The organism is Mycobacterium gordonae, assembly GCF_001417955.2.
GTDB classification, from domain to species: Bacteria; Actinomycetota; Actinomycetes; order Mycobacteriales; family Mycobacteriaceae; genus Mycobacterium; species Mycobacterium gordonae_B.
Genome location: NZ_LKTM01000223.1, coordinates 1 through 226,974 on the forward strand (window position 1 = coordinate 1; position 226,974 = coordinate 226,974).

225 protein-coding genes, 4 tRNA genes and 2 pseudogenes (1 of these 231 only partly in view) are annotated in these 226,974 nt (G+C 67.0%); 122 read left to right on the top strand and 109 right to left on the bottom strand.

The genetic code is table 11. The features are described 5' to 3' along the window. The 5 genes and pseudogenes from AO501_RS40735 to AO501_RS16140 form a co-directional block, all read right to left on the bottom strand. The coding region (locus AO501_RS40735) for a PGRS repeat-containing protein (RefSeq protein WP_419775679.1) at positions 1-298 on the bottom strand (298 nt) is incomplete at its 3' end. A 117-nt stretch (positions 299-415) separates the two neighbouring features. Continuing rightward, positions 416-640: pseudogene (locus AO501_RS40740) on the bottom strand (PE domain-containing protein); the annotation flags it as partial. Positions 641-739: 99 nt separating this feature from the next. Next, positions 740-2,899, bottom strand: coding sequence for an AAA family ATPase (locus tag AO501_RS16130; protein WP_055578660.1), 2,160 nt, complete (start codon positions 2,897-2,899; stop codon positions 740-742). A gap of 1 nt (position 2,900) precedes the next feature. Next, complete coding sequence (gene pssA / locus AO501_RS16135) at positions 2,901-3,755, bottom strand: CDP-diacylglycerol--serine O-phosphatidyltransferase (RefSeq protein WP_055578661.1); 855 nt, start codon at positions 3,753-3,755, stop codon at positions 2,901-2,903. Then, positions 3,752-4,450 (bottom strand): phosphatidylserine decarboxylase, encoded by a 699-nt coding sequence (locus AO501_RS16140; RefSeq protein ID WP_156452607.1) that lies wholly within the window; start codon positions 4,448-4,450, stop codon positions 3,752-3,754. The genes pssA and AO501_RS16140 overlap by 4 nt, the downstream gene beginning before the upstream one ends. A gap of 125 nt (positions 4,451-4,575) precedes the next feature. On the opposite strand from AO501_RS16140, the gene AO501_RS16145 reads away from it, so the two are divergent. Next, entirely contained in the window at positions 4,576-5,721 is a 1,146-nt protein-coding gene (locus AO501_RS16145) for an MFS transporter (protein WP_082658689.1), read from the top strand. On the opposite strand, the gene glp is transcribed toward AO501_RS16145, so the two are convergent. Together glp and AO501_RS16155 are read right to left on the bottom strand one after the other, a co-directional pair. Beyond that, on the bottom strand, positions 5,718-6,923 hold the full coding sequence (gene glp / locus AO501_RS16150; RefSeq protein WP_055578664.1) for a gephyrin-like molybdotransferase Glp: 1,206 nt from the start codon (positions 6,921-6,923) through the stop codon (positions 5,718-5,720). The two genes, AO501_RS16145 and glp, sit on opposite strands and share 4 nt — an antisense overlap. A 1-nt stretch (position 6,924) precedes the next feature. Further along, a complete protein-coding gene (locus tag AO501_RS16155; protein WP_055578665.1) occupies positions 6,925-7,851 on the bottom strand; it encodes an SDR family NAD(P)-dependent oxidoreductase in 927 nt (308 codons plus the stop codon). Positions 7,852-7,917: 66 nt separating this feature from the next. Here AO501_RS16155 and AO501_RS16160 point away from each other — a divergent pair, with 66 nt between their 5' ends. Further along, the gene (locus tag AO501_RS16160; protein WP_055578666.1) at positions 7,918-8,394 is read left to right on the top strand and encodes a VOC family protein; all 477 of its coding nucleotides are present in this window, start codon (positions 7,918-7,920) and stop codon (positions 8,392-8,394) included. Beyond that, on the top strand, positions 8,394-9,833 hold the full coding sequence (locus tag AO501_RS16165) for a flavin-containing monooxygenase (protein ID WP_055578667.1): 1,440 nt from the start codon (positions 8,394-8,396) through the stop codon (positions 9,831-9,833). Before AO501_RS16160 ends, AO501_RS16165 begins: the two co-directional genes overlap by 1 nt. A 20-nt stretch (positions 9,834-9,853) precedes the next feature. On the opposite strand, the gene AO501_RS16170 is transcribed toward AO501_RS16165, so the two are convergent. Next, entirely contained in the window at positions 9,854-10,348 is a 495-nt protein-coding gene (locus AO501_RS16170; RefSeq protein WP_055578668.1) for a cupin domain-containing protein, read from the bottom strand. Positions 10,349-10,676: 328 nt separating this feature from the next. Here AO501_RS16170 and groL point away from each other — a divergent pair, with 328 nt between their 5' ends. Both groL and AO501_RS16180 read left to right on the top strand, forming a co-directional pair. Beyond that, positions 10,677-12,302: a chaperonin GroEL gene (gene groL, locus AO501_RS16175; RefSeq protein WP_055578669.1), complete on the top strand. Its 1,626-nt coding sequence runs from the start codon at positions 10,677-10,679 to the stop codon at positions 12,300-12,302. A gap of 65 nt (positions 12,303-12,367) precedes the next feature. After that, positions 12,368-13,597 carry a TerC family protein gene (locus tag AO501_RS16180; RefSeq protein ID WP_055578670.1) on the top strand — a complete coding sequence of 410 codons (1,230 nt, stop codon included), beginning with the start codon at positions 12,368-12,370 and terminating at the stop codon, positions 13,595-13,597. Here AO501_RS16180 and AO501_RS16185 read toward each other — a convergent pair. From AO501_RS16185 to AO501_RS16195, 3 genes are all read right to left on the bottom strand, one after another. Continuing rightward, positions 13,575-13,994 (bottom strand): hypothetical protein, encoded by a 420-nt coding sequence (locus tag AO501_RS16185; RefSeq protein WP_055578671.1) that lies wholly within the window; start codon positions 13,992-13,994, stop codon positions 13,575-13,577. The two genes, AO501_RS16180 and AO501_RS16185, sit on opposite strands and share 23 nt — an antisense overlap. A 21-nt stretch (positions 13,995-14,015) precedes the next feature. Further along, complete coding sequence (locus AO501_RS16190; protein ID WP_055578880.1) at positions 14,016-15,512, bottom strand: PPE family protein; 1,497 nt, start codon at positions 15,510-15,512, stop codon at positions 14,016-14,018. Positions 15,513-15,588: 76 nt separating this feature from the next. After that, entirely contained in the window at positions 15,589-17,328 is a 1,740-nt protein-coding gene (locus tag AO501_RS16195) for an N-acyl-D-amino-acid deacylase family protein (protein WP_055578672.1), read from the bottom strand. 47 nt (positions 17,329-17,375) lie between these two features. Here AO501_RS16195 and AO501_RS16200 point away from each other — a divergent pair, with 47 nt between their 5' ends. The 3 genes from AO501_RS16200 to AO501_RS16210 are packed head-to-tail and all read left to right on the top strand — an operon-like array spanning position 17,376 to position 19,157. Further along, positions 17,376-17,747 (top strand): VOC family protein, encoded by a 372-nt coding sequence (locus tag AO501_RS16200; RefSeq protein WP_055578673.1) that lies wholly within the window; start codon positions 17,376-17,378, stop codon positions 17,745-17,747. 10 nt (positions 17,748-17,757) lie between these two features. Next, a complete protein-coding gene (locus tag AO501_RS16205) occupies positions 17,758-18,276 on the top strand; it encodes a mycothiol transferase (RefSeq protein WP_055578674.1) in 519 nt (172 codons plus the stop codon). Between the two features lie 11 nt (positions 18,277-18,287). Next, positions 18,288-19,157: a hypothetical protein gene (locus AO501_RS16210; protein ID WP_055578675.1), complete on the top strand. Its 870-nt coding sequence runs from the start codon at positions 18,288-18,290 to the stop codon at positions 19,155-19,157. On the opposite strand, the gene AO501_RS16215 is transcribed toward AO501_RS16210, so the two are convergent. The 7 genes from AO501_RS16215 to AO501_RS16245 form a co-directional block, all read right to left on the bottom strand. Continuing rightward, positions 19,150-19,851: an anti-sigma factor gene (locus AO501_RS16215; protein ID WP_055578676.1), complete on the bottom strand. Its 702-nt coding sequence runs from the start codon at positions 19,849-19,851 to the stop codon at positions 19,150-19,152. The genes AO501_RS16210 and AO501_RS16215 overlap by 8 nt on opposite strands. Beyond that, positions 19,848-20,411: a sigma-70 family RNA polymerase sigma factor gene (locus AO501_RS16220; RefSeq protein ID WP_055578881.1), complete on the bottom strand. Its 564-nt coding sequence runs from the start codon at positions 20,409-20,411 to the stop codon at positions 19,848-19,850. The genes AO501_RS16215 and AO501_RS16220 overlap by 4 nt, the downstream gene beginning before the upstream one ends. A 44-nt stretch (positions 20,412-20,455) precedes the next feature. Then, complete coding sequence (locus AO501_RS16225; RefSeq protein ID WP_156452625.1) at positions 20,456-21,226, bottom strand: DUF1295 domain-containing protein; 771 nt, start codon at positions 21,224-21,226, stop codon at positions 20,456-20,458. A gap of 20 nt (positions 21,227-21,246) precedes the next feature. Then, complete coding sequence (locus AO501_RS16230; protein WP_371934975.1) at positions 21,247-21,519, bottom strand: class I SAM-dependent methyltransferase; 273 nt, start codon at positions 21,517-21,519, stop codon at positions 21,247-21,249. Next, positions 21,486-22,232 (bottom strand): DUF1365 domain-containing protein, encoded by a 747-nt coding sequence (locus AO501_RS16235; RefSeq protein WP_231752516.1) that lies wholly within the window; start codon positions 22,230-22,232, stop codon positions 21,486-21,488. The genes AO501_RS16230 and AO501_RS16235 overlap by 34 nt, the downstream gene beginning before the upstream one ends. A 55-nt stretch (positions 22,233-22,287) precedes the next feature. Next, the gene (locus tag AO501_RS16240) at positions 22,288-25,116 is read right to left on the bottom strand and encodes an RND family transporter (protein WP_055578883.1); all 2,829 of its coding nucleotides are present in this window, start codon (positions 25,114-25,116) and stop codon (positions 22,288-22,290) included. A gap of 83 nt (positions 25,117-25,199) precedes the next feature. Further along, positions 25,200-25,622, bottom strand: coding sequence for an MmpS family protein (locus tag AO501_RS16245; protein WP_055578679.1), 423 nt, complete (start codon positions 25,620-25,622; stop codon positions 25,200-25,202). A 250-nt stretch (positions 25,623-25,872) separates the two neighbouring features. On the opposite strand from AO501_RS16245, the gene AO501_RS16250 reads away from it, so the two are divergent. The 3 genes from AO501_RS16250 to AO501_RS16260 all read left to right on the top strand — a co-directional run bounded on the left by AO501_RS16250 (position 25,873) and on the right by AO501_RS16260 (position 30,167). Beyond that, entirely contained in the window at positions 25,873-26,559 is a 687-nt protein-coding gene (locus AO501_RS16250) for a TetR family transcriptional regulator (RefSeq protein ID WP_055578680.1), read from the top strand. 93 nt (positions 26,560-26,652) lie between these two features. After that, the gene (locus tag AO501_RS16255) at positions 26,653-27,210 is read left to right on the top strand and encodes an MmpS family transport accessory protein (RefSeq protein WP_055578681.1); all 558 of its coding nucleotides are present in this window, start codon (positions 26,653-26,655) and stop codon (positions 27,208-27,210) included. Continuing rightward, complete coding sequence (locus tag AO501_RS16260) at positions 27,207-30,167, top strand: RND family transporter (protein WP_055578682.1); 2,961 nt, start codon at positions 27,207-27,209, stop codon at positions 30,165-30,167. The genes AO501_RS16255 and AO501_RS16260 overlap by 4 nt, the downstream gene beginning before the upstream one ends. 7 nt (positions 30,168-30,174) lie before the next feature. Here AO501_RS16260 and AO501_RS16265 read toward each other — a convergent pair whose 3' ends face one another. The 6 genes from AO501_RS16265 to AO501_RS16290 form a co-directional block, all read right to left on the bottom strand. Next, entirely contained in the window at positions 30,175-30,498 is a 324-nt protein-coding gene (locus tag AO501_RS16265; RefSeq protein WP_055578683.1) for a hypothetical protein, read from the bottom strand. A gap of 308 nt (positions 30,499-30,806) precedes the next feature. Continuing rightward, entirely contained in the window at positions 30,807-31,049 is a 243-nt protein-coding gene (locus tag AO501_RS16270; protein WP_055578684.1) for a hypothetical protein, read from the bottom strand. 7 nt (positions 31,050-31,056) lie between these two features. Further along, on the bottom strand, positions 31,057-31,503 hold the full coding sequence (locus AO501_RS16275) for a DUF5078 domain-containing protein (protein WP_055578884.1): 447 nt from the start codon (positions 31,501-31,503) through the stop codon (positions 31,057-31,059). Between the two features lie 62 nt (positions 31,504-31,565). Next, complete coding sequence (locus AO501_RS16280) at positions 31,566-32,486, bottom strand: crotonase/enoyl-CoA hydratase family protein (protein WP_055578685.1); 921 nt, start codon at positions 32,484-32,486, stop codon at positions 31,566-31,568. A 32-nt stretch (positions 32,487-32,518) separates the two neighbouring features. Beyond that, a complete protein-coding gene (locus AO501_RS16285; RefSeq protein WP_055578686.1) occupies positions 32,519-33,139 on the bottom strand; it encodes a DedA family protein in 621 nt (206 codons plus the stop codon). A 52-nt stretch (positions 33,140-33,191) separates the two neighbouring features. Then, positions 33,192-35,222 (bottom strand): prolyl oligopeptidase family serine peptidase, encoded by a 2,031-nt coding sequence (locus AO501_RS16290; RefSeq protein ID WP_156452608.1) that lies wholly within the window; start codon positions 35,220-35,222, stop codon positions 33,192-33,194. A 56-nt stretch (positions 35,223-35,278) separates the two neighbouring features. On the opposite strand from AO501_RS16290, the gene AO501_RS16295 reads away from it, so the two are divergent. The 7 genes from AO501_RS16295 (at position 35,279) to AO501_RS16325 (ending at position 40,652) form a co-directional block, all read left to right on the top strand. Continuing rightward, complete coding sequence (locus AO501_RS16295; protein ID WP_055578688.1) at positions 35,279-36,802, top strand: aldehyde dehydrogenase family protein; 1,524 nt, start codon at positions 35,279-35,281, stop codon at positions 36,800-36,802. Then, positions 36,802-37,275 (top strand): DUF779 domain-containing protein, encoded by a 474-nt coding sequence (locus tag AO501_RS16300; protein WP_055578689.1) that lies wholly within the window; start codon positions 36,802-36,804, stop codon positions 37,273-37,275. Before AO501_RS16295 ends, AO501_RS16300 begins: the two co-directional genes overlap by 1 nt. Positions 37,276-37,294: 19 nt before the next feature. Then, complete coding sequence (locus AO501_RS16305) at positions 37,295-37,573, top strand: putative holin (RefSeq protein ID WP_197419869.1); 279 nt, start codon at positions 37,295-37,297, stop codon at positions 37,571-37,573. Further along, complete coding sequence (locus AO501_RS16310) at positions 37,566-38,207, top strand: hypothetical protein (protein WP_055578690.1); 642 nt, start codon at positions 37,566-37,568, stop codon at positions 38,205-38,207. Before AO501_RS16305 ends, AO501_RS16310 begins: the two co-directional genes overlap by 8 nt. A 77-nt stretch (positions 38,208-38,284) precedes the next feature. Then, on the top strand, positions 38,285-39,682 hold the full coding sequence (gene lpdA, locus AO501_RS16315; protein ID WP_055578691.1) for a dihydrolipoyl dehydrogenase: 1,398 nt from the start codon (positions 38,285-38,287) through the stop codon (positions 39,680-39,682). Positions 39,683-39,860: 178 nt separating this feature from the next. Further along, a complete protein-coding gene (locus tag AO501_RS16320) occupies positions 39,861-40,304 on the top strand; it encodes a hypothetical protein (RefSeq protein ID WP_055578692.1) in 444 nt (147 codons plus the stop codon). A gap of 54 nt (positions 40,305-40,358) precedes the next feature. Further along, complete coding sequence (locus AO501_RS16325) at positions 40,359-40,652, top strand: hypothetical protein (RefSeq protein WP_055578886.1); 294 nt, start codon at positions 40,359-40,361, stop codon at positions 40,650-40,652. A 2-nt stretch (positions 40,653-40,654) separates the two neighbouring features. Here AO501_RS16325 and AO501_RS16330 read toward each other — a convergent pair whose 3' ends face one another. Together AO501_RS16330 and ramB are read right to left on the bottom strand one after the other, a co-directional pair. Beyond that, positions 40,655-41,221, bottom strand: coding sequence for a carboxymuconolactone decarboxylase family protein (locus tag AO501_RS16330; RefSeq protein ID WP_055578693.1), 567 nt, complete (start codon positions 41,219-41,221; stop codon positions 40,655-40,657). Continuing rightward, positions 41,218-42,636 carry an acetate metabolism transcriptional regulator RamB gene (gene ramB / locus AO501_RS16335; RefSeq protein ID WP_055578694.1) on the bottom strand — a complete coding sequence of 473 codons (1,419 nt, stop codon included), beginning with the start codon at positions 42,634-42,636 and terminating at the stop codon, positions 41,218-41,220. The genes AO501_RS16330 and ramB overlap by 4 nt, the downstream gene beginning before the upstream one ends. 153 nt (positions 42,637-42,789) lie before the next feature. Between ramB and AO501_RS16340 the strand changes: the two genes are divergently transcribed. The 4 genes from AO501_RS16340 to AO501_RS16355 all read left to right on the top strand — a co-directional run bounded on the left by AO501_RS16340 (position 42,790) and on the right by AO501_RS16355 (position 47,176). Beyond that, positions 42,790-43,584, top strand: a complete 795-nt coding sequence (locus tag AO501_RS16340) for an acyl-[acyl-carrier-protein] thioesterase (protein WP_055578695.1) — start codon at positions 42,790-42,792, stop codon at positions 43,582-43,584. Between the two features lie 306 nt (positions 43,585-43,890). After that, positions 43,891-45,177 carry an isocitrate lyase gene (aceA, locus tag AO501_RS16345; protein WP_055578696.1) on the top strand — a complete coding sequence of 429 codons (1,287 nt, stop codon included), beginning with the start codon at positions 43,891-43,893 and terminating at the stop codon, positions 45,175-45,177. A 176-nt stretch (positions 45,178-45,353) separates the two neighbouring features. After that, the gene (locus tag AO501_RS16350; RefSeq protein ID WP_055578697.1) at positions 45,354-46,217 is read left to right on the top strand and encodes a 3-hydroxybutyryl-CoA dehydrogenase; all 864 of its coding nucleotides are present in this window, start codon (positions 45,354-45,356) and stop codon (positions 46,215-46,217) included. A gap of 98 nt (positions 46,218-46,315) precedes the next feature. Further along, a complete protein-coding gene (locus tag AO501_RS16355; protein WP_055578698.1) occupies positions 46,316-47,176 on the top strand; it encodes a cyclopropane mycolic acid synthase family methyltransferase in 861 nt (286 codons plus the stop codon). A gap of 64 nt (positions 47,177-47,240) precedes the next feature. On the opposite strand, the gene pcaA is transcribed toward AO501_RS16355, so the two are convergent. Then, positions 47,241-48,104 carry a cyclopropane mycolic acid synthase PcaA gene (gene pcaA / locus AO501_RS16360; RefSeq protein ID WP_055578699.1) on the bottom strand — a complete coding sequence of 288 codons (864 nt, stop codon included), beginning with the start codon at positions 48,102-48,104 and terminating at the stop codon, positions 47,241-47,243. 159 nt (positions 48,105-48,263) lie between these two features. Next, complete coding sequence (locus AO501_RS16365) at positions 48,264-48,980, bottom strand: TetR/AcrR family transcriptional regulator (RefSeq protein WP_055578700.1); 717 nt, start codon at positions 48,978-48,980, stop codon at positions 48,264-48,266. A gap of 139 nt (positions 48,981-49,119) precedes the next feature. Here AO501_RS16365 and AO501_RS16370 point away from each other — a divergent pair, with 139 nt between their 5' ends. The 6 genes from AO501_RS16370 (at position 49,120) to deoC (ending at position 53,312) form a co-directional block, all read left to right on the top strand. Beyond that, positions 49,120-50,481 (top strand): DUF445 domain-containing protein, encoded by a 1,362-nt coding sequence (locus tag AO501_RS16370; RefSeq protein WP_082658690.1) that lies wholly within the window; start codon positions 49,120-49,122, stop codon positions 50,479-50,481. An 87-nt stretch (positions 50,482-50,568) separates the two neighbouring features. Then, a complete protein-coding gene (locus AO501_RS16375; RefSeq protein ID WP_055578701.1) occupies positions 50,569-50,985 on the top strand; it encodes a helix-turn-helix domain-containing protein in 417 nt (138 codons plus the stop codon). A 145-nt stretch (positions 50,986-51,130) separates the two neighbouring features. Next, positions 51,131-51,769 (top strand): heparin-binding hemagglutinin HbhA, encoded by a 639-nt coding sequence (hbhA, locus tag AO501_RS16380; RefSeq protein WP_055578702.1) that lies wholly within the window; start codon positions 51,131-51,133, stop codon positions 51,767-51,769. A gap of 134 nt (positions 51,770-51,903) precedes the next feature. Further along, the gene (locus AO501_RS16385) at positions 51,904-52,194 is read left to right on the top strand and encodes a DUF2516 family protein (protein WP_055578703.1); all 291 of its coding nucleotides are present in this window, start codon (positions 51,904-51,906) and stop codon (positions 52,192-52,194) included. 3 nt (positions 52,195-52,197) lie between these two features. Beyond that, entirely contained in the window at positions 52,198-52,629 is a 432-nt protein-coding gene (locus tag AO501_RS16390) for a DUF2599 domain-containing protein (protein ID WP_055578704.1), read from the top strand. Next, positions 52,629-53,312: a deoxyribose-phosphate aldolase gene (gene deoC / locus AO501_RS16395; protein ID WP_055578705.1), complete on the top strand. Its 684-nt coding sequence runs from the start codon at positions 52,629-52,631 to the stop codon at positions 53,310-53,312. The genes AO501_RS16390 and deoC overlap by 1 nt, the downstream gene beginning before the upstream one ends. Position 53,313: 1 nt before the next feature. Here deoC and AO501_RS16400 read toward each other — a convergent pair whose 3' ends face one another. The 3 genes from AO501_RS16400 to AO501_RS16410 are packed head-to-tail and all read right to left on the bottom strand — an operon-like array spanning position 53,314 to position 55,771. After that, positions 53,314-54,363, bottom strand: coding sequence for a DUF2993 domain-containing protein (locus tag AO501_RS16400; RefSeq protein WP_055578706.1), 1,050 nt, complete (start codon positions 54,361-54,363; stop codon positions 53,314-53,316). Further along, positions 54,360-55,190: a carbon-nitrogen hydrolase family protein gene (locus AO501_RS16405; protein ID WP_055578888.1), complete on the bottom strand. Its 831-nt coding sequence runs from the start codon at positions 55,188-55,190 to the stop codon at positions 54,360-54,362. Before AO501_RS16405 ends, AO501_RS16400 begins: the two co-directional genes overlap by 4 nt. Positions 55,191-55,219: 29 nt before the next feature. Further along, a complete protein-coding gene (locus AO501_RS16410) occupies positions 55,220-55,771 on the bottom strand; it encodes a DUF2505 domain-containing protein (protein ID WP_055578707.1) in 552 nt (183 codons plus the stop codon). A gap of 40 nt (positions 55,772-55,811) precedes the next feature. Here AO501_RS16410 and AO501_RS16415 point away from each other — a divergent pair, with 40 nt between their 5' ends. Both AO501_RS16415 and AO501_RS16420 read left to right on the top strand, forming a co-directional pair. Further along, positions 55,812-56,906, top strand: coding sequence for a UDP-N-acetylmuramate dehydrogenase (locus tag AO501_RS16415; protein WP_055578708.1), 1,095 nt, complete (start codon positions 55,812-55,814; stop codon positions 56,904-56,906). Between the two features lie 43 nt (positions 56,907-56,949). Beyond that, positions 56,950-58,329, top strand: a complete 1,380-nt coding sequence (locus AO501_RS16420) for a L,D-transpeptidase (protein WP_197419871.1) — start codon at positions 56,950-56,952, stop codon at positions 58,327-58,329. On the opposite strand, the gene AO501_RS16425 is transcribed toward AO501_RS16420, so the two are convergent. Further along, positions 58,307-59,065 carry an SDR family oxidoreductase gene (locus AO501_RS16425; protein WP_055578710.1) on the bottom strand — a complete coding sequence of 253 codons (759 nt, stop codon included), beginning with the start codon at positions 59,063-59,065 and terminating at the stop codon, positions 58,307-58,309. The two genes, AO501_RS16420 and AO501_RS16425, sit on opposite strands and share 23 nt — an antisense overlap. Before the next feature lie 181 nt (positions 59,066-59,246). Between AO501_RS16425 and AO501_RS16430 the strand changes: the two genes are divergently transcribed. The 6 genes from AO501_RS16430 (at position 59,247) to regX (ending at position 65,288) form a co-directional block, all read left to right on the top strand. Next, positions 59,247-60,563, top strand: coding sequence for an ROK family transcriptional regulator (locus tag AO501_RS16430; RefSeq protein ID WP_156452610.1), 1,317 nt, complete (start codon positions 59,247-59,249; stop codon positions 60,561-60,563). Positions 60,564-60,595: 32 nt separating this feature from the next. Then, the gene (gene mshA / locus AO501_RS16435; protein WP_082658675.1) at positions 60,596-61,960 is read left to right on the top strand and encodes a D-inositol-3-phosphate glycosyltransferase; all 1,365 of its coding nucleotides are present in this window, start codon (positions 60,596-60,598) and stop codon (positions 61,958-61,960) included. After that, positions 61,957-62,466, top strand: coding sequence for a YbjN domain-containing protein (locus AO501_RS16440; protein WP_055578711.1), 510 nt, complete (start codon positions 61,957-61,959; stop codon positions 62,464-62,466). Before mshA ends, AO501_RS16440 begins: the two co-directional genes overlap by 4 nt. Positions 62,467-62,479: 13 nt before the next feature. Beyond that, complete coding sequence (locus tag AO501_RS16445; protein ID WP_055578712.1) at positions 62,480-63,235, top strand: phosphoglyceromutase; 756 nt, start codon at positions 62,480-62,482, stop codon at positions 63,233-63,235. 134 nt (positions 63,236-63,369) lie between these two features. Then, positions 63,370-64,605, top strand: coding sequence for a sensor histidine kinase (locus AO501_RS16450; RefSeq protein WP_156452611.1), 1,236 nt, complete (start codon positions 63,370-63,372; stop codon positions 64,603-64,605). After that, positions 64,605-65,288, top strand: coding sequence for a two-component sensory transduction protein RegX (gene regX / locus AO501_RS16455; protein WP_055578713.1), 684 nt, complete (start codon positions 64,605-64,607; stop codon positions 65,286-65,288). Before AO501_RS16450 ends, regX begins: the two co-directional genes overlap by 1 nt. On the opposite strand, the gene AO501_RS16460 is transcribed toward regX, so the two are convergent. The 3 genes from AO501_RS16460 to AO501_RS16470 are packed head-to-tail and all read right to left on the bottom strand — an operon-like array spanning position 65,285 to position 68,447. Further along, complete coding sequence (locus AO501_RS16460; protein ID WP_055578714.1) at positions 65,285-67,162, bottom strand: GMC family oxidoreductase N-terminal domain-containing protein; 1,878 nt, start codon at positions 67,160-67,162, stop codon at positions 65,285-65,287. The two genes, regX and AO501_RS16460, sit on opposite strands and share 4 nt — an antisense overlap. Continuing rightward, positions 67,159-67,500 (bottom strand): hypothetical protein, encoded by a 342-nt coding sequence (locus tag AO501_RS16465; protein WP_055578715.1) that lies wholly within the window; start codon positions 67,498-67,500, stop codon positions 67,159-67,161. Before AO501_RS16465 ends, AO501_RS16460 begins: the two co-directional genes overlap by 4 nt. Further along, complete coding sequence (locus AO501_RS16470; protein WP_055578716.1) at positions 67,497-68,447, bottom strand: hypothetical protein; 951 nt, start codon at positions 68,445-68,447, stop codon at positions 67,497-67,499. Before AO501_RS16470 ends, AO501_RS16465 begins: the two co-directional genes overlap by 4 nt. A 74-nt stretch (positions 68,448-68,521) precedes the next feature. Here AO501_RS16470 and AO501_RS16475 point away from each other — a divergent pair, with 74 nt between their 5' ends. Next, positions 68,522-69,247: a FadR/GntR family transcriptional regulator gene (locus tag AO501_RS16475; RefSeq protein WP_055578717.1), complete on the top strand. Its 726-nt coding sequence runs from the start codon at positions 68,522-68,524 to the stop codon at positions 69,245-69,247. Position 69,248: 1 nt separating this feature from the next. On the opposite strand, the gene AO501_RS16480 is transcribed toward AO501_RS16475, so the two are convergent. After that, positions 69,249-70,028 (bottom strand): hypothetical protein, encoded by a 780-nt coding sequence (locus AO501_RS16480; protein WP_055578718.1) that lies wholly within the window; start codon positions 70,026-70,028, stop codon positions 69,249-69,251. A gap of 118 nt (positions 70,029-70,146) precedes the next feature. On the opposite strand from AO501_RS16480, the gene AO501_RS16485 reads away from it, so the two are divergent. The 9 genes from AO501_RS16485 to AO501_RS16520 all read left to right on the top strand — a co-directional run bounded on the left by AO501_RS16485 (position 70,147) and on the right by AO501_RS16520 (position 77,742). Next, positions 70,147-71,163 carry a Ppx/GppA phosphatase family protein gene (locus tag AO501_RS16485; protein WP_055578719.1) on the top strand — a complete coding sequence of 339 codons (1,017 nt, stop codon included), beginning with the start codon at positions 70,147-70,149 and terminating at the stop codon, positions 71,161-71,163. Further along, positions 71,160-72,173: a hypothetical protein gene (locus AO501_RS16490; protein WP_055578720.1), complete on the top strand. Its 1,014-nt coding sequence runs from the start codon at positions 71,160-71,162 to the stop codon at positions 72,171-72,173. Before AO501_RS16485 ends, AO501_RS16490 begins: the two co-directional genes overlap by 4 nt. A 16-nt stretch (positions 72,174-72,189) precedes the next feature. Then, positions 72,190-73,032, top strand: a complete 843-nt coding sequence (locus tag AO501_RS16495; RefSeq protein WP_055578721.1) for a sugar phosphate isomerase/epimerase family protein — start codon at positions 72,190-72,192, stop codon at positions 73,030-73,032. A gap of 1 nt (position 73,033) precedes the next feature. Then, positions 73,034-73,864 (top strand): thioesterase family protein, encoded by an 831-nt coding sequence (locus AO501_RS16500; protein WP_055578722.1) that lies wholly within the window; start codon positions 73,034-73,036, stop codon positions 73,862-73,864. A gap of 31 nt (positions 73,865-73,895) precedes the next feature. Next, positions 73,896-74,774, top strand: coding sequence for a pyrroline-5-carboxylate reductase (gene proC / locus AO501_RS16505; RefSeq protein ID WP_197419872.1), 879 nt, complete (start codon positions 73,896-73,898; stop codon positions 74,772-74,774). A gap of 140 nt (positions 74,775-74,914) precedes the next feature. Then, positions 74,915-75,166 (top strand): cell division/environmental response transcriptional regulator, encoded by a 252-nt coding sequence (locus AO501_RS16510; RefSeq protein WP_055578724.1) that lies wholly within the window; start codon positions 74,915-74,917, stop codon positions 75,164-75,166. 186 nt (positions 75,167-75,352) lie between these two features. After that, entirely contained in the window at positions 75,353-75,454 is a 102-nt protein-coding gene (locus tag AO501_RS35945) for a 30S ribosomal protein bS22 (RefSeq protein WP_003402602.1), read from the top strand. A 67-nt stretch (positions 75,455-75,521) separates the two neighbouring features. Beyond that, positions 75,522-76,655 (top strand): SDR family oxidoreductase, encoded by a 1,134-nt coding sequence (locus tag AO501_RS16515; RefSeq protein ID WP_055578725.1) that lies wholly within the window; start codon positions 75,522-75,524, stop codon positions 76,653-76,655. A gap of 4 nt (positions 76,656-76,659) precedes the next feature. Continuing rightward, positions 76,660-77,742 carry a lysophospholipid acyltransferase family protein gene (locus tag AO501_RS16520; protein WP_156452613.1) on the top strand — a complete coding sequence of 361 codons (1,083 nt, stop codon included), beginning with the start codon at positions 76,660-76,662 and terminating at the stop codon, positions 77,740-77,742. 67 nt (positions 77,743-77,809) lie between these two features. On the opposite strand, the gene AO501_RS16525 is transcribed toward AO501_RS16520, so the two are convergent. Genes AO501_RS16525 through AO501_RS16535 form a run of 3 tightly spaced genes read right to left on the bottom strand, consistent with a single transcriptional unit; the run spans position 77,810 to position 80,183 of the window. Continuing rightward, the gene (locus AO501_RS16525; RefSeq protein ID WP_055578727.1) at positions 77,810-78,721 is read right to left on the bottom strand and encodes a cyclopropane mycolic acid synthase family methyltransferase; all 912 of its coding nucleotides are present in this window, start codon (positions 78,719-78,721) and stop codon (positions 77,810-77,812) included. Positions 78,722-78,741: 20 nt separating this feature from the next. Next, positions 78,742-79,245 carry an FAS1-like dehydratase domain-containing protein gene (locus AO501_RS16530; RefSeq protein WP_055578728.1) on the bottom strand — a complete coding sequence of 168 codons (504 nt, stop codon included), beginning with the start codon at positions 79,243-79,245 and terminating at the stop codon, positions 78,742-78,744. A gap of 44 nt (positions 79,246-79,289) precedes the next feature. Beyond that, on the bottom strand, positions 79,290-80,183 hold the full coding sequence (locus tag AO501_RS16535; RefSeq protein WP_055578729.1) for an HAD family hydrolase: 894 nt from the start codon (positions 80,181-80,183) through the stop codon (positions 79,290-79,292). A gap of 84 nt (positions 80,184-80,267) precedes the next feature. On the opposite strand from AO501_RS16535, the pseudogene AO501_RS16540 reads away from it, so the two are divergent. The 7 genes and pseudogenes from AO501_RS16540 (at position 80,268) to AO501_RS16570 (ending at position 86,527) form a co-directional block, all read left to right on the top strand. After that, positions 80,268-80,589, top strand: a pseudogene (locus tag AO501_RS16540) (glutaredoxin family protein). Positions 80,590-80,640: 51 nt separating this feature from the next. Further along, positions 80,641-82,011 carry a glutamyl-tRNA reductase gene (locus AO501_RS16545; RefSeq protein WP_055578731.1) on the top strand — a complete coding sequence of 457 codons (1,371 nt, stop codon included), beginning with the start codon at positions 80,641-80,643 and terminating at the stop codon, positions 82,009-82,011. A 13-nt stretch (positions 82,012-82,024) separates the two neighbouring features. Beyond that, positions 82,025-82,972 (top strand): hydroxymethylbilane synthase, encoded by a 948-nt coding sequence (gene hemC / locus AO501_RS16550; RefSeq protein ID WP_055578732.1) that lies wholly within the window; start codon positions 82,025-82,027, stop codon positions 82,970-82,972. Positions 82,973-82,994: 22 nt separating this feature from the next. Continuing rightward, positions 82,995-84,659, top strand: a complete 1,665-nt coding sequence (locus tag AO501_RS16555; protein ID WP_055578733.1) for a uroporphyrinogen-III synthase — start codon at positions 82,995-82,997, stop codon at positions 84,657-84,659. Positions 84,660-84,738: 79 nt separating this feature from the next. Further along, complete coding sequence (gene hemB, locus AO501_RS16560; RefSeq protein ID WP_082658676.1) at positions 84,739-85,710, top strand: porphobilinogen synthase; 972 nt, start codon at positions 84,739-84,741, stop codon at positions 85,708-85,710. 11 nt (positions 85,711-85,721) lie between these two features. After that, positions 85,722-86,288 (top strand): hypothetical protein, encoded by a 567-nt coding sequence (locus AO501_RS16565; protein WP_055578893.1) that lies wholly within the window; start codon positions 85,722-85,724, stop codon positions 86,286-86,288. Then, positions 86,285-86,527 carry a hypothetical protein gene (locus AO501_RS16570; RefSeq protein WP_055578734.1) on the top strand — a complete coding sequence of 81 codons (243 nt, stop codon included), beginning with the start codon at positions 86,285-86,287 and terminating at the stop codon, positions 86,525-86,527. The genes AO501_RS16565 and AO501_RS16570 overlap by 4 nt, the downstream gene beginning before the upstream one ends. Here AO501_RS16570 and AO501_RS16575 read toward each other — a convergent pair. After that, entirely contained in the window at positions 86,511-86,948 is a 438-nt protein-coding gene (locus AO501_RS16575; protein WP_055578735.1) for an STAS domain-containing protein, read from the bottom strand. The two genes, AO501_RS16570 and AO501_RS16575, sit on opposite strands and share 17 nt — an antisense overlap. Positions 86,949-87,188: 240 nt before the next feature. Between AO501_RS16575 and AO501_RS16580 the strand changes: the two genes are divergently transcribed. The 3 genes from AO501_RS16580 to AO501_RS16590 all read left to right on the top strand — a co-directional run bounded on the left by AO501_RS16580 (position 87,189) and on the right by AO501_RS16590 (position 92,537). Next, positions 87,189-88,418, top strand: a complete 1,230-nt coding sequence (locus AO501_RS16580; RefSeq protein WP_055578736.1) for an acyltransferase family protein — start codon at positions 87,189-87,191, stop codon at positions 88,416-88,418. Between the two features lie 75 nt (positions 88,419-88,493). After that, a complete protein-coding gene (locus AO501_RS16585) occupies positions 88,494-91,673 on the top strand; it encodes an adenylate/guanylate cyclase domain-containing protein (protein ID WP_063892877.1) in 3,180 nt (1,059 codons plus the stop codon). Between the two features lie 168 nt (positions 91,674-91,841). After that, positions 91,842-92,537 (top strand): Rv0518 family GDSL lipase, encoded by a 696-nt coding sequence (locus AO501_RS16590; RefSeq protein ID WP_331457933.1) that lies wholly within the window; start codon positions 91,842-91,844, stop codon positions 92,535-92,537. 257 nt (positions 92,538-92,794) lie between these two features. On the opposite strand, the gene AO501_RS16595 is transcribed toward AO501_RS16590, so the two are convergent. Together AO501_RS16595 and AO501_RS37280 are read right to left on the bottom strand one after the other, a co-directional pair. Beyond that, the gene (locus AO501_RS16595; protein WP_055578737.1) at positions 92,795-94,918 is read right to left on the bottom strand and encodes an acyltransferase family protein; all 2,124 of its coding nucleotides are present in this window, start codon (positions 94,916-94,918) and stop codon (positions 92,795-92,797) included. Positions 94,919-94,921: 3 nt separating this feature from the next. Further along, positions 94,922-95,749, bottom strand: a complete 828-nt coding sequence (locus tag AO501_RS37280; protein ID WP_156452628.1) for an alpha/beta hydrolase — start codon at positions 95,747-95,749, stop codon at positions 94,922-94,924. A 140-nt stretch (positions 95,750-95,889) separates the two neighbouring features. On the opposite strand from AO501_RS37280, the gene AO501_RS16605 reads away from it, so the two are divergent. Beyond that, positions 95,890-97,287: an amino acid permease gene (locus AO501_RS16605; RefSeq protein ID WP_082658678.1), complete on the top strand. Its 1,398-nt coding sequence runs from the start codon at positions 95,890-95,892 to the stop codon at positions 97,285-97,287. Positions 97,288-97,398: 111 nt separating this feature from the next. Here the strand turns inward: AO501_RS16605 and AO501_RS16610 are convergent, their stop codons facing one another. Continuing rightward, entirely contained in the window at positions 97,399-97,668 is a 270-nt protein-coding gene (locus tag AO501_RS16610) for a WGxxGxxG family protein (protein ID WP_055578896.1), read from the bottom strand. 255 nt (positions 97,669-97,923) lie between these two features. On the opposite strand from AO501_RS16610, the gene AO501_RS16615 reads away from it, so the two are divergent. Further along, on the top strand, positions 97,924-99,459 hold the full coding sequence (locus tag AO501_RS16615; protein ID WP_082658679.1) for an FAD-dependent oxidoreductase: 1,536 nt from the start codon (positions 97,924-97,926) through the stop codon (positions 99,457-99,459). A gap of 46 nt (positions 99,460-99,505) precedes the next feature. Here the strand turns inward: AO501_RS16615 and AO501_RS16620 are convergent, their stop codons facing one another. From AO501_RS16620 to AO501_RS16630, 3 genes are read right to left on the bottom strand one after another with little or no spacing between them, the layout of a single operon-like run. After that, a complete protein-coding gene (locus tag AO501_RS16620; RefSeq protein ID WP_055578739.1) occupies positions 99,506-100,429 on the bottom strand; it encodes a ketopantoate reductase family protein in 924 nt (307 codons plus the stop codon). A 9-nt stretch (positions 100,430-100,438) separates the two neighbouring features. Then, positions 100,439-101,596, bottom strand: coding sequence for an enolase C-terminal domain-like protein (locus tag AO501_RS16625; RefSeq protein WP_055578740.1), 1,158 nt, complete (start codon positions 101,594-101,596; stop codon positions 100,439-100,441). Further along, a complete protein-coding gene (locus AO501_RS16630; protein ID WP_055578741.1) occupies positions 101,593-101,985 on the bottom strand; it encodes a nitroreductase family deazaflavin-dependent oxidoreductase in 393 nt (130 codons plus the stop codon). Before AO501_RS16630 ends, AO501_RS16625 begins: the two co-directional genes overlap by 4 nt. 58 nt (positions 101,986-102,043) lie before the next feature. On the opposite strand from AO501_RS16630, the gene hemL reads away from it, so the two are divergent. The 7 genes from hemL to AO501_RS16665 are packed head-to-tail and all read left to right on the top strand — an operon-like array spanning position 102,044 to position 109,333. After that, positions 102,044-103,363: a glutamate-1-semialdehyde 2,1-aminomutase gene (gene hemL, locus AO501_RS16635; protein ID WP_055578742.1), complete on the top strand. Its 1,320-nt coding sequence runs from the start codon at positions 102,044-102,046 to the stop codon at positions 103,361-103,363. Further along, entirely contained in the window at positions 103,363-103,971 is a 609-nt protein-coding gene (locus AO501_RS16640) for a histidine phosphatase family protein (protein WP_055578743.1), read from the top strand. The genes hemL and AO501_RS16640 overlap by 1 nt, the downstream gene beginning before the upstream one ends. Further along, entirely contained in the window at positions 103,968-104,588 is a 621-nt protein-coding gene (locus AO501_RS16645) for a TlpA disulfide reductase family protein (protein ID WP_055578744.1), read from the top strand. Before AO501_RS16640 ends, AO501_RS16645 begins: the two co-directional genes overlap by 4 nt. Continuing rightward, positions 104,585-105,364, top strand: coding sequence for a cytochrome c biogenesis CcdA family protein (locus tag AO501_RS16650; protein ID WP_055578745.1), 780 nt, complete (start codon positions 104,585-104,587; stop codon positions 105,362-105,364). Before AO501_RS16645 ends, AO501_RS16650 begins: the two co-directional genes overlap by 4 nt. After that, complete coding sequence (resB, locus tag AO501_RS16655; RefSeq protein ID WP_197419873.1) at positions 105,364-106,989, top strand: cytochrome c biogenesis protein ResB; 1,626 nt, start codon at positions 105,364-105,366, stop codon at positions 106,987-106,989. The genes AO501_RS16650 and resB overlap by 1 nt, the downstream gene beginning before the upstream one ends. Then, a complete protein-coding gene (gene ccsB, locus AO501_RS16660) occupies positions 106,986-107,960 on the top strand; it encodes a c-type cytochrome biogenesis protein CcsB (RefSeq protein ID WP_055578746.1) in 975 nt (324 codons plus the stop codon). The genes resB and ccsB overlap by 4 nt, the downstream gene beginning before the upstream one ends. Positions 107,961-107,995: 35 nt before the next feature. Continuing rightward, a complete protein-coding gene (locus tag AO501_RS16665; protein ID WP_371934974.1) occupies positions 107,996-109,333 on the top strand; it encodes a MinD/ParA family ATP-binding protein in 1,338 nt (445 codons plus the stop codon). Here AO501_RS16665 and AO501_RS37285 read toward each other — a convergent pair. Continuing rightward, positions 109,330-109,485, bottom strand: a complete 156-nt coding sequence (locus tag AO501_RS37285; RefSeq protein ID WP_120791670.1) for a hypothetical protein — start codon at positions 109,483-109,485, stop codon at positions 109,330-109,332. The genes AO501_RS16665 and AO501_RS37285 overlap by 4 nt on opposite strands. A gap of 46 nt (positions 109,486-109,531) precedes the next feature. Here AO501_RS37285 and AO501_RS16670 point away from each other — a divergent pair, with 46 nt between their 5' ends. After that, complete coding sequence (locus AO501_RS16670) at positions 109,532-109,873, top strand: DUF4229 domain-containing protein (RefSeq protein WP_055578748.1); 342 nt, start codon at positions 109,532-109,534, stop codon at positions 109,871-109,873. 3 nt (positions 109,874-109,876) lie between these two features. Here AO501_RS16670 and fabH read toward each other — a convergent pair whose 3' ends face one another. Beyond that, a complete protein-coding gene (fabH, locus tag AO501_RS16675; protein WP_055578749.1) occupies positions 109,877-110,890 on the bottom strand; it encodes a beta-ketoacyl-ACP synthase III in 1,014 nt (337 codons plus the stop codon). 60 nt (positions 110,891-110,950) lie between these two features. Continuing rightward, the gene (locus AO501_RS16680; RefSeq protein ID WP_055578899.1) at positions 110,951-111,829 is read right to left on the bottom strand and encodes a 1,4-dihydroxy-2-naphthoate polyprenyltransferase; all 879 of its coding nucleotides are present in this window, start codon (positions 111,827-111,829) and stop codon (positions 110,951-110,953) included. A 16-nt stretch (positions 111,830-111,845) separates the two neighbouring features. Between AO501_RS16680 and AO501_RS16685 the strand changes: the two genes are divergently transcribed. Both AO501_RS16685 and AO501_RS16690 read left to right on the top strand, forming a co-directional pair. Beyond that, positions 111,846-112,640 (top strand): S-methyl-5'-thioadenosine phosphorylase, encoded by a 795-nt coding sequence (locus AO501_RS16685; protein WP_055578750.1) that lies wholly within the window; start codon positions 111,846-111,848, stop codon positions 112,638-112,640. Beyond that, positions 112,637-113,668, top strand: coding sequence for an NAD-dependent epimerase/dehydratase family protein (locus tag AO501_RS16690; protein WP_055578751.1), 1,032 nt, complete (start codon positions 112,637-112,639; stop codon positions 113,666-113,668). Before AO501_RS16685 ends, AO501_RS16690 begins: the two co-directional genes overlap by 4 nt. Before the next feature lie 5 nt (positions 113,669-113,673). Here the strand turns inward: AO501_RS16690 and AO501_RS16695 are convergent, their stop codons facing one another. Next, positions 113,674-115,191, bottom strand: coding sequence for a hypothetical protein (locus AO501_RS16695; protein ID WP_231752523.1), 1,518 nt, complete (start codon positions 115,189-115,191; stop codon positions 113,674-113,676). A 467-nt stretch (positions 115,192-115,658) separates the two neighbouring features. Here AO501_RS16695 and AO501_RS39430 point away from each other — a divergent pair, with 467 nt between their 5' ends. The 3 genes from AO501_RS39430 to AO501_RS16710 are packed head-to-tail and all read left to right on the top strand — an operon-like array spanning position 115,659 to position 119,004. Beyond that, a complete protein-coding gene (locus AO501_RS39430) occupies positions 115,659-117,662 on the top strand; it encodes a hypothetical protein (RefSeq protein ID WP_055578753.1) in 2,004 nt (667 codons plus the stop codon). A 26-nt stretch (positions 117,663-117,688) separates the two neighbouring features. Further along, on the top strand, positions 117,689-118,339 hold the full coding sequence (locus tag AO501_RS16705) for a glycosyltransferase family 2 protein (RefSeq protein ID WP_055578754.1): 651 nt from the start codon (positions 117,689-117,691) through the stop codon (positions 118,337-118,339). Continuing rightward, positions 118,336-119,004, top strand: coding sequence for a TIGR04282 family arsenosugar biosynthesis glycosyltransferase (locus tag AO501_RS16710; protein WP_055578755.1), 669 nt, complete (start codon positions 118,336-118,338; stop codon positions 119,002-119,004). Before AO501_RS16705 ends, AO501_RS16710 begins: the two co-directional genes overlap by 4 nt. Here the strand turns inward: AO501_RS16710 and AO501_RS16715 are convergent. From AO501_RS16715 to fadD8, 13 genes are all read right to left on the bottom strand, one after another. Next, the gene (locus AO501_RS16715) at positions 118,991-120,343 is read right to left on the bottom strand and encodes a hypothetical protein (protein ID WP_055578756.1); all 1,353 of its coding nucleotides are present in this window, start codon (positions 120,341-120,343) and stop codon (positions 118,991-118,993) included. The two genes, AO501_RS16710 and AO501_RS16715, sit on opposite strands and share 14 nt — an antisense overlap. A gap of 27 nt (positions 120,344-120,370) precedes the next feature. Then, a complete protein-coding gene (menE, locus tag AO501_RS16720) occupies positions 120,371-121,441 on the bottom strand; it encodes an o-succinylbenzoate--CoA ligase (RefSeq protein ID WP_055578757.1) in 1,071 nt (356 codons plus the stop codon). Positions 121,442-121,509: 68 nt separating this feature from the next. Next, complete coding sequence (locus tag AO501_RS16725) at positions 121,510-121,818, bottom strand: DUF3349 domain-containing protein (RefSeq protein ID WP_055578758.1); 309 nt, start codon at positions 121,816-121,818, stop codon at positions 121,510-121,512. A gap of 59 nt (positions 121,819-121,877) precedes the next feature. Next, complete coding sequence (locus tag AO501_RS16730) at positions 121,878-122,165, bottom strand: hypothetical protein (RefSeq protein WP_055578759.1); 288 nt, start codon at positions 122,163-122,165, stop codon at positions 121,878-121,880. Further along, positions 122,162-123,424, bottom strand: coding sequence for an inorganic phosphate transporter (locus tag AO501_RS16735; RefSeq protein WP_055578760.1), 1,263 nt, complete (start codon positions 123,422-123,424; stop codon positions 122,162-122,164). The genes AO501_RS16730 and AO501_RS16735 overlap by 4 nt, the downstream gene beginning before the upstream one ends. 118 nt (positions 123,425-123,542) lie before the next feature. Continuing rightward, on the bottom strand, positions 123,543-123,929 hold the full coding sequence (locus tag AO501_RS16740) for a VOC family protein (protein WP_055578761.1): 387 nt from the start codon (positions 123,927-123,929) through the stop codon (positions 123,543-123,545). A gap of 10 nt (positions 123,930-123,939) precedes the next feature. Continuing rightward, positions 123,940-124,560, bottom strand: coding sequence for a maleylpyruvate isomerase family mycothiol-dependent enzyme (locus AO501_RS16745; protein ID WP_055578762.1), 621 nt, complete (start codon positions 124,558-124,560; stop codon positions 123,940-123,942). Between the two features lie 15 nt (positions 124,561-124,575). Continuing rightward, positions 124,576-125,457, bottom strand: coding sequence for an SDR family oxidoreductase (locus AO501_RS16750; RefSeq protein ID WP_055578763.1), 882 nt, complete (start codon positions 125,455-125,457; stop codon positions 124,576-124,578). 76 nt (positions 125,458-125,533) lie between these two features. Next, positions 125,534-126,493 (bottom strand): alpha/beta hydrolase, encoded by a 960-nt coding sequence (locus AO501_RS16755; RefSeq protein ID WP_055578764.1) that lies wholly within the window; start codon positions 126,491-126,493, stop codon positions 125,534-125,536. A gap of 162 nt (positions 126,494-126,655) precedes the next feature. Beyond that, positions 126,656-127,558: a 1,4-dihydroxy-2-naphthoyl-CoA synthase gene (locus AO501_RS16760; protein WP_055578765.1), complete on the bottom strand. Its 903-nt coding sequence runs from the start codon at positions 127,556-127,558 to the stop codon at positions 126,656-126,658. Beyond that, positions 127,555-128,247, bottom strand: coding sequence for a hypothetical protein (locus AO501_RS16765; RefSeq protein WP_055578766.1), 693 nt, complete (start codon positions 128,245-128,247; stop codon positions 127,555-127,557). The genes AO501_RS16760 and AO501_RS16765 overlap by 4 nt, the downstream gene beginning before the upstream one ends. Further along, positions 128,244-128,702, bottom strand: a complete 459-nt coding sequence (locus tag AO501_RS16770; protein WP_055578900.1) for a nitroreductase family deazaflavin-dependent oxidoreductase — start codon at positions 128,700-128,702, stop codon at positions 128,244-128,246. The genes AO501_RS16765 and AO501_RS16770 overlap by 4 nt, the downstream gene beginning before the upstream one ends. An 89-nt stretch (positions 128,703-128,791) precedes the next feature. Next, on the bottom strand, positions 128,792-130,393 hold the full coding sequence (gene fadD8 / locus AO501_RS16775) for a fatty-acid--CoA ligase FadD8 (protein ID WP_055578767.1): 1,602 nt from the start codon (positions 130,391-130,393) through the stop codon (positions 128,792-128,794). Between the two features lie 65 nt (positions 130,394-130,458). On the opposite strand from fadD8, the gene AO501_RS16780 reads away from it, so the two are divergent. From AO501_RS16780 to AO501_RS16805, 6 genes are all read left to right on the top strand, one after another. Further along, complete coding sequence (locus AO501_RS16780) at positions 130,459-132,063, top strand: amidohydrolase (RefSeq protein ID WP_055578768.1); 1,605 nt, start codon at positions 130,459-130,461, stop codon at positions 132,061-132,063. 50 nt (positions 132,064-132,113) lie between these two features. Further along, positions 132,114-133,031 carry an o-succinylbenzoate synthase gene (locus AO501_RS16785; RefSeq protein WP_371935024.1) on the top strand — a complete coding sequence of 306 codons (918 nt, stop codon included), beginning with the start codon at positions 132,114-132,116 and terminating at the stop codon, positions 133,029-133,031. Then, complete coding sequence (locus AO501_RS16790) at positions 133,028-133,816, top strand: alpha/beta fold hydrolase (RefSeq protein WP_055578770.1); 789 nt, start codon at positions 133,028-133,030, stop codon at positions 133,814-133,816. Before AO501_RS16785 ends, AO501_RS16790 begins: the two co-directional genes overlap by 4 nt. Positions 133,817-133,926: 110 nt before the next feature. After that, entirely contained in the window at positions 133,927-135,576 is a 1,650-nt protein-coding gene (menD, locus tag AO501_RS16795) for a 2-succinyl-5-enolpyruvyl-6-hydroxy-3-cyclohexene-1-carboxylic-acid synthase (RefSeq protein WP_055578771.1), read from the top strand. Beyond that, entirely contained in the window at positions 135,573-136,082 is a 510-nt protein-coding gene (locus tag AO501_RS16800; RefSeq protein ID WP_156452615.1) for a DUF3592 domain-containing protein, read from the top strand. Before menD ends, AO501_RS16800 begins: the two co-directional genes overlap by 4 nt. A 71-nt stretch (positions 136,083-136,153) precedes the next feature. Further along, positions 136,154-137,296 carry a glycosyltransferase family 4 protein gene (locus AO501_RS16805; protein WP_055578772.1) on the top strand — a complete coding sequence of 381 codons (1,143 nt, stop codon included), beginning with the start codon at positions 136,154-136,156 and terminating at the stop codon, positions 137,294-137,296. Between the two features lie 5 nt (positions 137,297-137,301). Here AO501_RS16805 and AO501_RS16810 read toward each other — a convergent pair whose 3' ends face one another. Continuing rightward, entirely contained in the window at positions 137,302-138,126 is an 825-nt protein-coding gene (locus AO501_RS16810; protein WP_055578773.1) for an SDR family oxidoreductase, read from the bottom strand. A 65-nt stretch (positions 138,127-138,191) separates the two neighbouring features. Here AO501_RS16810 and AO501_RS16815 point away from each other — a divergent pair, with 65 nt between their 5' ends. Further along, on the top strand, positions 138,192-138,881 hold the full coding sequence (locus AO501_RS16815) for a demethylmenaquinone methyltransferase (protein WP_055578774.1): 690 nt from the start codon (positions 138,192-138,194) through the stop codon (positions 138,879-138,881). A gap of 22 nt (positions 138,882-138,903) precedes the next feature. Here the strand turns inward: AO501_RS16815 and AO501_RS16820 are convergent, their stop codons facing one another. The 3 genes from AO501_RS16820 to menJ all read right to left on the bottom strand — a co-directional run bounded on the left by AO501_RS16820 (position 138,904) and on the right by menJ (position 141,337). Continuing rightward, the gene (locus AO501_RS16820) at positions 138,904-139,239 is read right to left on the bottom strand and encodes a DUF732 domain-containing protein (RefSeq protein ID WP_055578775.1); all 336 of its coding nucleotides are present in this window, start codon (positions 139,237-139,239) and stop codon (positions 138,904-138,906) included. A 24-nt stretch (positions 139,240-139,263) separates the two neighbouring features. Further along, the gene (locus tag AO501_RS16825) at positions 139,264-139,950 is read right to left on the bottom strand and encodes a class I SAM-dependent methyltransferase (RefSeq protein ID WP_055578776.1); all 687 of its coding nucleotides are present in this window, start codon (positions 139,948-139,950) and stop codon (positions 139,264-139,266) included. Between the two features lie 148 nt (positions 139,951-140,098). Beyond that, positions 140,099-141,337 carry a menaquinone reductase gene (menJ, locus tag AO501_RS16830; protein ID WP_055578902.1) on the bottom strand — a complete coding sequence of 413 codons (1,239 nt, stop codon included), beginning with the start codon at positions 141,335-141,337 and terminating at the stop codon, positions 140,099-140,101. Between the two features lie 21 nt (positions 141,338-141,358). On the opposite strand from menJ, the gene grcC1 reads away from it, so the two are divergent. Continuing rightward, a complete protein-coding gene (gene grcC1 / locus AO501_RS16835; RefSeq protein ID WP_055578777.1) occupies positions 141,359-142,366 on the top strand; it encodes a nonaprenyl/(2E,6E)-farnesyl/geranylgeranyl diphosphat synthase in 1,008 nt (335 codons plus the stop codon). Positions 142,367-142,445: 79 nt separating this feature from the next. Next, positions 142,446-143,309, top strand: coding sequence for a zinc metalloprotease HtpX (htpX, locus tag AO501_RS16840; protein WP_055578778.1), 864 nt, complete (start codon positions 142,446-142,448; stop codon positions 143,307-143,309). Between the two features lie 458 nt (positions 143,310-143,767). Here htpX and AO501_RS16845 read toward each other — a convergent pair whose 3' ends face one another. Further along, positions 143,768-144,286: a hypothetical protein gene (locus AO501_RS16845; protein WP_055578779.1), complete on the bottom strand. Its 519-nt coding sequence runs from the start codon at positions 144,284-144,286 to the stop codon at positions 143,768-143,770. Positions 144,287-144,424: 138 nt separating this feature from the next. Here AO501_RS16845 and AO501_RS16850 point away from each other — a divergent pair, with 138 nt between their 5' ends. Then, positions 144,425-145,288, top strand: coding sequence for a GerMN domain-containing protein (locus AO501_RS16850; protein WP_231752525.1), 864 nt, complete (start codon positions 144,425-144,427; stop codon positions 145,286-145,288). 84 nt (positions 145,289-145,372) lie between these two features. Here the strand turns inward: AO501_RS16850 and AO501_RS16855 are convergent, their stop codons facing one another. From AO501_RS16855 to AO501_RS37290, 4 genes are all read right to left on the bottom strand, one after another. Further along, positions 145,373-146,434 (bottom strand): YncE family protein, encoded by a 1,062-nt coding sequence (locus tag AO501_RS16855; RefSeq protein WP_197419875.1) that lies wholly within the window; start codon positions 146,432-146,434, stop codon positions 145,373-145,375. A 178-nt stretch (positions 146,435-146,612) separates the two neighbouring features. Continuing rightward, on the bottom strand, positions 146,613-147,077 hold the full coding sequence (locus AO501_RS16860; RefSeq protein ID WP_055578782.1) for an META domain-containing protein: 465 nt from the start codon (positions 147,075-147,077) through the stop codon (positions 146,613-146,615). 199 nt (positions 147,078-147,276) lie between these two features. Then, complete coding sequence (locus tag AO501_RS16865) at positions 147,277-147,873, bottom strand: DUF2510 domain-containing protein (RefSeq protein ID WP_156452616.1); 597 nt, start codon at positions 147,871-147,873, stop codon at positions 147,277-147,279. Positions 147,874-147,897: 24 nt separating this feature from the next. Further along, positions 147,898-148,143 (bottom strand): hypothetical protein, encoded by a 246-nt coding sequence (locus AO501_RS37290; protein WP_156452617.1) that lies wholly within the window; start codon positions 148,141-148,143, stop codon positions 147,898-147,900. A 115-nt stretch (positions 148,144-148,258) separates the two neighbouring features. Here AO501_RS37290 and AO501_RS16870 point away from each other — a divergent pair, with 115 nt between their 5' ends. Beyond that, complete coding sequence (locus AO501_RS16870) at positions 148,259-148,768, top strand: hypothetical protein (protein WP_156452618.1); 510 nt, start codon at positions 148,259-148,261, stop codon at positions 148,766-148,768. 9 nt (positions 148,769-148,777) lie between these two features. Here AO501_RS16870 and AO501_RS16875 read toward each other — a convergent pair whose 3' ends face one another. Beyond that, positions 148,778-150,250 carry a SulP family inorganic anion transporter gene (locus AO501_RS16875; RefSeq protein ID WP_055578785.1) on the bottom strand — a complete coding sequence of 491 codons (1,473 nt, stop codon included), beginning with the start codon at positions 150,248-150,250 and terminating at the stop codon, positions 148,778-148,780. 294 nt (positions 150,251-150,544) lie between these two features. Continuing rightward, positions 150,545-151,570, bottom strand: coding sequence for an NAD(P)H-dependent glycerol-3-phosphate dehydrogenase (locus AO501_RS16880; RefSeq protein WP_055578786.1), 1,026 nt, complete (start codon positions 151,568-151,570; stop codon positions 150,545-150,547). Positions 151,571-151,712: 142 nt separating this feature from the next. On the opposite strand from AO501_RS16880, the gene AO501_RS16885 reads away from it, so the two are divergent. Then, positions 151,713-153,110, top strand: coding sequence for a trypsin-like peptidase domain-containing protein (locus AO501_RS16885; RefSeq protein WP_055578787.1), 1,398 nt, complete (start codon positions 151,713-151,715; stop codon positions 153,108-153,110). Here the strand turns inward: AO501_RS16885 and AO501_RS16890 are convergent. Together AO501_RS16890 and AO501_RS16895 are read right to left on the bottom strand one after the other, a co-directional pair. Next, positions 153,107-154,582: a flavin-containing monooxygenase gene (locus tag AO501_RS16890; protein ID WP_055578788.1), complete on the bottom strand. Its 1,476-nt coding sequence runs from the start codon at positions 154,580-154,582 to the stop codon at positions 153,107-153,109. The two genes, AO501_RS16885 and AO501_RS16890, sit on opposite strands and share 4 nt — an antisense overlap. A gap of 62 nt (positions 154,583-154,644) precedes the next feature. After that, positions 154,645-155,136 (bottom strand): YajQ family cyclic di-GMP-binding protein, encoded by a 492-nt coding sequence (locus AO501_RS16895; RefSeq protein WP_055578789.1) that lies wholly within the window; start codon positions 155,134-155,136, stop codon positions 154,645-154,647. A 67-nt stretch (positions 155,137-155,203) separates the two neighbouring features. Here AO501_RS16895 and AO501_RS16900 point away from each other — a divergent pair. Then, positions 155,204-155,287 (top strand) — tRNA-Tyr (locus AO501_RS16900). 117 nt (positions 155,288-155,404) lie between these two features. On the opposite strand, the gene AO501_RS16905 is transcribed toward AO501_RS16900, so the two are convergent. Next, on the bottom strand, positions 155,405-155,662 hold the full coding sequence (locus tag AO501_RS16905; RefSeq protein WP_055578790.1) for a hypothetical protein: 258 nt from the start codon (positions 155,660-155,662) through the stop codon (positions 155,405-155,407). Positions 155,663-156,055: 393 nt separating this feature from the next. Between AO501_RS16905 and AO501_RS16910 the strand changes: the two genes are divergently transcribed. Then, positions 156,056-157,873 (top strand): AMP-dependent synthetase/ligase, encoded by a 1,818-nt coding sequence (locus AO501_RS16910; protein ID WP_055578791.1) that lies wholly within the window; start codon positions 156,056-156,058, stop codon positions 157,871-157,873. Between the two features lie 4 nt (positions 157,874-157,877). Here the strand turns inward: AO501_RS16910 and AO501_RS16915 are convergent, their stop codons facing one another. After that, positions 157,878-158,810, bottom strand: a complete 933-nt coding sequence (locus tag AO501_RS16915; RefSeq protein ID WP_055578792.1) for an LLM class F420-dependent oxidoreductase — start codon at positions 158,808-158,810, stop codon at positions 157,878-157,880. Between the two features lie 51 nt (positions 158,811-158,861). Further along, complete coding sequence (locus AO501_RS16920; RefSeq protein ID WP_055578793.1) at positions 158,862-159,839, bottom strand: YihY/virulence factor BrkB family protein; 978 nt, start codon at positions 159,837-159,839, stop codon at positions 158,862-158,864. Between the two features lie 130 nt (positions 159,840-159,969). Here AO501_RS16920 and AO501_RS16925 point away from each other — a divergent pair, with 130 nt between their 5' ends. Then, entirely contained in the window at positions 159,970-162,081 is a 2,112-nt protein-coding gene (locus AO501_RS16925; RefSeq protein WP_055578794.1) for a catalase, read from the top strand. A 2-nt stretch (positions 162,082-162,083) separates the two neighbouring features. Here AO501_RS16925 and AO501_RS16930 read toward each other — a convergent pair whose 3' ends face one another. From AO501_RS16930 to AO501_RS37295, 3 genes are read right to left on the bottom strand one after another with little or no spacing between them, the layout of a single operon-like run. After that, positions 162,084-163,652 carry a long-chain-fatty-acid--CoA ligase gene (locus tag AO501_RS16930; RefSeq protein WP_055578795.1) on the bottom strand — a complete coding sequence of 523 codons (1,569 nt, stop codon included), beginning with the start codon at positions 163,650-163,652 and terminating at the stop codon, positions 162,084-162,086. A gap of 40 nt (positions 163,653-163,692) precedes the next feature. Further along, positions 163,693-164,496: a mycofactocin-coupled SDR family oxidoreductase gene (locus AO501_RS16935; protein WP_055578796.1), complete on the bottom strand. Its 804-nt coding sequence runs from the start codon at positions 164,494-164,496 to the stop codon at positions 163,693-163,695. A gap of 54 nt (positions 164,497-164,550) precedes the next feature. Continuing rightward, positions 164,551-164,796 (bottom strand): hypothetical protein, encoded by a 246-nt coding sequence (locus tag AO501_RS37295; protein WP_156452619.1) that lies wholly within the window; start codon positions 164,794-164,796, stop codon positions 164,551-164,553. Positions 164,797-164,864: 68 nt separating this feature from the next. Here AO501_RS37295 and AO501_RS16940 point away from each other — a divergent pair, with 68 nt between their 5' ends. Next, positions 164,865-165,824: a DNA polymerase domain-containing protein gene (locus tag AO501_RS16940; RefSeq protein ID WP_055578797.1), complete on the top strand. Its 960-nt coding sequence runs from the start codon at positions 164,865-164,867 to the stop codon at positions 165,822-165,824. Positions 165,825-165,827: 3 nt separating this feature from the next. Here the strand turns inward: AO501_RS16940 and AO501_RS16945 are convergent, their stop codons facing one another. Together AO501_RS16945 and AO501_RS16950 are read right to left on the bottom strand one after the other, a co-directional pair. After that, the gene (locus tag AO501_RS16945; protein ID WP_055578798.1) at positions 165,828-166,196 is read right to left on the bottom strand and encodes a nuclear transport factor 2 family protein; all 369 of its coding nucleotides are present in this window, start codon (positions 166,194-166,196) and stop codon (positions 165,828-165,830) included. After that, positions 166,183-166,890 (bottom strand): SDR family NAD(P)-dependent oxidoreductase, encoded by a 708-nt coding sequence (locus AO501_RS16950; protein ID WP_055578799.1) that lies wholly within the window; start codon positions 166,888-166,890, stop codon positions 166,183-166,185. Before AO501_RS16950 ends, AO501_RS16945 begins: the two co-directional genes overlap by 14 nt. Positions 166,891-166,974: 84 nt before the next feature. Here AO501_RS16950 and AO501_RS16955 point away from each other — a divergent pair, with 84 nt between their 5' ends. Next, complete coding sequence (locus tag AO501_RS16955; protein ID WP_055578800.1) at positions 166,975-167,916, top strand: carbohydrate kinase family protein; 942 nt, start codon at positions 166,975-166,977, stop codon at positions 167,914-167,916. On the opposite strand, the gene AO501_RS16960 is transcribed toward AO501_RS16955, so the two are convergent. Beyond that, positions 167,895-169,139 carry a hypothetical protein gene (locus AO501_RS16960; RefSeq protein ID WP_371934973.1) on the bottom strand — a complete coding sequence of 415 codons (1,245 nt, stop codon included), beginning with the start codon at positions 169,137-169,139 and terminating at the stop codon, positions 167,895-167,897. The genes AO501_RS16955 and AO501_RS16960 overlap by 22 nt on opposite strands. A gap of 280 nt (positions 169,140-169,419) precedes the next feature. On the opposite strand from AO501_RS16960, the gene AO501_RS16965 reads away from it, so the two are divergent. The 3 genes from AO501_RS16965 (at position 169,420) to AO501_RS16975 (ending at position 172,142) form a co-directional block, all read left to right on the top strand. After that, complete coding sequence (locus AO501_RS16965; RefSeq protein WP_231752517.1) at positions 169,420-170,280, top strand: 1-acyl-sn-glycerol-3-phosphate acyltransferase; 861 nt, start codon at positions 169,420-169,422, stop codon at positions 170,278-170,280. Positions 170,281-170,364: 84 nt separating this feature from the next. Next, the gene (locus tag AO501_RS16970; protein WP_055578802.1) at positions 170,365-171,804 is read left to right on the top strand and encodes an amidase; all 1,440 of its coding nucleotides are present in this window, start codon (positions 170,365-170,367) and stop codon (positions 171,802-171,804) included. A 38-nt stretch (positions 171,805-171,842) separates the two neighbouring features. After that, positions 171,843-172,142, top strand: coding sequence for a hypothetical protein (locus AO501_RS16975; RefSeq protein ID WP_156452621.1), 300 nt, complete (start codon positions 171,843-171,845; stop codon positions 172,140-172,142). Here AO501_RS16975 and AO501_RS38155 read toward each other — a convergent pair. From AO501_RS38155 to AO501_RS16985, 3 genes are all read right to left on the bottom strand, one after another. After that, positions 172,136-172,312 (bottom strand): hypothetical protein, encoded by a 177-nt coding sequence (locus tag AO501_RS38155; protein ID WP_197419876.1) that lies wholly within the window; start codon positions 172,310-172,312, stop codon positions 172,136-172,138. The genes AO501_RS16975 and AO501_RS38155 overlap by 7 nt on opposite strands. Before the next feature lie 88 nt (positions 172,313-172,400). Further along, a complete protein-coding gene (locus tag AO501_RS16980) occupies positions 172,401-173,642 on the bottom strand; it encodes a cytochrome P450 (protein ID WP_055578904.1) in 1,242 nt (413 codons plus the stop codon). Between the two features lie 323 nt (positions 173,643-173,965). Continuing rightward, on the bottom strand, positions 173,966-174,169 hold the full coding sequence (locus tag AO501_RS16985; RefSeq protein WP_055578804.1) for a cold-shock protein: 204 nt from the start codon (positions 174,167-174,169) through the stop codon (positions 173,966-173,968). 326 nt (positions 174,170-174,495) lie between these two features. Between AO501_RS16985 and AO501_RS16990 the strand changes: the two genes are divergently transcribed. From AO501_RS16990 to fadD1, 10 genes are all read left to right on the top strand, one after another. After that, complete coding sequence (locus AO501_RS16990) at positions 174,496-174,984, top strand: DUF5994 family protein (protein ID WP_063892879.1); 489 nt, start codon at positions 174,496-174,498, stop codon at positions 174,982-174,984. A gap of 62 nt (positions 174,985-175,046) precedes the next feature. Further along, on the top strand, positions 175,047-176,393 hold the full coding sequence (locus AO501_RS16995) for a cytochrome P450 (RefSeq protein ID WP_055578806.1): 1,347 nt from the start codon (positions 175,047-175,049) through the stop codon (positions 176,391-176,393). Next, on the top strand, positions 176,390-177,403 hold the full coding sequence (locus tag AO501_RS17000; protein ID WP_055578807.1) for a 1-aminocyclopropane-1-carboxylate deaminase/D-cysteine desulfhydrase: 1,014 nt from the start codon (positions 176,390-176,392) through the stop codon (positions 177,401-177,403). The genes AO501_RS16995 and AO501_RS17000 overlap by 4 nt, the downstream gene beginning before the upstream one ends. Before the next feature lie 10 nt (positions 177,404-177,413). Beyond that, positions 177,414-178,592 (top strand): acyl-CoA dehydrogenase family protein, encoded by a 1,179-nt coding sequence (locus tag AO501_RS17005; protein ID WP_055578808.1) that lies wholly within the window; start codon positions 177,414-177,416, stop codon positions 178,590-178,592. A 4-nt stretch (positions 178,593-178,596) separates the two neighbouring features. Continuing rightward, the gene (locus tag AO501_RS17010) at positions 178,597-179,703 is read left to right on the top strand and encodes an acyl-CoA dehydrogenase family protein (protein ID WP_055578809.1); all 1,107 of its coding nucleotides are present in this window, start codon (positions 178,597-178,599) and stop codon (positions 179,701-179,703) included. Further along, complete coding sequence (locus AO501_RS17015) at positions 179,687-180,184, top strand: MaoC family dehydratase (RefSeq protein ID WP_231752518.1); 498 nt, start codon at positions 179,687-179,689, stop codon at positions 180,182-180,184. The genes AO501_RS17010 and AO501_RS17015 overlap by 17 nt, the downstream gene beginning before the upstream one ends. Beyond that, the gene (locus AO501_RS17020; protein ID WP_055578811.1) at positions 180,181-180,606 is read left to right on the top strand and encodes a MaoC/PaaZ C-terminal domain-containing protein; all 426 of its coding nucleotides are present in this window, start codon (positions 180,181-180,183) and stop codon (positions 180,604-180,606) included. The genes AO501_RS17015 and AO501_RS17020 overlap by 4 nt, the downstream gene beginning before the upstream one ends. Beyond that, entirely contained in the window at positions 180,603-181,805 is a 1,203-nt protein-coding gene (locus AO501_RS17025) for a thiolase family protein (protein ID WP_055578812.1), read from the top strand. Before AO501_RS17020 ends, AO501_RS17025 begins: the two co-directional genes overlap by 4 nt. Position 181,806: 1 nt before the next feature. Further along, positions 181,807-182,223 carry a Zn-ribbon domain-containing OB-fold protein gene (locus AO501_RS17030; protein WP_055578813.1) on the top strand — a complete coding sequence of 139 codons (417 nt, stop codon included), beginning with the start codon at positions 181,807-181,809 and terminating at the stop codon, positions 182,221-182,223. Then, the gene (gene fadD1 / locus AO501_RS17035; RefSeq protein WP_055578814.1) at positions 182,223-183,797 is read left to right on the top strand and encodes a fatty-acid--CoA ligase FadD1; all 1,575 of its coding nucleotides are present in this window, start codon (positions 182,223-182,225) and stop codon (positions 183,795-183,797) included. The genes AO501_RS17030 and fadD1 overlap by 1 nt, the downstream gene beginning before the upstream one ends. An 88-nt stretch (positions 183,798-183,885) precedes the next feature. On the opposite strand, the gene AO501_RS17040 is transcribed toward fadD1, so the two are convergent. After that, positions 183,886-185,148 carry a cytochrome P450 gene (locus tag AO501_RS17040; RefSeq protein WP_055578815.1) on the bottom strand — a complete coding sequence of 421 codons (1,263 nt, stop codon included), beginning with the start codon at positions 185,146-185,148 and terminating at the stop codon, positions 183,886-183,888. Positions 185,149-185,277: 129 nt separating this feature from the next. Between AO501_RS17040 and AO501_RS17045 the strand changes: the two genes are divergently transcribed. Further along, positions 185,278-185,589 (top strand): hypothetical protein, encoded by a 312-nt coding sequence (locus tag AO501_RS17045; RefSeq protein WP_055578816.1) that lies wholly within the window; start codon positions 185,278-185,280, stop codon positions 185,587-185,589. Between the two features lie 2 nt (positions 185,590-185,591). On the opposite strand, the gene AO501_RS17050 is transcribed toward AO501_RS17045, so the two are convergent. The 4 genes from AO501_RS17050 to AO501_RS17065 all read right to left on the bottom strand — a co-directional run bounded on the left by AO501_RS17050 (position 185,592) and on the right by AO501_RS17065 (position 190,745). Beyond that, positions 185,592-187,796, bottom strand: a complete 2,205-nt coding sequence (locus AO501_RS17050; protein ID WP_055578905.1) for an FUSC family protein — start codon at positions 187,794-187,796, stop codon at positions 185,592-185,594. 23 nt (positions 187,797-187,819) lie between these two features. After that, positions 187,820-189,370, bottom strand: a complete 1,551-nt coding sequence (locus tag AO501_RS17055; protein ID WP_231752519.1) for an alpha/beta fold hydrolase — start codon at positions 189,368-189,370, stop codon at positions 187,820-187,822. Between the two features lie 9 nt (positions 189,371-189,379). Then, complete coding sequence (locus tag AO501_RS17060; protein ID WP_055578817.1) at positions 189,380-189,865, bottom strand: hypothetical protein; 486 nt, start codon at positions 189,863-189,865, stop codon at positions 189,380-189,382. Positions 189,866-190,055: 190 nt separating this feature from the next. Next, the gene (locus AO501_RS17065) at positions 190,056-190,745 is read right to left on the bottom strand and encodes an LpqN/LpqT family lipoprotein (protein ID WP_055578818.1); all 690 of its coding nucleotides are present in this window, start codon (positions 190,743-190,745) and stop codon (positions 190,056-190,058) included. A gap of 163 nt (positions 190,746-190,908) precedes the next feature. Here AO501_RS17065 and AO501_RS17070 point away from each other — a divergent pair, with 163 nt between their 5' ends. After that, positions 190,909-193,530, top strand: coding sequence for a GH92 family glycosyl hydrolase (locus tag AO501_RS17070; RefSeq protein WP_055578819.1), 2,622 nt, complete (start codon positions 190,909-190,911; stop codon positions 193,528-193,530). Positions 193,531-193,539: 9 nt separating this feature from the next. Here the strand turns inward: AO501_RS17070 and AO501_RS17075 are convergent, their stop codons facing one another. Beyond that, entirely contained in the window at positions 193,540-195,915 is a 2,376-nt protein-coding gene (locus AO501_RS17075; protein WP_055578820.1) for a lysylphosphatidylglycerol synthase transmembrane domain-containing protein, read from the bottom strand. Positions 195,916-196,060: 145 nt separating this feature from the next. On the opposite strand from AO501_RS17075, the gene AO501_RS17080 reads away from it, so the two are divergent. Continuing rightward, on the top strand, positions 196,061-197,008 hold the full coding sequence (locus tag AO501_RS17080; RefSeq protein WP_055578821.1) for a class I SAM-dependent methyltransferase: 948 nt from the start codon (positions 196,061-196,063) through the stop codon (positions 197,006-197,008). On the opposite strand, the gene AO501_RS17085 is transcribed toward AO501_RS17080, so the two are convergent. Then, entirely contained in the window at positions 197,001-198,260 is a 1,260-nt protein-coding gene (locus tag AO501_RS17085; protein WP_055578822.1) for a metal-dependent hydrolase family protein, read from the bottom strand. The two genes, AO501_RS17080 and AO501_RS17085, sit on opposite strands and share 8 nt — an antisense overlap. A 665-nt stretch (positions 198,261-198,925) precedes the next feature. On the opposite strand from AO501_RS17085, the gene AO501_RS17090 reads away from it, so the two are divergent. Then, a complete protein-coding gene (locus AO501_RS17090; protein WP_063892880.1) occupies positions 198,926-200,305 on the top strand; it encodes a methyltransferase domain-containing protein in 1,380 nt (459 codons plus the stop codon). An 87-nt stretch (positions 200,306-200,392) separates the two neighbouring features. Here AO501_RS17090 and AO501_RS17095 read toward each other — a convergent pair whose 3' ends face one another. Genes AO501_RS17095 through recC form a run of 4 tightly spaced genes read right to left on the bottom strand, consistent with a single transcriptional unit; the run spans position 200,393 to position 209,454 of the window. Further along, positions 200,393-201,097: a TVP38/TMEM64 family protein gene (locus tag AO501_RS17095; protein ID WP_055578907.1), complete on the bottom strand. Its 705-nt coding sequence runs from the start codon at positions 201,095-201,097 to the stop codon at positions 200,393-200,395. After that, complete coding sequence (recD, locus tag AO501_RS17100; RefSeq protein ID WP_055578823.1) at positions 201,090-202,847, bottom strand: exodeoxyribonuclease V subunit alpha; 1,758 nt, start codon at positions 202,845-202,847, stop codon at positions 201,090-201,092. The genes AO501_RS17095 and recD overlap by 8 nt, the downstream gene beginning before the upstream one ends. After that, the gene (gene recB, locus AO501_RS17105) at positions 202,844-206,146 is read right to left on the bottom strand and encodes an exodeoxyribonuclease V subunit beta (RefSeq protein WP_156452632.1); all 3,303 of its coding nucleotides are present in this window, start codon (positions 206,144-206,146) and stop codon (positions 202,844-202,846) included. Before recB ends, recD begins: the two co-directional genes overlap by 4 nt. Further along, positions 206,146-209,454: an exodeoxyribonuclease V subunit gamma gene (gene recC, locus AO501_RS17110; RefSeq protein WP_055578825.1), complete on the bottom strand. Its 3,309-nt coding sequence runs from the start codon at positions 209,452-209,454 to the stop codon at positions 206,146-206,148. The genes recB and recC overlap by 1 nt, the downstream gene beginning before the upstream one ends. Before the next feature lie 98 nt (positions 209,455-209,552). On the opposite strand from recC, the gene AO501_RS17115 reads away from it, so the two are divergent. From AO501_RS17115 to AO501_RS17135, 5 genes are read left to right on the top strand one after another with little or no spacing between them, the layout of a single operon-like run. Beyond that, on the top strand, positions 209,553-210,068 hold the full coding sequence (locus tag AO501_RS17115) for a nitroreductase family protein (protein ID WP_055578826.1): 516 nt from the start codon (positions 209,553-209,555) through the stop codon (positions 210,066-210,068). 34 nt (positions 210,069-210,102) lie between these two features. After that, positions 210,103-210,936 (top strand): lysophospholipid acyltransferase family protein, encoded by an 834-nt coding sequence (locus tag AO501_RS17120; protein ID WP_055578827.1) that lies wholly within the window; start codon positions 210,103-210,105, stop codon positions 210,934-210,936. Next, positions 210,936-211,367, top strand: coding sequence for an SRPBCC family protein (locus tag AO501_RS17125; protein ID WP_055578828.1), 432 nt, complete (start codon positions 210,936-210,938; stop codon positions 211,365-211,367). The genes AO501_RS17120 and AO501_RS17125 overlap by 1 nt, the downstream gene beginning before the upstream one ends. Positions 211,368-211,421: 54 nt before the next feature. Then, on the top strand, positions 211,422-211,877 hold the full coding sequence (gene cynS, locus AO501_RS17130; protein WP_055578829.1) for a cyanase: 456 nt from the start codon (positions 211,422-211,424) through the stop codon (positions 211,875-211,877). A gap of 10 nt (positions 211,878-211,887) precedes the next feature. After that, positions 211,888-212,922 carry a patatin-like phospholipase family protein gene (locus AO501_RS17135; protein ID WP_055578830.1) on the top strand — a complete coding sequence of 345 codons (1,035 nt, stop codon included), beginning with the start codon at positions 211,888-211,890 and terminating at the stop codon, positions 212,920-212,922. A 98-nt stretch (positions 212,923-213,020) separates the two neighbouring features. Here the strand turns inward: AO501_RS17135 and AO501_RS17140 are convergent, their stop codons facing one another. The 3 genes from AO501_RS17140 to AO501_RS17150 form a co-directional block, all read right to left on the bottom strand. Next, positions 213,021-213,716 carry a crotonase/enoyl-CoA hydratase family protein gene (locus AO501_RS17140; RefSeq protein ID WP_055578831.1) on the bottom strand — a complete coding sequence of 232 codons (696 nt, stop codon included), beginning with the start codon at positions 213,714-213,716 and terminating at the stop codon, positions 213,021-213,023. Between the two features lie 53 nt (positions 213,717-213,769). Then, entirely contained in the window at positions 213,770-214,627 is an 858-nt protein-coding gene (locus AO501_RS17145; protein WP_055578832.1) for a hypothetical protein, read from the bottom strand. 97 nt (positions 214,628-214,724) lie between these two features. Continuing rightward, entirely contained in the window at positions 214,725-215,441 is a 717-nt protein-coding gene (locus tag AO501_RS17150) for an MBL fold metallo-hydrolase (protein WP_055578833.1), read from the bottom strand. 98 nt (positions 215,442-215,539) lie between these two features. Between AO501_RS17150 and AO501_RS17155 the strand changes: the two genes are divergently transcribed. The 12 genes from AO501_RS17155 (at position 215,540) to rplA (ending at position 220,544) form a co-directional block, all read left to right on the top strand. Continuing rightward, positions 215,540-215,755, top strand: coding sequence for a type II toxin-antitoxin system VapB family antitoxin (locus AO501_RS17155; RefSeq protein WP_055578834.1), 216 nt, complete (start codon positions 215,540-215,542; stop codon positions 215,753-215,755). A gap of 97 nt (positions 215,756-215,852) precedes the next feature. Further along, a tRNA-Thr gene (locus AO501_RS17160) sits at positions 215,853-215,925 on the top strand. Positions 215,926-215,957: 32 nt separating this feature from the next. After that, positions 215,958-216,034: transfer RNA gene (locus AO501_RS17165), tRNA-Met, on the top strand. Between the two features lie 54 nt (positions 216,035-216,088). Then, positions 216,089-216,256, top strand: a complete 168-nt coding sequence (gene rpmG / locus AO501_RS17170) for a 50S ribosomal protein L33 (RefSeq protein WP_036352522.1) — start codon at positions 216,089-216,091, stop codon at positions 216,254-216,256. Between the two features lie 48 nt (positions 216,257-216,304). Then, positions 216,305-216,784: a (3R)-hydroxyacyl-ACP dehydratase subunit HadA gene (gene hadA / locus AO501_RS17175; RefSeq protein ID WP_055578835.1), complete on the top strand. Its 480-nt coding sequence runs from the start codon at positions 216,305-216,307 to the stop codon at positions 216,782-216,784. After that, on the top strand, positions 216,771-217,199 hold the full coding sequence (hadB, locus tag AO501_RS17180) for a (3R)-hydroxyacyl-ACP dehydratase subunit HadB (RefSeq protein ID WP_055578836.1): 429 nt from the start codon (positions 216,771-216,773) through the stop codon (positions 217,197-217,199). Before hadA ends, hadB begins: the two co-directional genes overlap by 14 nt. Positions 217,200-217,202: 3 nt before the next feature. Then, positions 217,203-217,703, top strand: coding sequence for a (3R)-hydroxyacyl-ACP dehydratase subunit HadC (gene hadC, locus AO501_RS17185; RefSeq protein ID WP_055578837.1), 501 nt, complete (start codon positions 217,203-217,205; stop codon positions 217,701-217,703). Positions 217,704-217,826: 123 nt separating this feature from the next. Continuing rightward, positions 217,827-217,899 (top strand) — tRNA-Trp (locus tag AO501_RS17190). A 121-nt stretch (positions 217,900-218,020) separates the two neighbouring features. Beyond that, positions 218,021-218,491 carry a preprotein translocase subunit SecE gene (gene secE, locus AO501_RS17195; RefSeq protein WP_055578838.1) on the top strand — a complete coding sequence of 157 codons (471 nt, stop codon included), beginning with the start codon at positions 218,021-218,023 and terminating at the stop codon, positions 218,489-218,491. A 31-nt stretch (positions 218,492-218,522) separates the two neighbouring features. Further along, a complete protein-coding gene (nusG, locus tag AO501_RS17200) occupies positions 218,523-219,242 on the top strand; it encodes a transcription termination/antitermination protein NusG (protein ID WP_055578839.1) in 720 nt (239 codons plus the stop codon). A 69-nt stretch (positions 219,243-219,311) separates the two neighbouring features. Next, positions 219,312-219,743 carry a 50S ribosomal protein L11 gene (rplK, locus tag AO501_RS17205; protein WP_055578840.1) on the top strand — a complete coding sequence of 144 codons (432 nt, stop codon included), beginning with the start codon at positions 219,312-219,314 and terminating at the stop codon, positions 219,741-219,743. Positions 219,744-219,830: 87 nt separating this feature from the next. Then, positions 219,831-220,544, top strand: a complete 714-nt coding sequence (gene rplA, locus AO501_RS17210; protein ID WP_055578841.1) for a 50S ribosomal protein L1 — start codon at positions 219,831-219,833, stop codon at positions 220,542-220,544. 98 nt (positions 220,545-220,642) lie between these two features. On the opposite strand, the gene AO501_RS17215 is transcribed toward rplA, so the two are convergent. The 7 genes from AO501_RS17215 to AO501_RS17245 form a co-directional block, all read right to left on the bottom strand. Beyond that, a complete protein-coding gene (locus AO501_RS17215; RefSeq protein ID WP_055578842.1) occupies positions 220,643-221,851 on the bottom strand; it encodes an RNA polymerase sigma factor in 1,209 nt (402 codons plus the stop codon). A gap of 9 nt (positions 221,852-221,860) precedes the next feature. Continuing rightward, the gene (locus tag AO501_RS17220; protein WP_055578843.1) at positions 221,861-222,559 is read right to left on the bottom strand and encodes a YciI family protein; all 699 of its coding nucleotides are present in this window, start codon (positions 222,557-222,559) and stop codon (positions 221,861-221,863) included. An 83-nt stretch (positions 222,560-222,642) separates the two neighbouring features. Further along, entirely contained in the window at positions 222,643-223,539 is an 897-nt protein-coding gene (gene mmaA4 / locus AO501_RS17225) for a hydroxymycolate synthase MmaA4 (protein WP_055578844.1), read from the bottom strand. Between the two features lie 141 nt (positions 223,540-223,680). Then, positions 223,681-224,562, bottom strand: coding sequence for a cyclopropane mycolic acid synthase family methyltransferase (locus AO501_RS17230; RefSeq protein ID WP_055578845.1), 882 nt, complete (start codon positions 224,560-224,562; stop codon positions 223,681-223,683). 113 nt (positions 224,563-224,675) lie between these two features. Beyond that, positions 224,676-225,539, bottom strand: a complete 864-nt coding sequence (mmaA2, locus tag AO501_RS17235) for a cyclopropane mycolic acid synthase MmaA2 (RefSeq protein WP_055578846.1) — start codon at positions 225,537-225,539, stop codon at positions 224,676-224,678. A gap of 141 nt (positions 225,540-225,680) precedes the next feature. Then, a complete protein-coding gene (locus AO501_RS17240) occupies positions 225,681-226,541 on the bottom strand; it encodes a cyclopropane mycolic acid synthase family methyltransferase (protein ID WP_055578847.1) in 861 nt (286 codons plus the stop codon). An 87-nt stretch (positions 226,542-226,628) separates the two neighbouring features. Next, positions 226,629-226,974 carry the 3' portion of an alpha/beta hydrolase gene (locus AO501_RS17245; protein ID WP_055578848.1) on the bottom strand. It continues 560 nt past the right edge of the window, so 346 of the gene's 906 nt are visible here — the last part of the coding sequence; its start codon lies off the right edge, out of view; its stop codon occupies positions 226,629-226,631.

The following is a 226,974-nucleotide window of genomic DNA, read 5'->3' on the forward strand; positions in this document are numbered from 1 at the left end:
CGTTCAACACGAACCCGCCGGTGCCACCGGCCCCACCGGTGCCCAGCAGCCAGCCGCCGGCTCCGCCGGCACCGCCCGTCCCGCCGCCGGAGCCGCCGGCTCCGCCGGCTCCGCCGGAACCGATCAGCCCCGCCGCGCCGCCGGCCCCGCCGGCGAATCCGGCCGCTCCGGAACCGCCGGCGCCGCCATCACCGAGCAGCCAGCCGCCGGCCCCGCCGCCGGCCCCGGTGCCGGGGGCGCCGTTGGCGCCGTTGCCGATCAACGGGCGCCCGGTCAACGCCTGCACGGGCCCATTGATCGGCGCCAGCAGGCTCTCGCCCAGGGCGTGCAGATCCACCGATTGCAGTGCCGACAGATTCACGGCCTCTGCGCCGGCGTAGGCACCCGCACTTGCGCTCAACGTCTGCGCCAGCAGCTGCTCGAAGGCGGCCGCCTGCGCGTCGAGGGCCACAAAGCCCTGCGCGTAGTTGCCGAACAGCCGCGCGATCGCCGCCGACACCTCGTCGGCGGCCGCCGCCGCGACCGTCGTGGTCGACGGCGCCCACGACGCCGTCGCCTTCCTGATCGCCTCCCCGATCCCGCTTACATCGGCCGACGCGGCTGCCAGAGCTTCCGGGGCTGCGATCAGGAACGTCGACATCAGCGGCTCCCATCATTGGGGCGAAGCGAACGGCTAAATATATGGCACGGGACCCCGAAAGTGAATGGATCTGCAGCTGTTCGGCAGAGCGTTTCTTCGCTAGAGAACTTTGGCGAATTCGCGCAGTGACTGTATCTGCAAGGGATCCAGCGACGGGCGCACTTTTTCCCGGGCCGCGGCCAGGTCGGCCGCTGTGACGTCCGCGGCGTCGATGGAACGCCGCATCGCGGTCAGGGCGGCCTCGCGCAGCAGCGCCACACAGTCTGCGGCGCTGTATCCTTCGAGCCCGGCGGCCACCGCGTCCAGGTCGACGTCGGAGCTGAGCGGGATGGATTTGCCTGCGGTGCGCAGGATTTCGCGACGGGCATCGGCGTCGGGCGGCTCGACGAATACCAGCCGTTCCAGCCGGCCGGGCCGCAGCAGAGCCGGGTCGATCAGATCCGGTCGGTTCGTGGCGCCCAGCACGACGACGTCACGCAGCGGGTCGATGCCGTCGAGTTCGGTCAGCAGCGCGGCCACCACACGGTCGGTGACACCCGAGTCGAAGCTCTGTCCGCGCCGGGGCGCCAGTGCGTCGATCTCGTCGAGGAATACCAGCGAAGGCGCCGAATCGCGGGCCCGCCGGAACAATTCGCGCACCGCCTTCTCCGACGATCCGACCCATTTGTCCATCAGCTCAGAGCCTTTGACGGCGTGCACGCTCAGCTGTCCGGTGCTGGCCAGCGCACGGACCACGAAGGTCTTGCCGCAGCCCGGCGGGCCGTAGAGCAGCACCCCGCGCGGCGGGTCCACCCCGAGGCGGGAGAAGGTGTCCGGGTGCTGCAGCGGCCACAGCACCGCCTCGGTGAGCGCCTGCTTGGCCTCGACCATGTCGCCGACGTCGGCCAGGGTGACGCTGCCGACGACGACCTCTTCGCCGGCTGACCGCGACAGCGGCCTGATCACCGACAGCGCGCCGATCAGGTCGTCCTGGCTGAGTTTGGGTGGCTGACCGTCGGTACTGGCCCGCGACGCCGCCCGCAGCGCGGCCTCGCGCATCAGCGCCGCCAGGTCCGCGACCACGAATCCCGGTGTCCGGGCGGCGATCGCGTCGAGGTCGAGGTCGGTGGTGGGCACCTTCTTCAGCAGTGCCTCCAGCAGCGCCTTGCGGGTTCCGGCATCGGGCAACGGCAACCCCAGCTCACGGTCGCACAGCTCCGGTGAGCGCAGCCGGGCATCGATCTGGTCCGGCCGCGCCGAGGTGGCGATCAACGCGACGCCGTTGGTGGCCACGGCCTTGCGCAGCTCGGTGAGGATGAGCGCGGCCACCGGTTCGGGTGTTTCCGGTAGCAGGGCGTCGACGTCGGTGATCAGCAGCACCCCACCGCCGTCGCAAGCCTTGGTGACCGCGGCCGAGACCGCGCGCAGCCGGTCCTCGGCGGCCAGCGCGCCGGTGGCCGGGCCGTCGAGCTGCACCAACCTGCGTCCGGCGCACACCGCCCGCACCAGGGTCACTTTGCCGACACCGGCCGGCCCCGACACCAGGACACCGAGATTGGTGCCCGCTCCCAGTGTCTTCAGCAGGTGCGGCTCGTCGAGGGCGAGCTTGAGCCACTCGGTGAGCTTGGCCGCCTGCGGCTGCGCACCTTTGAGCTCTTCGACCTGCATCTCCGGGGTGGAGACGTCGACGGCCGGAATGACGTGCGAGGAGTCGGGCACCGCGGTGCCCCAGCTGACCAGCGTGTTCGGCTGGACGCTGACAGGTCCCTGAGGGTCCATGCCGGTGACCGTCAACAACTCGGATGTCCAGCTGATCCCTACCGACGAGGCCAGCGCGCGGGTGGCCGCCGACGTCGACGTGCCGGGTCCCAGGTCGCGCGGCAACAGCGACACCGCGTCCCCGACCGTCATCACCTTGCCGAGCAGTGCCTGGCGCAGCGTGGCCGACGACAGCGACTGGGTGGCCAGCGTCGAACCACTCAGCGTCACCGTGCGCGCCCCGTAGACGGTGACGGCGCTGACGATGACCTCGGTGCCCTCCCGCAGGCCGGCGTTGGACAACGTGACGTCGTCGAGCAGCACGATGCCGATCGGGATGTCGCCGGCGGCCATGGCCGCCACCGCCGCGGTGGTGCGGGATCCGGTGAGCGACACCGCATCCCACTCGCGGATGCCCAGGGCGACGATGGTGCTCGGGTGCAGCCGCACGACGCCCCGGCGCGAGTCGACCGCGGACGTGTTCAGCCGGGCGGTGAGAGTGAGGTGATTGGGCCGGGTCACGTCACCTGCCCGGTTTACGCAACCCGAGCCGCGCCATCGACCGTCGGTGCGGCTGGGCCCGCCGGGTCGCGCGCCGGGCGGCGCGTCGTTGCTTGTTGTCGTCCTCCCACGCTTCGGGGTGCTTGGCCAACCAGCGCTTGCTGCGCACCGCGAACGGGATGTGGCACACGTAGGAAATGATGATGACCCAGATCAGGATGTAGGGCGCCAGCACCGCGGCGGCGGCGGCGATCGCCAGCACCGCCAGTAGCGGGGCCGCCCAGTTCGGCGGCACGGCCAGGGTGTGGAACTTCTTCATCGGGATCGCGCTCACCATCAGCAGCGACGTCCCGGCGATCCAGAAGCCCAGGAACCAGATCGACGTCCACCAGCCTTCGCCGAACTGGAGCTTCAGGCCGATCGTCCCGATCATCGAGACGGCGCCTGCCGGCGCCGGCATGCCGACGAAGTACTCCTTGGCGTAGGGCGGCAGCGTCCCGTCGTCCTGCTGGGCGTTGTAGCGGGCCAGTCGCAGCACGACGCACACCGCGTAGAGCAACACGACGGCCCAGCCGACCGGCCATTTCGACAACAGGGTCACGTACACCACGAGGGCAGGGGTCACGCCGAAGTTCACCGAGTCGGCCAGCGAGTCGATCTCGGCCCCCATCCGCGACTGAGCGTCGAGGATCCGGGCCACCCGGCCGTCGAGGGCGTCGAGGATGGCGGCCACCGCGATCAGCGCCATCGCGGGAATCGGTTTGTGGTCGAGCGCGAACTTGATCGAGGTGAGGCCGGCGCAGATGGAGAGCACGGTCATGGCGCTGGGCAGCAGGTGCAGCGCCTCGGTGCGCCGGACCCGCGGTTTGTTGATCATGAGAGCTCTGCCAGGACGGTCTCGCCGCCCAGGGTGCGCTGGCCGAGACTGACGATCGGCTGCGCGCCCGGCGGCAGGTAGGTGTCCAGGCGCGAGCCGAACCGGATCAGTCCGTAGGTCTCTCCGATCGCCAGCCGGTCGCCGACATGTGCGTCGCACACGATGCGGCGCGCCACCAGTCCGGCGATCTGGACAACCACCAGGTCGTCTCCGTTGTCCATGCGGATGCGCACGCTGGTGCGCTCATTGGCCTCGCTGGCCTCGGGCAGGTCGGCCGACAGGAAGCTGCCCGGACGGTGCTGCACGGCGATCACCTCACCACTCACCGGGGCCCGCTGCACGTGGACGTCCAGGATCGACAGGAAAATGCTGATGCGCGGCATGGCCGTGTCACCCATGCTCAGCTCCGCGGGCGGGACGGCTGAGTCGATCACGCAGACCGTGCCGTCGGCGGGAGCGACCACGGCACCGGGCCGGGTGGGAGGCACCCGCTTCGGGTGCCGGAAGAAACCCGCGCAGGCGCCCGCCGCCAGCAGCCCGGTCCGGCGCACCCAGCGGTGCCGGTAGCCGACGGCGGCCAGGGCCAGGCCCGCACCGATGAACGGCCGCCCGCCCGGGTGGATCGGGGGAACGGTGTCCCGCACCAACTCGATCAGGTGCGCGGGACCTTCGGAAGAACCAGGGCGTCGTGCCACGCGGGTCATCTTACGTATGGGCGCGGCGGCGGCGTGGTTCGTTGGGTCCCGGGCAGGGAAAGCTGAGAGCGAACCCGCCCGTTCGAGGAGTCCGACATCCGACCCAGTCCTTGCACGGCGCGGCGCTGCGCCGCGCAAAGATCGGCGTCACCGCGACGTTCGTCGCTCATGCCGTGGTGTTTTCGTCCTGGGCTGCCCACATCCCGCAGGTCAAGGCGGGCCTCGGGTTGTCCGACGGGGCTTTGGGGTCGGCGCTGTTCGGTGCGCCGCTCGGCTCGGTCGCGGCGACGTTGTTCAGCCACTGGGCGCTGCCCCGCTGGGGCAGTCGCCGGCTGGCGCCCATCATGGTCGCGGGCTACTCGCTCGCCCCGATGACCGTCGGGCTGGCGACTTCCGGCGCATGGCTGTTTCTGGCCCTGATGCTGTGGGGCTGGTTCCAGGGTGCGCTGGACGTCGCGATGAACACCCAGGCCGGCACCGTGGAGCGACAGGCCCGCGCCCCGATCATGGCCCGGTTTCACGGCATGTGGAGTCTGGGCGCGCTGGTGGGCGCGGTGATAGGGGCGGCCTGCGTCAGCGTCGGCGTCGGCCTCGAACCCCAGCTGGTGGTGCTGGGGGCCCTGGTGCTGGTGCTGGTCGGCCCGCTGACCCTGCGCTTCATCGACGACGAGACCGTCGACGCCGAGGCAGGCGAGCGGGTGCGCGTCTGGACACCGGCGGTGGCGATCCTGGCCGCGGTGGCATTCGCGTCGTTCCTGTGCGAAGGCGCCGCCACCGACTGGTCGGCGAATTTCGTGCACGACGTCGTCGGAGCCGGGGCCGGGGTGTCCGCTTTGAGCTACGCGGCGTACACCCTGGCGATGGTGGTGATCCGGTTCGGCGCGCTGCGCCTGCACGCCCGGGTCTCGGCTCGTCGGCTGCTGCCGGGGCTGGCACTGGTCGCTGTCGTCGGTATCAGCGTCACGCTGGTCGCCGCCGATCCGGTTGCCAGCGTGGTCGGTTTCGCCTGCGTGGGAGCGGGGGTGGCGCTGCTGGTGCCCACGGCGTTCAGCGCCGCCTACGCGGCCGGCAACGGCGGTTCGGCGATCGCCCTGGTCGCCGCGGCCGGTTGGGTGGGCTATCTGCTCGGGCCGCCGCTGATCGGCCATCTCGCCGGATGGGTCGGACTGTCGGGAGCGCTGGTCACCATTCCGGTGGTGCTCTCGGTCGCGGCGCTCGCGGTCGCGGCCACCTCAGCTTTCGACGCGGCCGACGATTTTCATCGCGATTAGCTCAGGTCCCATACCTGCAGCTCGGTACCCGCCGGCACCTCGACCACGTCCTCGGGGATGTCCAGCAGTGCGTTAGCCGACGCCAGCCAGCGCAGATGGTGCGAAGCGGGTGGCCCGTAACTGGTGACCCGGCCCGCCGCGGGATCGAGGATGGCGCGCCGGAACTGCCGCTTGCCGCGGGGTGAGGTCACCGCCTCGGTCAGCACCGCGGCCCGCTTCGGCCGCTGCGGGCCGGGCAGGCCCATGGCTGCGCGCAACGCGGGCCGGATGAACACCTCGAAGGAGACCAGCGCGCTGACCGGGTTGCCGGGCAACGTGATGATGGGCGTTCCGGCCACGAACCCGGCACCCTGCGGCATGCCCGGCTGCATCGCGACCTTGACGAACTGCACGCCCTGATCCCCCTCGCGGCCGAAGGCGTCTTTGACCACCTCGTAGGCGCCGGCGCTGACCCCGCCGCTGGTGATGATCAGGTCCGCGTCGGGCGCGTAGCGGTCCAGGACCGCGGTGAACTGCGCGACGTCGTCGCCGGCGGTCGCGGTGGCGAGCACTTCGGCACCGGCCTCGCGGACGGCGGCCGCGAGCATCACCGAGTTGGACTCGTAGATCTGCCCGGGTTGCAGCGGCGTGCCCGGCGCCACCAGCTCGGAGCCGGTCGACATCAGCAGCACCCGCTGCCGGGGTACCACCGGCAACGCCGCCAGCCCCAGCGCGGCGAGCAGGCCGAGCGCGGCCGGTGTCACCACCTCGCCCGCACGCAGCACGGTGGTGCCCGCGTTCACGTCCTCGCCCGCTCGGCGGATGTGTTTGCCCGCGTCGGAATGCTGCCGGATCTGCACCGACCGCACGCCGCCGTCGGTGGCCTCCACCGGCACGATGGCCGTGGCCCCGGCCGGCAGCGGCGCCCCGGTCATGATCCGGTGGGCGGTACCGGGTTGCAGGGCCAGTTCGTCGGTGCGGCCGGCGGGAATGTCCTCGGCGACCGGCAGCACGACGGGCCGCTCGGGCGTCGCGCCCGCGGTGTCCTCGGCCCGCACCGCGTAACCGTCCATCGCGGAGTTGTCGAAGACCGGCAGGGACAGGGGCGCGACGATGTCGTCGGCCAGGACCAGGCCCAGAGCGTCGGCCAGCGGGACCGTGGCCGCGGGGCGGGACGTGATCATGTCCGCGATCACGCGCTGGTGTTCGGTGACGGAACGCATGTCAGACCGGGAACTTCACGCCGGTGAGTTCCTCGGAGACACTCCACAGCCGGCGTTGCAGGTCCGCGTCGTGCGACTGCGCGCTGGACTGCACCAGCCTGGGGTGGCCACGTTGCTCACCCAGGCCGTCCGGCCCGTAGTACTGTCCGCCCTGCGCGGACGGGTCGGTGGCCGCCCGCAGCGTGGGCAGCGCACCGGCCTCCGCGCTCTGGAACAGCAGCGGCGCCAGGGCGTTGAGCGGCCGCAGGATGCGCGGGACATTGCGGGCCAGTTCGGTGGCCGAACCGCCGGGATGTGCGGCGACGGCGATGGTGGGTGCGGCCGCGGTAGAGAGCCGGCGCTGCAACTCATAGGTGAACAGCAGGTTGGCCAGCTTCGACTGTCCGTAGGCGCCGATGCGGCTGTAGCTGCGTTCCCACTGCAAGTCGTCGAAGTGAATCGCGGCGCGCATGCGGTGGCCGAGGCTGCTGACCGTCACCACCCGGGAGCCGTCCAATTGCAGCATGTGGTCCAGCAACAGCCCGGTGAACGCGAAGTGGCCGAGATGGTTTGTGCCGAACTGCAATTCGAAGCCGTCGGCGGTCAGCTCCTTCGGTGTCCACATCACGCCCGCGTTGTTGATCAGCAGGTCGATGCGGGGGTGGGTGCTGCGCAGTTCGTCGGCGGCCCGACGCACCGAGGCCAGCGAACTGAGGTCGAGCTGGGTCAGCGTGATGTCCGCGTCCGCTTTGGCGGCGACGATTCGGGACAACGCCGCATTGCCCTTCTCCTGGTTGCGCACCGCCAGCACAACGCGGGCGCCGTGGCAGGCCAGCGCGGCGGCGGTGTGGTAGCCGAGCCCGGTGTTGGCGCCCGTGACGACGACGGTGCGGCCGCTCTGGTCGGGGATGTCGGCTGTCGTCCACTTCCTGGTGCCACTGGAGGTCATGGGGCACAACTTACTCAACCCGACAGACCGGCTGCCCGTTGGCGAAAGCCGGGTAACGTCGAGAACGTGATTACCGGTCTGGCGCACGCCGGGGTGTGCGTACCCGACTGTGAGGCTGCCGTCGCGTTCTATCGCGACGTGTTAGGCCTGCGTGTGCTCTCGCCGCCGTACATCATGTCCGGTAATGCCATTCGCGACGACATGGGCGAACTGGTGTCCGATCCCGCTATGAAGGCCGCCGTCGTCGGCCTGCCCGGTGACGGCGATCGAGTGCTGGAGGTGATCGAGTACATCAATGTCGAGGGTGCCGCGACAGACCGTGCTCTGACCGATCACGGCTTGTCGCATGTCGGGCTGATTTGCGACGACCTCGACGCGACCCGCGCCGAGCTGGAAAGCGAAGGGGTGCGGTTCCTGGTCAGTGGGATCGCCGATGTCGCGCGGGTCCGCACCACCTGGTTCGCCGACCCGTGGGGCGTGGTGTTCATCCTGGTGGAGAAGAGCCGGCCCGGGCGCCCCTATTTCGCGCAGTTCGGGGCGTGATGTCCCCGAAAATCAAGGTGGGCGTCATCGGCGCGGGCGCCGGCGGCATCGCCATGGGGATTCAACTCGCCGCCGGCGGCTATGACTTCACGATCTTCGACCGCGCGGACGGGTTCGGGGGAACCTGGCGGCACAACACCTTCCCCGGCGCGGCCTGCGATGTGCCGTCGCACCTCTACTCCTACTCGTTCGCACTCAACCCCCGCTGGAGCAAGACGTACGCGAACCAGCCCGAGATCCTGGCCTACCTGGAGAAGGTCGCCGCAGACCATGGGCTGGGCGCACACCTGCGGCCGAACACCGCGATCACGACCCTGCGATGGTCGGATCAGTCGAGGCGCTGGACCCTGACGGACCAGGACGGCCGCCAACACGATTTCGACGTCGTGGTGAGCGCGGTCGGGATGCTCGACGTGCCCAACGTGCCGGACATCCCCGGTGCGCAGCGATTCCTCGGTAGGCAGTTCCACTCGGCCCGTTGGGACCACAGCAGGTCGACTGCCGGGGAACGGGTCGCGTCCATCGGCACTGGCGCCAGCGCCGTTCAGTACGTCCCGGCGATCGCGCGAGACACCGCGCAGCTCACCGTCTTCCAGCGCACCCCGATCTGGATCGCACCCCGATTCGACTTCCCGTTCACCGCCGAGCAGCACGAGGAGTTCGAACGCCATCCCGAGATCGCGCAGAAGCTGCGCGACGAGGCGTTCGCCGCCTACGAGTCGGCCACTTTCGACACCGACGACAGACAGACCCGGGAGGCGACCGAACTGGCGCGCAGCTATCTGCACCGCAAGGTCGCCGACCCCGAATTGCGGGCCAAGCTGACGCCGGATTACCCGGCCGGCTGCAAGCGGCCGTTGATGTCGCGGGAGTGGTACCCGACCTTCGCTCTGCCGCATGTCCGTCTGGAGACCACCGCCATCGCGGAGCTGACCGAGCGGGGGGTCCGCACCGTCGACGGGGTCGAGCACCGCGTCGACACCGTCATCTACGGCACCGGGTTCAAGGCCGCCGACTACCTGGACAGCATCGACGTATACGGGAGCGGCGGCCGGCACCTGCGCGACGACTGGCGTGGCGGTGCCGAGGCCTACCTCGGCACCCTGGTGAGCGGCTATCCCAACTTCTTCACCCTCTACGGCCCCAACACCAACGGGGTCAACTCGATCATCTACATCCATGAGGTCCAGACCACCTTCGTCCGCCACATCCTCGACGTGGTGGGCCGCCAGGGTGCGCGCACGATCGAGGTGACGATGGACGCACAGCACCGCTACAACGACGAGATCCAGGCCGCGATGGTGGGCAAGGTCTGGTTGGCCTGCTCCAACTATTTCCGTCATCCCAGCGGCAAGGTAGTGACCCAGCTGCCCTTCAGCGGCCGGACGTTCTTCGAACGGACCCGTGCGATGGTCGCCGAGGACTACGTGCTGAGTTGACGCTCGCGGGGGTCCGGGGGTTACTCCACGATGTGGTTGTCGTGCGCCGCGAACCACGCGCGGCGCTCGTCGTCGGTCATGTCCGCCAGCGCGGTGAAGCCTTCGAAGTAGGCCTCGCGGGGTGCGCCCGGCGAGAAGAGCATCAGCATCGACGCCGGTTCGGCGACCTCGTTGCGGAAGCCGTGGATGCCGCCCGGCGGCACATAGAGGAAGTCGCCCTGATTTCCATCGACCCAGTCCCGGCCGTCGTAGAGCCGCATGGTCCCGGACAGCACGAAGAAGGCCTCGGACATCGAACGGTGGAAATGCGGACCGGGTCCGCCGCCGGCGGGCGCGATGTCGACCCGGTACAGCCCGTAGTCGCCGTCGGTGGCTTCCTTATTGGCCAGGTAGTGGTACTTCACCCCGAAGTTCTCGTAGTCCGGTGGCTCATCGCCGCGCTTGAGCCACGCGCTGACCTCCGGTTCCGCTCTGGTGTAGCGAGGCTTGGGATATGGCGGCACGAACAGCGACATCTCTTCAGTCTGCCGCGCACCGGGCCGGCGGGATCCCTCCGGCGAGGGTGAATCTCGCGACGCGACACGCGGACGGGACGTCGGGGTGTTCACAATCGCCGCTTCAGCCCACGGCGAACGAGACCGGCCGACCTTGCACTCGGCATAGGCGAGTGCTAATAATGACGTTGGCACTCGGCATAGGCGAGTGCCAGGTCGGGACGGTGAGGTCCAGCAACCAACCGCTGTGATCGTCCGTCGCGGGCACTGCGCCCGGCCAGCGTAAGTAATGGGGTTGTCGTCACTCGCGACCCCAATTTCATTCCCAATCCGGAGGAATCACTTCGCAATGGCCAAGACAATTGCGTACGACGAAGAGGCCCGTCGCGGCCTCGAGCGGGGCCTCAACGCCCTCGCCGACGCGGTAAAGGTGACGCTGGGGCCCAAGGGCCGCAACGTCGTACTGGAGAAGAAGTGGGGCGCTCCCACGATCACCAACGATGGTGTGTCCATCGCCAAGGAGATCGAGCTGGAGGACCCGTACGAGAAGATCGGCGCCGAGCTGGTCAAGGAAGTCGCCAAGAAGACCGACGACGTTGCCGGTGACGGCACCACCACGGCCACCGTGCTGGCGCAGGCGCTGGTCAAGGAGGGCCTGCGCAACGTCGCTGCCGGTGCCAACCCGCTGGGTCTGAAGCGCGGCATCGAGAAGGCCGTCGAGAAGGTCACCCAGACCCTGCTCAACTCGGCCAAGGACGTCGAGACCAAGGAGCAGATCGCGGCCACCGCGGGCATCTCCGCGGGCGACCAGTCGATCGGCGACCTGATCGCCGAGGCGATGGACAAGGTCGGCAACGAGGGCGTCATCACCGTCGAGGAGTCCAACACCTTCGGCCTGCAGCTCGAGCTCACCGAGGGCATGCGGTTCGACAAGGGTTACATCTCGGGCTACTTCGTCACCGACGCCGAGCGTCAGGAAGCTGTCCTGGAAGACCCCTACATCCTGCTGGTCTCCAGCAAGGTGTCGACCGTCAAGGACCTGCTGCCGTTGCTGGAGAAGGTCATTCAGGGCGGCAAGCCGCTGCTGATCATCGCCGAGGACGTCGAGGGTGAGGCACTGTCCACCCTCGTCGTGAACAAGATCCGCGGCACCTTCAAGTCGGTGGCGGTCAAGGCCCCCGGCTTCGGTGACCGTCGCAAGGCGATGCTGCAGGACATGGCCATCCTCACCGGTGGTCAGGTCATCAGCGAAGAGGTCGGTCTGTCCCTCGAGACCGCCGACATCTCGCTGCTCGGCAAGGCCCGCAAGGTCGTCATCACCAAGGACGAGACCACCATCGTCGAGGGCGCCGGTGACCCCGACGCCATCGCCGGCCGGGTGGCCCAGATCCGCGCCGAGATCGAGAACAGCGACTCCGACTACGACCGCGAGAAGCTGCAGGAGCGCCTGGCCAAGCTGGCCGGCGGTGTTGCGGTGATCAAGGCCGGGGCTGCCACCGAGGTGGAGCTCAAGGAGCGCAAGCACCGCATCGAGGACGCCGTCCGCAACGCCAAGGCGGCCGTCGAGGAGGGCATCGTCGCCGGTGGTGGCGTGGCCCTGCTGCAGTCGGCTCCGGCCCTGGCCGAGCTCGACCTCAAGGGCGACGAGGCGACCGGTGCCAACATCGTGCGCGTCGCGCTCGAGGCTCCGCTGAAGCAGATCGCCTTCAACTCCGGGCTGGAGCCCGGCGTGGTGGCCGAGAAGGTTCGCAACTCGCCCGCCGGCACCGGCCTGAACGCCGCCACCGGTGAGTACGAGGACCTGCTCAAGGCCGGCGTTGCCGACCCGGTCAAGGTGACCCGTTCGGCGCTGCAGAACGCGGCGTCCATCGCGGGCCTGTTCCTGACCACCGAGGCCGTCGTCGCCGACAAGCCGGAGAAGGCGGCCGCTCCGGCGGGCGACCCGACCGGCGGCATGGGCGGTATGGACTTCTAGGAAGTCGACGAGAAGCCCGGCTCCTTCAAGGGAGCCGGGCTTTTTCGTGTGATAGGGGGTATTGCATGGACGTTCCCGACTGGGTGTGGGCCCTGACGATCGTGGCCATCGTGGGCCTGCTGGCCTTCGACTTCGTCTTCCACGTCCGCAAGGCGCATGTTCCGACGCTGCGGGAGGCCGCAGTGTGGTCGGCCGGGTATGTGGGGATAGCCCTGCTGTTCGGTGTCGGCCTGGTGATCTTCGGCAGTGGCGAGGCGGGTCCGGAGTACTTCGCCGGTTATGTCACCGAAAAGGCGCTGTCGGTCGACAACCTGTTCGTCTTCCTGGTGATCATCGCCAGCTTCCGGGTTCCCCGCGAGGATCAGCAGAAGGTGCTGCTGTTCGGGATCGCCTTCGCCCTGATCGCCCGCACCGGATTCATCTTTCTGGGTGCTGCGCTGATCAATGCGTTTGCATGGGTTTTCTACCTGTTCGGCCTGATCCTGCTGCTCACCGCGGGCAGTGTGCTGAAGAACGACCACGACGACGACGATCGCAAAGCCGACAACGTCGTCATCCGGCTGGCCAAGAAGGTAATCCGTACCAGCGAGCATTACGACGGCGACAAGCTGTTCACCACCATCGACGGCAAGCGGGCGATGACGCCGATGCTGCTGGTCATGGTGGCTATCGGGGGCACGGACATTTTGTTCGCGCTGGACTCGATCCCGGCCATCTTCGGCCTCACCCAGCACGTCTACATCGTGTTCACCGCGACGGCGTTCTCGCTGCTCGGTCTGCGGCAGCTGTATTTCCTCGTCGACGGCCTGCTGGACCGCCTCATCTACCTGTCCTACGGACTGGCGGGAATCCTCGGCCTCATCGGTGTGAAGCTGATCCTGCACGCCCTACACGAGAACAACGTCCCGTTCATCAACGGCGGTGAGCCGGTGAAGGTCGTCGAGATCAGCACATCGCTGTCGCTGTCGGTGATCGTCGGCGTCCTGGTCGTCACCGTGGTGGCCTCGTTGCTCAGCCGGAAGGGCAAGGCGATGACGGCGATCGCCAACGCCCGCCGGCACGCGACGGCCTATCTGGATTCCGAATACACCCACGACCCCCAGGAGCGCGAACGCATCTTCCGCAAGCTGCTCGACGAGCGCGACCAGATCATGGCGCTCGGACCGAAGTACCAGCAGTTGGTCCGCGAGCAGCCGGCACTGACCGAACTGCTCGACGATGCGGCAGCCAAGCACGACGAGGCCGTGGATCGCGGGGAAGCCGAGCCGTTCGTCAGGAAGGGTTTGACGGGCTAGGCAACGAGAACACCACGCAGTCGTGCAGGCAGCCGTTGGCCGCCGAGAGGGAGTCGGCGTTGCGGTGCAGCAGCGCGCGCGTGGGGACGACCGCACAGCGCACCGTCTCGGCTCCCGCATCGGAGATCTCGGCGCGCCCGTCGACGATCAGCGAATAGCCGCCAAGTGCCGGTGGTGGCCACACCAGGGTGACGTTGCTGCGGTGGGCCAGGTTGGTGCGGGTGCCGCCGCCGATCAGCCCGACGTCCAGCACCGCGAGGTCGCGCAGCACCGGCTCGACGGTCACGGTGTGCGCGCGGTAGTCGTCGTCGACGGTGATCAGGTAGGCGAAGGGGTAGCTCGGCAGGGTGTCGGCCAACCGCTGGAAATCGACCGGTTTGCTGGTCTTTGCAGCCATGGGTCGAGAATAGGCGCGCGGCTACTCGGTGCGGATCGGGAACTGGATGACCCGGCTCTGATCGCCGGTGTCGCGCTCGGCCGGCGGGTAGAAGCCCGACTTCGGGATGCCTGAGTTCGGCAGACTCGGGGCGCCGATGCCGGACTCGCGGCCCAGCGTCGTCCGCACTCCCGGGTCGCTGGCGCCGGGGTTGACGAAGCCGGTGACCGGGGTGCCGGCGGAAGTCCGCAGGCCGGCATTGGCCGCCGGGCTGCTGGTCGGGTTCGCCGAGACGGATCCCTGGCCGCCGGTGTCCACGGACGCGGCCGGCGCGGACGCCGGGGCGACCACGGGTGTGCTGCTCAGGCCCGAGTTCAGCGCCCCCGCCAGGCCGGAGTGCAGGCCCCCGGTATTGGCCAGGGCCGAGCTGAGTAGCCCGGAACTGAGGGCCGCCGTTCCCAGGCCGCCGGTGGCGTAGTGCGCGGAGTTGGCCAGTCCCGCCTCCAGGCCGGTGCCGCCCACACCGGCGTTCTGCAGTCCCGAACCCAGGTAGCCCATCGATCCGCTGAAGCCGGTGTTGACGCTGCCGGAGTTGCCCAGGCCAGTGTTCAGTGAGCCCGAGTTGCCCAGGCCCAGGTTCCCGTTGCCCGAGTTGAACAAGCCGGTGTTGCCGGTGCCGGAGTTACCGAACCCGGTGTTGCCGGTGCCCGAGTTGAACCCGCCGAACCCGAACTGCTTGTCGCCGGTGAGGCCCATACCGAGGACGTCGCTGCCGGTGTTGCCGATGCCCAGGTTGTTGCTGCCGAAGTTACCCAGACCTAGGTTGCTGTTGCCGGTGTTGCCGATGCCCAGGTTGCCGCTGCCGCTGTTGCCGGCGCCGACGTTGCCACTGCCGCTGTTGCCGATACCGAAGTTGTAGTTGCCGGCGTTGTTGTTGCCGATGTTGCCGCTGCCGGTGTTGCCGAAGCCGAAGTTGATCGTGCCGTTCTTGCCGATGTCGATGCCGAGGTTGCGCAGTACCTGCTGCCAGGGCGCCAGCTGAGCAGCGGCCGCCGACGCGTCGAAGTGGTAGTTCGCCATGGCTGCCACGTCGATCGCCCACATTTGCTCGTAGGCGGACTCGGTGTCCATGATGGCCGGCCAGTTCATGCCGAAGAAGTTCGTCGAGGCCAGCATCTGCACGAGGCCGCGGTTGGCCGCGACGACCGCGGGCTGCACGGTGGCTGCCACTGCCGTCTCGAACGCGGCCGCCGTGGCGGTGGCCTGAGCCGCCGCCATGTCCGCTTGGACCGCCGCCGCACTGAGCCAGCTCATGTACTGGGTGGCGACGACCATCATGGCGGCAGCCGACGCCCCCTGCCAGGATCCGCTGGTGAGTTCCTGGGTAACGGAACCGAAAGATGACACCGCTGACGCGAGATCTTCTGCCAGACTTCCCCATGCGGAGGCAGCAGAAAGTAGCGGTCCCGCACCGGGACCGGCAAGCATTAATGCCGAGTTGATCTCTGGCGGCAACCACGCGAAATGCGGGCTTGTCACCACCCAAACTTACCCGGCACAGCCCGTTACCGTGGGCGTATCGGGTAACCCGCTACCGTTAATTCGCAGCAGGCCGTCAGGCGGGAGCGGGCGCCGACTGTCGGCCGCGGACCAGCTTCCCCGGGCGGGCGGAGGTGGGCACACCGTTCTCGGCGATCACCTCACCGGATACGACGGTGGCGACGTAGCCCTGCGCGGTCTGATCCAGCCGGCGACCGCCGGCGGGCAGGTCGTGGGCGATGACCGGCTTGTGCAGTCGCAGGGCGGCGTGGTCGATCACATTGAGGTCGGCCTTGAAGCCGGCGGCGATGCGGCCGCGGTCGGCCAGACCGGCGATGCGGGCGGGCACGGAAGTCAGTTCCCGGACCGCTTCGGCGACGCTGAATCGGCCCGACTTGCGATCGCGGGCCCAGTGGGTGAGGAAGTACGTGGAGTAGCTGGCGTCGCAGATCATCCCGTAGTGAGCGCCGCCGTCGCCCAGTCCGAGCACCACGTCGTCCCGGTGCAGAAGTTTGCCGACGGTGTCCAGTGAGTTGCGTTCCAGGTTGCTGGTGGCGACCAGCAGCATGGCCCGCCCGTCGTCGTCGAGGAGCCGGTCGTAGGCCTCCTCCATCGGGTCGACGCCGCGCGCCCGCGCTCGCGCGCCGATGCTGTCGGCCGGGTTCGGCTCGTAATTCGGGTTGTCGTCCAGCGGGAAGATCCAGTCCCACATCTGCGCCACGTAAAGGATCGGATGGCCCTGGCCCGGCTTGTCGGCCAGGATGCGGGCGCGCACCTCGGGCTTGCGCATCTCGGCGACCCGCTCGGCCAGCGGCAGGTGCGCGATCTCGCGGTAGCTCGGGTACAGCACGAACGGGTTGGCCGTCAGCTGCAGCCCGATGATCAGCCCGATCGGGCGCGGCAGCAGTTGCGCGGTGACCTGAGGGTCGCCGGCCCCCGCCCGTGCATTGGCCTTCTCCACCATCGTGATGGCGTCCGGCCAGGTCGGGTCGCCCGCGTTGCCGACGACCAGGGTGAAGGTGACCGGTAACCCGACGTCTTCGGCCACGTCGAACACCGTCTGCAGCACGGGCTGGTAGCCCCCGGCCGGGATGTCGGGCACGAACTGCAGCAGTCCGCCGCCGCCGTCGACGACGCCCCGGGCGATCTCCTCGATCTCCTCGCGGGCCGCGTCATAGCTGGGGATGGGTGCGCCGCTCTCGGTCTTGTGGATGGTCAGCCGGGAAGAGGCGAAACCCAGCGCCCCCACCTCGATTGCCTCGGTGGCCAGCGCGCGCATCTTGGCCAGGTCTTCGGCGGTCGCGGGCTCGCGGTCGGCACCGCGCTGGCCCATCACATAGACCCGCAGCGGGGAATGCGGCAGGTAGGCCGCGACGTCGATGTCGCGCCTGCCCGACTCCAGCGCGTCGAGGTATTCGGGGAAGGTTTCCCAGGTCCACGGCAGGCCGTCGGTCATCACGACGCCCGGGATGTCCTCGACGCCGGCCATGACGTCGACGAGTACGTCGTGGTCCTCCTGTCGGCAGGGCGCGAAGCCGACGCCGCAGTTGCCCATCACCACCGTGGTCACCCCGTGCGCCGAGGACGGCGTCAACCGGTCCGACCAGATCGCCTGGCCGTCGTAGTGTGTGTGCAGGTCGACGAAGCCTGGAGTGACCAGCAGCCCGCTCGCGTCGATCTCCCTCGTCGCGCTCGCGCCGTTGACGGCGCCGACCGCCGCGATCAGCCCGTCCTTGACGGCGACGTCGCCGACGTAGGGTTCACCTCCCAATCCGTCCACGATGGTGCCGTTGCGGATCAGAAGGTCGTAGGTCATCTAAATAATCTACGACCGTGTCGGTGGCTCGTGCCAGGATCGGTCCCGTGATCGATCACTTCGGCATCAATTGCAGCGACTATGCGAGATCGTGGCAGTTCTACGACACGGTGCTCGGTGTCCTGGGTTACTCGCGGCAGATGGACTTCGGCGAGGCCATCGGCTATGGCCGCGAAGGGCATCCGGCGTTCTGGATCGCCGACGGGAAGGGGATGGGGCCGAACCGCGAGGTCCACGTCGCGTTCCAGGCCGCCGGCGAGGACGCGGTACGCGCCTTTCACGACGCGGCCGTAGGCCTGGGGGCCGAGTCCCTGCATGCGCCTCGGCTGTGGCCGGAATACCACCCGGGATACTTCGGCACCTTCGTCCGCGACCCGGACGGCAACAACGTCGAAGCGGTGTTTCACGGCGGCCCGTAGGGTCGAAACCATGGCGACTTCCGAAACCGCTGCCGTTCAAGAGCTCCTGCGCGACGCGTTCACCCGCTTGATCGAACACGCCGGCGATGTGTGCGCCGGGTTGACCGACGAGATCGCCGACTACCGGCCGACCCCCAACGCCAACAGCATCGCGTGGCTGCTCTGGCACAGCGCGCGGGTTCAAGATCTCCAGCTCGCCGACGTGGCCGGTGTGGAACAGGTCTGGACCAGCGACGGCTGGGTGGAGCGCTTCAATCTGGACCTGCCGCGCAACGACACCGGCTACGGGCACGGCGCCGAGGAGGTGTCCAAGGTCCGCGCGCCCGTCGACCTGTTGCTGGGCTATTACCACGCGGTGCACCTGCTGACAGTGGAGTACGTCGAAACCGTCACGCCCGACGAACTCGCCCGCGTCGTGGACACTCATTGGGATCCGCCGGTAACCGCGAGCGCGCGACTGGTCAGCATCATCGACGACTGTGCCCAACACCTGGGGCAGGCGGCCTACCTGCGGGGGATCGCGCAGTAGGGTTCCAACCCGTGCGGTTCCTCCTGACGATGTTGTGCTGGCTGATCGCCACGGCCGGGCTGGCGGTGGCGCTTCCGGCGGCGTGGGCGCAGGCGAACATCGTCGACGAGAACGGCTACAGCGCACTGGCCGAGCAGGCGGCGCGGGATCCGGCGCTGCAGTCGGCGATGGCGTCCGAGCTGACCACCCGGGCGATGGCGCTCATCAACGAACGCAGTGGGCGCGGCAACCCGGTCGACAGTTCGACGGTGCACGACGTGGCAGCGGCGTTCACCGCCGGTCGGTCGTTCCCCCCGCTGTTCGTGCAGGTGAACCGGGCCGCGCACGGCTGGTTGTTCAGCGCTCCGCAACCCGGCGGCAACGACCAATGGGTCGTCGACGTGGCGCCGATGCTCAAGGACACCGGCATCCAGCAGCAGCTCGCCACCTATAACGTGCAGGTCCCCGCGACGCTGAAGGTTCCCCTGACGGTTCCGGTGGATCAGCCGCTGCGACAGGGGCAGTTTCACCGCGCCGAGGTGTGGGGGCCGTGGCTCAGCATCGGTGTTGCCGCCGTCACGGCGCTTTTCGCCTTCCTGACACTGGTTGCCGCGCGCAGCCGCGGCCGCGCGGTGACCGCGCTGGGCATCTCGGCGCTACTCGTCGGCGCGGCCGGCTGGGCGGGGATCGAGATGGGTGGGCGGCCCCTCAACGAGGCGCTGAACCGGACCACCGGGGACATCCGGCGGATGGCGGATGTGATGGTCGGCCACGCGGAGAGCAGCATGCACCTCTGGCTCAACCTGACGCTGCTCACCGGTGTGGGTCTGGTGGTCCTCGGTATGCTCGCCGCGCTGCTCGGTGGGCTGTTCAAGAGAAAAAGCAAGGGCTCAGCTACTTGAGGGGTAGCTCGGCCAGGATCGCTCCCGTGGGTTTAGGCGATCCGGCGCCGGGCTCGACCGTGAAAGCCAGCGCCCGGCAGCTGCCGATCTCGTTGACCGTGGCCGTCGTCGTCGGCTGCACCGTCGCGGTGCCCATGGTCCCCGCGGACCTGGGGCCGTCGGCCCCGAGCAGCCACATCTGGTAGACGGTCCCATTCGACGGCGGCGGCACATTGTTCATCACGAGCACCGCCGCGTTGCGGTCGCGAGAGAACATGACCGTGGCCTGTCCCGGGCCCAGTGGGCGCGAGACCGTCTTCATATCCGGAGCGGTCAGGACCTGCTCCGTGACCGTCGAGGTGGCGGGGTGCGGTCTGACCAGCACGCCCAGCCCAAAGCCGGCAAGGCCGATGACGACTGCCGCGGCGGCCGCGAAAACCTTGGTGCGCCAGAATGATTGCCGCTGACCATCGTGGTGCTGCACCGCGGTGAGGACTGCGCTGCGCAGCTGGTCGGGCGGTTCGGCGACACTTGCCGAGGACAGCACTGCCAGCGTCTCGCGAACCGCGCGGACCTCATCGTGGAAGGCGGCGGCTATGGGGGCGGGTGCGGCGGCGACCTGCCGCTCGATCTCGGCGCGCTCGGCGTCGGACACGGCGTGCAGGGCATAAGGGGTCGCCAGTTCGAGCAGTTCGAATTCGGTCGGATCGGTCATGAGACACCCAGGCAGTTGCGCAAGCCGCGCAGCGCGTCGCGCATACGCGATTTGATGGTCGACAGGTTTGCGGCCAACCGCTGCGACACCTCGGCATAGGTGAGTCCGCCGTAGTAGGCAAGCTCGATGCACTGACGCTGGGTGTCGGTCAGTCCCTCCAGGCACTGCGCGACCCGACGGCGCTCGTCGCCCGCTATTGCCGACTCCGCGACGACGTCGCTGGCCGGCTCGAGATTGGCCACGCCATAGCGTGATTCGCGGGTGGTACCCGCTTGCTCGCTGCGCACGCGATCGATCGCACGGCGGTGGGTCATGGTCAGCAGCCAGGCCAGCGCGGACCCTTTGGCCGAGTCGAACTCAGCGGCGGTCCGCCACACCTCGAGATAGATCTCCTGGGTGGTCTCCTCGCTGTACCCGGCGTCCCGCAGCACCCGGGTCACCAGTCCGTAGACCCGCGACTTCGTCTGGTCGTAGAACGCGGCGAAGGCAGCGTTGTCCCCATGCGCGACCCGGCGCAGCAAGGCGTCCAGGTCGCTGCTGGGCTGCAGCGGTCCGGTCATCGATCGGTAGCCTAAGTCAGCAACCACCGCACCCGGTACGCCGGTCATGAATGGCGCACCGTTCTTGGTGGCCGCGGAACGAAATACGCGGTCCGTTCCTGGTACTCGGCGAATCCCGGCCGGCCCCTCATGTACTTCTCGGTCAGCCGCGCCCCGCTGACGTCCACCAGGAAGTACGTCATCACCAGCGGCGAGACCACGGTGGCCAGCGGCACCCAGCCATTGAGCGTGACCAGCCACAACCCCCACCACACGCAGGCGTCGCCGAAGTAATTGGGGTGCCGGGTCCACGACCAGAGCCCGCGGTCCATGATCAGGCCGCGATGCGCAGGGTCGGATTTGAATTCCCGCAGTTGCCGGTCCCCGAGTGCCTCGAAGGTGAACCCGAGCAGCCAGACCGTCACACCCAGCGCGGTGACGGCCAGCAACGGCGTGGGCGTGGGGCCGCTGACCGCCGACAACTGCAAGGGGAAGGAGATGAACAGGGTCAGGAAGCCCTGCAGCAGAAAGACCTTGCGCACCACCTGACCCACCGACGCGCCGCGCAGCAGATCGGCATAGCGGCGGTCCTCACCCTGGCCCGCGGTCTTGTGGTGGATGTGCCAACTAAGCCGCAGACCCCAGATCGACACCAGCGCCAACAACAGCCAGCGCCGGGTCGGATCCCCGCGGCCCACCGCCGCCGCCACCGCCGCCACCACCACGAAACCGATGCCCCATGCGACGTCGACGACGTTGTAGCGGCCCAGCCTGCGACCGATCGCGAAGGTGACCGAATGCACCACGGCCACTGCCAGGGTGCACGCGCCCGTCACCGCCAGGATGTCGCGCTCGCTCACCGCGGACCCCTGCGCTCGAACGTCCACTGGTGGACATCAAGGTAACCGGACCGGAATCCCGCTTCCGAGTAAGCCAGATACAGCTCCCACATGCGTTCGAATACCTCGTCGAATCCTAAGCGCGCCAACCGGTTACGACGCTGCAGGAAGCGCTCCCGCCACAGTCGCAGCGTCGTGGCGTGAGGCGACCGCGAGGCCACCGGTCCGTCAGGGAAAATGTACTGCTGAATCCGGGTCATCGCGCTACCACCGGGACTCGTCGTGGCCACAATTCGATCCCTCGGAGACGGATCCGCGCGGCCACCGCCGGCCACAAGAACTGCCGAGCCGCGATGTGCGGAGTCGTCGCGGGCAGCCGCTCGCCGCGCAGCGTGGCGGTGAAGGTGAGTCGGCGCTCCCTCAGCAGCGACACCATGACGTCGACTTCGTGCTCGGGGGGCGGGACCAGCACCAGGTAGTGCCCGTCGACCGGGTTGCCGGGTGAAACGTCGAACTGCTTGCTGACCAGCACCGGCGAGTCGGCGGGTGGTAGCAGATACGCATGGCGTCCGCCGAAGGTGTTGTGGACCTCGGCGACGACGTGGCGTAGCCGGCCGTCGCGGTCGTGACACCAGAAGACGCTGAGCGGGTTGACGGCGTACCCGGGAGCGCGGGCCTGCAGCATCGCCGTGATCCGGCCGTCGGGCATGGCGGTGTCGTGCTCGTCGAAAAAGCGCTCCAGCCGCCGGCGCAACGACGTATCCGCGGCGCCGTCCGCGCCTGCCAGATGGTCGGACGGGTCGAACCGCGCGAAGGGCCGCAGCCACCAAGGCACCGCGGGAAGCTGGTCGATGTCGACATACCAGCTGTAGCCGCGGTATTGGCACGAGTGCTGCACCGGGACCTGCCGGCAGTGGCTGATCGTGGTGCGATAGATGGCAGGGGTCAGCCCGGCGACCCCGCTGCCGATGACCGCTACCGACTGTCCGTCTGGTGCCTGCACACCTATTATTCGGAGCCCCGCGGGCCCCGGATGGTCGGGCGGGGCCGACCCCGAGTCAGCGCTCGGCGGACAGCGCCGGCGACCTGTCGGTGACCGGCTCATCACGGGGAAGCCGCGGGCTGCGAGCGGGACGCGACCGCACCCGGATGGGCCACCAGAACCAGCGGCCCAGTAACGCCGCGATGGAGGGCGTCATGAATGCCCGCACGATCAGCGTGTCGAACAGCAGACCCAGGCCGATGGTGGTGCCCACCTGCCCGATCATCCGGGCGTCGCCGATGATCATGGACGCCATCGTGAAGGCGAAGACCAGGCCGGCATTGGTCACGACCTTGCCGGTCCCACCCATCGACCGGATGATGCCGGTATTGAGGCCGGCATGTATCTCCTGTTTGAAGCGGGAGACCAGCAGCAAGTTGTAGTCCGAGCCCACGGCCAGCAGCACGATCACGGACATCGCGAGCACCAGCCAGTGCAACGGGACGCCGAATATGTGCTGCCACACCAACACTGACAGGCCGAACGAGGCGCCCAGGGAGAGCGCGACGGTTCCGACGATCACCGCCGCCGCCACGAACGCGCGGGTCAGGATCAGCATGATGATGAAGATCAGGCAGAGCGACGAAATGCCCGCGATCACGAGGTCCCACTTGGCGCCTTCGGAGATGTCCTTGACGATGGCGCCCATTCCGGAGACGTAGATCTTCGAGTCTTCCAGGGGAGTGCCTTTGAGTGATTCCTCGGCTGCCGTCTGGATCTTGCCGATGCTTGCGATGCCCTCGGCCGAGGCGGGATCACCCCGGTGCAGGATGATGAACCGCGCCGCGTGGCCGTCGGCGGACAGGAAATTGTTCATGGCGCGCTTGAAGTCGGCGTTCTTGAACACTTCCGGCGGCAGGTAGAACGAGTCGTCGTTCTTCGCGGCGTCGAACGCATGGCCCATCGCCGTCGCGTTGTCGCTCATCTCGTCCATCTGCTGGAAGATCCCGGACATGGTGCTGTGCATGCTCAGCATCATCGTTCGCATGCTGACCATGGTTTCGATCATGGGCGGGAAGGTTGCGATCATCTGAGGCATCAGCACGTCGAGCTGTTTGATGTCGCCCACCAGTACGTTCAGCTTCTCGTCGATCTCGTCGATGCCGTCGAGGGCGTCGAAGACCGAACGCAACGACCAGCAGGCCGGGATGTCGTAGCAGTGCTTCTCCCAATAGAAATACGAGCGGATCGGCCGCAGGAAGTCGTCGAAATTGGCGAGTTTGTCCCGTAGGTCGTTGGTGATCTGCTGCATCTCCTCGGTGTCGCCGACCATCTTGTGGGTGACTCCCACCAGCTGCGTCATCAGGCCGTACATCCGCTGCATCAGGGCGATCGTCTTGGACATCTCGTCGGCCTGCTTGAGCATGTCGTCCATGCGGTCACGCTGGTACTTCATGGTCTGCATCTGACCGGCGCTCTGCATGCTCATCTGGAACGGTATCGACGTGTGGTCCATCGTGGTGCCGTCCGGCCTGGTGATGGCCTGGACGCGGGATATCCCCGGCACCCGGAAGATCCCCTTGGCCAGCCTGTCCAGGATCAGGAAATCAGCCGGATTCCGCATGTCGTGATCCGACTCGATCATCAGAATCTCCGGCTTCATCCGAGCCTGGGAGAAGTGGCGATCGGCGACGAGGAAGCCCTGGTTGGCCGGGATGAAGCTGGGCAGGTAGGCGCGGTCGTCGTAGCTGGGTTTGTAACCGGGCAGGGTGATCAGGCCGATCAGGGCGATCACACACGTGACGGCGAGAATCGGCAGCGGCCAGCGCACCACCGCGGTACCGACCCGGCGCCAGCCCCGCACCGAAAGCACCCGCTTGGGGTCGAACACGCCGAACCGGCTGCCGACCACGAGCACCGCCGGGCCCAGCGTCAGCGCGACCAGAACCGCGACCAACATGCCGACCGCGCAGGGAATGCCCAGCGTCTGGAAGTAGGGCATGCGGGCGAAGCCGAGACACAACGTCGCACCCGCGATCGTCAGACCGGATCCCAAAATGACGTGCGCCGTACCGTGATACATCGTGTAGAACGCGGATTCCCGGTCCTCCCCGGCCTGTCGTGCTTCCTGATATCGGCCGATGATGAAGATGCCGTAATCGGTTCCGGCCGCGATCGCGAGCGACGTGAGCAGGCTGACGGCGAAGGTGGACAGCCCGATCAGCTGGTTGCTCCCGAGGATGGCGACGGCGCCGCGCGCCGCGCTCAGTTCGATCCCGACGGTGACCAGCAGCAGGATCACCGTCAGCGGAGATCGGTAGATGAACATCAGCATGAACAGGATCACCAGGACCGTGGTGATCGTGATCTTGGCCATCGATCTGTCGCCGCTGTGCTGCAGGTCCGCGGCCAGTGCGGAGGCCCCGGTGACGTACGCCTTGAGGCCGGGCGGAGGCGGGGTGGCGTCGACGATTTTGCGCACGGCGTCCACGGATTCGTTGGCCAGGGGTTCACCCTGGTTGCCGGCGAGGTTCAGCTGGACGGTGACGGCTTTGCCGTCGTTGCTCTGCGCGCCCGCCGCGGTGAGGGGATCGCCCCAGAAGTCCTGGATGCTCAGTACGTGCTTGTCCGCGCGCAGCTTGCGGATCAGACCGTCGTAGTACCGGTGCGCCGCATCGCCGAGGGGCTGTTCGCTCTCCAGCACGATCATCGCGACGCTGTCGGTCTCCCCTTCCTTGAAGACGCGGCTGATCCGCTTCAGTGCGACGAACGACGGTGCATCCTTGGGGCTCAGCGAAACCGAGCGTTGTTGCCCGACGATCTCCAGTGACGGAACGAGCACGCTCAGCAGCACGACGACCACCACCCAGAAGAGGATGATCGGCACCGCGAAGGCATGGATCATCCGCGGGATGAACGGGCGGTGCGGACGGGGTTCGACGACGGGGCTGTCCGGGCGGTCGTCGGCTCGGTAGTCCAAGGTGGTACTCACGCGGACTTGACCAGACAGAACGTAAAGGCGTTGACCTCGTTGGAGACTCGCTCCGATTTGACTACGTCGTCGATCAGGATGCGGCAACCGATGCTGTCGCTGTCACCCTGGGCCATCAGGTTGCCCACCATTGCCGCCTTGTTCGTGCTGATGTGCAGCGACCAGGGCAGCCGCGCGTTGTCCACGCGCTGCGGGTCGGCGTTGACGTCGAAATAACTGATGTCGGCCACCGTGCCTGCCGGGCCGAACACCTCGTAGGTGATTCGCTTGGGGTTGAACGGCTCTGGGTTCTTCAGGTTGCTGTCCGCGTACGATGCCCGCTTCTCCGAGCCGAAATAACCGTGGACCCGGTTCACGATGAACGCGCCGGTGACCAACACCGCCACAATGACGAGTGGGATCCACACGCGCGACAGCACCTTGAAAATCTCAGGTCCCTTTCACCGTTGGGCATCACTCAGGTCGGACGATACCCGCCCTAGGAGACGCTTGCGTCTTCATTCGACCGGCCGCACTGCGCAGATCGGGCAGCGCGTCGCGAACACAATTAGCCTTACCTAAGTAAAACACGGAGGCGTCTGGTCCCAGGTGGGCTCCTTCCGTTAGAGCGCCGATTGTAAGGCATATTGCGTGCGTAAAGTTCCGGATTCTGCGCGCAAATCACGTCATGTGCGTTATCCTCAGCCGGTGGCGCAACTCAGTTTCCGGCGCGCCCGAACCGAGGAGAACAAACGCCAGCGAGCCGCGGCCCTCGTGGAAGCCGCGCGCTCACTCGCGTCGGAAAGCGGTGTCGCGTCAGTGACATTGACCGCGGTGGCCAGTCGCGCGGGAATCCATTACTCGGCCGTGCGCCGATACTTCACCTCCCACAAGGAGGTGCTGCTGCATCTGTCCGCCGAGGGCTGGCAGCGGTGGTCGGACACCGTGTGCGCTCAACTCGAGGAGCCCGGTCCGATGTCGCCGGCGCGGGTCGCCGAGACGCTGGCCAACGGGCTGGCGGCCGATCCACTGTTCTGCGACCTGCTCGCCAACCTGCACCTGCACCTCGAGCACGAGGTCGACGTCGAGCGCGTCATTGAGATCAGGCGGACCATTTCCGCCGCCGCCATCGCCCTGGCCGGCGCCATCGAGCGGAGCTTGCCGGAGCTCGGCCGCTCCGGCGCGTTCGACATGCTGATCGCCGCCTACTCCCTGGCGGCCGCCTTCTGGCAGATCGCCAACCCTCCGGAGCGGATCTCCGATGTGTACCAGGAGGAGCCGGAAGTGCTGCCGCCCGAATGGAATATCGACTTTCCGTCCGCGCTCACCCGGGTGCTCACCGCCACCTGCATCGGCTCGCTTGCGGGGTCCCGATGAACAGGTCGGCGAAGGTCTTGATGCACAAGGTCTTTGCGCACCACGCCGAGATTTCCTACGGTTTGTCCATTAGGTTAGAAAGACTAAGTGCCCATGACGACGACTGAGCCAAGGACCGAGCCGTTGACGACCCCGGACTCTGCTGGCGGAGAAGGCAGTACAAGGACTCAGCAACGGGGCAAGCGGGGCGGTCTGCGGGGCCTCGTGACCCGGTTCTGGCTCATCCTCACCGTGCTGGCCGTCGTCGCGGTGGCGGGATTCGCGGTTCACCGACTACACGACATCTTCGGTGTTCACAGCGGTTCGTTCGGCGGCGGCTCATCCGGTGATGTCATCGATCAGTTCAACCCGAAAACCATCACACTCGAGGTCTGGGGGTCCCCGGGCAGCACGGCGACCATCAGTTATCTCGATGAGAACTCGCACCCCCAGCAGGCTCTCAACGTGCCCCTACCGTGGAAGACGGAATTGAAGTCAACGAAGCCCGGTATCCCGGCCAATCTGATGGCGCAGGGAAACGGCAGCTGGATCGCCTGCCGCTTCCTCGTCAACAACAACGACGGGAAGGGTGACGTCATCAAGGCGCCGAATCAGTCGCCCCCGAACGAGACGGTGAACGCCTTCGTCTACTGCCTGGACAAGTCCGCATGAGTCAGACCACCGAGGCTAATTCGGCCCCGCCGCCGGTCTCGCAGCCGCTGATCCCGCCGTTCCTGCCGCGGATGATCCATCGGCTGGCACTGCCCATCGTGCTGGTGTGGCTGGGCATTGTGGTGGTGACCAATACCGCTGCGCCGCAACTGGAGGCCGTCGCCAAGAACCATTCGGTATCGCAGAGCCCCACCGATGCGCCGTCGTTCCAGTCGATGATGCGGGTCGGAAAGACGTTCAAGGAGTTCGACTCCGACAGCTCGGCAATGATCGTGCTGGAGGGTGACAAGCCGCTCGGAGCCGAGGCGCACCGCTACTACGACGAGATCGTCCGGCGGATAGAGCAGGACAAGAAACACGTCCAGCACGTGCAGGACTTCTGGAGCGATCCGTTGACCGCCGCGGGGTCCCAGAGCCACGACCAGAAGGCCGCCTACGTCCAGGTCTACCTCGCCGGCAACATGGGTGGGGGCCTGTCCGCCGAGTCTGCCGACGCCGTACGCAAGATCGTCGACTCGGTGCCGGCCCCGCAGGGGATCAAGGCGTACGTCACCGGCGCGGGTCCGTTGTTCGCCGACCAGTCCCACGCCGGCGAGAAGGGTGTCGCCATAGTCACCCTGGTCACCATCCTGGTGATCTTCGTGATGCTGCTCGTCGTCTATCGCTCGCTCGTCACCGTCCTGGCCGTCTTGTTCATGGTCTTTGTCGAACTGTTGGCGGCCCGGGGCGTCGTTGCCCTGCTGGCCAACTACGAGATCATCGGGCTGTCCACGTTCGCCAACAATTTGTTGGTGTTGATGGCGATCGCCGCCGGAACGGACTACGCGATCTTCGTGGTCGGCCGCTATCACGAGGCCCGCGGCTTGGGGGAGACTCGCGAACAGGCCTTCTACACCATGTTCCACAGCACCGCGCATGTCGTGCTCGGGTCGGGACTGACCATCGCCGGCGCGATGTACTGCCTGAGCTTCTGCCGATTGCCGTATTTCGAGTCCTTGGGCGCACCCTGCGCCATCGGCATGTTGGTAGCCGTGCTCGCGGCCTTGACTCTGGGCCCTGCGGTGCTGACCGTGGCGTCGTTCTTCAAACTCCTGGATCCGAAGCGAAAGCTGCAGACTCGGGGCTGGCGCCGGATCGGCACCGCGATCGTCCGTTGGCCCGCACCGGTTTTCGCGGTCACGATCGCGGTTGCCCTGGTCGGTCTGATCGCCCTGCCCGGCTATAAGACGGACTACGACACCCGTCACTTCCTGCCCGAGGACACCCCCGCCAACATCGGTTACGCGGCTGCCGACCGGCACTTCAACCAGGCTCGGCTCAATCCTGAGTTGTTGATGATCGAGACCGATCACGACCTGCGCAACTCGGCCGACTTCCTCGTCCTCGACAAGGTCGCCAAGGCGGTCTTCCACATCCCCGGTATCGGTCGGGTGCAGACCATCACCCGGCCATTGGGCACACCGCTCGACCACAGCACCCTCGGTTTTCAGATGGGCGCCCAAGCCGCGGGCCGGATTCAGACTCAGCACTTTCAGGACGAGCAGGCCAAAAATCTGCTGAACCAGGCAGACGAGTTGCGCAAGACGATGGCCACGCTGCATGAGCAGATGCAGGTCACCCAGGACCTCAGCAACACGACGCACGAGACCACAAAACTCACCAAAGAAACCGTGAAGATCACCGAGGCACTGCGCGACGACATCGCCACCTTCGACGACTTCTTCCGGCCGATTCGCAGCTATTTCTATTGGGAGAAGCACTGTTACGACATCCCGGTCTGCTGGGCGCTGCGGTCGATCTTCAATGCGCTCGACGGAATCGACCAGGTGGCGCAGAACATCCTGGCCCTCAGCCAGAACCTGGACAGACTGGACGCGATTCAGCCCAAGCTCGTCGCGTTGATCCCACCGCAGATCGAGAGCCAGCAACGCAATCTCGACACCATCATGTCGAACTATGCGACCACCATGGGTCTCAACGACCAGGCCAGGGCGCAGGCCGATAACGCCACCGCACAAGGGGATGCGTTCGACAGAGCGAAGAACGACGACACGTTCTACCTACCGCCGGAAGCCTTCCAGAGCCCGGACTTCGCGCGGGGTCTCAAACAGTTCATCTCGCCGGACGGGCACGCGGTCCGGTTGATCATCTCGCACGAAGGCGACCCGGCGAGTCCTGAAGGCATCAACCTCATCGAACCGATCAAGCGGGCCGTGCACGAGGCGATCAAGGGCACGCCCTGGGAAGGATCCAAGGTCTACCTCGGCGGTACCGCCGCGACGTACAAGGACATGCACGACGGGTCGAACATCGATCTGTTGATCGCCGGAATATCCGCTGCCACATTGATTTTCATCATCATGCTGATCATCACCCGAAGTGTCGTGGCGGCCGTCGTGATCGTGGGCACGGTGCTGTTGTCGCTGGGCGCCTCGTTCGGGCTCTCCGTGCTCCTATGGCAGTACATCCTGGGCATGAAGTTGCACTGGATGGTGCTGGCGATGGCGATCATCCTGCTATTGGCCGTCGGCTCGGACTACAACCTGTTGTTGATCTCGCGGTTCAAGGAGGAGATCCATGCGGGTCTCAAGACGGGTACGATCCGCGCGATGGCGGGTTCAGGCTCGGTGGTGACCGCCGCAGGCCTGGTGTTCGCCGCCACCATGGGCACGTTCGCCTTCAGCCCGTTGAAAGTCATGGCCCAGGTGGGAACGACGATCGCGCTGGGTCTGCTCTTCGACACGTTGATCGTTCGGTCATTCATGACACCGTCGTTGGCCACCTTGCTCGGGCGCTGGTTCTGGTGGCCGCAGCACGTGCGCCCGCGGCCGGCCAGCAGCATGCTGCGGCCGTTCGGGCCGCGCCCGGCGGTACGTGCGCTGTTAGGGGAGGAGCGCGCCGACGGCGTCGACGCGGCGAACTCGGATCGGTCCCCGGCAACGCAGCCGCACTACTGAGTGGGTGTCAGAGCGCGACCACGTCGCGCATGATGTCGCTCAACTCCGACACCGGGGCGCCGCACGTCAGACAGTAGGAGCCCGATGAGCGTCTGAGCTGGCCCACCTGCACCAGGATCTCGGCCTCGGCGCGCCACAGGCAGGCGATGCAGACGATCTCGACGATGTTGCCGAACGGGTCGACGTGGGAATGATTGCATTCATCGACCGCGTGCCGATGAACGATGTGAGTTGCCCGGTTGGTGCAGCCGGCTTCGAATTGGCAGGTGATCGTCTGCCAGTCCAGGGCCGCGAGCGTGCCAGGGATGCCGTTGCCAGTGGTTTGGCTCATGCGATGTCCTCCAGCTTCCGGAACGCAGTCGCACCCATCCCTCGGAGCTCGAGCGGATGATTGGCTGGCCGGAGGTCCATTATGGGTTCGTTTGACCCACCGCGGCAAGGGCCCGGGCGATGTATTTATGTCCCGTCCGCCAGTTGCGGTCCCCCGACGAAACCGTACTTTGAGTGCTAACTAGCACTATTCCGCAGGTCATGGGGTCGGGGCTATCCCCCGAACGGCCTCCGGAAGGATGAAATTTCTGTCCGCCAATCGGGGGACAGAAACAGAAAAATCTGCTAACAGTCGTCGGTGGACGGGTTCTAGGGCTGGTTGACGCAGAACGCCACACACAGCGCCGAGACGGGGATGGAAACCCATTGCAGTTGACCGTCCGCCTGGCGCTCGCAGTAGATCGGGCCGGGCTTCCCCCAGACTTTCGCGCCCTCCGGCGAACATTGCTTGCCGAGATCGGTGTCGGCGTGCGCCGGGCCACTTCCAAGGGCGACCGCCAAAGGAGCGGCGGCCGTCATGATCACCGCGGCGACGAACTTCCGTGCGCGCATGGTCGCCTCACGCCCAGTTCCAGACCGACATGTCGCCGGCCGGGTACCCGTTGCACGCGTCGGTGCCCTTGGCGACGACGCCCTTGTTGTTGAAGAAGATCTTCATGTGGTTGACCCAGGCGAAGGTGAGCGGGTCGCCGTTGTAGAAGTTCTCGGAGTAGTCCCTGCGCCCGGCCGGTGACAGCGAGAAGAACCAGTGCGCCTTGTTGATCGTGGCTTCCTGCAGGTTCGCGTGGTTGTTGAAATCGATCATGTACCGCTCGTAGTAGACCGGACTGGTGTCCCGGACGGCGGCCAGATACTGCTCGGCGTCGCAGGTGGTCGCGATCATCCGGCGCGGGATCGGGAAATCCTCGGTGGAGTCAGCCTTCGCTGCCTGGGGAAAGATCACCACGGCGATCGCGAGAGCGAGGAAAACAGCGCCTGCACGCAGGCCGATACTCAGCCGAGACATCATAGTTACCGTAACACTTTCATGGTTGCGAAGATTCCGACGGCGATTCCTAGTTGATCTTACTACCCATCGCTATCAGGAACTATCACGTGTGACGGGTTCGGCCGCAACTCTGGCGGTGCCTGGCTGTAGTCGCCGAACGGGCCGTCCCGGCGCTCCACCGCGGCCCGCACGCCCTGCGCCTCGGCGGTATGGACGAAGTCGAGCGCATCAGGGGTGTTGCGCATCAGTCCGTCGAGGATGCCCCCCAGCAACTGGGTCGACGCCAGGCCCATGTTCTCGTAGGCCTGATTGACGATGAGCTTCTGCGCCCGCAGCTGCGATAACGGGATCTGCGCCAGTTCGGCCGCGATCTCAGCGACCCGGGCCTCCAGCCGCTCGAACGGGACCGCCTCGTTGATCAGTTCGATCTCGGCGGCCTGCACACCGGTCAGCGGCCGGCCGGTCAGCGAGTGCCATTTCACTTTCGCCAGGCTCAGCCGGTACAGCCACATCCCGGTCAGATAGGCGCCCCACATCCTGCTGTACGGGGTGCCGATCACGGCGTCCTCGCTGGCGACCACGATGTCGGCACACAGGGCGTAGTCGCTGGCCCCGCCGACGCACCAGCCGTGCACCTGCGCGATCACCGGCTTCGACGCCCGCCAGATGGCCATGAACTTCTGCGTCGGCGCGGTTTCGCGCGCGCTGACCATTGCGAAATCCTTACCCGGATCCCACCGTCCGTCGGTCATCATGTCCTCGCCCCAGTGCTGGAAGCCGCCGCCGAAGTCGAAACCACCGGAGAAGGCCCGCCCGGCGCCGCGCAGCACGATGACCTTGATGTCGTGGTCCCGCTCGGCCAGCCCGATGGCAGCCTCGATCTCGTCGGGCATCGGCGGGACGATGGTGTTCAGCTGTTCGGGTCGGTTGAGGGTGATGGTGGCCACCGGGCCTCTGCTGGAATACAGCAGCGTTTCGAATTCGGGCTTTCCAGAAGGCATGAACAGAAGCGAAGCCGCGCCGAATTATGGTGTCAAGCCTGCTGGCGACGTCTCATTGCCAGCCCCGCCAGCACGGCGAAGGCGACGGCTGCGCACGTGGCCAGCAGGTATATGCCGTATTTCTGGAATGCGGCGTAGAGCGCCGCGATGTGATTTCCGGCCAGATACCCCGAGAAAACCCAGACCGACACCCACACCGTAGAACCCAGCGCGTTGTAGGCGAGGTAACGGCGCCAATCCATCCGAGCCAGCCCTGCTGCGATGCCGCTGGCCTGCCGCAGTCCGTCGATGAAGCGCCCGATGGAGACCACGAGGTGGCCGCGCCTGGCGAAGAAGCGTTCGGTTTTCGCCAGCCGCTCCCGGTTGAGGAACACATACGGACCGAACCGCAGGACCAGACCGCGTCCGCCGTAGCGGCCGATGGCGTAGCCGGCGTTGTCGCCGCCCACCGCCGCTAACAGCCCGACGAGCAGCACTGGGAGCAGCGTCAAGTGTCCGCTGGCCGCGTAGATTCCGCCCGCGATCAAGATCAGCTGACCGGGCAGGGGTATTCCCACCCCTTCCAGTCCCACCAGGGCCACGATCGCCGCGTACCCGTACCGGTCGAGGGTGGGGGCAAGCGTGTCAAAGATTCCCGGCAGTTGCGCGGACATGGGTTCCAGGGTGCCCGATGCTGCTCGCAGCTAGACGTTGTAACCGTCACAGCTACGTGTCGGTTGTCAGCGTCCGCCACAGGAACGAGTAGCTCAGCGCGGCCTTGAACGCGAGCTGTTCATTGTCGGCGGCGCCACCGTGGCCGCCCTCGATGTTCTCGTAGTACCAGACCCGGTGGCCGGTGGCCTCCAGCGCCGCGGTCATCTTGCGGGCATGGCCGGGATGCACCCGGTCGTCACGGGTGGACGTGGTCATCAGAATCGGGGGATATTGCCGGTCCGCTGAAATGTTCTGGTACGGCGAATATTCCGAGATGAACGCCCAGTCGTCCGGGTTGTCCGGGTCGCCGTATTCGGCCACCCAGGAGGCGCCGGCCAGCAGCAGGTGGTAGCGCTTCATGTCGAGCAACGGCACGCTGCAGACCAGCGCGCCGAATTTCTCCGGGTACTTGGTCAACATGATTCCCATCAGCAGGCCGCCGTTGCTGCCGCCCTGGGCGCCTAGCTGGCCGACCGTGGTGATGCCCCGCCGCACGAGGTCGTCGGCGACGGCCACGAAGTCTTCGGCCACCTTATGGCGGCCTTCGCGCATCGCCTGGGTGTGCCAGCCCGGCCCGTATTCCCCGCCGCCGCGGATGTTGGCCAGCACGTAGGTGCCGCCGCGCGCGAGCCAAAGCCGCCCCAGCACCCCGCTGTAACCCGGCGTGTTGGACGTCTCGAACCCGCCGTAGCCGTAGAGCAGGGTGGGCGCCGGTCCTGCGGCGCCGGTGGGCCGCACCACGAAGTACGGGACCGAGGTGCCGTCCTGGGAAGTGACGAAATGCTGCTCCACAGAGATGTTTTCAGCGTCGAAGAAGGACGGCGCGGCCTTGATCGGCTCCAGGTCACCGGAGCCGGTGCCCCGTAACAGTCGCGAGGGCGCGGTGAATCCACTGGAGTCCAGGAAGAACTCGTCGCCGGTGTCGTCGGCGGCGGCGACCACGGTGTTGGTCGACTCGGGCAGGCCGGGCAGCGGCTCGCGTTGCCACGTTCCCGGCGTGACGATCTCCACCCGGCTGGCGACGTCGGCCAGCGAGACGATCAGCAACCGGTCCCTGGTCCAGGCGTAGTGGTAGAGGCAGGTATGTTCGTCGGGTTCGAAGACCACCGTGAGATCCCGTGCGCCAGAGAGGAATTCGTCATAGTTGGCCGCCAGCAGCGAGCCGGCGCGGTAGGTCGTGTCATTGACGGTCCAGTCGGAGCGCAGATCGATCAGCAGCCATTCGCGATGCACCGACATGCTGCTGGCATCGGTGGGCACGTCGATGGAAATCAACTCTGTTCCGCGTAACTCGTAGCGCTGCCGGTTCCAGAAGTCCAGGGAGCGGCCGAGGAAGGTGCGTTCGAAGCCCGGCGTGCGGTCCTTGGAGCCGCCGGCGCTGACGTCGGTGGGCTCACCTTCGAAGATCGTCTCGGCCTCGGTCAGCGGTGTGCCACGTCGCCACCGCTTGAGGATTCGCGGATAACCGGATTCGGTCATCGAGTCCGGGCCGAAGTCGGTGCCCACCAGGACGGTGTCGGGATCGTCCCAGCTGATCTGCGACTTGGCTTCCGGCAGCTCGAACCCGTCGGCGACGAATTCGCGTGTCAGCATGTCGAATTCACGCACTACGACGGCGTCCGAGCCGCCCGGTGAGAGGTTGATCAGGGCGCGGGTGAGCTCGGGTTCGATCACGTCGGCGCCGGCCCACACCCAGTTCTTGCCGTCCGCGCGGCCCAGCGCGTCGACGTCGATGAGCACATCCCACTCGGGCGAGTCGGTGCGGTAGCTCTCCAGCGTGGTGCGCCGCCACAACCCGCGGGGGTTGGTGGCGTCGCGCCAGAAGTCGTACAGGTATTCGCCGCGCCGGCGGACGTAAGGGATCCGGGCGTCGGTGTCGAGCACCTCCAGCGCCTCGGCGCGCATCGTCTCGAACTGTGCGTCGCAGAACTCCGTCTTGGTCGGCTCGTTGCGGGCGCGCACCCAATCGAGCGCCTCCTCGCCGGTGACGTCTTCGAGCCAGAGGTAGGGGTCGTCGGCAGTCTCAGATGACATGGAAGCCATTGTCGTCCCAGCGGTAGTGTGAGCTGTATTACATGAACTAGCGAGGAGCCGAGCAGATGCCTGTCTTTGCACGTCCAGGGACTTCCGGGGCGCTGATGTCCTATGAGTCGCGGTACGGGAACTTCATCGGCGGGGAGTGGGTCGCGCCCGCTGCGGGCCGATACTTCGAGAACCCGTCGCCGGTCACCGGCCAGTCGTTCTGCGAAATCCCGCGATCCGACGAAACCGACATCGAAAAGGCACTCGATGCCGCACACGGCGCGGCCCCGGCCTGGGGCAAGACATCCCCGGCCGAGCGGGCCGCGATTCTGAACAAGATCGCCGACCGAATCGAGGAGAACACCGCCGCGCTGTCGGTGGCCGAGGTGTGGGACAACGGCAAGCCGATCCGCGAGGCGCTGGCCGCCGACATCCCGCTGGCCGCCGACCATTTCCGGTACTTCGCGGCCGCGATCCGGGCCCAGGAGGGCGCGCTGTCCCAGATCGACGACGACACCGTCGCCTACCACTTCCACGAACCGCTCGGCGTTGTCGGACAGATCATCCCGTGGAACTTCCCGATCCTGATGGGCGCCTGGAAGCTGGCGCCGGCGCTGGCGGCCGGCAATGCCATCGTGCTCAAGCCCGCCGAGCAGACCCCGGCTTCGATCCTGTTCCTGATGTCGCTGATCGGTGACCTGCTGCCACCCGGAGTGCTCAACGTCGTCAACGGCTTCGGCGCCGAGGCCGGAAAGCCGCTGGCCTCGAGCAACCGGATTGCGAAGGTCGCCTTCACCGGTGAGACCACCACCGGGCGCCTGATCATGCAGTACGCCTCGCAGAATCTGATCCCGGTCACCCTCGAACTCGGCGGCAAGAGCCCCAACATCTTCTTCTCCGACGTGATGGCCGCCGGGGACGACTTCCAGGACAAGGCGCTGGAAGGCTTCACGATGTTCGCGCTGAACCAGGGCGAAGTCTGCACCTGCCCCTCGCGCAGCCTGATCCAGTCCGACATTCACGACGAGTTCCTGGAGCTGGCCGCGATCCGGACCAAGGCCGTCCGGCAGGGCGACCCGCTGGATTCCGAGACCATGCTGGGATCGCAGGCATCCAACGACCAACTGGAAAAAATCCTGTCCTACATCGAGATTGGCAAAGGGGAGGGCGCCAAGATCATCACCGGCGGCGAACGCGCCGAACTGGGCGGCGACCTGTCCGGCGGTTTCTACATGCAGCCGACGATCTTCAGCGGCAACAACAAGATGCGGGTCTTCCAGGAGGAGATCTTCGGCCCAGTGGTGACGGTGACATCGTTCGACAGCTACGACGACGCGATCGGTATCGCCAACGACACCCTCTACGGGCTGGGGGCGGGGGTGTGGAGCCGCAACGGCAACACCGCCTACCGCGCCGGACGGGACATCAAGGCCGGACGGGTGTGGGTCAACTGCTACCACGTGTACCCGCCGCACTCGGCCTTCGGCGGTTACAAGCAGTCCGGCTTCGGACGCGAGGGCCACCTGATGGCGCTCGAGCACTACCAGCAGACCAAGAATCTGCTGGTGTCCTACTCCGAAAAGGCACAGGGCTTCTTCTGATGATCCCGGGGGCGCTCATCACCGCCTCCGCCGCCGAACTGCTGGAGCGATTGCAGGACCGGCACGGGCCGGTGATGTTTCACCAGTCGGGCGGTTGCTGCGACGGGTCGTCGCCGATGTGTTACCCGCGCGGCGACTTCCTGGTGGGGGACCGCGACGTCCTGCTGGGTGTGCTCGATGTCGGTCCCGAAGGCGTGCCGGTGTGGATTTCCGGCCCTCAGTACGAGACCTGGAAGCACACCCAGCTGATCATCGACGTGGTGCCCGGCCGCGGTGGCGGCTTCAGCCTGGAAGCGCCGGAGGGAATGCGATTTCTCAGCCGCGGCCGGGTCTTCACCGAGACCGAAAGTGAACTGCTGCAAGCCCAACCCATGATCACCGGCGCCGCGTACGAGCGTGGCGAAAGGCCGTCGATACGAGGCCATCTTGTGACCGACAACGCGCCGGGGACCTGCCCGGCACCGCCTCGGTAATTCAGTAAGGTGCTCTACCGTGATCCCCCTCCCGCGTGCCTGGCTGCTGGCCAGCGGCATGCTCGTGGGTAGCGCGGTCGGACAGCTGCTGGCGGTGGCGTCCAGCCTCCTGATACATGCCCGGATCCGTCCGGACATCGCCATCGCGCTGGTGGTAGGGATACCCGCCGTCGTCGGACTGTCGGTGATCCTGTTCTCCGGGCGCCGGTGGGTGACCATGCTCGGCGCGGCGATTCTAGCGTTGGGGCCCGGCTGGCTGGGCATGCTCGTTGCCTTGCAGGTGGTCTCTCATGGCTGACAGGAAGACCGAGCAGGACCGCGAGTCACACCCGGGCACCGAACCCTTCGTGCCCGATTTCGACTCCGGCGAGGTGCCCGTCGCCCCGAAGTACGACGCCGGCGAACCGTCAGTGCCGTTCGTCCCGGATTTCGACACCGACTCCCAGCCATTCCTGCCACTGGCGGGGCTGGATGAAGAGCCGGTCAAGAAGGCCGAGCCTGCCCCGGTCGAGGAGGAGCCGGCGCCGGTCGTGGTGGCCCCGCCGCCCAGTGCCGGGGCGGATGCGGGGTCTGAGGCGCCAGGTCCGATCGCGGTGCCCGGCCGTTACCTCTACCTGAAGTGGTGGAAGTTCGTCCTGGTGTTGTTCGGGGTGTGGTTCTTCGCCGCGGTGTTCGGGCTCAGCTTGTTCTACTGGTGGTACCACACCATCGACAAGACGCCGCCGGTGTTCGCGACGTTCGTGTACATCGTGGCCTGCGTCGCGGCCGGCTTGATTTTGGCGATGGTGGAATCCAAACCGCTGGTCGCGGCGTTGGCTATCGCCGTGATGTCGGCGCCGTTCGCCTCGGTCGTCGCCGCGGCGCCCCTGTACGGCTCCTACTACTGCGAGCGCGTGGCGACACCGTGTGTGATGGGCGTAGTGCCCGAATAACCGGACGCTGGGCCAGACGGTGGTGACCCACTGCGCCCCGCTTCGCGGCGCTTGCGATCACCACTAGGGTGAGTTCCGTGACCCACTATGACGTCGTCGTTCTCGGAGCAGGTCCCGGCGGATACGTAGCGGCCATTCGTGCCGCACAGCTCGGGTTGAACACCGCAATCATCGAGCCGAAATATTGGGGCGGCGTCTGCCTCAACGTCGGCTGCATTCCGTCGAAGGCGTTGCTGCGCAACGCCGAACTCGCTCACATCTTCACCAAGGAAGCCAAGGTTTTCGGCATCAGCGGTGAGGCCACCTTCGACTTCGGCGTCGCGTTCGACCGCAGCCGGAAAGTGGCCGAGGGACGGGTGGCCGGCGTGCACTACCTGATGAAGAAGAACAAGATCACCGAGATCCACGGGTACGGCCGGTTCACCGACGCCAACACGATCTCCGTAGAGCTCAACGACGACGGTGGGACCGAGGAGGTCACGTTCGACAACGCCATCATCGCCACCGGCAGCAGCACCCGGCTGGTCCCCGGCACGTCGCTGTCGGAGAACGTGGTGACCTACGAGAAGCTGATCCTGACCCGGGAGCTGCCTAAGTCGATCGTCATCGCGGGCGCCGGCGCCATCGGTATGGAGTTCGGTTACGTGATGAAGAACTACGGCGTCGACGTCACCATCGTCGAGTTCCTGCCCCGGGCCCTGCCCAACGAAGACGCCGATTCGTCCAAGGAGATCGAGAAGGCGTTCAAGAAGCTGGGCGTCAAGATCCTCACCGGCACCAAGGTCGAGTCCATCACGGACGATGGATCGGAGGTGACGGTCAGCGTCAGCAAGGACGGTAAGTCCGAGGAGCTCAAGGCGGAAAAGGTGTTGCAGGCCATCGGCTTTGCGCCCAACGTCGAGGGCTACGGGCTGGACAAGGCCGGCGTGGCACTCACCGACCGCAAGGCGATCGGCATCACCGACTACATGCAGACTTCGGTGCCGCACATCTACGCCATCGGCGATGTCACCGGCAAGCTCATGCTCGCGCACGTCGCCGAGGCCATGGGCGTGGTAGCGGCCGAAACCATCGCCGGGGCAGAGACTTTGGCGTTGGGTGACTACCGCATGTTGCCGCGCGCCACCTTCTGTCAGCCGAATGTGGCCAGCTTCGGTCTCACCGAAGAGCAGGCTCGCGACGAAGGCTATGACGTCGTCGTAGCCAAGTTCCCCTTCACTGCGAACGCCAAGGCGCACGGTGTCGGTGACCCGAGCGGTTTCGTCAAGCTGATCGCCGACGCCAAGTACGGCGAGCTCATCGGTGGGCACCTGGTGGGTCACGATGTGTCGGAGTTGCTGCCCGAGCTCACGCTGGCGCAGAAGTGGGATCTGACCGCTAATGAGTTGGCCCGCAACGTACATACGCACCCGACCATGTCCGAGGCGCTGCAGGAGTGCTTCCACGGCCTGATCGGGCACATGATCAACTTCTAGAACCGCGCGGGTTTCTATGAATACACCCTGCGCCCGCGCCGCTTCATTGACGAAAAATTTTTCGTAATCTAGTTTTCGTATCAGGTGGGGCGGCGCGGACGCGGCGGCGAGGTGACTCGCTGGACGTGACCGCCTCAACCGCTCCGCTGGTTTTTCACTAACCAGAGAGCGGAAACACATGAAAATCAACGCTTTTCCCGCGGCAATGGCTCTCCTGTTCGGCTTGGGGCTGAGCGCGGCGCCACCAAACGCCGTGGCCGAAGTCCCGTCGATGAACGGCGTCTACCACTACGCCGATGAAGATGGCGACGTCGGTACCTGGACCATCACGACCACCTGCAACCCGCGCTGCGTCGCCACTGTGAGCACATCGCCGGGGCACGGATTCCAAGCCCACCTCGAGAACGGTCGTTTCGTGACCACCCGGGTCGTTCCCGACGGTCTGGAATGCCCGCACGTTTTCACGAATGAAATGTGGCTCGGCGGCGGAACCCATGAGGTGGTCGCAACCCAGTCGTGGGACCCCGTGACACTGACCGGCGAAGTGCACTTCTCGCACACCGCGCCGCCTTGCGCGCTGGATGATCAGCACGACCGGTTCACTCTCACCCGAATCGGCTGATACCAGCGCTCAGCAACCACCGGCGGCCGTTGGAGATACGATCGCCAGGTGTTCATGTCCCGCAACGAGGAGCCGAGCCACGCTGCCGTCGTGATCGGCGCGATCGGCGGGCTGCTCGCCGGCTACGTCTTCTGGCTCGCTGCCATCACCGTCGGCGACGACCTCACCACGGTGAGCAAGTGGAGCCTGGCGGTACTGCTGGTGTCGGGTGCACTCGCGGTCGGTGCGGTGGTCTGCGGCCTGCTGATGCGCTGGCGCCGCCGATATGGGTGGTCGGCGTTTGCCTTCGGCATTCCGGTGCTGCCGGTGGCGTTGACGCTGGCCGTGCTGGCCAACTTGTATTTCTGACGCTACCGGGGGTTGTCCAGTGGAATCCCCAGCGCGGTGATCGTCGCGGCCAGCGCGTCGTATTGCGTTGCGAGCATGCAGAATTCGATCAACCGAGCGCGGTTGAGATGGCCGGCCAGCTGTTGCCAGGTCTGTTCGGTGATCGTGCGGTCCTTGATCAATTCGTCGGTGGCGTTCAACAGAGCCTGCTGACGGGCGCTGAGCACCTTGCGCGGGCCGTCTCCCGGCGGAGCCTCGGGCCAGGCGAAAATCGTCGCCTGTGTCTGGGCGTCCAGCCCGGCTTTGCGCGCCATTCCGCGATGGTGCTGGAGTTCGTATTCGCAGGACCGCAGGTGGGCGACCCGCAGGATGATCAATTCGGTGTCGATGGTCGGTAACCGACCCCGCAGCAGGCGACCGGAATAGATCGCCCACGTCCAGAACAGCCCCTGGCGGGAACCCAGCGTGGTGAACAGATGCATTTCGGGTGCGCGCACCTTGCGGGCGGCCAGCTTCGCGACCACCCAGTTGACCGGGCCCAGTTGGCGGAACCGCCCGGGTGCGATGCGGGCGATGTGATCGCCGGTCATGCTTGCTTCACCAGGTACGGGGAGACGGTGCTGCGGTGCTCGTCGATGTCGAGTGATCGGCCCAACGCCGGAAACGCCCGCTGCGGGCAGTTGTCGCGTTCGCAGACCCGGCAGCCCGCTCCGATTGGCGTCGCAATATTCCCCGACAAGTCGAGTCCTTCCGAATAGACGAGTCGGTGCGCGTGGCGAAGTTCGCAGCCGAGCCCGATCGCGAAGGTTTTTCCGGGCTGACCATACCGGGCCGCGCGCCGTTCGACGGTACGGGCCACCCACATGTAGTTGCGCCCGTCGGGCATCTGAGCGATCTGCACCAGGATCTTGCCGGGGTTGGCGAAGGTCTCGTAGACGTTCCACAGTGGGCAGGTGCCGCCGGTGGAGGAGAAATGAAACCCGGTGGCGGACTGACGTTTTGACATGTTTCCGGCCCGGTCGACGCGGACGAACGACAGCGGCACGCCGCGCATCGAGGGCCGCTGCAGCGTGGAGAGACGGTGCGCGATGGTCTCGTAGCTGACCTGATAGAAAGCCGACAGCCGTTCGACGTCGTAGCGGAAGTTCTCGGCGACGTCGTGGAACTGGCGGTAGGGCAGCACCGCTGCGGCGGCGAAGTAGTTCGCCAGCCCGAGCCGGGCCAGGGTCCGTGACTCCGCACTGGTGAACTTGCCGTCGGTGACCAGAGCGTCGATCAGCTCGCCGTACTCGAGGTAGGCCAATTCGGCGGCCATCTTGAACACCTGCTGCCCGGAGCCGAGGTGGTTACTCATCTCCAGCGTCTTGGTCTGCGGGTCGTAGCGGTGCAGCACCGAGTCGCCGAGATCGATGCGCCTGGTGATGTGCACCCCGTGCACCTCGGTGAGCCGGCGGGTCAACTCACGGGCCAGGTCTCCGTGGTGCATCCGCATTTTGACGGTGAGTTCTTCGGCCGCCGTGTCCAGCTCGTGCAGATAGTTCTGGCGTTCGTAGAAGTAGTCGCGGACCTCCTCGTGGGGCATGGTGATCGCCCCGCTGCCACTGCTGCCGTCGAAGTACCGTTCTTCGGTGGCGGCGGCCAGTTGGGCGGTGGTGATCCGGTAGCGGCGGTGCAGGTTGACCACCGCTCGCGCCAGACCCGGGTGGGTGTTGACCATCTCGGCGATCTCCGTCGGGTCGACGTCGATGTCCAGGTCGCGGTCCATCGTCACTTCGCGCAGTTCGGCGACCAACCGGGTGTCGTCCTGGGAGGCGAAGAAGGTGGCGTCCACTCCGAACACCTCGGTGATCCGCAACAGGACCGCGACCGTCAGCGGCCGGACGTCGTGCTCGATCTGGTTGAGATAGCTGGGGGAGATGTCCAGCATCTGCGCCAACGCGGCCTGGCTGAATCCGCGTTCGCTGCGAAGCTGGCGGACGCGCGCGCCGACGAACGTTTTAGACACTCTGACCAGCGTAGTCCGGATTGCGAAGATCCGCTTTGCAGACTTGGCAGGGGCGGTGGGATTGGTATTTGCGAGGCGTCGTTGGCATGATTCGCATCGACGTTCCCAGGGATAACCTGGTTTTCGCACGAGGAGGAAACGGGGAGCAGCGCCGTGAGCCTGGACAAAACTTTGATGCCGGTGCCCGACGGTAGCCCCGATGTTTTCGACCGCGAGTGGCCGCTTCGTGTCGGCGACATCGACCGGACCGGACGGCTGCGGTTGGACGCGGCGTGCCGGCACATCCAGGACATCGGCCAGGACCAACTGCGCGAAATGGGCTTCGAAGAAACGCATCCGCTGTGGATCGTGCGCCGAACCATGGTCGACCTCATTCGCCCTATCGAGTTCCAGGACCTGCTGCGGTGCCGTCGTTGGTGCTCGGGTACCTCGAACCGGTGGTGTGAGATGAGGGTCCGTATCGACGGACGCAAGGGCGGGCTGATCGAGTCCGAGGCGTTCTGGATTCACGTCAACAAAGAGACCGAGATGCCGGCGCGCATCGCCGACGACTTCCTCGCGGGTCTGCACAAGACGACCACCGTCGAGCGGTTGCGGTGGAAGGGTTACCTGAAGCCGGGCGGCCGCGACGACGCGACCGAAGTACACGAGTTTCCCGTCCGCGTCACGGACATCGACCTGTTCGACCACATGAACAACTCGGTGTATTGGAGCGTCGTCGAGGACTACCTGGCGGCCCACCCCGAGCTGATGCAGCTTCCGTTGCGGGTGACCATCGAGCACGAGGCTCCGGTGGCGCTGGGCGACAAGCTGGAGATCATCTCGCACGTTCACCCGGCCGGTTCCACCGAACAGTTCGGCCCCGGGCTGGCCGACCGGAGTGTTACAACGCTCACATATGCGGTCGGTGACGAGACGAAAGCCGTCGCCGCGCTGTTCACTCTCTAACCGGACAAGCGTCCCGGTAAATTGCCGATGACCTGCAGGTTTCGGTTACTCGTCAGTAGCTTCTGAACCGTTTCAGTAGTTCGCCAGCTTCGCAAGCTTCGCAAAATGACCACAGGTCATAGCCGAAATTCGCAAGTGAAATGGGTGGACCTGCGGGAATGCACTGTGTCATGGTCGAGTTAGCACATCAGTGAAGTCAAGGTGAAGTTAAACCTCTAGCTTCCATCCGCACGGCGGTGGCTCGATCCATCACAAGACTCATCGCCAGCAAATTTCAGTCAATGAATGACCGTAAGGAGCAGCCCCATGTCCGAAGTCGGCACCCCGAAGAGCGCTGAGCAGATTCAGCACGACTGGGACCACAACCCCCGCTGGAACGGCGTCAAGCGCACCTACACGCCGCAGGACGTCGTGGCGCTGCAAGGTCACGTCGTCGAGGAGCACACGCTGGCCCGCCGGGGCGCCGAGGTGCTCTGGGAGCAGTTGCACGAGATGGACTTCGTCAACGCGCTGGGCGCGCTGACCGGCAACATGGCCGTCCAGCAGGTCCGCGCCGGCCTCAAGGCGATCTACCTGTCGGGTTGGCAGGTCGCCGGTGACGCCAACCTCTCCGGTCACACCTACCCCGACCAGAGCCTGTACCCCGCCAACTCGGTTCCGCAGGTCGTGCGTCGGATCAACAACGCGCTGCTGCGCGCAGACGAGATCGCCAAGGTCGAGGGCGACCGCTCGGTCGACAACTGGCTGGCTCCGATCGTCGCTGACGGCGAGGCCGGCTTCGGTGGCGCGCTCAACGTCTACGAGCTACAGAAGGCGATGATCGCCGCCGGCGTCGCCGGGTCGCACTGGGAAGACCAGCTGGCGTCGGAGAAGAAGTGTGGCCACCTCGGTGGCAAGGTGCTGATCCCGACCCAGCAGCACATCCGCACCCTGACCTCGGCCCGCCTGGCCGCTGACGTCGCCGGTGTCCCGACGGTCGTCATCGCGCGCACCGACGCCGAGGCCGCCACGCTGATCACCTCCGACGTCGACGAGCGGGACCGCCCGTTCATCACCGGCGAGCGCACCAACGAGGGCTTCTACCGCATCAAGAACGGTCTCGAGCCCTGCATCGCCCGCGCCAAGGCCTACGCGCCGTTCGCCGACCTGATCTGGATGGAGACCGGGACGCCGGACCTGGAGCTCGCCAAGAAGTTCGCCGAGGGCGTCAAGAGCGAGTTCCCGGACCAGCTGCTGGCCTACAACTGCTCGCCGTCGTTCAACTGGAAGAAGCACCTCGACGACGACACCATCGCCAAGTTCCAGAAGGAGCTCGGTGCGATGGGCTTCAAGTTCCAGTTCATCACCCTGGCCGGCTTCCACGCCCTCAACTACTCGATGTTCGATCTGGCCCACGGGTACGCCCGCAAGCAGATGAGCGCGTACGTCGAGCTGCAGGAGCGCGAGTTCGCTGCCGAGGAGCGCGGCTACACCGCCACCAAGCACCAGCGTGAGGTGGGCGCCGGCTACTTCGACCGGATCGCCACCACCGTCGACCCGACCTCGTCGACGACCGCGTTGGCCGGCTCCACCGAAGAGGGTCAGTTTCACTGAGCCGAGCAGCATCGGTGAACAGATTGCGCCGAGCGTGAACTGACGGCGGGTTTTCAGCCGAATCCTCGCCCTGACATCACGCTCGACGGTCCGCAGAGATGAAGTAGCGTAGGCCCCGCCCAGCCAACCTGGGCGGGGCCTATTGCGGTGCAACCACAGACTCGGGAGAGACAACAGTGAGCGACACAGCAATCCAGCGAGTAGGCGTGATCGGGGCCGGGCAGATGGGTTCCGGTATTGCCGAGGTGTCGGTACGGGCCGGCGTCGCCGTGACGGTGTTCGAGACGACGGACGCGCTGATCACCGCCGGCCGCAACCGGATCACGAAGTCGCTGGAGCGCGGCGTCAGTGCCGGCAAGGTCACCGAGCGGGAGCGCGACCGCGCGTTGAGCCTGCTGACGTTCACCACCGATCTCGGCGACCTGGCCGACCGCCAGCTGGTCATCGAGGCCATTGTCGAGGACGAGTCGGTGAAGGCCCAGGTTTTTGCCGAGTTGGACCGGGTCGTCACCGATCCGCAGGCGGTGCTGGCCTCGAACACGTCCAGCATCCCGATCATGAAGATCGCCGCCGCCACGAAAAACCCGCAGCGCGTGCTCGGTTTGCACTTCTTCAACCCGGTGCCGGTGCTGCCGCTGGTCGAATTGGTCAGCACGCTGGTCACCGACCCGGCCGCCGCCGCCCGCACCGAAGAGTTCGCCAGTGCAGTGCTGGGCAAACAGGTGGTGCGATGCTCGGACCGGTCCGGTTTCGTCGTGAACGCCCTATTGGTGCCCTACCTGCTGTCGGCGATCCGGATGGTCGAAGCTGGGTTCGCCACCGTCGAAGATGTCGACAAGGCCGTGGTGGCCGGGTTGTCGCACCCGATGGGGCCGCTGAAGCTGTCCGACCTGGTCGGTCTGGACACTTTGAAGCTGATCGCCGACAAGATGTACGACGAATTCAAGGAGCCGCTGTACGGTCCGCCGCCGCTACTGCAGCGGATGGTCGAGGCCGGGTTGCTGGGCAAAAAGTCGGGCAGGGGCTTTTACACATACTGACTACGGCCGTGCGTTGAATTCATTGTGCGAAGTCAGTACGCCAGTTTGCGAATGAGGTACCATTCCGTCTGTTAACTGACGAGAGGTATCCGCTGAGCATGGGTGAATTGAAGCCGTTCTACGAGGAATCGCAATCCATTTACGACGTTTCGGACGAGTTTTTCGCGCTATTTCTAGACCCCACCATGGCGTACACCTGCGCTTACTTCGAGCGTGCGGATATGACGCTTGAAGAGGCGTCCAATGCCAAGTTCGACCTGGCGCTGGGAAAGCTGAACCTCGAACCTGGGATGACGGTGCTCGACATCGGCTGTGGCTGGGGCGGTGCGCTGCAACGTGCGGTCGAAAAATACGACGTCAACGTCATCGGTATTACGTTGAGCCGCAATCAATTTGAATACAGCAAGAAAAGGCTCGCAGCAATTCCCACGCGCCGTACCATCGAGGTTCGCCTGCAGGGCTGGGAGGAGTTCGACGAGCCGGTCGACCGGATCGTGACGATCGGTGCCTTCGAGGCCTTCAAGGCGGAGCGTTACCCGACGTTCTTCGAGCGTGCTCACAATATTCTCCCTGCCGACGGCCGGATGTTGTTGCACACGATTCTGGCGTACACCCAGAAACAGCAGCATGAGCGCGGTGTGAAGGTGACGATGACCGATCTTCGATTTATGCGTTTCATCGGTCAGGAAATTTTTCCGGGTGGGCACTTGCCGGCGCAGGAAGATATTCTCAGGTTGGCCGAGGTCGCGGGCTTTTCAGCGGAAAGAGTGCACCTGTTGCGCGAGCATTATGAGCGGACGCTGCACATCTGGGCCGAGAATTTGGCGGCCAAGAAGGACGAAGCAATCGAGTTGCAGTCCGAAGAGATTTACGACAAATACATGCGTTATCTGACGGGTTGCGAAGACTTCTTTCGCAAGGGCATCTGCAACGTGGGACAGTTCACGCTGGTCAAATGATGCCGGACGCCTCCGGACGCCTCCGGACGCCGCGAGGTGCGACGCCGCGGACTCGGCGCCCAGCCTATTTCGCCAGGGTGAACTGGCAGATGTCGGTATAGCCCTCGTGGAACAACTTGGCGCACCCGGTTAAGTACTTCATGTACCGGTCATAGACCTTCTCCGACTGGATCGCGATGGCCAGATCCTTCTTGGCCTCCAGCGCCGCCGCCCAGATTTCCAGCGTCCGCGCATAGTGCAGCTGCAGGGACTGGATCCGCTTCATCGAGAACCCGGCCGCTTCGGACTGCTCCTCGACCACCGGAACCGTCGGCAGGTACCCGCCCGGGAAGATCTCGGCCAGGATGAACTGGCTGAAGTGCACGATCTCGTGAGTCAGGGGGAGGCCCTTGGCCCTGGCCTCCTTGAAGGTTGGCCGGACGATCGTGTGCAGCAGCATGATGCCGTCGCTCGGCAGCACCTCGTGGGCCATCTTGAAGAAGCGCGGGTAGCGCTGACGGCCGAAGTGCTCGAAGGCGCCAATGGAGACGATGCGATCGACGGGCTCGTGAAACTTCTCCCAGCCCTCCAGCAGCACCCGCTTGGTGCGGGGCGTGTCCAGTTCGTCGAACTTCGTCTGAACGTGCGCGGCCTGGTTCTCCGACAACGTCAGGCCCACCACGTTGACGTCGTACTTCTCGATGGCGCGGCGCATCGTGGCGCCCCAGCCGCAGCCGATGTCCAGCAACGTCATTCCCGGCTCCAGGTTGAGCTTGCCCAGGGCCAGGTCGATCTTGGCGAGCTGCGCCTCTTCCAGCGTCATGTCCTCGCGCTCGAAGTACGCGCAGCTGTACGTCTGGGTAGGGTCGAGGAACAGGCGGAAGAATTCATCGGACAGGTCGTAGTGCGCCTGCACGTTGCCGAAATGGGGCGTGAGCTGCACTGCCATTGCGATGTCAGCCTTTCTGTTTGTCGGGGTGCTCCCGGACAAAATCCGTCGGTCGTACCTGCAGCGCCCCCGATGCATTCCCTGAATGCTAACCGCTGCGCAGGGGTGCAGTTGCACTCCTTGCGTCACACCCGCAGCGGAGACGGCCGGGTCAGGCGTTTACTGCTCCTGTTTGAGCTGCTCCCAGGAAGGCACGGTCGGGGACGGGTGTGGCTGGGCGCGGAACTTCTCCAGCGACCCCCCTGCCTCCACAATTCCGCACAGCGCGCTCCAACTCAGCATCGTCAGATAGTCGATCAACTCGTCGCTGCTCATCCGTGGATCGGACATCCAGGAGTGTGTGGCCAACTGCACACCGCCAACGATCAGGTAGGCCCACGGCTCGACCCCGCCGAGATCCATCCCGATCTCGCGCATGCGCCGGCGCAGCATCACGGCGATCATGCGCGCGATGATCCGCTCCGAATCGGCGATCACCTTGCTCTTGCTGCCGGAGCTGTTCGCCATCACGAAGCCGTACGGCTCCGGCTCAGCGGCCATGGTTTCGACGTAGACGCGGATCACTTCGCGGGTCAGCTCGTAGCCGTCCAAATTGGACGACAGTGCTGCGGCCATGTTGGGAATGAGGGTGGTCTGCGCAAATCGCATCATCACCGCGGTGGTGAGGTCGTTCTTATCGACGAAGTAGCGATAGAGCACCGTCTTGGAGACCCCGATCTCCGCGGCGATCTCGTCCATGCTCAGAAAACGGCTCTGGCGGCGAATAGCCTCGATGGTGCCGTCGACCAACTCGTTGCGGCGGTCCACCTTGTGCTGGTGCCAGCGCCGCTTACGGCCATCGGTCTTAGCGGTCCGAGCCGGGATGTGTTGTGCCAATGTCGCCGATTCCCATTCACTACCTGGACGCATCGATACTACGGCTTGCGGGCGTCCGGATGCCCGAGCGGCAGGACTGCGTGAGGCTTCCGAACAGTGTGGGTAACACTAACCGGTGGTTTCGATAGCGGATGATGGTCTGGTGGCACACAGAGCCTTGCCGACAGTGGCACCCCCGGCAGCGCCCCCGGATCCGAGCGGGGGGCGCGGGAACCGGACATCCTTCGCGGAGTCCTTCGCCGGCGCCGACTCGGAGGCGGATGCCGAGCGGCGCGCTGCGCTGCGGCGGATGAAGGCGGTGGCGCTGAGTTTCCTGATCGGCGCCACCGTGGTGTTCCTGCTGTGCCGGTGGGCCAACGCCCACGGCACCGCGCCGGTCTGGGTCGGCTACGTCGGCGCCGCGGCCGAGGCGGGCATGGTGGGCGCCCTGGCGGACTGGTTCGCGGTCACTGCGCTGTTCAAGCATCCGCTGGGGATTCCGATCCCGCATACGGCCATCATCAAGCGCAAGAAAGACCAGCTCGGCGAGGGCCTGGGCACGTTCGTGCGGGAGAACTTCCTGTCGCCGGAGGTGGTGGAAACCAAGCTGCGCGACGCCCAGGTACCCAGTCGGGTGGGGAAGTGGCTTTCGGAACCAACGCATGCACAGCGGGTCGCCAGTGAGGTGGCGACGGTGCTGCGCGTGCTGGTCGAGCTGCTGCGGGACGAGGACGTCCAGCAGGTCATCGACCGGATGATCGTGCGGCGCATCGCCGAACCGCAGTGGGGCCCGCCGGTGGGCCGGGTCCTGCAAACCCTGCTGGTCGAGAATCGCCAGGAAGCACTGATCCAGTTGCTGGCCGACCGGGCGTTCCAGTGGTCGCTGAATGCTGGGGTGGTGATTCAGAGGGTCGTCGAGCGTGACTCGCCGACCTGGTCGCCCCGCTTCGTCGACCATCTGGTGGGCGACCGCATCCACCGCGAGTTGATGGACTTCACCGACAAGGTGCGCCGTAACCCCGATCATGAACTGCGTCGATCGGCCACGCGTTTCCTCTTCGAATTCGCCGACGACCTGCAGAACGACGCCGACACGATCGCGCGCGCCGACGCCGTCAAGGAGCAGTTGATGGCCCGGGACGAGGTGGCCAAGGCCGCCGAGACGGCGTGGACAACGCTCAAGCGCCTGGTGCTCGAGGGGGTGGACGACCCGTCCAGCACATTGCGTACCCGGATCGCCGACACGGTGATCCGGATCGGGGCGTCACTGCGTGACGATGCGGGGCTGCGCGACAAGGTCGACGGATGGATGGTGCGGGCCGCTCAGCACCTGGTTTCCCAATATGGGGTAGAGATCACAGCGATCATCACCGAGACGATCGAGCGTTGGGATGCCCAGGAGGCCAGCCGCCGAATCGAGCTACATGTAGGCCGTGACCTGCAGTTTATCCGGATCAACGGAACTGTGGTGGGTGCGCTCGCCGGCCTCGCCATCTACGCCATCGCGCAGCTACTCTTCTGAAAAGTGCTAACAGACTGCTTGCAATAGCAAGCACTGCTCCGTACCCTGAGGGGCGTAAGCAAACAAAATCTGACACAGGAGCACCCGATGACGCCGGAGGAGAAGCTGGGCACCAAGGTGTCCACAAAAGCCTCTGACGTGGCCTCGGACATCGGCAGCTTCATCAGGTCGCAGCGCGAGACGGCGCAGGTCTCGATGCGGCAGCTTGCCGAACGGTCGGGTGTCAGCAACCCTTATTTGAGCCAGGTCGAGCGTGGACTGCGTAAGCCCTCCGCCGACGTCCTGGCCCAGATCGCGAAGGCGCTACGGGTTTCCGCGGAGGTGCTTTACGTGCGGGCCGGCATCCTCGAGCCCAGCGAGGCCAGTCAGGTGCGTGACGCCATCGTCACCGACACGGCCATCACCGAGCGTCAGAAGCAGGTTCTGCTGGACATCTACGCGTCCTTCACCCAGCAGAACGAGGCGAATCGCGAGGAGTGTCCGAGCGAATCCGACGACGACTGACCCGACCACCAGGAGGTTTCCGGCAAGTCGCGCACCAGTGTCAATCCGCGGGTCTTGACATTTCCTGCCCAGAGGAGCCGAACTTGCGCCAATTTTCAACCATTTAGCACTAACCCCGATATCGAAATCAAAGAAAGGAAACATCATGGCTGAGAACACGAACATTGAGGACCTGAAAGCGCCGCTGCTCGCCGCGCTCGGTGCTGCCGACCTGGCTCTGGCGACCGTGAACGACCTGATCGCCACCCTGCGTGACCGCGCCGAGGAGACCCGCTCCACGCTGCGTGAGCGTGCCGAGGAGACCCGCACCGACACCCGCAGCCGCGTGGAGGAGAGCCGCGCTCGCCTGACCAAGCTGCAGGAAGAGCTGCCCGAGCAGCTCACCGAGTTGCGCGAGCGGTTCACCGCTGACGAGCTGCGTAAGGCCGCGGAGGGCTACGTCGAGGCTGCCACCAGCCGGTACAACGAGCTGGTCGAGCGCGGCGAGGCCGCCCTCGAGCGGCTGCGCAGCCAGTCGGCCTTCGAGGACGCGTCGGCGCGTGCCGAGGGTTACGTCGACCAGGCCGTGGAGCTGACTCAGGAGGCCCTGGGCACCGTGGCGACGCAGACCCGCGCCGTGGGTGAGCGCGCCGCCAAGCTGGTCGGCATCGAGCTGCCGAAGAAGGCCGAGGCTCCGGCCAAGAAGGCTGCTCCGGCCAAGAAGGCTGCGCCGGCCAAGAAGGCCGCTCCGGCCAAGAAGGCTCCGGCCAAGAAGGCTCCGGCCAAGAAGGTCACCCAGAAGTAATCCGGGTTCACCGGACCACTCGACTCCAAGTCGCCGCACGTCGGCGACTTGGACCAGAGAAGCACCACTCGACTCCAAGTCGCCGCACGTCGGCGACTTGGAGTCGACGTTTTTGCGGCGGCCCGCATAGTCTTATGAGCGTGCAAGCCGTAGGAACCGTCATGTTCGTTCTGTGGGTCGCCGTCGCCCTGGCGACGGTGTACGCGTTTGTACACGCGGCGCTGCAGCGCTCCGACGCTTACACCGCCGCCGACAAGCAGACCAAGCCGTTGTGGCTGGTGATTCTCGGTGGTGCGATGGCGCTGATCACCATCCTGTACGGCATCTTCGGTGTGATGGCGATTGCCGCAGCCGCGGTCGCGACGGGCGTCTATCTCGTCGACGTCCGGCCCAAGCTTCTCGAAGTGCAGGGTAAGTCGCGCTAGCGGATGAAGGTCGTGCTGGTTGCGCCGGCGGCGGCGCTCATTTCGCTGCTGGGCGCCGTGCCCGCAGCTGCCGATCCAGGATCGGGCCCGTCATACCCGCCACCCTTCGTGGACCACACCGAATGGGCTTATTGGGGCGGGTTGTCCAGTCTGCGCGTGTATCCGACCCCTTCGGGCCGCGCTGCGTCCCGAATCTCGGGAACCGCCGGCGGCTACCCGCAAGCCGCTGACGAAGCCTGGTCGGAGGTACTCGCGCAATCACCCGATGCCGACACACCAGGCATGCGTGCGCAGTTCGTCTGCCACTGGCAGTTCGCCGAGATCGCGCAGCCGGGCAAAACCAGCTGGAACCTCGAGCCGTGGCGGCCGGTCGTCGACGACGCCGAGATGGTGGCGTCCCGCTGCAATCCGGGCGCCTCGGAGGAGCCCTTCTGATGGGCGCGCCGCCGACCCGCCGGCAGCTGGCCGCGATGGTGGATCACACACTACTCAAGCCGGAGGCCACCGAAGCCGACGTCCTGGCGCTGGTCGCCGAGGGCACTGACCTGGGTGTCTATGCCGTTTGCGTCTCGCCGTCGATGGTGCCGGTCGCTGTTCGAGAGGCTGATGCGCAAGGCGTCCGTGTCGCCGCCGTGGCCGGCTTCCCGTCAGGCAAGCATCTGTCTGTTGTGAAGGCGCAGGAGGCGGCGGCGGCGGTGGCGGCCGGCGCAGCCGAGGTCGACATGGTCATCGACGTCGGCGCGGCGTTGGCCGGACAGTTCGATGCTGTGCTGGCCGACGTCGCCGCGGTACGCGCCGGCGCAAGCGGTGCGGTGCTGAAGGTGATCGTCGAGTCGGCGGTGCTGCTCGCTCTCTCGGACGAACACACCCTGGCCGCCGTCTGCCGGGCGGCCGAGGAGGCCGGCGCCGACTTCGTCAAGACTTCGACCGGCTTCCATCCCGCCGGCGGAGCCTCGGTGCGCGCCGTCGAGGTGATGGCCGCGACCGTGGGCGGCCGGTTGGGGGTTAAAGCCAGCGGCGGCATCCGTACGGCCTCGGACGCGCTCGCCATGCTCGACGCAGGGGCCACCCGGCTGGGTCTGTCGGGCACCCGGGCCGTGCTGGACGGCCTGACTTAACTCAGAGGTCGGCCAGGCAGGGGTCGGTGTTGCCGGCCGGGATGGTGGCGTTGCGTGCCGCGAAACGCGCAATCACTCCGTTGTCGGTGACCTCTACGCTTTCCGCGCGAACGCCCAACGGGTAGTCCTTGGTGAGGCTCGAGGTGTAGTCGTTGAGGGTGGACTGCACGGATTCTTTCGGCAGCGAGAAGCCGAGCGTGTTGAAGCTGACGATCTGCAGCTGAATACCGCCGCCGGATACCACCGGCTTGGCGACGATGTCGTTGAGCATGCCCTTCAACTCGACCGTGTTGTCCTTGGGGTGCGTGACCACGCTGCTGGTGACGAACTCGCCCAGAATCGGGATGGCGTTCTGCACCGACTCCTTGATCCCCTGGGTGGTCCAAGTGATGGTGGCGTCCAGCGCGCCGATCGTACCCTTGGAGTCGCCCTTGTTTTCGAGGTTGATGTCCTGGATGTTGAGCTGCAGCTTCATGCCCTTGGCGTCGCGGATCTGGTTGCCCGCGGTCTCGATCCTGATATTGGTGTAGTGGTCGGTTGCCACCTGCCACAGCACCAGCGGGGTCACCCCGAAGGACGCGGTGGCCTGGTCTTTGACCACGCAGGCCGTCGCCGCGGCGAGCTTGTTGTTGGCTTCGTGCCGCACGTACAGTTCGGCGCCGATCAGTCCGGCGATCAGCAGCGAGAACACGATGATCAGGACCAGCAGGATGGCCAGCGGATCGCGTCGCGAGCGCTTCTTCTTCTTGACCTCGCCGGCCTCGTCCGTCGGCTGCGCGATCGGAGTGGTGCGGTCGGCGCCGGGCATGGGTGGCGGGGTCGGATTGATCCGCCGGGTGTCCGCGTTGGCGGCGGTCTGCTGATCCGTCTGCGGTGGCTGCGGGGCTGTCGGGGGTTGCTGTCCGAGTCCGCTCCCACCCTTCGGGTCGCCGGGATGCAGGCGTCCGGCGGAAGGATCCGCGGGGGCCGGTGGTCGGCCGAGCGGTCCCTGATCGCCCGGACGTGCCCAACCGGATGGGCCTTCGTTGCGTGGTCCCTGCGGAGTCGTCACGTTCGCGATTCTGCCCTATCGGTGTGAACGAAGTTTGCGCGGTTGCGCAGCACCGCGATGTTGTCCCGGGCCTTGGTCACGTCGCCGAGGTCGATGTCGGCAACGATCAGTTGCGGCTGGGAGCCCGCGCAAGCCACCACGTCCCCCAGGGGCGACGCCAGCAGGCTGCCGCCCACGCCCGTCGGCGCGCCCGAGGCGCTCAGTGCGCCGCCGGGGTCGGCCTGACCGGCGGCGATGACGAAGCAGCTGGAATCCAATGCCCGTGCCCGGACCAGCAGGGTCCACTGCTCGAGTTTGCCGGGTCCGGAGCCCCAGGACGCGCAGACGACGATCAGCTGGGCGCCGCGGTCGGCCAGTTCGGTGTAGAGCGCGGGAAAGCGGACGTCGTAGCACAGCGTGAGACCCACCCCGACGCCGTCGATCTCGATGACCACCGGTTGCCGGCCGGGCGCCACCGTGCGCGATTCGGTGAAGCCGAATGCGTCGTAGAGGTGGATCTTGTCGTAACGGGCATCGGGCTCGTTGGGTGTGCCCGGGCCGGCCGCGATCAGGGTATTGGTGACTCGCCCGTCGTCCGTGGGGGCGAACATGCCCGCGACCACGGTGACGCCGGTGTCCGCGGCGATCCGGCGCACCCCATTGGCCCACGGTCCGTCGACCGGCTCGGCGATCGGTCGCAGTGGCACCCCGAACCGGCACATGGTGGCTTCCGGGAACACCACCAGGCGGGCTCCGGCATCGGCTGCGCGCTCGGCGTACTCGCGCACCAGCTGCAGATTCGCGGCCGGGTCGGTGCCGCTGAGGATCTGTGCCAGTGCGATTCGCATGAACGCCAGCTTAGGCATCGCGACTGCGGTCAGCCGGTGCCGTTCCTCGCCGCCGATCCGCCCTCGTTGTTGAGCCACTGGGTGGTGAAGCGCTGCTCGATCGCCACCAGTTGGCCGAGTTCGTTGCCGATGATCCGCTCCAGCTTTCCGCCGATGAACGGCACCCGCACCTGAATCGTGAGCTGCAGTGTCATCCGGGCGCAGCCCGACTCCGCGACCGGCTGCAGCATCGCCGTACCCCACAAATTGACCGGGGCGCCGACGATCGATCCCGCGACGGACGCGGTTGCGATGCCGTCTCTGATCGGGCCCCACGTCTCCTCGCGCCGTACGCAGAGGTCGCCCCGATGCAGCTGGGTGACCAGCGCGGGCAGGTTCTGGCTCAGCATCGTCTGATGCGTGATCACCTCGATGGTGCCGTCATCGCCGGACTCGCCACCGATTCGCATCGACTCCAGGCTGGCCACGTCGACCGGCGTCTCGGCGAGCCTGGCCTCCCAGTAAGCCAGGTCATGGAAGGCCTGGTGGACGTCTCTGACAGTGCCCTCGTAGTCGGCCGACACGTCGAATGAACGCGGCATAACAGAAAACGCTACCGTTACGGGCCAGGAAACGGAGCACATGAAACGGGAAGTCGGGTCGTTCTTTGCCGGCGCGCGCGTCGCCGAGTCGGTGCCGCTTGCACCGTTGACCACACTGCGGGTGGGTCCGGTGGCGCGACGCGTAATCACCTGTGAGAGCAGCGATCAGGTGATTACGGTGTTGCGGGCGTTGGATGCTCAGCCCCACGGCTTCGACGGCGGCCCCGTGTTGGTGTTTGCTGGCGGTTCCAATCTGGTGATCGGTGACGGGCTGCCGAATCTCACAGTGGTCCGGCTCGCCAACACCGGCATCGTCATCGACGGCAATCTGCTGCGCGCCGAGGCGGGCGCGGTGTGGGACGACGTGGTGGTCCGGTCCATCGAGCACGGACTGGGCGGGCTGGAGTGCCTGTCGGGCATTCCCGGTTCGGCCGGGGCCACGCCGGTGCAGAACGTCGGCGCGTACGGCGTGGAGGTCTCCGACACCATCACCCGGGTCAGGTTGCTGAATCGCCGCAGCGGTGAGGTGGACTGGGTGCCCGCGGAGGAACTGCAGTTCGGGTACCGCACCAGCGTGCTCAAGCGCGCCGACGGACTCGATCTGCCCGGCATCGTCCTGGAAGTCGAGTTTGCGCTGGATGCCGGCGGACGCAGTGCGCCGCTGCGTTACGGAGAGTTGACGACGGCTCTGGGCGCGACCAGCGGGGAGCGCGCCGAACCGCAAGCGGTCCGCGCGGCGGTACTGGCGCTGCGGGCCCGAAAAGGGATGGTGCTCGACGCTGCCGACCACGACACCTGGAGCGTGGGCTCGTTCTTCACCAACCCGGTGGTCACCCGGGAGGTCTACGAGCGCCTGGCGGCAGCGACCGACGGGCCGGTGCCCAACTACCCGGCGCCCGACGGGGTGAAGCTGGCCGCGGGCTGGTTGGTAGAGCGCGCCGGTTTCGGGAAGGGGTTCCCCGACGAGAATGCGCCGTGCCGCCTGTCCACCAAGCACGCACTGGCCCTCACCAACCGCGGCAACGCCACCTCGGAGGACGTGATGGTACTGGCGCGCACCGTTCGGGACGGAGTTCGTGACGTGTTTGGTATCACACTGAAACCCGAGCCTGTCCTGGTCGGATGCGCTTTGTAGCTGCTATTTTTATGCGCGCGCAGCCCCGCCGCACGTCATTGCAGTGGGGGAGAGGGCCTTTCGCCCGGTATCTTTGACGGTTGTGACCACCTCTCGCACCCCCTCGAGCCAAGGGCCGATCAATCGGCGCGCGGCTCTGGCGGCTATCGGCCTCGGGGTGTTCGCGCCGGGTGTCCTGGCCGCGTGTGCCGGTGGCAAGATCACCCCGCAATCCGAGAAGAAGCCGCCGGCCGCGCCCAAGCTGACCTACCAGCCGTCGAACGCCACCGAAGACGTGGTGCCGATCGCGCCGATCAGCGTCAGCGTCACCGACGGCTGGTTCCAGAAGGTCGCGCTGACGAACTCGGCGGGCAAGCCCGTCGCCGGTACGTTCAACCAGGACCGCACCGTCTTCATGACCACCGAGCCGCTGGGCTACGACACCACCTACACCTGGAGCGGGTCGGCCGTCGGTCACGACGGCAAGGCCATTCCGGTGGCGGGCAAGTTCATCACCGTGACGCCGAAGAAGAAGATCGACGGCGGGTTCCAATTGGCTGACGGCCAGACCGTGGGAATCGCTGCCCCGATCATCATCCAGTTCGACGCCCCGATCAGCGACAAGGCCGCGGTCGAGCGGGCGTTGACCATCAAGACCAACCCGCCCGTCGAGGGCAGCTGGGCATGGTTGCCCGACGAATCGCAGGGCGCCCGCATCCACTACCGGCCCAAGGAGTACTACCCGGCGGGCACCACCGTCAACGTCGACGCCAAGTTCTACGGGCTGCCGTTCGGCGACGGAGCCTACGGTCTGCAGGACATGTCCCTGAACATCCAGATCGGCCGACGGCAGATCGTCAAGGCCGAGGTTTCCTCCCACCGCATCCAGGTGGTCACCGACGCCGGCGTGATCATGGACTTCCCGTGCAGCTACGGCGAGGCCGACAAGGCCCGCAATGTGACGCGCAACGGCATCCACGTGGTCACCGAGAAGTACGCCGACTTCTACATGTCCAACCCCGCCGCCGGCTACAGCAACGTGCACGAGCGCTGGGCCGTGCGGATCTCCAACAATGGCGAGTTCATTCACGCCAACCCGTCCAGTGCCGGTGCCCAGGGCAACAGCAATGTCACCAACGGCTGCATCAACCTGTCGACGGCCGACGCGGCGGAGTACTTCCCGACGGCGATGTACGGCGACCCCGTCGAGGTGACCGGCAGCTCGATCCAGCTTTCCTACTCCGACGGCGACATCTGGGACTGGGCCGTGGACTGGGACACCTGGGTGGGGATGTCGGCGTTGCCGGCACCCTCCGGCCGTCCGCCGGGCACTCAGATCCCGGTCACCGCGCCCGCGACGCCGTCGACGGCGCCCAGCCTGTCTGGCACACCGACGACCACCACCACCACTACGACCGGGCCTAGTTCTGGGCCAGGTGGTTGAACCTTCGGGTTGCCGACGCCTGGTCCCGGGGCCGGATGATGATCTGGTCCAGATTCACGTGTGAGGGACGCGAAGCCACGAATCCGATGACTTCGGCGACGTCGGCGGCCACCAGGGGTGTCATACCCGAGTAGACCGCGTCCGCGCGTTGCTCGTCGCCGTCGAAACGAACCAGCGAGAACTCGGTTTCCACGGCGCCGGGGGCAATCTCGGTCAGTCGCACCGGCTTTCCCAGTAGTTCGCCGCGCAGCGTGCGGTGCAGTGCACCCTGGGCGTGCTTGGCCGCCGTGTAGCCGGCGCCGCCGTCGTAAATCTCAAGGGCCGCAATCGAAGTCACGGTGACGATCAGGCCGTCACCGGACTCGATCAACTTCGGCAGCAACGCCCGGGTCATCCGCAAGGTGCCCAGCACATTGGTCTCCCACATCCAGCGCCAGTGCTCCATGTCGGCCTCGGCCACCGGCGCCAGACCTTTCGCGCCGCCGGCGTTGTTGACCAGCACGTCGACCCGGTCCAGCTGAAGGGCCAGCGCGGCAACGTCGTCGTCTTTTGTGACGTCTGCCACAACTGCGGTGCCGCCGAGCTCGGCGGCCAGCGCCTCGATGCGGTCGGCCCGCCGTGCCACGGGGACCACGTGGAAGCCTTGTGCTGCAAGTACTTTCGCGGTCGCCTCGCCGATCCCGGAACTGGCTCCGGTCACCACGGCGACTGGCTTGTGCGGGTCGGGGGAACTCATCGGGACAACTCTAATAAACGTGCTAAATTTTCGGTGTGTACTGCAGTGCCAAGTTCCGCACGACGACCGCGTGTCTCTACGCGGGCGCGTGTTGTTGTCGCGCACTTTGCCGCGCCTGAACTGACGCAAGTCGCGGGTGTGGCCAGGGACCCGGCCATCGGAACTCGTAAAAGGACTGCCAGTGCACTCGACTACCCTCACCCACCAATCGCACAGCCGCACCGGACTCAACGGACAGTTGCGGGCTTACCGGCAGGTTGTGCCCCCGGCATTGCACCTGTCGGACTCGGCGGCGGCCTCGGTGTTTCGCGCCGTGCGGTTACGCGGACCCGTCGGCCGCGACGTCATCGCCAGCGTCACCTCACTGAGCATCGCCACGGTGAACCGTCAGGTCATCGCGTTGCTCGATGCTGGACTGCTTCGTGAACGAGCCGACCTGGCGGTTTCCGGGGCGATCGGACGACCGAGGGTGCCGGTTGAGGTCAACCACGAACCCTTCGTCACGCTCGGCATCCACGTCGGCGCCCGCACCACCAGCATCGTGGCCACCGATCTGTTCGGCCGCACCCTGGACACGGTCGAGACCCCCACGCCGCTCAGCGGCGCGGGTCCCGCTCTGACCGCGCTGTCCCACAGCGCCAGCCGCTACCTGCGCCGCTGGCACCGGCGGCGCGCGTTGTGGGCCGGCGTGGCGATCGGCGGCACCGTCGACAGCGCAACCGGCCTGGTGGACCATCCGCGACTGGGTTGGCGCCAGGCTCCGGTCGGGCCGGTGCTGGCCGATGCGCTCGGCCTGCCCGTGTCGGTGGCGTCGCACGTGGACGCCATGGCCGGGGCGGAGCTGCTCCTGGGGATGCGGCGGTTCAACCCGGGTTCGTCCACCAGCCTGTACGTGTACGCGCGGGAGACCGTTGGCTATGCCCTGGTGATCGGCGGGCGGGTGCACTGCCCCGCCAGCGGTCCGGGCACCATCGCCCCGCTGCCGGTGCAGTCGGAGTTGCTCGGCGGCTCGGGGCAGTTGGAGTCCACCGTCAGTGACGAGGCCGTCTTGGCGGCCGCCCGCCGGCTCCGGATTTTGCCCGGAGTGGCCCCAGCCAATCGCCCGGGTGCGTCGACGTCCGCCATGACCGACCTGCTGCGAGTGGCGCGGGCCGGCAATGACCAGGCCAGGGAGCTGTTATCGGAGCGGGCGCGGGTGCTCGGCGGGGCCGTCGCGCTGTTGCGCGACATGCTCAATCCCGACGAGGTGGTGGTCGGCGGGCAGGCGTTCACCGAGTGTCCGGAGGGGATGGCCGACGTGGAGGCGGCTTTCGCCGAGCGTTCGGTGCTCGCGCCACGCGACATCCGCGTCACCGCTTTCGGTAATCGCGTGCAGGAGGCCGGAGCGGGAATCGTGTCGCTGGACGGCCTTTACGCCGACCCGCTGGGGGCGATGCGGCGATCGGGAGCGCTGAGCGAGCGGCTCGTCGACACCGAGCCCGCGGCCATCGCCAAGTAGGGGTCTGACCTGCGTAGCTGTCGATCCCAGCCATGCGCCCGGCCTTACGCCGCGGCGCGTCCTGTAAAGATGACAGTGTGCGTTACGACGACGAACCACGCCGGGTAGCCCTGCTCGCGGTGCACACCTCGCCGCTGGCACAACCCGGCACCGGGGACGCCGGCGGCATGAATGTCTACGTGCTTCAAAGCGCATTGCACCTGGCCAAGCGCGGTATCGAGGTGGAGATCTTCACCCGGGCCACCGCGTCGGCCGATCCGCCGGTGGTGCGCGCCGCGCCCGGTGTGCTGGTCCGTAACGTGGTCGCCGGGCCGTTCGAGGGACTCGACAAGTACGACCTGCCGACTCAGTTGTGCGCCTTCGCCGCCGGTGTGCTGCGCGCCGAAGCCGCGCATGAGCCCGGCTACTACGACATCGTGCACTCCCATTACTGGCTGTCCGGGCAGGTCGGGTGGCTGGCCCGCGACCGTTGGGCGGTGCCGTTGGTGCACACGGCGCACACGCTGGCCGCGGTGAAGAACGCCGCGCTGGCCGCGGGCGATACCGCGGAGCCGCCGTTGCGCACGGTCGGCGAGCAGCAGGTCGTCGACGAGGCGGACCGGCTCATCGTGAACACCGAAGATGAAGCGCGGCAATTGGTTTCGCTGCACCACGCCGATCCGGCGCGCATTGACGTGGTGCACCCAGGCGTCGATCTGGAAGTTTTCCGGCCCGGCGACCGGGCGGCGGCCCGCGCCCGGCTGGGGCTGGCACCCGATGAGCCGGTGGTTGCCTTCGTCGGGCGCATCCAACCGCTCAAGGCGCCCGATATCGTGCTGCGTGCGGCGGCGCGCCTGCCGGGGGTGCGCATCGTCGTGGCCGGTGGCCCGTCCGGCAGCGGCCTGGCATCTCCGGACGGCCTGGCCCGGCTTGCCGGTGAACTCGGCATCGCCTCGCGGGTGACCTTCCTGCCGCCGCAGTCCCGCGAAGACCTGGCCACCTTGTTCCACGCTGCGGATCTGGTTGCCGTGCCTAGCTATTCGGAGTCTTTCGGCCTGGTCGCGGTAGAAGCACAGGCCTGCGGGACGCCTGTGGTCGCGGCCGCGGTGGGCGGGCTGCCGGTGGCGGTGCGCGACGGCATCACCGGCACGCTGGTGTCCGGACACGAGGTCGGGCAGTGGGCCGACGCCATCGACCACCTGCTGCGGGTCAACGCCGGACCCCAGGGCTGGGCGATGAGCCGGGCGGCGGCCGGGCATGCCGCCACGTTCTCCTGGGAGAACACCACCGACGCGCTGCTGGCCAGCTACCGGCGCGCGATCGCCGAGTTCAGCGCCGGACGTCAGCGCCGGGTGCGCGACCTTGTCGCCAAGCGCAAGCCGAGGCGCTGGTCGGCCCGGCGGGGGGTTGGCGCATGAGTGTGGAGCAGGTGATCGAGGATGCGCTGCAGGCCAGCGAGCTGAACTACTCCAAACATGCCGGCGCGCGCGGCGGGCTGGCCGGAATCATCGTCGAGCTCCCCGGTGAGCGGCGGCTCAAGACGAACACGATCCTGAGCATCGGCGAACACTCGGTGCGGGTCGAGGCGTTCGTGTGCCGCAAGCCCGACGAGAACCACGAGGGTGTGTACCGGTTTCTGCTCAAACGCAACCGCCGCCTCTACGGCGTCGCCTACACCCTGGATAAAGTCGGCGACATCTACCTAGTCGGGCGGATGTCGCTGGCGTCGGTTGACGCCGAGGAGATCGACCGCGTGCTGGGGCAGGTGCTCGAGGCGGTGGATTCGGACTTCAACACGTTGCTGGAGTTGGGTTTTCGGTCGTCGATCCAGAAGGAATGGGAGTGGCGGGTATCCCGCGGTGAGTCCCTGAAGAACCTGGAGGCGTTCGCGCACCTGATAGACGAAGACGACGAGACTGCGTGAGAGACTTGCCGCCATGGGAGACACCGCTACGCTGGTACTGCTGCGCCACGGAGAGAGCGAATGGAACGCCCTCAATCTCTTCACCGGCTGGGTCGACGTCGGGCTGACCGAGAAGGGCCGCGCCGAGGCAGTGCGCGGCGGCGAGCTGCTCGCCGAGCAGGATCTACTGCCCGACGTGCTCTACACCTCGCTGCTGCGGCGCGCGATCAGCACCGCGCACCTGGCGCTGGATGCCGCGGACCGGTTGTGGATTCCGGTGCACCGCAGCTGGCGACTCAACGAGCGCCACTACGGCGCGCTGCAGGGCCTGGACAAGGCCGAGACGAAAGAGCGCTACGGCGAAGAACAGTTCATGGCCTGGCGACGCAGCTATGACACACCGCCGCCGGCCATCGAAAAGGGCAGCAAGTTCAGCCAGGACGCGGACCCCCGGTACGCCAACATCGACGGCGGCCCGCTCACCGAATGCCTCGCTGATGTGGTGGACCGGTTCCTCCCGTACTACACCGACGTCATCGTTCCGGATCTGCGCACCGGAAAGACGGTGCTGATCGCTGCGCACGGCAACTCGCTGCGTGCCCTGGTGAAGTACCTGGACCAGATGTCCGACGACGACGTCGTCGGGCTGAACATTCCGACCGGCATTCCGCTGCGCTACGACCTGGATGCTGACCTGCGCCCGAAGGTCGCCGGCGGGACTTACCTGGACCCCGAGGCCGCCGCGGCGGGAGCCGCGGCCGTGGCCAGCCAGGGTGCGGCGAAAGGCTGATTGCTGCCCCTACCGGACCGTTTGCTGAACATCGCGTTAACAGCAGCGGAACACCTGTGCCGCGGCGTGTGACTTGTCCGATTTTAGCCGTGCTCCGCTAGGGCTGCGTTCACCCGATTTGTAGGATTTTGTATGTGACTGTGTTCTCGGCACTGTTGCTGGCCGGGGTTTTGTCCGGACTGGCACTGGCCGTAGGGATTGTGGTGGGCGCCCGGCTGTCGCGGCAGGCGGGCCAGAACCGCCAACGTGCCGCCACCGACGGGACGGGTATCACCGTCGCGCAGATGCTGCAGCGGATCGTCGCCCTGATGCCCATGGGCGCCGCGGTGGTCGATACCCACCGTGACGTCGTCTACCTCAACGATCGCGCCAGGGAACTCGGCCTGGTGCGCGACCGGCAGCTGGACGACGCCGCGTGGAAGGCCGCGCAGCAGGCGCTGGCCGGCGACGATGTGGAGTTCGACCTGGCACCGTTCAGGCGACCGGGCGGCAGGTCCGGGCTGTCGGTGCACGGCCACGCCCGGTTGCTGAGTGAGGAAGACCGCCGATTCGCCGTGGTGTTCGTCCATGACCAGTCCGACTTCGCGCGCATGGAGGCGACCAGGCGCGACTTCGTGGCCAATGTCAGCCACGAGCTAAAGACTCCCGTCGGCGCCATGACCCTGCTCGCCGAGGCCCTCCTGGCCTCTGCCGATGACACCGAGACGGTTCGCCGGTTCGCCGAAAAGGTGCTGATCGAAGCCAACCGGCTGGGCGACATGGTCGCCGAGCTGATCGAGCTCTCGCGCCTGCAGGGAGCCGAGCGGTTGTCCAACGTGACCGACGTCGACGTCGACGTGGTGGTGGCTGAAGCGATTTCCCGGCACAAAGTGGCGGCGGAAAACGCCAACATCGAGATCCGTACCGACGCACCCAGCGGTCTGCGGGTGCTGGGCGACCAGACACTGCTGGTGACGGCGCTGGCCAACCTGGTGTCCAATGCGATCGCCTATTCCCCGCGCGGGTCGCTGGTGTCGATCAGCAGGCGCCGGCGCGGCGACAATATCGAGATCGCGGTCACCGACCGGGGTATCGGCATCGCCCTGGAAGACCAGGAGCGGGTGTTCGAGCGGTTCTTCCGCGGCGATAAGGCGCGGTCGCGCGCCACCGGGGGCAGCGGGCTGGGGCTGGCAATCGTGAAGCACGTAGCAGCCAATCACGGCGGCAGCATCGGAGTGTGGAGCAAGCCGGGGACCGGGTCGACGTTCACCTTGTCCATCCCGGCATTTGGTTCGGCAGCTGGGCCGGATGACATCAACCAAGAACCTGAGCAATTGCTGGGCCGCGAAATTAGGCCCAGGCAACAACGAGAGGAAGAACTGAGCCGCTGATGACGAGCGTATTGATTGTGGAAGACGAGGAGTCGTTGGCCGACCCTCTGGCATTTCTGCTGCGCAAGGAGGGCTTCGAGGCCACAGTGGTGACCGACGGCCCCTCGGCACTGGCCGAGTTCGACCGGTCCGGCGCCGACATCGTCCTGCTGGACCTGATGCTGCCCGGCATGTCGGGAACCGACGTGTGCAAGCAGTTGCGGGCCCGCTCCGGCGTTCCGGTGATCATGGTGACCGCCCGGGACAGCGAGATCGACAAGGTCGTCGGCCTGGAGTTGGGCGCTGACGACTATGTCACCAAGCCGTATTCGGCCCGGGAGCTGATCGCCCGTATCCGGGCGGTGCTGCGCCGCGGCGGCGACGACGACTCCGAGATCAGCGACGGCGTGCTGGAGTCCGGTCCGGTCCGGATGGACGTCGAGCGGCACGTCGTCTCGGTGAATGGCGATGCAATCACGTTGCCGCTCAAGGAGTTCGACCTGCTGGAATACCTGATGCGCAACAGCGGACGGGTGCTGACCCGGGGACAGCTGATCGATCGGGTGTGGGGCGCGGACTACGTCGGCGACACCAAGACGCTCGACGTCCACGTCAAGCGTCTGCGCTCGAAGATCGAGGCGGACCCGGCCAATCCGGTGCACCTGGTCACGGTGCGGGGGCTGGGTTACAAGCTGGAGGGTTAGGCCGCCCCGACCACCTCTTCGGCCACCGCGAGTGCCAGCGCCATGATCGAGACCTGCGGGTTCACCTCTGGACAGCTGGGCAGGATCGAGGCGTCGGCCACCCACACGCCGTCGACTCCGCGCAGTCGGCCGGCCGGATCGACCGGACAGATCTGCTCGTCGGCGCCGGCGGCCGCCGTGCCGGTCGGGTGGAAGGCCGCCAGGTGCAGGCTTCGCGGGTTGGTACGTGTCAGCACGTCCTGTAGCTCGGCCTCCGACTTGACCGTCGTGCCACCGGGTAGACCGGTAAGCACCTCGACCGCACCGGCGGCGAACAACAGCTTGCCGATGGCCATGAGTGCGACCCGCAGCTTGGCGATGTCGGCCGGCGCGATGTCGTAGCGGACCACCGTCTCGCCGCGCACCGAGTGCACCGAACCGACACCCTGGTCGGCCACCATCGCGCCGAACGTCGCCACCTGGGGCGCCCGGTCGAGCCAGCGCAGCAACTCCGCGCCGTAGCCGGGGAAAACCATCGACCCCATGCCCGGCGGAGTGGAGGTGGCCTCGATGAGCACGCCGTCGGACTCGTGGAACTCGTGGACGGCTGCGCTCTGCAGCACGCCGCGCCACGCGTACACGTCCTCCTCGAAGCGTCCGGCCAGGACCGACGCCGGATGCAGCGCGAGGTTGCGGCCCAGCCGCGGATGTTGACCGATACCGCTGCGCCGCAACAGCATTGGCGTCTCGGTCGTGCCCGCTGCGACGATCACCGTGTCGGCGAGGATGTCGATCGCGGTGCCGTCGGGCCGGCGGGCCCGCACACCGCGGGCGCGACCGCCCTCCACCAGCACCCGCTGCACGCGCGCCTCGGAGATGATGCGCGCACCGGCCGCGCAGGCCTGCGGCAGCGCATTGAGGTGCACACCGAATTTGGCATTGTGCGGGCAGCCGATCGCACACTGGCAACACCCTTCGCAGCCGGGTGCGTTGCGCGGAATGGGCGCGGCCTGCCAGCCGAGCGTTCCGGCGGCATCCAGCAGAAGATTTCCGTTGCGGCCCATCACATCCAGTGGCACCGGGGCGACCTGAAGAGTGCGCTCGACGTCGTCGAGGTGGGTTCGCAACCGGTCCGGGTCGGCGAAGTCCAGGCCGAACTCGTCGCGCCAACGGCGCTGCACGGCATCCGGTGGACGGAAACAGGTGCCGGAGTTCACCACTGTGGTGCCGCCGACCGCGCGGCCCATCGGCAGTACCACGGCCGGGCGGCCCAGGGCGATGGTCGCGCCGGCCCCCCGGTACAGGCCGGCGTAGCGGTCGATCGGATGGGTGGTGCGGAACTCCTGCACCGTCCACCGTCGCCCCTCTTCGAGCACGACGGTGTCCAGGCCGGCCCGGGCCAGGGTCCGGGCCGCCATCGCGCCGCCGGCGCCGGACCCGACGATCACCACGTCTGTGGTGACCACCGAGGCGCTGGCGGAGGACGGGATGACGTCAAGTGCCGCGTCCGGGCGCACCACGGTGTCGTCCTGGGCACGCGAAAGCAGTTCGGCCGCAAAGGTATCGGCGCCATTGGCCAACAACCCGATCACCTTCATGCCTTCGACGGCAACGCCGGCATCGGCGTTCAGCGCCGCGATGCGGCGCAGTACCTGTTCGCGTTCGGCGGGGCCGAGCCGCGCCAACGACCGGCCCGTGGTGAGGTAGCTCGCCGCCGCCAGGGAGGCCATGCCCGCCCGCACCGCCATCCTCGAGGTGGCCGGCATCCGCTTCAGGTATCGGTCGACCCGCTGCGTGAACTCTGTCGCGGTCGGCCCGCCGTGCTCCTGCGGCAGCAGTGCGGTGCCGAAGGAGGCTATCGAGGACCGGCCGACGCGGTCGGCCAGCCGGCTCATGACCGTGCCGCCACGCGTCGGCCGAGTGCCCGTCCGAGCTTGAGAAAGAACGGGTAGGTGGCGAAGATGCCGCCGGCCGCGGCGTGTGCCGGCCAGTCCAACTCGGCGGTGTCCAGGTTGAAAGCGCCCGAGTTCCACATGAAGTCGCGGCCGTTGCGGGCGCGGAACGGCCGCCACAGGAAGCCCAGTCCGGGCACGTTGTTGTAGAGGCCGAACGACCCGGCGAAGAAGACGCCCAGGACCGCGGCTTCGGCGACGTCGCGGCGCTCGGGTGGCAGGCGCCGCTCGATCAGCAGCCCGGAGGCGACAAGCAGCGGGGGATCGAGGGCGAAGCTCATGACAGGGACCTTTCGTTGACGGGAGGTGCCTGCTGTCCACGCAGGCCGACTTCGGCGTGGCCGGTGCCTTTCACCGACCACCGGCGGTCGCCGAGTTCGATGTAGATATCGGCCTGTTCGGTGTTGGTGCACACGCATTTGCCGCCGTCGGGGTCGGTGTATTCCAGGCTGACGCACCGTTCGTACGGCTGGTCGACCCGGATCAACACCTCGCGCCGACCGACGCGGCCTTCGATCTGCCAGTGCTCCAGGCCGAGTGTGGTGCGCATTCGCAGCGACGGCAGAATCGTTGCCGGCCAGTCCTTTCCGTCGATGCGGAAGCGAATGAACGCCAGCGGCGCGAGCCGGTTGAGGCCGGGCTTGTGCGACACCGCGGTGACCGCTTCCAGCACGTCGCCGTCGCCGAGGTCGGCATGGATCCAGCCCCAGCGCCTGGCGTTGCCGTGCCCGTAGATGTGGGCGACGTTGCCGCGCCAGCGGTCGACGGGGATGTCGGTGTCGTCGATGGTCAGAGTGCCGGTGAAGTCGGCCGTGGGGGCCAGCACCACCTGGGCGCCGGGCAGCACTTCACGTTCCCAGGCCAGGCGGGGGAATGTCCACAGCGGTGCGCCGGTGTCCTTCCAGGACAGGTCCCAGGTCAGCGAGCGCGCGCCTCCGGACAGCCGCTCGGGACCCACCAGGGCGCCCGCCGCGTCGAACCACGGGGCTCCGGCGGCGGGCCGGACGGGTTCGGGGCCGAAACGCTCGGTGCGTGGCGATCCCTGCGGCGGAAACCAGGTCACCCAGCCGTGTGCGTACGGTTCACCGGCCGTGGGCGCCACCGTCTCGCAGTGCACCCAGAGTCCGGCGTGTGACACCGGATCCGAAAGGGTGGCGTACCACACTTCGAGGCGGCCTGGCGTACCCCGCCAGCGGGGGACCGCGGCCGATCGCATTTCCTCGTCCACTGCCTTACCTCCGTTTGGACACGCGGCCAGGGTTGTGCCTGGGTGACCGCCACCATACTATATTGGTTGAGCCAATGAACCAATCTTCTCCGATACCTCCGCCGGATCGTCAGCGCGTCGATGAGCAGATCGCCGCGTCGATCGCCGATGCCATCCTCGACGGCGTGTTTCCGCCGGGCTCGACGCTGCCGCCCGAGCGGGAACTTGCTGATCAACTCGGTGTCAACCGCACCTCGCTGCGCCAGGGGCTGGCGCGACTGCAGCAGATGGGGCTGATCGAAGTACGGCAGGGCAGCGGCAGCGTGGTGCGCGATCCGGCCGGCCTCACGCATCCGGCGGTGGTGGAAGCGCTGGTGCGCAAGCTGGGGCCGGAGTTCCTGGTCGAACTGCTCGAGGTGAGGGCGGCACTGGGCCCGGTGATCGGCCGGCTTGCCGCGGAGCGTGCCAAACCGCAGGACCACCAGGCGCTGGCCGCCGCGCTGGCCGAGGTCCGGGCGGCGCAGACGGCCGCCGCCAGACAGGCGGCTGACCTCGCCTACTTCCATGCCCTCATCCACAGCACGCGCAACCGGGCCCTGAGTTTGCTGTATCGCTGGGTGGAAGACGCCTTCGGCGGCCGTGAACACGAACTCACCCGCGCCTACGACGACGCGGAACCCGTCGTCGCCGATCTCGCGGCGATCACCGACGCGGTGGCCGCCGGCGATGCGACCGCAGCCGCCGCCGCTGTCCAGGCCTACCTGAACGCCAGCGCGATGCGAATGGTGCTCGCCTACACCAGCGTGCAGGGCGAGGGTTAGGTTACTCGGCCGCCCGGGTGGCCGGATGTACCGCCACAAGCCCTAATTGGCTGCGGCGCTTGCACATTGCGGCCAGCTCCGCATAGGCTTTCTCGCCGAGCAGTTCGGTGAGTTCGTCGGCGAGGCTTTGCCAGACCTGCTGAGCGCCGACGTGGGCGGCCGGATCGCCGGTGCAGTACCAGTGCAGGTCCGCCCCGCCGGAACCCCAGCCGCGCCGGTCGTACTCGGTGACCGTGGTCTTGAGGATCTCGGTGCCGTCGGGGCGGGTCACCCAGTCCTGACTGCGCCGGATCGGCAACTGCCAGCACACGTCGGGTTTCATCGTCAGCGGCGGCACCCCCAGTTTGAGGGCTTTGCTGTGCAGTGCGCATCCGACGCCACCGGGAAAACCCGGGCGGTTCAGGAAGATGCAGGCGTTCTTGTGTTTGCGGGTGCGGTACTGCGGCTCACCGTCGTTCTCGTCGAGTTCCAGGTACCCCTTCCGGCCCAGGCCCTTGTCGCGGAACTGCCAGTCGTCCTTGGTCAGCTTCTGCACCGCGTCGTCCAACCGGGCACGGTCGTCGTCGTCGGACAGGAATGCGCCATGGGAGCAGCAGCCGTCGTCCGGGCGGCCCGCCACCGTGCCCTGACACGCCGGGGTGCCGAACACACACGTCCACCGGGACAGCAGCCAGGTCATGTCGGCCGCGATGAGGTGTTCGGGATTGTCGGGGTCGTAGAACTCCACCCATTCGCGGGTGAAGTCCAGATCGACCTCTTGTCCGGGCCGCCAGTTCGCCACGGGTGCAACGTTAGTGCACGATTCCTGCGACCACCGGGGACGCCGTCGGTGTCGCCGGCCGGGCCTTGCGCAGCGGGTCGCGATACGGGTGCGCCGTCGCCCCGACTAGGTTGAATCCGTGCGATTGGGTGTGTTGGACGTGGGCAGTAACACCGTCCACCTGCTGGTGGTCGATGCGCACCGCGGTGGGCATCCGACGCCGATGAGTTCGACGAAGGCAACCCTGCGCCTGGCCGAGGCCACCGACAGCTCGGGCAAGATCACCAAGCGCGGCGCCGACAAGCTCGTTTCCACCATCGATGAGTTCGCCAAGATCGGCGTCAGCTCCGGTTGTGCCGAATTGATGGCCTTCGCCACGTCCGCGGTGCGGGATGCCGAGAATTCCGACGACGTGCTGGCCCGGGTACGCAAGGAGACCGGTGTCGAGCTGCAGGTGCTGCGCGGCGTCGACGAGTCGCGGCTGACCTTTCTGGCGGTGCGCCGTTGGTTCGGGTGGAGCGCCGGACGCATCGTCAACCTCGACATCGGCGGGGGCTCACTCGAGGTGTCCAGCGGGGTGGACGAGGAGCCCGAGGTCGCGATGTCGCTGCCGCTGGGTGCCGGACGGTTGACCCGCGAGTGGCTGCCCGACGATCCACCCGGCCGGCGCCGGGTCGCCATGCTGCGCGACTGGCTGGACGCCGAGTTGTCCGAGGCCGGCGCGACGGTCCTTGACGCCGGTGCCCCGGACCTCGCCGTGGCGACTTCGAAGACGTTCCGGTCCCTGGCGCGCCTCACCGGCGCGGCCCCGTCGGCAGCCGGTCCGCGGGTGAAGCGGACGCTCACAGCAAACGGCCTCAGACAACTCATATCTTTCATCTCTAGGATGACGACCGCTGACCGGGCAGAACTGGAAGGAGTCAGCGCCGAGCGGGCACCGCAGATCGTCGCGGGTGCGCTGGTGGCGGAGGCGAGCATGCGAGCGCTGTCGATAGATCAGGTGGACATCTGCCCGTGGGCGCTACGGGAGGGTCTCATCTTGCGCAAACTCGACTCCGAAGCCGACGGAACGGCACTGGTTGAGACGTCGGTGCGGGATGCTGGACGGCAGTTGGTTGATCGGAACTCGCCTAACCGATCGAGAGGCAAACCATGACCGAACCAGACTCCGAGGACACCAAGCAGATCTCGGTGGCCGAACTGCTGGCCAGGAATGGAACCATCGGCGCTCCCGCGGTCACGCGCCGGCGCCGGCGCCGGCGCGGTGACGACTCGGTTACCGTCGCCGAGCTGACCGGCGAGATCCCCGTGATCCGCGACGACCGGCCGGCGCCGGCCCCGGCGGCGCCGCCGCCGGTCAACCGCGAAGTCCAGGTCGCCGAAGCCGTCGCGCCGCCCGAACCCGTCGTCGAGCAGGTTCCCCAACCGGCTCCCCAAACGACCCCAGAACCCGCCCCCATTACCGCCGCCGAGCCTGAGTCCAAGACCCCGTACTGGGCCGAGCCCGAGCCGCGCTGGCCCAAGTCCGAACCGATAACGACCCGCAGGACCGGGCCCGAGCGCAGCGAATACCCCCGGCCGGTGCGTCACCTGGACGAGGTCGGCGACTCCGGCGAACCGCAGTCCGGCGCCGACAGCATGAGCCCGGACCCGGTGGGGCACTACACCGACGCCTCGGTCGACGTCCTGGACAGTGAGATCAGCGAGGCGGAAGAGCCGGTCGAGGACTCGGCCTACGTGCGTTCATACCTGCAGCAGTCCGACAGCGGCACCGAACACACGCTGTTCGGCGGGCAGTCGATCGCCGACGAGGTGGCGCGGCGGCGCAGCGAGCGCCCGTCGGTCGACGAGGATGACCTCGACTCCGATGCGCAGGCGCCGCAACGTCGCTCAGGCAACACCATGGCGACGCTGGGCCGGGCCGCGCTGACCGTGCTGCAGTCCATCCTGGCCGTAGCGTTCGGCGCCGGTCTGTTCATCGCTTTCGATCAGCTGTGGCGTTGGAACTCGATCGTGGCTTTGGTGCTCTCGGTGCTGGTGATCCTGGGTCTGGTGGTCGGTGTCCGGGTGGTCCGCAAGACCGAGGACATCGCCAGCACGCTGATCGCGGTCGCAGTGGGTGCGCTGATCACCCTCGGACCGATGGCCCTGCTGCAAACCGGTTAGGCGCCTCAGACAGCCAGTGCGCCCAGCAATCAAAGTCGGCCTGTCGACGGCCTCGGTATATCCCCTGCGAACCGAGGCCGCGTTCGAGTACGCGGCCAGACTCGGCTACGACGGCGTCGAGTTGATGGTGTGGGGTGAGTCGGTCAGCCAGGACATCGACGCCATCGGCCGGCTGTCACGGCGCTACGGCGTGCCGGTGCTGTCCGTGCACGCGCCCTGCCTGCTGATCTCGCAGCGGGTGTGGGGCGCGAACCCGATCGTGAAGCTGGACCGCAGCGTGCGCGCCGCCGAGCAGTTGGGCGCGCAGACCGTCGTGGTGCACCCGCCGTTTCGGTGGCAACGGCGCTATGCGGAGGGATTCGGCGAACAGGTGAAGGCCCTGGAAGAATCCAGCGGCGTCATGGTGGCCGTCGAAAACATGTTTCCGTTCCGTGCCGACCGGTTCTTCGGCAGCGACCAGAGCCGCGAGCGGATGCGCCGGCGCGGCGGCGGACCCGGTCCGGCGATATCCGCCTTCGCGCCGTCCTACGACCCGCTGGACGGCAACCACGCGCACTACACGCTGGACCTCTCGCACACCTCCACCGCCGGCACCGACTCGCTGGACATGGCGCAACGGATGGGGTCGGGGCTGGTCCATCTGCACCTGTGCGACGGCAGCGGCCTGCCCGCCGATGAGCACCTGGTGCCCGGCCGCGGCACCCAGCCCACCGCCGAGGTGTGTCAGATGCTGGCCGCAAGCGATTTCACCGGCCACGTGGTACTCGAAGTGTCCACCTCGGGGGCGCGGTCGGCCGCTGAGCGCGAAGCCATGCTCGTCGAGTCGTTGCAGTTCGCCCGCACCAACTTGTTGCGCTGATATGAGCGCACTGTTCACCGCGGCCATGGAGCTGCGCCAAGTCGACTCGGGCCCGGACGGGCCCGTGTTCGACGGCGAGCTCAGTGAGCACTGGACGATAGGCCCCAAGGTGCACGGCGGCGTGATGGTGGCGTTGTGCGCCAAGGCCGCGCGGACAGCGTTCGGCGGGGGCAACCTGCATCCGGTGGCGGTGTCCGCGAACTTCCTGTCGGCGCCCGATCCGGGCCCGATGCGGCTGGTAACTGCCGCACGCAAGCGCGGCCGCCGGATCACGGTGGCCGATGTGGAGTTGGTTCAGGGCGGCCGCACCGCGGTGCACGCCGTGGTGACGCTGGGCGAGCCCGAACACCACCTGCCGGGCGAGAGCGAGCCGTTGCTGTCGGCGAACCCGGTACTGGATCTGATGCCTCCCGAACCGCCGGACGATCTGGCGCCGATCGGGCCTGGCCACCGGCTGGCGGGGCTGGTGCATCTGGGCGCGGGTTGCGACATCCGCCCCGTGCTGTCGACGATGGAGCCGACCGGTGACGGGCGGCCGCCGCTTCTCCAGATGTGGGCGCGTCCACGTGATGTCGCCCCGGACGGGCTGTTCGCGCTCATGTGTGGCGACCTGTCCGCGCCGGTGACGTTCGCCGTGGACCGGACCGGCTGGGCGCCCACCGTTCAGCTCACCGCGCTGCTCCGGTCCCTGCCTGCCGACGGCTGGCTGCGCATCGTCGCCACCTGCCTCGAGATCGGGCACGACTGGTTCGACGAGGACCACATCGTCGTCGACCGGCTGGGTCGCCTGGTGGTACAGGCCCGTCAACTTGCGATGGTGCCTGCCCGGTAGCGCGGCCCATGTGTCTGGAATGCTCTCCGGCATGGCAAGAATCGCGATCATCGGCGGCGGCAGCATCGGTGAGGCACTGTTGTCCGGCCTGTTGCGGGCGGGCCGGCAGGTCAAGGACCTCGTGGTGGCCGAACGGATGCCGGACCGGGCCAAGTACCTGTCGAACACCTATGGCGTGCTGGTGGTGACGTCGGTCAAGGATGCGGCCGAGAACGCGACGTTCGTGGTGGTCGCGGTCAAGCCGGCCGACGTCGAGGCGGTGATCGGCGATCTCGCGGATGCGGCAGCGGCGGCCGAGCACGACAGCGCCGAGCAGGTGTTCGTGACGGTCGCGGCAGGCGTCACCATCACCTATTTCGAGTCCAAGCTGCCGGCCGGAACGCCGGTGATCCGGGCGATGCCCAACGCGGCGGCGCTGGTCGGTGCCGGGGTGACGGCGCTGGCCAAGGGCCGGTTCGTCAGCCCAACGCAGCTGGAAGAGGTGTCCGCGCTCTTCGACGCGGTGGGTGGCGTGCTCACTGTGTCCGAGCAGCACCTCGACGCGGTGACGGCGGTCTCGGGATCGGGTCCGGCGTACTTCTTCCTGCTGGTCGAGGCATTGGTGGACGCCGGTGTCGCGGTGGGCTTGAGCCGTCAGGTGGCTACTGATCTGGCGGCGCAGACCATGGCCGGGTCCGCGGCGATGCTGCTGGAGCGGATGGATGAGGGGCGTGCGCCGGCCGACGGCGAGCCGATCGGACTGCGGGTCGACACCTCGCCGGCGCAGCTGAGAGCGTCGGTCACCTCGCCCGGCGGAACCACCGCGGCCGGGCTACGGGCGCTGGAACGGGGCGGATTCCGGGTCGCCGTCGACGCGGCCGTGCAGGCCGCGAAAAGCCGCTCTGAGCAGCTGAGAATTACATCGGAATAATTCAAGAAATTTGGACTGATTGTCTCTCACCAGTACCAGGAACCCCACTAGTCCCGCTATTCTCCTCTTTGTATGCACGTGTGGGTGCCAGCGGAGGGGAAGCCGCTGGCATTGCGCGGGCCTGACACGATTGGGTTGCGATGACGTCAACGAATGGGCCGTCGGCACGGGATTCTGCAGGTAAGGCGGCCGGATCGGCCGACTCCGCGCAGTCCCGGACACAATTCCTCACCGTCGCCGAGGTGGCGGCTCTGATGCGGGTGTCGAAGATGACGGTGTACCGGTTGGTGCACAACGGCGAGTTGCCGGCGGTTCGGGTCGGCCGGTCCTTCCGGGTCCACGCCAAGGCGGTTCACGACATGCTGGAGACGTCGTACTTCGACGCCGGGTAGGGCGCCTGGTAAGTCACCTGGATTTGGCGGCCCGGCGTCCGTGTGAGTAGGTCCCTGCCATTCCGGAGCCTCGGCGACCTGCCCCGAGCGCGGGCCGCCCAGCCGGTTTGGTGTTGCGGGGCCCGGGTTCGGTAAGGTGGCTGGGTCCTTTTGGGGTCTTAGACGGCCGGTCAGATAGCGGAGTTCATGGGTTCAGTAATCAAGAAGCGGCGCAAGCGTATGTCGAAGAAGAAGCACCGCAAGCTGCTACGTCGCACCCGGGTGCAGCGCAGAAAACTTGGCAAGTAAGTCCTGCCTGCGGGTACCGTCACCCGTCCGTAACGCCTCCGTTTCTCCTCGTCGTTAGGCTGTCAAGGTGGATTCGTCGAATGGCCAGGACGATGGGGGAACCGGCGGCCAGCAGCCGAACGCAGACACGGTGCACTACCCGAAGGTGGTGTTGGTCACCGGCGCGTGCCGGTTCCTGGGCGGTTACCTGACCGCTCGTCTCGTGCAGAACCCGCTGATCAACCGCGTCATAGCGGTGGACGCGATCGCGCCGAGCAAGGACATGCTGCGTCGGATGGGCCGCGCCGAGTTCGTGCGCGCCGACATCCGGAACCCCTTCATCGCGAAGGTCATCCGGAACGGCGACGTCGACACGGTGGTGCATGCGGCAGCCGCGTCGTACGCCCCGCGGTCCGGTGGCACCGCGGCGTTGAAGGAACTCAACGTGATGGGCGCGATGCAGCTGTTCGCCGCCTGCCAGAAGGCGCCGTCGGTGCGCCGCGTCGTGCTGAAGTCGACATCGGAGGTCTACGGGTCGAGCCCGCACGACCCGGTGATGTTCACCGAGGACAGCAGCAGCCGGCGGCCCTTCCGCGACGGGTTTGCCAAGGACAGCCTCGACATCGAGGGATACGTGCGTGGGCTGGGCCGGCGGCGCCCCGACATCGCGGTGACCATCCTGCGGCTGGCCAACATGATCGGCCCCGCGATGGACACCTCGCTGTCGCGGTACCTGGCGGGGCCGTTGGTGCCGACGATGTTCGGCCGCGATGCCCGGCTGCAGCTGCTGCACGAACAGGATGCGCTGGGCGCGCTGGAGCGCGCCGCGATGGCCGGCAGGGCCGGCACCTTCAACATCGGCGCCGACGGAATCATCATGCTGTCACAAGCAATTCGTCTTTCCGGACGAATTCCCTTGCCAGTACCCGGAATCGGGGTGTGGGCCCTGGATTCGCTGCGGCGTGCCAACCGTTATAACGAGATCAGCCGCGATCAGTTCGCCTACCTGAGTTACGGCCGCGTAATGGATACCACCAGAATGCGTTCCGAGCTTGGCTACCAGCCGAAATGGTCGACGGCAGAGGCCTTCGACGACTACGTCCGCGGCCGTAACTTAACTCCCATAATCGACCCTCATCGGGTACGCTCCTGGGAGGGTCGTGCCATAGCGGTGGCGCAGCGCTGGGGTAGCCGAAATCCCATTCCGTGGGCGGGGTCGTAGATAGATTTGGGTAGATAACGTGGCGGGTGAAACCAGAGCGAATGTTATTCCACTGCACAGTAATCGGGGTCGCGTAGCGGCGCGCCGCCGTGCCGATCAACGCGCCGACGCCACGCGTCAGCACCCCTCGCTGCTTTCCGATCCGAGCGGTCGCGCATCGGCCGAAGAGATCGCTGCCGTCGTCCGCGAGATCGATGAACACCGGCGGGTGGCCGGAGGCTCAGCCACCGGCGAGGCGCCCCTCAACGATCTCGCGCAGCGCGTCGCCGCCGTGGCCGGGTTCTTCCGTCAACGTCTGACCGGTGATTACAGCGTCGACGAATTCGGATTCGACCCGCACTTCAACGACGCGATCGTCCGGCCTTTGCTGAGATTCTTCTTCAACTCCTGGTTCCGGGTCGAAGTCAGCGGCATCGAGAACATCCCCAGCGAGGGCGCCGCATTGGTGGTCGCCAATCATGCCGGGGTGCTGCCCTTCGACGGCCTGATGCTCTCGGTCGCCGTGCATGACGAGCACCCGGCGGAGCGCGACCTGCGACTGCTGGCCGCCGACATGGTGTTCGACCTGCCGGTGATCTCCTCGACCGCGCGCAAGGCCGGCCACACCATGGCCTGCACCACCGACGCACACCGGTTGCTGGCTTCTGGCGAACTCACGGCGGTGTTCCCGGAGGGCTACAAGGGCCTGGGGAAGCGCTTCGAGGATCGCTACCGGTTGCAGCGGTTCGGCCGCGGTGGCTTCGTCTCGGCGGCGCTGCGCACCAAGGCTCCGATCGTGCCCTGCTCGATCATCGGCTCCGAAGAGATCTACCCGATGCTGACCGACGTGAAGTTGCTGGCGCGCCTGTTCGGCCTGCCGTACTTCCCGGTGACCCCGCTGTTCCCGCTGGCCGGGCCGGCGGGGCTGGTGCCGCTGCCGTCGAAGTGGCGGATTGCGTTCGGCGAGCCGATTCATACGGCCGACTACGCGCCCAGCGACGCCGAGGACCCGATGGTCACCTTCGAGCTGACCGACCAGGTGCGCGAGACGATTCAGCAGACGCTGTACCGGTTGCTGGCCGGCCGGCGCAACATCTTCTTCGGCTAGGCCCAGCGAAAAGCCCCGATTCCTTTGAGGAATCGGGGCTTTCGCGTCGCTTGTGTGAGAACCGGGGCTACTTGACCAGGGTGAACTGACAGACGTTGGTGTAGCCGTCGCGGAACAGGTCCGAGCAGCCGCGCAGGTACTTTATGAACGTCTCGTACTCCTGCTCGCCCTTGAGCTCGATCGCCTTCTCCTTGTTCGCTTCCAGGGCGTCGGCCCAACTGTTCAAGGTGGGGACGTAGTTCTTGCCGATGAAGTGGTGGCGCTCGATCTTGAACCCGGCCTCGGTCGAGTAGCGGTCGACCTGCTCGACCTGCGGCAACTTACCGCCGGGGTAGATCTCCCGCAGGATGAAGCTGATGAAGCGCAGCAGCGTCATCGTCGTCTTGAGCCCCATCGCCCTGCCCTCTTCGGCGGTGGGCACCACGATGGAGTGCAGCAGGAACCGGCCGTCGTCGGGCAGCAAGCTGTAGTACTTCTTGAAGAAGGTGGCGTACCGCTCGTAGCCGGCGTCGCCGGCCCCGTCGGCGAAGTGTTCGAACGCGCCCAGCGAGACGATGCGGTCGACGGGCTCGTCGAACAGCTCCCAGCCCTGCAGCCGGACCTCTTTGCGCCGTGGGCTGTCCATCTCGTCGAACTTCTGCTGGCAGTGGGCGAGCTGGTTCTCGCTCAGCGTCAGGCCGATGACGTTGACGTCGTAGTGCTCGACGGCGTGGCGCATGGTCGAACCCCAGCCACTGCCGATGTCGAGCAGCGTCATGCCGGGCTCGAGGTTCAGCTTGTCCAGCGCCAGCTTGCGCTTGGCGAACTGTGCCTCTTCGAGCGTCTTGGTCTGCGGCTCGTCGATGTTCGGGTTCTCATCGAAGTAGGCGCAGCTGTAGGTCATCGACGGGTCGAGCCACAGCTTGAAGAATTCGTTGGAACGGTCGTAGTGCGACTGCACCGCCTCGACCGGCGGCTGCAGCTGGGTGCCTTCTGTCATTAATCCGACGCTACCGGCCGCTATCCGATGGATGCAATTGCAGCCACCGTGGCCTCGGTGTCGGCGTCGTGCTGCGCCGCTTCGCCCAGCATGGTGACAACGCTGGTGATCACGGGCTTTCCTTCGCCGTCAGTCACTTCGCTGCGGATTTCGGCCAGGACGGTGCCGTGCGACTGGATCACCGAGTCCAGATACGTGTCGAAGTGCAGTTCGTCACCGACCACGATCGGGCGGTGGAACTTGAATTTCTGGTCGCGGTGCATGACCCGGGCGATGTTGATCGGGATGCTGAACTTCGTGAAGATCTCCAACTGGACGCGTCGTCCGGCGATGGCCAGGAACGTCAGTGGGGCGGGCAGCGTGTCGTAGCCGGCCTCGGCGGCGACGGCTTCGTCGTGGTGGATCGGGTTTTCGTCTTTGACCGAAAGCGCGAATTCACGGATCTTTTCGCGTCCGACCACGAAGTGGTCTTCCTGCCGGTAGTGCTTACCGATGATTCCTTCGGCTCCCTGGGGAACTGTCATGACGCTGCTTTCCGATCGAAGAGTTAGCTCAGCGGCGCAGCCTATCAGCGGGATTGGCGCCGGGACGCCAAAGCCGCCAGCGCGCCGCCCGCCGCTCCCAGCGCCAGAGCGGACGGCACGCCGATGCGAGCGGCCTTGCGCGCGGTGCGGAAGTCGCGGATCTCCCATCCCCGCTCGCGGGCCAGGCTGCGCAGGCGGGCGTCCGGGTTGATCGCGACCGCGGTGCCCACCAGCGACAGCATGGGCACGTCGTTGAAGCTGTCGGAATAGGCGGTGCAGCGCTTGAGGTTGAGCCCCTCCCGGATCGCCAGCGAGCGCACGGCGTGGGCCTTGCCGGTGCCGTGCAGGATGTCGCCGACCAGGCGGCCGGTGAAGATCCCGTCGACGGATTCGGCCACGGTGCCCAGCGCGCCGGTCAGCCCCAGCCGACGGGCGATGGTCGCCGCCAGCTCGTAGGGCGTGGCGGTGATCAACCACACCTGCTGGCCGGCGTCGAGGTGCATCTGGGTGAGTTCGCGGGTGCCGGGCCAGATCTTGTCGGCGATGATCTCGTCATAGATTTCGTCGCCCAGTCGTACCAGTTCGTCGACGGACCGGCCCTCGATGAAGGCCAGCGCCTTGCGCCGCCCGGCTGCGACGTCGTCGCTGTTCTCCTTGCCGAGAATCTGGAACTTGGCCTGCGCGTATACGAATCCGAGTACATCCCGGTAGGTGAAGTAGTCCCGGGCAGCCAGCCCCCGGCCGAAGTGCACGGCGGAGGAGCCCTGCACCAGCGTGTTGTCCACGTCGAAGAACGCGGCAGCGGTCAGGTCGACGGGCGGCTGCGGGCGCTCGCTTTCTGGGGTCGCGCGCAGATCGTCCAGCGCCCGTTCGGCACTGGCGTCGGCGGCCAGCGCCTCCAGGTCGACGCGACCGCTCACGGGTTCAGAGGAAGCCATGCCAAACCTCCCAAGTCGGTGCAAGCTGTCGAGCCGATACCAACCCTATCCGCCCGATGCGGCGCGAATGCGACACTGGTGGCCATGGTCACGTCCGCCCGCCGACCGCAGGTGCAGCTGCTGACGCGCGCCGGTTGCGCGATCTGTGACCGGATACACGCGCAACTGGCCGAATTGGCCGAAGAGCTCGACTTCGACCTGGTCAGCACTGACGTCGACGCCGCCGCGCAGGCCGGAAAACCCGAGCTGCGGGCCGAATTCGGCGATCGGCTGCCGGTGGTGCTGCTCGACGGCCGGGAGCACAGCTACTGGGAGGTCGACGAGCCGCGGTTGCGGGCCGACCTCGCCGTCCGGCGGCCGTGAGCGCTGGATATTTGGTAGCCCACCTGACAACCGTCTACCGTAGGTAGTAGTTCACTTTCCGACGCTGCAAGGGAGCGGGCCAGGTGATGCTGCCGTGAGCATCCTGCTCTTCGGGGTTTCGCACCGCAGTGCGCCGGTCTCCGTGCTGGAACAACTCAGTATCGACGAGTCCGATCAGATCAAGATCGTCGACTCCGTGCTGCAGTCGCCGCTGGTCAGCGAAGCCATGGTGCTGTCGACGTGCAACCGTGTCGAGGTCTACGCCGTCGTCGAGGCGTTCCACGGCGGCCTGTCGGTGATAGGGCAGGTGCTCGCCGAATATTCGGGTCTGCCGATGGGCGATCTGACCAAGCACGCCTACGTCCGCTACAGCGAGGCCGCCGTCGAGCACCTGTTCGCCGTGGCCAGCGGCCTGGATTCGGCGGTGGTCGGCGAACAGCAGGTGCTCGGGCAGGTCCGCCGTGCCTACGCCTCTGCCGAGGCCAACAGCGCGGTCGGCCGGGTGTTGCACGAGCTCGCGCAGCGCGCGCTCTCGGTGGGTAAGCGGGTGCACTCCGAAACCGCGATCGACGCCGCCGGCGCCTCGGTGGTCTCGGTGGCGCTCGACATCGCCCAGCGCAAGCTGGGCTCGCTGGACGGCAAGACCGCCGTGGTGGTCGGCGCCGGGGCGATGGGCGCGCTTGCGGCGGCACACCTGACCCGCGCGGGTATCGGCCGTGTGCAGGTGTTGAACCGGTCGCTGGCCCGGGCCGCCCGGTTGGCGGACCGGATCGAGGCGTCGGGCATCGCGGCCCAGGCGCTGACCCTGGACCGGCTGGCTGACGCGCTGGCCGACGCCGACGTGGTGGTCAGCAGCACCGGCGCGGTCAGCCCGGTCGTGTCGCTGGCCGACGTCCATCACGCCCTGGTCAGCGCCCCACGGGACGAAGCCGCGAAACCCCTGATCATCTGTGACCTCGGCATGCCGCGCGACGTCGACCCGGCGGTGGCCGGGCTGCCCGGTGTGCTGGTGGTCGACGTGGACCGGGTGCAGCACGAACCATCGGCGCACGCGGCGGCTGCCGACGTCGATGCGGCCCGTCACATCGTCGCCGCCGAAGTCGCCGCCTACCTGACCGGACAGCGGATGGCCGAGGTCACCCCGACCGTCACCGCGCTGCGTCAGCGCGCCGCCGACGTCGTCGAGGCGGAGCTGTTGCGCCTGGACAACCGGCTGCCCGGCCTGGACTCCGCCGAGCGCGAAGAGGTGGCCCGCACGGTGCGACGAGTGGTCGACAAGCTGCTGCACGCCCCCACGGTGCGGATCAAGCAGCTGGCCAGTGCGCCGGGCGGCGACAGCTACGCCGAGGCGCTGCGCGAGCTTTTCGAGCTGGAACAGACCGCGATAAATTCCGTAGCCGCCGTGGCGGCTCCTGGCGAATTCCAAGCCCTGGCAACGGAATTCGACAATCCTTCGGCCGAGTGACCGATTGGCACACGTGATCCGGATAGGCACTCGGGGCAGTCTGCTGGCCACCACTCAGGCCGCGACCGTCAGGGACGCGCTGATCGCCAACGGCCATCCCGCCGAGTTGGTGACGATCAGCACGGTGGGCGACCGGTCCTCGGCCCCGATCGAAGAACTCGGGGTGGGCGTCTTCACCACCGCGATCCGGGAGGCGATGGCCCAGGGCCGCGTCGACGCGGCTGTGCACTCGCACAAGGATTTGCCGACCGCGGTCGACCCCCGGTTCACCATTGCGGCCATACCGCGACGCAACGACCCCCGCGACGCGCTGGTCGCCCGCGACGGGTTGGTGCTCGGGGAGTTGCCGGCCGGTTCGCTGGTGGGAACCTCCTCGCCGCGGCGGGCCGCACAGCTTAGAGCATTGGGTCTCGGTTTGGAAATCCGCCCCCTACGAGGCAACCTAGATACCAGGTTGAACAGGGTGAGCAGTGGTGATCTTGACGCCGTGGTGGTGGCCCGGGCCGGGTTGGCCCGACTGGGTCGGCTCGACGACGTCACCGAGACGCTAGAGCCGGTGCAGATGTTGCCAGCACCTGCTCAGGGCGCTCTCGCCGTCGAATGCCGGGCCGACGACAGTCGTCTGGCGGCGGTGTTGGCGGAACTGGACGACGCCGACACACGTGCGGCGGTCACCGCGGAGCGTGCTCTGCTCGCCGAACTGGAGGCCGGCTGTTCGGCACCGGTGGGCGCGATCGCGGAAGTGGTCGAGTCCATCGATGAGGAGGGGCGGGTCTTCGAAGAGCTGTCGTTGCGCGGCTGCGTGGCGGCACTCGACGGATCCGACGTGATCCGCGCGTCCGGGATCGGCACCTCCGATCGGGCACGGGAGTTGGGCCTCTCGGTTGCCGCGGAGTTGTTCGAACTGGGCGCCGCAGAGTTGATATGGGGAGCGCGGGAAGACCCCGTTCGAGGAAGTTGAAAGAGACTTGGGAGCGACAACGATGACGCGAGGGCGTAAGCCGACACCGGGCCGGATCACGTTTGTGGGCTCCGGTCCAGGCGACCCCGGTCTACTGACCACCCGGGCTGCCTCGGTGCTGGCGAATGCGGCGTTGGTGTTCACCGACCCCGACGTGCCCGAGGCGGTGCTGGCGCTGATCGGAAAGGATCTGCCGCCCGTCTCCGGTCCGGCGCCCGCTGAGTCCGCGCCGGCCAGCTCCGATACCGCTGCCGGCTCGTCGAGCCCGGAGACCGCTGCCGCGGTGATTTCGGAAGGCCCCGACGTCCGTCCCGCACTCGGCGATCCCGCCGAAGTCGCCAAAACGCTGACGGCAGAGGCCCGCTCGGGCGTCGACGTCGTGCGTCTGGTGGCCGGCGACCCGCTGTCGGTGGACGCGGTGATCACCGAGGTGAACGCCGTCGCCCGGGCGCACCTGCATGTCGAGATCGTGCCGGGCCTGGCTGCCAGCAGCGCGGTCCCGACCTACGCCGGGTTGCCGCTGGGTTCCTCGCACACCGTCGCCGACGTGCGCGGTGACGTCGACTGGGAGGCGCTCGCCGCCGCGCCGGGGCCGCTGATTCTGCAGGCCACGGCGTCACACCTGGCCGATGCCGCGCGCACCCTGATCGACCACGAGCTGTCCGACAGCACGCCCTGCGTGGTGACCGCTCAGGGCACCACCTGCCAGCAGCGTTCGGTGGAAACCACGCTGCAGGGCCTGACCGACCCCGCCGTCCTGGGCGGCGGAACCGACCCGGCCGGTCCGTTGACCGGTCCGCTGGTGGTCACCATCGGCAAGACGGTCGCCAGCCGGGCGAAGCTGAACTGGTGGGAGAGCCGGGCGCTGTACGGCTGGACCGTCTTGGTGCCGCGCACCAAAGACCAGGCCGGTGAGATGAGCGAGCGGCTGACGTCCTACGGCGCGCTGCCGATCGAGGTGCCGACCATCGCCGTCGAGCCGCCGCGCAGCCCCGCGCAGATGGAACGCGCGGTCAAGGGGTTGGTGGACGGCCGGTTCCAGTGGGTGGTGTTCACCTCCACGAACGCGGTGCGCGCGGTGTGGGAGAAGTTCGGCGAATTCGGTCTGGACGCCCGTGCGTTCTCCGGAGTGAAGATCGCCTGCGTCGGCGAGGCGACGGCGGACCGCGTCCGGGCCTTCGGGATCAGCCCCGAGCTGGTGCCGTCCGGCGAGCAGTCGTCGATGGGCCTGCTGGACGAATTCCCGCCCTACGACAGCATTTTCGACCCGGTTAACCGGGTGCTGCTGCCGCGCGCGGACATCGCCACCGAGACGCTGGCCGAGGGCCTGCGTGAGCGTGGCTGGGAGATCGAGGACGTCACCGCCTACCGGACCGTGCGGGCCGCCCCGCCGCCGGCGTCCACCCGGGAGATGATCAAGACGGGTGGCTTCGACGCGGTGTGCTTCACCTCCAGCTCCACCGTGCGCAACCTGGTCGGCATCGCCGGCAAGCCGCACGCCCGGACCATCATCGCCTGCATCGGGCCCAAGACCGCGGAGACCGCCGCGGAGTTCGGCTTGCGGGTGGATGTTCAGCCGGAGACCGCTGCGGTCGGTCCGCTGGTCGACGCGCTGGCCGAACACGCCGCCCGGTTGCGCGCCGAAGGGGCGTTGCCGCCGCCGCGCAAGAAGAGTCGCCGGCGATGACTCACCGCGCGTTGACTCCGCGTGAGTGGCGCAAACGTGCGAGTGACCTCCGCCCTCGACGCAGGGTCGCCGGACAGGAATGAGGCAGCGGCCACGCCGGCTCCGCTCCACCCCGGCCCTACGCCGGCTGGTGGCCCAAACATCCTTGGAACCAAGGCATTTGGTGCTGCCGATGTTCGTTGCTGACGGTAACGACGAACCCAGGGCCATCGGCTCGATGCCGGGCGTGGTGCAACACACCCGCGATTCGTTGCGCAGCGCGGCCGCCGACGCGGTCACCGCCGGCGTCGGCGGCCTGATGATCTTCGGTGTACCGCGGGAGCAGGACAAGGATCCGGCCGGCTCGGCCGGCACCGATCCCGACGGCATCCTCAACGTGGCATTGCGCGATCTCTCAAAGGATCTCGGTGATGCCACGGTCCTGATGGCCGACACCTGCCTGGACGAGTTCACCGATCACGGGCATTGCGGAGTCGTCGACGAGCGGGGCCGGGTCGACAATGACGCCACCCTGGCTCGCTACGTGGATCTGGCTGTCGCGCAAGCGGAGTCGGGCGCGCACGTGGTGGGTCCCAGCGGCATGATGGATGGCCAGGTGGGTGCGATCCGCGACGGTTTGGACGCGGCGGGTCATTCCGACGTCGCCATTCTCGCCTATGCCGCCAAGTTCGCTTCGGCGTTCTACGGTCCGTTCCGCGAAGCGGTGGCCTCCAGCCTGTCCGGTGACCGGCGCACCTATCAGCAGGAGCCGGGCAACGCCCGCGAGGCGTTACGCGAGGTTCGGCTGGATCTCGACGAAGGCGCCGACATCGTGATGGTCAAGCCCGCGCTGGGGTATCTGGACATACTGGCGGCCGCCGCCGACATCTCCTCGGTTCCGGTGGCGGCCTATCAAGTTTCGGGCGAGTACGCGATGATCTGTGCGGCGGCGGCCAATAATTGGCTCGACGAACGTGCCGCGGCATTGGAGTCGTTGACCAGTATCCGGCGTGCGGGGGCGGATTTCGTGCTGACTTACTGGGCCGCCGACGCGGCGGGGTGGCTTGCGTGACGGAGGCGCACATGGGATCTGCAGACGAGGACCAGCCCGCGGACAAGCGACTGTTCTACGAATCCGGCGCCAGTTGGTACTGGGTGCTGGCAGGCCCGCTGTCCGCTGTGTCGCTGATCTACATCCAGCACGTCAACCATGTTCCGATTTCGTTCCTGGTGCCGTCGGTATTCCTGGTCCTGGTGTCCGCGTTCGTGGCGTTGCAGGTCAAGGCGGCGCGGATTCACACCTCGGTCGAGCTGACAGAAGACGCGCTGCGTCAGGGCACCGAGACCATCCTGGTGCGCGAGATCGTGAAGGTGTTCCCTGAGGCCGAGAACTCGGTGAAGTCCGACAAGCCGCTCGCCAGGTGGCAGTCGGCGCGCGCGCTCGGGGAACTCATCGGCGTCCCGCGCGGGCGCTACGGAATCGGCCTGAAGCTGACCGGCGGGCGCACCGCGCAGGCCTGGGCGCGGCGTCATCGGCACTTGCGCGACGCCCTGACCCCGTTGGTGGAGCGCCGGATGGGCCCGTATGTCGCCGAGGTCGCCGACGAGATGGACGCGTCCGGCGACGACGACAACGAGTCGATCCTGTGAGCGCCCGCGCTGTCGTGGAGTTGGCGCTGGCCGCCGCCGCATTGGTGGCGACCGGGTTCAGTTGGCTGCAGACTCGCTCGACCATCGCGGTCGCGCCGGTGGTCGATGGACAGCCACCCACCATGTCGGTGGTCTACGACCCCCAGCAGCTGGTGCTGACGCTGTTGTTGGCGACGGCCGCCGGAATCTTCGCCGTGCTCGGCGTGATCAGGCTGAGGCGGGCTAAGCAGATTTCTTGACCAGCGGCAGAACCAACTGGCGGCGCCAGTTGATGCCGTCGGCCAGGTAGCGCAGCGCCTCGTGAACCGAACGTGTCACCGGGAACAGGGCCTCGGCGGGATCACTGCTGTCGCCCAGCAAAGCGTTGACGACCGGGTTGGCGACGATCATCCACTCCACGCCGGCGGCGCGGCATTCCTCGTCGAGCACGCAGAACAGCGCGATTCCGGCAGACGAGAAGTGGGTGACCGCACTCAGGTCGAGCACTACGGGATTGTCGCGCAGGACGAAACGCCGCACGTGCTCGCCGACCTGGTCGACGTTGAAGGCGTCGATCTCGCCACGGATGGTCACCACGGTGGCCAGGTGCCGGCAGTGGGCCCGAATCTGGGCGCCGTTACAGTCTGCGGCGCTCGAAACGCTCGTGATCGCGGTAGTCATCAAAGAGCCCCATTTCCCCTGGCGAGCCGACTAGTGGGTCGACTGAACCCTGCACTCTAAAGTGCCCGCCAAACCTAAGGGGACTGGTAGCCGCGACTAACTCTTTGCTAAGAAGCTCCACGTCGACCGTCCCAGCGGTGTCGCTGTTAGGCTGCCGGTTGCTAGTCGGGGGGCAGGTTGACGCGACAAAGAGCAGACAGCAAGAGTCCAGGCGGAAAGAACCTCGTGCGCAGCGTAGAGATGAAGGCCGAGATCCGCGGGGAGATCAAGGCCCTGACCGGGCTGCGCATCATCGCGGCGCTGTGGGTCGTGCTGTTCCACTTCCGGCCGATGCTGACCGATGTGTCGCCCGAGTTCCGGGAGAACCTGGCCCCGGTGCTCAACTGCGGCGCCCAGGGTGTCGACCTGTTCTTCATCCTCAGCGGGTTCGTGCTGACCTGGAACTACCTCGACCGCATGGGCGGGGAATGGTCGACGCGCGCCACCGTGCACTTCCTGTGGCTACGGCTGGCCAGGGTGTGGCCGGTGTACCTGCTGACCATGCACCTGGCCGCGTTGATCGTCATCCTCAGCCTGCACGTCGGGCACGTGCCGTTACCTGAGGTCAGGGATCTCACCGCGATCAGCTACGTGCGCCAGGTCCTGCTGGTCCAGTTGTGGTTCGAACCGTTCTTCGACAACACCAGCTGGGACGGGCCGGCCTGGTCGATCAGCGCGGAATGGCTGGCCTATCTGCTGTTCGGCCTCATCGTGCTGGTCATTCTGCGGTTGGAGCGCACCACCCGCGCGCGCAGCCTGATGGTGCTGGCCTTTGCGGCCTGCCTACCGCCGGTGGTGTTGCTGTTGGCCAGTGGCTACTTCTATACGCCGTGGAGCTGGCTGCCGCGCATCGTCACCCAATTCATCGCCGGCGCGCTGGCTTGCGCCGCGGTCCGCAGGTTGCGGCTTAGCACCCGCGCGCGGCACATCGCCGGATACCTCTCGCTGCTTCTCGTCGTCGCGATGGTCGGCATCCTCTACTGGTTCGACGCGCACCCGATCAGCGGCGTCGTGGACAGCGGCGGAGTGGTGGACGTGCTGTTCGTGCCACTGGTGATCACGCTGGCGATCGGCCTGGGCAGCCTGCCGTGGGTGCTCTCGACGCGGCTGATGGTCTACGGCGGAGAGATCTCGTTCTGCCTGTACATGGTTCATGAGCTGGTGCACACGACCTGGGGATGGGCGGTGCTGCAGTTCGAGCTCACGCCGCAGGACAACCCGTGGAAGTGGAATGTCATCGGGCTCATCCTGATCGCACTGCTGATCTCCAGCCTCATGTACCACTTCGTCGAAGAGCCGGCCCGCCGGTGGATGCGCAGGATGATCGGCGCCAGAGCCGCGCCGGCGGGCACCCAGCCCGATGACTCACCCATCACCAAGCGGCATCCGATCGACGGCGCGCTGTCCGATGTTTCCTCGCGGGCGGGGTGAGGGGAGGGCCCCGGGCCGGCGCAAAACCATTCGATATCCGGCCGTTCCGGCGCAGTCGATGCCACGATATGGGATGTGGACGACGGTCGAGCCTCTGTGGGCGAACTGCTCGATCGCGCCGTGGCGGCGATAAATCGCGGCGACCGCGATACAGCCACATCGCTGGCCGAGCAGGTCCTGACCACCGATCAAAGCAATCCCGATGCCGAAGATCTCCTCGCCATACCGGGCGCCGCCGGCGAATTCCGGCGGCTGACCATCCTTTTTGCGGATCTTGTCGACTCGTCGCGGCTGTCCACCCAGGTGGAACTCGAGACCTATCACCTCCTGGTGAGCCGATATCGCGATCAAGTGGCGCGCGTCGTCGGCAGCTATGGCGGCTATGTGGCGTCGACGAAGGGCGACGGCCTGCTCGCGTTGTTCGGTCACCCCGTCGCACACGAGGATGACCTTCGCCGCGCGTTGCTGGCAGGTTTGGAGATTGCACGTGAAGTGGCTCGACTCGGGGAGCGGGCGCAGCGGCAATTCGGCGTGGGGGTCAGTGTGCGGGTGGGCCTGCATCGTGGCCTGGTCTACCTGGACACAGCTCGCGACGACGTCGACGGGGCGGCGGTCAACCTGGCGGCCCGGGTGGAGAGTTTGGCTCCGCCGGGCACCGTTGTGGTGTCCGAGGCCGTAGCCGCTCTGACGCGCAACGACTTCGATCTCGAACCACGACCGCCGGCAGCGGTGAAGGGTTTTGACGGGCTGGTGACGCACTACCAGGTCCTGGGTGAGCGACAGAAGGAACGATCGAACGGGCAACAAGTGCCGCTCGTCGGTCGTGCACGCGAATTGGCGCGCATCGCCAAAAGCTGGTCTCGTGCTCAGTCCGGCACCCTCACCACGGCCGGGTTGGTCTTCCGCGGTGAGCCGGGCATAGGAAAGAGCCGGCTTGCCGCAGCCGCCTCGGAGCTCGCCAGGAATTCAGGCGCGCCCGTCCTCGAGCTGATCGGCTCGGCCCTGCACGGCGACGTCGGCTTACATCCGGTGCGCACCCTGATCGAGCGGCGGTGCGGCATCGCCCGCGACACGCAGCCGCTGACGCGGCTACGCCTGCTGGAGGCTGAAACCGCAGCGGTAGGCCTGGATTCGGTAACCGCAGTGCCGCTTCTCGCGCCGGTCCTGGGTATCGCCGCCGAACACGGATATCAGGCCGTTGCCGCGGAGGGGCAATCGCTGTACGAACAGATCAGCGATGCGGCGGTTCGATATCTGTTGGCGTGTACGGACGGTTCGCCGGCACTCGTGGTTGCTGAGGACATGCACTGGTTCGACCCTTCGACCATCGAAGTCGTCGGCGCCCTGCTCCGCAGAACGGATTCGCGGATACTCGTTGCGGCGACGGTGCGAACCGGCAGCTGGCCCGGTGGCGGCTGGCCGGTCAAGATCATCGACTTGACACCGTTGACCGACGACGAAACCGATGCGATGGTCTTGTCGATCAATCCGGCGGTCAGCGCCTCTGACCGCGCCACCATCCGGGACCGCTGCGATGGCGTGCCCTTTTTCGTTGAGCAGGTTGTCGCAGGCCTGCTCGAACACGGCGTGCCGGAGGGACTCTACGACTCGCTGTTCGCGCGACTTCACGGCCGGACTGACGTCCTACCCGTCGCACAAGCTGCGGCGGTGATCGGCCGGCACGTCGATCGCGACATTCTCGGCACGGTCGTCGACCTGGATGCGGTCACCGTCGACGACGTACTCGACGAACTCGAGGACGCGCGCGTTCTCGAGCCGTGGGGTATCCACAACTGGAGATTCAGGCACGAGTTATTGCGGGAGCTGGCATACGAACTCGCTCCACCGAGCGTCGCCCGACGACTCCATCTTGAGGTGGGCCACGCCCTGGTCGCCGCGAGCCTTGAACCGGATTGGCCGCTGGTGGCCGGGCATTATGAGCGCGCGGAGGCATTCAGTGACGCGGCCTCGGCATACGAAAGGGCCGCAGCCCAGGCTCGTGGGCGCGGTGCGCTCGACGAGGCCCGCGATGCACTTAACGCCGGGGTCGTCGGGCTCGGACATTGCAGACCGGGTGCGGCACGCGACAGCCAGGAGATGGGGCTGCGGATTCAACGGGGGCTGCTGGCAATTTCGGCGGAAGGCGGTTCGAGTCCCGCCGCACTCGAGGATTTTGAACGATGTATGCAACTCGGTGGTGCCGACCTGAGTAACGACGGGTTGCTTGCCGCGATCACCGGCGTGACGTCGCACTTCGCCGGCCGGGGCGACGCTCGGCGCGCACGACAGGCGGTTGGGTTACTGTCGCTCGCGGCCGAGCAGGGACGCCCCTGGTACCGGCCGGCGGCCGATGCAGCCCTGGGTATCGTGTCCTCTTTTCAGGGTGAGTTCGATTCTGCACAAACATGTTTCACCAACGCAATCTCGAACGCAGACGATCTGGTTGCACACGATGTCAGCTCGGTCTGGGTAATTCCCTATGACCCCATCGCCGCCGCGCATCAGCAGCTCGCCCTCGTGCTGGCGTTTCAGGGAAACTTGGAACAGACTGACCGCGAATTGAAAAGAGCGAACGCCCGGACAGCCACGCTCGGCTTTCCCGAAGGTCCCTACACCGGCACCTTCGGGAGATTCATCGAGAGTTGGATAGCTGAGGAATCCGGGTACCTCGACCGATCCGCGCGTCTGGCCCAGGCTCTCACCGAGGACGCACAACGGTTCGGATTCGAGCAGATCCGACTCTGGGGCGCTACCCAGGACGTCGCAGCCCGCGCCCTCATCGCGCTCAGCCGTCAGGATGTGGGATCGCTTCCGAGCTACGTCACGACGATCACTCGCCTGCTCGACGAGTGGCGAGCCGGCGACCTGAACCTTTACATCAGCTACCAAGAGGCCATTGCAGCCAAATTGCTGGTCGCCGTGGGCAATCCGGTGGAGGCACGGCGTCGGATCGATGCCGAGTTGCGGAACTCCGAGGACACCAAAATGGCGTTCTACAACGCCGAACTGTTGCGGATACGGGCGGCCACGACCGATGATCCCGACGAACGGCGTGCAGATCTCGATGCCGCGCGCGAGCTTGCCCGACGTCAAGGCGCTGCGCTGTTCGAGTTGCGGGCCGCGCTCGACGACTTCGACGCCCGAGGTGACGCGGCCCGGGAAGTGCTGCACGAGGCTGTGTCCCTAGTGCCGGCAAACGGCGGGTGCCCCGAGCTTCGGCAGGCTCAAGAGAAGCTCGCCCCCGCCTGCGACTGACCCCGCGATCAGGTTCGCCTACACCGCCCCGGGGACGCAGCCGTCCCGGAATGCCTCGACGATGTGGCCCGAAGCGGCGGGGCTGCAAGCGAGTTGACCGATAGTTGCACACGGGCACTCGTACGATTTGAGATAGATACATTCCAAGCGTTCGCCGTGGAGGTCGCAGTGACTCGGCTGGCCAGCCTTGCCGTCAGCCTTGCCGTGCTGATGGCCGTGGCTTCCGCATGCCTGATTGATCCGATCCAAGAGCGGCCGTACCGGGCCCTGACACTGGACCTGCGGCTCAAACCCGTCGCCGTGATCGGTGATTCGTACACCACCGGTACCAACGAAGGCGGGCTCGGAGCCAATTCGTGGACCGCCCGGACCTGGCGGTCGCTCACGGTACCCGGCCTGCGTATCGCCAGTGAGGTGGCCGCCGAGGGCAGAGCCGGATATGGGGCGATCGGCGACCACGGCAGCATCTTCCAGGACCTGACAGCCAAGGTGGTGAAACCCGAAGACGTACTGGTGGTGTTCTTCGGTTCCCGCAACGACCAGGACGTCGACCCGGTACTGCTCGCCCAACGTGTCCACGCCACGTTCACTCTGGCCCGCCGGCTTGCGCCGTCGGCGAGGTTCCTGGTGGTCGGCCCGCCGTGGCCGACGGCAGATGTGCCGCTTCCGGTGCTGGTGATTCGGGATGTACTGGCCGGAGCCGCGTGGGCCGCGGGAGCGGATTTCGTCGACCCGATCGGGGACCGCTGGTTTGTGGACCGGCCGGACCTGATCGGATCCGACGGAGTGCACCCGAACGACGCGGGGCACGAGTACCTGGCGGAGAAGATGGTGCCGCTGATTCGCTGGCAACTGTCCCGGTAGGTCTAGGTGAGACGAGTGAACCCTCGCCACCGGGACGTATTGAGTTGCGCCGCCGCAGCTTCAGTCTTCTGCGTGCCTCTCGTAATCCCAACGTTCAAGGCGCGCTTGCAATTGCAATAGACCAAGCCCGGCGACCGGCGCGGCTGCTGAGAGCAGGACCACCAGCATCGGACTCATTTCAAAACCTCCAAAACCCTTCTATTGGTATCACGTTCGCGGTGATCGCATGGTTCATTCGCTGATAATCCGCCGTCGTGTCATTCATTTGTTATGGCTTGATCGGCCAATGCGCCGATGACGGGCGCCAGGAGCTGTGCGTACTCGGTGGTCACGTGGTTGTCGTCGCGAAACACCAGGGTGTTTCCGACGACCAACGGGCAGCGCTGCGTGCTGCAGAACAGATCGGTCAGGTCGGCATAGGAGCCGCCGGCCGCGGTGGTCACCCGCTGTTCGGCAGCGATGCCGTCGCCGTTGGCCGCCACCGACCGCGCCGGTGCGCAGGCGCCGGCGTCGTCCAGGTGCGCCGACAGGCACGTCGGAGCCGAGCCCTGCGGGTCGGCCACCGGACCGAGCACCAGAACCCGCGAGCCCATGCCGCGCAGCTGGGCCACCACCGTGGCCAGCGCGTCGATCCACGCGGGGTCATACGAGGCGAAGCTGAAGTCGGCGTGATAGCGCCGGCTCATGCTCAGCACCACCAGACGCGGTCGTTCGGCCGCAAGCCGGCTCACGATCTCTGCGCGCCATTGCTCGCATTCGGTGTATTTGCGGCCCAGGTAGGGGCTGACGATCGGGATGTCCAGGAACGGGCAGGTGACCTTGGCCATCGTCTCCAGCCGCCAGTGCCGCTGCTCGGCGATCTGCTGTAGGGCCGGGTCCCACATCGCCGCGTGCGAGTCGCCGATCAGCGCGACGGTGGTGGGTGGGTTCGCGTCGCCTTTCACCGAAGCGCATTCGCTCTGACCGACATCGCGCCAGGATCGCATGCAGCCGTTGACGAACACCGCCGCCTTGTCGGCCGGCGCCGCCGCCAGGGACGGATTCAGGTTGGACGGCACGGCCCGCTGTCCGGCCGCCGCCACCAGCATCTCCCTTGCCTGGGTGAACGCCTGCCGGACCGCCGCTTCCCGCGGACTGAGCTGCGGGTCGGGTGCGGGCGGCAGCGCGACGATTCTGGCCTGCGGGGCGGCCGACCCGTGCCCCACCGGGGCAGGCACCGCCGTCAGCAGAACCGCGCACGCGCATGCGGCGACGCCGCTGGCTGCGCCGGCGACGACCAGACTCGCCTTCGCCGAACGGCGCAACCCGGCGGCGAAGCGGCCGGGATTCTCGACGGCGTGCATCGTGATCACGGCCAGGCCGGCGGACACCGTCGTCGCCGCGAGGCGCCCTGGCAACCCGCCGGGATCGCCCAGCATTGGTGGCAGCAGCAACAGGACCGGCCAGTGCCACAGGTACCACGAGTAGGAGACCCGCCCGATCGCCCGCATCGCCGGCGGGCAGAGCACCCGCCCGACGCCCATGCCGCCGGTGACGCAACCCGCGCCGATCACCAGGGCGGTGCCCAGCACCGGGAGCAGCGCCGAGGTGCCGGGGTAGGGGGTGTGGGGGCCCAGCTGGGTGCAGGTCAGCAGGATCAGCGTCAGGCCGCCCCACCCCGCCACTGTCGCGGGAAGCAGGGGCAGTCGCTTCCACTGGTTGATCGTCAGGGCCACCAGACCGCCGGCGGCCAGTTCCCAGGCCCGGGTGGGCAGTGAGAAGAAGGCCCAGGGTGGCGAGGTGTGGGTCCAGACCACCGCCGCAGCCAGTGACGCCGCGCCGACGAGTGTCACGACCACCAGGTGCGGCGCGTTGCGCGGTGTGTCGCCGCGGGCGATACGACGGGCCAGATACGCCGTTCCGATGATCAGGGCCGGCCACACCAGGTAAAACTGTTCCTCCACTCCGAGAGACCAGTAGTGCTGGAACGGCGACGGGGGCAGGTCAGAGATCATGTAGTCGGTGTTCTGCACGGCGAAGCGGTAGTTGCCGACGTAGAGCATGCTGGCGATGCCGTCCACGAACACCCGCCGGGCCTGCAACGGCGGCAGCACCGCCGCCGCGACAACAGCCGTGACGACCCCGACGGTCGCGGCTGCCGGCAGCAGGCGACGCGCGCGGGCGGCGTAGAAACGGCCCAGCGCAACGGTTTCGGTGGCTTGCACCTCACGCCACAGCAGCCCGGTGATCAGGAACCCGGAGATAACGAAGAAGACGTCCACACCGATGTAGCCGCCGGCGATGCCGGGAATGCCGGCGTGATACAGAACGACGGCGACGACCGCGACGGCGCGTAGCCCCTCGATGTCCGGACGGAACGGGGCGCGGTCCTGCTGAGCCACGGGTTAGGTCGCCATCCAAGCGAGTTCACCGGGCAACTGTGCACGCCAGTAGTCGACGTCGTGCCCGCCCGGCGAGAACGTGCCGGCGGGCTTCTTCTTCAGTTGGCTGACGAATTGGCTGGATGCGAAGAAGAACCGGTCGCCGATGCCGCAGTCGACCCGGATGGGAATGGAGTTCAGCACCGGGAGGCCGAACACGGTGTTGCGGTTCCAGTCGTCGATGCTGTCGAAGGCCCCGGGCGCGCTGCCGATGTAGGACATATACAGGGCCGGACTGATCGCGCAGATGCCCGCGGTACGGGCCGGCCCCAGCCGGGCGCCCAGCAGCAGCGCGCCGTAACCGCCCATCGACCAGCCCAGGAATCCCACGCGCGAGGTGTCCATGCCCATCGACGCCAGCATCGGCAACAGCTCCTCGAGCACCATGGTGCCGGAGTCCTCGCCATTGGCCCGCCGGTGCCAGTAGCTGTCCGGACCGCCGTCCACGCCCACCACGGCGAACGGCGGTTTGCCCTCGCTGACCAGTTGCGCGAGCGCGTCCTCCACGCCGCAGTCCAGCATCATGTTCGCGTCGCCGTCCTTGCCGTGCAGCGCGATGACCGGTCGCAGCATCTTGGTCTGGCCGGGCGGCATGGCGATGACCCAGTTGGTCTTGATGCCGCCCCGGGCGGCCGAGACGAAAGAGCCGGTGAGTTTGGTGGGCAGCGTCTTGCCCGCGGTCGGCGGGTCGAACGGGGCGGGCGCCGAGGGCGCGGCCAGACTGGTGAGTGGGTCGAGCAGGGCGCTCAGCGCCCAGACGCCGGCCGCACCGGCACCGGCGCCGGCACCCATGCGCAGCACCGAGCGGCGGGTCAGGTCGGCCACGATCGTCAATAATGCCGCGCTGAAGGCGGTTTGACGCCCCTGCCACGCCGTATCGCAAGGGACTCGTAACGACGGCGTGATACACGCCGAACTGCTAGCGTCCGGTGATGCGGGACGACCGGGACGACCGGGAACACGAAAAAGCCACGCTGAAGCAAGGACTTTCGCAGCGCCAGCTCAGCATGATCGCCATCGGTGGGGTGATCGGCGCCGGACTGTTCGTCGGCTCGGGCGTGGTGATCAAGGAAACCGGTCCCGCCGCATTCCTGACCTACGCGATCTGCGGTCTGCTGATCGTCCTGGTGATGCGGATGCTGGGTGAGATGGCGGCGGCGAATCCGTCGACCGGATCGTTCGCCGACTATGCCGCGACCGCGCTGGGTGGTTGGGCCGGATTCTCCGTCGGCTGGTTGTACTGGTACTTCTGGGTCATCGTCGTCGGGTTTGAGGCGGTCGCAGGCGGCAAGGTGCTGAACTACTGGTTCCCGGCGCCGCTGTGGCTGTCCGCGTTGTGCCTGATGGTGCTGATGACGGCCACCAACCTGTTCTCGGTGTCCTCGTTCGGAGAGTTCGAATTCTGGTTCGCCGGAATCAAAGTCGCGACGATCGTGATCTTCCTGGGGGTGGGTGCGGCATTCGTTTTCGGTCTGCTGCCCGGCAGTCACCTGGACTTCTCCAACCTCACCTCCCATGGCGGCTTCTTTCCCAAGGGAGTGGCGGCGGTATTCGCCGCCATTGTGGTGGTGATCTTTTCCATGGTGGGGGCCGAAGTCGTCACCATTGCCGCCGCGGAGAGCCGCGATCCCGCACGCGCGATCGCCAAAGCGACGAGGTCGGTGGTCGCCCGCATCGTCATCTTCTTCGTCGGGTCGGTCCTGCTGTTGGTGGTCATCATGCCGTGGAACTCAGTGGAACTCGGTGCCTCCCCGTACGTGGCGGCCCTGCGGCACATGGGTCTGCCCGGCGCAGACCAGATCATGAACGCGGTGGTGCTGACCGCGGTGCTGTCGTGTCTGAACTCCGGTCTTTACACCGCATCTCGGATGCTGTTCGTGCTGGCCGGGCGCCATGAGGCACCTGAGCGACTGGTCAGACTCAGCAGTCGCGGTGTGCCGGCGACCGCGATCGTATGTTCTTCGCTGGTGGGCTTTCTCTGTGTGCTGATGGCCTGGCTGTCGCCCAACACCGTTTTTCTGTTCCTGCTCAACTCTTCCGGCGCCGTGATCCTGTTCGTCTACCTGCTCATCGCGGCATCGCAGATCATCCTGCGGCGGCGGACATCCGCGGAGCAGCTACGGGTCAAGATGTGGCTGTTCCCAGTGCTTTCGATCCTGACAGCGACGGGAATCGTTGCGGTTCTTGTGCAGATGGGCTTTGACCGGGCCACCCGAAGCCAGTTGTCGCTGAGCCTGCTGTCCTGGGTCGTGGTGGTCGCGGTGTACTTCCTCACGCCTTACTTCCGTCGTAACAGACTGCCGCGCAGTCGAATTGGTGAACAGGGCTGAAGTAAACAGTTTGGACCACTGTTGCGCGGGTAGCTCGGGCCCAGACACATACGCAACAGCCCTGGGACCCCCACCAGCGCAGGGCGCTGACGGGGGCGTGCAACCACGGCGTTACACCGGGGGTCGTGGGGTGACGGCAGGTTGGATGGCGGCGTCGGTGTTGTTGCGACGCTTCAGTCCGGCCAGTCCGGCCAGACCCAGGAGGCCGGCGAGACCCCACAGACCGGTGTTGTCACTCTCATGAGTGTTGTTGTCGGTGTCGGCCAGCGTGGTGGTCGTCGACGACGGCGCCGGGGCGTGTTCGACGGACGCGTTCGCTACGCCTGCCCCACCGAGGGCGAGTGCGGCGGTTGTGCAGCAGACTGCAAGTGTTTTACGCATGGGGTACTCCTTTCGGCCGCGAACGGCCGGAAACGGATTCGAACCAGGTTGATCTAGTTCGTCGGACGACGCCGCGAGTGACTCCGGCGCCGCGCTCCACTGGTACCCGGGCATTCATGGCTAAAACCTCGGCGACGCAAAATCGTCGGACAGCGAAAAATAATGCCGCGCAGCGAAATAACGTTCTCCTGGCTAACTCGGCGATGGTGATCCGCCCACCGTTTCGTTCCAGGGTGGCTGGGTACTTCGTATGCCATGGTGTCACTGTGGTTGGACGACCGGGGCGCAACGCCGTGGTCAGGCAGGACCTCCGGGACCGCCGAGGGATCTGCCGACGTGGTCGTGGTGGGAGCCGGTATCACCGGCTTGATAACGGCGGTGCTACTCGCACGCGCGGGTAAGGACGTGCTGGTTCTGGAGGCCCGTACGGTGGGGGCCGGAGCCAGCGGCAACACGACCGCGAAGCTCAGCTTGCTGCAGAGCACCCACTTGAGCAAAATCCTTGCGCGGCATGGCCGAAGCACCGCCCGGGCCTACGTCGAGGGCAACCGGGAGGGGATGGAGTGGGTGTTGCACCATTGCGACACTCACGGAATCGACGTGCAGCGGGAAGACGCGTACACCTACGCGCAATCGGCGCGGGGAGTGCCGTCGGCGCGCGCTGAGTGGTTGGCGTGCGGTGCCGTCGGGCTTCCGGTCACCTGGGACGACCGTGCCGACGTTCCGTTCTCGTTCCATGGCGGGGTGCGGCTGCCCGACCAGGCGCAGTTCGATCCGGTCCCATTCCTGGACAGCCTGGTCGTCGAGTTGCTGGACCGCGGCGGTCGGCTGGTCGAGGGCGCGAGGGTCCGCAAAGTCGCCGGTAGCGGTGACGGCCTGAGGCTGCACGTCCATACCGGTAGCGGAGAGCAGACCGACGAGGGCACCGAAGCAGACACCGAGGTGTTCGCGCGGCAACTGGTGCTCGCGACAGGCATCCCGATTCTCGATCGCGGTGGGTATTTCGCCAGGCTGAAGCCGAGCCGCTCCTACTGCATGGCCTACCGGGTGCCCGGCCCGATCACGCGGGCAATGATGATCTCCACCGATTCGCCGACCCGTTCCGTCCGCTACGCCCCGACCGACGACGGTGAACTGCTGATCGTCGGCGGCGCGGGTCATACGGTGGGTCGCAAGAAGAGTCCGTCGATTGCGCTGGCCGAACTCGACGAGTGGACGCGCAAGCACTTTCCCGGCGCCGAGCAGACGCACTACTGGTCGGCGCAGGACTACACGCCCATCGATCAATTGCCGTACGTGGGACCGATCCTTCCCGGCAATGAAAAGATCTTTGTGGCAACGGGTTTCAACAAGTGGGGGATGACCAATGGCCCAGCCGCCGCGCTGGCGCTGTCCAGCCGCATCCTGGGTGGCCGGATGGACTGGGCCGGCGCGTTCGCGAGCTGGAGCCCGCACGAATTGTCCGGGGTGACAACGGCACTGAGCGCCAACATGGAGGTCGGCTTCAACCTGGCCCGCGGCTGGGTCACTCCGGCTACCCGAATCGGGCGCCGTGACCCCAAGCCGGACGAGGGCGGTGTGGTCAGCGGGCCGCCGTGGGACCTGCAGGCGCGATGCGTCGTCGACGGAGTCGAGCACGTGGTGTCGCCCGTGTGCACCCACCTGGGCGGAATCGTGAACTGGAACGACGCGGACAAGGCGTGGGAGTGCCCGCTGCATGCGTCGCGGTTCGCGCCGGACGGGACGCTGCTGGAGGGCCCGGCCACCACGGACCTGACCCGGTCCAAGTGACCTGGGTACGCCCCGGTCACCGGGGGACAGCCGATTCTGTAGGTCGCTACGTTGTACTCCAACGGTTTTCGATGGCCTTGACCAATGCGGTCAGGGTGGCGTTGACCGGGGCGTCGACACCCACGCGGGCTCCCTGGCGCGGTACGGCGCCGTTGATGACGTCGATCTCGCTGACTCGGCGCGCTTCGTGATCCAGTAGGGCCGAGGGCTTCGCGTCCGGCATCCCGGCGCCGAAGGCACGCACGTGTTCGACGGGATCGGGGACATCGATGTTGATGTCCGACGCGACGGCCACCCGCCACGCTTCCTTTGCTGCTGCGCGGCTGACCGGGCCCATCTCCGGGTCGTCCATCACCTGGCCGACCGTCATCCCGGTCAGTGCGCACGGTGCGCTGTAGGCGACGTTGCAGATCAGTTTCTCCCACTGCATGGCGGCGATGTCGGTCACCGCCGCGGCGTCGAAACCGGCATCCGCCCACGCCCGGGCGATCGACTCGACCGTCGACTGCGGCAGCACCGAATAGGCGCCGAAACGCATGGCGCGCATGGCGTTGTGATGGACGTGGCCGGGCGCCACCCGGGCTGCGCCGAACCCGCTGGCGATGCCGACGGCGAGCCGACCGTCGCCGACGATGCCGGCGACGGTCTCCGCGGAGCCGAGGCCGTTCTGGATGCTCAGCACCGGGGTGTTTTCGCCCAGCATCGGAAGTGCCTGCTGCGCAGCGGTTGTCACGTCAGCCGCCTTGACGGCCAGCACGATCAGGTCCATGGTCTCGTTCGGTGCGATGGTGCTCGCCCGCAGTTGCGCCGTCTGGTCGTAGCCCGGCCCGGTGACCCGCAGTCCGTGTCGCGCGATCTGGTCGACACCGGCTTGGTGCCGGTCGACGACCAGCACGTCGTTGCCCGCACCGGCCAGCTTCGCGGCGTAGATGGAACCCATTGCGCCGCAACCGATTATCGCAACCTTCATGCTGTGCTCCTAAGCCGTCAACTCGACGATCGCCTCGGCCAGGCCGCTCTTGCGCTCCAGCCCGAAGCCCGGTGCGTCCGTCGGCGCGATCCTGCCGCCGAGCAGTGCGCAGCCGTCGGAGTAGCCCCCGAACGGCTGGAAGACGCCGGGGTAGGACTCACACCCGCCCAGGCCCAGTCCGGCGGCGATGTGCAGGTTGATCAGATGTCCGCCGTGCGGATAGGCGAACCGGCGGTCGAAGCCGTGCGACTCGAGCACCTCGAGCATCCTGGCGTATTCACCGAGCCCGTAGCTCAGCCCGGCATCCATCTGGAAGATGTCGCGGTCCGCGCGCATGCCGCCGTACCGGACCAGGTTGACGACGTCGGGCACCGAGAACAGGTTCTCCCCGGTGGCGATCGGACCGTCGTATTGCTGGGCAACAGCGTCGTTCAATGCGAAGTCCAGCGGATCGCCCGGTTCCTCGTACCAGCGCAGGCGATAGGCCGCCAGGGCCTCGGCCCACTCGACGGCCGCGGAACGGTCGAACCTGCCGTTGGCGTCCACCGCGACACGGGCGCCGTCGCCGATGACGTCGATGACTGCCTCCACCCGGGCCAGATCCTCCGGCATCGGCGCCCCGCCGATCTTCATCTTCACTGCCGCATAGCCGAGGTCGAGGTAGGACCGCATCTCATCGCGCAGCGTGTCCAGGCCGGCTCCCGGGTAGTAGTACCCGCCGGCGGCGTACACGGGGACCGACGCCAGCGGCTCGCGCCCGAACCGGCGCGCGATGGTCGCACAGGCGGGCTCGTCAACGAGTTTGGCGTTCAGATCCCAGCACGCGAGTTCCAGCGCGGCGGCCGCGGCGGCCCGGTCGCCGTGTCCGCCCGGCTTCTCGTCCCGCAGCGCGCAGGCCAGCACGGCCGCCGGGTCGAGCCGTCCCGAGTCGTCCAGCAGGGTGTCCGGGGCCGCGGCGAGCACCCGCGGAATCATCCGGTCCCGCAGGATCCCGCTCTGGGCGAACCGGCCGATCGAATCGAAGGCGATCCCGGCCACCCGTCTGCCGTCGTGGACACCGATCAGCGCCACCAGCGACACGGTGTGCCCGGAGAAATTCACCAGCGCGTTCGCCGGACTCCCGCGGAGTGCGACCGCACGCTCCCGGATCTCGGTGAGATGCGTCACTCGCTTCGAGTGAGCAACACGGCTTCCTCGAACGGAAGCCTGGCGAATACCCGCGGGGCGCTGCGCACGTGCGGCGCCGCCTCGGCCTTGCTGACGACCCGCGGGTCGGTGACGCCGACCGTCTTGCCGTGGCGACGCAACCGGCCGCCGCCGGCGGCCTTGATGTTCTTGAGCCAGTCGCGGTTCGGGCCGTAGGTCAACAGGATCGCGTACCCGGGCCTGCCGTCGATCTCGGCGTTGAACACAGCCAACGGGGTGCGATAGGCGGTGCCGGAGCGGCGGCCGACATGCTCGAGAATGCCGTGCAGGGGGATCCAGCCGGCCCACATCCGCTGAATGGGGTTGGTGACACGCCGGTTGAACCGGGCCAGTCCTTGGGGAAGTTGCATGACGTAACTCTTACACCCTGTAGTTGAACCTGTCGGCGTGGCTGGGACACTGGTCGGCATGGGGATCGACCAGACAACCGCGCAGGTGCGCGCCTCGGCGCAGCTGTTCTCCGACGCCTGCGCGGTGATACCCGGCGGGGTGAACTCGCCGGTGCGGGCGTTCTCCGCGGTGGGCGGAACTCCGCGGTTCATCACCGAGGCCCACGGCTGCCGGCTCACCGATGCCGACGGCAACACCTACGTCGACCTGGTCTGCTCCTGGGGCCCGATGATCCTGGGCCACGCACACCCGGCCGTCGTCGACGCCGTCAGCAAGGCCGCCGCCCACGGACTCTCATTCGGGGCCCCGACGCCCGCCGAGACCGAGCTGGCCACCGAGATCATCGGCCGGGTCGCTCCCGTCGAGCGGATCCGGCTGGTGAACTCCGGCACCGAAGCCACCATGAGCGCAATCCGGCTGGCGCGCGGCTTCACCGGACGGCCCAAGATCGTCAAGTTCTCCGGGTGCTACCACGGGCACGCGGACGCGCTGCTGGCCGACGCGGGTTCGGGCGTGGCCACCCTGGGGCTGCCGTCCTCGCCGGGAGTCACCGGAGCGGCCGCGGCCGACACGATCGTGTTGCCCTACAACGACATCGACGCCGTGCGGGAGGTTTTCGCCCAAGCCGGTGACCAGATAGCCGCGGTGATAACCGAAGCGAGCCCCGGCAACATGGGGGTCGTCCCGCCGGCACCGAATTACAACGCGGGGCTGCGGGCGGTCACCAGCGAACATGGGGCGCTGCTGATCTCCGACGAAGTCATGACCGGCTTCCGGGTGAGCCGAAGTGGTTGGTACGGAATCGATCCCGTGGCCGCCGATCTCTTCACCTTCGGCAAGGTGATGAGTGGCGGCCTACCCGCGGCGGCGTTCGGCGGCCGGGTCGAGGTGATGGAGCGGCTGGCCCCGCTCGGGCCGGTGTATCAGGCCGGCACGCTGTCGGGTAACCCGGTGGCGATGGCGGCCGGGCTGGCCACCCTGCGCGCCGCGGACGACTCGGTGTACGCGGCCCTGGATGCCAACGCCGACCGGCTGGCCGCGCTGTTGGCTGACGCCCTGACCAATGCCGCTGTGCCACACGTCATTCAGCGAGCGGGCAATATGCTCAGCGTGTTCTTCACCGACGCGCCGGTGACCGACTTCGCCGCCGCGCGGGCCACCCAGACCTGGCGTTATGCCCCGTTCTTTCATGCCCTGCTCGACGCTGGCGTCTACCCGCCGTGCAGTGCCTTCGAAGCGTGGTTCGTCTCGGCCGCGCTCGACGACAGCGCCTTCGAGCGGATCGCCGACGCGCTACCCGCCGCGGCCGCAGCCGCGGCACAGGAGGAGAAACCCTGATGGCCGAACAGACCCGGGTCCATGTGATACGGCACGGCGAGGTGCACAACCCCAGCGGCATCCTCTACGGCCGGCTGCCCGGTTTCCGCCTCTCGGACAATGGCGCCGCGCAGGCCGCCGCGGTCGCGGACTTTCTGTCAGACCGCGACATCGTGGCTGTGGTCGCCTCGCCGCTGCAGCGGGCCCAGGAGACCGCCGCACCCATCGCCGCCCGGCACAACCTGCCGGTGGACACCGATCCCGACCTGATCGAGTCGGCGAACTTCTTCGAAGGCCGCAAGGTGGGCCCGGGCGACGGCGCCTGGCGCGACCCGCGGGTGTGGTGGCAACTGCGCAATCCCTTCACCCCGTCCTGGGGCGAGCCGTACAGCGAGATCGCGGCCCGGATGGCGGCGGCGGCGGACAAGGCGCGGGCGCGCGCCGCGGGCCACGAGGTGGTCTGCGTCAGTCACCAGCTGCCGGTGTGGACGCTGCGCATGCACGTGACCGGCCGTCGGCTCTGGCACGACCCGCGGCGGCGCGAGTGCGGTCTGGCGTCGGTGACATCGCTGGTCTATGACGGCGACCGGCTGGTCGACGTCGAATACGCGGAACCGGCGGCCGGATGAAGGTAGGGCGCTGGTTCATCGCGGCGGCGGTGGTGGCGGGGCTGCTCACGGGCTGCTCCGGACGTGACGCGGTCGCGCAGGGCGGCACCTTCGAGTTCGTCTCTCCCGGCGGCAAGACCGACATCCTCTACGACCCGCCGCAAAGCCGCGGCCGCCCCGGACCGCTGTCCGGGCCCAGCCTGACCGACCCCTCGCGGACCCTGTCGCTGAACGACTTCCCGGGCCAGGTCGTCGTCATCAACGTGTGGGGCCAGTGGTGCGGCCCGTGCCGGGCCGAAATCGGGCAGTTGCAGCGGGTGTATGACGCGACCCGCGATTCCGGCGTCTCCTTCCTCGGGATCGACGTCCGGGACAACAGCCGCGAGGCGGCCCAGGATTTCGTCAATGACCGGCACGTCACGTTTCCGTCGATCTACGACCCGCCGATGCGCACCCTGATCGCCTTCGGCGGCAAGTATCCGACCACCGTCATTCCGTCGACGCTGGTGCTGGACCGCCAGCACCGGGTGGCCGCGGTGTTCCTGCGTGAACTGCTCGCCGAGGATCTGCTGCCGGTGGTGCAGCGAATCGCCGCGGAGAGTGCCGGCGGGCCCTCGGCCGGTTCGGGACCGCAGTGACCGGTTTCGCCCACATCGCCTCCGCCGGGCCACTGGTGGTGGCACTGGGTGCCTGCCTGCTGGCCGGCCTGGTGTCGTTCGCGTCGCCGTGCGTGGTGCCGCTGGTGCCGGGTTACCTCTCGTATCTGGCCGCGGTCGTGGGGGTGGACGAGGCGGACAGCCCCGGCACGCTGAAGGCGCCGCCGGCCGCGCGCTGGCGGGTCGCCGGGTCGGCGGCGCTGTTCGTCGCCGGCTTCACCATGGTGTTCGTGCTGGGCACCGTCGTCGTGCTCGGCATGACCACCGCGTTGATCACCAATCAGATGCTGCTGCAGCGCGTCGGCGGGGTGTTGACGATCGTCATGGGCCTGGTCTTCGTCGGGCTGATCCCGGCGTTGCAGCGCCAGGCCCGGTTCAGCCCACGGCAGCTGACCTCGGTTGCGGGAGCGCCCCTGCTGGGTGCGGTGTTCGCGCTCGGCTGGACGCCGTGCCTGGGGCCGACGCTGACCGGGGTGATCACCGTGGCCTCGGCGACCGACGGCGCGAACGTGGCCCGCGGGATAGCGCTGGTGATCGCGTACTGCCTGGGGCTGGGTATCCCGTTCGTGTTGCTGGCGTTCGGCTCGGCCAGCGCGATGGCCGGCCTGGGCTGGCTGCGCCGCCACGCCCGGGCGATCCAGGTGTTCGGCGGTGTGCTGTTGATCGCGGTCGGCACGGCGCTGGTCACCGGGGTGTGGAACGACTTCGTGTCGTGGCTGCGCGACGCCTTCGTCTCCGATGTCAGGCTGCCGATCTGATGGCGCGTCTGTTCGCGCCCAGGGCGCTCGCGGGGAGGGTGCGCAACACCTGGCGGTCGTTGACGTCCATGGGCACCGCTTTGGTCCTGCTTTTCCTGCTCGCCCTCGGCGCGATTCCCGGAGCGCTGCTGCCGCAGCGCAGCCTCAACGCCGGCAAGGTCGAGGAGTACCTGCACACCCACCCGATGATCGGGCCGTGGCTCAACGAGCTGCAGGCCTTCGACGTCTTTTCCAGCTTCTGGTTCACCGCCATCTACGTGCTGCTGTTCGTGTCGCTGGTCGGCTGCCTGACCCCGCGGATCTTCGAACACGCCCGTAGCCTGCGGGCCCACCCGGTGGCCGCGCCGCGCAACCTGTCCAGGCTGCCCAAGCACGCCGAAGCCCGAGCGTTCGGTGATCCCGAGACCCTGGCCACGACCGTCACCGACCGGCTGCGGGGCTGGCGCACCAGCGTCAGGCGCAGCGGCGCAACCGTCGAGGTCTCCGGCGAGAAGGGGTACCTGCGCGAGTTCGGCAACCTGGTCTTCCACTTCTCGTTGCTCGGTCTGCTGGTCGCCGTCGCCGCCGGCAAGCTGTTCGGCTACGAGGGCAACGTGATCGTCATCGCCGACGGCGGCCCGGGATTCTGTTCGGCGTCGCCGGCGGCATTCGACTCGTTCCGCGCCGGCAACACCGTCGACGGCACCTCGTTGCACCCGATCTGCCTGCGGGTCAACAACTTCCAGGCCAACTACCTCCCGTCCGGGCAGGCCACCTCGTTCGCCGCCGACATCGCATACCAGGCCGGGGACGACCTGACGTCGAACACCTGGCGGCCCTACCGGCTCGAGGTCAACCACCCGCTGCGCATCGGCGGCGACCGGGTCTACCTGCAGGGGCACGGTTACGCGCCCACCTTCACCGTGACGTTCCCCAACGGCCAGACCCGCACCTCGACCGTGCAGTGGCGACCCGACAACCCGCAGACCCTGCTGTCCTCCGGCGTGGCGCGCATCGATCCGCCGGCTGGCAGCTACCCCACCGCCGAGGAGCGCCGGCAACACGAGATCGCCATCCAGGGACTGCTGGCGCCCACCGAACAGCTCGACGGCACGCTGTTGTCGTCGCGGTTCCCGGCGCTCAACGACCCGGCGGTGGCCATCGACATCTACCGGGGCGACACCGGCCTGGACACCGGACGGCCCCAGTCGCTGTTCAACCTGGACCCTCGCCTGATCGAACAGGGCCGGTTGACCAAGGAGAAGCGGGTCAATCTGCGCGTCGGTGACCAGGTGCGGATCGACCAGGGCCCCGCGGCCGGCACGACGGTCCGCTTCGACGGCGCCGTGCCGTTCGTCAACCTGCAGGTCTCGCACGACCCCGGACAGATCTGGGTACTGGTGTTCGCCATCTCGATGATGGCCGGGCTGTTGGTGTCGCTGCTGGTGCGCCGGCGCCGGGTGTGGGTTCGCCTGACGCCGGTCACCGGCACACCAGATACGGTTGACGTCGAATTGGGCGGTCTGGCGCGCACCGACAACTCCGGATGGGGTGACGAGTTCGAGCGGCTGACCGAGCGGTTGGTGGCCGGGTTCGGCGAAGTCCCAGCTGCCGAGCGAGCCGAAACGAAAGTGGACGTCACATGAACACCCAGCACATCAACATCGGCCTGGCCCGGTACTCCGACTGGGCGTTCACGTCGGCCGTGGTGGCACTGGTCGTGGCGCTGCTGCTGCTGGCCTACGAACTCGCCTACGTCCGCGCCCGCAAGCTGGAACCGGTGGCCGTGGCCGCCGGGACGGTGACCACCGACAGCGCCGCGCCCGGGATCGTAGCCGAGACGCCGGGCCGGCCACTGGACGAACGTGTCGGTCGAGCCGGCCTGGCGGTGCTCTACCTCGGCATGGGACTGCTGTTCGCCTGCATCGTGCTGCGTGGGCTGGCCACCATGCGGGTGCCCTGGGGCAACATGTACGAGTTCATCAACCTGACCTGCATGTCCGGATTGATCGCCGGCGCTGTCGTGCTGCGCCGCCCGCAGTACCGGCCGTTGTGGGTGTTCCTGCTGCTGCCGATCCTGATCCTGCTGACCGTCTCCGGGCGGTGGCTCTACGCCAACGCCGCACCGGTGATGCCCGCCCTGCAGTCCTACTGGCTGCCGATCCACGTCTCGGTGGTCAGTCTCGGCTCGGGTGTGTTCATGGTCGCCGGCATCGCGAGCATCCTGTTCCTGCTGCGCACGTCGCGGTTCGGCGACCCTGAAGCCGAAGGCAGACTCCCGCGGCTGGTACAGCGGTTCCCGGACGCCCAGACGCTGGACCGGATCGCCTACCGCACCACCATCTTCGCCTTCCCGGTGTTCGGATTCGGGGTCATCTTCGGGGCGATCTGGGCGGAGGAAGCGTGGGGCCGCTACTGGGGATGGGACCCCAAGGAAACGGTGTCCTTCATCGCATGGGTGGTGTACGCCGCGTACCTGCATGCCAGGTCAACCGCGGGTTGGCGGGATCGCAAGGCCGCCTGGATCAACGTCGTGGGATTCGTCGCCATGGTCTTCAACCTGTTCTTCGTTAACCTGGTGACGGTCGGCCTGCACTCCTACGCGGGCGTCGGCTGACCCAGGGCCAGACAGGCGAGAGAGGGGGAGTGGGAGTGTCAGAGCATCCGACGCCGGGCGCGGGGGCGCCGCGGGTTCACCCGGGCAATGGAGAGAGCGCGGGCAGCCCCAACGTCAGTCCGGATCAGCCGACCGCAGAGTTCAAACCGGCCGCCGACCCCGTCGGCGAGGCACCGACCCGGGCGTTCAGCGGGTTCCGCACCGAACGGCGCAGCGCCGCCCCCGAGCCGGGCCCGGCGCCGTACCAGACCGCCGAGCTCGAGCGTCCGCAGTGGGACGCCGGCCCGACGACGGGGCCGGTCACCGGTGTCACGCGGGTGGACCCGACGGCCTACGGCGCCTACTACCCGGGTCCGCCGGAGAACGCCCAGACCGCCGGTACCCAGGAGGAGCGGCCCCAGTTCCGCCCGGAACCGCTACCGCATGCCCCCTACCCCGAACTGTCCACGACAGTCCTGCTGCGACCGGTCAAGCCGCCGCCATCGGAGGGCTGGCGTCGCGCGCTCTACGTGATGTCGGGTCAGCTGATCAATCTCGGCGAGGGTCCCCGCGCCACCCGGCACAACAACCTGGTCGCCCAGATCAACCGGCCGCTGCGCGGCTGCTACCGGATCGCGGTGCTGTCGTTGAAGGGCGGCGTCGGCAAGACGACCATCACCGCGTCCCTGGGGTCCACCTTCGCGTCCGTGCGCGGCGACCGGGTGGTCGCGGTGGACGCCAACCCGGACCGCGGGACCCTGAGCCAGAAGGTTCCGCTGGAGACCCCGGCGACCGTGCGCCATCTGCTGCGCGACGCCGACAGCATCGACCGGTACAGCGACGTTCGCAGCTACACCTCGCAGAACGCGGACGGCCTGGAAATCCTGGCTTCCGAGAGTGACCCGGCCGTATCGGAGGCCTTCAACGGCGACGACTACACCAAGGCGATCGACATCCTCGAGCGGTTCTACGGTCTGGTGCTCACCGACTGCGGCACCGGCCTGCTCCATTCGACGATGTCGGCGGTCCTGGCGAAGTCCGATGTGCTGATCGTGGTCGCCTCGGGCTCCATCGACGGCGCCCGCAGTGCCTCGGCGACGCTGGACTGGCTGGAGGCCCACGGTTACGAGGACCTGGTGCGCAACTCCGTCGCGGTGATCAACGCGGTGCGTTCCCGTTCCGGCAAGGTCGACATGGACAAGGTGATCGACCACTTCGCGCGGCGGTGCCGCGCGGTGCGGGTGGTCCCCTTCGATCCCCACCTCGAGGAAGGCGCCGAAATCAGCCTGGACCGGTTGAAGCGGGATACCCGCGAGGCCGTCGCGGAGCTGGCTGCGGTAGTCGCCGACGGGTTCCCCGCCGACCAGCGGCGGTCCAACCCGAACTTCGTCTAGCGCGGCTTGTTATCGCCCAATCGTCGCAAGAACTCCGGATCGTCGTCGGGCCCGATGACGCGGGTCTTCGGCGGGCTGGTCTGCGACCGCGCCGCGCGCCAGCCGAGATAGATCAACGTCCCCAGAACAAGGACGACGAGCAGGTAAAGCACTCGACACCTCCTTTGGGCAAATATACCCGCGCCGTAGGCTCAGGCTGTGCCAGAAGCGCCTAACGACAACACCGGTGACCGTTCCGCCGCCGGCCGCGGCGTCGTCGCAGTCCTGCTGTACGTGGCGGCCCGACTGCTGCTTTTCGTGGTTGTCACCGCCGGAATCTACGGGCTCGCGCGCCTGCTCGGCGTGGCTGACTTCCCGCTGTTCGTGGCCGCCCTCGGCGGCCTGATCATCTCCATGCCGCTGGGCATGTGGGTCTTCAGCCCGCTGCGGCGGCACGCGACCGCGACACTCGCGGCGGCCGGTGAGCGCCGGCGCCGCGAGCGGGAGCAGTTGCAGGCCCGGCTGCGCGGCGAGACCGTTGCTCCCGACGGGGACGATTAGCGATCAGTCGCTGTGCAGCGGCATCCGGACGACCTGCGCGGCGTACGTCAGGCCCGCGCCGTAGCCGATCAGCAGGGCCAGGTCGCCCGGTTTGGCCGCCCCGGTGTCCATGAGTTCGGCGATGGCGAGCGGGATGGAGGCCGCCGAGGTGTTGCCGGCATGCTCGATGTCGTTGGCGACGACGGTGTCCGGCCGCAACTGCAGGTTCTTCACCAGCAGGTCGTTGATCCGGGTGTTGGCCTGGTGCGGCACGAAGACGTCGATCTGATCGGGCCCGACGCCGGCGGCCTCCAGTGCCCGACGGCCGACATCGCCCATTTTGAAGGCCGCCCAACGGAATACCGCAGGGCCCTCCAAACGCACAAACGGGCGCGGGCCACTGGGGTTCTGCGCGAACGTGATCCAGTCGATGTCCTGCCGGATCGCGCTGGACTGTTCGCCGTCGCTGCCTGCGATCGTCGGCCCTACGCCCTGAAACGGTGTCTCGCCGACCACCACCGCCGCGGCGCCGTCGGCGAAGATGAAACAGTTGCCGCGGTCGTACATGTCGATCGTGGGGGACAGTTTCTCGGTGCCGACCACCAGCATCCTCCGGGCGCCACCGCCGCGGATCAGGTTGGTCGCCGTGCTCAGCGCGTAGCCGAACCCCGCGCACCCGGCCGAGATGTCAAAGCCGAGAACATCTTTGGCGCCGAGCGCCGCGGCGACCATCGGGGCGGCCGGCGGGGTCTGCAGGAAGTGGGTGTTGGTGGTGACGATCACGCCGTCGATGTCGGACGCCGACAGCGAGGCGTTCTTCAGGGCGCGCCGGCAGGCCTCGGCCGCCATCGAAGCGGCGGACTCGTCATCGGCGGCGAACCGGCGCGTCTTGATTCCGGTGCGTGAGTAGATCCATTCGTCCGACGAGTCGATGTTCTGGCATATCTCGTCGTTGGTGACGACGCGCTCGGGACGGTATGCCCCGACACTGAGCAGGCCGACGTTCGTGGGGCCACTGACCGTGGCGATCTCCGTCATGTACCGCGTCCTTCCCGCCGCCGCCGCACCTTCCCTTATGCCGCCGGGGCGTGATCGACTCTAGGCGTGCCCGCTGTACGCCAGCGCGGCGGCCACGGCAACCGACCACACCACCATGGCCAGGCCGGTGTCACGCAGCACCGGGATCAACTCCCGGCCGCCGCGGCCGGACCGGACCGGGCGGTCGGCGCGCAGGGCCAGCGGCGCGGCCACCAGACCCGCAGCGCACCACGGGGTGGCAAGCATCAGCACCAGCGTCAGCAGACCAGGGACGACCAGCAGCGAGTGGTAGAGCACACGGGTGCGGCCGTCGCCCAGGCGCACCGCCAGCGTGATCTTGCCGGACTGGGTGTCGGTCGGGATGTCCCGAAGGTTGTTGGCCACCAGCACCGACGACGACAACGCCCCGATACCCACCGCCAGCACCAGGCCCACCCAGTCGACCCGCAGAGCCTGCGTGTACTGCGTGCCCAGCACCGCGATCAGGCCGAAGAAGACGAACACTGCGACCTCGCCCAGCCCCGAATAGCCGTACGGCCGCGACCCTCCGGTGTAGAGCCAGGCACCCAGCACCGAGACGGCGCCCACCGCGATCAACCACGGTGCGCTGACCAGCGCCAGCGCCAGCCCGGCCACGCAACCGACGAACAGGCTCACCAGCGCCGCGGTCAGCACCGCCCGCGGGGCCGCGAGCCGCGAACCCACCAACCGCACCGGTCCGGCCCGCTCGTCGTCGGTGCCGCGGATGCCGTCGGAGTAGTCGTTGGCGTAGTTGACGCCGACGATGAACGACAGCGCCACGGCCAGCGCCAACAGCGCCTTCCACCACACCGCGCCGTGCAGCCATGCCGCGGCGCCGGTGCCCGCGATCACGGGGGCTACCGCGTTCGGCAGCGTGCGCGGGCGCGCTCCGGAGATCCACTGGGCAAAACTGGCCACCACCGCATCCTGCCCTATGCATAAGATTGCGCGGGTGCTCGGAGTGATTGGCGGTACCGGCTTCTATACGTTCTTCGATTCAGACACCCGAACCGTCCAGCCGGACACCCCCTGGGGTGAACCCAGTGCACCGATCACGATCGGCGCCGTCGGCGGGCATGAGGTCGCCTTTCTGCCGCGCCACGGCGCCAAGCACGAGTACTCGGCGCACACCGTCCCGTACCGGGCGAACATGTGGGCGCTGCGTGCGCTGGGCGTTCGGCGGGTGTTCGCGCCCTGTGCGGTCGGCAGCCTGAATCCCCGGATCGAGCGGGGCGCGGTGGTGGTGCCCGACCAGCTCGTCGACCGCACCAGCGGCCGGGCGGACACCTATTTCGACACCGGCGGTGTGCACACCAGCTTCGCCGACCCGTACTGTCCGACGCTGCGCACCGCGGTCACCGACCTGCCCGACGTGGTCGACGGCGGCACCATGGTGGTGATCCAGGGTCCCCGCTTCTCCACCCGGGCGGAGAGTCAGTGGTTCGCCGCCGCCGGGTTCAGCCTGGTCAACATGACCGGATACCCGGAGGCTATCCTCGCCCGCGAACTCGAATTATGTTATGCAGCAATAGCTTTGATCACCGACGTGGATGCCGGGGTGGCGGTTGGTGAAGGCGTGAAGGGCGTCGATGTGTTCGCTGAGTTCGGGCAGAACATCGAGATGTTCAAGCAACTGGTGCGCGCCGCGATCGGTCGCGTCGCGGCCGAGCGCACCTGCACACACTGCCTGCAGCACGCCGGGGTGCCGTTGCCTTTCGAGCTGCCATGAGGGTGCTGCTGACCGGAGCGGCCGGATTCATCGGATCGCGGGTGGACGCTGCGCTGCGGGCCGCCGGTCATGAGGTGGTGGGCGCCGATGTGTTGCTGCCCGCCGCGCACGGTCCGGATGCCGTACTACCGGAGGGTTGTCGTCGGGTCGACGTCCGCGATCCCGACGCCCTCGCCCCGCTATTGGCCGGGGTGGACGTGGTGTGTCACCAGGCCGCGATGGTGGGCGCCGGGGTGAACGCCGCCGATGCGCCCGAGTACGGCGGCCACAACGATTACGGCACCACGGTATTGCTGGCGCAGATGTACGCCGCCGGAGTGTCGCGGCTGGTGCTGGCGTCGTCGATGGTGGTCTACGGGCAGGGTCGCTATGAGTGCGGTGAGCACGGACTGGTCGACCCGCAGCCACGGCGACGCAGCGACCTGGACGCCGGCAACTTCGAGCACCGCTGCCCGCGCTGCGGTGAACCGGTCGGCTGGCGGTTGGTGGACGAGGACGCCGCGCTGCGCCCTCGCAGCCTCTACGCGGCCAGCAAGACCGCGCAGGAGCACTACGCGCTGGCGTGGGCGGAGGCCACCGGCGGTTCGGTGGTCGCGCTGCGCTACCACAACGTGTACGGGCCGGGCATGCCGCGCGACACGCCCTATTCCGGGGTGGCGGCCATCTTCCGGTCGGCACTGGAAAAGGGTGAACCGCCGCGGGTCTTCGAAGACGGTGGGCAGATGCGTGACTTCGTGCACGTCGACGACATCGCCGCCGCCAACCTCGCCGCGATGGACACGGATCCGGGCGGGTTCACCGCGGCCAATGTCTGCTCCGGGCGCCCCATCGCGATCCGGGAGGTGGCCGACGCGCTGTGTCGCGCGCGGGGTGGTGACCTGTCGCCGGTCGTCACCGGGCAGTACCGCAGCGGGGACGTGCGACACATCGTCGCCGATCCCGCCCGAGCGGCCGAGATCCTCGGTTTCCGGGCGGCGGTGGAACCGATGGAGGGGTTGCGCGAGTTCGCGTTCGCTCCGTTGCGGTAGCCGGCTTACTGACGGTTGTTCGGCGGCCGGAAGATCTTCGGTCGCACCGGCCCGGTGGTCTCGCTGGACCGGAAGATCCGCGGCGCGGGCCCAGGCGCGGACAGCACCGTGGTGGGAGCATCGTGCTCGGTCGGGGCAGCCCCGAACCGCGTGGTCCTGGCCTCCGACGGAGGCGGCGGAGCGCCGGGACGGGTGGGGATCGGCACCGGGGGCCGGGTTCTGGCGACCGGACGCTGGGCCGGCCGGCGCCGGCGCCGCGGCTTGCGGATCTGTGCCGCGACGATGACGGCCGCGAGGATGAACAGGGCCAGACCACACAGCGTCACGTCGAAGGTGCTGGTGATCTGCTGCGCCAGATCGTTGCCGTAGACCGGGCTGACGGACCCGCCCTGCTCGAAGCGCGGGGCCAGCACGACGCCCAGGATCACCCGGGAAACCGTCAGCGTGACGACCAGCCCGCTCAACGCCGTGATCAACCGCGACCGCAGTGCCCCGGACGCCAGCCTGACGCGCAGCCACAGCGCGAGCGCCGCGGTCATCACGTCGAAGGTTGCCAGCGTCAGCGAGTTGTACGGGAAGGTGGGGTAGTTGAGCAGCACCGCGACCAGCAGATCCGTGATCCGCATCAGCGCCGAACCGAAGCACCAGACGACGATCAACGTCAGGCCCTTGCGGATCGCGTTGCGCCACACCTCCCGGTCCCGGTACACCTCAGGCCGGCTGAACAGGGTCAGCGGCACGAACAGGGCCGCTGCCGCGGTCCAGGCCAGATACCCCTCATAGCCCACGCCCGCCGTCGAGGTGTTCTGTGCGATGCCGTGGAACGCGTCGATCTCGCGGCCGGCGGGCAGGGCCCACACCAGCATCCCGGCGAGCAGCGACGAGACGCCCAGGGCGAAGATGGCGAACCGGGACGCCGGGGTGTTGCGCAGGATCCAGCGGGAGGCCACCAGCACCGCCGTCAGCGCCACCACGCCGTACACCACCGCGCTGAGAATGACGGTGGTGTTGCGGGTGCCGAACGCCTCCGAGCCACCCGCGTTCTGCAGTGCGTAGCGCACCCGCCAGCACAGGTTGAATCCAGCGCTCAGCGACGCACCGAACATCGAGATGTAGCCGAGGAGCCGGGCGCCGCGCAGCCACCTCTCGTAGTGCTGTTCTTCGAGGTGGGGGCGGATCAACGCCGGTTGCGCGGCCAGCAGTGCGCCCGCGGCGCCCAGCCACCCGCCCGGCCCGACGCCACCCGGTACCTCCGTGGTGCCGCCCTGCAGGATCGACTCGGCCACGTCGTAGAGGACGAAACCCACGATGAGCACCAGGTAGGGAATGTTGAGGATGAGCCGCAACCGCGCGCTCGAACCTCCGTCGGATCGTCCGCGCGCTACCAGGATCGAGACCAGCGACAGCAGGGTTGCCAGGACGAGCAGCCCCCACCACACCAGGCTGCTGTGCGGGATTCCCAGACCGAAGTAGAGATTCCAGGGGAACACCAACGCCAGCAGAAGCAGGACGACGGCGGCGATGTCGCGGAGCGAGTTGCGCCGCTGCGCGGTGGAGCCGGGAGGCTGTGGACCCGGGGCGGGCCGGCCGGCGCCCGCCGGGCCGGGAGGTGCCGGTCGCGCGCCCACGATCGGGCCCGTCGGCGTGTCGTCGGTGTTCAGGCTCACGATGCCCCCCAGGGATCGAGGTCGGGTGCTGGCGGGGCAGGTTCGGTAGTGTCGCAAGGGAACCCCCTGCCCGGCCCGCTGCGTTGTTCCCTTGCGAACATATTCTCCATTCGGATGTGGGGCAGTGGCTGTGAACAGGTTATGAACGTGAACGGGATCGTTGGTGAGCATCCCTAGGGGGTGGGAATCCGATTACGCTGCGCTCATGGGGCTTGCCTCCAAGCTTTCTCCAAGCCCGAATAACGAATATTGCCGACGGTACAAAGTGTAGTGATGCCGGGACTTAGCTGGTTCTGGGGTAGCCAGCCGAAGGGGAGCCGTAAATGGATGTCGTGTTGGGGGTGGCCGTCACCGGCCAGGTCGCACGCCTGGCTCTGGTTGAGGCGGCCGCTCGCGGTAACCAGGTGCTCGACCAGTCCACGGTCGAGCTGTCGCGTGACCCTGTCACGGACCTGACCGAAACCGTGGTCGGCACCAACCGGCTGCTGGCCGACGAAGGCCACCGGCTGGTGGCCACCCGCCTGGTGTGGTCGGACCAGTACCTGGCTGACCAACTGCGGCAGGCGTTGGACTACGCCCGCGTGCCCAACGTGCAGGTGGTTTCGGAGTCTAAGGCGGCCGGGGCGCTGCTGGGCCCCGGCCGGGGCGCCGCGGCAGTCCTGCTGATCGGCGACCAGACGGCGAGCCTGGCCGTGTCGGGAGATCCGGATGCGCCGCCGACCATCCTGGCGTCGACACCGGTGGAGAACGATCCGGGTGCGACGTTCGACACGTTGATGGCCCAGATTCCCGGGCAGGCCGGCAGCCCAGACGACGTGCTGGTCGTGGGCAGCTCGCCCGAGCAGACCGCGATGTTCGCCGACCACTTGCAGTCCGCTTCGACCATGGGTGTGCAGATCCCGCCGGACGCCACCTTCGCGCTGGCGCAGGGGGCGGCGGCCGACGCGACGATGGCTGCCCCGGTGATCCCTGCCGACGGTCCGGCGGGCGTTGCCGGGTCGTCTCTCGATGCCCCGATGGGGGGGCACCAGGGATTCGCGGGCGGTGGTCCCGGGGGCGCTCCCACATCGTCGCCGGATGCGTCGGGTCTGTCGGCCGGTGGTCCCGGTGGTGCTCCGACGTCGTCCCCGGACGCCTCGGGATGGGCCGCGACGATGGCGCAACCGTCGCTGTCTGGCGGCGGTCCCACTGCGTCCCCGGATGCACCGGGGTTGTCGGCCGGCGGGCCCGGTGGTGGCCCCACTTCGTCTCCGGACGCATCGGGACTGGGTGCGACGATGGCGCATCAGGGTTTTGCCGGCGATGCGACGATGGCCGCCCCGACCGCCTCCCCGGACGCCACCATGGCGGCGCAGGTCCCGGGCGATGCGACCGCGTACGTGTCCTCGCCCGACGCGGGGCAACCCGGCGGCGGGGATGAACAACTGGCTTATTCGCAGGCCAGCGAGTACGACATCCTCCCGGTCGACACCGACGGCTTCGGCGATTACGGCGATGAGTACGACGAGTTCGACGACGGGTTCGACGAGGACGACCCCGAAGCGGCCGGCGGGAAACCGCACAATCTCAGGCGACTGCTGATCAGCAACGCGGTGATGGGGTTTGCGGTACTCGGGTTCGCCTCGCTGGCCGTCGCGGTGGCCGTCACCGTCCGCCCGACCGCGTCCACACTGCCCGTCGAGGGACACCAGAACGCGCAGCCGGGCAAGTTCATGCCGCTGCTGCCGACCGAGCAGCAAGCACCGGTGCCCCCGCCGCCGCCCGAGTTGCCCACTGCGGGTTTCCAGGGCGGCAGCATCCCCGCGGTGCAGAACATCCCGCGCCAGGCGCCCGCCGCTCCCGCACCCGTCCCTGAGCCCGTCGCTCCGGTCCCCGTTCCGGCGCCCGTGCCGGTACCGATCTTCATTCCGCCGTACCCGGGCTGGCAGCCCGGCATGCCGACCTGGCCGATCGTGACGCCGCCGACGACTCCGCCGACGACGGAGTACACCACTCCGCCGACCACGCCACCCACGACGCCGCCGACGACTGCGGCCGTGACTACTCCGCCCACGACGTACGCGCCGCAGCCGACTACGGCTGCTTCCGCGCCTACTACCTATGCGCCGCAGCCCACCACCGTGGCGCCCAAGCCGACCCAGGCGCCGCAACCCACGCAGGCCCCGCAGCCGACGTATGCACCGCAGCCCACGCAGGCGCCGCAGCCCAGGACTCAGGCACCGCAAACCCAGGCGCCGCAGACCGTGGCCCCGAAGCCACCGACTCAGCAGGCACCCAAGCCGCCGTCCGGCGGCAGTGGCGGCAGTGGCGGCAGCGGTCCCCGGTGAGTTGATTCGGCGGCGTCAGGGTTCCCATGTCTGAGGTGACCGTCGTTCTGCCCTGCCTGAACGAGGAAGAGTCCTTGCCCGCGGTGCTGGCCGCCATCCCGGCCGGTTACCAGGCGCTCGTGGTGGATAACAACAGCACCGACGGGACCGCCGCGGTGGCCGCCCGCCATGGTGCCCGGGTGGTCGCCGAGTCGAGGGCCGGATACGGCGCAGCGGTGCACGCGGGTGTGGTCGCGGCCACCACGCCGATCGTCGCGGTGATCGACGCCGACGGCTCGATGGACCCCGGCGACCTGCCCAGACTGGTCGCCGTACTGGATGGCGGCGCCGACATGGTGACCGGGCGGCGCCGCCCGGTGGCCGGCCTGCACTGGCCGTGGGTCGCCCGGGTGGGCACCGTGGTGATGAGTTGGCGGCTGCGGACCCGCCACCGACTACCGGTGCACGACATCGCGCCCATGCGGGTGGCCCGGCGCCAGGCGCTGCTGGATCTCGGCGTCGAGGACCGGCGATCGGGCTACCCGCTGGAACTCCTGGTTCGCGCGGCGGCCGCCGGCTGGCGAGTTGTCGAACTCGATGTCAGCTACGGTCCCCGGACGGGCGGCAAGTCCAAGGTCAGTGGGTCGCTGCGGGGCAGCGTCACCGCGATTCTGGACTTCTGGAAGGTGATCTCGTGACTCTGCCGGTCACGGTGCTGGTGGTCGCCAAAGCGCCCGAGCCTGGGCTGGCCAAGACCCGGCTGGCGGCGACGGTCGGAAACCGCGTCGCCGCCGAGATAGCCGCCGCCGCGCTGCTCGACACGCTCGACGCGGTGGCCGCGGCCCCGGTGGCCGCGCGAGTGGTCGCCCTGACCGGCAATCTGGACAATGCCGCCGGGACAGCTGAGCTCCGGGAACGGCTCGGCGCGTTCACCGTCGTCGAACAGCGCGGCGACGATTTCGCCGAGCGCCTGGTCAACGCCCACGCCGACGCGGCGAGCGCGGGCTATCCGGTGCTGCAGATCGGGATGGACACGCCGCAAGTCAGCGCCGAGTTGCTGACCGACTGCGCGCGCCGGTTGCTGGAAGCTCCGGCCGTGCTCGGAATGGCGCAGGACGGTGGCTGGTGGGTGCTCGGGGTGCGCAGTCCGGAAGCCGCCCAGTGTCTTCGCGGCGTCCCGATGTCGCAGTCCGACACCGGCAATATCACGCGTAAAGCGCTGCAGGACAAGGGTATTGAGGCGGCTCTGGTGCCGGAGCTGGCCGATATCGACGTCATCGGCGACGTAGCAGGGGTGCGTGCGGTGTGCGGACGCACCAGTCGCTTCGCTCGCGCCACCGAAGGCGTCGCTACCAGTTCGTGAAGATCACGCTGTTCAACAGCAGCGCCCCAGCCGCGTTGACCGCCAGCCACGCCCGGTGCGAGCGCACCGGAAGCAGCGCCGGCGCCGCGGTCAGCCAGACGGTGAACGGCAGCCAGATCCGCTCGGTCTCGGCCTTGCTCAGCATGCTCAGGTCGGCGCAGACGATGGCGGCCAGCACGGCCAGCAACAGCAGGTGCAGGCCGCTGCGACGACGGATCGCGGCCAGGTCGAAGACCCGGCTGACGCCCGCCACCGAGCCGAACCCGATCGAGCACACCACGCACGCCAGGTTGGCCCAACTCCAGTACTGGAACGGCCGGTCCTTGGCGATGCCCTGCCAATAGCGTTGCTGCACCAGGTGATAGCCGTCGAACCAGTAGAAACCCGCAACCGCGAACGTCGCCGCCACCGCCACCGCTGCCAGCACCGCCGGCCCGAGCGCCCGCAACGCCGCCCGCCAGTCGGCGGCTGAAACGAGCACCGCCAGCGCCGGCAACCCGATCAGCACCAGGCCGTAACTGAGGAAGACTCCCCAGCCGAGCACCAGCCCCGCGGCGGCACCGGCCAGGGCCGGGAACCGGACACCGCCGTGCACCGCCAGCGCCAGCAGCGCGATACCCCAGGCCGCCACACCGGCGAAGTACCCGTCGGCCGATACCGCGACCCAGATCGCCGTGGGGGCCACCGCGACGAACGGGGCCGCGCGGCGTGCCATCTGCTCGCCGGCCAGGGCGCGGACGGCGACGAGTACGGCGGCGGCCGCGCTGGAACCGACCAGCAGGCACCACAGCCCGGCCCAGGCGCCGCCGTGCAGGCCGATGCGGTCCAGCCACACGAACGTCAGCAGCGCGCCAGGCGGATGGCCGGAGACGTGTGTGGTCCACGAATGCGGCTGGAAGTCGACGATCCGGCTCGCGAAGGTGCGCAGCGTCGCTGGGATGTCGGTGATGCCAGGCACTTCCCACAGGTATTCGTCCCGGGTGGTCAGGCGACCTGCGAAGCCGCGCTGCCAGCCGTCGATCAGCGCCAGCGACAACGCCCACGCGGCCGAAGTCGCCCAGCTGCCGAACAGCAGCGCTCGCCAGGAAAGTCGTTGCGCCACAACGGGACCCCACAACACCACGGCAGCCGCGATGGCAATCGCCGCCGCGGTTCCCCAACTGAAGTGGATATCCCAGTAGCCGAATATCGGAGCGGCGCCGGCGCGCATCGCGAACCGCTCCAACCCGATATCGGAGCGCGGCTTGACGCCGACGTTCATCCGTGGCAGCACGAACGCCGCAGCCACCAGTACGGCCGCGGACGCCACCGCGAGGGTTTCCCGGCGCGCGATCTTCACACCAGCAGCCTATTGAAAGAAAGCAGCCTATTGACCGAAGTGTTGCGCCAACGCCCGGCGGTCGACCTTCCCGATGCCCCGGCGCGGGAGCTCGGAGACCACATGCAACTCCCGCGGTGCGGCAGTGGCGTCCAGGGCGCGCGCGACGTGGGACCGCAGTTCCTGCACGGTCGGCGCTGCGGATACGGCCTGCAGCACAATTGCGGCGACCACCCGCTGGCCCAGCCGGGCGTCGTCAACTCCGAAAACCGCGCAGTCCGCCACGGCGGGATGGGTGAAGAGGGCCGCCTCGACCGGACCCGGCAACACGGTCAATCCGCCGGTGCTGATCGCGTCGTCGATCCGGCCCAGCACCGTCAGGACACCCGAATCATCGACGGAGCCAAGGTCATCGGTGAGAAACCAGCCGTCTTCGAACGGATTCGGATCGACCGGGTTGCGGTAGCCTCTGGCCAGCGTGGCGCCACCCAGCGCGATCCGGCCGTCATTGTGCACCCGCAGTTTCACCCCGTCCAGTGGGATGCCGTCGTAGACGCAGCCGCCGGCGGTCTCGCTCATTCCGTAGGTGCGTACCACCGAGACACCGGCAGCGGCCGCGGCATCGAGCACCGGTCGTGGCGCCGGCCCGCCGCCGAGCAGGATGGCGTCCAGCTCGGCCAGCGCGGCCGTGGCGGCAGGATCGGCCAGCGCCTTGGCCAGCTGGGCGGCGACCAGTGAGGTGTACCGCCGCCCGGATCCCAAACGCGCTATGGCGCCAGGCAATTCAGTAACGTCGAAGCCGGTCGAGACATCGAGTTCGACCGGTTCCGATCCCGCCAGCAGGCTGCGGATCAGCACTTGCAGGCCGGCGATGTGATACGGCGGTATGGCCAGCACCCAGCGTCCGGGTCCGCCGAGGTGCCGGTAGGTCGCCGACGCGCTCGCCCGCAGGGCCGCGGCTGTCAGCAGCGCACCCTTGGGTGCGCCGGTGGTTCCCGACGTCGTCACCACCAGGGCGACGTCCTCGTCGATCTCTTCCCCGACACGCAGGCCGCGAACCGTGGAATCCAGGGCGTGCTCGGGAGAGACGACCAGCGCGGAATCAGTGCCGTCGAGCACCCGCTGCAACGCGGGTAGCAGCTGCCGGGTCGCCGAACCCGGTGCGACCCCCAGTGCCCGCAGGACGGCTATGCGTGGTCCCCGTTGTCGCGCACGTCATCCAGGGGCCAACCCTGGGCGGCCAATCGCTTACGGACGCGCTCGACGTCATCGGGCGACGGCAGTTCGTCGGTGAGCTGGGTGATCGCGACGCCGATGTCGATCTTGTCGATGTTGAGTTCGCCGCGCTGCATCAATTCGTTGGCCACCGTGACGATCTCGTCGTTGGTCAGGCGGCGGGCCAGCAATGCCAGCACGGCGAAGGAATCCGTCGGCGGAATGCCGTCCGGATACCCCGCGCGCAGCCACGAGACGATCGAACTGAGAAAACGGTTCATAGTGCGATCAACTTACCCCCCTGACCATCGCCGAAACGCGGTTGACGAGGAACTTCGCGTTACGGTTTGGCGCCCAGGAACGGGTAGTGAGTGTGGTGGGCGATGAAGTCCCTGGCGATATAGAGCACGCCCAGGACGACCACCACGAGAACCACCGCGTAGATCAGCCAGGCGATGGCGGTCAGCATCGGGCGGTGCCGTCCTTCGGTGCCGCCCGCGTTGAGGGTGCCCCCGCCGGCGGCCTGAAGCCGCACGCCCAGGGCGAACAATCCGGGCAGGGCCGCACCCGCCAGCAGGCTGAAAAGCAGGATTTTCAACGTGGCTTCGTAGTTGAACCAGGCGTTCATGACGCGTTCCGAGCGGGGATCTGGCCGTCGGAGCCGTACTGACGTGTCGGCGGTGTCGGCGGACTCGGTGGCATCGGACTGGGCGGCGGTGGGGGCGGCGACAGTTCGTGCTCGTCCGCGCTGTCCAGCCCGGCCGTCAGGTGGCCCTCCCAGTCGGCGTTGACGTTCTTGTGGTCGACCTTCACCCGGCGCGACCGCAGGTAGATGGTGGCCGCGACCGCGACCAGCATCGCGAAGCCGACGATCGCACCGGGGTACCCGCCGATGAGGTGCACGATCCAGTAGGTGACCGCACCGACCAAGCCTGACAGCGGCAGCGTCACCAGCCACGCGGTCGCCATCCGGCCGGCCACTCCCCAGCGGACCTCGGCGCCCGGCTTGCCCACGCCGCTGCCCAGCACCGAGCCGGTGCAGACCTGTGTGGTGGACAGCGCATAGCCGAAGTGGGCCGACAGCAGAATGACTGCGGCCGAGGATGATTCGGCGGCCATGCCTTGCGGCGACTTGATCTCGACCAGTCCCTTGCCCAGGGTGCGGATGATCCGCCAGCCGCCCAGGTAGGTGCCGCCGGCCATGGCCAGCGCGCAGCACACGATGACCCACAGCGGCGGCATGGAGGCCGTCTTGCTGACCGACCCGTAGGACATCAGGGCCAGGAAGATCACGCCCATCGTCTTTTGCGCGTCGTTGGTGCCGTGGGCCAGCGAGACCAGCGACGCCGACCCGATCTGCCCGCGCCGGAAACCCGCCTCGGTGCGCTCGTCCGAGGTGCCGCGGGTGATCCGGTAGACCAGCCAGGTGGCTGCCGCGCCGACGACGATCGCCAGCAGCGCGGCGATCACGGCAGGGATGAGGACCTTGGAGATCACGCCCTTCCAGATCACCCCGTGTCCGCCGACGGCAGCGATGGTGGCACCGACGATGCCACCGATCAGTGCGTGCGAGGAGCTCGAGGGGATGCCGAGCAACCAGGTGAGCAAATTCCAGACGATGCCGCCCACCAGGCCGGCGAACACCAACTCCAGTGTCACCAGGTTGGCGTCGATCAACCCCTTGGCGATGGTTGCCGCCACCGCCGTGGACAGGAATGCGCCGATCAGGTTGAGCACCGCCGAGAGCGCGACCGCAACCTTCGGCGCCAGCGCGCCACTGGCGATGGAGGTCGCCATGGCGTTACCGGTGTCGTGGAAGCCGTTGGTGAAGTCGAATGCGAGTGCGGTGATCACGACGATGATCAAGAGGAACAGCTGAATGTTCACAGGCCCTGATTCTTGTGGTCGGAGTAACCCTTGTCGAACGGATGACTAGGGGAAATGCAGGAATATCGCGAGTCGTCGCCAGATGTTACCTAGCAGTTCATCTTCGGTTCGTCCCCGCTCACTGCCGGGTGTCGGTGCGCAGCGGATGACCTTGCGGAACCTGGATGAAAATCAGGGTGACGCCGTCGGGGTCGGTCACGTGCATCTCGTGCAGACCCCACGGTTCCTGGCGGGCCTCACGGGCGATCGGCACGTCCCGGCCGCGCAGCTCGTCCTGGGTTGCGTACAGGTCGCGCACCTGCAGCCACAGCGCGCCGGGAAAGGGTCCCCGGGAATGGTCCGGCTCGTCGTAGCCGGTCAGTTCCAGCAACGACTGGCCGGCGAAAAACACTGTGCCCGCACCGTACTCGCGGGCGATTGCCAGCCCGATCTCGTCGCGGTAGAAGGCCAGCGAGCGTTGATAGTCCGCCGGTCGGAGCAGCATCCGGCTGGCCAGGATCTCCATGTGTTCGTGTCTAGCACCGGTTGCGCAGGGTCGCCACGCCGGGGCCGCTGAGATCGTCGCAGGCCGCGGCCCGGCCGGTCATCGCCAGCAGCAGCGACAGCAAGGGGCCTTCGACCGCTTCGCCCTGCCCGTGTTGCCAGTCGTCGTCGATGGCGCGCAGCGACAGACCGGCGATCCGCTTCTTGGCGCCGCTGAGCATGTTGGAACCTTTGTAGAACTCGATCACCTGGCGGAGGGCTTCGGTCGGGTAGGTATGCGCGATGCCCAGCGGGCGCCGGATGTCGGCGCCGTGGATGACGATCTCGCCCAGCCAGGAGACCTTGGGACCGGGCGGGGCGGAGGTCGAGTGCACCAGGCCGCGGAAGTCGGCGAGCGTAGCCGCCGGATCGGGCCCGCAGTGCTCATCGAGCTGTCCGTTGGAGAACTTGGCGAAGCTGAAACCCGCCTTGGCGATGCCGGCGAAGAACTTCGCCGGGGTCATCGACGCGGTGGCAGACAGGTGGGCGACGACGTCACGGACCGTCCACTTGGCGCACAGGGAGGGCGCGTCCCATTGCGCGGGGGTCAGGACGGCCAGGTCGTCGGCCAGGGCGCCGCGCTCGGCGGCGATGGTGGTCCAGATGTCGGTCATGGCACCCTCCTCGGCTCAGCCTTGGTGGTTGTTGCGGGCCTGCATCAGGGTGTTGACCCAGCGGGGGCCGACGGTGTTCAGCGCCTTGGCCGCGATGGCCATCCGCGGCGCAATCTGTACAGGCCGGGTACGGGCCGCGGTGATCATCCATTCGCCCGCCTCTTCTGAGGTCAGCGCAGGCATTCCGTCGTAGGCCTTGGTCGGAGCGATCATCGGGGTGGCCACCAGCGGGTAGTAGAGGGCTGTGGAGTGCACGCCCCTGGGGCCCCACTCCGTTTCAGCGATCCGGGTGACCGAGGTCAACGCGGCCTTGGATGCGTTGTAGACCGAGAACAACGGAGCGGCCTCGTTGAGCACACCCCAGGTGGAGACGTTGATGATGTGGCCGTCGCCGCGCTCGATCATGCCGGGCGCGAGCCCGCGCATCAGGCGCAGCGGCGCGTAGTAGTTGAGCACCATGGTGCGTTCGACGTCGTGCCAGCGTTCCAGCGATTCGGCCAGTGGCCGGCGGATGGACCGGCCGGCATTGTTGATCAGGATGTCGATGCCGCCGATGCGCTGTTCGACGTCGGCGACCAAGGCGTCGATGGCGTCCATATCGGAGCAGTCGCAGGGGATGGACATCGCGGTTCCACCCGCGGTGGTGATCCGGTGGGCCAGTTCGTCCAGCAGGTCCCGACGCCTGGCGACGACGACGACGGTGGCGCCGCGCTCGGCGAACTGTTCGGCAGCTGCCTCACCGATGCCCGACGAGGCGCCGGTGAGCAGGACGCGCTTGCCCCGCAGGTCGATGGGTTTGATCGCCGGCCGATTGAGCAGCACCTGAGGCGTCACTGGCGGGCGCATGCTGGCCAGCACGATCTGATCGGTCAACCGGCGCAGCGGACTCTTGCTCACGGCGCGAGTCTAGGGCGGGTGTCTTTCGGCACAGCGGATGGCTACCGCCCCCCGACATCCGGTGCGCGAGACGGTGTCAGCCGACTCCGAGCGCACGCCCGACGGTGGTGTTCCACGATTCCTGCATCTCCGACTCGAACAGGCCCCACGTATGGGAGCCCTCGGGCCGGACGACGTAGGTGATGGGCAGCCCGCCTGCCGCCGCCGCGTCGGCGAATGCCTTGGTGTTGGACGCGACGATGCCCTCGATGAGTCCGCCGGCGAAGTTGTTGCCGAAACCGTCCGGCAGGCGGTCGACCGCGCCCTGCCCGCCGCCGGACGCGGCGGCGTATACGGCGACTCCTCGCAGCTTGCCGATGTTCTTCGACGGGTCATGGGCCACCCACAGGGGTCCGCCGAGCGGCCCCCACATCGCCTCGGCACTGGCACCGCCACCCGACAGGGTCAGCGCGACTTGCTGGGGGCTGTCTGACGGTGCAGGGAGCCCGCTGTACGAGGCGACGGCCTGGAAAACGCCGGGCGCCTGCACGGCGTAGTCGATCGCCGTTCCCCCGGTGCTGGACAGTCCGCCGACGGCGTTTCGGCCGTTGGTGTGGTACATCGAGTTGATCAGCGGCGGGAGCTCCCGCGTCATGTAGGTCTGGTACTGCTTGCCCGGATCGCCGACCCAATCGGTCCACCAGCTGAACTGTCCGCCGAGTGGCGAGACGACGTTGACGTTCTTGTTGGCGAAGAAGCCCGGGATGTCGGTCATCCCGAACCAGCTCTTGGCTCCCGGTCCGAAGCTCGCGCCGGGATCGAGGTTGTCGCCGCCATCGATGCCAGGCAGCAGATAGAACGTCGGCGCCCCGGATCGAGGCGCGACAAAGACGTCGTTGACGATGACTTTGTCCATCGCGGGGGAGTACACCGACACCTTGTCCCAGCGGTCGGTGACGTGCTGTACGTCGGTGATGTGTGCGCCCTGCGCCGGGTCCGCCACGGCATGCGGAATGGCCAGAAACGAGGTCAGCGACAACAGAAAAGCGAGTGTCACTCGCGCTCGGCTCGTAATCACCGCGTGATTATGGCGGGTAACCGCTCTCATGAAAAGCAGAATTGTTCAACCTGATGAGAGCGTTTCCGGTGACCATTCCCGCGCTTTTCTGGCTTACCTGGCTTCGTATTTTGGATTCAAAAGTGCAGCCTCCGTCACAGTTCAGAAGTACCGCGGGAAAGGGCTCCAGTCCGGCGGCCGCTTCTCCAGGAACGCGTCGCGTCCCTCGACGGCCTCGTCGGTCATGTACGCCAACCGGGTGGCCTCCCCGGCGAACAACTGCTGACCCACCAGGCCGTCGTCGAGCAGGTTGAAGGCGAACTTCAGCATCCGTTGTGCCTGAGGCGATTTCGCGTTGATCTCCGCGGCCCACTGCACGGCCACCGCTTCCAGATCGGCGTGGTCGACGACCTCGTTGACCGCACCCATGTGGTGCATCTGCTCCGCGGTGTACGTGCGGCCCAGGAAGAAGATCTCGCGCGCGAACTTCTGACCCACCTGGCGGGCCAGGTAGGCGCTGCCGTACCCGCCGTCGAAGCTGCCGACGTCGGCGTCGGTCTGCTTGAAGCGCGCGTGTTCGCGACTGGCCAGGGTGAGGTCGCAGACGACGTGCAGGCTGTGCCCGCCTCCGGCAGCCCATCCGTTGACCAGACAGATCACCACCTTCGGCATGAACCGGATCAGCCGCTGCACCTCGAGGATGTGCAGCCTGCCGGCGCGTGCGGCGTCCACGGTGTCCGCCGTTTCGCCGCTGGCGTACTGGTAGCCGCTGCGCCCGCGGATGCGCTGGTCGCCACCGGAGCAGAACGCCCAGCCACCGTCCTTGGGTGAGGGCCCGTTGCCGGTCAACAACACCACTCCCACGTCTGGCGACATCCGCGCATGGTCGAGCACCCGGTACAGCTCGTCGACGGTGTGCGGACGAAACGCGTTACGTACCTCAGGGCGGTTGAACGCCACCCGCACCGTCGCGTCGCTCACATGTCGGTGGTACGTGATGTCGGTCAGATCGTCGAAGCCGTCGACGGGTCGCCACTGAGTCTTGTCAAAGGGGTTGTCACTCAAGGCTCTTGGACTCCATCCTGGTCGATTGTGCGCTCGCCGCAACTGATCGTCTGGGCAGTCGTCACCGCGGGGTCCTGCGCGGACGTGGCCGTCAGGGTATCGGACGCGCCGGTAGCGGCCCGCAGCCCGTTCAGGTCGATCTCGGTGCGCCGCACGGTCCACTGGCCGCCGCTTTCCAGCGCCTGCAGTGCGACCTGGAGTGCGACTAGGTGACGTTCGCCGCCGGTCTCGCTACACCCCACGCCGGTGCCGTTGCCCGCCAGGTTCTCCAGATCGAAGACGAATGGCCTGCCGTAGTGGCTGTCCAAAACGGTTTGCAACCGGCAGTCGGCGAACGCGAACAGAGGCGCGCTGCGGCCCACACTGGCGATCACCTGGTGACCGTTCTGTGCATCAATTGCCAAGGCGCGCAACGGTATCGGACTCGCCGATACGACCGGAACGTGGCTGTCGGCCCCGCTGGCGGTGGCGATGCCGACGGCGCGGGTCATGGCACCGTCCGGGCTCTGCCATTTGCCCACCCACAAGGTGTCGGGCAGGCCGTCCCCGTCGACGTCGCTGATCTGCCGGGTGGCGGCACCCGGTGGCACCGGGGCACCGCCGGGCGGGCATCCTGCAGCAGCGGTCGCTCGCGGCACCGCCACCAGACAAGCCGCAACCGCGACGGCGATAAGCAACCGCAGCATCATGCGTCGAAACGAAAAACCGCACAGCGCCCGGCGAGTGCTTCGAACTCTTCGGGGCGCCCGTCCTGGACGAGGCCAGAACGCTTCATGAAGCCGACACCGGTCGGCACTTCGGTGGGGAATGCCCGCAGGACCGGCCTGGCCTCCGTGGCCGAGAGTTCCACCATCCGGACACGATCGCTGTGACGGCCACGGGTCAGCGTGACTTCGCCCGCGGCCCTGACGTTCTTCACCCAGTCGGCACCCGGAAAGCCGGCCACCACATACTGTTTGCCGTCCAGCGTCATCGGGGTGACCGGCGTCGAACGGGGCTTGCCGGACTTGCGGCCGGGCACCGTCAGTACGACCGGGCTTTCCCCGCCGAAGTTCATCCCCAGCTTCGACATCTGGATGAAGACCTTGTTGAGTGGCTTGAGCCACCAGGGCGGTTTCACCGACGGCTGACTGCGCTCACTCATGCCCGCCAGCGTAGCCACCCTCGCCCAACGTGAAGACAGCTTCACGTTGGGCCGCGAACGTGCGGCCAGCTTCACGCTCGGCGCACCGATTAGCCCACCGCGCGGCCGGCGCCCTCCCAGAACTGCGCACGCACGGCCTTCTTGTCGGGCTTGCCCAGCCCGGTCAACGGCAGCGCGTCGACGACGACCACCCGCTTGGGCGACTGCACCGAGCCCTTGCGCTCCTTGACCGCGGCCTGGATCTCGACCGTCATCGTCTCGATCGACGCTTCGTCGCGTGCCGCGTCGGCGCGCAGCACCACCACCGCCGTGACGGCCTCACCCCACTTCTCGTCGGGAGTGCCGACCACACACGTCTGTGCGACAGCCGGGTGTTCGGCGATCACGTCCTCCACCTCGCGCGGGAAGACGTTGAAGCCACCGGTCACGATCATGTCCTTGACCCGGTCGACGATGAAGTAGAAGCCGTCCTCGTCCTCGCGGGCCATGTCCCCGGTGTGCAGCCAGCCGTCCTTGAAGGCCTCGGCCGTCGCCTCCGGCTTGTTCCAGTAACCGGCCGCCAAAAGTGGCCCACTGACACAGATTTCGCCAGGCTCGCCCTGCGCTACCGGGTTGCCGTCCTCGCCCAGCAGCGCCACCCGGGCGAACAGCGTGGGGCGTCCGCACGAGGTCAGCCGCTTCTCGTCGTGGTCGGCCTTGGGCAGGTAGGTGATCACCATCGGCGCCTCGGACTGGCCGTAGTACTGGGCGAAGATCGGGCCGAAGCGGCGGATCGCCTCGGCCAGCCGCACCGGGTTGATCGCCGAGGCGCCGTAGTAGACCGTCTCCAGCGAGGACAGGTCCCGGGTGTGCGAGTCCGGGTGGTCCATCAGTGCGTACAGCATCGACGGCACCAGCATGGTGGCCGTAATGCGTTGTTCCTCAATGACTCTCAGTACCTCGGCCGGATCGAACTTGGCCAGCACGACCATCTCGCCGCCCTTCACCACGGTGGGGGTGAAGAACGCCGCGCCGGCGTGGGACAGCGGCGTACACATCAGGAACCGCGGGTGCTCGGGCCACTCCCATTCCGCCAGCTGGATCTGGGTCATCGCGGCGATGTTGCCGGTCGTGCCGATGACGCCCTTGGGCTTGCCGGTGGTGCCACCGGTGTAGGCCATGCCCCCGATGTTGTCCGGCGGCAGATCGGCGACCACCAGCGGCTTGGGCTCGAACTTGGCCGCCTCCGCGGACAGGTCGACCGCCACCCCCCGCAGCGCTTCCGGCACCGGGCCGATGGTCAGGATCTGCTTGAGCGAGTCCACCTTCTCCAGCAACCCCAGCGCACGCTCGACGAACATCGGGTTGGGGTCGATGATCAGCGCGCTGGCGCCGGAGTCGTTGAGCACGTAGGCGTGGTCATCGAGGGAGCCGAGCGGGTGCAGGGCGGTGCGCCGGTAACCCTGGGTCTGGCTGGCTCCGAGAATCATCAAAACCTCGGGGCGATTCAGGGACAGCAGGCCGACCATGACGCCGGAACCGGCGCCGAGCGCTTCGAACGCCTGGACGTACTGGCTGATCCGCTCCGCCAGCTGACCACCGGTCAGCGTGGTGTCGCCGAGGAAGAGCACCGGCCGGTTCTTGTGGCGCTTGAGTGCGCCCGCCAGCAGATGGCCGTTGTGGGTCGGGTTGCGCAACAAATCGACACTCATAACCTCAGACTAGAACGTGTTGCAATTCGGCTTCGCCGCGCCCTTGATCAGTAGAGTCTGCTCCCATGAGTGCCGCAGATGTCGTCATCACCGGAACCGTTCTCACCGTCGACGAACGCCGCCCCACGGCCGAGGCGCTCGCCATCGCCGACGGCCGGATCATCGCCGTCGGTGACCGCGCCGACGTCGCGCAGCACGCCGGACCGGACACCCGGACCATCGACCTCGGCGACGGCTGCGTCATGCCCGGGTTCATCGAGGCGCACGGTCACCCTCTGATGGAGGCGATCGCGCTCTCGGACCGGATCATCGACATCCGCCCGGTCACCATCCGCGACCCGGACGATGTGGTCGAGACGATCCGGCGGGAGGCCGCCCGTCGGGGGGCCGAAGGCGCCTACCTCAACGGTTGGGACGCCCTGCTGCAACCCGGGCTGCCCGACCCGACGTTGAGCTGGCTGGATGACATCGCACCGGACGGCCCGCTCGTCATCATCCACAACTCCGGGCACAAGGCGTACTTCAACTCCCGCGCCGCGGAGCTCAACGGCCTCACGCGGGACACGCCCGACCCCAAGGGCGCCAAGTACGGCCACGACGCCAACGGCGACCTCGACGGCACCGCCGAGGAGATCGGCGCCGTCTTCCCGTTGTTGGGTGGCGCGATCCAGGCCGGCGCCTACCCGGACATGTTGCGCGCGGAGTGTGCCCGGCTCAACCGTGCCGGGCTGACCACCTGCTCCGAGATGGCCTTCGATCCCAAGTTCAAGCCGGTGGTCGAGCAGCTGCGCAACGACCTGACCGTACGGCTACGCACCTACGAGGTCTCCAATGCGCAGATGTCCACGCAAGCCACGCCGGGCGAGGGTGACGACATGCTGCGCCAGGTCGGCATCAAGATCTGGGTCGACGGCTCGCCGTGGATCGGCAACATCGCGCTGTCGTTTCCGTACCTGGACACCGCCGCCACCCGCTCGGCCGGCATCACCCCGGGCTCCTGCGGCTGCGCCAACTACACCCGCGAGCAGCTGACCGAGATCGTGGACGCATATCTGCCACTGGGCTGGCAGATGGCCTGCCACGTGCAGGGTGACGCCGGTGTGGACACCATCCTCGACGTCTACGAAGAAGCCCTGCGCAAGCACCCACGCGACGACCATCGGCTGCGACTCGAGCATGTCGGCGCGATCCGCCCCGAGCAGCTGCGGCGCGCCGCCGCGCTCGGGGTCACCTGCAGCATCTTCGTCGACCAGATCCACTACTGGGGGGACGTCATCGTCGACGGGCTGTTCGGGGAGGAACGCGGTTCGCGCTGGATGCCGGCCGGGTCCGCGGTGGCCACCGGAATGCGGATCTCGCTGCACAATGACCCGCCTGTGACGCCCGAGGAGCCGTTGCGCAACATCAGTGTGGCCGCGACCAGGGTGGCCCCCAGCGGACGGGTGCTGGCACCCGAGGAGCGGCTCACGGTCGAGCAGGCCATTCGCGCGCAGACCATCGACGCCGCCTGGCAGCTCTTCGCCGACGACGTGACCGGCTCGCTGGAGGTTGGTAAGTATGCCGACCTCGTAGTGCTGTCGGCGGACCCCCGCACGGTGCCTCCCGAGCAGATCGCCGACCTCGAGGTCCGTGCCACCTTCCTGGCCGGTAGGCAGGTCTACGGGCAGTGATTCCCGACCTGCCGGACCTGCTGGACCGCCTGCAGGTGGTGGCGCTGCCGATGCGGGTCCGGTTTCGTGGCATCACCACCCGTGAACTGGCATTGATCGAGGGCCCCGCCGGGTGGGGCGAATTCGGCGCCTTCGTCGAATACGGACCGCCCGAGGCCGCGCACTGGCTGGCCTCGGCGATCGAAGCCGCCTACCGGCAACCCCCGCCGGCGAGACGCGACCGCATTCCCATCAACGCCACGGTGCCCGCAGTCAGAGCCGCCGAGGTGCCCGACGTGCTGGCCCGATTCCCCGGCGCCCGCACCGCCAAGGTGAAGGTCGCCGAGCCGGGACAGGGCCTGGCCGACGACGTCGACCGCGTCAACGCGGTCCGCGAGCTGGTGCAGACGGTCCGGGTCGACGCCAACGGCGGCTGGAGCGTGCCGGAGGCCGCCCGGGCCGTGTCGGCGCTGACCGCTGACGGTCCGCTTGAATACGTCGAACAGCCCTGCGCCAGCGTCGCCGAGCTCGCCGAGTTGCGCCGCGAAGTGGACGTGCCCATCGCCGCCGACGAAAGCATCCGCAAGGCCGACGACCCGCTGGCGGTGGTCCGTGCCGGCGCCGCCGATGTTGCGGTGCTCAAAGTCGCTCCGCTGGGCGGCATTTCGGCGATGCTCCGGGTCGCCGCGCAGATCGACATCCCGATCGTGGTGTCCAGCGCATTGGACTCGGCCGTGGGGATCGGCCACGGCCTGGCCGCCGCGGCGGCCCTGCCGGAACTGCGGCATGCCTGCGGACTGGGCACCGGTCGGCTGTTCGTCGACGACGTCACCGATCCGGTCGCGCCCGTCGACGGATTTCTTCCGGTCGGTCCGGTGACACCCGATCCTGCCCGGCTCCAAGCGTTGAGCGCGCCGGCGGATCGGCGACAGTGGTGGATCGACCGGGTCAAGGCCTGCTACCCGTTGCTTGTACCGTCGATCGGGTGATCAACCTGGCTTTCGACGACAAGGGGACCGGTGAGCCGGTTGTCTTCATCTCCGGTCGCGGCGGTGCCGGACGCACCTGGCACCTGCACCAGGTCCCGGCATTCCTGGCCGCCGGATATCGCTGTGTGACCTTCGACAATCGCGGGATCGGGGCCACCGAGAACGCCGAAGGCTTCACCACTGCGACCGTGGTCGCCGACACCGCGGCCCTGATCGAATCCCTGGGCGTCGGTCCGGTGCGGATCGTTGCGGTGTCGATGGGCTCCTACATCGCCCAGGAACTCATGGTGGTCCGGTCCGAACTGGTCAGCTCGGCGGTGCTGATGGCCACCCGTGGCCGGCTGGACCGCACCCGCCAGTTCTTCCATCAGGCCGAGGCCGACCTCGACGCGGCAGGCGTCGGCCTGCCCGCCACCTACGACGCGAAAACCCGCCTGGTGGAGAACTTTTCCCGCAAGACCCTGAACGACGACACGGCCATCGCCGACTGGATCGCCATGTTCAGCATGTGGCCGACCAAGCTCACTCCCGGCTATCGCTGCCAGCTCGACATCGCCCCGCAGACCAACCGGTTGCCCGCCTACCGCAACATCGCCGCGCCGGTGCTGGTGATCGGTTTCTCCGACGACGTGATCACCCCGCCCTATCTGGGCCGCGAGGTGGCCGACGCGCTGCCCAACGGCCGCTACCTGCAGGTCCCCGACACCGGGCACCTCGGTTTCCTGGAGCGGCCGGAGGCGGTCAATGCCGCGATGCTGAAGTTCTTCGGCGGGGCCAAGGCCTGACTCGGCGCTTGCCGAAGGCCGTCGAGACTGCGTCGAGGGCGCACCTAATCGGCGTGTCGCCGCCCTGGACGCAGAGTCGACACCGCGCGGGGCTGTGACACCCTGTAGAGGTGAACCCCTCGACGACCCAGGCGCGCGTCGTCGTCGATGAATTGATTCGCGGCGGCGTCCGCGACGTGGTGCTGTGTCCCGGCTCGCGCAACGCGCCGCTGGCGTTCGCGCTGCAGAACGCCGACCGGGCGGGCCGGCTACGACTGCACGTCCGCATCGACGAACGGACCGCCGGTTATCTCGCCATCGGTCTGGCCATCGGGGCGAACGCACCGGTGTGTATCGCCATGACGTCGGGGACCGCGGTCGCCAACCTCGGGCCGGCCGTGGTCGAGGCCAACTACGCCCGGGTGCCGCTGATCGTGCTGTCCGCCAACAGGCCGTACGAACTGCTGGGCACCGGCGCCAACCAGACCATGGAGCAACTCGGCTACTTCGGCTCGCAGGTGCGGGCCACCATCAGTCTCGGCCTGGCCGAGGATGCGGCCGAGCGGTTGCCCGCTCTCAATGCCACCTGGCGTTCGGCGACCTGCCGAGTGTTGGTGGCCGCCATGGGTTCTCGCACCGCGAACGCCGGGCCGGTGCACTTCGACATCCCGTTGCGCGAACCTCTGGTGCCCGATGCCGAGCACCTGAACGCGCCCGTTCCGGCCGGCCGCCCCGGTGGTAAGCCGTGGACCTACACCCCGCCGGTCACGTTCGACCAACCGCTGGACATCGACCTCACGCCGGACACGGTCGTCATCGCCGGCCACGGCGCCGGCGCGCACCCCAACCTCGCGGCGTTGCCGACGGTCGCCGAGCCGACGGCGCCGCCGGCCGCCAACCCGCTGCATCCGCTGGCGCTGCCGCTGTTGCGGCCTCAGCAGGTGATCATGCTGGGCCGCCCCACGCTGCACCGCCCGGTGTCGGCGCTGCTGGCCGACCCCGCAGTGCCGGTATTCGCGCTGACGACGGGACCCCGCTGGCCCGACGTCTCGGGCAACTCGCAGGCCACCGGCACCCGGGCGGTCACGTCCGGCACGCCCAACCCGGCCTGGCTGCGCCGCTGCGCCGAAGTCAATCGGCAGGCTGTCACCGCGGTGCGCACCCAGCTGGCCGAGCACCCGCTCACCACCGGCCTGCACGTCGCCGCCGCGGTCGCCGACGCGCTGCGACCCGGCGACCAGCTGGTATTGGGGGCGTCGAACCCGGTGCGCGACGCCGCCCTGGTCGGGCTGAACACCCAGGGCATCCAGGTGCGCTCCAACCGCGGAGTCGCTGGAATCGACGGCACCGTGTCCACCATCATCGGGGCAGCGCTCGCGTTCGAGCGCGTCGGCAACACCGATGACCCACCCCGCACCGTTGCGCTCATCGGCGACCTCACCTTCGTCCACGACAGTTCGGGGCTGCTGATCGGACCCACCGAACCGACCCCGCGGCAGCTGACCATCGTGGTGTCCAATGACAACGGCGGCGGCATCTTCGAACTGCTCGAGCAGGGCGATCCGAGGTTCTCGGACGTGTCCGCACGGGTATTCGGCACCCCGCACGACGTCGACGTGGGCGCGCTGTGCCGCGCTTACCACGTAGAGAGCCGCCAGATCGAGGTCGACCAGTTGGCCGCCGCCCTCGACGAACCGGGCGCCGGCATGCGGGTATTGGAGGTCAAGGCGGACCGGTCGTCGTTGCGGCGACTCCACGCAGCCATCAAGGCCGCTTTGTGAGAAGACTCGCCAGATCGCCGAAAGACCTGTTGCGCATCCTGATTCACGGCACCAGCGAGGAACTGCCGGACACCCGGGCCAGGAGGGTGGTGCGCTGGGCCCGGATAACCGTGCTGATCGTCATACTTCTGGTCACCCTGCAGTCGGTGTTGTTGGTGGCCGGCGCGTGGCGCAATGACCTGGCGATCAAACGCAACATGGGGGTCGCGCAGGCCGAGGTGCTCAGTGCCGGGCCGCGGCGTTCCACCATCGAGTTCGTGACCCCGGATCGCGTCACGTACCGGCCGGAACTCGGCGTGCTCTACCCGTCCGAATTGGCCACCGGCATGCGGATCTACGTCGAGTACAACAAAAAGGACCCCAACCTGGTGCGGGTCCAGCATCGCAACGCCGGTCTGGCGATCATTCCGGCGGGCTCGATCGCGGTGGTGGCGTGGTTGATCGGTGCGGGGGCGTTGATCCTGTTGGCCGTGCTGGACAAGCGGCTGAATAAGGCCGATTCCTAGCGCGAACAGATTTCGCGTCGCGTACTCCCGGCGGCAACCTGGTCGACAGCCGCTGCTGCCACTGTGGTGGCGTGCGCGTTGCAATCGTCGCCGAATCGTTCCTGCCGCAGGTCAACGGTGTAAGTAACTCGGTGGTGCGGGTTCTCGAGCACCTGCGCCGCACCGGTCACGAGGCCCTCGTCATCGCACCGGACAACCCACCCGGTGAGGCCCGCGCCGACCGTGTGCACGACGGTGTCCGCATCCACCGGACGCCGTCGCGGATGTTTCCCAAGGTGACCACGCTCCCACTGGGCGTACCCACCCCGCGAATCCTGCGGGTCCTGCGCGGATTCGACCCCGACGTGGTGCACCTGGCCTCGCCGGCGCTGCTCGGTTACGGCGGGCTGCTGGCCGCGCGCCGACTCGGCGTCCCCACCGTGGCCGTCTACCAGACCGACGTACCGGGCTTTGCGGCCAGCTACGGCATCCCGATGACGACCCGGGCCGCCTGGGCATGGTTCCGGCGCCTGCACAGTCGCGCCGACCGCACTCTGGCACCGTCCACCCCGACTATGGAAGTCCTTGCCGCTCAGGGTTTCCCGCGTGTTCACCGGTGGGCGCGCGGCGTCGACCTGATCCGGTTCGCGCCGTCTGCGCGCGACGAGGCGCTGCGCCGGCGGTGGTCTCCCGACGGCCGGCCGGTCGTCGGGTTCGTCGGCCGACTCGCCCCGGAGAAGCACGTCGAACGGCTCGCGGCGCTCGCGGGTGCCGGCACCGTTCGGTTGGTCGTCGTGGGCGACGGCGTCGACCTTCCGAAACTGCAAAAGGCAATGCCCACAGCGATATTCACGGGCGCGTTGTACGGTGACGAGCTCGCCGCGGCATACGCCAGCATGGACGTCTTTGTGCATCCCGGCGAACACGAGACGTTCTGTCAGGTCGTGCAGGAAGCGCTGGCGTCGGGGTTGCCGGTCATCGCCCCCGACGCCGGCGGCCCGCGCGACCTGGTGTCGCCGTGCCGCACCGGCCTGTTGCTGCCGGTGGCCGAGTTCGAGGCGCGGCTGCCCGGGGCCGTCGAACACCTACTGGCCGAGCGCCAGCGCTACTCGCAGGCCGCTCGGCGCAGCGTGCTCGGCCGCAGCTGGTCGGTCATCTGTGACGAACTACTCGGCCACTACGAAGCCGTGATGGCCCGTCCCGAACGGGCCCGGGCCACCCGGCGATACGCCTGAAAGACCTAGCCCTGAGCCAGCTCGGCCACCGGTTGCCACTGTTCCCAGGTGCGCAGCCGGTTCTCGTAGTCGGCCCTGGCTGTTGCCAGCGGGGAAGCGCCGAAGAAAACCCGTAGCGGCGGCTCGTCGGCATCCACCACTTTCAGCAGCGCCTCCGCCGACGCCGACGGGTCACCCGGGGCCGCCCACCGCTGCTTTCGCCATTCGTCCTGCTTGGCATGCACTTCGGCGTAGTCCGGCAGACGCTCAGCGCGGCGCGACGACGATCCGGCCCAGTCGGTGTCGAACCCGCCGGGCTCGATCAGCGTGACGTGGACGCCGAACGGCGCGACCTCCTGGGCCAGTGCCTGCGAGAAACCCTCCAGTGCCCACTTGGAGGCGTGGTAGATCCCGACGTCGGGGAACGCCGTGATGCCACCGATCGACGACACCTGAATGATGTGCCCGCTGCGCTGCGCCCGGAGGTAGGGCAATGCGGCCTGCGTGATCCACAGCGCGCCGAACACGTTCGTTTCGATCTGGTCGCGGGCGTCCTGCTCCGAGACTTCCTCGATGAATCCGAACTGTCCGTAGCCGGCGTTGTTGACCACGATGTCCAGCCGCCCGAAGTGGTCGTGGGCCTGCTGGACGGCAGCGAAATCCGCGTCCCGGTCGGTCACGTCCAACTGGATCGGCAACAGCGCGTCACCGTATTCGCCGACCAGGTCGTCCAGCGACGCGGTGTCACGTGCCGTGGCGGCCACCTTGTCGCCACGTTTCAATGCGGCCGTTGCCCATTGGCGTCCGAAGCCGCGCGATGTCCCGGTGATAAACCATACTTTTTCGCTCACGCAGTCTTGCAACGCATTGACCGGCGACGAATTCCCGTATCCGGCGGCCGGGTAGCGTCTCAGGGGTGAGCCGCGCCGACCTTGATAAGGATCCCCGGGACGTCGCGTCGATGTTCGACGGGGTCGCCCGCCGATACGACATCACCAATACCGTGCTGTCGCTGGGCCAGGACCGGTTCTGGCGGCGCGCCACCCGGTCGGCGCTGAAAATCGGGCCCGGACAGAAGGTGCTGGATCTGGCCGCGGGCACCGCGGTGTCGACTGTCGAGTTGGCCAAGTCCGGGGCCTGGTGTGTGGCGGCCGACTTCTCCGTCGGCATGCTCTCCGCGGGCAGCTCCCGTGACGTACCCAAGGTCGCCGGCGACGCGACCCGGTTGCCGTTCGCCGACGAGGTGTTCGACGCGGTCACCATCAGCTTCGGATTGCGCAACGTGGCCGACTTCGCCGCCGGGCTGCGCGAAATGGCTCGGGTCACGCGGCCCGGTGGCCGGCTGGTGGTGTGCGAATTCTCCACTCCCACAAGCCCGTTGTTCGCCACCGCGTACAAGGAGTACCTGATGCAGGCGCTGCCGCGGGTGGCGCGCGCGGTATCCAGTAACCCCGACGCCTACGTCTACCTGGCCGAGTCGATCAGGGCCTGGCCCGACCAGGAGGCGCTGGCGCAGGAGATCGCGGGAGCGGGATGGTCCGCGGTGCGGTGGCGCAATCTGAGCGGCGGGATCGTGGCGTTGCACGCGGCGTACAAGCCAATCTGAGTACGGCGCCGAGCCTGCGCCCTTAAGTGCCGGCGCGCTGCAAGAAGCCGACCTGCTCGGGGCAGTAGTGGTCGAGCGCCGCGCCGAGGAACTGGAACGCCTGCCCCTGGGTGGTGCCTCGCGGCAGATTGCGCTGCAGGAACGTGGCCGACTTGTACGGATCCCCGTCCACGCCCCGCTCGATGCGCTGGCAGCTGATCTTGCCCAGCCAGGCGTTGTAGTCCTGCGGGCCGTAGATGCCGTAGGTGTGCAGTTGCGAGTTGAACGGGGCGTCGTAGTCGTCGGCCTGGGCGGGTGCCGCCACTCCGATAGCGGCGACCGCCATGGCCGCGAAAGCACCCAGCCTAAATGCCTTCATTAGACGGACTATACACCTGGGCGATCAGCCGAGATGGGCCGAGAGCAGCCAGGCGGCGACCGACTTGCGGCCGTCGGGTTCGTCGCGGGCCTCGAAGCCGGGCATCTCCGGGGCGTCCGCCGGCAGGTGGGCGTGAATGCGCGCCGGCCGGATCTCGTCGATCACCCAGTACTTGGAGACGACCTCGCGCAGTTCGTCCTCGGTGACGGCATTCACCGGGCCCTGGGACAGCGCGGCCTTGTCGAAGACGAGCACGAAGTAGGACGCCCCGGGAGCCGCGGCGCGCACGATGGACTGCTGATAGCCCTCACGCAGCTCGACGGGCATCGAGTGGAAAAGGGTGGAGTCGACGATCGTGTCGAACCGGCCGGCCAATCCGCCGGGGTAGCTGCCGAAATCGCTGATGTCGGCGACCGCGAAGCTCGCGTTGGTCAGACCACGCCGCTGCGCCTCGGCCTGGGCCAGCTTGATGGCGGTGGGGGAGGCGTCCAGGCCGACGGTGCTGTGACCCCGTTCGGCCAACGCCAGCGAGATCGCGCCCTCTCCGCAACCGGCGTCGAGAACGTCGCCGCGGAACTTGCCCTGCTCGATGAGCGCGGCCAGCTCGGGCTGGGGCTCCCCGATGCTCCACGGCGGCCGGACGCCCTCGCCGAGCTGCTCCGATTCGCCGCGGTAAGCCTCTTCGAAATGAAAATCCACTGGTGAAGTCATGCCCTCACCATATCAACCTACCTGATGCATGTCAATTAGGTTGATACCTGTACTCGGGGTCACCCCCGGTGGCGCGAGCAGCCGCGAAATCGCACTGTGCGGCACCAAATCGTGCGATTTTGTGTCTGCTCGGCACCCTTGGGCGACCTCAGGTGAACGGTGGGCGGCGGTCGATCAGGCGCGAAGCCCGCCCGCCGCCGCGCCACACCCGCGCCACCCAGTCGGCGTCCTCATCGGTGACCAGATTGGCCATCACCCGCACAGCGATCCGCATCAACGTGGTGGACCGCATCGCGATCGGCCCGGTCGCCGGCAGGAATCGCTGGAAGGTCAGCAGCAGCGCCAGCCGGCGCGCGACCGAGAAGCCGTGGGCGTAGTGGTCGGTCAGCAGTGCCGGCCATAACTGGGAAAAGTCGGGCAGCTCCAGCATTTCGGCGGCCAGCCGGCCCGTTTCCAAGCCGTAGTCGATGCCCTCGCCGTTCAGCGGGTTGACGCACGCCGCGGCGTCGCCGATCAGCATCCAGTTCGGCCCGGCGACGCCAGACACCGCGCCACCCATCGGCAGCAGTGCTGAGGCCACCGCCCGCGGCGGTCCCTCGAATCCCCACTCGTCGCGCCGCAGGTCGGTGTAGTAGGAGATCAGCGGTCGCAACGCCAGATCGGCCGGCCGCCTGGTGGTCGACAACGCTCCTACGCCGATATTCACTTCGCCGTTGCCCAGCGGGAAGATCCAGCCATAGCCCGGCAGCACGGCGCCGTCGGGCGAGCGCAGTTCCAGATGCGACGTCAGCCAGGGGTCGTCACTGCGCGGCGTCGTCAGGTACCCACGGGCAGCCACCCCGTACACCGTCTCCTGATGCCAGCGGCGGCCCAGTTTGCGGCCCAGCGACGACCGCGCGCCGTCGGCGACGATCAGCTGGTCACACGCCACCTCGGTACGGTCCGCCAACGTCACCGAAGTCACCCGCCGTGACGAATCATGATGCACCTCAACCACTTTGGTGCCCAGTAACATGCGCGCCCCGGACTCTTCGGCAACCTTGCGGATCCGGTCGTCGAGTTCCAGGCGCGCCACCGCGCTGCTGTGCGGCGGGAATGACGGACCCGGCCACTGCACCTCCACCTCGCCGCCGAAGCCGCTCATGCGCAGGCCCTGGTGCCGAATGCGGCCGGACAGCCACTCGCCCAGCCCCAGCCGATCGAGCTCGAGAATGGCCCGGGGTGTCAGCCCGTCGCCACACGCCTTGTCGCGGGGAAAACTGGCCGAATCGATGACCAGGACGTCCCGTCCCGCCCGGGCGGCCCAGGCGGCCGCCGCCGACCCGGCCGGTCCGGCACCGACTACCACCACCTGCGCGCGCAGGGCTCTGGGGACTTTGTTCTCCACGCCCACCAGTATGTTGGTCGAATGAGAACTCCGGCGACGGTGGTGGCGGGCGTGGACTTCGGTGACGCCGGGTTCGCCGCGACTGTGCGTGACGGTGTCGCCCGGGTCGAGCAGCTCATGGATGCCGAGCTGCGGGGGTCCGACGAGGTGATGACCGAGTCCCTGCTGCATCTGTTCCAGGCCGGCGGCAAGCGGTTCCGTCCGCTGTTCACGGTGTTGGCCGCCCAAACCGGGCCGGATCCGGACAACGCGGACGTGACCGTGGCCGGTGCCGTGGTGGAGCTCATCCACCTCGCGACGCTGTATCACGACGACGTGATGGACGAGGCCGAAGTTCGCCGCGGGGCTCCCAGTGCCAACGCGCGCTGGGGCAACAACGTCGCCATCCTGGCCGGGGACTATCTGTTGGCGACGGCGTCGCGCCTGGTGTCCCGGCTGGGGCCGGAAGCAGTGCGGATCGTCGCCGACACGTTCGCCGAGCTGGTGACCGGGCAGATGCGAGAGACCCGAGGAACGCCCGACGGGGTGGACCGCATCGAGCAGTACCTGAGGGTGGTCCACGAGAAAACGGGCAGTCTGATCGGCGCCGCCGGCCGGTTCGGCGGCATGTTCTCGGGCGCCGACGACGATCAGATCGAACGGCTGAGCCGGCTGGGCGGCATCGTCGGCACCGCATTCCAGATCGCCGACGACATCATCGACATCGACAGCGAGTCCGACGAGTCGGGCAAGGTGCCCGGCACCGACCTTCGCGAAGGTGTGCGCACGCTGCCGATGCTGTACGCCCTGCAAGGCACCGACGACGACGGCGCGCGGCTGCGCGAGCTGCTGGCCGGACCCATCCACGACGACGGTGAGGTGACCGAAGCGCTCGCCCTGCTACGGGCTTCACCGGGCATGGCCCAGGCCAAGCAGACGCTTGCAGGCTATGCGGACCGGGCCCATCACGAGCTCAGCCTGTTGCCGCAGTGTCCCGGCCGCGACGCGTTACAGTCGCTGGTCGACTACACCGTCAGCCGGCACGGCTGAACCTGTCCGCACCGATCGGAACCCGAAGCGTCCTCTCGACCGTTGATCCGCTGTAATCAAGTCGTAGGAGGACACACCCATGACCTGGCATCCGCATGCCAACAGGCTGAAGACATTCCTGCTGTTGGTCGGTATGTCGGCGATGATCGTGTTCGTCGGCGCGCTGTTCGGCAGAACCGCCCTGATTTTCGCGACCCTGTTCGCGGTCGGGATCAACGTCTACACCTACTACAACAGCGACAAGCTGGCGCTGCGGGCCATGCACGCGGTACCGGTGTCGGAGTTGCAGTACCCCGCCATGTACCGGATCGTGCGGGAGTTGGCCACCGCCGCCCACCAGCCCATGCCCCGGCTTTACATCAGCGACACCAACGCGCCCAACGCATTCGCCACCGGTCGCAACCCGCGCAATGCCGCGGTGTGTTGCACCACCGGGATCCTGCAGATCCTCAACGAGCGCGAGCTGCGCGCCGTGCTGGGTCATGAGCTGTCACACGTCTACAACCGCGACATCCTGATCTCCTGTGTGGCCGGTGCGCTCGCATCGGTGGTCACCGCCCTGGCCAACATGGCCATGTGGTTCGGCGCATTCGGGGGCAACCGCGAAGGTGGCGCTAATCCCTTTGCCCTGCTGCTGGTTTCGTTACTTGGCCCGATAGCCGCGACGGTCGTGCGGCTGGCGGTGTCTCGCTCCCGGGAGTATCAGGCCGACGAGTCCGGCGCGATGCTGACCGGTGACCCGCTCGCGTTGGCGTCCGCGTTGCGCAAGATTTCCGGCGGCGTGCAGATGGCACCGTTGCCGCCCGAGCCACAGCTGGCCAGCCAGGCCCACCTGATGATCGCCAACCCGTTCCGCGCCGGCGAGCGCATCGGGTCAATGTTCTCGACGCACCCGCCGATCGAGGACCGCATTCGCCGGCTGGAGCAGATGGCCCGCGGCTGATGCCGGGGCGACTGTCGATGTAGTGCCGCCTCTGTTGTCCAACAACCATTCAGGCCGCCGGGATACCCCGAAGGCGCCTGAGGCGCAGCCAGTGTCAACATCCAGGATCCGCGCGTGGTGCGCCGCGGCAGCCGTAACGGCCGCAGCCGTCGTCGCGGCACCGCCAGCTGGGGCGGAGCCGCTCGACGAACTCCGGAGGCTGCTGCCGGCGGGATACGGTCCTGACTCATGTGAACCAGCCGGTGCCCTGCCCGGGCGGCCGGCCTTCGCCGGGGTCCTGGCGTGACGACCGAACCCCGAATCAGTCCTTCGGTTCGGTCTTGTGCGGCCGCCTGGAAGGTGGTCCCGACCTCGCCGTGGAGTGGACGAACGAATCGAATCTTGTCCTCGCCCTAGCCAGCGGGCCCGATCTCGCCAACCTCTACGACTGGTGGACGGCCAGCCGATGACCGGGCGGACTATTGCGGCGGCGGCTGCCATCCCACCGGGAACCAGCCGGCGCGCGCCCAGCCGACCGCGTTGGGGCCACCAGTGCGGAACGGACCCATCGGCGTGTCGACCGGTGTGGTGTTCGGTGGAACTTCGGAGCCGGCGTGCACGAGGGTGCTCTTCCATTGCGGCTCGGGAGAGGTTTCACCGCTCACATACATGCGGTAGTCCCAGTCGTTTGACACGCCGATCGAGGGCGTGTTGGTCGAATGGGTCTTCATCCATTGCGCCATGTCGACGCGGATCATTCCGCAGACGTCCCACAGCATCTCGCATGCGACACTGACGAAGTCGCCGAGGAGCGTGGTCACCTTCTGCCCGGGCTCAGCTTGGACCGGATTGCCCTCGGTGTCATATAGCAGGCCACGCCAGCCCTGACTCCTGGTATCGGGCGCCCACACGACCATCTCGTAGATGAGTCGACCGGGTGGGTCGGCCCGCGCGACGGTCGGCATGCCCGATGCTCCCAGCACTGCCGCTGCGAACATCAGCCATGCTCCCAAGCAGTTCGCCGGCCTGCAAAACCGCATCTGAGGCTCCTTACGAATGGTGCCGCGGGCGTTGTCAGACTAAAACGCCGGCGGACCATGGCGGTAGGGCATAACGGACGGCGTCCGGTGACTGAAATGAGGCCATTCGCCCCTGTTGTCACCGTGATGTTCGATGCCACGCTCCTCGCTATGAGGCTGACGACGTGGGTTCTTTCGGCCGTGAGCTTGTTGCTGGTGGGAACCGCGTGCGGCGAGCCCCGACAGCCGGCGGCGACGTCACCGAAGCCGCCGGCGGCTTCGACCGTGTCACCGGCCGCCGGTACGGTCCGGGTCTACTTCGTCCGGGCGGACAAGGTTGCTACCGCGGGTCGTCAGGTGGCCGATCCGAGCGCGAAAGATCAAGCGGTGCAGGCCCTTTTGTCTGGACCCAGTGACTTCGAGCGAAGCATCGGTATGTCGACCGATATCCCGTCAGCATCCAAACTGCTCGGCCTCAAGGTCCTCGACGGCACCGCTACCGTCGACCTTTCCAGCGACTTCCAGTCGGGGCAGGCCGCGCGGCGGATTCAACTCCGTGTCGCCGAAATCGTTTTCACACTAACCCAATTCCCCGACGTGCGGCAGGTGACCATCACCCTCGAGGGCAAACCCGTGGAAGGCGGGGTGGATCTCAAGCGCGGCGACCTCGAGATGTTGACGCCGAAGATCCTCGTCGAGGATCCGCTTCCCGGGCAATCAGTGACCTCACCGCTGAAGGTATCCGGAGCCGCCAATGTCTTCGAGGGAACGCTCTCCTACTCGGTCGACGCCGCCGAAGGTGCAGAGTTGGACCACGGTTTTACGACTGCGACGCAGCAGGAATGGGGCAACTGGTACGCCTTCACCTTCACTTCCACTTACCCGGCGCAGCAACGTGGTCCCAGCCATGTGGTCGTGTGGGAAACGAGCATGAAGGATGGATCCCGGCTCAATGTCTACGACGTGCCGGTGAACATGTGAGCTTCTGCCGCACCGGCTCACAGCGGTCGTGCCCGAACCGGTGCCGGACGAATTACCATATCCCCCAGAGGGATTGGTCAGACCTCAGCGCTCAATCACCGACACCGTGCCGTCATTGAAGTTTGTGACGTAGACGGTGTGGGTCGCCGGATCCACGGCGACGCCGTGCCCCAGCGACGCCCCGACGAGGGGCGCGGTGACGGTGACCCCGCGCGTCGACCCGTCGATCACCGCGAGGGTGTCGTTGGCGTACTTGGTGACGTAGACGGTGTGGGTGCCCGGATCAACCGCCAGCCCGTCCGGTGACTTGCCGATGGGAACGGTCGCGGTCACCGTGCGGGTCGATGCGTCGACCACCGACACCCTGCCACTGCGCGACGGGGGCTGGGTGTCGTTCGGGGCGCTTTCGGGGTCCCGGGTGGCGACGTAGACGACGTGGGTGTCGGGGTCGACCGCAACGGATTCGGGCCACTGGCCGACCGGCATCGTGGCGGTCACGGCATGCGTCGACCCGTCGATCATCGACATGGTGTCGTCGCCCGAGTTGGTGACGTAGACGACGTGGGTGCCGGGATCGACCGCCACCTCGCCCAGGAATTTGCCGACAGGCACGGTCGAGGTGACGGCGTGGCTCGACCCATCGATCACTGCCACCGAGCCGTGCCCGTCGTTGGGATCGGAAGCGCCGACGTAGACGGTGTGAGTGCCCGGGTCGAGTGCGACCGACTTCGAGCCGGGGGCGACGGGCACCGTGGCGGTGATCTTGTTGGACGGGCCGTCGATGACCGACACGGTGCTGTCCGTGGCGTTGACCACGTAGACGGTGTGGGTGCCGGGATCCACCGCCACCGGGCCCGAGCGCTTGCCCAGAGGCACCGTGGCGGTCACCGTGCGCGTCGACCCATCGATCACCGAGAGCGTGCCGTCGCCGCTGTCGGGGTCCAAGTTGCCGACATAGACGGTATGGGTGCCCGAGTCCACCGCCACGCCTCCGGGTCCCTTGCCGACGCGGATGGTCGCGGCGACCCGGTACGTGCCCTGCCCGCTCGTCGGCGCTGCCGAGGTCGAACTCGACGTCGACGCCTGACCTCCGGAGGGACCCCGGCATCCGGACAGTGGCACGGTCAGGACGAGGGCTCCGATCACCGCGAGTACGCCGACCCCAGGTTTCCGGGGACACCCCCTGCGCCGACTCAAGGCACTGGCAATCACCGTCATGTTGGTTACCCCCTCGGCTCCTGACTGGTGTTACGTAGTTGCACAATACGAGCGAACAGCAAGCGGCGGTCCCATTACGGCAACGGTGCCGCCGCGGTCTGGCAAATCACGTCACCGCTGTCAGGCGTGCGAGCACAGTCCCGTCGGACGCGAACAACTCGAGGCCGCCCGGAGGATTGGCCATTCGACCGGAACGCTTAAGGGTTTGCTGGACAGCCATTTCCACCGCCATGACGTCAGGACCACACATCATTTTCGTGTACGAGAGATCGGAAAAACTCAGATCTGTCCCGCTCGAAACGTAGCGCCCGGAGAACTGATTGCAGCCTGTATCGCCGGTCGCCGCGCCATCGGCGGAGAATGCCAACGTCGGCTGGACGGCCGTGGGGGGCGCCGCGCCCATGATCTCGACGAAGCGCCATGAGGTACCGGCGATCATCGACGGCGGAGGGTCCTGCGGCAATATGGTCCTCGACCCGCTCTGCGCCGGCATGCCCAGTGCCACAGCGCAATTGAACGCGAGGAGAGTCGTTACGATCGCCGCGGTCGATAATGCGCGAACCATGGTCATTTCCCTCGGTCCTGTTGGATGCGGGTCCTTGAGCAGCCGCGGAGGGCTACGTTGCCGGGTCGGGGTGGCGCTCGGGAAGGGCCTTTCGGCCTGCGGTGAAGAGTATTAAGGCCCGCGCCGGGGTGGGCGTTCGACGACCAACCGTGCGGTGGGCGTTGCGAAAATCTCTGCATCGGAACGAAGTTCGGACGATAGCCGGTCAGTAGCCGGTGACGGCTTCACGCTGTGCGCGGCGCCTTCTGGCAAGCACAGCGACGGACAGGGCGGTGATCACCGCACCGCAGCAGGCGAACGAAAGGCCGGAGAACAGATAGGCAATCGGGGTGCCCATGTCGTCGCCGTTGCCCACGGACAAGAGGCCGAGGAGGCACCCGGCCAATCCCACCACGACCGTCGAGACCCCCGTGATGACGCTGTACAGCGGGTGAGACTCCGGTCTGACCAGGGCAAGAATTCCCAGGATCAACGCCGCCACACAGAGCGCCAGAACGGTCAGAAAGTAAGTGCGCCACAAGGTGTCCACCAATGCGGGGGCGTGTGCCCGGCGCGTAGGCACATCGGGTAACGCGCCGGCATGGAAATATCCGAATATCAGCGCGAACAGGATCAGCGAGATTCCCTGCGCGATGCTGACGGGTGATGCCTTGGCCGTCACTGCACGCGTGCGTTTATCGGCCACACTGCGCGTGTCGATGCCGCCCGGCGGCACGAAGGCCCCCCAATCATGGCCGTCCCAATATCGGGACCCTGCCGCCCCGGACGGATCCGGGTACCACCCTGGCTCTGACCGCGTCATCTGCACTTCCGCTGTGTGTCCGGTTCAGCCGCGAACGGAGGTGACCGCGGTTGTTCTGTTGGGCACGCTCAAGGCAGTGCTGAGTGAGGTGAGCCACGACGTGATCGAGGAGTAGATGCTCGTGAGGCTGGGCGTGGCCGCTGGTGGTTGCTGGGGAGCATTGGCGCCGGAGTTGCCGCAGGCGGCAGATGTCCCTACGACACCCATGGCGATGAGTGCGGCTGCCCCGGCCGTAGCGGCGAGGCGGCGGGCTAAGAATTCTGATCTCATGGCATTCCCTTCATCCGCGATGTGGGCAATCGTCCCCGCACTTTGCGGTCCGGACTAGAACCGAAAGTCCTTTGGCGTCGTTGCCGGTACGCTGGCCACCCATGAAAAGAGGGGTATGACGACGCCGTCGCCAGCACCCGACGGCCGGGCCCGCAGGAGGCTCCGAACCTGGATCCGGGCAGTTGCCGCCGTGGGTCTTCTCGTCGTCGCGGCCGTGGCCGTCGGAGTGATAGCCACCCACCGCGAACGGGCGGCTTTGACACCCGGCGGTACGGCAAGGTCACAACTCGTCGATCTCGCTTTGCCGCCAGGCTCGAAGCTGATCGATTCCTCGCGGACGAACGAATGGGACGCGAGCGAGTTCTGGGAGCTGGCATTGCCGTTCGACCGGGAAGTGGCAGCGCTCCGCAGCCAGTTGCCCATCGGTCGTGATCTTCAAGGACTGCGCTGGTGCCTGGAGGACACCAACGACGGCGTCGGTTATGTCTACTGGAGGTGGGGTGACGCACCGACCAGGAGGATGATTGTCGTCGAGGTGTTCCGGCTCTTCAGCCCGCTTCAGAAGCGCGGCGGTGTGAACATCCTCAAGACGGCCAGTACGCCGGACCCTTGCGCCAAGGGGTAGGCGCGGAACTCAGACGGCGGGTTCGGGCGCGGTCCCTCCCACTACCGATGCGACCTGCGTTCCCGGTGAGTGTCCCCGCTCCAGCACGCCGTCGATGTGAACTTGGCCGCCGTTGGCCAGGTGCTGCTGCTGCCAGTCGGTAATCGCTTGATGCGCAGCATGATCGAGGTAAGTGACCGCGATGTGCAGGGTGACGGTGCTGCCGCGGGGTATCGAGGCCAGCACGCGGGTCAGCCGCGGCAGGCTGAGGAAGGTGCAGGCTCCCTCTATGGTGACGCGCCACTGATCGCCGTCGGCAGCGGCCTGCACCTTGGCCCGGATGACCCGCCATCCGGTCATCGCGATGGCCAGGGCCAGCCCGATCAGGACGCCGTGCAGGAGGTTGAGGAAGACGACGGCGACGATGGTCACCAGATAGATCGCGAAATCGCCGGTCTTGACCGCGGTTTCGATGTGCGCCGGTTGTAACAGCTGAATTCCGATCACAATCAGCAGCCCGGCCAGCGCGGCGCTGGGTATCTGTTCGATCAGGCCCGCGAAGGGCAGCGCGAACAGCAGGATCCAGAACCCGTGCAGGATCGTCGAGGCGCTGGTTTTGGCCCCCGCCTTGATATTTGCCGAGCTGCGCACGATGACTCCGGCGATCGGCAGGCCGCCGATGGCGCCCGAGACGATGTTGGAGGCGCCCTGGCCGATCAACTCGCGGTCGAGGTTGGTGCGCGGCCCGGTGTGCATCCGGTCGGTGGCGACCGCCGTCAACAGGCTCTGCACGCTCGTGATCAGCGTGACGGTGATGATGCCGACCACCACAGCCCCCCAGTTGCCGTGCGGTATCGAGGGCAACTGCAGCGCGTCGATCACGGAGCCTTCCAGCGTGATACGTGAGACGGTGAACGGAAACACCACCGAGATCACCGTCACGACCACGATGGCGACCAGTGGGCCGGGAATGGCGGCCAGCTTCGCCGGGGCCCACCGCCACGCGACCATGATCGCGATCACCAGCAGGCCGAGGAAGAGTCCGGGCCGGTGAGCGCCGAGGATCTGGGCAGGCAGTTCCACCACGTTGACCCAGGCCGAGCTGTGCGACTCTCCACCCAACAGCACATGCGTCTGCTGCAGCGCGATGGTGATCCCGATGCCGGCCAACATCGCGTGCACCACCACCGGCGAAATCGCAAGCGCCGCACGGGCAACGCGGCTGAGCCCCAACAGCACCTGCATGAGGCCCGCGACAGCGGTGATGAAGCATGTTAGACCCCAGCCGAATTCGGCTATCAGATCGGCGACGATCACCGTGAGGCCGGCGGCCGGGCCGCTCACCTGCAGTGGCGACCCACCCAGTGCGCCGCCGACGATACCGCCGACGATCGCGGCGATCAGACCGGCGAGCACCGGCGCGTCGGAGGCGATCGCGATGCCCAGCGACAAGGGAAGTGCCACCAGGAAAACTACCAGTGACGCCGGCAGGTCGTGTTGCATGACGGCCCGCAGTCGACCTGTTCGCGAGGGGACCCCGATTTCGTCGATCAACGGATGCTCCCTCGTCAGATGTAGCGGGGGACAATGCGACATCCGCCCCGGGTCAGCCGTAACGCTCTGACGCACAAGCGAATACGGACTGACCCGAAACACCGGTGTTTCGGGCGGCCCGCATGACGACCTTTGAAAGACGGTATGGGGGGCGGCTGGCACCGGCAACCGGACGCGCTGGGTGCATAGCGAACGCAAATTTTCTATGCGCCGCACCTGATCAGCGCCTGATGGAGCCTGGGGTCAGAACCCGGAGCCGTGCACCTCGTGTCCGGGTTCCTCGGCGGCCAGGCCACTGTAAGCCTGCTCGACGGTCGAGCCGTGGTTGATCACGGCGTCGACCTCGCGTGCGATAGGCATGTTCAAACCGAACTCCTCAGCGAATTCCATGATCACACTGGCGGCCTTGACGCCCTCGGCCACCTGGTTCATCGAGGCGATGATCTCGTCGATGGGCTTGCCGGCGCCCAGCTGTTCGCCGACGTGGCGGTTGCGGCTGCGCTGGCTGGTGCACGTGACGATCAGGTCGCCGAGACCGGCCAGGCCGGGGAAGGTCTCGGCGTTGCCGCCCATCGCCACCCCGAGCTTGGTCATCTCGCGCAGCGCCCGGGCGATCACCAGTGCCCGGGTGTTCTCGCCGATGCCCAGCGAATAGCCCATCCCGACGGCGATGGCGAAGACGTTCTTGAGCGCTCCGGCCATCTCCACGCCGATCACGTCGTCGGTGGTGTAGACGCGGAAACGCCGGGTGCGGAACATGTGCGACAGCCGGGTGGCCAGGTGTTGGTCCGGCATGGCCAGCACCGCGGCCGCGGCGTACCCCTCGGCGACCTCACGCGCGATGTTCGGTCCGGCCAGAATTCCGGCGGGATGCCCGGGCAGGATCTCCTCGATGATCTGGGACATCCGCATGTTGGTGCCCTGTTCGAGCCCCTTCACCAGGGAGACCACCGGCACCCACGGCCGCAGTTCCTTGGCCAGCTCGGTCAGCACTCCGCGGAAGCCGTGCGACGGCACGCCCATGACCAGAACGTCCGCGCAATTGGCGGCTTCGGCGAAGTCGGTAGTGGCGCGCAGCGAGTTGCTCAGCGCTACCTCGTTGCCGAGGTAGCGGCTGTTGCGGTGATTCTCGTTGATGTCCTTGGCCGTTTCCTCCGACCGCACCCACTGCAGCGTCGGTCCGCGGCGCGCGCAGATTGAGGCGACCGTGGTGCCCCAGGAACCGCCACCGAGGACAACGACATTGGGTTCGCGCTTCTCAGCTGCCATGAACGCCAGCCTATTGCGGCGGCTTCTGAATACCAACGACCGAATACCAATGACCGGATACCAACGACCGGATACCAACGACCCACGGGCAGAGGACTTCGGGCCCTTCCCGCAGAGGCGCCGACACCGGGAAGCTGACGGAGTGACCCTGTGCCGAGCAATGCTTGCCGCAGCCGCGCTCGTCGTTTCGGTGTCGTGGCCCGCCACCGCGGTGGCCGATGGTGGTCGACCGCAGGCCAATGCCGAACAGATTGCAGCGGCACGGATACGGCCGGCCGTCATGTTTCTCGGTGTCGAGGCGTACGGCATGGTCAGGTTGCCCGATGGGAAGACGCTGTCGTTCTTCGGCGAAGGATCCAACGCCCCGTTCGTCACCACCTGGAACTGCACCGGATTCGTCGTCAACCCCGACGGCTGGGTCGCCACCGCCGGGCACTGCGCCGATCCGGATACGGCGAAGGAGCAGATACTCAAACGGGCGGTCAGCGAGTACCAGGCCCAATATCCGGACGCGCCGGTCAGCCAGGATCCGCTGGCGACGCTGGATTGGCTGGCGAAGAATGCGCGGGTGGAGGGCACCTTGCCGGGCCAGGGGCCGCAGGTGAACCTGACGCTGATCTACGGCACCGGGACGAAGATCGCTGAGAAGATGCCTGCCTCCGTCGTGGACTTCAAGCCGCTCGGCAAAGGTGACGTGGCCCTGCTGAAGGTTGACAAACACAATCTGCCGTCGTCCGAACTCACCACCGACTCCGCGGTCAGCATCGGCACACCCGTGCTGGCCGTCGGTTACGCCGAACCCACTGCAAGGCTGACCGGCCGGTCGCTCGACCCGACCAACAAGAGCGGCAAGGTGAGCAAGAAGTCGAACGTGAAATCGAGCCCGGTCTACGAGATCGACGCCGCCGTCGCCGAGGGCATGAGCGGCGGCCCGACCGTGGATCTCAGCGGAAAGGTGATCGGCGTCAACAGTTTCGGGCCCGCCGGCGAACCGCAGCCGTTCAACTTCATCGCACCCGCGGACACCCTCGCGACGATGCTGGCCGCCAAGGCCGTCAAGCCCGCGCTCGGGCCGGCCGATCAGGCCTACCGCCGCGGACTCAGTCATTACTACGAGGGCCGCTACAGCGATGCGATCGCCGACTTCGACCTGGCCCTGACGCTGTCGCCCGACTATCCCGGCGCCGCCGATCTCAAGACCAGTGCGGCCAATCTCCGCCAGCAGTACGGTGACGTCTCGGTGTTCGAGCGGTCAAACCTGTTGTGGTACATCGCAGCTGGTGCCTTGCTGGTTCTGCTGGTCGGCGGCTGGGTGAGTCTTCTGGTGGTCCGGAATCGGCGCCAGCGCGGCGCCGAAGAAGAATCCTCCGAACCGGACGACGAAGACGCCGCCGACGACACGGTGCGCCCGCTGGAACTCGTCCCTGCTGCCGGCACCGACGAACCGCACTTCTGCGCCAACTGCGGCGCGCAACATCACCACACCGAGAAGTTCTGCCCGAACTGCGGCAAGAAGATCTCGCTGGGGGCGTCCGCCTAACCCGCCAGGGCGGCGCGGTCCGCGACCCGGCCGAACTCCATGGCCTCGTCGATGCGGTCGAACCGGTATTCAATGGCGTCGGCGAAATAGTTCTGCCGCACGTTCCAGGGCCGTTTGGTGCCCGACTTGGGCAGCGCGTGCAGCGCCCGCTTGACGTAGCCGGCCTGAATGTCCCACGCCGGCTTCTCGGTCATCGGCTGATCACCGAGGTGCGGGCTGGCGTGGGTGTAGCCGTGCTCGGCCATGTAGGCCAGCAGCTTGGCGGTCGCCCGCGCGGTCATATCCGCCCGCAAGGTCCACGAGGCATTCGTATAGCCGACGCACCAGAACAGGTTGGGGACGTCCTCGAGCATGTGCGCCTTGTAGACGAAGCGGTCCCTCGGGTTGATCTCCACGCCGTCGATGCTGATGGCGGCGCCGCCGAGGGCCTGCAATTGCAGGCCGGTGGCGGTGACGATGACGTCGGCGTCCAGATGCCGCCCGGATTTCAGGGCGATGCCGGCGGCGTCGAAATGGTCGATGTGATCGGTGACCACCTCGGCGCGACCGTCGGCCACGACCTGGTAGAGGTCGGCGTCCGGGATCAGGCACAGCCGCTGGTCCCACGGGTTGTAGCGGGGCTTGAAGTGGGTGTCGACGTCGTAGCCCGCCGGCAGATTCTGCACCGCTTTGCGGCGCAGCAGCCACTTGATCAGCGGCGGCGTCTTGCGTGACAGGAACCACAGCACGCCCTCCATCAGCGCGTTGTAGAACCGGATGGTCAGGTGAGCAAGCCTGCGGGGCAACAACTTTCGGCTGAGCCAGGCGACCTTGCTGTACTTGGACGACGAGATCAGGTACGTCGGCGAACGCTGCAGCATGACCACCTTGCCGGCTTTTTCGGCCATCGCCGGAATCAGCGTCACCGCGGTCGCGCCGCTGCCGATCACAACGACGTTCTTGCCCGTGTAGTCAAGGTCCTCGGGCCAGTGCTGCGGATGCACGACGGTGCCGCCGAACTGGTCGATGCCGGGGAAGTCGGGGGTGTAACCCGCGTCGTAGTCGTAGTAGCCGCTGCCGAAGAACGCGAACCTGCTGCGGCACTGCCTGGTGACGCCGTCCTGCTCGTAGCGGACGGTCCAGGTATCAGTGGCCGAGTCCCAGTTCGCGCCCCGGACGTGGCTGCGGAACCGGATGTGCTTGTCGATGCCGTACTTGCGGGCCATGGCGGTCAGGTACTCGCGGATGTGTTCGCCGTCGGCGACGCCTTCTTCGCGGGTCCACGGCTCGAAGGGGAAGCTGAGCGTAAAGATGCTGCTGTCCGAGCGCACCCCCGGGTACCGGAACAGGTCCCAGGTGCCGCCGATCCGCTCCCGCCGCTCCAGGATCAGGTAGGACAAGCCCGGGTTGCGCTCGAGGATGCGATAGGCCGCCCCGAGGCCCGAGATGCCGGCGCCGACGATGAGGACGTCGACGTAATCCGTCTCGGTCATCGTGAACCTCGCTTCCTCTTCGAGACGTTGAGTTCGAGACGTTGAGCCTGCGCTCAGGGCGGCTACCGGTAGTTCACAAACTGCAGCGCGACATCGAGGTCGGCCTGCTTGAGCATCGAGATGACGGTTTGCAGGTCGTCGCGCTTCTTGCTGGTCACCCTGACCTCGTCGCCCTGGATCTGGGTCTTGACGGTTTTGGGCCCCTCATCGCGGATGAGCTTGGTGATCTTCTTGGCGTTCTCACTGCTGATGCCCTGCTTGAGTGTTCCGCTCAGCTTGTAGGTCTTGCCGGAGGCCTGCGGCTCGCCGGCCTCGAACGACTTCAGAGAGATGTCGCGGCGGATCAGCTTCTCCTTGAAGACGTCGAGCGCGGCCTTGACCCGTTCTTCGGTGGACGAGGTCAGCTCGATGCCTTCCTCGCCCTTCCACGCGATCTTGGTGTCGGTGCCGCGGAAGTCGAAGCGCGTGGACAGTTCCTTGGCGGCCTGGTTGAGCGCGTTGTCGACTTCCTGCCGGTCGATCTTGCTGACGATGTCGAACGAGGAGTCCGCCATGCGTTGCGTCCTTTCTCAGTGCTGCCCGTTTGTGAACTGTCTACCCCGTCGTTGTACCCTGCTAGGCGGCAGGTTGCCCGAGCGGCCAATGGGAGCGGACTGTAAATCCGTCGCGAAAGCTACACTGGTTCGAATCCAGTACCTGCCACCACAGCTCAGAGGCTATTTCCCGCCGCGCGAGTAGTCCGGGCCACCGCCTCGGAGGTGGCCGGCACCGCGGCCAGGGCATCCCGCCGAGCAGCGCTGGTGAGACGACGGAAGCACGTCGCTAGACGATCGTCTCCACCCATTTCATCAGCATCAGGACGAGAAACGTGAGGATTGCCAAGACGATGCCCGCGGCGATCGCGAGGCATCCCAGCACGACGCCCGCGATCGCGACGCCAGCCTTGTCGGCTTCGCCGCGCCGGACTCTTTTGAGGGCAGCGCCCCCGGTCGCCACTGCGACTATGCCCAGAATCGCCCCGCCGAATATCGGCCAGCCCGTTCCCAGCGCAAAGGCCACCGCGTCCGTCAGCAGGGCCATGACCGCGGCGATAATCGAAGCCGTGCCCGGGCCGTTCTTCGGGGCGGTGCGGGGCGCAGTGCAGCCTGAGGACTGTGGAGGCGGATATCCCGTTGTGCTGCAGGGGTTCTCAGGCCCGTCCCGGGAATCGCTCATGATCTGCACTCTCCAATGACCACCCTCGGTCGTCATCAGCCGCCCGCCCCGACTGTGCGCCCTCAACGCGCCGCTCTACTAGGGCCTTTCGGCCCCGAATGACGCCGCCCCGGTCGCACAGCTCGGGTATCGCCCCCAATAGAAGCGGTTTCCGCTCATCCGAGATCGTGGCCGTTTAGCGTTGGTGACCCATGCAGCATCTGGAAATGCTTGGCGGAGCTCGCATACTTCTCATTGAGAGAAGTGACAAGGAGAGGGATGACAGTGTCGTCGGTAACCGCTGAACCCAAGACGTCGTCGAACCTGGCTTCGATGTTCTTTGATCGAGTCGCCGTTTCCACCGATAAAGAGGCGTTTCGGCAACTGCATGACGGCCGCTGGGTGTCGATCACCTGGCAGGAGACCGCCGACCGGGTGCGGGAACTCGCGGCGGCCTTGCTCGCGTCGGGCATCGAACCGGAACAGCGCGTCGCCATCATGGCGGGCACCCGGTACGAGTGGATCCTGGCCGACCTCGCCGTGATGTGCGCCGGTGCGGCGACGACGACCGTCTACCCCAGCACGCACGCGGCGGACGCCACCTACATCGTGGCTGACTCGGAATCGCAGATCGTCTTCGCCGAGGACGCATCACAGGTCGCCAAACTCGCCGACAATCGCGGCGACCTGCCGGACGTACGGCTGGTGGTGGTCATGGACGGGGAGGGTGACGGGGACTGGGTCATCACTTTCGACGAATTCGCCCGCCGCGGCGCCGCTCACCTACAGGAACACCCGACATCCGTCACCGACGCCGCAGCCACGGTGACCAGCGAATCGCTCGCCACGCTCATCTACACGTCGGGCACCACCGGACGCCCGAAGGGGGTTCGCCTCGCGCACCGGTCATGGACCTCGGCGGCGGAGTTCATCCGCAACGAGGAACTCCTGGGCGAGGACGACCTGCACGTGTTGTGGCTGCCGCTGGCCCACTCGTTCGGCAAGGTGCTGCTCGCCAGCCAGCTCGCGTGCGGTTTCGTCAGCGCTGTCGATGGGCGCGTGGACAAGATCGTCGAGAACATGGGCGTCGTGAAGCCGACGTTCATGGCCGCGGTTCCGCGCATCTTCGAGAAGGCGCATGCGCGGATCGTGATGACGAGCCAGGAAGGCGGCGGCATCAAGGCCCGGTTGTTCGAGCAGGCCTTCCGGGTTGGCCTGGACGTCAGCCGCCGGCGCCGTGACGGCAAGCCGGTGCCGCTGCCGCTACGGCTGCAGCAGCAGCTGTTCGACCGCCTGGTGTTCAGCAAGGTGCGCGCGGTCTTCGGCGGCCGGCTGCGGTTCTTCGTCTCCGGGTCCGCGCCGCTGAACCGCGAGATCGCCGAGTGGTTCCTCGCTGCCGGGGTGCTGGTGCTGGAAGGCTACGGGCTCACCGAATCCGCGGGGGCCGGGTTCATCAACCGTCCCGACAACTACAAGCTGGGCACCGTCGGGTTGCCGTTCGACGGCACCGGGGTGCGCATCGGTGACAACGGCGAGGTGCAGCTGCACGGCCCGCTGGTGATGACGGGCTACCACCACTTGCCCGACAAGACCGAGGAGGCGATGACGAAGGACGGATGGCTTCGCACCGGCGACCGCGGCAGCCTCGATTCCGACGGGTTCCTCACCATCACCGGCCGCATCAAGGAGTTGTTCAAGACCTCCGGTGGCAAGTACGTCGCGCCGCCGGCCATCGAAGCGAAGTTCATGGCGCTGTGCCCCTACGCCAGCCAATTCATCGTGTTCGGCGAAGCGCGCAACTACTGTGTCGCGCTGATCGCCCTGGACGGTGACGCGCTGACGAAATGGGCTGAAGAGCAAGGGATCTCGGAAGGATCGTTCGCCGAGCTCACCCGCAACGCCCAGGTCCGCGAGTTGGTCGACGGCTACGTGCAGCAGTTGAACAGCGAACTCAACCGCTGGGAGACGATCAAGAAGTGGGAGCTGATTGACCACGAATTATCAGTCGACACAGGGGAATTGACACCTTCGCTGAAGCTCAAGCGGGCGGTGGTGGAGCAGAACAATAAGCAGGTCATCGACGGGTTCTACACCTGACCACTCACCGCAACTGCGGCATCACTTCACTCGCCAGCAGTTCCAGATGCGCCAGGTCGGACATGTCGAGCAGCTGCGCGTATACCCGCCGCACTCCCAACTCCCCCCACGGGCCCAGCTTGTCGACGATCTCGCCAGGCGTGCCGACCAGCGGACTGTTGGACCGCATCTCGTCGACCTCCCGGCCGATCACCGCAGCCCGACGGGACACCTCGGCCTCGTCGCGGCCGGCGCACAGCACGAAGGCGCTGGAATAGACGATCGAGTCCGCGGCCCGCCCGGCCGCGGCGACCGCGTCGGCCACCCGCTCGAACTGCGTACGCACGACGTCGATCGTCGCGAAGGGCACATTGAATTCGGCCGCGTACTGTGCCGCGAGAGCCGGGGTGCGTTTGGCCCCGGTGCCGCCGATCACGATCGGCGGATGCGGGTTCTGTACCGGCTTGGGCAGCCCCGGTGAGTCGGCGATCGTGTAGTGCTCGCCCGCGTAGTCGAATGTCTCACCTTTCGGTGTGGTCCACAGCCCCGTGATGATGGCGAGCTGCTCGCTGAGCCGGTCGAAACGTTCGCGCACCGACGGAAATGGGATCCCGTAGGCCCGGTGCTCCGATTCGAACCAACCGCTGCCCAAGCCGAATTCGACACGGCCGCCGCTCATTTCGTCGACCTGTGCTACCGCGATCGCCAGCGGCCCGGGGTAACGGAACGTCGCCGAGGTCACCAGTGTGCCCAACCGGATGCGTGACGTCTCGCGGGCGATCGCGCCCAGCGTCACCCAGGAGTCGGTTGGCCCCGGCCCCCCGTCACCGCTCATGGCCAGAAAGTGATCAGAGCGGAAGAACGCGTCGAAGCCGAGATCTTCGGCGGCTCGCGCAACTGCTGACTGGTCGGCGTAGGTGGCCCCTTGCTGTGGCTCGACGAAAGCGCGGAAGTCCATGGGTTCCTTCGGTAACTCATTGCACCGCAACGTGATAGCGGCACGGTCGATTCAGGATACGCCAGTGGGCTTGCGGTTGGAATCGGTGAATCGGACGCTGACGCGCTGAAAGCGCTTGACGCGTTCGGCTTTGGCTTTTCTGGTGTAGGTCTTGCGGTCGGCCGGCGTGAGATCCGCGTCGTCGGTGAACGGGGTCAGCAACGAACGCGGATGCAACCCTTCGACCAGCACCACGTTGATCTCGGCGCACAGCACCAGCGTCGAGGACACCAGGAACAGGAACGCCAGCATGCCCAGCACCAGTGCGAACACACTGTTGGTGGCGCTGGAGGACTTCACCACGTGCCCGATGTACCCGGCCCCGAACCATTGCAGAATCTGCCAGACGATGGCCGCCGCGATCGCTCCCGGCAACACCTGGCGGTAGGTCAGTTCGCGCGCCGTGGTCACCCGGAAGGCCACCAGGCAGATGCCTGCGTTGATGGCCACCGCGACCAGAGCGATGCCGATCCTGCCGAATGGGCCCAACGTGCTGGTCACGTGCGCGATCGCCGACAGCAGGGTGGTGGCGATGGCCGCCGAGCCGAGCACCAACAGCAGTAGGAAGCTGCGCACCCGTGACCGGATCGGGTCGGGGCGCTCGTGCCGCGGTACCGCCCACACCGAATCCATGGCGTTCTGCAGCGCCTGTCCCACGCCCAGACCACCATAGAGCGCGCCGACTATGCCTACCGCCACTGCTCCGGCCCCGCCGCTGAGTCCTTCTGGTTGATGTAGCTGGCTGCCGATGACCGGGAACTGACTCAACGTGCTTTGCAGCACTTCTGCCTGCAGGTCGGGCCTACCGGCCAGCAGCACCCCAAGGCCGGTGGTCAACAGCAACAACAAAGGGAACAGCGAGACAAACGCGTAGTAGGTGATCAGCGCGGCAAGATAACCGCCCTGATCGTCGAGGTATTTGTAGATCACCGCAATGGTCACACCCACGGTGCGATTGCGTTGCTGCAATCTGTCCAGCCAGCCGACCATCGCCGCTCACTTCACGCTCACCAATGAAACACGCTGAGAAATACCCGAAACCACGAAAGGTCAATCTCTGCTTAGGGCGTCGAGTTCGGGGTACCCCGCGAAATCCACGTCCCAGCATTTCGGAGTAGCCATGCCACCGCGCCGCCAGCCCGACCAGACCGCCCCCAAGCGAACGAGCCCGACCGGCAACACCAACGGTGAGGCCGGAGATTACGACGTCCGCGCCCAGGGCGGCCAGTATCTGACCACCGCTCAGGGCCTGCGCCTTCCCGACACCGACCACTCGCTGAAAGCCGGTAGCCGCGGGCCCAGTCTGCTCGAGGACTTCCACCTGCGCGAGAAGATCACCCACTTCGACCACGAGCGCATTCCCGAGCGCGTCGTGCATGCCCGCGGTGCGGCCGCGCACGGTGTGTTCGAGTCCTACGGCACCGCCTCATCGGTCACCAGGGCCGGGTTTCTTGCGCGCAAGGGCAAGAAGACCGAGGTGTTCTGCCGATTCTCGACGGTGCTGGGCTCGCGGGGGTCGGCCGACACCGTTCGCGACACCCGGGGGTTCGCGGTCAAGTTCTACACCGATGAAGGCAATTTCGACTTGGTGGGCAACAACATTCCGGTGTTCTTCATCCAGGACGGCATCAAGTTCCCCGACGTCGTCCATGCGGCGAAGCCCCATCCCGACCGTGAGATCCCGCAGGCCCAGTCCGCGCACGACACCTTCTGGGATTTCGTCTCGCTGCATACCGAAGCCACGCATCACGTGCTGTGGAACATGAGCGACCGTGGCATTCCGCGTTCCTACCGCACGATGGAAGGGTTCGGCGTCCACACCTTCCGGCTGGTGAACAGGAAGGGCAAGACGAGCCTGGTCAAGTTCCACTGGAAGCCGGTGGCCGGCGTGCATTCCCAGGTCTGGGAAGAGGCGCAGATCACCGCCGGCGTCGATCCCGACTTTCACCGCCGGGACATGGCCGATGGCATCGAGGCGGGCGCCCCGCTCGAATACGAGCTCGGCATCCAGGTCATGCCGGACGACGGCACCGACAGCTTCCAGGGCATCGACCTGCTGGACCCGACCAAGCTGGTGCCCGAGGAGATGGTGCCGGTGCAGCTGATCGGCAAATTGACCCTGAATGCCAACCCGACCAACTTCTTCGCCGAAACCGAACAGGTCGCGTTCCATCTCGGCAACCTGGTTCCCGGTATAGAACCGACCAACGACCCGCTGCTGCAGGCCCGCCTGTTCTCGTACCTGGACACGCAGCTCACCCGTCTCGGTGGCCCGAATTTCACCCAGTTGCCGATCAACCGGCCGCACTGCCCGGTCAACGACATGCTGCGTGACGGTATGCACCAGACCGCGATTCACACCGGCCAGGCGCCCTACCGCCCCAACAGCATCGATGACGGGGAGCCGTTGGTGGCCGGCGCCGACGAAGGCGGTTATGTGCAGACGCCGCGGCAGGTGCAGGGGCCGACGGTGCGGGAGAACCCGTCCTCGTTCGAGGATCACTTCACCCAGCCGGCGATGTTCTACCGCAGTCTGTCCGCGGTCGAGCAGGCGCATGTCATCGAAGCGTTCACGTTCGAGCTCGGCAAGTGCTACGAGCAGTCCATCAAGGAACGCCAACTCGAAGTCCTGGCCAATGTCGACGTCGATCTGTGCAAGCAGGTCGCCATCGGGCTCGGCCTGCCCGCGCCCAAGGGCAACCCGCCCAAAGACGTTGTGCTGTCGCCGTCTTTGTCGCAGGTGGTAGAGATCCCCGGCCCGATCGACGGCCGCAAGGTCGGCATCATCGCCGGAGCGGACTCCGACCTCGGCGGCGTCGCCAAACTCGTCGACGCCGTCCTCGGGCTCAGCGCGACGCCGTTGGTGACCGCGCCTGTCGGCGGTGTCCTGAAGTCCGGCCGGCGCAGCGTGATCGTCGAACGGACCCTGCTGACCACGCGATCCATCGAGTTCGACGCGGTGGTGGTCGCCGGCGGAACCAAGCCCACCAACGACCTGAAGCTGGTTCTGTTGTTGCAGGAGGCTTTCCGGCATTGCAAACCGATAGCCGCGTGGGGTGACGGGACGGCTGCGCTGAGGGCCGCGGGCATCCCGCTGGACGCACCAGGCGTCCTGGTCGCCGACAAGATGGACCGCAAGTTCACCACTGCGCTGGCAAAAGCCGTTGGCCTGCATCGGGTGTGGGAGCGGGCCGTCGACGTGATGGCCTCCGAGGTGGCGCCGGCGCGCTGACCTCACACGGTCGCGCGGTCGCGGCCCTCCCAGTAGGGCTTGCGCAGCTCCTTCTTGAGGATCTTGCCGGTGGGGTTGCGTGGTAGCTCGTCGGCGAAGTCAATGGATTTCGGACACTTGTAGGCGGCCAGTCGCTCGCGGGCGAAAGCGATGATCTCCTCCGCGGTGGCCTCGCCCTCAAGCGCCACAACGGCTTTCACCACTTCACCCCATTTGTCGTCGGGCACGCCGATGACCGCGACCTCCACGACTGCCGGGTGCTCGGCCAATACCTGCTCGACTTCGATCGAGTAGATGTTCTCGCCGCCCGAGATGATCATGTCCTTCAGCCGGTCCTCGACGAAGATGTATCCGCCGTCGTCGACGCGGCCGATGTCGCCGGTGCGGAACCACCCGTCCTCGGTGATCGACTCGGCGGTTGCCTCGGGCCTGTTGTGGTACCCCTTCATCAATTGCGGTGAGCGGAACCACAATTCGCCCTGCTCGCCGGTCGGGACGTCCTGGAGCGTGTAGGGGTCGACGACACGCACCTCTGCGCCCGGCACCAGCGTGCCCGCGCTGCTGAGCCGCTCCGGCCGGTCGGTGGCGCGGTGGGCCTCGGGGAGCAGGTGACTGATCACCCCGCACAGTTCGGTCAGGCCGTACGCCTGGATGAAGTCGGTGTTCGGCCACGCCTCCAGGGCTGCGCGCAGCAGCGGCAGCGGCATCGGTGACGCGCCGTACGAGTAGGTCTTGAGCGCACCGAACAGTTTCACCGCGTCCTCGCCGGACTCCAGTACCTTGGCCAACACCGCCGGCACCAGGAACGTTCTGTTGGCGCCCTTGAGGATTGCGCCGGCCAGTGTCATGCCGTCGACGTCGCGCGTCATCACGCTCGGCACTCCGTCGTGAATACCGAACTGTACGTAGGACGATCCACCGACGTGGAACAGTGGCATCGACACCATGCTCTTGTCGCCCGGGTCGAAGTCGAAGCCCTCGTGTGCGTTGAGCGTGTGCGCGATCATATTGGCCTGCGTCAGCTGCACGCCCTTGGGGCGCCCGGTGGTGCCCGAGGAGTACATGATGATGCACACGTCATCGGGGTCGACGTCGTCGGCGCGTCCCACCGGTGTCGACCCGGCCAGCAGCGCTTCGTATTCGTCGCCGTCGCCGCCTTCGGGCGTCACCGTGATGATGTGCTCGACGTTGGTGAGGTCGCCGCGGATCTTGTCGATGCTCGGCTTCAGCTCGGCACCCACGATCAGGACTTTGGCTCCCGAATCGTTGAGGACATAGTCGAGTTCGTCGGCCGCCAGCCGGAAGTTGATGATCGCGTTGGCCGCGCCCAGCGATGCGGCGGCAATGGTCAACTCGACACACGCGGGATGGTTCTTGTCCAGGAAAGCCACCACGTCGCCGCGCTTGACGCCGAACGCCGAGAGAGCCCCGGCCAACCGGCGCACTCTGTCGTTCCACTGCGCCCAGGTCCAGTTCCGATCCAGATAGTCGATCGCCTCGTCGTCGGGCTTGGTCGCTGCCCAGTGGGCGAGGCGGTCGTCGAGAAAGCGGGGGTCAGCTAGGTCAGGCATGCGAAGAGCCTTCCATGTCGGGTGCCTACTGAGAAGCACATCAGTGGATACGGGCGCTGCCGCCCAGTCCTACCTCCAGCACGCTGCCCGTGATAACCCCGGGGTCGGTGACCAGGTACACGACACCGCGGCTGACGTCCTCGGGCTGAAGCCACGGCTGCGGTATCGGGTTGGCCCTCGTCATGCGGCGTACCAGATCGTCGGGAACGTCATCGCCTCCGGCGGGCTGCACCATCGGCGTCTGCGTTGTGGTCGGGCAGATGACGTTGACCGTGATGCCCTCCTTCGCCACCTCCAGGGCGACGGACTTCGCGAGCCCGATGATGCCCCATTTGGTGGCGTTGTACGCGGCGAGATCCGGGATCCCCATCCGGCCGCCCATCGAGGACGTCACCACGATCCTGCCGAATCGCTGCCGCCGCATCACCGGGATGACGGCCCGCAGGGTGTGGAAAACGCCGGTCAGGTTGGTGTCGATGAGTTGCTGCCACACCTGGTCGCTGACCTGGTCCAGCGGTCCAGTGCTGACGATGCCGGCGTTGGCCACGACGATGTCGAGGCTGCCCAGGTCGGCGACCGTCTGCTCGACCGCGGCGGCGACCTGGGCGGAGTCGCGCACGTCGACGGCAATCGGCAGGCAGCGCCGTCCTGACTCCTCGACGAGTTTGGCCGTGTCGCGCAAATCGTCCTCGGTACCGAGCGGGTAGGTGAGGTCGGTCATGGGGCCGGGCGCGTCGGCGACGACGACGTCCGCCCCTTCCGCTGCCAGCGCCACCGCGTGCGCGCGGCCCTGACCCCGAGCCCCTCCGGTGATCAACGCAACCCGGCCATCCAAAGCACCCATAGCCCAGACGTTAGCCCCCGGCCACGAAACCGGTTGCGGCGGGAACGGTTCAGGTCAGTGGCGTTGCCAGGGCGGATGCGGATTGGGGATGCAGACGCCCCGTACGCATCCCAGCACGCCCCGAACCGGTGGCGGAGTCGCTTTGGGCGGCGGCTGGCATCCGGTCGCCGGACAGGGCGGGTCGCCGGGCCCGTAGTCCGCGTGGGCCGGCGGCACGGCCAGCAACGACCCTGCGGTCAGCGCTGCTGCGACGAACACCTTGGCTGCGATCATCTGACTCTGCCCTCGAACGAACTGCATGCAAGGTCAACGATAGCGCGCGGTGCGCGGTTCGGAGCCGACCGAGACCCAGCGCATAGGCTTTGCATATGAGCGCCGGGGAGCAGCGCGGGGGAGTCGATCTGACCAACTTGGATCAGCCGCTGAGTCCCGATGCCGGCGCGACCAAACGTGATCTGGTGGACTACCTGGACGCGGTGGCCGACCGGATGGTGCCCGGATTGGCCGGCCGGCCACTCACCGTGCTTCGGGTGTTGCGCGGTCGGGCGCCCTTCATGCAGAAGAACGTCCCCAAGTACACCCCGGACTGGGTGCGCACCGTTTCCATCTGGGCGGAGGCATCTCACCGCGAGGTGCATTACCCCGTGTGCGACGACCGGCGGACGCTGCTCTGGCTCGCCAACCAGCGTGCTGTCGAGTACCACCCCGCGCTGGGGTTGGCCGACGACATCTATCGGCCGACACACCTGGTGCTCGATCTGGACCCGCCGGCCGACGGCGACTTCGCCGCGGTGGTCAAGGTGGCCCACCAGGTGCGTCAGGCATTGCAGGATTGCGGTCTGGCCGGCGCGGTCAAAACCAGCGGTGCCAAGGGCGTACATGTGTTCGTTCCGATCGACGACCACGCAGCCTCCGACGATGTCGCAGCGGCCACCCGGGCGCTGGCTGCTCGCGCCGAGGCGCTTGACCCGGGCTCGGCGACAACGGCTTTCATTGTGGAGGATCGCGAGGGCAAGGTGTTCGTCGACGCGACACGAGCCGGAGGCGCGACGGTCGCCGCTGCTTATAGTCCACGGTTGCGTGGGGGCACGCCGGTGTCGTTTCCGCTCGACTGGCCGGACCTGGATCGGGTGCACCCCATCGACTTCACGGTCCACACGGCGGTTGACGCCCTTGCCGGCCGCGATCCCTGGGCCGCATCGATGCCGGCGCCGCAGCGGCTGCCCAGCGACCTCATCGAGCAGGGCCACTTGATCCCGGTCGCCCGGGTCGCCGCGATGCACGAAGGCAAGCGACGCGCCCGTGCGCGCCGCGCGGAAAAGGGCTGAGCCTCAATCGGTTCGCGAGGCCTGGTAATAGGCGATGCGCCAGCCGTCGGCGCCTCGGGTCACCAGCACGCCGATCCGCACGCTGACGGTGTCCCGATCGGGAAACGAGAAGTCGGCGTGCAAATATCCCAGCACCGCGTCGGTAGCGACGGGCCGAGTTTCCAGGACACGGTAGGACACCGTCATGCCTGATGGTTGTCCGTCGTAGTACGCGTAGACACCTTGTCTGCCAACGCTATAGGGCCGCAGTCCCTGGAAGACCGCGTCCTCGGTGAACTGCTCGGCCACCCGGTCAGGCTGGTGGCTGTCGATGCCCGCCTTCCAGCGGTCCATCACCTCACCGACGATGCCTTCGAGTTCAGTGCCCGGCACTTTGGCCTCCGTCCACATGCAGGATCTCGCCGGTGACGAACGAGTTGCCTTCCAGGTACAGCACCGCGTCCACCACCTCGTCGATCTCACCCAGCCGCCCGAGTGGATGCATCTTAGCCAGCAGGTCGTGGGTCGACGGGGCGTGCATCGGTGTGCGAATGTTGCCGAGCGCCACGGCGTTGACTCGAATCCCCTTGTCGGCGTACTCGATTGCCAGTGCCTTGGTCGCCGCGTTGAGCCCGCCCTTGGTCAGCGACGCCAGCGCCGAGGGCACCGCGGAATTGGGATGATCGACCAGGCTGGTGGAGATATTCACCACGTGGCCGCCACCGCCACGGGTCAGCATCGCCGCGATCGCGGCGCGCGAAACCTCAAAGAAGCCACGGAGATTCACTCCGGTGACGGCGTCGTAGTCCTCGTCGGTGTATTCCGTGAACGGCTTGGGCACGAAGATCCCGGCATTGTTCACGACGGTGTCGACGCGACCGAACCGTTCCAGTGCCCCATCCACGATGCGGGCGCCCACTCCGGGCTGCGCCACGTCGCCGGCGACGGCGAGTACCAAGGGATCGGTGCTGTCTGCGATGCGACGCGAGTTGGCGACCACGGCGTAGCCGCGTCGGCGGTATCCCGCGACCAACGCGTCCCCGATTCCCTGCGAGGCGCCGGTGATGATGGCGACACGTTCGTCCATGAGCGGGTCCCTTTCTTACTCGGTGTCGTCGTCAACAACCATTAGGCTCCGGAGCATTCCGTCCGCAGCAGTGGAGGAGAGCACATGGTGATTCAGGTCGACATCGCAGCGGTCGGCGTCCACGTTCTCGACACGCATGTCCTTGGGGTCACCTCCATTCCCGACGGCTCCGACGGGCAGCTGGTCGAGGCCATCAAGATCTCCGCGGCCGGTACCGCGGCCGGCACGGCGGTGGTGCTCAGCCGCCTCGGGGCCCGGGTCCGCTGCTACGGAGCCGTCGGAACCGATGCCCTCGGTGACACGCTGCTCGGGTTGCTCGAGGGCCATGGCGTCGACGTCGCCGGCATTGCGCGCACCACGGCGAGCCAGACGTCGGCATCGGTCATCCCGGTGCGTCCCAACGGTGACCGTCCCGCCTGGCACTGCCCGGGCGCCAACGCCACCCTGACCCTGGATGCCCTTGACCTCGACGACATTGCCCGCGGCAGGCACCTGCATCTGGGTGGACCGGAATTTCTGGGCGGAGCTGCCGCCGCGACGCTGCTCAAGCGCGCCAAGGAGAGCGGGATGTCGACGTCGATGGACATCCTGGCCGGTGGCAATCCCGGCCTGCTGGCGTGGATCGCCGAGGCACTGCCGCACACCGATTATCTGCTGCCCAACGATGAGCAGGTGCTCGGCTTCACCGGCGCCACCGATTTGGAGAAAGGAGCCAGGGCGCTGTTGGAGGCCGGCGCCGGCTGCGTCGCGGTGACCCGGGGGGGTGCGGGCGCGCTCGTCGTGGCGGCCGAAGAAACGATTGCGGTGCCCGCGTACCCGGTCGACGTCGTCGACACCACTGGGTGCGGCGACGCGTTCTCGGCGGGGTTCATTCTGGGTCGGGCTCTGGGGCGCGACCTGGCTGAGTCGGCCCGGCTTGGATGCGCTACCGCTGCACAGGTTGCGGGCGGAGTGGGTACCGACGCGGGTTCTTACGACCTGGCGACGGTCGACGCTTTTGTGGCTCAGAACCAGGGGCCGGGGTAGCGGCCGTCGGTGTCGCGCACCAACAGGATCTCCCGGCAGTCCCCTTTCTGCTCGGGCGCGGTCTCGCCGCTGCACACCAGGGTCCAGCCGGATATGCGTCCGAACGGCCGGTCGGTCCAGTTCGTGGCAACCGGGTTGGTCTCCGGAAGCGCGAGCACGGAATGCGTGCCGGCCGAGTTGGTGATGTACAGGTGGTCACCGAAGAACGCGAGCTTCGAAATCGGTTGCTTCTTGGCCTCATCCCGAGCCGTGAGCAGATCCCAGTGCTGGGTGCGCAGATTCCACACCCCATAGCCGAACTGAGAACCGGCCGAGCCCCGCCCGTCGACGAAGAGCTTGCCGTCCGACAGGGTCGCTGCCAGGCCGCCGCCGGAAATCCGTTCGGTGTCACCGAATTTGACGAGAGTCCGCGATGTCAAGTCGTAGAACGCGGTCGACATCACCGGTGGGTTGTGCGAGTCCCAGTGCGTGATCTGCACGAGCTTGTCTGGCCCATCGGATAATTCAGCGTCGACTGTTGCCACGTCGTTGTCCTGGTAAACGGGTTCGCCAGTGGGCAACCGTAATTCAGCGCCCAGCGGGCCGCCGGGCACAGGATTGCGTTGGAAAGAGAGCACGTCCTGCCATACCCGGGCCTGCTCCGGGTCGTCCCAGCGGGAGGCCAGGTCGGTATTGGACAGGATTGTGGTTTTCGGAGGCGACGGTGACCCGTGCGTGTCGGTGAAAGCGTTGACCCACGCCACTCCGGTGGTGGTCGGCGCCAGCCGCCAGTCCTTGGCCGCGGCGAGCTTGAGCTCCGGTGCCGGCGGGAGTACCTCCCTGGTGGCCAGCGGCTGACTCGATTTAAGGTCGAACAAATAGGCCGTGGCCTTCACCGCGGCCGGCGCCTGGCCGGGGGTGGTGGTGGCGACGACATAGACGACCTTCATGTCACCGACGTTGTTGGACAGCGCACACATGGCGCCGGTGACCGTCTCGCCGGCGGCGACCATCGGCACCGCCGGCATGATCAAATCGGCGGTGTTGGGGTCCAGGACTTTAGGCCGGATATCTTCGAGCGCGGATTTGCTGGCCGAGAATTCGGTGGGGCAGCCAAAGTAGACGGTATCGCCGTAGGTCTTCCAATCTTTTGCCAGCGGGCTGATGTGTGGTGGTGCCGGCGCAACCGTATTGGGCGGCGGTTTGACGGTTGTGTGCGTGGTTTGCGCGGCAGGTGGCGTCACGGTCGCGGATGTGGAGCATCCAGCGAGGACCGCAGCAGCGGTCAGTGCGACCATTATGTGTTTGCCCGTTGATGCAAACAGCCTGTTCAGCACAGTCATCAGCGTTCCCCCCGCTAAGTCCGGTGTCCTTTGAGCCTAGAGGGGTGCGTTGCTAACTGCGACTTGAGTCAACTCCGCTCCGATCGAACAGGGTGGCGGCGACCGAGACGCTGGCGGCCAGAACCGCTGTGCGCTCACCCAATTGTGATGTGGGTCTCACTGATGCCGCATAATGGCCGCCGTGACTCCGAAGTCCGATTCTGGCCGGCCCGCCGCGGTCGAGCAGTTCGCCGATTCACTTCTCGATGCCGTGGAGCAGGTGGTCGACCCGGGCGGGGCGCGCCTGGATGCCGCTCTGAACGCATTGCGGCGCAACGTCATTGAATTCGTTCGCCGGTATCACCGGTTAGAGGTCGAGGTCGAAGCCGATACGTTGGACGATCCGGTGCTGTTCGTCGCCAATCACGGATTCGGCGGCGTTGTCGACCTCAACGTGATGGCCGTCAGCGCGGCCCTGGAAGACCTGGAACTCGAACGACCAGTCATTTTCCTGACGCACCAGCTGGCGTGGACGGTGGGTGTAGGGCCGATTGTCGAGCACCTGGGCGCCCGGCCGGCCAGTCGGGAAAGCGCCCACGAGGCGTTCGCCGACGGGCAGCACGTCGTCGTCTTTCCCGGAGGCGACTTGGACGCGGCGAAGAAGTTCACCGACCGCAATCAGATCGTATTCGGCGGCCGCAGCGGTTTCGCGCAGCTGGCGATGGATGAAGGAGTGCCCATCGTTCCCATCGTCACCGCCGGAGCCGGCGAGTCGTTGCTGGTGCTCTCCGATGGCGAAAGGCTCGCCCGCGCACTGCGCCTGGACAAGTTGCTGCGGGTGAAGGCGCTGCCAACCAGCCTGTCACTGCCCTGGGGGCTCAACACCGGAGCGGTGGGAATGCTGCCCTACCTTCCGCTGCCCACCAAGCTGCAGACCCGTGTTCTTCCCGCCATGGTCGCCGAACCGGAAGAGGACGCCCCGGCCTATGCCGAGCGCATCCACACCGCGATGCAGGACGCGCTCACCGAGATGACCGCGGGCCGGCGCCCGGTGATCGGCTGAGGCGCTTCGATCGAACATCCCGTCCGCGCTGATCCCAACGTCGGGCCGTACTGGGAACCGCGCCGTCGTGGTAGACCAAGGGTCATGACTGGTCTTGCCGAGCAAACCCGCTGGATGGACGCGACGGAGCAGGCGGGGCTGGTTGCCCGGGGTGAGGTCACCGCGGGCGAGTTGGTGGAAGCGGCGGTCGCACGCATCGAGCAGTCCGATGCGGCCCTGAATGCCGTGGTCATCGAATGGTTCGAGCACGCCCGGTCGGTTGCGGCCGACCCCGGTCTGCCGGACGGTCCCTTCCGTGGGGTGCCGTTTCTGCTCAAAGACCTCTACACCAGCTTTGCCGGTCAGACCCTGTCCAACGGCAACGTGGCGCTCAAGGAAGCGGGCAAGATCGACACCGCTGACACCACGCTGGTGTCTCGGTTCAAGGCGGCCGGCCTGGTCATCGCCGGCCGGACCAACAGCCCCGAAATGGGCAGTCTGCCGACCACGCAGCCGCTGGCCTGGGGGCCGACGCGCAATCCGTGGGCGCTGGACCGGACCCCGGGGGGTTCCAGTGGCGGGGCCGCCGCGGCGGTGGCGGTGGGGATGGTGCCATTTGCGAACGCTTCGGACGGCGGAGGCAGCATCCGCATTCCGGCGTCCTGTTGCGGGCTGGTGGGCCTCAAGCCGAGCCAGGGCCGCATCACCGTGGGGCCCAAGCGCGCCGAAGCGGGCCTGGGAGTGGAGTTGTGCGTCAGTCGCACGGTCCGCGACACGGCCGCGCTGCTGGACGCGGTGCACGGCCCGGGTGTCGGCGACACCGTCATAGCGCCGGCGCCGCCGCGGCCGTACCGCGACGAGGTGGGCGCCGACCCGGGCCGGTTGCATATCGGACTGCTGGACAGCCATCCGCGCGGCGGTTTCCTGCATGAGGACTGCGTTACTGCCGTGCGGGCGGCGGCGCTATTGGAGGACCTGGGCCACATCGTCGAGCCGGTCTGGCCGTCGTGCCTCGCTGATCCCACTCTGCAGCAGAAGTTCATGGCGCTGTGGGTCACCCAGATGGCCATGGCGGCGCGCGGTTTCGGCGAGACACTCGGCCGGGAGGTGACAGCCCAGGACATCGAGCCTGTCAACTGGGCGCTGATCGAGCGAGCCCGGCACGTGACGGCCGTGGAGTACGCCGCGGCGGAGAACGCGGTGTATGCCTTCCGTCGTTCGCTGCAGCAGTGGTGGGCCGATGGCTGGGATCTGTTGCTCACCCCGACGGTCGCTGAACCGCCATTGCCGCTGGCCGAGTTCGAGAATGATCCCGACCATGTGACCAGGCCGATGCGTCGTGGTGGCGAGTTCGCCGCATTCACGCCCCCTTTCAACATGAGCGGCCAGCCGGCGATCAGCCTGCCGCTGCACCGCAACCCCGATGGGCTTCCCATCGGGGTTCAGCTCGCTGCCGCATACGGCCGGGAGGACGTGTTGATTCGCGTTGCCGCGCAACTGGAGTCGGCGCACCCCTGGTCTCCCTACCGCCCGGTGATTCCGTGACGCGGGAAGAGAGAAGCGTCTCGCCCGATGGACGTTATGTGCTCTATGCCGACTCGTTCGAGGCGCGGGCCTTCCAGTGGGTGGACACACCCGAACTGCTAGACGCCACAACGGGCTCGACCGTGCTGAAGCTGACCGACGACTGTTGGCATTTGGATTCTGCGAGCTGGCGCAGCCGGTCGGTGCTGGAGATGCGGTTGCGCCATTTCCCCGATGGGGTGCCCTGCTACTCGGTGCTTGTCGACTGCGGGCAGCTCACCGCTTCGGTGGATGGAGTTGAAGCCCGTCCCCTGGACCAGGTGGACGGGCTTCTGCGGGACGCTCTGGCGGCTCAGTAGTAGCAGGTGTAGAAGGTCTGGCTCGCGTAGTCGTAGCAGGTGTAGCTGCCGGTGGGCGGCTGGTTGCCCGGCGCGGCGTCGGCGGGACCGGCGGCGCCCAGCGCGGCCAGGCCTAGGCCGGCTGCCATCAGGGACATGCCGGTGAGGGCGCGCATTTTGGTGGTGAACATTGTGCTTTCCTTTCGCTTGTGGTGCTGACAGCGAAAGAATCTGTCGGACGGCTCGACGATTTCTTGGCGGCTTCTTGGAGCCGAAGGGCTACAGGTCGAACGCGATCGGCAAACTCAGCGGCCCGCTCAGGCTCACCATCGGCTTCCACGGGGCCGGTCCGGTGATGCGGGGGTTGCGCAGCCGGCCCGTCAGCACGGTCAGCGCCTCGGCGAGTTCACGTCTGGCCAGATTGGCACCCAGGCAGTAGTGGATTCCACCGCCGAACGTCAGGATGGCCGGTGCCCCTTCGCGGGTGATGTCGACGCGGTCTGGCTCGTCGTACACCAACGGATCTCGGTTCGCCGCAGCGGTATTGACCAGAATCATGGTGCCGGCGGGAAAGAGGTAACCGTCGAGTTCGGCATCCTCGGTCACCAGTCGCAGCGTCCCGCACGCGATGGGGGAGTGGCGCATCGTTTCCTCCACGGCGCGCATGGCGAATTCGGGACGCTCCGCAAGCGACTCCCACTGGTCCGGGTGTGCGCACAGCACGTGGACCGAGGCCGCAAGCTGGTTCCTCGTGGTGTCGGTGCCCGCCAGCAACAATCCTCCCGCGAGCATGCGCAATTCGGCGGGATTGAGCCGGTCGCCGTCGTCCTCGGCGCGTATCAGATCGGACAGGAGGTCCTCGGTCAGGCTGTGACGGCGCCGGACCACCATCTCGTCGACATAGTCGTCGAGCTCTCCCCAGGCCCGCATCACGTCGGATTCGATCTCGCTGACGCCTGCGATGAAGCTGAAGGCCTTGAAGATCTCGTCGGCCCATTGCGAAAAACGTTGCCAGTCCTCGCGGGGCGCGCCGAGCAGCGCGCAGATGATCGGAACGGGGTAGGGACGGGCAAGGTCGGTGACCACATCGCAGTGGTTGGTTCCCGCACCTGCTTCGGCGACGCGATCGACGAGATCGTTCATCACCGCCACCATGGTGTCGTGCAGCCGTAGCGTCGCGCGAGGGGTGAAAGCCTTGGACGTCAGGCTGCGCAGGCGATGGTGCGCATCACCCTCGAGGCACAGCAGGCTGTTCATCACCTTGTCCCACAACGGTCCCGAAGTGATGCCCTGGACAACAAGATTCAAGCCCGGCGGGATCTGGAATCGGCTGTCGCGCAGCACTGCGCGCACAAGGTGATAGGAAAGCACCTCGGGCCCGAACGGCCCGAGCGCGATCGGCGCCTGCCGTTGCGCGGCCTGGATACGCGGGTAGACGGCGGCCGGAGTTTCGGTGGGTTCGTAGCACAGGGTCGGCAGGCCGGCGTCGAAAACGCTTGGGGCAGCGGCGCCGACGGTCATGATGGCCTGCGCGGCGCAACCAGCGGCCGGGCCCGCCCCGGATGGAATGCGCGATCGTTCATCGCCGGCCACCTGCCCACTGACGAAGTGCGGCTCCCGGACCCCAGACCGCCGGGACAACTGTCACATAATGTATGGCCGCGAAAGGCGGTTGTCAACGAAATGCGACCGCCTGGTCGGCAAATCACCGAACGTGAATCCCAGCGCGTGGCAAAACGCAATACACTTCTGGATGAGCGTATGGTCAGTTGTCGCCAGGGTGCCCAAATGAAACATGGGCCGACAGGACATCGCCTGCCAGCCCATGCGTGAAGGAGTGTCGCTTATATGACGGTCACTCCGGTGGCCTGCGGCCCCTTGGCGCCTTGGCCGATGTCGAATTGGACTCGTTGGTTCTCCTCGAGCGAACGGTAACCATTCCCGTTGATCTCGGAGTAGTGCACGAACACATCTCCAGTGTCTCCGTCGGGAGCGATGAATCCGAAGCCTTTATCGCTGTTGAACCATTTCACGGTCCCCTGTGCCATACTCTATCTTTTCTCTCAATCTGAACGGATGTCGAAAAACACCCCGGATCACACTAGCACGGCTTCGGCGTGACATCGGTTTTTCTGCTTGGGATTTCGTTCGGGGGCTGACTCCCGGGTGCGCTCGGGGTGTCGCAGTGCTATCGAATGCTCCTGTCTCCGTGATGATTTGATCATTGCGCTACGTGATTTCCACTGCCGTGTAGCATTGAGGTTGAGCGTTTGATTGATTGGTTTGATTTCTGTCGATCCTCACCCCAGCCACCGGTTGAATCCGAAAGAAGGATCGTCTTGAATTGCTTGTTGCCCCAGCAAGTTTGCCTGCGATGAATCGCGGACCGCACGGCCGGCGCCTGGCGAGCCCGGTCCGGCTCACCTTGTCGGCGGAGTTAGGCGCACCAGTGGACGGGGCATGGTGGCCCCACTCGGCCTCGATTGCGGGTGAGCTTCCCGAGCTGATCGAGGTTCTGTCGCCGAGACTGGGCCAGGTTGTCGCCATCAACGTCAATTGGACGTCCTTGGAGGCTTCGCCGGACCTGGACGCGGCCTTCGGCACGATGCCCGCTCTGCCCGGTGGGCTGCCCGCGCGCCAACGACTGATGGCAATCAGCGGTAGCCATGCCTGCGCGAACATCCTGGTGGTGCCGTGCAGAACCTCCGGGACTCTGGCCCTCATGCTGTTGCGCCAAGCCGCGAATCTTCCGATCACGCCATCTGAGGCGACCACGCAGACCTACCGGTCGGGCGATCACATCGTGCGCGCGGCGCGTGCCGAAAGTGAGTCGTTCGAGGGACGCCTGCGGACGGGGCCGTGAACCGCACGCAAGACTGAGGTACGGCTATTGACCCGATAGTTCCCGGCGTCGACGATCGAACGATGCAGCAGGAAATCGCGCCGACGCTGCCGCCGGGACCCCGGTTACCCGGCTGGGTGCTGGCAGCGCTGATGATGGGCCGCGGTCCCGCGGCGGTGGCCGCCTGCCATCGCCGCTATGGCAGCGTGTTCACGCTGCGGGTGGCACTGCTGGGCACCATGGTCTATCTGGCCGATCCGGCCGACATCAAAACGGTGTTCGCCGGCGACCCCGGCGTCTTCCACGCCGGCGAGGCCAACAAGATCTTGCGCGGGCTGCTGGGTGACAACTCGCTGCTCGTCATCGACGATGACATGCACCGGGAACGGCGACGGCTGATGCTGCCACCTTTCCACCGCGACGCGGTCGCCCGCCAATCCGAGTTGATGGCCGAGATTGCGGCGGACAATATCGCCGGCTGGCCGGTAGCGGAACCGTTTGCACTGGCGCCCAAGATGTCTGAGATTGCGCTCGAAATCATTCTGCGTACGGTGATCGGTGCCTCCGATCGGCACCGGCTCGCCGCGCTGCGCGCGATCATGCCCCCGCTGCTCAACCTCGGGCCCTGGGAGAGCATCGCGATCGCCAACCCGAAGCTGCTTCATCGTCGGCCTTGGCGAAGGCTGCGGCGGCACATCGCGGAGGCCGACCGCCTCCTCTACGCGGAGATCAAGGACCGCCGCACCGATGCGGACCTCGCGCACCGGACCGACACGCTTGCCATGTTGGTACGGGCCGACAGCGGGATGACGGACGGGGAATTGCGCGACCAGCTGATGACGCTGTTGGTGGCCGGCCACGACACCACCGCGACCGCGCTGTCCTGGGCGCTGGAGCGCCTGACCCGCCATCCCGACATCTTGGCGAAGACGGTGCGGGCGGCCGAGGCCAGCGCGGCCGGTGACCCGGCGGGAGACGAGTACCTGGACGCGGTGGCCAAGGAGACGTTGCGCATCCGTCCGGTGGTGTTCGATGTGGGCCGGGTGCTGACCGAACCGGTCGACCTGGCCGGTTACCGGCTGCCGGCGGGAGTGATGGTGGTCCCGGCAATGGGACTTGTCCACGCGAGCGCGGCTGTATATGCAAATCCGGAACGGTTCGACCCTGACCGGATGCTGAGGGCCACTCTGAGTCCCAGCACCTGGCTCCCGTTCGGCGGCGGCAACCGTCGTTGTCTTGGCGCCACCTTCGCCATGGTCGAATTCCGGGTCGTGCTGCGCGAAATCCTGCGCCGTGTCGAGTTGAGTACGACCGGCGACGCCGGCGAACGCCAGAAGCTCAAGCACGTCATCCTCGTTCCGCATCTCGGCGCCCGGGTCAGCGTCCGCGCGCACAAGCCTGTGGGTCAGCCGGCCGCGATGCACCGGTGACCACCTACCTTCACGAGCGCTTCCCCGAGCTGCGTCGGACATTGCACCGCGTCTACCTCGGTGACGGGCCGACACCGGTGCGCCCGCTGTCTGGTTTGACGACCGCCGGCCCGGCGCTCTGGATCAAGGACGACGGCGCCTACGGCAACGGGGGCTGGGGCGGAAACAAAGTACGCAAGCTGGAGTGGCTGCTTCCGGAGGCGAAAAGACTTGGCCGACAGACGATCCTGACTTTCGGCGGTCTCGGTACCAACTGGGGGCTGGCGACGGCACTCTACGCCCGCGATGTCGGTCTGCGCACCGCGCTCGCGCTCATCGATCAGCCGGTCGACGAACATGTCGCGGCTCAGCTCACGCGCTTGCGCGCCTCCGGCGCCGACATCTATCTGACCCACAGCAAGTCTCGTACGGTCGCGGCCGTGCCGTTCCTTTATGCGCGGCACCGCCGCCCTTACGTGCTGCCCGCCGGGGGGTCCTCACCCGTGGGTGTTCTGGGTTACGTCGAGGCTGCGCTGGAAATCGCCGCGCAAGTGGATAAGGGCCTGCTGCCGGCGCCGGGGTCCGTTGTCGTCGCAGTCGGATCGGGCGGCACCGTCGCCGGTCTGCATCTCGGCCTCGCGCTGGCCGGCCTCAACACCACCCGCGTGATCGGCGTCGTCGTGAACGACACACTGCGCCTGAGTCATCGCTCGATCACCGCCCTTGCGCGCCGCGCCGCCCGCCTACTGGACAAGCGCGGCGCGCGCCTGACCGATGTCACCCTGCCCGCGGAGCGCCTGCTGCTGCTGCGCGACTGGCTCGGTCAGGGCTACGGCCACCCGACGGCTCAGGGCACGGCGGCACTACAGCTCGCCCACGAGAAAGAGGGTCTGGAACTCGAGCCCGTCTATACCGCCAAAGCGGTGGCGGCACTGCTGGACCTGCACACCGGCGGCCGGATACCCGACGGACCGGCGCTCTATCTCCACACGAACGGGCCACGCTGCCAGGCGGCACGCGAAACGGGTTAATGTCGCGGTTGTGGAGTTCGAGCTCGACGACGAGCAGCGGGCGTGGCTGGCGGACGTGCGGCAGTTCCTCCGGGACAACGTCACCCCCGCGCTGCGTGCCGAGATGGCCGAGCATGACCTCGAGTTCCAGGGCGGCGAGCTGACCGCGTTCCGCCGCAAGATCGGCGAACGCGGCTGGTTCGGGCTGAACTGGCCACGCGAATACGGCGGGCTCGGGCTGACCGCGATGCACCAGCACCTGTTGATGAGTGAATTCGAGTACTGGGGTGTGCCCGGCCCGGATCTCACGGTCACGTCGGTGGCGCCGATGATCATGCGGCATGGCACCGAACAGAACAAGGCGGAGTTCCTCCCGCCCATCGCCAGGGGGGAAATCGTCTGTGCTGTGGGGTATTCCGAGCCCAGTGCCGGGACGGATCTGGCCAGTCTGCGTACCCGGGCCGTTCGCGACGGCGACGAATGGGTGATCAACGGGTCCAAGATCTGGAATAGCGGTGCTCAGCGCTGCACACACGAATGGCTATGCGTGCGAACCGATCCCGACGCGAAGAAGCACCGCGGCATCTCGGTGATCATGGTGCCCGTCGACACGCCCGGCGTCGAGGTCCGACCGTTGTACGCGTGGTCGGGCTACCGCACCAACGAAACGTTTTTCCGCGACGTGCGGGTACCGGCCGGCAACCTCGTCGGTGAGGTGAACAAAGGCTGGACCTACATCACCGGGGCGCTGGACCTGGAGCGCGGAGCGTTGACCAACGCGGGCGATCTGCGGCGGGCGCTGGACGAGTTGGTGTCGCTGGCGGGCCGCCCGCTTCGCGACGGCTCGGTACCGGTCCACCAACCCGCCTTCCGTCGCCGCCTGGCCCAGGCCGAGGCCGACGTCGAAGCCGCCACGTTGATGGGGTACGAGGCGGCGTCCCTGCTCGACAGCGGACAGATACCTTCGATCGAGGTGAGTGTGGAGAAGATCTTCACCAGCGAACTGCGCCAGCGCATCGCGGATCTGGCGCTCGATCTGCTCGGACCGGACGGGCTGCTGGCACACCGCAGCGCCGCCGCGCCGCTGGGTGGGTTCTTCGAGCGCCTCTACCGGGTGTCGCCACTGATGCGCTTCGGTGGTGGCGCCAACGAGGTGTTGCGGGATGTGATCGCCCAGCGTGGCTACGGCATGCCGTCCTACGGCCGGTGATCCGATGCGACTACTCCCCGATCAGGATGAGCGCGATCTGGCCGCCATGTGTCGCGGCCTGTTGGCCGCCCACAGTCCCTACGACCGGAATGTCCCGCCGCCCCTGTGGAAAGTGCTTGCCGAAGCCGGCCTGCTAGGCCTGGCGATCGACGAGAAATCGGGTGGCTCGGGCGGCACGTTGAGCGATCTCGGTATCTTCTGCATAGAGGCAGGACGGGCGTTGTGCCCCAACATCATTCACAGCACGCTGCAGGCGGCGCTGGCGATCCACTGGCTGGGTGGGCCGGGCGCACGAGACGCCTGGTTGCCCGGACTGACCTCCGGAACGTCCAGCGCCACGACAGCACTGTGGAACCCACGCGATGCGTCCATGCCGGGTTCGCCGGTTCGCGGCATGGCCGACGGGAACGGACGTTGGCGGCTATCCGGTGTGGCCGACTTCGTCGCCGACGCCGACCTGGCCGACCTGATCGTCGTGGCCGCGCGAATCGATTCCGCCACTGGTGTTTTCGTCATCGATCTGGCGGCTAACGGGATCGCCGTGGAAACGCTGCCGATGATGGGTGGGTACCGCAGTTGCACCGTCACGTTCGATGAGGTGCTCGTCGAAGATGATGTTCACATTCTGGGCGCCGGTGTCTGCCCGGGTGAGTTGCGCCGCGTGGCCAATGCCGCGGTGGCGTTGCTGTGCCTGGACCTGGTCGGGGTGGGTGAGGCGGTACTGCAGCGCACCGTCGACCACACCACGATGCGTGAGCAGTTCGGCCGGCCGATCGCGTCCTTCCAGGCGGCCCAGCACCTGGTGGCCGACATGCATATCGCGCTCTCGGCCGCCCGGCTGGCCGCGCAATCGGCGGTGTTCCGCATCGGCCGCGGTCACACCGCAACCCGGGAGACGGCTATCGCCAAGATGCACGCCACCGCGGTCAAGCAGGTCACGCTTGACGCCCACCAGCTGCATGGCGGCATGGGATATGTCGTCGACACCGACCTGCACCTGTTCTCCGAGCGCGCCAGGGTGCTGTCGACCTGGGGTGGCGGCGCCGATGTGGCGGCGAAATGGCTTGAGGATGAAATGGATTGGGAGGGGGGCAATGGACAGCCTGATTGACCCGGAATCCGCCGCGCGGGTCGGCACCGTGGTGGCGACCGCGACCGGTGAGGTGAACAAGCGGGACTGGCAACGCTGGGCCGCCGCCGTCGATGATCACAACCCGCTGTGGTTCGATACCGGCTACGCCCGAGCGCACGGGTACCGCGACGTCATCTGTCCGCCCTTGTTTCTGCAGTACGCCGTTCTCGGCGTGACCTCGTTGGGCGACCTACGGCCCGACGGATCGTCCGGCGCCGTCACCGGCAGCCTGGCGTTCCCGCGTGCCCCGCGACGGATGGCCGGCGGGGAGAACACGACTTTTCACGGGCCGGCCTACCATCGCGACGAGATCGAGATGGTACGCACCATCGACTCGATCGTCGAAAAAGAGGGCCGGTCAGGCCGATTCGTGTTGGTGACGTGGCGAGGCGAATACCGCAACCAGCACCGCGAACTCATCGCCGAGGCCACCATGTCGATGATCGCCAGGCCCGCATGAAAGGGCAGGTATACCTCGACGACGTCGAAACCGGCACTGCGATACCGATTTTGACCGTCACCGTCACCGAGACGCAGATGTTCTTCTTCAGCGCCGCGACGTACAACGGTCACCGCATCCACTACGACAAAGACTGGGCGCGCGGCGTCGAAGGCTACGACAACGTGCTGGTACAGGGGCCGTTGCAGGCGGCCTTGCTGTCGCGCTCACTGACCGATTGGGCCGGCGGTGCCGGCCGATTGGTGTCGTTCTCGGTGCAGAACCGGGCCATCGCGTATCCCGGTCAGGAATTGAGCTTCGGCGGCGTCGTCACCGGCAAGCGGGACCTGCTGGTAGACCTGGACATCTTCTGCCGGCGTGGTGACGACGTGCTGATGCCGGGCACGGCGACCGTCTGGCTGCCGCGCAGGAACACACCGTGACCGGCCTGCGCGGCGAGGCCGCCATCATCGGAATCGCCGAACTGCCGGCCGAGAAGCGACAGGCCGGACCGCCGTCGTTCACCCTCGACCAATACGCGCGACTGGCCAGGCTGGTGATCGAGGACGCCGGAGTGAAACCCGATGTGGTGAACGGCTTGTCGTGTCACGGCATCGCCGAGTCGGACATGTTCGCGCCGGCGACGCTGTCGGAGTACCTCGGCATCCCACTGGATTTCGGTGACCGTGTCGACCTGGGCGGTGCGACCGCCGCGGGTATGGTGTGGCGGGCCGCCGCCGCGGTCGAATTGGGCGTCTGCGACGCCGTACTGGCGGTGGTGCCGGGATCGCAGGCGATTCCGCGCTCCGAACGCCTGCCCGCTCGCACGCCGGGCTGGTACGGGGCGTCGAGCAACATCTACGGTTCGCCGCAGGCCGAATTCGAGATCCCGTACGGCAACGTCGGCCAGAACGCACCGTACGCGCAGATCGCGCAACGCTACGCGGCCGAATACGGTTACCAGCCGGAAGCTCTGGCCAAAGTCGCGGTGGATCAGCGGACCAACGCCTGCGCCCACCCCCCGGCGGTGTTTCACGGCCGGCCGATCTCCGTCGCCGACGTGCTGAACAGTCCGGTCATCGCCGACCCCATCCACATGCTCGAGACGGTGATGCGGGTTCAGGGCGGCGCCGGGGTCCTCATCGCCAATGCCGACATCGCCCGGAGTTCCCGCCACCGTCCGGTCTGGATCAAGGGATTCGGCGAGCACATCCGGTTCAAAACGCCCACCTACGCCGACGACCTGTTGCGTACCCCGATAGCCCGGGCGTCCGAGAAGGCCTTTGCGATGGCAGGTCTGGGCCGCGCGGACGTCGATGTCGCATCGATCTACGACTGCTACACCATCACCGTGCTGATGACGTTGGAAGATGCCGGATTCTGTGAGAAGGGCGCGGGCATGGAGTGGCTGACCCGGCACGACCTCACCTTCCGCGGCGACTTCCCGCTCAACACTGCCGGCGGTCAACTCTCCTACGGGCAGGCGGGGATGGCCGGTGGAATGCACCACGTGGTCGACGGGGCGCGGCAGGTGATGGGACGGGCCGCGGCCGCGCAGGTGCGCGAATGTGACACGGCGTTCGTCACCGGCAACGGCGGCATCATGAGCGAACAGGTTGCGCTGGTGCTGGGGGGCGACTGAGATGACCGAGCCCCGCCCGCTGCCCGAACCGACACCGGTGTCGCAACCTTTCTGGGATGCGTTGCGGCAACACCGCATCCGCATTCAGTACTCGCCGTCGTCCGGCAGGTACGTCTTCTACCCGCGCACCCTGGCGCCCGGGACCCTCGCCGACGACCTGGAGTGGCGCGACATCGACGGCGCCGGGACGCTGTACACCTACACCGTTGCGCGCCGTCCGACCGGACCGCCCTGGGCCGAAGAGGTGCCACAGCTGCTGGCGGTCGTGCAGTGGGATGCCGGGCCGCGGGTCAGCACCGAGCTCATCGATGTGGAACCCGAGCAGATCCACATCGGAATGCGGGTGTCGCCGGTGTTCCACGATGTTCCCGATCAGCAGGTGACCTTGTTGTACTACACCAAAGAGGCTGACTGCTAATGCCTTTCGAGACCATCCAACAGTTGTTGCGTGCTCGTCTGGACGACGACGGCGTCGCGATCGCATACGGTGAGCGGAGATGGACCTGGCGCGAGCACCTCGCCGAGGCATCCGCGGAAGCCTCCTCGCTGCTCGGCCTGATGGCAGCTGACCGGCCGCTGCACGTCGGCGCACTGCTCGGCAACTCCCCGGCCATGCTGCGCTCGATGGCGGCCGCGGCACTGGGCGGATATGTGTTGTGCGGCATCAACACCACCCGGCGTGGGGAGGGATTGGCCACCGACGTCCGCAGGGCCGACTGCCAGATCCTGTTGGTCGACTCCGAGCACCGTGGCCTGCTGGATGGTTTGGATCTGGCGGGGGTGACCGTCCTCGATGTCGACGGTGCCGAATACCGGGACTCGGTCACCGCCGCGAAACCGCTGGTGCCCGTCGAGCGCGGCGGTGCCGACCCGGTGGTGATCATCTTCACCTCCGGCACCAGCGGAGACCCGAAGGCGGTCCGGTTCGCGCACGCGATGGGGGTCCTGTGCGGTGCGAGCCTGGTCGAGCGATTCGGACTGTCGTCCGAGGACGTGTGTTATCTGTCGATGCCGTTGTTTCACTCCAACGGAGTGGCGGCGGGCTGGACGGTGGCGATCGCCTGTGGCGCGACCATGGTGCCGGCGAAGTTCTCGCCAACAAGGTTCCTGGCGGACATCCGCCGTTACGGAGTCACGTACATGAACTACGTCGGCAAGCCGTTGGCCTTGGTGCTCGCCACCCCTGAGTTGCCCGATGACGCCGACAACCCCCTGCGTGCGGCATTCGGCAACGAAGCCACCGAACACGATCTCGACCGGTTCGCGCGGCGTTTCGGCTGCCGGGTGGTGGACAGCTTCGGTTCCAGCGAATTCGCCGTCGTCGTGATGCGCGAGGACGGCACACCGCCCGGATCGATCGGCAAGGGTTATCCCGGCGTCAGCGTCTACCACTCGGACACGGTAACCGAATGTGCGGCAGCAGTTTTCGATGAATACGGTGCGCTGGTCAACTTCGACGAGGCTGTCGGCGAACTGGTGAACACCTTCGGTGCCGGCGGATTCACCGGCTACTACAACGACGCCGATGCCACCGACGAGCGGATGCGTCACGGCATGTACTGGTCGGGCGACCTCGCCTACCGGGATGCCGATGGCTGGATCTACCTGGCTGGGCGCACCGCGGACTGGATGCGTGTCGACGGGGAGAATCTGGCGGCGGGACCCGTCGAGCGGGTATTGCAGCGGTTGCCGGAGATCAACCACGTCGCCGTGTACGCGGTGCCCGACGACAGCGTCGGTGACCAGGTGATGGCGGCGATCGTGCTGAACAACGGCGCGACGCTGACACCCGGGCGGTTCGGCGATTTCCTCGCTGCGCAACCCGATCTGTCGCCGAAGGCCTGGCCCCGGTATGTGCGGATCGCCGCCACGCTCCCGCGTACCGCCACCAATAAGGTCCTCAAACGCGAACTCATCAGCGAGGGCCCGAGTGCGGGGGACGGCGTGCTGTGGGAGCGGGAGGCCAGGGGGCGGGATTTTCGCGCGGTTTAACGGAAACTACGGACGCTCTCCGCACGACACATTGCGCAACTGAGAAGGCGCTCCACCGGCCGCGTCGTCGGGGTGCTCCCGCCGGCGGTTATTTTTCGCATTTTGGCGGGGCACCTCGGCCGCTCCGGTACTCGACCGGCCAGTGCTTGATGCCGGAGATGAATGGCGACCGCAGCCGCTCGGGATCCCCGGCCGACGCCAGATCGGGCATGGTGTCGGCGATCGCATTGAACATCAGGTCGATCGTCATGCGCGCCAGGTTGGCGCCGATGCAGTAGTGCGCTCCGGTACCGCCGAAACCGACATGTGGGTTCGGGCTGCGCAGGATGTCGAATCGGTAAGGGTCCTCGAACACGTCCTCGTCGAAGTTGGCCGACCGGTAGAACATCACCAACCGCTGGCCCTTCTTGATGGCCACCCCACCAAGTTCGGTGTCCGCCAAGGCGGTTCGCTGGAACGCGGTGATCGGCGTGGCCCAGCGGATGATCTCGTCGGCGGTGGTGGAGGGGCGGTCGGCTTTGAACAGCTCCCACTGCTCCGGGAAGTCGGTGAACGCGATCATGCCCTGCGTGATCGAATTTCGGGTCGTCTCGTTACCGGCGATGGCCAGCGTGACCACGAACATCCCGAACTCCGCCTCGGTGAGCCGGTGGCCGTCGGGGTCGGCCCGGATCAGCGTCGTCACGATGTCGTCGCCGGGCTCTGCGGCCCTGCGCTCGGCCAATTGCATTGCATACCATATCATTTCGGCTGCCGAAGTCAGCGAATCGTGGTCGGCGAATTCCGGGTCGTCGGCGCCGATCATCTGATTGGACCAGTCGAACAGCTTGTCGCGGTCCTCGGCCGGCACCCCGAGCAAACCGGCGATCGCCTGCAGCGGCAGCTCGCAGGCCACCTGCCTGACGAAGTCACCCGAACCCTGGGCAGCGGCCCGCGCGGCGATCTGGCGGGCACGCTCGGCAAGGTCGGCGCGCAACCGTTCGACAGCGCGGGGTGTGAATCCGCGCGCGACGATCTTGCGCAGGCGGCTGTGCTCGGGATCGTCCATCATGATCATCGATGCCCGCCCGAGCTCGATCTGGGCCTGCGCCGCTTCTTGCGGGTAACGCGGCACCACCGACTTCTCGGCCGAGGAGAAGATGTCGCTGCGCAGCGAGATCTCGCGAACGTCACGGTGTTTGCTCACCACCCAGTAGCCGCCATCGCCGAAGCCACCCTGATCGATGGGCTGCTCATTCCACCAGATCGGAGCTGTGGCGCGCAGTTCAGCCAACTCGTGAACCGGCAATCGGTGCGCGTAGATATCAGGGTCGGTGAAATCGAATCCTGGCGGCAGGTCTGGGGCGGCCATCGCGTGGCTCCTTCATGGCTCCTCTAGGAGGGTTCAACGCGATGCTATCGGCGCCGTAGCCGACGGGCGCAAGAGTTTCGCAAGAAATCCGCGAACATCGGGCAAGCGCATCGCGGCACCCTGAGAGTCATGAAGATTGCGACGATACTTGCAGCAGGACTGGCGGTCGGCGCGCTGATGACAGCGGGTCCCGCGCGGGCCGATGCGCAGTCCGATGTGCAGGAGCTACAGCGGCAGACCTCGGAATTGCACGCGAACTGGGACAACCTCTCTCAGGCGCAGCGAAGTCAGCAATTGTCGCAGTTGCAGCGGCAGGCGACCATCGTGCAGGGCGAGGTGAACAACCTGCCGCCGGAGCAACAGCCCGAGATCCAGGCCAGGCTGACGGCGGTGACTTTCGAGCTGGCCGACATTCTTCGCAAGGTCTGGCCGGTGCCCTGAGGTCAGTTCTGTTGCGGGGCAGATATTTTGAGGCCGGCTTCGGTGTCCAGGTGGCTGGCCGCGGCAACGATGGCCCGGTCGATCTGACGCAACGGATGAAGCACCGAGGGGTGCCGTTGCGTATCGGGTCCGAACGCCGCCGGGGTGAAGGTGCCGTCATGCTGTCGCGCCAGCGCCTCGGCGGCGTCCAGGGCGTCGGCCGCCGAGACGACCGAAGCTGCGTGCTCGCCGTCGAGCGTCGCCACCAGCGAGTCGATATTGCGCCGAATCTGATCGGCGGCAGCCGTGACCGCGGTGGCCAGGTCCTGCGGGCAGTCCGGGTTGCGGTACTGCTCGCTGCGCCGGGCCAGGATGCGGGCGTAGCGGTCGCAGGCACGGAACAATCTCAGCCGTCGCTGGATGCTGCGGCGGCCGGCGAACCCCGCGACGCCGGCCAACAAGGGCTTGGCGGTCGCCCGTACCTGTTGCAGCTTGCGATCGAGCTGGCGCGCCTGCTCGGTCGGGCTTTCGGGTAGGTCGTGGTTGAACATGGTCGCGATGGACGTCGCGATCAGAGCGGACAGTTCGGCCAGAAAATCGCGGGTGTCCTGGCGCAGCACGGTGCCGATGTTGGTGGGCAACACCAGGATTGCGACGGCACAACCGATCACCGCGCCGATGGCGGTCTCCTCGATCCGCACCAGCAGCACGTCGAAACTGAACTGGCCGAGCAGCCCGTACAGCAGCGCGAGCATCGTGGTGATCCAGAAGGCCATCAGGCTCTGGGTCAGCTGCATGAAATAGAAGGCGCAGAACAGACAGACGAAGATCATCACCAGCGAGGCGGTGCGGTCACCGGCGACGAGCGTGGCCACCAGGATGCCGCACGGCACGCCCAGCACGGTGCCCAGCAGTCGCTGCCAGCCCTTGGTGAGGGTATCGCCCCAGGTGTTGGTGCCGGCGAACACCACGAACGCGGCGATCACCGCCCAGTACCAGCGCGCCGGTGAGACCAGGTCGCCGGTGACGATCGCCAGCGACGCGGCGACGGACGCCTGGATGGCCTGCCGGGTGGTCGGGAGCAGTCCAGGCCGGGGCTCGTCGGGTTCGCTCTGGTCGCCCGCGGCGTCGTCGTCGGGCTCCCGGGTCGTCGCGCCGTCGGCCACGGCGTGCTCGATCTGCTCGCGCACCTCCGACGTCGCTGTGGCTGCGGAGATTACCGCCAGGGCAAGGCGGCGCACCGCCGCATGGTGGGGTTCGCAGGGCGGCGTGAGCTGACGGTCCAGAATGCCCTGCGCCTGATCGGCCGCACGGCCCAGCCCCGCCGAATTCGGAACCCCGATGGCCCAGGCGAGTTCGGTCAGCGCGGCGGCCAGTTCGGCGCGCGTGGCCGCCGGGATCTCGGATTCCTCCGATGCCGCGCGGATACCGGCGATCGCAACCCATTCCACGGCCAGTTCGGCGTCATACAGCCACGGCGCCAACTGATCGCTCCCCGGCCCGAGCCACAGTGCCGCGGGGTTGGCCTTGTCCTCGATCTGGTCCTGCACCATCAGCGCTGTCTCGTTGAGCCGGGCGATCCGCACCCGCAGTCGCCGGCGACGCCGTTCGTCGAGACGTCCGCTGCGCACGACGTCGGCGGTGGTGTCGACGACGATCGCCATACGCGCTCGCAGGGAGCGAATGGTGGCTCGCAGCACCCGTTCTGGGCGATCGGGCAGCAGGTAAGTGGTCATGACGAAGGTGCAGAGGGTGCCTACCAGGACGGCGAGGATCATCCACGGCAGCTCGTGCACGCCGGCCCTCAGGAACAGGTTGAAGAAATAGGCCATGAACGCGACCATGCCGAGTGCCCGGCCGCGGGCACCGAACCGCCGGACATAGACGGCGAGGAACACGACGACGACGAACACCACGTCGCTGACCCATTGATACGGCGTGAGCAGCGCGGCAGCGGTGATGGACAGGGCCGCCGGCAACGGCAACAACGCCATCGTGATCCGTTGTTGGCGGGGGTCGGGCTCGTTGACCGACCGGGCTGCGATCATCGTGATCACCGCGCCCAGCAGCGCGACGGTCAACGGTTGGTGCACCGCGCTGGTGAGCACATACATAGCCAGCAGGGAGCAGGCCAACGCGATAGTGGTGCGGGTGGCCAGGCGCAGCCGCAACAGGCCCGGGTCGGAACCCACCGTCCACGTGCGGGCGCGCTGGTAGCGCTCGGTCATCGATGCGGGGAAGTTGGCGGTCTTCATCCCGGAGGCAGGCTGAATGTCGGGATGACGACTTGTCCGATGCAGGACTGATCGACATCGGTTCGCGGATTGTCGAGAAAAGTGGTCATGATCCGTTGGGCGCACGCCGATGCCGGAATCACGCCGTGGCCGACACCCGGGAAGCGCAACGCGACCGAGCCGGGCAGGCCGGTGGTCACCTCTTTCACCCACTGCGGAGCGGTGCTGGAGTCGAACGAACCCGACAGGATCAGGGTCGGAACCTTGCTCAACACCGGAAGTGTGTCGGCCGTGTCCGACCGGCCCAGACCCCACGCCTGGCACTCGCGAAAAATCCAGCTGCCGGTCGGGGTGATCCGCAGCACCGAGTCAGGCAGACCGGGCATTGCCCGCCGCGCCTGGGCCAGTGCCTGATCCGGGTTGGTCCAGGCGGCCATCTCCTGGCAGTACGCGCCCAACGCCAGTCCGGCACCCAACAGCCCGCGCTCGGATCCCGACGGAGCGCCGGCGGCGATCCCGGCGCCGGCCAGGGCGCCATCGCCGCGGGAGAGTTGGTAGATCATGCGGGGTATGTCGATGACCTTGGCGGGATCGGCGCTCCAGTCCAGCACCAGGGGCACCACCTTGAACCCGTCGATGGTGACGTGCGTCGGCCCGCCCGTCGGGGTCGTGGTGTCGACCTCAATCGGGTTGCGGCTCAAGGTGTTCACGGTGTCGACGAATACCGTCGGCAGGTTCGGGTAGGCCGCGGCGCAGGCCGGCTGGTCGGCGCATGCCACGAAGATCGCGGCCAGACCACTGGCCGGGGCGTCCCACCAGTGGTCGACGATGTTCACGTGTGGTGCCACCACCGAATCCAGGACCATCGACCGGATGCCCTTGGGGTGGTCGCGCAGCAGTTGCTGAGCCAGGTCGGTCCCATAGGAGACGCCGTAGACGTTCCACTCGTCGATGCCCAGTTGCTCGCGAAGGTCGGCGATATCGGCGGCGTTCTCCCTGGTGTCGTAGGCGGCGAAATCGGCGCCCGAGGACGACAACCGGTTGCGGCAGGCAGCGACGGCGGCCGCGTCGAGATCGGCCGTCGCGGGTGCCTGGAAAACCAATTGCACTGCGCGGGTTGCGAAGTCGTCCATCTCCGGGCAGCTCAGGTGCGGGTCGCTGTGCACCGTGCCGCGCTGGTTTACGAAGATGACGTCACGGTCGGAATTCATCCCGGCGGCCACCACCGCCGGTGCGTTCAGCGTCCCGACGCCGCCGGGGCCGCCGGCCAGGAACACGATGGGGTCGGGCTTGGCGGCATTGTTGGCGGCTTTCACCCGTGCGATCAGAATCCGGATCGTCCGGCTCTTGGGGTCGTCACGGTTCTCCGGGACGGTGAGATAACCGCAGCTGTAGTTCGAACCCAGGTCGGCCTGCGGCACTCCGGGGAAGTTTGGCTGCGGGCAGGGCGCGCCCGCATACGAGACTCGGCTGGTCGATCCGTGCGAACAGCCGACGGCACCGGCAACCAGGACCATCGACACCAGGCAGGCCAGCGGCCGGCGCCCGGCGAATATCGGCAAGGGCAAAGGAGCTGCTCAGCCGGCCGGCGTGAATTTGATGGCGGCCAGCTTGAGTCGCTCGATCGCTTCGCCGAACTCCTCCGCTGTCGGAATCCGGTTGTCGCGGAACTTCAAACCCATCTGCCGCTGCGCGCGCTTGACGTCGTAGGACTGCGCGCCGCGCAAGTAGAGGTCGCGGGTGACGGCGCGGTCCTCGATGAGTTCGCCGCGCATCGCGGTGGTCTTGCCGTCGTAGACCACCTGTGCGGGGGCGCCACCACGGAAGTTGAACTTCCAGGCGGCACTGGCCAGCGCGTACAGGTCGCCGTCGATGACGTGCGCGCTCACCGGCAGTCTGAACTGCTTGCCCGATTTGCGGCCCGAGAAATTGAGCACCATGAACTGCTTGCGCAGCGAACCGCCGAGCGGGGTCCCCAGCAGGAAGCTCAGGGCGGGGTTGACGGCTTTGAGCAAGGCTGACGGTGGATGCCCGACGTCAACCGCATACGACTGGTCTGTCATGCGTTCAACCGTAGACAATCCCGCCGTGCCGCGGGAGATGCCGCGACTTCGCCGAGCGTGACGACAGGGTGCGGATCGGACCGAAATCTCACCCTCAGTTCACGCTCGGCGGGCCGGATCGGCCGCGCCGCGCAAAAGCAAAGCGCCGCGGAGCGCATAGGCCCCGCGGCGCTTTGGCTTCGCGTACCGATCAGGGGGTGATCGTGGTCTGGTCGTCGATGACCGCGGTGGCGTCCATCAACGGCCCGGCCTCGGAGTCGAGCCCGTCGGCGTCGAGCTGGAGCACGAACAGACCGTTCGGCCCGGTGATCACCACCGTCTTCTGGGCCACCGTGCGCTTCTTGCCGTTCTTGGTGTAGGACCCGCCGAACTGCCACGCCGGGAAGCCGCCGAGGGTGGATTCTTTGCCGTTCGGGCTGCCGCCCTCGAATTCGGGCAGGTTCTTCAATTCACCGGGAGCGTATTCGAGGATTTTCTTCGGGTCGGCATTGCCTTCCAGCTTGGAGACGATGGCCACGATCGTAGGTGCGTCGTTGGGGTCGGCCGGCGCGTCGAAGACGATGCCGCCGTAGGGCGCGCCCTGTCCTTCGGGAACGCTGTGCCAGCCGTTGGGCACCGGCAGGTTGATGGTCGGGGAGCCAGGGTCGCCGTGGTGCACCGGCACCTCTTTGAGGTTGGCTTCCCGGATGTAGTCGGCAATCGTCTTGTTCGCCTGCGCCCCCGGCGTTGCGCTGGTCGTGGTGGTCGAGGTGGCCGTCGACGTCGAGGTGGACGTGCTCGTCGACGTCGATGTCTTGACTTCGGTCTTGGTTTCGGAGTGGCAGCCAACCAGCGTCAGGCTCAGTGCCACCGTTGCGACTACTGCCGTCAGGTCCTTCATCTATCGCATCTCCAGGAGTTGTGGCACCGGTATCTGTGCCGGTGACGTCGCAGAAGAGACTAGCCGAATTGCGTAATTGGTAGTCGGTATGTGTCAGAAACGTTGGGTGGGTCGTTTGACTGAAAAGGCCACTGGAATACCGCGCGTGCAGTAAGAGACATCTATGCGGTCCCGCAGGTCGCTGAGAGTCACCGTCGCCATTGTCGCGGCGCTGGCTCTCTTCGTGCCGTTCTTTCTGCTGTCGCCCACCGCCTATGACGGCGAACCCGCGGCGGTGACCAATCCGGTGGAACATGTCGACACTCTCGTGGGCACTGGTACCGGGGGCGACATCGTCGGGGAGATCAACAATTTCCCGGGTGCCACCGTCCCGTTCGGCATGGTGCAGTACTCACCGGACACCGTCCACAATTACGCCGGTTACGACCACGCCAACGAGCGTGCCACCGGATTCAGCATGACCCACGCCTCGGTCGGCTGTCCCGCCTTCGGCGACATCTCCATGCTGCCGACCACCAGTCCCGTCGGGTCACAGCCCTGGCGGGCGTGGGACCGAATCGCCCACGACAACACGGAGTCCGGTGTCCCGGGCTATTACACGGTGCAATTCCCCGATACCGGTGTCAAAGCCGAACTCACCGCCACGACCCGAACCGGGCTGGGCCGGTTCAGCTATCCGCGGGACAACCAGCCGGCGCTGCTGCACGTGCGCTCGGGTGCATCGCTGGCGGGCAACTCGCGCGCGGCCATTGCGCTCGGCGAGGACAACACCACGATCACCGGGTGGGCGACCAGCGGCTCGTTCTGCGACAAACAGAACACCTACACGGTGTACTTCGCGATGGAGTTCAACCAGCCGTTCATCTCGTACGGGACCTGGGACGGCTATTCGGTGTATGACGGTGCCCGCCAGGCGAATTCGCCGTACAGCGGCGGCTACGTGTTGTTTCCGGCGGGCGCCGTGCTCGAGGTGCGGACCGCCATCTCCTATGTGAGCATCGAGGGCGCACGGGCGAATCTGGCCGCCGAGCGCGGGACTTTCGACGGTGTCCGCGCCGCCGCGGCGAGCGCGTGGAACGATGCGCTGTCGCGGATCACGGTGTCCAGCCGCAGCCCCGGCGACGTGACGACCTTCTACACCTGCCTGTACCGGTCGTTGTTGCATCCCAACACCTTCAACGACACCGATGGCCGCTTCATCGGGTTCGACAGCGCGATTCACACGGTGGCACCGGGGCGTACGCAGTACGCCAACTTCTCGGACTGGGACACCTACCGCAGCCTGGCCGCGCTGCAAGGACTGCTGTTCCCGAAGGAAGCCAGCGACATGGCTCAATCTCTGGTCATCGATGCGGAGCAGAGCGGGTCGCTGCCCCGCTGGGCGCTGGCGAATGCCGCGACGAGCCAGATGACCGGCGACAGCGTGGTCCCGCTGATCGTGAGTCTGTACATGTTCGGGGCCAAGGACTTTGACACCGCGGCGGCCCTGCGTTTCATGGTCAGCGGTGCGACCCGGGGTGGTGCCGGTGTTGACGGCTACGTTGAGCGACCGGGTATCGGCGCCTACCTGCAGCTGGGATATGTCCCACAACTCACCGAGTTCGGGCCCGGCGCCTCGATCACTCTGGAGTGGTCCATCGATGACTTCGCCATCTCCCGATTCGCCGCCGCACTGGGTGAGGACGGGACCGCGGCCGAATTCCAGAACCGGGCACAGTACTGGCAGAACCTGTTCAATCCCACCACCGGTTACATCTCACCGCGCAGCCCCAGCGGCCTCTTCCGCGACGGCCCCGGGTTCCGGGAATCCACCTCGGCTTTCGGTCAGCCCGGTTACGACGAGGGCAACGCCGAGCAGTATCTCTGGCTGGTGCCGCAGAACGTGGCCGGCCTGGTGACCGCCCTTGGTGGGCGCAAGGCGGCCGCGGCGCGCCTGGACCGATTCACCAAACTCCTCAACGAGGGTCCCAACGAGCCCTACCTGTGGGCCGGTAACGAACCGTGCTTCGGCGTGCCGTGGCTGTACAACTACGTCGGTGAGCCGTGGCGGGCGCAGCGCACCGTCGACCGCGTCCGTGGGCTCTTCGGGCCGACGCCGGACGGCGCACCGGGCAACGACGATCTCGGCGCGATGTCCAGCTGGTACGTCTGGGCCGCACTCGGGATGTATCCGGTCACCCCGGGCACTGCATTGCTCAGCATCAACACCCCATTGTTCGATCGCGCCGTCATCGCCTTGCCGGCTGGGCAATCCATCAGAATCACCGCGCCGGGCGCCTCGGGTTTCAACCGCCTGAAATACATCAGGGCTCTGCGCGTCAACGGCGAACCGAGCGACCGGACATACCTTCCCGAGACTTTGATCCGTACCGGCGGTGAGCTCACCTTCTCACTCGGGTCGCGGCCGGACAGCTGGGGTACCGGCCCGTCCTCGGCACCACCGTCGTTCGGCGCGGGTAGTGCGGCGGTGACCGTCAACGTCGCGCGCCCGGTCGTCACGATCACACGCGGGACGACAGGCACGGTGAGGCTGGACGCCCAGCGGATGATCGAGGGGCCCCGCGACTACACGGTCACCGGTACGTCGTATGCGCCGGGAATCACGGTCAAACCGGCCTCCGGCCCCTTCGATGACGAGGGGGCCGCGAAGGTGGACGTCGCGATCACGGTGGCGCAGTCGGTTCCCGACGGGTACTACCAGGTCTACCTGACTACGAGCGTCGCCGGCAGCAGCAGATTCCTGACCGTCATGGTCGACGTCGCGGGGGCGGAGTCCGCCGAATGAGTCTGGCGCTCAGACCATCTCGTTCTTGGTGAGCCACCGCATCACCGGCCATCCCACGAACACCGGGAGCCAGCAGGTGAGCACCCGGTACAGCAGCACCGAGGGCACCCCGATGGCGGCGGGCACGCCGAAGGCGGCGAGCCCACCGATCAGCGCGGCTTCCACGGCGCCGACCCCGCCCGGCGTCGGTGCCGCTGAAGCCAGCGTTCCACCGACCATCGTCACCACCGTCACGGTGACGAACGTCGTCCCGCCGCCGAACGCTTCGACACTGGCCCACAACGCCAGCGCCGCGCCCAAAGTTGTTCCGGCGGCTCCCAATACGATCAGCCCGAGTCGCTTGGGCTCCCGAGCCAGATCGGTCAGGTCGCGGGTCACCTCGCCGACCTTCGGACGCAGTTCGGTTGCCAGCCAACGTCTCAGGTTCGGCACCAACAAGAAGGTGCCGATAATGCCCAGTGCCACACCGGCGATCAGGTACAGCACCGTGGCGTTGGGGACGAAATGCGAGAGATCGGTCGATGTCCCGGCCACCGCGCTGAACAAGATCAGCAACGCCAGGTGAACGATCACCTGCACCGACTGCTGCAGCGCCACCGCCGCGGTGGCGCGCAGCGCGGTCAGCCCGCCCTTCTGCAGGAACCGGGTACTCAACGCCAGGCCACCGACGCCGGCCGGCGTTGTGGTTGCCGCGAACGTATTGGCCACCTGCATGATTGACAGCTTCCAGAAGCTCACCGCGCCGTCGGCGCAGGCCCACAGCGCCCCGGCCGCACCGACGTAGGTCAGCGCCGACACCGACAGGCCCAGTAGCGCCCACCACCAGTTCGCCGTCCGAAGTTCGTGGAAGAAGGTCGGCACGGTGCTGATGAAGGGGTAGGCGACATAGACCAGAGCGCCGATCAACACCAGCTGGATGAACTGGCTGCGGCTGAACCGGGTGATGGTCTCGGTTTCGATTTCGTCGGCACCGGTCTGGCGCTTCACCTCGGCCCGCGCGTCGGCCATCACCGCTTTGGGGTTCGCCACCGATTGCCGGATACGTTTGGGCACAGCGGCTTTGGTCAGCCTACGAGAGGCGGTCAAGATGGTGTCCTTGCCGAAGGCCGAGATCGCCGCGCCGACCGCGGACTCCGCGTCATACAGCGCCGACGTCGTAACCAGGAGCTGGGCGATGTCGGACTGCAGCTGGGCATCGGTAGCGCCGTACTCAGCGGCGCCGAACCCGCCGAAGAGCACCTTGCCGTCGGCGACCGTGATCTCGTTGCAGCGCAGGTCGCCGTGCGAGATCTGGTGGTCGTAAAGGACGTGCAGGGATTCCCAGACACTGGTGACCGGTGTGTCGTTGGCGCATTCGTCGAGCGGAATGCCCTGCACGGGTTGGTGCGCGTACATCGTCCAGCCGCGATCCAGGGCGGCCAGCGCGATCGTGGAGGTGTTGGCGACACCGGTGTCGGCGATGGCGATCGCCATCAGCGCGCGATGCTCGACGGCGCGGCGCAGGGACGTTTGCAGGGGTGCGGTCTCCGAACCGCGCAGCCGCAATTTCCACCACACTTGGCGCAGCGCGCCGCCGCTGCGCTGATGCGGGCCGTACAACTCGACTGCCGCGCGGGCGGAGGGTTCGGTCGACTCGGCCGACAACACCAGCGGTCCCGGTCCCCCCGGGCGTATCACCAGGAGCCGCGACACCAGAAATCCGCGCCTGGCCATGGCTCGGACCGCGCCGTCCAGCGGCACCTCGAGCGCGGGCGTGCCGACCACCAGCACGACGAAAGCGCCGACGAACCAGCCCACCGAGAGTCCCACCACCGCGCGGGCCGGCACGATCGCACTCACCACGAGGTGGATTGGCACGAACGCCAGGAGCAGTGCCCACCACCAGTGCCGCCAGCGCGCCGGGAGCCAGGGTCCGGACACGGTCAGCACCGCCGCGAGCATCGCGATCCAGCGCGGGTCATCGAGAAACTGGGCCGGCACGGTGGTGAGCTTGTCGTTCAGGTCGAAGTGCCACCTCGGCGCGGCGATGCGGTTGCTGCTGATCGACAACGGGAGAACTGCCATCAGTGCGGCGGCCCCGTATGCGCCCAGGAGCTTCCATTGGCGGGACAGGATCAAGCCGATCAGGATCACGAACGGCAGCGCCAGGATCGCGATGCCGTACACCAGGTACACCAGGTCGGACTGGGTCGGGGTGAGGACCCCGACGATCTCGGAGATCGACTTCTCCAGCGCGACCCAGCGAGGACGGGTGATCAGGGAGCTGGTCACCACCGCCACGAGGGCGACGGCGGCGAGGGCGAGCCGGATGATGTCGTTGGTGCGGCGGGTCAGCGGTTGCAGCAGGCTGCCGGACACGGTGATGTCGCGGCCGTCAACTCGCATGTGCAGGGGTCCTTTGAGGTCCTTGTGATCCGTCTTCCGAATTGCCGCTGTCGTCTGTTCTACGACAACTTAACGTGCCGGCCGGTTCACATCCTGCTCACGTAGTGTCGGCACAGTCGTGTGTTGGGGAGTAGGAGGACTGGGCGTGGTGCGAACCGAGAACGACACCTGGGAGATCACCGAGAGTGTGGGGGCGACGGCGCTGGGCGTTGCCGCGGGCCGGGCGGCGGAGACCGAGAGCGACAATCCGCTGATCAGCGACCCGTACGCGCGGATTTTTCTGGATGTGGTCGGCGACGGAATCTGGAACTGGTTTGCCACGCCGGACCTGCCCGACGAGCTGGTCGAAGCGGAGCCGCAGCTGCCCGTGCAGATGCAGTCGATGGTGAACTACATGGCCTGCCGGACGGCTTTCTTCGACACTTTCTTCCTGGACGCGGCCCGCGCCGGCGTGAGCCAGATCGTGATCCTGGCGTCGGGTCTGGATTCGCGGGCGTGGCGGTTGCCCTGGCCGGACGGTACGACCGTCTACGAACTCGACCAGACCAAGGTGCTGGAATTCAAATCCTCAACGCTGGCCGAGCACGGGGCAGAGCCGACGTGCTCTCGCGTCGCCGTCGCGGTGGACCTGCGCCACGATTGGCCGGCGGCATTGCAGCAGGCCGGGTTCGATCCTTCCGCCCCGAGCGCCTGGTCGGTAGAAGGGCTACTGCCGTATCTGCCGGCCGCCGCCCATGAGTTGCTGTTCGAACGAATCCAGGGCCTTGCCGCACCCGGCAGCCGGATAGCCGTGGAGGCGCCGGGACCGGATTGGATGGATGAAGGTGTGCGGGCGCGGCGGCGGGAGCGGATGGACCGGCTGCGCGCGGTGATGGCCAAGGTCGAACCGGACCGCGAGATGCCGCGGACCGACGAGCTGTGGTACTTCGAGGAACGCGAAGACGTAGGTGAATGGTTGCGCAGGCACGGCTGGGACGCGACGGTGACGCCGTCCCCCCAGTTGATGACCGGCTACGGACGTGGTGTGCCCGAAGGGGTGGAGGACACCTCGCCGCGCACCCAGTTCGTGTCAGCGGTGCGTTCGGCTAACTGACTGCGCCCTTCACGAGCCGGCCGTCCTTGATGATCGCGGTGAACGCCTCGTCCGGCCGGGCGATCAGCGAGATGTCGGCCACCGGGTCGCCGTCGACGAGGATCAGGTCTGCCAGAGCGCCCTCGGCGACCACGCCCAGTCGCCCCGGATAGGGGTTGCGCGGGCCGGACATGGCGAGCAGTTCGGCGTTGCGGACGGTGGCCTGCTGCAGCACTTCGGCGGGAGTGAACCAGCGGGTCAGCTTGGCCAGCTGGGCGCCCTGGCGTTTGGCGAGTGCGGCGTCGAACAACGTGTCAGTGCCGAAAGCGATCTTGACGTTGTGCTTGATGGCCAGCTCGTAGGCGGTGTCTGTGCCGGTGACCATCTGCTGGAACTTGGGCACATTGCCGGGCGGCACCGTCACGGCGTCTTCGTCGTCGAGAAAGGGTTGCAGGCACCACCACACGTCCTTCTCGGCCAGGAGTGCAGCCGTCTGGTCGTCGATGAGATGCCCGTGTTCGACGCAACGGACGCCGGCGGCCACCGCGGTGCGGATCGCCCGGGGCGTGTAGGCGTGCACGGTGACGTACGTGCCCCAGTTCTCCGCGGCCTCCACCGCGGCGCGCATCTCGGCCTCGGTGAACTGGGCGACGTCGAGCGGGTCGTACGCCGAGGCGACGCCTCCGCCGGCCATCAGCTTGAGTTGGGAGGCGCCCCGGCGGAGCATCTCGCGCGCCCCACGCAACACTTCTGCTTCGCCGTCGGCGATCACGGCTGCCCCGATGATCTCGATGTAGCTGAGGTGGCCGCAGATGCCGCGGGGCACCTCGTGCGGCATCCGGAAGTCGCCGTGCCCGCCGGTCTGCGAGATGAAGCCACCGGCCGGGTAGATGCGCGGGCCGAGAATCGTGCCGTCGTCGATCGCCTGTTTGATGCCGAATACCGGGCCACCGAGGTCGCGGACGGTGGTGAAGCCGCGCAGCAAGGTCTCCTCGGCACTGACCACAGCCCGGGCGAAGACGTAACCGAGTTCGCTGACCTGGGCCACCAGCGCCGAGATGGTGGTGAACATCGCGTGCCAGTGTGCGTCGATCAGGCCGGGCATCAAGGTCTTTCCCGTGCCGTCGATCTTCGGGCCGATGTCGTCGCCGTCGGGCGGCGTGATCGACTCGATGAGGTTGTCTCTCAGAGTGACGTCCTGCGGCCCGGTGATCCGGCCCTCGATGCTGTCGAAGATGTTGACGTTCGAGATGCGGAGCGCGTCGGTAGTCATCTCATCCAGTGTCGCCCAGGGCGGGGCGGGTGGACGCGCGGGCTGTGGTGTGTCGGCCGTACACCATGAGCTGAGCCGTACGTGTTCGTCGCATGACAGACGTTTAAATCCACGTCAAGACAAATCGTTCGCAGGATATCGAAAACCATTGTCGCCACTACTTTTTGATGGTATTCGTTGTCGAACCTGCTACGGACATCAGGCCCGAGCTGCAATCCGATTCGCTTTTGCGGGCCATGAATAGGTGAGCTGATGTGTTGCTTTTTCGACCCCGGATTTCTCGGTATGGTGAGCCTGCGATACCAACCTTTCCGCAGTGTGATCGGTTGGTGGAAAGGGCATCGGCACGACCATTCGTCAGGCTCCCGGCATCGGCCCACTGCGTGCGGCCTGCCAATACCAAAGATGGCCTTAAGTGAAGCGCTGGGTGTCGTTGACAAACGGCACAGTACGCCCCGCCGCGGAAAATGATCAGGCGGCCATTGTAGGCGGCCATCGTAGCGGCCATTGTAGACGCGGACTCGGCGCCAGGATGCCCGTCGAATTCGAATCTGTTGGCGTGAAACGCGGCAACTGAAAGTAGGTCTGACATCGCAAACGCGACAACCGGACGGGTCGCCACCAATGCGATTCGCCGAGGATTCGACCGCGGATTCACAGAGAGCATGACGCGGGACTTCTACGACTCGGAGGACGCCACGTATCGCACGTTCTGGGATCCCGATGGAAGCTTGCACTGGGGCATCTTCGAGGACCACAGCACCGGGTTCCTCGCCGGCTGCCGGCGGTGGAACGAGGAGATGCTGCTCGCCGCCGGGATCGGGCCGACATCGCGTGTGCTCGACCTTGGTTGCGGCAACGGGTCCGTCGCCGCCTGGCTGGCGCGAGAAACCGGCGCGGCCGTTACCGGGATTGACCTGAGCGCCGTCCGGATCACCAGCGCCCGCGGCCTTGCCGCGGAGAATCCGGACCTGCGCCTCGCATTCACCATCGGGTCAGCGGCGGCGCTGCCGTTCGACGACGGCGCGTTCACCCACGTCTTGAGCCAAGCCGCTCTCTACCACGTACACGCGCGCGAGACGGCGCTCGGCGAGGCGATGCGAGTGCTCGAACCCGGTGGCATCTTCGCTTTCGACGATCTGGTAACGCCCGTCCGACCGGTGACTAGGCTCGCGCGCGAGGTGGTCTACGACCGGCTTCTGTTCGAGCCCACGTTCTCGGCCGACGACTACGTCGACGCCCTCGCACGGCACGGCTTCGTCGTCTACGAAACCCGTGATCTGAGCTCGCATCTCGCCCGCAGCTATGAACTCTTGTCGGACCGTGCGCGGCACTTGTGCCCGAGCCTGGCCAGAGCGTATCGGCGAATCCCTGAAGTAGTGCAAAGCGGGCACGTGGGCTGGAGTTTCTTCCTCTGTCAGAAGGTCGTCGGCAAGCTCGCGTGGATTTACCAGCCGGACCGATGGCTGACCCTGGAGCAGAAGTACGACGCTTGGGCCCCGAGCTATGACGCTGACCTGGGCAGCAGCTATCTCGAAAATCCTCGCCGCGCCGCTGCGCTGCTGTCCCGTTTCCTGCCTGCTGGCGCCGGCCCGCTACTCGATGCGGGAGCCGGCACCGGACTCGTCGGCGAGGAGCTGCGCAGGCTGGGACATACCGATCTCACCGCGCTCGACAGATCCGGGGGGATGCTCGCGCATGCGCAGGCCAAGGGGGTATACCGCTGGCTGGTGCACGGGACACTGGCCGAGGCGCCGAGCCTGTTTCCCGAACGGTATTTCTCTGCCGTCGTTGCAGTGGGGGTATTCACCTTCGCGCACGCAGAAGCCACCGATCTCGCCGCGCTGGATCGGATTCTCGAGCCGGGTGGGTTTCTCGTCATAGCCGTCAGCGCCGATTACCTCTCTCGATGCCGCGCGCTGAGCAACACGCTCGGCGATCTCGGGTACGAAGTCGTCGGACGCGACTCGTACGACATCTTCGACGGCGAGCCCATGAACGTCTTGGCCTACCAGAAGCCCAACCCGATCGTGGGGGTCGCCTGATGGGTTCGCGTCACGCTTTGCGGGCGCCACCAGGGCGGCATCGCCGAAGGCACGGGCCGACCGGCTGGTCGTGCGGTGGGACTGCGCTCAATTCGCGTCGTCCTCCCGGACGGGGTGGTCGCGCCAGTGCCGGTACAAGTGCCGCGCGGCGAATACGCCGAGAACCGCGGTGACGCACCACACCGCTATAGCTGCATAAGCCAGGGGTGACGAGCGGTCCCGGATGGAAGCACCCAGCGCGGTATAGACGAACGCCCGCGGTGCCGAGCCGATGAATGATCCAATTGCGATCTGCCACATCGGGATTCCGAACGCGCCAAACGTGTAGGAAGCGAACGCGTCCGAGATGCCGGGGACGAAACGCTGGCCCACGACCGCCCACAACCCGCCCCGTTCGACCACCGAGTCGATCCGTTCGGCCCGCTTGGGACCCACCAGAACCCGTGCGCTGTCCCGGCCGGCCCGGCGGCCGACCGTGCTTGCGACGACTGCCGTACCCATTGCCGCGCCGAGCGTGACGAAAAGGCCCAGCACGGGACCGAACAGCAGCCCACTGCCCGCGGCCAGAATCGAACCGGGCAGGAACATGGCGCCGAGGAAACCCGACACGACGACATAAACCAGCGGCGCCATCGGCCCGGTCGACGTGACAGTCCGTCGGACCGCGTCGATGTCGATCACTCGCGCGACAGCCACCAGATAGAACATGGTGAGCAGGAAGGCGACGAACATTACGAGTCGCAGGATGTGGGGCCGCCGGGGCGCGCCGGTGGTGTCGTCGTTGTCATCCATGGTGGCCGGCCAGTCGCCGCGCCAGCCCACTGGCTCGCACCGCCCGTCGAGCGATCGCCGCACGCACCGACCCTTCCGGGCCGATCACCCGCACTTTCCGTTTCGCCCGGGTGACCGCGGTGTAGAACAGTTCCCGCGTCAGCAACCGCGAATCTTCAGGCGGCATAAGCACACTCACCACATCGGATTGACTGCCCTGGCTCTTGTGAATCGTCATCGCGTGCATCGTCTCGACATCGGACAGCCGACTGGTCGCCAACTCCAGCAGATTCTCGGCACCGGCGATGACGGCTCGAAGCGCGCCCTGCTGGCCGGCGCCGGCAACCACGGCCACACCGGTGTCACCGTTGTAGACGCCCAGTCCGTAGTCGTTGTTCGTGACGAGCACCGGTCGTCCGGCGTACCACGGTGACCAGATCGCCTCGCCGGTGGACTCGACCAACCACCGCTCCACCTGGCGGTTCCAGTGAGCGATCCCGTAGCGCCCCCGGCGATGCGCACACAACAGCCGGTGCTCGTCGAGGGTGCCCAGGGCAGCCTTCGCGTCGCCGAGCATCGCGGCCTGCCGCAGTGCAAGGGCGTGCGGCTCAAGCACTTTGCGCAAACTCTCGGTAGGGTCCTCGGTGTCGATCCATTCGACGTGATCGCCGCCGGAGCGCAGCAGGTCGATGGCGAGGTCGGCATCGCCGTCGCGAATCGACGAGGCCAGCCGGCCAATCGATTCGCCGAACCGATGCGACGTCAGCAGCGCCGCAACCCGGGCGTCTGCGCGCGATCCCAGCCCGTCGACCAGATCGGCGAGTACCGCACCCGCCTCCACCGATGCCAACTGGTCGGGATCGCCGACCAGGAGCAGTCGGGTGTGTGGGCGCACCGACTCCAGGAGCCGCGCCATCATCGTCAGCGAAACCATCGATGTCTCGTCGACCACGATGACGTCGTGCGGCAACCTGTTGCCCCGATGGTGACGGAACCGCGACGATGTATCGGGCCGACTGCCCAGCAGCCGGTGCAGCGTCGTCGCACGTAATCCCGAGACCCGTTGACGGTCAACCGAATCCAGCTCATTTACCTGGAGCTGGACCGCCTCGTGCAACCGTGCCGCCGCCTTGCCCGTCGGAGCCGCCAGCGCTATGCGCAGCCGCGGCTTCCCGTCCAGCTCCGCCTGTTCGGCGAACAGCGCCAGCAGCCGGGCCACCGTGGTGGTCTTGCCTGTCCCCGGACCACCGGTGAGGACGGTCAGCCCCTGCTGCAGGGCGATGCCGGCGGCCTCGCGTTGTTCTTCATAGCCGGGCGGGAACAGCCGGTCGATATCGGCAACCGCCGGCCGGCCGGGAGCCGACAACAGGGCCGAGAAGTCGTCTGCGACCTGTTGCTCCTCGCGCCAATACCGGTCCAGATAAAGCAGATGGCCGTCGTACACGCGGAGTACCGGCGGCTCGTCGGCCAACGGACTGGCCTGAACCGCCGCAAGCCATTGCGGCGCAGACGGCCACGGTAGGTCGTCCATGCCAACCTGTGCCTGGACCGATTCCAGGTCCACACACACCGACCCGCCGCGAAGGGCGCGCACCACCAGCGCCAGTGCCAGCGCGACGGCGGGTTCAGACTCGCCTGCCATCGTCGTAAGGCGCTGTGCGACATGCACATCGGCTGATTCGAGCACACCGGCATCGTTGAAGAGGCGCAACAGCTCGCCGGCACTGACGGCCAGCCGCCGGTCGGCAGGGTCGATCGTCTCGGCGGTCATGCCGCCGCCGCGCGCGCGTCGAGCAGGTCGGACAGAGCGGTCACCAGCTCCGGTGGCGGCGCCCAGCTGAACACCCCGGCGGGATGACCGTCAAGCACCGGGGTACCGGGTCCGCACATTCCGCGCAGGAACAGATACAGCACCCCGCCGAGATGCCGACCGGGATCGTAATCCGGCTGCCGCCAACGCAGAAAACGATGCAGGACAACGCTGTACAGCAGCGCTTGGAGCGGGTAGTCCGAGTGCAACATGGCCTCGGCCATCCTGGGCTGCGTGTAGTCGGCGGCGGTCAGCGGACGGTCCGGCTCGCCGAGCCAGTTGGTCTTGTAGTCCACGACCAGGTAACGATGACCCGACCCATGCGGAATCCGGAGTACCGCGTCGATGGAGCCGCTGAGGTAGCCGCGTAGCGACTGGTTGCCAAGCGTGTCTCCCACCAACCGGTCGGGGTAGGACGCCAACGGGTCGTCAACCCGGAGATGGGCGCGCAGCAACCGCCCCACGTCCGCGAGTCGCGTGTCCGCGTCGGCACCCCGCACGTCGCCACCGGCCAGCGGAAACTCGAAGTCCAACTCGCGCAGCCGATCCGGCAGGCTGATCTGCCGTAGCGTCAGCCCGGCCGCCAGTGGCCCCAGGGGCGTGTCGTGCATCGGCACCATCGCCGCGGCCAATTGGGAGGCGGGCACCTCGACCGGCCACCACGCTGAGTGAACACCGATCTGTGCCTCGAGTTCGGCGCCGAGGTCGGTCGCGAAGGGGTCGGTGGTTTCCAGCACCGCGTGTACCAGCGTGCCGAACTGCGCGCCGGTGGGAAGCTCGGCCATCGGGGAGGGCACGTCCGACGACGCCCCGGGCCCCTTCAACGGGAGGTCGTGAACTTCGTCGTCGAGTTCGGTGAGCTCGGGCTCGCTACTCACCCCGGTGGTCCGCTCCGCGTCGCGGATCAGGCCCGAGTAGGAGGTGCGCCGCCAGGCGGTATCGATGGCGCGGTGGAAGTGCCGGGTACCCAGGTCGGACGGCGCGTGGTGGCCGGACATCGTCGGTGCTGCGGCGATCACGGACTCCTCCACCACCGGCCCGCCGGCGTCCTGCCACTCGCGAAGCCGCTCCCAGGCTTCGTCGTCGGTGATCTTCTGCGGTTCGCACCGATCGGGGACCGCTGACTGTCCGGGACGCCGGCCGCGTAGCAGCCGCGACAGCCCGCCGTTGGGCTCGCCGTGAGCCGGTGACCACCACGCCACCACCTGCGACTGAGCCCGGGTCAGCGCAACGTAGGTCAACCGGCTGTCGTCGCTGGCCGTTTCTTTGCGGCCCAGTTTCTCCACGGCGGCGAAGTCGGAACTGTCCTTTCCGCCGATGTGCAGACAGCGCTTGCCCTGGTCGTGGAACAGCACCAGGTCGCGATCACCAACGTTGCGATTGAACGCGAACGGCAGGTACACCACGGGGTACTGCAGCCCCTTGCTCACCCAGACCGTCATGATCTGGACCGCGGCGGCGTCGCTGTCGATCCGGCGGTTGCGTTCGGTGGCGCCGGCTCGTTCCTCCCGCTGGCCGCGCAGCCAGTCACGAAGCGCAGGAAGGGAATAACGCTCCCGGTGGGCCACCTCCTGCAGGAGTTGCGTCACATGCGCCAGGTCGGTCATGTGCCGTTCGCCGCCGTGCCATGAGAGCACCCGGTCTGCCATGCCGCTCATCTGCGCGGCTTCGAAGATCGCGGCGACACCCCGTTCACGGGCGTGGTCCGCCCACTCCCGCAGGGTGTCGGCGATGTCGTCGGTGAGTGCGTCACCGGCGGCCGCCAGGTCGTGCGCCGTCTTCCCGAAGAACATCGTCGTCGCGGCCGCCCGCACCACCCCCGGGCGGTGGGGCTGATCGAACGCCTCCAGCAGCGACAGCCAGTCGTCGGCGGCCTCGGAGCTGAACACGTCGGAGTCGCCGGTGTAGACGGCGGGGATCCCGGCCTCGGTGAGTGCGCGGTGGCAGACACGGGCGTCCTTGTGGCTCTCGACGATGACAGCGACATCGCGGGCTTCCAGCGGCTCACCGTCGAACGTCGCCGCGCTCGTCAGCAGCCCGCCGATGTCGGCGGCGAGATCGCGGCCGATGTGCTCGCGCAGCTCATCGATCTGCAGATTCTGAGTCCCTTTGCGGCCCAGCGTTGCTCGGCGCACCACCCGAAGCCGGAACGGATCGTTGCGCGGAGCATCGGCGAGGCGATGACCGCGGTGCGAGGCCGCGACGTCATGCACCACGATCGCGGGGTCACCGAGCTCGGCTCCACGCAGCACGGCCTGTAAGCGCTCGACCAGTGCGCTGTCGCTGCGCCAATTCGTACCCAGCGTTCGCTTGTCGCCGGCGGTCCTGGCCGCATCGAGGTAGGTGACGATGTCGCCGCCGCGAAACGCGTAGATCGCCTGCTTCGGGTCTCCGATGAGGATGAGCGTGGACCGCCCGCTGAAGGCCCGGTCGATCACCTGCCACTGAACCGGATCGGTGTCCTGGAACTCGTCGACCATGACAATGGGCCAGCGTTGATGCATCCGGACCCGGGCGGGGGAGTCGTCGGTGTCCAGTGCGGCGGCCAACCGGATGAGCAGGTCGTCGTATCCCAGCACCCCCCGGCGTCGCTTGCGTCTTTCCAGCTCGGCCAGAACGTCTTTCGCAAAGGCGATGCAGACCGCGGCGCGCGAACCGGGCTCCGGGTCGCTCGGCCGCAGGTGTGTGGACGGGTTGGCGACCACCGCGCGGGCGATGCGCAGCGCCTCGCGATACGTCAATGCGGGATCGTCACGCACGCGCCCGAAATGGGCCAGATAGAGGTCATCGACGATCTCGGTCACCAGGTCGTTGAGGTCCTCCAGCAAGGTGACGCCCGAATCTGTATCCCCGGCCGCGCCAAGAGATTTGAGCACCAGCTGGCAGAACTGGTGGGTGGTGGCGATGGTGGCCGCGTCGAAGCCGGCCAGGGCGTCACGTAGCCGCTGCTTTCGAGCGTTGCGTTGCGCCTCGGTGCCGTCGATCAGGTGGCGCACCAGGTCGTTGCCGTCGGCGATCGCACGGTCGCCGAAAGCGGCGACCGCGTCGACGATCTGGCAGCGCACCCGCTCGCGGAGTTCCTGGCTCGCCGCGCGGCCGAAGGTGATCAGCAGCATCTCGTCGAGGGTCGCCCTGCCTTCGGCGACGTATCGGGTCACCAGGCCGGCCAACGCGAACGTCTTGCCGGTTCCCGCGCTGGCCTCCAGCACCGTGGTGGACCGCTCGGCGGGCAGTGGGCCCAGCAGGTCGAATGGCGGGATCATCCGGGCCTCCGCTCGGCGCGCAACAGGGGCAGCCACAGGCGCGCGGCGAAGGCGCCCAGGCGGTGTTCCTCGCCTTTGGCAAAGGCCGGGTATTGCTCACCGGGCCGCAGCGGTTGCATCAGGTCGCTCAGCCGTGCGTGTCGGCCCCAGGCCCGCACCTGCGCCTGATCTTGATCCTCCCCGGGATACAGACCACTTCGCCACCGGTAGTCCGCCTGCTTGACCGGGTCATCCCCGCAGTGCCGGGCGACGGCCCAGGCGTAAGACGTCTTGACCGGCAACGGAATCGGCTCCCGGCGCCCGGCATCGTAGATGGCCACCAGGTCCCGCAGCACCTCCGGGGCGGGCTGTTCGGGCCGTCCCAGATGTTCCTCGCGGGGGGTGGTGCCCCGCTTGGGCCGGCCGATACAGACCGCTGACCAGTCGCGGTCGGGATGGTGAGCGTGCAACGCCAGCAACGGAATCCACGATTGAAGTAGATGTTTGCCGTCCAGCTTGGAATACGTCACAGACACCAGGCGATCGCCGAACACCCCGGACACGGTGCCGGTCAGGCGCCGGCCCCCGAGATCGATGTCGACGTCGTAGGTTGCGCTGTCGGTGGGGCGGTGTCCTTGGCGGTGTCCCAAGGCGGTTGACGCCAGCAGCGCCGCCTGATCACGGATATCGGTCACCTTGCGCCACCCCAGCTGACCCGGGGGCAGGGTGCCGCGCCGCCACTCCGCCTGCCGCGCGTCATCAGGAGCGAGGCCGCCCAGGATGTCGCTCAGCATCCGATCGCCGACCGTCCATTCCTCGAGCGCGTTGATCTCGACCGGCATGGCGTCCTCGACACCGTCGACATCCCACGGAAGCGTGTATTCCAGCGCCCGGAAGAAGCCTTTCACCGGGTCCTTGAAGAACGCGACCAGATCGGCGAGGACGACGTCGTCCGGCGGTGGCGGCGGCAGCAGGTCGCGGATCAGTCTCGGTTGCTCGGATCGTTCGCCGGTGGCGGAGCGCGCCGCGCGCAACACCGTCGGGTCGAAGCTGAACGGCGAGCCAGCCACCAGCGCGCCGCGCTCCACATTCCGAATATCAAAGGGCTGCAACGGATGTTCGACCACAATCCGTGACCGCACGGGCCTGGTGGTGGTCGTGTCCAGGGCGTCGAGCAGCTCCGCCAGCGGGACGGCCGGGGGCCGGCGCTGGCCTGAGTATTCGTTGGCGCCGGTGTAGGTGATGACCAGATTGCCGGTGGCCGCGCCGATGGCGTCGAGCAGCAGCTGACGGTCCTCGGACCGGATGTCGCGCTCGCCGGTCAGCGGTTGCCGGGCCAGTACGTCGTCACCGTCGACGACGCCGAGCCGTGGGAAGACGCCGTCGTCGAGTCCCACCAGACAGACCACCCGGTGCGGGACGGAGCGCATCGGCACCATCGTGCACACCGTCAAGGTGCCGGTGCGGAAGTTGGCGCGGGTGGGCCGCCCGGCGAGGTGCCTCTGCAACAGAGCGCGGATGTCGGGCAGGCGCAGCAGCGTCTGGTCGCGCGAACCCGCGGTGCGCAGCACGTCGGCGAATTCGCGTTGCATCTGGTTGGTCTGCCAGGCGTCGTCTTCGCCGGTCCGAGTCAGCAGGCCGATCCCGTCGGCCAACGCCGTCAGCCACTGCCGGAGCGGCTGGGCTGCGGTCAGCGAGTCGACCACGCGCTGCAGCCGGTCGATGTATTCGGCGAACTGCCCGACCAATTCGACCCGGTTGCTGCCCACATCGTCCAGGGGGAGCGTCGAATCGATCCAGGCGTGTGCCGTCTCGGACATCGCGACTCCGGCCAGTACCCGGTCCAGGCCGAACCGCCAGGTGTTGTGCACGAAGTCGACGCCGAACGGCTTGCGGTGCTCCTGATCGAAGCCCCACCGGATGTTCGACTGCCGTACCCAGCGGGTGATGCCCTCCAGGTCGTCGTCGCTGAAGCCGAAGCGGGCCCGGACCGGGGCGGACTGGGCGAGGTTGAGCACTTCACTCGAGGTGACCCGCCCACCGGCCAGGGACAGTAGCTGCGACGCCACGCCCAGTAGCGGATTGGTCTGCAGCAGTGAGCGATCCGCGAGCCGGACCCGAAGGCGGTGGGCCGGGTGTGCGCCGTTCACCACGTCGCCGAGGCCGAAGTCCGCGACGATCAGCGGGGCATAAGTCTCGATGTCCGGGCACATGACCAAGATGTCGCGCGGCTCGAGGGTCGGGTCGTCGGCCAGCAGTCCGAGCAGCACCTCCCGGAGCACGTCGATCTGCCGGGCCGGACCGTGGCAGCTGTGCACCTGCACGGACCGGTCGTCGTCGGCCAGCGTGCGGCCGTGCGGCCGGACGGCATTGGCGGCGAGGTCGGCTTGCAGCCAGCCGAGCAGGGTGTCCCGGCGATCGGGTTCGCCCAGAGCCTCATCGGTCGCGGGATCATTCGGCAGGCTTCGCTGCAGCTCCCGCAGATCCCGTCCGAGGGTCGCCAGCAGCGGATGCCCGACCGCGCGATGGCTGGTGTCCTCGCGACGGGGCACCGTGCCCCGCACGCCGCCCAGTGTCCGCCACAATGCGTCGCTGGGATGGGGTAGCCACAGATGCAGCTCATGGTGGACGGCCACGGCTTCGAGCAGCTCGACCTCACTGCGCGCCAGCCGGGTATGGCCGAACAAGGACAGGCGCGACGGCAGCGCCGCCGGACCGTCGTGCAGTCTGGCCAGGGTCTTCCCGTGCCGGATGTGCGGGGGATCGGCGGGAATCGTCGCCACCAGCGCGCGCCACAGCTCGGGTTGCCAGTGCAGGTCGGCATCGAGGTCGCCCAGGTCTCCGGCCAGCCAGCCGACGAGCAAGCCGGGACGCTGCCGGGCATACGAGGCGAACAGCCCGGCCAGGCGGCGGGCGACCGCGTACCGCCGGCCCCGGCGCAGATCCGCTTCATCGCCAATGTCGAAGTATCCCAGATGCTTTGCCAACGTGCGGCACCACGGCTCGGGCAGTGAGCGGTCGATCACCTCGAGCAGCGGCCAGGTCATGGCCTCCGGAGACCAGGGGTCGTCGTCGACGGTGCCGACTATCTCGGCGATCAGTGACGCCGGGTTGCGAAACGACACCCCCGCGCAGACGCCGTCACCGCGATCCGGCGTGGCGCCCAACCGGTGGGACAGGCGCTGACTGAGCCAGCGTTCCACCCCGCGCGCCGGCACCAGCACGAGCTCCTGCGCGAACGGGTCGGGCAGCGGCCGGGCCAGCAGGGCGCCGAGACCGTCGGCAAGCAGATCGGTCCGTTCGGCACGGTGGAGATGAAGCGCCATTGCGGGCCACCCTAGACCGCCCGTCCGACACCGACGGCCCTACGGGTGTACAAAGGGGCGCGGGGGCCGGGCCCGATCGCGCGAAACGGGAGGACGTCATGGAGACCTGGGATGCGATACGTGCACGACGCAACGTGCGCCAGTACACGGCGCAGCCGGTTGCAGAGACCGACCTGGAGCGCATCGTGGAGGCGGGATGGCGGGCGCCGTCGGCGAAGAACCGTCAACCGTGGGACTTCATCGTGGTCACCGATCCTGCTCAGCTGCAAGAACTCTCGACGGTCTGGATGGGCGCCGGTCACCTCGCCGGCGCCGCGGCCGCGATCGTTCTGGTGATTCCGGTCCCGCCGGATGAGCGCAGGAAGCTCATCGATCAATATGACATCGGTCAGGCGACGATGGCGATGATGCTGGCGGCCACCGACCTGGGTATCGGTACCGGTCATTCCTCGGTGGGCGACCAGGACCGGGCGCGCGCGATCCTCGGCGTCCCCGACGACCATCTGGTCGCGTACATGCTCGGCGTGGGCCATCCCGCCGACCGGCCGCTGACTCCGATCCGCAAACCGAATCGGCGGCCACTGCACGAGGTGGTTCATCGTGGCCGTTGGTGAGTCCGCTGGGCTCATCATGTGCCAGGCTTGAGCAATGGGCGGCGTCGCTGATGCCCTTGAGTGGGCCGGCAAGCAGATCACGGGCCGGGTCCCGAAAGCGGACCTGGACCAGCGCGACCCGGACTTCATCCGGGATCAGCTGCCCGGAACCTGGTTGCTGGCATCGTTGTACTTCCGTGCCGATGTGCGCGGGCTCGACCGCATACCCCCGACGGGACCGGTGCTGCTGGTCGGCAATCACAGCGGCGGCAACGTGCCGCCCGACACGTTCGTCTTCACGCTGGCGTTCTGCTCGTACTTCGGGGTGGAGCGTCCCTTCTATCAACTCGCGCACAACCTGGTGACGCTCTATCCGCCGTTGCGCTGGCTCCGCAAGTTCGGCACGGTGGCGGCCAGCCCCGAAAATGCCCGTTTGGCACTGGAATCCGGCGCAGCCGTCCTGGTGTACCCGGGCGGCGACTACGAAGTCTTCCGCCCGTCGTGGCAACGGCACGTCGTCGACTTCGGCGGCCGCAAGGGATTTGTGCGGCTCGCCCGCGAGACCGGCGTGCCGATCGTGCCGGTGGCCGCCGTCGGCGGCCAGGAGACGGCGTTGTTCCTCGGCCGCGCGCAGTGGCTGGCCAAACTGCTGATGCTGGACAGGTTGATCCGGCTCAAGAGTGTGCCGGTCTCGCTGGCGATCCCCTGGGGGCTGAACGTCAGTGACCTGCTGGGGCACATTCCGCTACCCGCCAAGATCGTCATCGAGGTCCAGGAGCCGATCGAAGTCCATGACGACGACCAGGGCGTGTACGACGAAGTGATCGCCAGCCTGCAGGCGGGCGTGGATCGGCTGGCCGCCGAGCGGCGATTCCCGGTGATCGGCTGATGCGCGTCGAACGCCGGATCGTCGTGAACGCCGATCGGGACACCGTGTGGAAGGTGCTCAGCGACCCGGATCGCTACCCCTCCTTCCTGGCTCATCTGGAGCGCTGGGAGACGTTGACCGAAGGCCCGGTCCGGGTCGGCGCCCGCTACACGGTGTTGTGGAAGATCGGCTCGATCCCGGTCGGAGGCATCGCCGAAGTGGTGGAGCTCGACGCCGCGCGCGATCTGGCCTGGATCAACATCACCGGCGTGACCCAGCGTGGCCGCTTCCGGCTGCGCGATGCGGGGCCCGGCCGGACCACGGTCACCTTCCGACTGGCCTACAACTCCGAAGGCGGCCTGCTCGGACTGATCGCCGACCGCGTCGCATTGCGCTGGGTGGGGCGTTCACTGGCTGAAAGCCTGAAAAACCTTCGCCGCCTTGTGGAGTGATGCGGCGCGTGAGCCGGGTCAGGCCGTGTCGGTCCAAACGTGCATGCTGGGTGCATGAACAGAAACGAGATCACCGAAAAGATCGTCGTTGCCCGGCTGTCGAGGGGGCTCAGTTGGCAGCAACTGGCCGACGCGATCGACAGGCCACTGCTGTGGACGACGTCGGCGCTGCTGGGCCAGCACCCGATTCCGGCGGAGCAGGGGAAGGTCCTGGCCGAGATGCTGGGGTTGGACGAGTCCGTCGTTCCCGTCCTGGCGGCGCCGCCGATGCGGGGCGGCCTGCCCAGTGCCGTGCCCACCGACCCCACCATCTACCGGTTCTACGAGGCGCTCCAGGTCTATGGCGGCGCGCTCAAAGAAGTGATCCACGAACAGTTCGGTGACGGCATCATGAGCGCGATCAACTTCAGCATCGACCTGCAGAAGAAAGCGCACGAGTCGGGCGATCGTGTCGTAGTCACATTCGACGGGAAATTCCTGCCGTATCAATGGACTTCGGCCCAAGACTGAAGGGGCGCTGATGGTCGAGCAGCGGGGCAGGACCGCACGGCGCAAACCCGTCGACATGGTTCTCTCGGGCGGCGGTGTCAAGGGTGTCGGGCTGGTCGGCGCCGTGGTCGCCGTCATGGAGGCAGGTTACTCACTCAAACGGGTCTCCGGCGTCTCCGCGGGTTCGCTGGTCGGATCGATACTGGCCGCCGCCTCCAACGGCGACCAGTTGACCACCGGGCAGATCAAAGAGCTTGCACTGACCCTGCCGTATGAGAAGTTTCGCGATACCGGTCCGGTCGGACATCTGCCTGTGGTCGGTCCGGCGTGGGGTCTCTTGCGTGAAAACGGCATGTACAGAGGCGATTTCGCCCACGACTGGATCCGCGGCGAGCTGCGGAATCTGGGCGTGCGGACCTTCGGCGATCTGGCGCTCAGTGACCGGCAGATGCCCGCCGAGCGCCGTTACCGGCTGGTGGTCACCGTCGCCGACCTGACCACCGGGCAGCTGGTGCGGCTGCCGTGGGACTACCGGCGGCTGTACGGACTCGATCCCGACGAACAATCGGTGGCCGATGCGGTGCGCGCGTCGATGTCCATTCCTTTCTTCTTTAGGCCGGTCACCTTGACCAGCGCGGCCGGACGCACATCCACCCTGGTCGACGGCGGGGTGCTGTCGAACTTTCCGATCGACTCCTTCGACCGGCCGGACTGCAAATCGCCGCGCTGGCCCACCTTCGGCATCACGGTGGTGCCGGAGTTGCCGGCCAGCAACGACCAGCTGATTCCGGGGGTGGGCGCGTTGCGGCTCCTGGGCCCGCCGTCGGTGCTGCTCGAGCAGCTGATCACCACCATGTTCGTCGGCCATGACCAGACGTATCTGAATCAGCCGTGGGTGAGCGCCCGGGCGATCCGGGTGGACTCGACAGCGGTGAACTTCCTGGATTTCAGCATCTCCCGCAAGGACGCCGAAGCGCTCTACAGCAAGGGATACGAATCGGCACAGGCGTTTCTGTCGACCTGGAACTGGGTCGACTATCTCGAGCGGTTCCGCCAGTTCCAATGACGTGACAGCGCGACGGTGTCAGACTTGACGATGGAGGAGGCGCCGGTGTGCAGCGGTTGTTCGGGCAACCGCACCACCTGGCCAGATGCCGGACCCTCCTAGACGCCGAATTCCTTTTCGATGTTGTCGATCCCGGCGCGGATCGCCTTGAGCGCATCGGCGCGGGCACGCAGTTTGGTGGCGGCGTGCGCGGACTGATTCAGGCCGGCGAATTCGTGAGCCGCCTCCTCGGCGCGGGCGATCACCCGGTCGGGCAGTGCCATCTCGTCGATGAAGCCGGCGGCCAGCGCCGTCTCACCGAAGAATGTCTTGGCCAGGCCGGTGGCCTGTTGGTAGGCCGACCGGGTCAGCCGCAGTTTCAGGACCTCCAGGGCCGCCCAGGGAATCACCATCCCGATCGCGACCTCGTTGGCCTGAATGTTGTACGCGTGCGCCGCAATTCGGTGGTCACCCGAGCACAGCAGGAATGAGCCCATCGCGATCGCGGGGCCGGTGCACGCGATGACCACCGGCTTGGGGTAGGACAGCAGCCGGTAGGACAGCTCGAATCCGCCGCGCAGCATGTCGATCGCGGGTTGCACCTCGCCCGAGGTCAGGATCTTCAGGTCGAATCCGCCGCTGAACACCCGCTGGTTGCCGGTGATCACCAGCGCCCCCACGTTGTCGGCGTCGGCCTGGTCGAGCGCGTCGTTGAGGGCCTGCTGCATGGTCGGGCCGAGCGCGTTGACTTTGCCGTCGTCCATCCGGATGACCCCGATGGTTTCGTCGTGGGTGTAGACGACCGGACCGCTCATGGGTTACTCCTTCGCTCGGCGAGTCGATTGAACCAGATCGCGGCCCGCCGGGCTCACACCCGCTGGCTGCGATGCTTTCCCAGTTCGTTCTCGGCGTCGCCCCAGCGCAGACTCACGTCGGTGGGCTCGTCGAGTTGGCGGGTGCGCCACCGGTCCTGGGTCTCCTGCACGGCGCGGTTGATGCGGTCGATCTCGCTGCGGAACACCTCGGGGCGAGTTTCCTTGCTGGCGTAGTGGAAGTAGGTCAGCAGGTTGCGCAACAGCTCCAGCTTCTGCTTCTCGCGCTTGGCCAGGTCGTGCGTCGTCATCAGCTCGATGCGCTGGACGGGAGGTAGCGCGTCCCAGTCCAAGACCACCTTCGTCTCCAGCGGCTGCCGGGTGCGCTGCCAGAATTTCCACCCGCGGGGCCGCTCGGGGCGGTCGTAGTAGGTGACCGTGCCCTCGAAGCGAGATTCGACGCCGTGCCCGATTTCCGCGCGGTCCAGTGCGGAGTCCCACACCATCCGCCACTCCTGACCGGGCGCCAGTGTGGGCAGCTCCCGCGGCAGTTGCAGTTCGACGACGTCGGCGTAGCCGTCGGAGGCGTTCTCGTATTCGGCGACGGTCGGGGGGTTGGGGAAGTTGAACCGGATGTCGTAAGCCGCGGTGCGGCCGAAGTTGCGCACCACCAACTCGATGACATGCCAGTCCGCGACGTGCGGCTCCATCAACATGGCGACGTGTGGGCGCGTCTTCTCCGCAGCCAGCGCCCGATTCCGCTGCAACTGGCGGTGGGTGAAGATCAGCGCGACGACGCCGAGCGCGATCGCCGCCCATGCGGCCCAGGCCAACCAGGTGCTGGACTCGATGGAGTCGATGCCCCGCCAGCTCTGCGGCCAGCTTTCCGGCCAGTTGCCTCGGACCCACCCCATGGATTCCACCCTCCACTTAATCCTCGGACCTGGAACTTAGCTGCACTGATCGTAAAGGGGCTTCCTGTGTATTGCTGAGCGGGTCATCGAGCGAGCTTCAGCCGCCCATCATCATTCGCCACTGGTCGAGATTGGCGGGCCGGTACACGTAGTTGGAGCGTTTGACTTCCGACAACGAGGCGCTCGGGTCGGCCGAGTACCAGTGCCCGGGGAAGACGGTCGGGTCGCCCGGGAGCGCGGCGAGTTGCTGGAGACTGCGATACATCTCGTCGGAATCGCCGCCCGGGAAGTCGGTGCGTCCGCAACCTTCCAGGAACAGCGTGTCGCCGGCGACCAGCCGTCCGTCCAGCAGGAAGCACTGACTGCCGGGCGTGTGGCCGGGTGTGTGCAGCAGTTCGATCTCGATGTCGCCGATGCTGATCCGGTCGCCGTGCTCGTGAGCGGTCAGGTCGCTCATCGGGATTCCGGTGATCCGGGACACCCACAGCGCCTCGTGGGTGTTCACGTGGATCGGCACGCTCACCCGCTCCATCAGCTCGGCGAGGCCCTTGAGCTCGAATCCCATCATCGACCCGCCGACGTGGTCCGGGTGGTGATGGGTCACGAGCACCCCCGACAGGTGCATGTCGTCGGCCTCGAGCGCGTCGACCAGGTCCCCGGCTGCATAGGCCGGGTCGACCACCATGGCGTCCCCGGTTTCGCGGTCGCCGATGAGGTAGGCGAAGTTGCGCATCTGCGCCGCGATCACATCGTTGGCCGCGAAGTCGCGGCCGGAAAGTAACTGCCGGAAGTACAACCGGTCCGAATTCGACACACCACCAGCCTATGGGGCGCGCGAAAACACCTTCGGCCTGGCCTTCTGCCTATTCCCGGTACCTATTCCTACCTGCGCCGAGTCGCTAATATCGGTTCATGTTGAAGAGGATCGAAGTCCTACTTGACATGGACTTGGTCGACGAGATCATTCGCCGTTATCACGTGGCCGGCGCGCGGGAAGCCGTCAATCTGGCCATGCGGACAATGCTCGACGAGGCCGACAACGCCGACCCCGACTCGCATGCCGAGGATTACGACGAGTTCAGCGACCTCAGTGCCTGGTCACTGCACCGCAACAGCGACACGGGTTGACCGGCTAGTCCTGCTTGGGCCCACGTGGTTTGGAGACGTTGTGTGCCAGGCTGTAACCTCTTTTTGGCCCGCGGCAGGTCTTCGCTGCGGGTGAACGGCCCCCTTAGCTCAGTCGGTAGAGCGTTTCCATGGTAAGGAAAAGGTCAACGGTTCGATTCCGTTAGGGGGCTCGGCGGACGCCGAGCAGGTGCGCGGCCCCAGAGGCGGTGTAGCTCAGTTGGTTAGAGCGAACGACTCATAATCGTTAGGTCGCCGGTTCGAGTCCGGCCATCGCTACCACCACAGCACGACAAACGAATATAGAGACTTCGAGAGATTTGAGAGAGAACCGTCATGGCTTCCAGTACCGACGTGCGGCCGAAGATCACCTTGGCGTGCGAGGTGTGCAAGCACCGCAACTACATCACCAAGAAGAACCGCCGCAACGACCCCGACCGTCTCGAGCTGAAGAAATTCTGCCCGAACTGCGGTAAGCACCAGGGGCACCGCGAAACGCGCTGACCGCGCGCACCCCAATTACAGAGAGTCGACTAGGTAGGTTCGAGAACTGTGGCCCTGTCCGAAAAGATCCTCGGGATGCACTATCGCTACCCCGACCATTACGTGGTGGAACGGGAAAAGATCCGCGAGTACGCCACGGCGGTGCAAAACGACGAGCCGGCTTTTTTCGGTGAGGACGCGGCGGCAGAACTGGGCTACGACGGCCTGGCAGCCCCGTTGTGTTTCATCTCGGTATTCGGATACAAGGCGCAGTCTGCCTTTTTCCGGGACGCCAACATCGCGGTGACCGACCAGCAGATCGTTCAGGTTGACCAGGTTCTGAAGTTCCTCAAGCCGATCGTCGCCGGCGACAAGCTGTACTGCGACGTCCACGTGGATGCGGTGCGCGAGGCGCACGGCACCCAGATCATCGTGACCAAGAACATCATCACCAACGATGCCGGCGAGATCGTCCAGGAGACGTACACGACCCTGGCGGGCCGTGCCGGTGAAGACGGGGAAGTAGGATTTGCCGATGCCACTGCGTGAGTTCAGTTCGGTGCAGGTGGGTGACCAGCTCCCAGAGCGGACCTACCCGTTGACCCGTCAGGACCTGGTCAACTACGCCGGGGTCTCGGGTGACTTGAACCCGATCCACTGGGACGACGAGATCGCCAAGATGGTCGGGCTGGACACCGCGATCGCCCACGGCATGCTCACCATGGGTATCGGCGGCGGCTATGTCACGTCGTGGGTGGGCGACCCCGGGGCCGTGACGGAGTACAACGTGCGGTTCACCGCGGTGGTACCGGTACCCAACGACGGCAAAGGCGCCGAGTTGGTGTTCAGCGGCCGGGTGAAGTCCGTTGACCCGGAGACCAAATCGGTGACCATCGCACTGACGGCGACGACCGGCGGCAAGAAGATCTTCGGCCGGGCTGTCGCCTCGGCGAAGCTGGCCTAGCGGATGGCCCTCAAAACAGATATCCGCGGAATGTCGTTTGTCTATCCCGACTACTTCGAGGTAGGCCGCGAACAAGTTCGGCAATTCTCCCGGTCGATCAAGTGCGATGATCGGGTCCACTACGACGAGGCTGCGGCCGCCGAATTCGGCGGCGACCGCATCGTCGCACCGCTGACCTTCGTGACGATCCTGGCGAAACTCATCCAGGACGACTTCTTCCGCAATGTGGACGTCGGCTTCGAAACCATGCAGATCGTGCAGGTCGACCAGAAGTTCGTGTACCACGCGCCGATCCATGTCGGAGACAAGCTCTACGGCAGTCTGCGCATCGAATCGGTCAACGAGCGTTTCGGCGCCGACATCGTCATGACGAAGAACTTCTGTCACAACCAGGATGGCGTCCTGGTCCTGGAGGCCTACACCACCCTGATGGGCCACGAAGGAGACAACTCCATCCAGCTCAAATGGGACAAGGAATCGGGCCAGGTAGTCAGAACCGGGTAATTAGTATCTGGCTCCTACGTCGATGTACACTCGGACCTCGGGGTTTTCCCATTACAAGCGCGCTGTCCGTCGGTTCGCGATTGCCGAACGGGGGGCGCGCGAGTCATGTAAGCCCCGGAAAATAGGGGCGTAGCTCAACTGGCAGAGCAGCGGTCTCCAAAACCGCAGGTTGCAGGTTCAAGTCCTGTCGCCCCTGCTGACGGCGGGCCGCACGAGGAGGCGGGCCATCTGACTCGCGTGCCATGGTGGACACTGGAAAGAGTGGCCACTTTGAGCGGTACGGCACGCGAAACAGCTAGCGAACGAAGGAGCACGCGGTGAGCGACGAAGGCGACGTTGCCGACGACGCCGCAGGCGACAGCGGCGCCGTGGTGACCAAGGCGGTGGCGCGGCCGCAGCGGCCCACGGGAAAACGTTCCCGGGTGCGCGCGGCGGAGGCCGAGGACGGCGACGAGTCGACCGACGTCGAGGTCGCCGAGAAGGATTCGGCAAAGAAGGACGCGTCGAAGTCTTCGAAGGCGTCGAAGTCTTCGGGGGCCAAATCGACGCAGAAAGACAAGGCGAAGAAGCCGAAGAAAGCCGGTTCGACCAGCTCGATCAACCCTTTCGTGTTCGTCTACACCTACCTCAAGCAGGTTGTAGCCGAGATGCGGAAGGTGATCTGGCCCAACCGCAAGCAGATGCTCACCTACACGTCGGTGGTGCTGGTCTTCCTGGCCTTCATGGTGGCGGTGGTAGGTGGCGCCGACCTGGGTCTGAGCAAGCTCGTGCTGTTGGTGTTCGGCTGAGACTTGAGAGCGATAGAGAGGACTGAGAACCGTGACGACGTTCGACGGTGACACGTCCGCGGGTGAGGCGGTCGACGTGCAAGAGGCTGACGCCCCGCAGGACGCGGTGGCGGCTCCGGCCGAAGATGTCGACCCCGCCGCTGCGCTCAAAGCGGAACTGCGCAGCAAGCCCGGTGACTGGTACGTCATTCACTCTTACGCGGGCTACGAGAACAAGGTGAAAGCCAACCTCGAGACCCGGGTGCAGAACCTTGACGTCGGCGACTACATCTTCCAGGTGGAGGTTCCCACCGAAGAGGTCACCGAGATCAAGAACGGCCAGCGCAAGCAGGTCAACCGCAAGGTGCTGCCCGGTTACATCCTGGTGCGCATGGACTTGACCGACGACTCGTGGGCCGCGGTGCGAAACACCCCGGGAGTCACCGGGTTCGTCGGCGCGACATCGCGCCCGTCGTCGCTCTCGCTCGACGACGTGGTCAAGTTCCTGCTGCCCCCGGGTGCGGCCAAGAAGGCCGCCAAGGGTGCGGCCAGCACGGCTGCCGCGGCAGAGACCGGTGGACTGGAACGCCCTGTCATTGACGTCGAGTACGAGGTCGGTGAGTCGGTGACGGTGATGGACGGACCATTCGCGACGTTGCCGGCCACGATCAACGAGGTCAACGCCGAACAGCAGAAGCTCAAGGTGCTGGTCTCGATCTTCGGCCGCGAAACACCGGTGGAGCTGACCTTCAGCCAGGTCTCCAAGATTTAGCCCCCAGGGCATCCCAGAACTTTGCACCCCAGCACTTTGCAAGACTAGGAAGGAATGTAGGACAAACTCATGGCCCCGAAGAAGAAGAAAGTCACCGGGCTGATCAAGCTGCAGATCGTGGCCGGGCAGGCCAACCCTGCCCCGCCGGTCGGCCCGGCGCTCGGCCAGCACGGCGTCAACATCATGGAGTTCTGCAAGGCCTACAACGCCGCGACGGAAAGCCAGCGCGGTCAGGTCATCCCGGTGGAGATCACGGTCTACGAGGACCGCAGCTTCACCTTTGCGCTGAAGACCCCGCCGGCCGCCAAGCTGTTGCTCAAGGCCGCCGGTGTGCCCAAGGGGTCGGCGGAGCCGCACAAGACGAAGGTCGCGAAGGTGACCTGGGACCAGGTGCGCGAGATCGCCGAGACCAAGAAGACGGACCTCAACGCCAACGACATCGACGCGGCGGCGAAGATCATCGCCGGCACCGCCCGGTCGATGGGCATCACGGTCGAGTAGTTCCAGTTCGACAAAACACCCGAGAACGCGTGGGAGGGCCAGCTTCGGCCCGCCAACCACGAACCCAACACCAGATTGGATTGAACAATGAGCAAAACCAGCAAGGCATACCGCGCCGCCGCCGAGAAGGTGGACCGCAACAACCTCTACACCCCGTTGCAGGCCGCCCGGCTCGCCAAGGAGACGTCGTCGACCAAGCAGGACGCGACCGTCGAGGTGGCGATCCGGCTCGGCGTCGACCCGCGCAAGGCCGACCAGATGGTCCGTGGCACGGTCAACCTGCCGCACGGCACGGGTAAGACCGCCCGGGTGGCCGTCTTCGCCGTCGGTGAGAAGGCCGACGCCGCCGTAGCCGCCGGAGCCGATGTCGTCGGCAGCGACGACCTGATCGAGAAGATCCAGGGCGGGTTCCTGGACTTCGACGCCGCCATCGCGACTCCCGACCAGATGGCCAAGGTGGGCCGGATCGCCCGCGTTCTGGGTCCGCGCGGCCTGATGCCGAACCCCAAGACCGGCACCGTCACCCCGGATGTCGCCAAGGCCGTCGCCGACATCAAGGGCGGCAAGATCAACTTCCGCGTCGACAAGCAGGCCAACCTGCACTTCGTGATCGGCAAGGCGTCGTTCGACGAGAAGAAGCTTGCGGAGAACTACGGTGCCGCGCTCGACGAGGTGCTGCGGCACAAGCCGTCGTCGTCCAAGGGCCGTTACCTGAAGAAGGTCACGGTGTCGACGACGACCGGCCCGGGTATCCCGGTCGACCCGTCGGTCACCCGCAATTTCACCGCCGAGGCGGAGTAAGCGGCGCCTTCGGCTGCGCGAGCAGACACAAAATCGCCCTGGAGCACGCGTTCCAGGGCGATTTTGTGTCTGCTCGCGGGGAGGGCCGGGCAGTGGATCTAGCCGCCGCATTCGGTGACGCGCCGCCGCAGGAATGCGCGGCCTGGCTCAGAAGCGTTGCCCTCCAATGCCTTTCGATACCACACTACGGCTTCGGCGTGGCGCCCTGCCCGCCGCAACAGGTCCGCGCGCACCGACGCGACGAGATTCGAGTGCGTCAGCCGCGGGTCGTGGGCCACCTTGTCCAGGGCTGCCAGGCCCACATCCGGGCCGTCGCGGAAGCCGACCGCGAGCGCGCGGTTGGCTCTCACCACCGGCGAGTCGGTCAACTGCAGCAACCGGTCGTAAGCCGCGCAGATCGCGGTCCAGTCGGTCTGGTCCCAGGAGGGCGCCGTCGCATGGATGGCGGCGATCACGGCTTGCGGCAGATACGGACCGGTCGATCCCTGCGCCTGTCGTAATCGATTGAGGCCGCGGCTGATCCGGTCGCGGTTCCAGCGGTGACGGTCCTGCTCGTCCAGCGGCACCAGCGCCCCGGCGGCGTCCAGCCGTGTTGCCCGCCGCGAGTCATGCAGCAGCACCAGGGCCGCCAGGGCGTGTGCCTCGGGATGCGGCATCAGGGCGCACAGCTCGCCGGCCAGCCGCACCCCTTCGTCACACAACTCGTCGCGGATGGCCGACGGGCCGGCGGTGGACCAGTAGCCCTCGGTGAACACCGAGTAGATGCAGCTCAGTACGTGCGGTGTGCGTTCGGGGAGCAACTCGGCGGGCGGAACCCGCAGCGGAATGTTCGCGTGCCGAATCTTGTACTTGGCCCGGGTGATTCGCTGCCCGATCGCTGCCTCGGTCTGCAACAGTGCGCGGGCGATCTCGGCGACCGTCAACCCGGATACCAGCCGCAGCGTGAGCGCCAGTTGCGAGCGGCGGTCCAGTGCCGGGTGCGCGCAGGTGAACATCATCCGCAGTTCGTCGTCGCGAACCGGATGCAACACCGCGTCGTCGGTGCGGATATCGTCCACGAAAGCCGCCAATTCCTTTCCGGGACGGATGGATTCGCGGCGTAGCCGATCACGGGCACGATTGCGCGCGACCGTTATCAGCCATGCGCCGGGGCGATCGGGTACGCCATCGCGCTCCCAGGTGCGCAGCGCCTCGGCGCACGCCTCCTGGACGGCGTCCTCGGCGATGGTGAGGTCGCCCGACCATCGTGCGATGGCGGCGACGGCAGGTCCCCATTCATGCCGAAAGACGCCGTCCAGATCGGTCATCCGACGTGGCTACAGTCCCGAGATACCGGCCAGTTGCCGGAGCTGCACCGTGGACGCGGGAATCATCGAGGCCACCTTGACGGCTTCGTCACGGTCGCCGGCGCTCAGCACATAGAAGCCGTTGGCGACTTCCGCGGCTTCGGCGTACGGACCGTCGGTGACAAGGACCTCGCCGTTGCGGATCCGCACGGTCGTCGCGGTCGAACGATCGTGCAACGCGGCGCCGCCGACGATGTGATCGCCTGCGGCGGCGGCGAACTCGACGTGGCGTGCAGCCACCGCATCCCACTCCGGAGTGTGCGGCGTGTGGGTGGTTCCGGGCGGCTCCAACAGCAGCGCGAGCCAGTCGGTGCCGCTGGGTTTGGGAGACGGTTCGATCGCGTGGACGGTGGGCCGCACCTCTACCGCACCGTGCTTGGCGAGCGGAATGCCACGGGCGAAGGTGAGGGCTTCGTCGAGGTTTTCGGCTTCGAAAAGGTAGTAACCGCACGCTACTTCGGCGCCTTCGGCGAACGGTCCGTCGGTGATGACCGGCTCGTCCGGGCCGCCGTCGATCCGTACGCCGGCCGCCGCGGGAAGCAGGGCATCACCGGCCCGGATGGCTGCGGCCGCAGCGCGGTGAAAGCCCTGGTAGGCCTCCATCTCGGCAGCACGTTCCGAGGGCGTCAAGTCGCGCTCGTGACTGATCAGCAAAGCGAAATACTGCATTCGTCGTCTCCTCCCGTAGCGAGCGGGGCCCGGTGCTCCACTCTCTACCGGTTCGACGAACGGTGCACGCCCGTTCCGACCGACTAGGCGGCTGCCCGCGACTTGAGATAGGTCACCAGGCTCACGTCGAGCATCTCGTCGTCGAAGTAGTGCTCGCAGCCGCGCAGGTACTTCATGTACCGCTCGTAGACCTCGAGCGAAGTGACCTCGACGGCCTTCTCCTTATTGGACTCCAGGGTGTCGCCCCAGATGTGCAAGGTCTTGATGTAGTGCGGGCGCAGCGAAAGTGGTTCGGGGACGACAAACCCGGCCTTTTCGCCGTGCTCCACCATCATCTCCGTGGACGGCAGGCGGCCACCGGGGAAGATCTCGGTCACGATGAACTTGATGAAGCGGACCGTCTCGAAGGTGATCCGCTTCCCCCGCGCCGCCATCTCGTACGGGTGGTAGCTGACGCTGCTCTGGATGGTCATCCGGCCGTCGTCGGGCATGACGTCGAAACACCGCTTGAAGAAGTCGTCATAGTTCTCGTGCCCGAAGTGCTCGAAGGCCTCGATGGAGACGATCCGGTCGACCGGCTCGTTGAAGTCCTCCCAGCCGTGCAGGAGGACCCGTCGGGAGCGGTCGGTGTCGATCGCGTCCAGCACCTGCTGCGAGCGGGCGTGCTGGTTCTTGGACAGGGTGAGGCCGATGACGTTAACGTCGTACTTCTCCACGGCGCGCTTCATGGTGGTGCCCCAGCCGCAGCCGACGTCCAGCAACGTCATTCCCGGCTTGAGGTCCAGCTGGTCGAGGTTCAGGTCGATCTTCGCGATCTGGGCTTCCTCGAGCGAAATGTCCCATGGGTCGAAGTAGGCGCAGCTGTAGGTCCGGGTCGGATCCTGGAACAGCGCGAAGAAATCATCGGAGACGTCGTAGTGCGCCTGAATGTCTTCGAACTGCGTCGCCTTCGTCATGGCACCGGTCGGTTTGTCGGCCATTGCTGTGGTGTTCTCCTGAATAAGTGGCACTAGCTGGTCGTCCGCGCGGGCCCAGACCTCTGACGTGCAACACTACCCGATCCGGTGGTACCGGCTGACCGGCCGAGGGTTGCTTCGGTGCCCGTCGAGGCCCGCGTAAGTCTATTTCTGCAACGTGAAGTGGTGGCAGTCGATGTACCCGATCCGGAAGCACTCGGCGGTACCGGTCAAGTACTTCATGTAGCGCTCATAGATCTCTTCGGACTGAATCCTGATCGCCTCGTCCTTGTGGGCCAGGAGCGCTTCGGCCCAGAAGTCGAGGGTCCTGGCGAAGTGCAGCTGTAGCGACTCGACATGCGAGACGGTGAAACCGGCTCTCGTGGCGTGGTCGTGCACCTTCTCGATAGACGGCAGCCGGCCGCCCGGAAAGATCTCAGTCACGATGAACTTGATGAACCGGGCCATCTCGAACGTCACCGGCATCCCGCGCTCGACGATCTGGCCTCCGGTCAACCCGGTGATCGAGTGCAGCAGCATCCTCCCGTCGTCGGGCAGGGCTTCGAACACGAACTTGAAGAAGTCGTCGTAGCGCTGGAAGCCGAAGTGCTCCAGGGCCTCGATGGTGATGATCCGGTCCACCGGCTCGTTGAACTCGGCCCAGTCGCTCAGCAGAACCCGGTGCGAACGGTTCGTGTCGACCTCGCCCAGCAGCCGCTCGCAGTAGGCGTGCTGGTTCTTGGACAGGGTCACGCCGATGACGTTCACGTCATATTTCTCGAGGGCGCGCTTCATCGTCGAACCCCAGCCGCAACCCACATCGAGCAGGGTCATACCCGGCTCCAGCCCCAGTTTGCCCAGCGCCAGGTCCAGCTTGGCGATCTGGGCTTCCTCGAGGGTCATGTCGTCGCGCTCGAAGTAGGCGCAGCTGTAGGTCCGGGTTGGATCCGTGAACAACTCGAAGAATTCGTTGGAGATGTCGTAGTGCGCCTGGACGTCGTCGTTGTTCTCTCGCCGGCTTCTGGCTCGAGTTAGGTTGTTAGACATTTGTCCTCCCGATGGGACAGGCCCACCCCCCGCGAGGTGATCATCTCCGGGACCCTACACGTGCGGGGACGCGTCCCCCGCATTTGAACTCACTGATACCGGGATTATTTCCCCTACTTCTCCAGGGTGAACTGGTTGACGTCGATGTAGCCGGTCCGGAACGAGTCCGCGCATCCGGTCAGGTACTTCATGTAGCGCTCGTAGACCTCTTCGGACTGGATCTCGATCGCCTCGTCCTTGCGCGACTCCAGGGCGGCGGCCCACAGGTCGAGCGTGCGGGCGTAGTGCGGCTGCAGCGATTGGCGCCGGGTCAGTGTGAAGCCGCCCTTCGCGGAGTGCTCCTGGACCTTCTCGATCGACGGCAACCGGCCGCCCGGGAAGATCTCGGTCATGATGAATTTGGCGAAGCGGGCGCCCTCGAAGGTCAACGGCATCCCGCGCTCGGCCATCTGCGTACCGGTCAGGGCAGTGATGGTGTGCAGCAGCATCACGCCGTCGGCCGGCAGCACCCGGTGCGCCAGTGCGAAGAAGTCGTCGTAGCGGTCGAAGCCGAAGTGCTCGAACGCGCCGATCGAGACGATGCGGTCGACGGGCTCGTCGAACTGCTCCCAGCCTTCCAGCAGCACGCGCCGGGTGCGCTCGGTGTCCATCTCGTCGAAAGACTTCTGCACGTGCGCAGCCTGGTTCTTCGACAGGGTCAGGCCGACGACGTTGACGTCGTACTTCTCGACAGCCCGGCGCATGGTGGCGCCCCAGCCGCAGCCCACGTCCAGCAGCGTCATCCCGGGCTGCAGGCCCAGCTTGCCCAGCGCCAGGTCGATCTTGGCGATCTGTGCCTCTTCCAGCGTCATGTCCTCGCGCTCGAAATAAGCGCAGCTGTATGTCTGGGTCGGGTCCAGAAACAACCGGAAGAAGTCGTCCGACAGGTCGTAGTGTGCCTGCACATCGTCAAAGTGCGGCTTCAGCTTCGCAGCCATGTGTATTGCCTTTCCGGACCCGAACGGGTCCACGATCGCACGCGTCGTCGCCCCCCCGGTGCGTGCGGGAAGTATGTTATCCAACGCGCCGCGCCATTACTAAACCGCGACAGCGTCTGCGCTGTTCAGCGGCAACTTTTGTTATTTAGTCAGCGTGTATTGCGCGACGTTCGACAGGCCCTTTCGGAACAAGTTCGCGCAGCCGGTCAGATACCGCATGAAACGGTCGTAGACCTCCTGTGACTGGATGGCGATCGCCTGCTCGCGATTGGCCTCCAGATTGGCTGCCCACATGTCCAGGGTGCGCGCGTAATGCGGCTGCAGGTATTGAATTTCACCGACCGAGAATCCGCTGTTCTTCGCATTGTCGATGATGTCGACCTCGCCGCACATGCCGCCACCGGGGAAGATCTCGGTGGCCAGGAACCGGAAGAAGCGCAGATCGCTCATCGTCACGGTGATGCCGTGGTCGCGCCAGTACGTCTGCTCGTGGGTGAAGATGCTGTGCAGCAGCATCGAGCCGTCACTGGGCAGGATCTCGTAGGAGCGGTCGAAGAACGCCGGCCAGCGCTCCTTCTTGAAGGCGTCGAAGGCCTCGAAGCTGACGATCCGGTCGACCTTCTCGTTGAACTCTTCCCAGCCCTGCAGCCGCGCCTCGGCGCGCCGGGTGGTGGGGATCGCCGCCAGCCGGGCCTTGCTGCGCAGGTAGTGATTGCGGCTGAGGGTGATGCCGATGACGTTCACGTCGTATTTCTCGAGAGCCCGCACCACCGCACCGCCCCATCCGCAGCCGACGTCGAGCAGCGTCATGCCCGGTTCCAGGTTCAGCTTGTTCAGGGCCAGGTCCAGCTTCGCGAGCTGCGCTTCTTCGAGGGTCATGTCGTCGCGCTCGAAGTAGGCGCACGTGTACACCATGTTGGGGTCCAGGAACAGCGCGAAGAAATCATCCGAAATGTCGTACGTCGCTTGCGACTCTTCGTAATACGGTCTCAGTTCGGCCATATCGGACCACCTCCAGCGCACACCATTGCGTCTCTCGTATTTGCGTGACACCCCTCGCCGGGCACCACGGAGCCGTCGGCTATCGGCTTAACCGGCGGCATCGAAGTTGCTAGTCAGCTCACCAATGACGCGACTCCACAACTGCTTGGGCAGATCATGACCCATACCGTCGACCAACACCAATCGGGCACCGTTGATCGCCTTTGCGACCGCCCGGCCGCCGAAGGGGCGCATAAGTTTATCCGCTGTGCCGTGGATTACGACAGTCGGGGCGGTGATGCGCCGGTCGTAGTGCAGCAGGCTGCCGCTGCCCATAATGGCGCTGAACTGCTGGGAAATGCCCCACGGGTGGTAGTTCCGGTCATAGGCTTCGGCGGCCTCGGCCCGCATCTGCTCCTCCGGCGTCGGGTACTGCGGGCTGCCGATGATCTTG

Excerpts from the sequence above, each read along its gene's own strand:
- AO501_RS35945 (WP_003402602.1), top strand. The coding sequence starts at position 75,353 with ATGGGTTCAGTAATCAAGAAGCGGCGCAAGCGTATGTCGAAGAAGAAG.
- AO501_RS16870 (WP_156452618.1), top strand. The coding sequence starts at position 148,259 with ATGACGACGCCGTCGCCAGCACCCGACGGCCGGGCCCGCAGGAGGCTC.
- AO501_RS16690 (WP_055578751.1), top strand. The coding sequence starts at position 112,637 with ATGAGGGTGCTGCTGACCGGAGCGGCCGGATTCATCGGATCGCGGGTG.
- glp (WP_055578664.1), bottom strand. The coding sequence starts at position 6,923 with ATGCGTTCCGTCACCGAACACCAGCGCGTGATCGCGGACATGATCACG.
- htpX (WP_055578778.1), top strand. The coding sequence starts at position 142,446 with ATGACCTGGCATCCGCATGCCAACAGGCTGAAGACATTCCTGCTGTTG.
- AO501_RS16215 (WP_055578676.1), bottom strand. The coding sequence starts at position 19,851 with ATGACCGATCCGACCGAATTCGAACTGCTCGAACTGGCGACCCCTTAT.
- AO501_RS17085 (WP_055578822.1), bottom strand. The coding sequence starts at position 198,260 with ATGACTACCGACGCGCTCCGCATCTCGAACGTCAACATCTTCGACAGC.
- AO501_RS17135 (WP_055578830.1), top strand. The coding sequence starts at position 211,888 with ATGGTCGAGCAGCGGGGCAGGACCGCACGGCGCAAACCCGTCGACATG.
- AO501_RS16580 (WP_055578736.1), top strand. The coding sequence starts at position 87,189 with ATGAAGGCCGAGATCCGCGGGGAGATCAAGGCCCTGACCGGGCTGCGC.
- AO501_RS17020 (WP_055578811.1), top strand. The coding sequence starts at position 180,181 with ATGAAAGGGCAGGTATACCTCGACGACGTCGAAACCGGCACTGCGATA.
- AO501_RS16295 (WP_055578688.1), top strand. The coding sequence starts at position 35,279 with ATGCCTGTCTTTGCACGTCCAGGGACTTCCGGGGCGCTGATGTCCTAT.
- AO501_RS17040 (WP_055578815.1), bottom strand. The coding sequence starts at position 185,148 with ATGGCCGCCCCAGACCTGCCGCCAGGATTCGATTTCACCGACCCTGAT.
- AO501_RS37295 (WP_156452619.1), bottom strand. The coding sequence starts at position 164,796 with ATGCAGTTCGTTCGAGGGCAGAGTCAGATGATCGCAGCCAAGGTGTTC.
- hemL (WP_055578742.1), top strand. The coding sequence starts at position 102,044 with ATGGGGATCGACCAGACAACCGCGCAGGTGCGCGCCTCGGCGCAGCTG.
- AO501_RS16195 (WP_055578672.1), bottom strand. The coding sequence starts at position 17,328 with ATGACCTACGACCTTCTGATCCGCAACGGCACCATCGTGGACGGATTG.
- AO501_RS16375 (WP_055578701.1), top strand. The coding sequence starts at position 50,569 with ATGACGCCGGAGGAGAAGCTGGGCACCAAGGTGTCCACAAAAGCCTCT.
- AO501_RS16950 (WP_055578799.1), bottom strand. The coding sequence starts at position 166,890 with ATGGACGAACGTGTCGCCATCATCACCGGCGCCTCGCAGGGAATCGGG.
- AO501_RS16970 (WP_055578802.1), top strand. The coding sequence starts at position 170,365 with ATGACTGGTCTTGCCGAGCAAACCCGCTGGATGGACGCGACGGAGCAG.
- AO501_RS16320 (WP_055578692.1), top strand. The coding sequence starts at position 39,861 with ATGAAAATCAACGCTTTTCCCGCGGCAATGGCTCTCCTGTTCGGCTTG.
- AO501_RS16510 (WP_055578724.1), top strand. The coding sequence starts at position 74,915 with ATGACGTCAACGAATGGGCCGTCGGCACGGGATTCTGCAGGTAAGGCG.
- AO501_RS16610 (WP_055578896.1), bottom strand. The coding sequence starts at position 97,668 with ATGCGTAAAACACTTGCAGTCTGCTGCACAACCGCCGCACTCGCCCTC.
- resB (WP_197419873.1), top strand. The coding sequence starts at position 105,364 with ATGGCGCGTCTGTTCGCGCCCAGGGCGCTCGCGGGGAGGGTGCGCAAC.
- fadD1 (WP_055578814.1), top strand. The coding sequence starts at position 182,223 with ATGCCTTTCGAGACCATCCAACAGTTGTTGCGTGCTCGTCTGGACGAC.
- AO501_RS17090 (WP_063892880.1), top strand. The coding sequence starts at position 198,926 with ATGACGCGGGACTTCTACGACTCGGAGGACGCCACGTATCGCACGTTC.
- AO501_RS16555 (WP_055578733.1), top strand. The coding sequence starts at position 82,995 with ATGACGCGAGGGCGTAAGCCGACACCGGGCCGGATCACGTTTGTGGGC.
- AO501_RS17215 (WP_055578842.1), bottom strand. The coding sequence starts at position 221,851 with ATGACCGATCTGGACGGCGTCTTTCGGCATGAATGGGGACCTGCCGTC.
- AO501_RS16940 (WP_055578797.1), top strand. The coding sequence starts at position 164,865 with ATGAGCGCCGGGGAGCAGCGCGGGGGAGTCGATCTGACCAACTTGGAT.
- mshA (WP_082658675.1), top strand. The coding sequence starts at position 60,596 with ATGCGCCCGGCCTTACGCCGCGGCGCGTCCTGTAAAGATGACAGTGTG.
- AO501_RS17155 (WP_055578834.1), top strand. The coding sequence starts at position 215,540 with ATGTTGAAGAGGATCGAAGTCCTACTTGACATGGACTTGGTCGACGAG.
- AO501_RS16845 (WP_055578779.1), bottom strand. The coding sequence starts at position 144,286 with ATGTTCGCAGCGGCAGTGCTGGGAGCATCGGGCATGCCGACCGTCGCG.
- AO501_RS16525 (WP_055578727.1), bottom strand. The coding sequence starts at position 78,721 with ATGACAGAAGGCACCCAGCTGCAGCCGCCGGTCGAGGCGGTGCAGTCG.
- rplA (WP_055578841.1), top strand. The coding sequence starts at position 219,831 with ATGAGCAAAACCAGCAAGGCATACCGCGCCGCCGCCGAGAAGGTGGAC.
- rplK (WP_055578840.1), top strand. The coding sequence starts at position 219,312 with ATGGCCCCGAAGAAGAAGAAAGTCACCGGGCTGATCAAGCTGCAGATC.
- AO501_RS17015 (WP_231752518.1), top strand. The coding sequence starts at position 179,687 with ATGGACAGCCTGATTGACCCGGAATCCGCCGCGCGGGTCGGCACCGTG.
- AO501_RS16895 (WP_055578789.1), bottom strand. The coding sequence starts at position 155,136 with ATGGCGGACTCCTCGTTCGACATCGTCAGCAAGATCGACCGGCAGGAA.
- AO501_RS17125 (WP_055578828.1), top strand. The coding sequence starts at position 210,936 with ATGCGCGTCGAACGCCGGATCGTCGTGAACGCCGATCGGGACACCGTG.
- AO501_RS17145 (WP_055578832.1), bottom strand. The coding sequence starts at position 214,627 with ATGGGGTGGGTCCGAGGCAACTGGCCGGAAAGCTGGCCGCAGAGCTGG.
- AO501_RS16535 (WP_055578729.1), bottom strand. The coding sequence starts at position 80,183 with ATGGCTTCCTCTGAACCCGTGAGCGGTCGCGTCGACCTGGAGGCGCTG.
- ccsB (WP_055578746.1), top strand. The coding sequence starts at position 106,986 with ATGAACACCCAGCACATCAACATCGGCCTGGCCCGGTACTCCGACTGG.
- AO501_RS16990 (WP_063892879.1), top strand. The coding sequence starts at position 174,496 with ATGAATCGCGGACCGCACGGCCGGCGCCTGGCGAGCCCGGTCCGGCTC.
- AO501_RS37290 (WP_156452617.1), bottom strand. The coding sequence starts at position 148,143 with ATGAGATCAGAATTCTTAGCCCGCCGCCTCGCCGCTACGGCCGGGGCA.
- AO501_RS16185 (WP_055578671.1), bottom strand. The coding sequence starts at position 13,994 with ATGGCTGCAAAGACCAGCAAACCGGTCGATTTCCAGCGGTTGGCCGAC.
- AO501_RS16785 (WP_371935024.1), top strand. The coding sequence starts at position 132,114 with ATGCGGGTCCGGTTTCGTGGCATCACCACCCGTGAACTGGCATTGATC.
- AO501_RS17030 (WP_055578813.1), top strand. The coding sequence starts at position 181,807 with ATGACCGAGCCCCGCCCGCTGCCCGAACCGACACCGGTGTCGCAACCT.
- AO501_RS17070 (WP_055578819.1), top strand. The coding sequence starts at position 190,909 with ATGCGGTCCCGCAGGTCGCTGAGAGTCACCGTCGCCATTGTCGCGGCG.
- AO501_RS16630 (WP_055578741.1), bottom strand. The coding sequence starts at position 101,985 with ATGCAACTTCCCCAAGGACTGGCCCGGTTCAACCGGCGTGTCACCAAC.
- AO501_RS16935 (WP_055578796.1), bottom strand. The coding sequence starts at position 164,496 with ATGGGTGCTTTGGATGGCCGGGTTGCGTTGATCACCGGAGGGGCTCGG.
- AO501_RS16850 (WP_231752525.1), top strand. The coding sequence starts at position 144,425 with ATGAGGCCATTCGCCCCTGTTGTCACCGTGATGTTCGATGCCACGCTC.
- AO501_RS16955 (WP_055578800.1), top strand. The coding sequence starts at position 166,975 with ATGGTGATTCAGGTCGACATCGCAGCGGTCGGCGTCCACGTTCTCGAC.
- AO501_RS17220 (WP_055578843.1), bottom strand. The coding sequence starts at position 222,559 with ATGCAGTATTTCGCTTTGCTGATCAGTCACGAGCGCGACTTGACGCCC.
- deoC (WP_055578705.1), top strand. The coding sequence starts at position 52,629 with ATGGGCGCGCCGCCGACCCGCCGGCAGCTGGCCGCGATGGTGGATCAC.
- AO501_RS16310 (WP_055578690.1), top strand. The coding sequence starts at position 37,566 with ATGGCTGACAGGAAGACCGAGCAGGACCGCGAGTCACACCCGGGCACC.
- AO501_RS16465 (WP_055578715.1), bottom strand. The coding sequence starts at position 67,500 with ATGAGCTTCGCCCTCGATCCCCCGCTGCTTGTCGCCTCCGGGCTGCTG.
- regX (WP_055578713.1), top strand. The coding sequence starts at position 64,605 with ATGACGAGCGTATTGATTGTGGAAGACGAGGAGTCGTTGGCCGACCCT.
- AO501_RS16445 (WP_055578712.1), top strand. The coding sequence starts at position 62,480 with ATGGGAGACACCGCTACGCTGGTACTGCTGCGCCACGGAGAGAGCGAA.
- mmaA4 (WP_055578844.1), bottom strand. The coding sequence starts at position 223,539 with ATGGCCGACAAACCGACCGGTGCCATGACGAAGGCGACGCAGTTCGAA.
- fabH (WP_055578749.1), bottom strand. The coding sequence starts at position 110,890 with ATGACGGAGATCGCCACGGTCAGTGGCCCCACGAACGTCGGCCTGCTC.
- AO501_RS16640 (WP_055578743.1), top strand. The coding sequence starts at position 103,363 with ATGGCCGAACAGACCCGGGTCCATGTGATACGGCACGGCGAGGTGCAC.
- hadC (WP_055578837.1), top strand. The coding sequence starts at position 217,203 with ATGGCCCTCAAAACAGATATCCGCGGAATGTCGTTTGTCTATCCCGAC.
- AO501_RS16725 (WP_055578758.1), bottom strand. The coding sequence starts at position 121,818 with ATGAACCGTTTTCTCAGTTCGATCGTCTCGTGGCTGCGCGCGGGGTAT.
- AO501_RS17075 (WP_055578820.1), bottom strand. The coding sequence starts at position 195,915 with ATGCGAGTTGACGGCCGCGACATCACCGTGTCCGGCAGCCTGCTGCAA.
- AO501_RS16170 (WP_055578668.1), bottom strand. The coding sequence starts at position 10,348 with ATGTCGCTGTTCGTGCCGCCATATCCCAAGCCTCGCTACACCAGAGCG.
- AO501_RS16925 (WP_055578794.1), top strand. The coding sequence starts at position 159,970 with ATGCCACCGCGCCGCCAGCCCGACCAGACCGCCCCCAAGCGAACGAGC.
- AO501_RS16405 (WP_055578888.1), bottom strand. The coding sequence starts at position 55,190 with ATGCGAATCGCACTGGCACAGATCCTCAGCGGCACCGACCCGGCCGCG.
- pssA (WP_055578661.1), bottom strand. The coding sequence starts at position 3,755 with ATGATCAACAAACCGCGGGTCCGGCGCACCGAGGCGCTGCACCTGCTG.
- AO501_RS16475 (WP_055578717.1), top strand. The coding sequence starts at position 68,522 with ATGAACCAATCTTCTCCGATACCTCCGCCGGATCGTCAGCGCGTCGAT.
- AO501_RS16860 (WP_055578782.1), bottom strand. The coding sequence starts at position 147,077 with ATGACCATGGTTCGCGCATTATCGACCGCGGCGATCGTAACGACTCTC.
- AO501_RS17060 (WP_055578817.1), bottom strand. The coding sequence starts at position 189,865 with ATGACAGACCAGTCGTATGCGGTTGACGTCGGGCATCCACCGTCAGCC.
- AO501_RS16260 (WP_055578682.1), top strand. The coding sequence starts at position 27,207 with ATGAGTCAGACCACCGAGGCTAATTCGGCCCCGCCGCCGGTCTCGCAG.
- AO501_RS16460 (WP_055578714.1), bottom strand. The coding sequence starts at position 67,162 with ATGAGCCGGCTGGCCGACCGCGTCGGCCGGTCCTCGATAGCCTCCTTC.
- aceA (WP_055578696.1), top strand. The coding sequence starts at position 43,891 with ATGTCCGAAGTCGGCACCCCGAAGAGCGCTGAGCAGATTCAGCACGAC.
- AO501_RS16920 (WP_055578793.1), bottom strand. The coding sequence starts at position 159,839 with ATGGTCGGCTGGCTGGACAGATTGCAGCAACGCAATCGCACCGTGGGT.
- AO501_RS16385 (WP_055578703.1), top strand. The coding sequence starts at position 51,904 with ATGAGCGTGCAAGCCGTAGGAACCGTCATGTTCGTTCTGTGGGTCGCC.
- AO501_RS16265 (WP_055578683.1), bottom strand. The coding sequence starts at position 30,498 with ATGAGCCAAACCACTGGCAACGGCATCCCTGGCACGCTCGCGGCCCTG.
- AO501_RS17095 (WP_055578907.1), bottom strand. The coding sequence starts at position 201,097 with ATGGATGACAACGACGACACCACCGGCGCGCCCCGGCGGCCCCACATC.
- AO501_RS17140 (WP_055578831.1), bottom strand. The coding sequence starts at position 213,716 with ATGAGCGGTCCGGTCGTCTACACCCACGACGAAACCATCGGGGTCATC.
- AO501_RS16780 (WP_055578768.1), top strand. The coding sequence starts at position 130,459 with ATGAGTGCCGCAGATGTCGTCATCACCGGAACCGTTCTCACCGTCGAC.
- AO501_RS17115 (WP_055578826.1), top strand. The coding sequence starts at position 209,553 with ATGGAGACCTGGGATGCGATACGTGCACGACGCAACGTGCGCCAGTAC.
- AO501_RS16615 (WP_082658679.1), top strand. The coding sequence starts at position 97,924 with ATGGTGTCACTGTGGTTGGACGACCGGGGCGCAACGCCGTGGTCAGGC.
- AO501_RS16255 (WP_055578681.1), top strand. The coding sequence starts at position 26,653 with ATGACGACGACTGAGCCAAGGACCGAGCCGTTGACGACCCCGGACTCT.
- AO501_RS16995 (WP_055578806.1), top strand. The coding sequence starts at position 175,047 with ATGCAGCAGGAAATCGCGCCGACGCTGCCGCCGGGACCCCGGTTACCC.
- AO501_RS16880 (WP_055578786.1), bottom strand. The coding sequence starts at position 151,570 with ATGGCAGCTGAGAAGCGCGAACCCAATGTCGTTGTCCTCGGTGGCGGT.
- AO501_RS16910 (WP_055578791.1), top strand. The coding sequence starts at position 156,056 with ATGACAGTGTCGTCGGTAACCGCTGAACCCAAGACGTCGTCGAACCTG.
- AO501_RS17120 (WP_055578827.1), top strand. The coding sequence starts at position 210,103 with ATGGGCGGCGTCGCTGATGCCCTTGAGTGGGCCGGCAAGCAGATCACG.
- AO501_RS17010 (WP_055578809.1), top strand. The coding sequence starts at position 178,597 with ATGCGACTACTCCCCGATCAGGATGAGCGCGATCTGGCCGCCATGTGT.
- AO501_RS16745 (WP_055578762.1), bottom strand. The coding sequence starts at position 124,560 with ATGACCGACATCTGGACCACCATCGCCGCCGAGCGCGGCGCCCTGGCC.
- AO501_RS16985 (WP_055578804.1), bottom strand. The coding sequence starts at position 174,169 with ATGGCACAGGGGACCGTGAAATGGTTCAACAGCGATAAAGGCTTCGGA.
- mmaA2 (WP_055578846.1), bottom strand. The coding sequence starts at position 225,539 with ATGGCTGCGAAGCTGAAGCCGCACTTTGACGATGTGCAGGCACACTAC.
- recC (WP_055578825.1), bottom strand. The coding sequence starts at position 209,454 with ATGGCGCTTCATCTCCACCGTGCCGAACGGACCGATCTGCTTGCCGAC.
- AO501_RS16440 (WP_055578711.1), top strand. The coding sequence starts at position 61,957 with ATGAGTGTGGAGCAGGTGATCGAGGATGCGCTGCAGGCCAGCGAGCTG.
- hbhA (WP_055578702.1), top strand. The coding sequence starts at position 51,131 with ATGGCTGAGAACACGAACATTGAGGACCTGAAAGCGCCGCTGCTCGCC.
- AO501_RS16355 (WP_055578698.1), top strand. The coding sequence starts at position 46,316 with ATGGGTGAATTGAAGCCGTTCTACGAGGAATCGCAATCCATTTACGAC.
- hadB (WP_055578836.1), top strand. The coding sequence starts at position 216,771 with ATGCCACTGCGTGAGTTCAGTTCGGTGCAGGTGGGTGACCAGCTCCCA.
- AO501_RS16285 (WP_055578686.1), bottom strand. The coding sequence starts at position 33,139 with ATGTCCGCGCAACTGCCGGGAATCTTTGACACGCTTGCCCCCACCCTC.
- AO501_RS16765 (WP_055578766.1), bottom strand. The coding sequence starts at position 128,247 with ATGATGCTGCGGTTGCTTATCGCCGTCGCGGTTGCGGCTTGTCTGGTG.
- AO501_RS16330 (WP_055578693.1), bottom strand. The coding sequence starts at position 41,221 with ATGACCGGCGATCACATCGCCCGCATCGCACCCGGGCGGTTCCGCCAA.
- rpmG (WP_036352522.1), top strand. The coding sequence starts at position 216,089 with ATGGCTTCCAGTACCGACGTGCGGCCGAAGATCACCTTGGCGTGCGAG.
- AO501_RS37280 (WP_156452628.1), bottom strand. The coding sequence starts at position 95,749 with ATGGGTGCCGGCGCCGGTGCCGGTGCGGCCGGCGTCTGGGCGCTGAGC.
- AO501_RS16500 (WP_055578722.1), top strand. The coding sequence starts at position 73,034 with ATGAGCGCACTGTTCACCGCGGCCATGGAGCTGCGCCAAGTCGACTCG.
- fadD8 (WP_055578767.1), bottom strand. The coding sequence starts at position 130,393 with ATGAGTGTCGATTTGTTGCGCAACCCGACCCACAACGGCCATCTGCTG.
- AO501_RS17240 (WP_055578847.1), bottom strand. The coding sequence starts at position 226,541 with ATGGCCGAACTGAGACCGTATTACGAAGAGTCGCAAGCGACGTACGAC.
- AO501_RS16605 (WP_082658678.1), top strand. The coding sequence starts at position 95,890 with ATGCGGGACGACCGGGACGACCGGGAACACGAAAAAGCCACGCTGAAG.
- AO501_RS16425 (WP_055578710.1), bottom strand. The coding sequence starts at position 59,065 with ATGAGTTCCCCCGACCCGCACAAGCCAGTCGCCGTGGTGACCGGAGCC.
- AO501_RS16390 (WP_055578704.1), top strand. The coding sequence starts at position 52,198 with ATGAAGGTCGTGCTGGTTGCGCCGGCGGCGGCGCTCATTTCGCTGCTG.
- AO501_RS16275 (WP_055578884.1), bottom strand. The coding sequence starts at position 31,503 with ATGTCTCGGCTGAGTATCGGCCTGCGTGCAGGCGCTGTTTTCCTCGCT.
- AO501_RS16270 (WP_055578684.1), bottom strand. The coding sequence starts at position 31,049 with ATGCGCGCACGGAAGTTCGTCGCCGCGGTGATCATGACGGCCGCCGCT.
- AO501_RS17050 (WP_055578905.1), bottom strand. The coding sequence starts at position 187,796 with ATGACCGAGCGCTACCAGCGCGCCCGCACGTGGACGGTGGGTTCCGAC.
- recD (WP_055578823.1), bottom strand. The coding sequence starts at position 202,847 with ATGACCGCCGAGACGATCGACCCTGCCGACCGGCGGCTGGCCGTCAGT.
- AO501_RS16645 (WP_055578744.1), top strand. The coding sequence starts at position 103,968 with ATGAAGGTAGGGCGCTGGTTCATCGCGGCGGCGGTGGTGGCGGGGCTG.
- AO501_RS16730 (WP_055578759.1), bottom strand. The coding sequence starts at position 122,165 with ATGAACGCCTGGTTCAACTACGAAGCCACGTTGAAAATCCTGCTTTTC.
- AO501_RS16820 (WP_055578775.1), bottom strand. The coding sequence starts at position 139,239 with ATGAAGGCATTTAGGCTGGGTGCTTTCGCGGCCATGGCGGTCGCCGCT.
- AO501_RS16165 (WP_055578667.1), top strand. The coding sequence starts at position 8,394 with ATGTCCCCGAAAATCAAGGTGGGCGTCATCGGCGCGGGCGCCGGCGGC.
- grcC1 (WP_055578777.1), top strand. The coding sequence starts at position 141,359 with ATGAGAACTCCGGCGACGGTGGTGGCGGGCGTGGACTTCGGTGACGCC.
- AO501_RS16685 (WP_055578750.1), top strand. The coding sequence starts at position 111,846 with ATGCATAAGATTGCGCGGGTGCTCGGAGTGATTGGCGGTACCGGCTTC.
- AO501_RS16980 (WP_055578904.1), bottom strand. The coding sequence starts at position 173,642 with ATGACCGTCGGCGCCGCTGCCCCAAGCGTTTTCGACGCCGGCCTGCCG.
- hemB (WP_082658676.1), top strand. The coding sequence starts at position 84,739 with ATGAGGCAGCGGCCACGCCGGCTCCGCTCCACCCCGGCCCTACGCCGG.
- AO501_RS17045 (WP_055578816.1), top strand. The coding sequence starts at position 185,278 with ATGAAGATTGCGACGATACTTGCAGCAGGACTGGCGGTCGGCGCGCTG.
- AO501_RS16220 (WP_055578881.1), bottom strand. The coding sequence starts at position 20,411 with ATGACCGGACCGCTGCAGCCCAGCAGCGACCTGGACGCCTTGCTGCGC.
- AO501_RS16620 (WP_055578739.1), bottom strand. The coding sequence starts at position 100,429 with ATGAAGGTTGCGATAATCGGTTGCGGCGCAATGGGTTCCATCTACGCC.
- cynS (WP_055578829.1), top strand. The coding sequence starts at position 211,422 with ATGAACAGAAACGAGATCACCGAAAAGATCGTCGTTGCCCGGCTGTCG.
- AO501_RS16180 (WP_055578670.1), top strand. The coding sequence starts at position 12,368 with ATGGACGTTCCCGACTGGGTGTGGGCCCTGACGATCGTGGCCATCGTG.
- AO501_RS16575 (WP_055578735.1), bottom strand. The coding sequence starts at position 86,948 with ATGACTACCGCGATCACGAGCGTTTCGAGCGCCGCAGACTGTAACGGC.
- AO501_RS39430 (WP_055578753.1), top strand. The coding sequence starts at position 115,659 with ATGGATGTCGTGTTGGGGGTGGCCGTCACCGGCCAGGTCGCACGCCTG.
- AO501_RS16875 (WP_055578785.1), bottom strand. The coding sequence starts at position 150,250 with ATGCAACACGACCTGCCGGCGTCACTGGTAGTTTTCCTGGTGGCACTT.
- AO501_RS38155 (WP_197419876.1), bottom strand. The coding sequence starts at position 172,312 with ATGTTCACCACCAAAATGCGCGCCCTCACCGGCATGTCCCTGATGGCA.
- AO501_RS16490 (WP_055578720.1), top strand. The coding sequence starts at position 71,160 with ATGACCGAACCAGACTCCGAGGACACCAAGCAGATCTCGGTGGCCGAA.
- groL (WP_055578669.1), top strand. The coding sequence starts at position 10,677 with ATGGCCAAGACAATTGCGTACGACGAAGAGGCCCGTCGCGGCCTCGAG.
- AO501_RS16565 (WP_055578893.1), top strand. The coding sequence starts at position 85,722 with ATGGGATCTGCAGACGAGGACCAGCCCGCGGACAAGCGACTGTTCTAC.
- AO501_RS16415 (WP_055578708.1), top strand. The coding sequence starts at position 55,812 with ATGAAACGGGAAGTCGGGTCGTTCTTTGCCGGCGCGCGCGTCGCCGAG.
- AO501_RS16205 (WP_055578674.1), top strand. The coding sequence starts at position 17,758 with ATGGCGACTTCCGAAACCGCTGCCGTTCAAGAGCTCCTGCGCGACGCG.
- AO501_RS17065 (WP_055578818.1), bottom strand. The coding sequence starts at position 190,745 with ATGAAGGACCTGACGGCAGTAGTCGCAACGGTGGCACTGAGCCTGACG.
- AO501_RS16905 (WP_055578790.1), bottom strand. The coding sequence starts at position 155,662 with ATGGCCCTGCTGACGGACGCGGTGGCCTTTGCGCTGGGAACGGGCTGG.
- AO501_RS16240 (WP_055578883.1), bottom strand. The coding sequence starts at position 25,116 with ATGATCCATGCCTTCGCGGTGCCGATCATCCTCTTCTGGGTGGTGGTC.
- AO501_RS16825 (WP_055578776.1), bottom strand. The coding sequence starts at position 139,950 with ATGACTTCACCAGTGGATTTTCATTTCGAAGAGGCTTACCGCGGCGAA.
- AO501_RS16890 (WP_055578788.1), bottom strand. The coding sequence starts at position 154,582 with ATGACCGAGACGGATTACGTCGACGTCCTCATCGTCGGCGCCGGCATC.
- AO501_RS16705 (WP_055578754.1), top strand. The coding sequence starts at position 117,689 with ATGTCTGAGGTGACCGTCGTTCTGCCCTGCCTGAACGAGGAAGAGTCC.
- AO501_RS16770 (WP_055578900.1), bottom strand. The coding sequence starts at position 128,702 with ATGAGTGAGCGCAGTCAGCCGTCGGTGAAACCGCCCTGGTGGCTCAAG.
- AO501_RS16410 (WP_055578707.1), bottom strand. The coding sequence starts at position 55,771 with ATGCCGCGTTCATTCGACGTGTCGGCCGACTACGAGGGCACTGTCAGA.
- AO501_RS16740 (WP_055578761.1), bottom strand. The coding sequence starts at position 123,929 with ATGGAGATCCTGGCCAGCCGGATGCTGCTCCGACCGGCGGACTATCAA.
- pcaA (WP_055578699.1), bottom strand. The coding sequence starts at position 48,104 with ATGGCAGTGCAGCTCACGCCCCATTTCGGCAACGTGCAGGCGCACTAC.
- AO501_RS16290 (WP_156452608.1), bottom strand. The coding sequence starts at position 35,222 with ATGGCTTCCATGTCATCTGAGACTGCCGACGACCCCTACCTCTGGCTC.
- AO501_RS16155 (WP_055578665.1), bottom strand. The coding sequence starts at position 7,851 with ATGACCTCCAGTGGCACCAGGAAGTGGACGACAGCCGACATCCCCGAC.
- AO501_RS16865 (WP_156452616.1), bottom strand. The coding sequence starts at position 147,873 with ATGACGCGGTCAGAGCCAGGGTGGTACCCGGATCCGTCCGGGGCGGCA.
- AO501_RS16325 (WP_055578886.1), top strand. The coding sequence starts at position 40,359 with ATGTCCCGCAACGAGGAGCCGAGCCACGCTGCCGTCGTGATCGGCGCG.
- AO501_RS16930 (WP_055578795.1), bottom strand. The coding sequence starts at position 163,652 with ATGCCTGACCTAGCTGACCCCCGCTTTCTCGACGACCGCCTCGCCCAC.
- AO501_RS16300 (WP_055578689.1), top strand. The coding sequence starts at position 36,802 with ATGATCCCGGGGGCGCTCATCACCGCCTCCGCCGCCGAACTGCTGGAG.
- AO501_RS16915 (WP_055578792.1), bottom strand. The coding sequence starts at position 158,810 with ATGGACTTCCGCGCTTTCGTCGAGCCACAGCAAGGGGCCACCTACGCC.
- AO501_RS16280 (WP_055578685.1), bottom strand. The coding sequence starts at position 32,486 with ATGCCTTCTGGAAAGCCCGAATTCGAAACGCTGCTGTATTCCAGCAGA.
- AO501_RS17230 (WP_055578845.1), bottom strand. The coding sequence starts at position 224,562 with ATGTCTAACAACCTAACTCGAGCCAGAAGCCGGCGAGAGAACAACGAC.
- AO501_RS16530 (WP_055578728.1), bottom strand. The coding sequence starts at position 79,245 with ATGACAGTTCCCCAGGGAGCCGAAGGAATCATCGGTAAGCACTACCGG.
- proC (WP_197419872.1), top strand. The coding sequence starts at position 73,896 with ATGGCAAGAATCGCGATCATCGGCGGCGGCAGCATCGGTGAGGCACTG.